Annotated in this window: 202 protein-coding genes, 6 pseudogenes and 1 riboswitch (2 of these 209 running past the window's edge); of the genes and pseudogenes, 83 read left to right on the forward strand and 125 right to left on the reverse strand. The window is 72.4% G+C overall.

The window, feature by feature from the left end:
* The 3 genes from trhA to ACZ6A9_RS01965 all read left to right on the forward strand — a co-directional run.
* A protein-coding gene (gene trhA, locus ACZ6A9_RS01955) for a PAQR family membrane homeostasis protein TrhA (protein WP_468976500.1) crosses the window boundary here: on the forward strand, positions 1-139 show its end. It extends 575 nt beyond the left edge of the window; the window shows 139 of its 714 coding nt (coding positions 576-714); the start codon falls outside the window, past its left edge; it ends in the stop codon at positions 137-139.
* 380 nt (positions 140-519) lie between these two features.
* Positions 520-1,251, forward strand: coding sequence for a Mut7-C RNAse domain-containing protein (locus tag ACZ6A9_RS01960; protein WP_468976503.1), 732 nt, complete (start codon positions 520-522; stop codon positions 1,249-1,251).
* Between the two features lie 48 nt (positions 1,252-1,299).
* Entirely contained in the window at positions 1,300-1,623 is a 324-nt protein-coding gene (locus ACZ6A9_RS01965) for a hypothetical protein (RefSeq protein WP_468976506.1), read from the forward strand.
* Positions 1,624-1,919: 296 nt separating this feature from the next.
* Here ACZ6A9_RS01965 and ACZ6A9_RS01970 read toward each other — a convergent pair whose 3' ends face one another.
* The gene (locus ACZ6A9_RS01970; protein ID WP_468976508.1) at positions 1,920-3,950 is read right to left on the reverse strand and encodes a thioredoxin domain-containing protein; all 2,031 of its coding nucleotides are present in this window, start codon (positions 3,948-3,950) and stop codon (positions 1,920-1,922) included.
* A 196-nt stretch (positions 3,951-4,146) separates the two neighbouring features.
* On the opposite strand from ACZ6A9_RS01970, the gene ACZ6A9_RS01975 reads away from it, so the two are divergent.
* Positions 4,147-4,713 (forward strand): Uma2 family endonuclease, encoded by a 567-nt coding sequence (locus ACZ6A9_RS01975; RefSeq protein WP_468976511.1) that lies wholly within the window; start codon positions 4,147-4,149, stop codon positions 4,711-4,713.
* Between the two features lie 447 nt (positions 4,714-5,160).
* Here ACZ6A9_RS01975 and ACZ6A9_RS01980 read toward each other — a convergent pair.
* Positions 5,161-5,328 (reverse strand): annotated as a pseudogene (locus ACZ6A9_RS01980) (DUF255 domain-containing protein); the annotation flags it as partial.
* A gap of 149 nt (positions 5,329-5,477) precedes the next feature.
* Between ACZ6A9_RS01980 and ACZ6A9_RS01985 the strand changes: the two are divergent.
* Positions 5,478-8,678, forward strand: coding sequence for a tetratricopeptide repeat protein (locus ACZ6A9_RS01985; protein WP_468976517.1), 3,201 nt, complete (start codon positions 5,478-5,480; stop codon positions 8,676-8,678).
* 69 nt (positions 8,679-8,747) lie between these two features.
* Here ACZ6A9_RS01985 and ACZ6A9_RS01990 read toward each other — a convergent pair whose 3' ends face one another.
* Together ACZ6A9_RS01990 and mca are read right to left on the reverse strand one after the other, a co-directional pair.
* On the reverse strand, positions 8,748-8,990 hold the full coding sequence (locus ACZ6A9_RS01990; RefSeq protein WP_468976520.1) for a hypothetical protein: 243 nt from the start codon (positions 8,988-8,990) through the stop codon (positions 8,748-8,750).
* Positions 8,983-9,864 carry a mycothiol conjugate amidase Mca gene (gene mca, locus ACZ6A9_RS01995; protein ID WP_468976523.1) on the reverse strand — a complete coding sequence of 294 codons (882 nt, stop codon included), beginning with the start codon at positions 9,862-9,864 and terminating at the stop codon, positions 8,983-8,985. The genes ACZ6A9_RS01990 and mca overlap by 8 nt, the downstream gene beginning before the upstream one ends.
* A gap of 147 nt (positions 9,865-10,011) precedes the next feature.
* Between mca and ACZ6A9_RS02000 the strand changes: the two genes are divergently transcribed.
* Entirely contained in the window at positions 10,012-10,410 is a 399-nt protein-coding gene (locus ACZ6A9_RS02000; RefSeq protein WP_468976526.1) for a DUF4307 domain-containing protein, read from the forward strand.
* 168 nt (positions 10,411-10,578) lie between these two features.
* On the forward strand, positions 10,579-11,076 hold the full coding sequence (greA, locus tag ACZ6A9_RS02005; protein ID WP_468976529.1) for a transcription elongation factor GreA: 498 nt from the start codon (positions 10,579-10,581) through the stop codon (positions 11,074-11,076).
* A gap of 58 nt (positions 11,077-11,134) precedes the next feature.
* Here the strand turns inward: greA and ACZ6A9_RS02010 are convergent, their stop codons facing one another.
* From ACZ6A9_RS02010 to ilvA, 3 genes are all read right to left on the reverse strand, one after another.
* Entirely contained in the window at positions 11,135-11,980 is an 846-nt protein-coding gene (locus ACZ6A9_RS02010; protein ID WP_468976531.1) for an ABC transporter permease, read from the reverse strand.
* Entirely contained in the window at positions 11,977-13,020 is a 1,044-nt protein-coding gene (locus ACZ6A9_RS02015) for an ATP-binding cassette domain-containing protein (protein WP_468976535.1), read from the reverse strand. Before ACZ6A9_RS02015 ends, ACZ6A9_RS02010 begins: the two co-directional genes overlap by 4 nt.
* 185 nt (positions 13,021-13,205) lie before the next feature.
* Positions 13,206-14,435, reverse strand: coding sequence for a threonine ammonia-lyase (ilvA, locus tag ACZ6A9_RS02020; RefSeq protein ID WP_468976537.1), 1,230 nt, complete (start codon positions 14,433-14,435; stop codon positions 13,206-13,208).
* A gap of 163 nt (positions 14,436-14,598) precedes the next feature.
* Between ilvA and ACZ6A9_RS02025 the strand changes: the two genes are divergently transcribed.
* From ACZ6A9_RS02025 to ACZ6A9_RS02035, 3 genes are all read left to right on the forward strand, one after another.
* Positions 14,599-15,099, forward strand: coding sequence for a MarR family winged helix-turn-helix transcriptional regulator (locus ACZ6A9_RS02025; RefSeq protein WP_468977928.1), 501 nt, complete (start codon positions 14,599-14,601; stop codon positions 15,097-15,099).
* A 154-nt stretch (positions 15,100-15,253) separates the two neighbouring features.
* Positions 15,254-15,757 (forward strand): sigma factor-like helix-turn-helix DNA-binding protein, encoded by a 504-nt coding sequence (locus ACZ6A9_RS02030; RefSeq protein ID WP_468976541.1) that lies wholly within the window; start codon positions 15,254-15,256, stop codon positions 15,755-15,757.
* Positions 15,758-15,788: 31 nt separating this feature from the next.
* Entirely contained in the window at positions 15,789-16,037 is a 249-nt protein-coding gene (locus ACZ6A9_RS02035) for a hypothetical protein (protein ID WP_468976544.1), read from the forward strand.
* 11 nt (positions 16,038-16,048) lie between these two features.
* Here ACZ6A9_RS02035 and ACZ6A9_RS02040 read toward each other — a convergent pair whose 3' ends face one another.
* Complete coding sequence (locus ACZ6A9_RS02040; protein WP_468976549.1) at positions 16,049-17,206, reverse strand: cystathionine gamma-synthase; 1,158 nt, start codon at positions 17,204-17,206, stop codon at positions 16,049-16,051.
* A 129-nt stretch (positions 17,207-17,335) separates the two neighbouring features.
* On the opposite strand from ACZ6A9_RS02040, the gene ACZ6A9_RS02045 reads away from it, so the two are divergent.
* From ACZ6A9_RS02045 to ACZ6A9_RS02055, 3 genes are all read left to right on the forward strand, one after another.
* On the forward strand, positions 17,336-18,454 hold the full coding sequence (locus ACZ6A9_RS02045) for a hypothetical protein (RefSeq protein ID WP_468976551.1): 1,119 nt from the start codon (positions 17,336-17,338) through the stop codon (positions 18,452-18,454).
* 118 nt (positions 18,455-18,572) lie between these two features.
* Positions 18,573-20,147, forward strand: coding sequence for a translation initiation factor IF-2 N-terminal domain-containing protein (locus tag ACZ6A9_RS02050; RefSeq protein ID WP_468976553.1), 1,575 nt, complete (start codon positions 18,573-18,575; stop codon positions 20,145-20,147).
* Positions 20,148-20,195: 48 nt separating this feature from the next.
* The gene (locus tag ACZ6A9_RS02055; RefSeq protein ID WP_468976555.1) at positions 20,196-20,873 is read left to right on the forward strand and encodes an SAVMC3_10250 family protein; all 678 of its coding nucleotides are present in this window, start codon (positions 20,196-20,198) and stop codon (positions 20,871-20,873) included.
* A 70-nt stretch (positions 20,874-20,943) separates the two neighbouring features.
* Here the strand turns inward: ACZ6A9_RS02055 and ACZ6A9_RS02060 are convergent, their stop codons facing one another.
* Positions 20,944-21,984, reverse strand: a complete 1,041-nt coding sequence (locus ACZ6A9_RS02060) for an NAD(P)-dependent alcohol dehydrogenase (RefSeq protein WP_468976558.1) — start codon at positions 21,982-21,984, stop codon at positions 20,944-20,946.
* Positions 21,985-22,159: 175 nt separating this feature from the next.
* Here ACZ6A9_RS02060 and ACZ6A9_RS02065 point away from each other — a divergent pair, with 175 nt between their 5' ends.
* Positions 22,160-23,077 carry a helix-turn-helix domain-containing protein gene (locus ACZ6A9_RS02065; protein WP_468976560.1) on the forward strand — a complete coding sequence of 306 codons (918 nt, stop codon included), beginning with the start codon at positions 22,160-22,162 and terminating at the stop codon, positions 23,075-23,077.
* A gap of 73 nt (positions 23,078-23,150) precedes the next feature.
* On the opposite strand, the gene ACZ6A9_RS02070 is transcribed toward ACZ6A9_RS02065, so the two are convergent.
* From ACZ6A9_RS02070 to ACZ6A9_RS02080, 3 genes are all read right to left on the reverse strand, one after another.
* Complete coding sequence (locus ACZ6A9_RS02070) at positions 23,151-26,408, reverse strand: S8 family peptidase (RefSeq protein WP_468977930.1); 3,258 nt, start codon at positions 26,406-26,408, stop codon at positions 23,151-23,153.
* A gap of 395 nt (positions 26,409-26,803) precedes the next feature.
* Positions 26,804-28,054, reverse strand: a complete 1,251-nt coding sequence (locus ACZ6A9_RS02075; RefSeq protein ID WP_468976563.1) for a L,D-transpeptidase — start codon at positions 28,052-28,054, stop codon at positions 26,804-26,806.
* A 237-nt stretch (positions 28,055-28,291) separates the two neighbouring features.
* The gene (locus ACZ6A9_RS02080; protein WP_468976565.1) at positions 28,292-28,609 is read right to left on the reverse strand and encodes a hypothetical protein; all 318 of its coding nucleotides are present in this window, start codon (positions 28,607-28,609) and stop codon (positions 28,292-28,294) included.
* 148 nt (positions 28,610-28,757) lie between these two features.
* Here ACZ6A9_RS02080 and ACZ6A9_RS02085 point away from each other — a divergent pair, with 148 nt between their 5' ends.
* On the forward strand, positions 28,758-29,084 hold the full coding sequence (locus tag ACZ6A9_RS02085) for an LPXTG cell wall anchor domain-containing protein (protein ID WP_468976568.1): 327 nt from the start codon (positions 28,758-28,760) through the stop codon (positions 29,082-29,084).
* A 55-nt stretch (positions 29,085-29,139) separates the two neighbouring features.
* Here ACZ6A9_RS02085 and hutH read toward each other — a convergent pair whose 3' ends face one another.
* From hutH to ACZ6A9_RS02100, 3 genes are all read right to left on the reverse strand, one after another.
* Positions 29,140-30,678 (reverse strand): histidine ammonia-lyase, encoded by a 1,539-nt coding sequence (hutH, locus tag ACZ6A9_RS02090; RefSeq protein WP_468977932.1) that lies wholly within the window; start codon positions 30,676-30,678, stop codon positions 29,140-29,142.
* Positions 30,679-30,753: 75 nt separating this feature from the next.
* On the reverse strand, positions 30,754-31,902 hold the full coding sequence (locus ACZ6A9_RS02095; protein WP_468976570.1) for a GGDEF domain-containing protein: 1,149 nt from the start codon (positions 31,900-31,902) through the stop codon (positions 30,754-30,756).
* Positions 31,903-31,967: 65 nt separating this feature from the next.
* Entirely contained in the window at positions 31,968-32,768 is an 801-nt protein-coding gene (locus tag ACZ6A9_RS02100; RefSeq protein ID WP_468976572.1) for an enoyl-CoA hydratase/isomerase family protein, read from the reverse strand.
* A gap of 202 nt (positions 32,769-32,970) precedes the next feature.
* Here ACZ6A9_RS02100 and ACZ6A9_RS02105 point away from each other — a divergent pair, with 202 nt between their 5' ends.
* Positions 32,971-33,591 carry a hypothetical protein gene (locus ACZ6A9_RS02105; protein ID WP_468976576.1) on the forward strand — a complete coding sequence of 207 codons (621 nt, stop codon included), beginning with the start codon at positions 32,971-32,973 and terminating at the stop codon, positions 33,589-33,591.
* A 44-nt stretch (positions 33,592-33,635) separates the two neighbouring features.
* Here ACZ6A9_RS02105 and ACZ6A9_RS02110 read toward each other — a convergent pair whose 3' ends face one another.
* The gene (locus ACZ6A9_RS02110; RefSeq protein WP_468976578.1) at positions 33,636-34,748 is read right to left on the reverse strand and encodes an adenylate/guanylate cyclase domain-containing protein; all 1,113 of its coding nucleotides are present in this window, start codon (positions 34,746-34,748) and stop codon (positions 33,636-33,638) included.
* Positions 34,749-35,125: 377 nt separating this feature from the next.
* Positions 35,126-36,019 carry a biotin--[acetyl-CoA-carboxylase] ligase gene (locus tag ACZ6A9_RS02115; protein ID WP_468976581.1) on the reverse strand — a complete coding sequence of 298 codons (894 nt, stop codon included), beginning with the start codon at positions 36,017-36,019 and terminating at the stop codon, positions 35,126-35,128.
* A gap of 110 nt (positions 36,020-36,129) precedes the next feature.
* Here ACZ6A9_RS02115 and ACZ6A9_RS02120 point away from each other — a divergent pair, with 110 nt between their 5' ends.
* From ACZ6A9_RS02120 to ACZ6A9_RS02135, 4 genes are all read left to right on the forward strand, one after another.
* On the forward strand, positions 36,130-37,719 hold the full coding sequence (locus tag ACZ6A9_RS02120) for an acyl-CoA carboxylase subunit beta (RefSeq protein ID WP_468976584.1): 1,590 nt from the start codon (positions 36,130-36,132) through the stop codon (positions 37,717-37,719).
* 19 nt (positions 37,720-37,738) lie between these two features.
* Positions 37,739-37,945 carry an acyl-CoA carboxylase epsilon subunit gene (locus tag ACZ6A9_RS02125; protein WP_190101222.1) on the forward strand — a complete coding sequence of 69 codons (207 nt, stop codon included), beginning with the start codon at positions 37,739-37,741 and terminating at the stop codon, positions 37,943-37,945.
* A gap of 111 nt (positions 37,946-38,056) precedes the next feature.
* The gene (mmpB, locus tag ACZ6A9_RS02130) at positions 38,057-38,185 is read left to right on the forward strand and encodes a morphogenic membrane protein MmpB (RefSeq protein WP_267482369.1); all 129 of its coding nucleotides are present in this window, start codon (positions 38,057-38,059) and stop codon (positions 38,183-38,185) included.
* Positions 38,186-38,216: 31 nt separating this feature from the next.
* Positions 38,217-38,837 (forward strand): Maf family protein, encoded by a 621-nt coding sequence (locus tag ACZ6A9_RS02135; RefSeq protein ID WP_468976587.1) that lies wholly within the window; start codon positions 38,217-38,219, stop codon positions 38,835-38,837.
* On the opposite strand, the gene ACZ6A9_RS02140 is transcribed toward ACZ6A9_RS02135, so the two are convergent.
* Positions 38,806-39,282, reverse strand: a complete 477-nt coding sequence (locus ACZ6A9_RS02140) for a hypothetical protein (RefSeq protein ID WP_468976590.1) — start codon at positions 39,280-39,282, stop codon at positions 38,806-38,808. The genes ACZ6A9_RS02135 and ACZ6A9_RS02140 overlap by 32 nt on opposite strands.
* A gap of 361 nt (positions 39,283-39,643) precedes the next feature.
* Between ACZ6A9_RS02140 and ACZ6A9_RS02145 the strand changes: the two genes are divergently transcribed.
* On the forward strand, positions 39,644-41,416 hold the full coding sequence (locus ACZ6A9_RS02145; RefSeq protein ID WP_468976592.1) for an acetyl/propionyl/methylcrotonyl-CoA carboxylase subunit alpha: 1,773 nt from the start codon (positions 39,644-39,646) through the stop codon (positions 41,414-41,416).
* A 352-nt stretch (positions 41,417-41,768) separates the two neighbouring features.
* Here ACZ6A9_RS02145 and ACZ6A9_RS02150 read toward each other — a convergent pair whose 3' ends face one another.
* Together ACZ6A9_RS02150 and ACZ6A9_RS02155 are read right to left on the reverse strand one after the other, a co-directional pair.
* Entirely contained in the window at positions 41,769-42,740 is a 972-nt protein-coding gene (locus tag ACZ6A9_RS02150) for a DeoR/GlpR family DNA-binding transcription regulator (RefSeq protein WP_189558255.1), read from the reverse strand.
* Between the two features lie 142 nt (positions 42,741-42,882).
* Positions 42,883-44,331, reverse strand: a complete 1,449-nt coding sequence (locus tag ACZ6A9_RS02155) for an NAD(P)H-quinone dehydrogenase (RefSeq protein WP_468976594.1) — start codon at positions 44,329-44,331, stop codon at positions 42,883-42,885.
* A 96-nt stretch (positions 44,332-44,427) separates the two neighbouring features.
* On the opposite strand from ACZ6A9_RS02155, the gene ACZ6A9_RS02160 reads away from it, so the two are divergent.
* From ACZ6A9_RS02160 to ACZ6A9_RS02170, 3 genes are all read left to right on the forward strand, one after another.
* Positions 44,428-44,868: a gamma-glutamylcyclotransferase family protein gene (locus ACZ6A9_RS02160; protein WP_468976596.1), complete on the forward strand. Its 441-nt coding sequence runs from the start codon at positions 44,428-44,430 to the stop codon at positions 44,866-44,868.
* 91 nt (positions 44,869-44,959) lie between these two features.
* Complete coding sequence (locus tag ACZ6A9_RS02165) at positions 44,960-45,784, forward strand: purine-nucleoside phosphorylase (protein ID WP_468976598.1); 825 nt, start codon at positions 44,960-44,962, stop codon at positions 45,782-45,784.
* 620 nt (positions 45,785-46,404) lie between these two features.
* Entirely contained in the window at positions 46,405-48,039 is a 1,635-nt protein-coding gene (locus ACZ6A9_RS02170; RefSeq protein ID WP_468976600.1) for a phospho-sugar mutase, read from the forward strand.
* 65 nt (positions 48,040-48,104) lie between these two features.
* Here ACZ6A9_RS02170 and ACZ6A9_RS02175 read toward each other — a convergent pair whose 3' ends face one another.
* Positions 48,105-48,824, reverse strand: coding sequence for a PH domain-containing protein (locus ACZ6A9_RS02175; RefSeq protein ID WP_468976602.1), 720 nt, complete (start codon positions 48,822-48,824; stop codon positions 48,105-48,107).
* 112 nt (positions 48,825-48,936) lie between these two features.
* Between ACZ6A9_RS02175 and deoC the strand changes: the two genes are divergently transcribed.
* The 3 genes from deoC to ACZ6A9_RS02190 are packed head-to-tail and all read left to right on the forward strand — an operon-like array spanning position 48,937 to position 52,215.
* Positions 48,937-49,890: a deoxyribose-phosphate aldolase gene (gene deoC / locus ACZ6A9_RS02180; RefSeq protein WP_468977934.1), complete on the forward strand. Its 954-nt coding sequence runs from the start codon at positions 48,937-48,939 to the stop codon at positions 49,888-49,890.
* A gap of 5 nt (positions 49,891-49,895) precedes the next feature.
* On the forward strand, positions 49,896-51,332 hold the full coding sequence (locus ACZ6A9_RS02185) for an aldehyde dehydrogenase family protein (protein ID WP_468976604.1): 1,437 nt from the start codon (positions 49,896-49,898) through the stop codon (positions 51,330-51,332).
* Positions 51,325-52,215, forward strand: a complete 891-nt coding sequence (locus tag ACZ6A9_RS02190; RefSeq protein WP_468976606.1) for an aldehyde dehydrogenase family protein — start codon at positions 51,325-51,327, stop codon at positions 52,213-52,215. Before ACZ6A9_RS02185 ends, ACZ6A9_RS02190 begins: the two co-directional genes overlap by 8 nt.
* A gap of 111 nt (positions 52,216-52,326) precedes the next feature.
* On the opposite strand, the gene ACZ6A9_RS02195 is transcribed toward ACZ6A9_RS02190, so the two are convergent.
* Entirely contained in the window at positions 52,327-52,665 is a 339-nt protein-coding gene (locus ACZ6A9_RS02195; RefSeq protein ID WP_468976608.1) for a hypothetical protein, read from the reverse strand.
* A gap of 59 nt (positions 52,666-52,724) precedes the next feature.
* Here ACZ6A9_RS02195 and ACZ6A9_RS02200 point away from each other — a divergent pair, with 59 nt between their 5' ends.
* Positions 52,725-53,435, forward strand: coding sequence for a uridine kinase (locus tag ACZ6A9_RS02200; protein ID WP_468976610.1), 711 nt, complete (start codon positions 52,725-52,727; stop codon positions 53,433-53,435).
* A 260-nt stretch (positions 53,436-53,695) separates the two neighbouring features.
* Here the strand turns inward: ACZ6A9_RS02200 and ACZ6A9_RS02205 are convergent, their stop codons facing one another.
* A complete protein-coding gene (locus ACZ6A9_RS02205; RefSeq protein WP_468976612.1) occupies positions 53,696-54,433 on the reverse strand; it encodes a SigE family RNA polymerase sigma factor in 738 nt (245 codons plus the stop codon).
* Between the two features lie 243 nt (positions 54,434-54,676).
* On the opposite strand from ACZ6A9_RS02205, the gene afsQ1 reads away from it, so the two are divergent.
* From afsQ1 to ACZ6A9_RS02230, 5 genes are all read left to right on the forward strand, one after another.
* Positions 54,677-55,354 (forward strand): two-component system response regulator AfsQ1, encoded by a 678-nt coding sequence (gene afsQ1, locus ACZ6A9_RS02210; RefSeq protein WP_158075115.1) that lies wholly within the window; start codon positions 54,677-54,679, stop codon positions 55,352-55,354.
* Positions 55,351-56,958, forward strand: coding sequence for an ATP-binding protein (locus tag ACZ6A9_RS02215; protein WP_468976615.1), 1,608 nt, complete (start codon positions 55,351-55,353; stop codon positions 56,956-56,958). The genes afsQ1 and ACZ6A9_RS02215 overlap by 4 nt, the downstream gene beginning before the upstream one ends.
* Positions 56,958-57,581, forward strand: a complete 624-nt coding sequence (locus tag ACZ6A9_RS02220) for a hypothetical protein (protein WP_468976617.1) — start codon at positions 56,958-56,960, stop codon at positions 57,579-57,581. The genes ACZ6A9_RS02215 and ACZ6A9_RS02220 overlap by 1 nt, the downstream gene beginning before the upstream one ends.
* A 113-nt stretch (positions 57,582-57,694) precedes the next feature.
* On the forward strand, positions 57,695-58,279 hold the full coding sequence (locus tag ACZ6A9_RS02225) for a VanZ family protein (protein ID WP_468976619.1): 585 nt from the start codon (positions 57,695-57,697) through the stop codon (positions 58,277-58,279).
* A 58-nt stretch (positions 58,280-58,337) separates the two neighbouring features.
* A complete protein-coding gene (locus ACZ6A9_RS02230) occupies positions 58,338-58,541 on the forward strand; it encodes a PspC domain-containing protein (protein WP_468976621.1) in 204 nt (67 codons plus the stop codon).
* 82 nt (positions 58,542-58,623) lie between these two features.
* Here the strand turns inward: ACZ6A9_RS02230 and ACZ6A9_RS02235 are convergent, their stop codons facing one another.
* Both ACZ6A9_RS02235 and ACZ6A9_RS02240 read right to left on the reverse strand, forming a co-directional pair.
* Entirely contained in the window at positions 58,624-58,971 is a 348-nt protein-coding gene (locus tag ACZ6A9_RS02235) for an ATP-binding protein (protein ID WP_468976625.1), read from the reverse strand.
* Positions 58,972-59,110: 139 nt separating this feature from the next.
* The gene (locus ACZ6A9_RS02240) at positions 59,111-60,268 is read right to left on the reverse strand and encodes an adenosine deaminase (protein ID WP_468976628.1); all 1,158 of its coding nucleotides are present in this window, start codon (positions 60,266-60,268) and stop codon (positions 59,111-59,113) included.
* A 112-nt stretch (positions 60,269-60,380) separates the two neighbouring features.
* Here ACZ6A9_RS02240 and ACZ6A9_RS02245 point away from each other — a divergent pair, with 112 nt between their 5' ends.
* Positions 60,381-61,142: an alpha/beta hydrolase gene (locus ACZ6A9_RS02245; protein ID WP_468976632.1), complete on the forward strand. Its 762-nt coding sequence runs from the start codon at positions 60,381-60,383 to the stop codon at positions 61,140-61,142.
* A 19-nt stretch (positions 61,143-61,161) separates the two neighbouring features.
* On the opposite strand, the gene ACZ6A9_RS02250 is transcribed toward ACZ6A9_RS02245, so the two are convergent.
* Entirely contained in the window at positions 61,162-62,124 is a 963-nt protein-coding gene (locus tag ACZ6A9_RS02250) for a LysR family transcriptional regulator (RefSeq protein ID WP_468976638.1), read from the reverse strand.
* Between the two features lie 63 nt (positions 62,125-62,187).
* Between ACZ6A9_RS02250 and ACZ6A9_RS02255 the strand changes: the two genes are divergently transcribed.
* A complete protein-coding gene (locus ACZ6A9_RS02255) occupies positions 62,188-63,474 on the forward strand; it encodes an MFS transporter (protein WP_468976644.1) in 1,287 nt (428 codons plus the stop codon).
* A gap of 254 nt (positions 63,475-63,728) precedes the next feature.
* Positions 63,729-64,745, forward strand: coding sequence for a sigma-70 family RNA polymerase sigma factor (locus tag ACZ6A9_RS02260; RefSeq protein WP_468976649.1), 1,017 nt, complete (start codon positions 63,729-63,731; stop codon positions 64,743-64,745).
* On the opposite strand, the gene ACZ6A9_RS02265 is transcribed toward ACZ6A9_RS02260, so the two are convergent.
* Positions 64,629-65,024, reverse strand: coding sequence for an STAS domain-containing protein (locus ACZ6A9_RS02265; RefSeq protein ID WP_468976653.1), 396 nt, complete (start codon positions 65,022-65,024; stop codon positions 64,629-64,631). The genes ACZ6A9_RS02260 and ACZ6A9_RS02265 overlap by 117 nt on opposite strands.
* Positions 65,025-65,149: 125 nt before the next feature.
* Between ACZ6A9_RS02265 and ACZ6A9_RS02270 the strand changes: the two genes are divergently transcribed.
* A complete protein-coding gene (locus ACZ6A9_RS02270) occupies positions 65,150-66,070 on the forward strand; it encodes an AEC family transporter (protein WP_468976657.1) in 921 nt (306 codons plus the stop codon).
* A gap of 1 nt (position 66,071) precedes the next feature.
* Here ACZ6A9_RS02270 and ACZ6A9_RS02275 read toward each other — a convergent pair whose 3' ends face one another.
* The 13 genes from ACZ6A9_RS02275 to ACZ6A9_RS02335 all read right to left on the reverse strand — a co-directional run bounded on the left by ACZ6A9_RS02275 (position 66,072) and on the right by ACZ6A9_RS02335 (position 81,977).
* Positions 66,072-66,656 (reverse strand): Uma2 family endonuclease, encoded by a 585-nt coding sequence (locus ACZ6A9_RS02275; RefSeq protein WP_468976661.1) that lies wholly within the window; start codon positions 66,654-66,656, stop codon positions 66,072-66,074.
* A gap of 95 nt (positions 66,657-66,751) precedes the next feature.
* Positions 66,752-68,029 (reverse strand): thymidine phosphorylase, encoded by a 1,278-nt coding sequence (locus ACZ6A9_RS02280; protein WP_468977936.1) that lies wholly within the window; start codon positions 68,027-68,029, stop codon positions 66,752-66,754.
* A gap of 98 nt (positions 68,030-68,127) precedes the next feature.
* Positions 68,128-68,526, reverse strand: a complete 399-nt coding sequence (locus tag ACZ6A9_RS02285) for a cytidine deaminase (protein WP_189558278.1) — start codon at positions 68,524-68,526, stop codon at positions 68,128-68,130.
* The gene (locus ACZ6A9_RS02290) at positions 68,523-69,797 is read right to left on the reverse strand and encodes an ABC transporter permease (RefSeq protein WP_468976667.1); all 1,275 of its coding nucleotides are present in this window, start codon (positions 69,795-69,797) and stop codon (positions 68,523-68,525) included. The genes ACZ6A9_RS02285 and ACZ6A9_RS02290 overlap by 4 nt, the downstream gene beginning before the upstream one ends.
* Positions 69,794-70,915 (reverse strand): ABC transporter permease, encoded by a 1,122-nt coding sequence (locus ACZ6A9_RS02295; RefSeq protein ID WP_468976671.1) that lies wholly within the window; start codon positions 70,913-70,915, stop codon positions 69,794-69,796. The genes ACZ6A9_RS02290 and ACZ6A9_RS02295 overlap by 4 nt, the downstream gene beginning before the upstream one ends.
* The gene (locus tag ACZ6A9_RS02300) at positions 70,915-72,492 is read right to left on the reverse strand and encodes an ABC transporter ATP-binding protein (protein ID WP_468976675.1); all 1,578 of its coding nucleotides are present in this window, start codon (positions 72,490-72,492) and stop codon (positions 70,915-70,917) included. Before ACZ6A9_RS02300 ends, ACZ6A9_RS02295 begins: the two co-directional genes overlap by 1 nt.
* Positions 72,493-72,690: 198 nt before the next feature.
* The gene (locus tag ACZ6A9_RS02305) at positions 72,691-73,743 is read right to left on the reverse strand and encodes a BMP family lipoprotein (protein WP_468976677.1); all 1,053 of its coding nucleotides are present in this window, start codon (positions 73,741-73,743) and stop codon (positions 72,691-72,693) included.
* A gap of 264 nt (positions 73,744-74,007) precedes the next feature.
* Positions 74,008-75,057 carry a BMP family lipoprotein gene (locus tag ACZ6A9_RS02310; RefSeq protein WP_468976683.1) on the reverse strand — a complete coding sequence of 350 codons (1,050 nt, stop codon included), beginning with the start codon at positions 75,055-75,057 and terminating at the stop codon, positions 74,008-74,010.
* A 600-nt stretch (positions 75,058-75,657) separates the two neighbouring features.
* Positions 75,658-76,887, reverse strand: coding sequence for a M20 family metallopeptidase (locus tag ACZ6A9_RS02315; RefSeq protein ID WP_468977938.1), 1,230 nt, complete (start codon positions 76,885-76,887; stop codon positions 75,658-75,660).
* 382 nt (positions 76,888-77,269) lie between these two features.
* Positions 77,270-78,340 carry a hypothetical protein gene (locus ACZ6A9_RS02320; protein WP_468976689.1) on the reverse strand — a complete coding sequence of 357 codons (1,071 nt, stop codon included), beginning with the start codon at positions 78,338-78,340 and terminating at the stop codon, positions 77,270-77,272.
* A 48-nt stretch (positions 78,341-78,388) separates the two neighbouring features.
* A complete protein-coding gene (locus tag ACZ6A9_RS02325) occupies positions 78,389-79,324 on the reverse strand; it encodes an N-acetylneuraminate synthase family protein (RefSeq protein ID WP_468976694.1) in 936 nt (311 codons plus the stop codon).
* A 14-nt stretch (positions 79,325-79,338) separates the two neighbouring features.
* Complete coding sequence (locus tag ACZ6A9_RS02330) at positions 79,339-80,598, reverse strand: cytidylyltransferase domain-containing protein (protein ID WP_468976697.1); 1,260 nt, start codon at positions 80,596-80,598, stop codon at positions 79,339-79,341.
* A 44-nt stretch (positions 80,599-80,642) separates the two neighbouring features.
* Positions 80,643-81,977 (reverse strand): DUF6716 putative glycosyltransferase, encoded by a 1,335-nt coding sequence (locus tag ACZ6A9_RS02335; RefSeq protein ID WP_468976700.1) that lies wholly within the window; start codon positions 81,975-81,977, stop codon positions 80,643-80,645.
* 198 nt (positions 81,978-82,175) lie between these two features.
* On the opposite strand from ACZ6A9_RS02335, the gene ACZ6A9_RS02340 reads away from it, so the two are divergent.
* The 3 genes from ACZ6A9_RS02340 to ACZ6A9_RS02350 all read left to right on the forward strand — a co-directional run bounded on the left by ACZ6A9_RS02340 (position 82,176) and on the right by ACZ6A9_RS02350 (position 85,675).
* Positions 82,176-83,156 (forward strand): glycosyltransferase family 2 protein, encoded by a 981-nt coding sequence (locus tag ACZ6A9_RS02340; RefSeq protein ID WP_468976704.1) that lies wholly within the window; start codon positions 82,176-82,178, stop codon positions 83,154-83,156.
* Positions 83,153-84,481, forward strand: a complete 1,329-nt coding sequence (locus ACZ6A9_RS02345; RefSeq protein ID WP_468976711.1) for an alpha-2,8-polysialyltransferase family protein — start codon at positions 83,153-83,155, stop codon at positions 84,479-84,481. The genes ACZ6A9_RS02340 and ACZ6A9_RS02345 overlap by 4 nt, the downstream gene beginning before the upstream one ends.
* Before the next feature lie 246 nt (positions 84,482-84,727).
* Positions 84,728-85,675 carry a class I SAM-dependent methyltransferase gene (locus ACZ6A9_RS02350; protein WP_468976714.1) on the forward strand — a complete coding sequence of 316 codons (948 nt, stop codon included), beginning with the start codon at positions 84,728-84,730 and terminating at the stop codon, positions 85,673-85,675.
* A 25-nt stretch (positions 85,676-85,700) separates the two neighbouring features.
* Here the strand turns inward: ACZ6A9_RS02350 and leuE are convergent, their stop codons facing one another.
* Entirely contained in the window at positions 85,701-86,354 is a 654-nt protein-coding gene (leuE, locus tag ACZ6A9_RS02355; protein ID WP_468976716.1) for a leucine efflux protein LeuE, read from the reverse strand.
* Between the two features lie 63 nt (positions 86,355-86,417).
* Positions 86,418-88,016 (reverse strand): acyl-CoA mutase large subunit family protein, encoded by a 1,599-nt coding sequence (locus ACZ6A9_RS02360; protein WP_468976721.1) that lies wholly within the window; start codon positions 88,014-88,016, stop codon positions 86,418-86,420.
* Positions 88,017-88,325: 309 nt separating this feature from the next.
* Here ACZ6A9_RS02360 and ACZ6A9_RS02365 point away from each other — a divergent pair, with 309 nt between their 5' ends.
* Positions 88,326-89,180 (forward strand): L,D-transpeptidase family protein, encoded by an 855-nt coding sequence (locus tag ACZ6A9_RS02365; RefSeq protein WP_468976724.1) that lies wholly within the window; start codon positions 88,326-88,328, stop codon positions 89,178-89,180.
* A gap of 188 nt (positions 89,181-89,368) precedes the next feature.
* Here ACZ6A9_RS02365 and ACZ6A9_RS02370 read toward each other — a convergent pair whose 3' ends face one another.
* The 8 genes from ACZ6A9_RS02370 to ACZ6A9_RS02405 all read right to left on the reverse strand — a co-directional run bounded on the left by ACZ6A9_RS02370 (position 89,369) and on the right by ACZ6A9_RS02405 (position 97,001).
* On the reverse strand, positions 89,369-90,385 hold the full coding sequence (locus tag ACZ6A9_RS02370; RefSeq protein WP_468976727.1) for a hypothetical protein: 1,017 nt from the start codon (positions 90,383-90,385) through the stop codon (positions 89,369-89,371).
* Entirely contained in the window at positions 90,385-91,059 is a 675-nt protein-coding gene (locus ACZ6A9_RS02375; RefSeq protein WP_468976730.1) for an RNA polymerase sigma factor, read from the reverse strand. The genes ACZ6A9_RS02370 and ACZ6A9_RS02375 overlap by 1 nt, the downstream gene beginning before the upstream one ends.
* 389 nt (positions 91,060-91,448) lie before the next feature.
* The gene (locus ACZ6A9_RS02380; RefSeq protein ID WP_468976733.1) at positions 91,449-92,300 is read right to left on the reverse strand and encodes a hypothetical protein; all 852 of its coding nucleotides are present in this window, start codon (positions 92,298-92,300) and stop codon (positions 91,449-91,451) included.
* Between the two features lie 239 nt (positions 92,301-92,539).
* A complete protein-coding gene (locus tag ACZ6A9_RS02385) occupies positions 92,540-93,157 on the reverse strand; it encodes an RNA polymerase sigma factor (RefSeq protein ID WP_468976735.1) in 618 nt (205 codons plus the stop codon).
* Between the two features lie 401 nt (positions 93,158-93,558).
* The gene (locus tag ACZ6A9_RS02390) at positions 93,559-93,954 is read right to left on the reverse strand and encodes a hypothetical protein (RefSeq protein ID WP_468976738.1); all 396 of its coding nucleotides are present in this window, start codon (positions 93,952-93,954) and stop codon (positions 93,559-93,561) included.
* 138 nt (positions 93,955-94,092) lie between these two features.
* Complete coding sequence (locus tag ACZ6A9_RS02395) at positions 94,093-94,650, reverse strand: hypothetical protein (protein ID WP_468976740.1); 558 nt, start codon at positions 94,648-94,650, stop codon at positions 94,093-94,095.
* 109 nt (positions 94,651-94,759) lie between these two features.
* A complete protein-coding gene (locus ACZ6A9_RS02400) occupies positions 94,760-95,266 on the reverse strand; it encodes a hypothetical protein (protein WP_468976744.1) in 507 nt (168 codons plus the stop codon).
* Between the two features lie 160 nt (positions 95,267-95,426).
* On the reverse strand, positions 95,427-97,001 hold the full coding sequence (locus ACZ6A9_RS02405; protein WP_468977940.1) for a beta-N-acetylhexosaminidase: 1,575 nt from the start codon (positions 96,999-97,001) through the stop codon (positions 95,427-95,429).
* A 191-nt stretch (positions 97,002-97,192) separates the two neighbouring features.
* Here ACZ6A9_RS02405 and ACZ6A9_RS02410 point away from each other — a divergent pair, with 191 nt between their 5' ends.
* The 7 genes from ACZ6A9_RS02410 (at position 97,193) to ACZ6A9_RS02440 (ending at position 103,185) form a co-directional block, all read left to right on the forward strand.
* Entirely contained in the window at positions 97,193-97,828 is a 636-nt protein-coding gene (locus tag ACZ6A9_RS02410) for a 2-oxo-4-hydroxy-4-carboxy-5-ureidoimidazoline decarboxylase (RefSeq protein WP_468976747.1), read from the forward strand.
* Between the two features lie 190 nt (positions 97,829-98,018).
* Complete coding sequence (sdhC, locus tag ACZ6A9_RS02415) at positions 98,019-98,399, forward strand: succinate dehydrogenase, cytochrome b556 subunit (RefSeq protein ID WP_468976750.1); 381 nt, start codon at positions 98,019-98,021, stop codon at positions 98,397-98,399.
* 5 nt (positions 98,400-98,404) lie between these two features.
* Positions 98,405-98,887 carry a succinate dehydrogenase hydrophobic membrane anchor subunit gene (locus ACZ6A9_RS02420; RefSeq protein WP_189558302.1) on the forward strand — a complete coding sequence of 161 codons (483 nt, stop codon included), beginning with the start codon at positions 98,405-98,407 and terminating at the stop codon, positions 98,885-98,887.
* A 19-nt stretch (positions 98,888-98,906) separates the two neighbouring features.
* Positions 98,907-100,661 (forward strand): succinate dehydrogenase flavoprotein subunit, encoded by a 1,755-nt coding sequence (sdhA, locus tag ACZ6A9_RS02425; RefSeq protein ID WP_468976753.1) that lies wholly within the window; start codon positions 98,907-98,909, stop codon positions 100,659-100,661.
* Entirely contained in the window at positions 100,661-101,440 is a 780-nt protein-coding gene (locus ACZ6A9_RS02430; protein WP_228967024.1) for a succinate dehydrogenase iron-sulfur subunit, read from the forward strand. Before sdhA ends, ACZ6A9_RS02430 begins: the two co-directional genes overlap by 1 nt.
* 153 nt (positions 101,441-101,593) lie before the next feature.
* Complete coding sequence (locus ACZ6A9_RS02435) at positions 101,594-102,220, forward strand: Uma2 family endonuclease (RefSeq protein WP_468976756.1); 627 nt, start codon at positions 101,594-101,596, stop codon at positions 102,218-102,220.
* A gap of 179 nt (positions 102,221-102,399) precedes the next feature.
* On the forward strand, positions 102,400-103,185 hold the full coding sequence (locus ACZ6A9_RS02440) for a TetR/AcrR family transcriptional regulator (RefSeq protein ID WP_468976758.1): 786 nt from the start codon (positions 102,400-102,402) through the stop codon (positions 103,183-103,185).
* Positions 103,186-103,247: 62 nt separating this feature from the next.
* On the opposite strand, the pseudogene ACZ6A9_RS02445 reads toward ACZ6A9_RS02440, so the two are convergent.
* The 3 genes and pseudogenes from ACZ6A9_RS02445 to ACZ6A9_RS02455 all read right to left on the reverse strand — a co-directional run.
* A pseudogene (locus tag ACZ6A9_RS02445) lies at positions 103,248-103,496 on the reverse strand (MMPL family transporter); the annotation flags it as partial.
* A gap of 39 nt (positions 103,497-103,535) precedes the next feature.
* Positions 103,536-104,834: a metallophosphoesterase gene (locus ACZ6A9_RS02450; protein WP_468976761.1), complete on the reverse strand. Its 1,299-nt coding sequence runs from the start codon at positions 104,832-104,834 to the stop codon at positions 103,536-103,538.
* Between the two features lie 25 nt (positions 104,835-104,859).
* Positions 104,860-105,111 carry an SCO4848 family membrane protein gene (locus ACZ6A9_RS02455; RefSeq protein ID WP_468976764.1) on the reverse strand — a complete coding sequence of 84 codons (252 nt, stop codon included), beginning with the start codon at positions 105,109-105,111 and terminating at the stop codon, positions 104,860-104,862.
* Positions 105,112-105,283: 172 nt separating this feature from the next.
* Between ACZ6A9_RS02455 and ACZ6A9_RS02460 the strand changes: the two genes are divergently transcribed.
* Positions 105,284-106,558 (forward strand): D-alanyl-D-alanine carboxypeptidase family protein, encoded by a 1,275-nt coding sequence (locus tag ACZ6A9_RS02460; protein ID WP_468976766.1) that lies wholly within the window; start codon positions 105,284-105,286, stop codon positions 106,556-106,558.
* On the opposite strand, the gene ACZ6A9_RS02465 is transcribed toward ACZ6A9_RS02460, so the two are convergent.
* From ACZ6A9_RS02465 to ACZ6A9_RS02480, 4 genes are read right to left on the reverse strand one after another with little or no spacing between them, the layout of a single operon-like run.
* Positions 106,506-107,435 (reverse strand): YihY/virulence factor BrkB family protein, encoded by a 930-nt coding sequence (locus ACZ6A9_RS02465; RefSeq protein ID WP_468976769.1) that lies wholly within the window; start codon positions 107,433-107,435, stop codon positions 106,506-106,508. The genes ACZ6A9_RS02460 and ACZ6A9_RS02465 overlap by 53 nt on opposite strands.
* The gene (locus ACZ6A9_RS02470; protein WP_468976771.1) at positions 107,423-107,860 is read right to left on the reverse strand and encodes a GtrA family protein; all 438 of its coding nucleotides are present in this window, start codon (positions 107,858-107,860) and stop codon (positions 107,423-107,425) included. The genes ACZ6A9_RS02465 and ACZ6A9_RS02470 overlap by 13 nt, the downstream gene beginning before the upstream one ends.
* Positions 107,857-108,801, reverse strand: coding sequence for a decaprenyl-phosphate phosphoribosyltransferase (locus ACZ6A9_RS02475; RefSeq protein WP_468976773.1), 945 nt, complete (start codon positions 108,799-108,801; stop codon positions 107,857-107,859). The genes ACZ6A9_RS02470 and ACZ6A9_RS02475 overlap by 4 nt, the downstream gene beginning before the upstream one ends.
* Positions 108,798-109,331: a phosphatase PAP2 family protein gene (locus ACZ6A9_RS02480; protein ID WP_468976776.1), complete on the reverse strand. Its 534-nt coding sequence runs from the start codon at positions 109,329-109,331 to the stop codon at positions 108,798-108,800. The genes ACZ6A9_RS02475 and ACZ6A9_RS02480 overlap by 4 nt, the downstream gene beginning before the upstream one ends.
* Positions 109,332-109,464: 133 nt before the next feature.
* Here ACZ6A9_RS02480 and ACZ6A9_RS02485 point away from each other — a divergent pair, with 133 nt between their 5' ends.
* Positions 109,465-110,820: an FAD-binding protein gene (locus ACZ6A9_RS02485; RefSeq protein WP_468976781.1), complete on the forward strand. Its 1,356-nt coding sequence runs from the start codon at positions 109,465-109,467 to the stop codon at positions 110,818-110,820.
* A gap of 30 nt (positions 110,821-110,850) precedes the next feature.
* Positions 110,851-111,606 (forward strand): decaprenylphospho-beta-D-erythro-pentofuranosid-2-ulose 2-reductase, encoded by a 756-nt coding sequence (locus tag ACZ6A9_RS02490; RefSeq protein ID WP_468976783.1) that lies wholly within the window; start codon positions 110,851-110,853, stop codon positions 111,604-111,606.
* 25 nt (positions 111,607-111,631) lie between these two features.
* Here ACZ6A9_RS02490 and ACZ6A9_RS02495 read toward each other — a convergent pair whose 3' ends face one another.
* Positions 111,632-112,210 (reverse strand): 2'-5' RNA ligase family protein, encoded by a 579-nt coding sequence (locus ACZ6A9_RS02495; protein ID WP_468976786.1) that lies wholly within the window; start codon positions 112,208-112,210, stop codon positions 111,632-111,634.
* A 177-nt stretch (positions 112,211-112,387) separates the two neighbouring features.
* On the reverse strand, positions 112,388-113,401 hold the full coding sequence (gene trpS / locus ACZ6A9_RS02500) for a tryptophan--tRNA ligase (protein WP_468976789.1): 1,014 nt from the start codon (positions 113,399-113,401) through the stop codon (positions 112,388-112,390).
* Between the two features lie 131 nt (positions 113,402-113,532).
* Here trpS and ACZ6A9_RS02505 point away from each other — a divergent pair, with 131 nt between their 5' ends.
* From ACZ6A9_RS02505 to ACZ6A9_RS02515, 3 genes are all read left to right on the forward strand, one after another.
* Positions 113,533-114,093, forward strand: coding sequence for an RNA polymerase sigma factor (locus ACZ6A9_RS02505; protein WP_468976792.1), 561 nt, complete (start codon positions 113,533-113,535; stop codon positions 114,091-114,093).
* Positions 114,086-114,946, forward strand: a complete 861-nt coding sequence (locus ACZ6A9_RS02510; RefSeq protein WP_468976795.1) for a hypothetical protein — start codon at positions 114,086-114,088, stop codon at positions 114,944-114,946. The genes ACZ6A9_RS02505 and ACZ6A9_RS02510 overlap by 8 nt, the downstream gene beginning before the upstream one ends.
* A gap of 132 nt (positions 114,947-115,078) precedes the next feature.
* Entirely contained in the window at positions 115,079-115,807 is a 729-nt protein-coding gene (locus ACZ6A9_RS02515; RefSeq protein ID WP_468976798.1) for a hypothetical protein, read from the forward strand.
* 65 nt (positions 115,808-115,872) lie between these two features.
* Here the strand turns inward: ACZ6A9_RS02515 and ACZ6A9_RS02520 are convergent, their stop codons facing one another.
* The 4 genes from ACZ6A9_RS02520 to pdxR form a co-directional block, all read right to left on the reverse strand.
* On the reverse strand, positions 115,873-117,354 hold the full coding sequence (locus tag ACZ6A9_RS02520) for a glycine hydroxymethyltransferase (protein WP_468976801.1): 1,482 nt from the start codon (positions 117,352-117,354) through the stop codon (positions 115,873-115,875).
* A riboswitch (ZMP/ZTP riboswitch) is annotated at positions 117,354-117,460 on the reverse strand. Its footprint overlaps the gene before it by 1 nt.
* Before the next feature lie 60 nt (positions 117,461-117,520).
* Positions 117,521-118,705: a glutathionylspermidine synthase family protein gene (locus tag ACZ6A9_RS02525; protein WP_468976804.1), complete on the reverse strand. Its 1,185-nt coding sequence runs from the start codon at positions 118,703-118,705 to the stop codon at positions 117,521-117,523.
* Positions 118,706-118,712: 7 nt separating this feature from the next.
* Positions 118,713-119,060, reverse strand: coding sequence for a hypothetical protein (locus ACZ6A9_RS02530; protein ID WP_359466683.1), 348 nt, complete (start codon positions 119,058-119,060; stop codon positions 118,713-118,715).
* A 165-nt stretch (positions 119,061-119,225) separates the two neighbouring features.
* Positions 119,226-120,611, reverse strand: a complete 1,386-nt coding sequence (pdxR, locus tag ACZ6A9_RS02535; protein ID WP_468976807.1) for a MocR-like pyridoxine biosynthesis transcription factor PdxR — start codon at positions 120,609-120,611, stop codon at positions 119,226-119,228.
* Positions 120,612-120,657: 46 nt separating this feature from the next.
* Between pdxR and ACZ6A9_RS02540 the strand changes: the two genes are divergently transcribed.
* Positions 120,658-121,191 (forward strand): carboxymuconolactone decarboxylase family protein, encoded by a 534-nt coding sequence (locus ACZ6A9_RS02540; RefSeq protein ID WP_468976811.1) that lies wholly within the window; start codon positions 120,658-120,660, stop codon positions 121,189-121,191.
* A gap of 35 nt (positions 121,192-121,226) precedes the next feature.
* Here the strand turns inward: ACZ6A9_RS02540 and ACZ6A9_RS02545 are convergent, their stop codons facing one another.
* From ACZ6A9_RS02545 to ACZ6A9_RS02585, 9 genes are all read right to left on the reverse strand, one after another.
* Positions 121,227-122,189: an ABC transporter substrate-binding protein gene (locus tag ACZ6A9_RS02545; RefSeq protein WP_468976817.1), complete on the reverse strand. Its 963-nt coding sequence runs from the start codon at positions 122,187-122,189 to the stop codon at positions 121,227-121,229.
* Between the two features lies 1 nt (position 122,190).
* Entirely contained in the window at positions 122,191-124,140 is a 1,950-nt protein-coding gene (locus ACZ6A9_RS02550) for an ABC transporter permease (protein ID WP_468976825.1), read from the reverse strand.
* Positions 124,140-125,327 (reverse strand): quaternary amine ABC transporter ATP-binding protein, encoded by a 1,188-nt coding sequence (locus ACZ6A9_RS02555; protein WP_468976832.1) that lies wholly within the window; start codon positions 125,325-125,327, stop codon positions 124,140-124,142. Before ACZ6A9_RS02555 ends, ACZ6A9_RS02550 begins: the two co-directional genes overlap by 1 nt.
* Positions 125,324-126,865, reverse strand: coding sequence for a GMC family oxidoreductase (locus ACZ6A9_RS02560; RefSeq protein ID WP_468976839.1), 1,542 nt, complete (start codon positions 126,863-126,865; stop codon positions 125,324-125,326). Before ACZ6A9_RS02560 ends, ACZ6A9_RS02555 begins: the two co-directional genes overlap by 4 nt.
* Positions 126,866-127,062: 197 nt before the next feature.
* The gene (locus ACZ6A9_RS02565) at positions 127,063-128,583 is read right to left on the reverse strand and encodes an aldehyde dehydrogenase family protein (protein WP_468976841.1); all 1,521 of its coding nucleotides are present in this window, start codon (positions 128,581-128,583) and stop codon (positions 127,063-127,065) included.
* Between the two features lie 334 nt (positions 128,584-128,917).
* On the reverse strand, positions 128,918-129,907 hold the full coding sequence (locus tag ACZ6A9_RS02570; RefSeq protein ID WP_468976844.1) for a malate dehydrogenase: 990 nt from the start codon (positions 129,905-129,907) through the stop codon (positions 128,918-128,920).
* A 572-nt stretch (positions 129,908-130,479) separates the two neighbouring features.
* Positions 130,480-131,634, reverse strand: a complete 1,155-nt coding sequence (locus tag ACZ6A9_RS02575) for a helix-turn-helix domain-containing protein (RefSeq protein ID WP_468976847.1) — start codon at positions 131,632-131,634, stop codon at positions 130,480-130,482.
* Between the two features lie 575 nt (positions 131,635-132,209).
* Positions 132,210-132,725, reverse strand: a complete 516-nt coding sequence (locus tag ACZ6A9_RS02580; protein ID WP_468976851.1) for a DUF3017 domain-containing protein — start codon at positions 132,723-132,725, stop codon at positions 132,210-132,212.
* Entirely contained in the window at positions 132,715-133,569 is an 855-nt protein-coding gene (locus ACZ6A9_RS02585; RefSeq protein WP_468976855.1) for a bifunctional methylenetetrahydrofolate dehydrogenase/methenyltetrahydrofolate cyclohydrolase, read from the reverse strand. Before ACZ6A9_RS02585 ends, ACZ6A9_RS02580 begins: the two co-directional genes overlap by 11 nt.
* 293 nt (positions 133,570-133,862) lie before the next feature.
* On the opposite strand from ACZ6A9_RS02585, the gene ACZ6A9_RS02590 reads away from it, so the two are divergent.
* Entirely contained in the window at positions 133,863-134,453 is a 591-nt protein-coding gene (locus ACZ6A9_RS02590; protein ID WP_468976858.1) for a hypothetical protein, read from the forward strand.
* Positions 134,454-134,590: 137 nt separating this feature from the next.
* On the opposite strand, the gene purH is transcribed toward ACZ6A9_RS02590, so the two are convergent.
* On the reverse strand, positions 134,591-136,153 hold the full coding sequence (gene purH, locus ACZ6A9_RS02595) for a bifunctional phosphoribosylaminoimidazolecarboxamide formyltransferase/IMP cyclohydrolase (protein ID WP_468976861.1): 1,563 nt from the start codon (positions 136,151-136,153) through the stop codon (positions 134,591-134,593).
* Complete coding sequence (gene purN, locus ACZ6A9_RS02600) at positions 136,150-136,788, reverse strand: phosphoribosylglycinamide formyltransferase (RefSeq protein WP_468976863.1); 639 nt, start codon at positions 136,786-136,788, stop codon at positions 136,150-136,152. Before purN ends, purH begins: the two co-directional genes overlap by 4 nt.
* Positions 136,789-137,175: 387 nt before the next feature.
* On the opposite strand from purN, the gene ACZ6A9_RS02605 reads away from it, so the two are divergent.
* A complete protein-coding gene (locus ACZ6A9_RS02605) occupies positions 137,176-137,985 on the forward strand; it encodes a hypothetical protein (protein ID WP_468976866.1) in 810 nt (269 codons plus the stop codon).
* A gap of 10 nt (positions 137,986-137,995) precedes the next feature.
* Here the strand turns inward: ACZ6A9_RS02605 and ACZ6A9_RS02610 are convergent, their stop codons facing one another.
* Positions 137,996-139,774: a cell division protein PerM gene (locus ACZ6A9_RS02610; RefSeq protein ID WP_468976870.1), complete on the reverse strand. Its 1,779-nt coding sequence runs from the start codon at positions 139,772-139,774 to the stop codon at positions 137,996-137,998.
* A 96-nt stretch (positions 139,775-139,870) separates the two neighbouring features.
* On the opposite strand from ACZ6A9_RS02610, the gene ACZ6A9_RS02615 reads away from it, so the two are divergent.
* The gene (locus tag ACZ6A9_RS02615; protein WP_468976872.1) at positions 139,871-141,058 is read left to right on the forward strand and encodes a helix-turn-helix domain-containing protein; all 1,188 of its coding nucleotides are present in this window, start codon (positions 139,871-139,873) and stop codon (positions 141,056-141,058) included.
* A gap of 77 nt (positions 141,059-141,135) precedes the next feature.
* On the opposite strand, the gene sucD is transcribed toward ACZ6A9_RS02615, so the two are convergent.
* The 6 genes from sucD to ACZ6A9_RS02645 form a co-directional block, all read right to left on the reverse strand.
* Positions 141,136-142,020, reverse strand: a complete 885-nt coding sequence (gene sucD, locus ACZ6A9_RS02620) for a succinate--CoA ligase subunit alpha (protein ID WP_468976875.1) — start codon at positions 142,018-142,020, stop codon at positions 141,136-141,138.
* Between the two features lie 21 nt (positions 142,021-142,041).
* Positions 142,042-143,220 (reverse strand): ADP-forming succinate--CoA ligase subunit beta, encoded by a 1,179-nt coding sequence (gene sucC, locus ACZ6A9_RS02625; RefSeq protein WP_468976877.1) that lies wholly within the window; start codon positions 143,218-143,220, stop codon positions 142,042-142,044.
* A gap of 586 nt (positions 143,221-143,806) precedes the next feature.
* Entirely contained in the window at positions 143,807-144,958 is a 1,152-nt protein-coding gene (locus tag ACZ6A9_RS02630; RefSeq protein WP_468976879.1) for a hypothetical protein, read from the reverse strand.
* Between the two features lie 162 nt (positions 144,959-145,120).
* On the reverse strand, positions 145,121-146,287 hold the full coding sequence (locus tag ACZ6A9_RS02635; RefSeq protein ID WP_468977943.1) for a VWA domain-containing protein: 1,167 nt from the start codon (positions 146,285-146,287) through the stop codon (positions 145,121-145,123).
* Positions 146,288-146,316: 29 nt separating this feature from the next.
* The gene (locus ACZ6A9_RS02640) at positions 146,317-148,674 is read right to left on the reverse strand and encodes a DUF5682 family protein (RefSeq protein ID WP_468976881.1); all 2,358 of its coding nucleotides are present in this window, start codon (positions 148,672-148,674) and stop codon (positions 146,317-146,319) included.
* Positions 148,671-149,768: an ATP-binding protein gene (locus tag ACZ6A9_RS02645; protein WP_468976884.1), complete on the reverse strand. Its 1,098-nt coding sequence runs from the start codon at positions 149,766-149,768 to the stop codon at positions 148,671-148,673. Before ACZ6A9_RS02645 ends, ACZ6A9_RS02640 begins: the two co-directional genes overlap by 4 nt.
* 132 nt (positions 149,769-149,900) lie before the next feature.
* Between ACZ6A9_RS02645 and ACZ6A9_RS02650 the strand changes: the two genes are divergently transcribed.
* Both ACZ6A9_RS02650 and ACZ6A9_RS02655 read left to right on the forward strand, forming a co-directional pair.
* Positions 149,901-151,244, forward strand: coding sequence for an SWIM zinc finger family protein (locus ACZ6A9_RS02650; RefSeq protein ID WP_468976887.1), 1,344 nt, complete (start codon positions 149,901-149,903; stop codon positions 151,242-151,244).
* Positions 151,245-151,355: 111 nt separating this feature from the next.
* The gene (locus ACZ6A9_RS02655) at positions 151,356-152,984 is read left to right on the forward strand and encodes a DUF5691 domain-containing protein (protein ID WP_468976890.1); all 1,629 of its coding nucleotides are present in this window, start codon (positions 151,356-151,358) and stop codon (positions 152,982-152,984) included.
* Positions 152,985-153,199: 215 nt separating this feature from the next.
* On the opposite strand, the gene ACZ6A9_RS02660 is transcribed toward ACZ6A9_RS02655, so the two are convergent.
* On the reverse strand, positions 153,200-153,616 hold the full coding sequence (locus ACZ6A9_RS02660) for a cobalamin B12-binding domain-containing protein (protein WP_228967185.1): 417 nt from the start codon (positions 153,614-153,616) through the stop codon (positions 153,200-153,202).
* A 395-nt stretch (positions 153,617-154,011) separates the two neighbouring features.
* On the opposite strand from ACZ6A9_RS02660, the gene ACZ6A9_RS02665 reads away from it, so the two are divergent.
* On the forward strand, positions 154,012-154,881 hold the full coding sequence (locus ACZ6A9_RS02665; protein WP_468976894.1) for an esterase/lipase family protein: 870 nt from the start codon (positions 154,012-154,014) through the stop codon (positions 154,879-154,881).
* 179 nt (positions 154,882-155,060) lie between these two features.
* Positions 155,061-156,725, forward strand: coding sequence for a M23 family metallopeptidase (locus ACZ6A9_RS02670; RefSeq protein ID WP_468976897.1), 1,665 nt, complete (start codon positions 155,061-155,063; stop codon positions 156,723-156,725).
* A 72-nt stretch (positions 156,726-156,797) separates the two neighbouring features.
* Here ACZ6A9_RS02670 and pcrA read toward each other — a convergent pair whose 3' ends face one another.
* Positions 156,798-159,281 (reverse strand): DNA helicase PcrA, encoded by a 2,484-nt coding sequence (gene pcrA / locus ACZ6A9_RS02675; protein WP_468976900.1) that lies wholly within the window; start codon positions 159,279-159,281, stop codon positions 156,798-156,800.
* A 475-nt stretch (positions 159,282-159,756) separates the two neighbouring features.
* Here pcrA and ACZ6A9_RS02680 point away from each other — a divergent pair, with 475 nt between their 5' ends.
* Positions 159,757-160,944 (forward strand): C40 family peptidase, encoded by a 1,188-nt coding sequence (locus ACZ6A9_RS02680; protein WP_468976903.1) that lies wholly within the window; start codon positions 159,757-159,759, stop codon positions 160,942-160,944.
* A gap of 31 nt (positions 160,945-160,975) precedes the next feature.
* Here the strand turns inward: ACZ6A9_RS02680 and ACZ6A9_RS02685 are convergent, their stop codons facing one another.
* Positions 160,976-161,329 (reverse strand): hypothetical protein, encoded by a 354-nt coding sequence (locus ACZ6A9_RS02685; RefSeq protein ID WP_468976906.1) that lies wholly within the window; start codon positions 161,327-161,329, stop codon positions 160,976-160,978.
* A gap of 363 nt (positions 161,330-161,692) precedes the next feature.
* Here ACZ6A9_RS02685 and ACZ6A9_RS02690 point away from each other — a divergent pair, with 363 nt between their 5' ends.
* Positions 161,693-162,745, forward strand: a complete 1,053-nt coding sequence (locus ACZ6A9_RS02690; protein WP_468976909.1) for a C40 family peptidase — start codon at positions 161,693-161,695, stop codon at positions 162,743-162,745.
* Between the two features lie 11 nt (positions 162,746-162,756).
* On the opposite strand, the gene ACZ6A9_RS02695 is transcribed toward ACZ6A9_RS02690, so the two are convergent.
* Together ACZ6A9_RS02695 and ACZ6A9_RS02700 are read right to left on the reverse strand one after the other, a co-directional pair.
* The gene (locus ACZ6A9_RS02695; RefSeq protein ID WP_468976912.1) at positions 162,757-163,500 is read right to left on the reverse strand and encodes a LuxR C-terminal-related transcriptional regulator; all 744 of its coding nucleotides are present in this window, start codon (positions 163,498-163,500) and stop codon (positions 162,757-162,759) included.
* Positions 163,497-164,789: an ATP-binding protein gene (locus ACZ6A9_RS02700; protein ID WP_468976915.1), complete on the reverse strand. Its 1,293-nt coding sequence runs from the start codon at positions 164,787-164,789 to the stop codon at positions 163,497-163,499. The genes ACZ6A9_RS02695 and ACZ6A9_RS02700 overlap by 4 nt, the downstream gene beginning before the upstream one ends.
* Positions 164,790-164,968: 179 nt before the next feature.
* On the opposite strand from ACZ6A9_RS02700, the gene ACZ6A9_RS02705 reads away from it, so the two are divergent.
* Both ACZ6A9_RS02705 and ACZ6A9_RS02710 read left to right on the forward strand, forming a co-directional pair.
* Entirely contained in the window at positions 164,969-166,357 is a 1,389-nt protein-coding gene (locus ACZ6A9_RS02705; RefSeq protein WP_468976917.1) for a PspC domain-containing protein, read from the forward strand.
* The gene (locus ACZ6A9_RS02710; RefSeq protein ID WP_468976919.1) at positions 166,344-166,559 is read left to right on the forward strand and encodes a hypothetical protein; all 216 of its coding nucleotides are present in this window, start codon (positions 166,344-166,346) and stop codon (positions 166,557-166,559) included. Before ACZ6A9_RS02705 ends, ACZ6A9_RS02710 begins: the two co-directional genes overlap by 14 nt.
* On the opposite strand, the gene ACZ6A9_RS02715 is transcribed toward ACZ6A9_RS02710, so the two are convergent.
* The 3 genes from ACZ6A9_RS02715 to ACZ6A9_RS02725 form a co-directional block, all read right to left on the reverse strand.
* Positions 166,556-167,086, reverse strand: a complete 531-nt coding sequence (locus ACZ6A9_RS02715) for a DoxX family protein (protein WP_468976923.1) — start codon at positions 167,084-167,086, stop codon at positions 166,556-166,558. The genes ACZ6A9_RS02710 and ACZ6A9_RS02715 overlap by 4 nt on opposite strands.
* Positions 167,087-167,385: 299 nt before the next feature.
* Positions 167,386-168,666, reverse strand: coding sequence for a hypothetical protein (locus tag ACZ6A9_RS02720; RefSeq protein WP_468976929.1), 1,281 nt, complete (start codon positions 168,664-168,666; stop codon positions 167,386-167,388).
* 146 nt (positions 168,667-168,812) lie between these two features.
* On the reverse strand, positions 168,813-169,607 hold the full coding sequence (locus ACZ6A9_RS02725; RefSeq protein WP_468976935.1) for a class II aldolase/adducin family protein: 795 nt from the start codon (positions 169,605-169,607) through the stop codon (positions 168,813-168,815).
* A 163-nt stretch (positions 169,608-169,770) separates the two neighbouring features.
* Here ACZ6A9_RS02725 and ACZ6A9_RS02730 point away from each other — a divergent pair, with 163 nt between their 5' ends.
* On the forward strand, positions 169,771-170,250 hold the full coding sequence (locus tag ACZ6A9_RS02730; protein ID WP_468976941.1) for a pyridoxamine 5'-phosphate oxidase family protein: 480 nt from the start codon (positions 169,771-169,773) through the stop codon (positions 170,248-170,250).
* 9 nt (positions 170,251-170,259) lie between these two features.
* Here ACZ6A9_RS02730 and guaA read toward each other — a convergent pair whose 3' ends face one another.
* Entirely contained in the window at positions 170,260-171,840 is a 1,581-nt protein-coding gene (guaA, locus tag ACZ6A9_RS02735) for a glutamine-hydrolyzing GMP synthase (RefSeq protein ID WP_468976946.1), read from the reverse strand.
* 401 nt (positions 171,841-172,241) lie between these two features.
* On the opposite strand from guaA, the gene ACZ6A9_RS02740 reads away from it, so the two are divergent.
* The gene (locus tag ACZ6A9_RS02740) at positions 172,242-172,553 is read left to right on the forward strand and encodes a chorismate mutase (protein WP_468976949.1); all 312 of its coding nucleotides are present in this window, start codon (positions 172,242-172,244) and stop codon (positions 172,551-172,553) included.
* A gap of 495 nt (positions 172,554-173,048) precedes the next feature.
* Positions 173,049-174,122, forward strand: a complete 1,074-nt coding sequence (locus ACZ6A9_RS02745; RefSeq protein WP_468976953.1) for an LAETG motif-containing sortase-dependent surface protein — start codon at positions 173,049-173,051, stop codon at positions 174,120-174,122.
* 107 nt (positions 174,123-174,229) lie between these two features.
* Here ACZ6A9_RS02745 and ACZ6A9_RS02750 read toward each other — a convergent pair whose 3' ends face one another.
* From ACZ6A9_RS02750 to ACZ6A9_RS02785, 8 genes are all read right to left on the reverse strand, one after another.
* Positions 174,230-176,017, reverse strand: coding sequence for a GMC family oxidoreductase N-terminal domain-containing protein (locus ACZ6A9_RS02750; RefSeq protein ID WP_468976956.1), 1,788 nt, complete (start codon positions 176,015-176,017; stop codon positions 174,230-174,232).
* 35 nt (positions 176,018-176,052) lie between these two features.
* The gene (locus tag ACZ6A9_RS02755; protein ID WP_468976959.1) at positions 176,053-177,666 is read right to left on the reverse strand and encodes a succinic semialdehyde dehydrogenase; all 1,614 of its coding nucleotides are present in this window, start codon (positions 177,664-177,666) and stop codon (positions 176,053-176,055) included.
* Positions 177,667-177,881: 215 nt separating this feature from the next.
* Positions 177,882-179,570 (reverse strand): serine/threonine-protein kinase, encoded by a 1,689-nt coding sequence (locus ACZ6A9_RS02760; RefSeq protein WP_468976962.1) that lies wholly within the window; start codon positions 179,568-179,570, stop codon positions 177,882-177,884.
* A 91-nt stretch (positions 179,571-179,661) separates the two neighbouring features.
* Entirely contained in the window at positions 179,662-180,933 is a 1,272-nt protein-coding gene (locus tag ACZ6A9_RS02765; protein WP_468976968.1) for a serine/threonine-protein kinase, read from the reverse strand.
* A gap of 82 nt (positions 180,934-181,015) precedes the next feature.
* Positions 181,016-182,653, reverse strand: a complete 1,638-nt coding sequence (locus ACZ6A9_RS02770; RefSeq protein WP_468976973.1) for a serine/threonine-protein kinase — start codon at positions 182,651-182,653, stop codon at positions 181,016-181,018.
* Between the two features lie 159 nt (positions 182,654-182,812).
* Positions 182,813-185,281: a protein kinase domain-containing protein gene (locus tag ACZ6A9_RS02775; RefSeq protein ID WP_468976976.1), complete on the reverse strand. Its 2,469-nt coding sequence runs from the start codon at positions 185,279-185,281 to the stop codon at positions 182,813-182,815.
* Positions 185,282-185,435: 154 nt separating this feature from the next.
* Positions 185,436-187,451: a serine/threonine-protein kinase gene (locus ACZ6A9_RS02780; protein ID WP_468977945.1), complete on the reverse strand. Its 2,016-nt coding sequence runs from the start codon at positions 187,449-187,451 to the stop codon at positions 185,436-185,438.
* Positions 187,452-187,816: 365 nt separating this feature from the next.
* Entirely contained in the window at positions 187,817-189,523 is a 1,707-nt protein-coding gene (locus tag ACZ6A9_RS02785; protein ID WP_468976979.1) for a glycerol-3-phosphate dehydrogenase/oxidase, read from the reverse strand.
* A gap of 272 nt (positions 189,524-189,795) precedes the next feature.
* On the opposite strand from ACZ6A9_RS02785, the gene ACZ6A9_RS02790 reads away from it, so the two are divergent.
* On the forward strand, positions 189,796-191,004 hold the full coding sequence (locus tag ACZ6A9_RS02790; RefSeq protein ID WP_468976982.1) for a nucleotide sugar dehydrogenase: 1,209 nt from the start codon (positions 189,796-189,798) through the stop codon (positions 191,002-191,004).
* 335 nt (positions 191,005-191,339) lie between these two features.
* On the opposite strand, the gene ACZ6A9_RS02795 is transcribed toward ACZ6A9_RS02790, so the two are convergent.
* The 4 genes from ACZ6A9_RS02795 to ACZ6A9_RS02810 all read right to left on the reverse strand — a co-directional run bounded on the left by ACZ6A9_RS02795 (position 191,340) and on the right by ACZ6A9_RS02810 (position 196,102).
* Positions 191,340-192,464, reverse strand: a complete 1,125-nt coding sequence (locus ACZ6A9_RS02795) for a GuaB3 family IMP dehydrogenase-related protein (protein ID WP_228967089.1) — start codon at positions 192,462-192,464, stop codon at positions 191,340-191,342.
* Between the two features lie 128 nt (positions 192,465-192,592).
* The gene (guaB, locus tag ACZ6A9_RS02800) at positions 192,593-194,098 is read right to left on the reverse strand and encodes an IMP dehydrogenase (RefSeq protein ID WP_468976987.1); all 1,506 of its coding nucleotides are present in this window, start codon (positions 194,096-194,098) and stop codon (positions 192,593-192,595) included.
* A gap of 160 nt (positions 194,099-194,258) precedes the next feature.
* Positions 194,259-194,846: a sigma-70 family RNA polymerase sigma factor gene (locus tag ACZ6A9_RS02805; RefSeq protein WP_093767456.1), complete on the reverse strand. Its 588-nt coding sequence runs from the start codon at positions 194,844-194,846 to the stop codon at positions 194,259-194,261.
* Positions 194,847-195,490: 644 nt separating this feature from the next.
* Positions 195,491-196,102: a response regulator transcription factor gene (locus ACZ6A9_RS02810; protein ID WP_003948568.1), complete on the reverse strand. Its 612-nt coding sequence runs from the start codon at positions 196,100-196,102 to the stop codon at positions 195,491-195,493.
* Positions 196,103-196,481: 379 nt separating this feature from the next.
* On the opposite strand from ACZ6A9_RS02810, the gene ACZ6A9_RS02815 reads away from it, so the two are divergent.
* A complete protein-coding gene (locus ACZ6A9_RS02815) occupies positions 196,482-196,811 on the forward strand; it encodes a WhiB family transcriptional regulator (protein WP_468976992.1) in 330 nt (109 codons plus the stop codon).
* 72 nt (positions 196,812-196,883) lie between these two features.
* Here the strand turns inward: ACZ6A9_RS02815 and ACZ6A9_RS02820 are convergent, their stop codons facing one another.
* Entirely contained in the window at positions 196,884-197,780 is an 897-nt protein-coding gene (locus ACZ6A9_RS02820; protein WP_468976994.1) for a LysR family transcriptional regulator, read from the reverse strand.
* 79 nt (positions 197,781-197,859) lie between these two features.
* Here ACZ6A9_RS02820 and ACZ6A9_RS02825 point away from each other — a divergent pair, with 79 nt between their 5' ends.
* The 3 genes from ACZ6A9_RS02825 (at position 197,860) to ACZ6A9_RS02835 (ending at position 200,232) form a co-directional block, all read left to right on the forward strand.
* The gene (locus ACZ6A9_RS02825; protein ID WP_468976996.1) at positions 197,860-198,540 is read left to right on the forward strand and encodes an MOSC domain-containing protein; all 681 of its coding nucleotides are present in this window, start codon (positions 197,860-197,862) and stop codon (positions 198,538-198,540) included.
* 101 nt (positions 198,541-198,641) lie between these two features.
* The gene (locus ACZ6A9_RS02830) at positions 198,642-199,418 is read left to right on the forward strand and encodes an SDR family NAD(P)-dependent oxidoreductase (RefSeq protein WP_468977000.1); all 777 of its coding nucleotides are present in this window, start codon (positions 198,642-198,644) and stop codon (positions 199,416-199,418) included.
* A 106-nt stretch (positions 199,419-199,524) separates the two neighbouring features.
* Complete coding sequence (locus ACZ6A9_RS02835) at positions 199,525-200,232, forward strand: ester cyclase (RefSeq protein WP_468977004.1); 708 nt, start codon at positions 199,525-199,527, stop codon at positions 200,230-200,232.
* Positions 200,233-200,245: 13 nt separating this feature from the next.
* Here the strand turns inward: ACZ6A9_RS02835 and cpt are convergent, their stop codons facing one another.
* Both cpt and ACZ6A9_RS02845 read right to left on the reverse strand, forming a co-directional pair.
* On the reverse strand, positions 200,246-200,779 hold the full coding sequence (gene cpt / locus ACZ6A9_RS02840; RefSeq protein ID WP_468977006.1) for a chloramphenicol phosphotransferase CPT: 534 nt from the start codon (positions 200,777-200,779) through the stop codon (positions 200,246-200,248).
* Between the two features lie 40 nt (positions 200,780-200,819).
* Complete coding sequence (locus ACZ6A9_RS02845; RefSeq protein ID WP_468977947.1) at positions 200,820-202,424, reverse strand: CocE/NonD family hydrolase; 1,605 nt, start codon at positions 202,422-202,424, stop codon at positions 200,820-200,822.
* A 171-nt stretch (positions 202,425-202,595) separates the two neighbouring features.
* Here ACZ6A9_RS02845 and ACZ6A9_RS02850 point away from each other — a divergent pair, with 171 nt between their 5' ends.
* Entirely contained in the window at positions 202,596-203,318 is a 723-nt protein-coding gene (locus ACZ6A9_RS02850; protein ID WP_468977010.1) for a TetR/AcrR family transcriptional regulator C-terminal domain-containing protein, read from the forward strand.
* Between the two features lie 71 nt (positions 203,319-203,389).
* Here ACZ6A9_RS02850 and ACZ6A9_RS02855 read toward each other — a convergent pair whose 3' ends face one another.
* The 3 genes from ACZ6A9_RS02855 to ACZ6A9_RS02865 form a co-directional block, all read right to left on the reverse strand.
* Positions 203,390-203,872 carry a GNAT family N-acetyltransferase gene (locus ACZ6A9_RS02855; protein ID WP_468977014.1) on the reverse strand — a complete coding sequence of 161 codons (483 nt, stop codon included), beginning with the start codon at positions 203,870-203,872 and terminating at the stop codon, positions 203,390-203,392.
* Positions 203,873-204,131: 259 nt separating this feature from the next.
* Positions 204,132-204,389, reverse strand: a complete 258-nt coding sequence (locus tag ACZ6A9_RS02860; RefSeq protein WP_468977018.1) for a Txe/YoeB family addiction module toxin — start codon at positions 204,387-204,389, stop codon at positions 204,132-204,134.
* The gene (locus tag ACZ6A9_RS02865; protein WP_006130733.1) at positions 204,386-204,664 is read right to left on the reverse strand and encodes a type II toxin-antitoxin system Phd/YefM family antitoxin; all 279 of its coding nucleotides are present in this window, start codon (positions 204,662-204,664) and stop codon (positions 204,386-204,388) included. Before ACZ6A9_RS02865 ends, ACZ6A9_RS02860 begins: the two co-directional genes overlap by 4 nt.
* Positions 204,665-205,390: 726 nt before the next feature.
* Here ACZ6A9_RS02865 and ACZ6A9_RS02870 point away from each other — a divergent pair.
* Positions 205,391-205,864 (forward strand): hypothetical protein, encoded by a 474-nt coding sequence (locus ACZ6A9_RS02870; RefSeq protein ID WP_468977023.1) that lies wholly within the window; start codon positions 205,391-205,393, stop codon positions 205,862-205,864.
* Positions 205,865-205,922: 58 nt separating this feature from the next.
* Here the strand turns inward: ACZ6A9_RS02870 and ACZ6A9_RS02875 are convergent, their stop codons facing one another.
* Positions 205,923-206,978, reverse strand: a complete 1,056-nt coding sequence (locus tag ACZ6A9_RS02875; RefSeq protein WP_468977027.1) for a hypothetical protein — start codon at positions 206,976-206,978, stop codon at positions 205,923-205,925.
* Positions 206,979-207,327: 349 nt separating this feature from the next.
* On the opposite strand from ACZ6A9_RS02875, the pseudogene ACZ6A9_RS02880 reads away from it, so the two are divergent.
* Positions 207,328-207,699: pseudogene (locus tag ACZ6A9_RS02880) on the forward strand (RICIN domain-containing protein); the annotation flags it as partial.
* A gap of 48 nt (positions 207,700-207,747) precedes the next feature.
* Positions 207,748-208,554, forward strand: coding sequence for a pectate lyase (locus ACZ6A9_RS02885; protein ID WP_468977949.1), 807 nt, complete (start codon positions 207,748-207,750; stop codon positions 208,552-208,554).
* Positions 208,555-208,633: 79 nt separating this feature from the next.
* Here ACZ6A9_RS02885 and groL read toward each other — a convergent pair whose 3' ends face one another.
* The 4 genes from groL to ACZ6A9_RS02905 all read right to left on the reverse strand — a co-directional run bounded on the left by groL (position 208,634) and on the right by ACZ6A9_RS02905 (position 212,781).
* On the reverse strand, positions 208,634-210,259 hold the full coding sequence (gene groL / locus ACZ6A9_RS02890; protein ID WP_468977031.1) for a chaperonin GroEL: 1,626 nt from the start codon (positions 210,257-210,259) through the stop codon (positions 208,634-208,636).
* A gap of 150 nt (positions 210,260-210,409) precedes the next feature.
* Entirely contained in the window at positions 210,410-210,718 is a 309-nt protein-coding gene (gene groES, locus ACZ6A9_RS02895; protein ID WP_073932713.1) for a co-chaperone GroES, read from the reverse strand.
* Between the two features lie 372 nt (positions 210,719-211,090).
* Positions 211,091-211,861, reverse strand: a complete 771-nt coding sequence (locus ACZ6A9_RS02900) for a polysaccharide deacetylase family protein (protein ID WP_468977033.1) — start codon at positions 211,859-211,861, stop codon at positions 211,091-211,093.
* Entirely contained in the window at positions 211,858-212,781 is a 924-nt protein-coding gene (locus ACZ6A9_RS02905; protein ID WP_468977036.1) for a polysaccharide deacetylase family protein, read from the reverse strand. Before ACZ6A9_RS02905 ends, ACZ6A9_RS02900 begins: the two co-directional genes overlap by 4 nt.
* Before the next feature lie 90 nt (positions 212,782-212,871).
* Between ACZ6A9_RS02905 and ACZ6A9_RS02910 the strand changes: the two genes are divergently transcribed.
* Positions 212,872-214,047 (forward strand): THUMP-like domain-containing protein, encoded by a 1,176-nt coding sequence (locus tag ACZ6A9_RS02910; RefSeq protein ID WP_468977039.1) that lies wholly within the window; start codon positions 212,872-212,874, stop codon positions 214,045-214,047.
* A 39-nt stretch (positions 214,048-214,086) separates the two neighbouring features.
* On the opposite strand, the gene ACZ6A9_RS02915 is transcribed toward ACZ6A9_RS02910, so the two are convergent.
* From ACZ6A9_RS02915 to ACZ6A9_RS02935, 5 genes are all read right to left on the reverse strand, one after another.
* Positions 214,087-215,175, reverse strand: a complete 1,089-nt coding sequence (locus ACZ6A9_RS02915) for an LCP family protein (RefSeq protein ID WP_468977046.1) — start codon at positions 215,173-215,175, stop codon at positions 214,087-214,089.
* A gap of 117 nt (positions 215,176-215,292) precedes the next feature.
* Positions 215,293-216,345 carry a LacI family DNA-binding transcriptional regulator gene (locus ACZ6A9_RS02920; protein WP_189558391.1) on the reverse strand — a complete coding sequence of 351 codons (1,053 nt, stop codon included), beginning with the start codon at positions 216,343-216,345 and terminating at the stop codon, positions 215,293-215,295.
* Positions 216,346-216,515: 170 nt separating this feature from the next.
* Entirely contained in the window at positions 216,516-216,986 is a 471-nt protein-coding gene (locus ACZ6A9_RS02925) for a hypothetical protein (RefSeq protein WP_468977050.1), read from the reverse strand.
* A 768-nt stretch (positions 216,987-217,754) separates the two neighbouring features.
* Positions 217,755-217,991, reverse strand: coding sequence for a PIN domain-containing protein (locus ACZ6A9_RS02930; protein ID WP_468977052.1), 237 nt, complete (start codon positions 217,989-217,991; stop codon positions 217,755-217,757).
* Positions 217,992-218,000: 9 nt separating this feature from the next.
* On the reverse strand, positions 218,001-218,198 hold the full coding sequence (locus ACZ6A9_RS02935; RefSeq protein WP_468977054.1) for a hypothetical protein: 198 nt from the start codon (positions 218,196-218,198) through the stop codon (positions 218,001-218,003).
* Between the two features lie 391 nt (positions 218,199-218,589).
* Between ACZ6A9_RS02935 and ACZ6A9_RS02940 the strand changes: the two are divergent.
* Positions 218,590-219,189: pseudogene (locus ACZ6A9_RS02940) on the forward strand (site-specific integrase); the annotation flags it as partial.
* Positions 219,190-219,744: 555 nt separating this feature from the next.
* Here ACZ6A9_RS02940 and ACZ6A9_RS02945 read toward each other — a convergent pair.
* The 5 genes and pseudogenes from ACZ6A9_RS02945 to ACZ6A9_RS02965 form a co-directional block, all read right to left on the reverse strand.
* Entirely contained in the window at positions 219,745-220,119 is a 375-nt protein-coding gene (locus ACZ6A9_RS02945; RefSeq protein WP_468977056.1) for a hypothetical protein, read from the reverse strand.
* A gap of 170 nt (positions 220,120-220,289) precedes the next feature.
* Positions 220,290-220,505: pseudogene (locus tag ACZ6A9_RS02950) on the reverse strand (helix-turn-helix domain-containing protein); the annotation flags it as partial.
* 35 nt (positions 220,506-220,540) lie between these two features.
* Positions 220,541-220,879 (reverse strand): helix-turn-helix domain-containing protein, encoded by a 339-nt coding sequence (locus ACZ6A9_RS02955; RefSeq protein ID WP_468977057.1) that lies wholly within the window; start codon positions 220,877-220,879, stop codon positions 220,541-220,543.
* Entirely contained in the window at positions 220,876-221,259 is a 384-nt protein-coding gene (locus ACZ6A9_RS02960) for a type II toxin-antitoxin system RelE/ParE family toxin (RefSeq protein WP_468977061.1), read from the reverse strand. Before ACZ6A9_RS02960 ends, ACZ6A9_RS02955 begins: the two co-directional genes overlap by 4 nt.
* Before the next feature lie 586 nt (positions 221,260-221,845).
* Positions 221,846-222,283, reverse strand: coding sequence for a winged helix-turn-helix domain-containing protein (locus ACZ6A9_RS02965; RefSeq protein WP_468977064.1), 438 nt, complete (start codon positions 222,281-222,283; stop codon positions 221,846-221,848).
* Between the two features lie 493 nt (positions 222,284-222,776).
* Here ACZ6A9_RS02965 and ACZ6A9_RS02970 point away from each other — a divergent pair, with 493 nt between their 5' ends.
* From ACZ6A9_RS02970 to ACZ6A9_RS02980, 3 genes and pseudogenes are all read left to right on the forward strand, one after another.
* A complete protein-coding gene (locus ACZ6A9_RS02970; protein WP_468977066.1) occupies positions 222,777-224,123 on the forward strand; it encodes a replication initiator in 1,347 nt (448 codons plus the stop codon).
* Positions 224,116-224,295 (forward strand): annotated as a pseudogene (locus ACZ6A9_RS02975) (helix-turn-helix domain-containing protein); the annotation flags it as partial. The gene ACZ6A9_RS02970 and the pseudogene ACZ6A9_RS02975, both read left to right, overlap by 8 nt.
* Positions 224,296-224,297: 2 nt before the next feature.
* Complete coding sequence (locus ACZ6A9_RS02980; RefSeq protein ID WP_468977069.1) at positions 224,298-225,485, forward strand: site-specific integrase; 1,188 nt, start codon at positions 224,298-224,300, stop codon at positions 225,483-225,485.
* A gap of 152 nt (positions 225,486-225,637) precedes the next feature.
* Here the strand turns inward: ACZ6A9_RS02980 and ACZ6A9_RS02985 are convergent, their stop codons facing one another.
* Together ACZ6A9_RS02985 and ACZ6A9_RS02990 are read right to left on the reverse strand one after the other, a co-directional pair.
* A complete protein-coding gene (locus tag ACZ6A9_RS02985; RefSeq protein ID WP_093545256.1) occupies positions 225,638-226,093 on the reverse strand; it encodes a hypothetical protein in 456 nt (151 codons plus the stop codon).
* On the reverse strand, positions 226,093-226,484 hold the end of the coding sequence (locus ACZ6A9_RS02990; RefSeq protein ID WP_468977071.1) for an RHS repeat-associated core domain-containing protein. Its footprint extends 6,526 nt past the window's final position; only the last 392 of its 6,918 coding nucleotides appear in the window; the start codon falls outside the window, past its right edge — the gene reads right to left on this strand; the stop codon is at positions 226,093-226,095. Before ACZ6A9_RS02990 ends, ACZ6A9_RS02985 begins: the two co-directional genes overlap by 1 nt.

Below are 226,484 nucleotides of genomic sequence, written 5' to 3' on the forward strand. Positions count from 1 at the left end.
CAGCGCGGGCGGGATCATCTACGCCCTCAAGAAGCCCAACCCGTCCCCGCGCTGGTTCGGCTTCCACGAGGTCTTCCACTCGTTCACCCTGGCCGCCTTCATCGCCCACTACGTGGGGATCTCCCTGGTGGCGTACTAGCACGCGCAGGGGCGACCAGGGCCACCCGCCCCTACGGCCGAGGGCCGCGGCATCGACGCCGCGGCCTTTTCCTCGCCCGCACCACTCGGCGGGCCCACGTCGGCCGCCGCCGAGACCGAGGGGGCGGGAGTGAGCCCCATGACGGCCCCACGTCCCCCCCTGGCCCCGCCGGCCACCCCGCCCGGGTCTTCGCGACCGGAAGAAGACGCGCGACGTCCCTGGCCGGCGGCCCGCCGTGGCCTCGCGGCACTGGGCCGGACACGGCCACACCGACGGCCTCGCCGACCTCGTCGGCCCGGCCACCCCCGACGTGTTCGAGTACGGCCCGCCCGCCGGGAATTCCCGGGGTCCGACACCCCGGACATGACATCCTTGGCCGGGTGAACGGTCCCGAGATCCATGTCGAGTTCGCCCCCGAACTGCTGCTCTTCGTGCCCCGGGCACGGCCCACCGGTGCCATGAAGGCCGCCACCGACGGCGTCTCCACCCTGGGCCACGTGGTCGAGTCCCTCGGAGTCCCGCTGACCGAGGTCGGCGCGCTGCTCGTGGACGGCCATGAGGTGCCGGCCGGACACGTCCCCGCCGCGGGCGAGTCGGTGACCGTACGCCCGCACGCCCACCCCCAGCGGGTGCCGGGCGCCCCGTTGCGCTTCCTGCTCGACGTGCACCTCGGCACGCTGGCGCGCCGGCTGCGGCTGCTGGGCGTGGACACCGCGTACGAGTCGGCCGACATCGGTGACCCGGCGCTGGCCGCGCGGTCCGCGGCGGAGCGGCGGGTGATGCTCAGCCGCGACCGGGGACTGCTGCGGCGGCGGGAGCTGTGGGCGGGCGCGTTCGTGTACAGCACGCAGCCGGAGGAACAACTCCAGTACGTGCTGGAGCGGTTCGATCCCGAGCTGCGGCCGTGGACACGGTGCACCGCCTGCAACGGGCTGCTGCGCGAGGCCAGCAAGGACGAGGTCGCCGACCAGCTCCAGGGCGGTACGCACCGCAACTACGACGTGTTCGCTCGGTGTTCCGCCTGCGGGCGCGCGTACTGGAAGGGCGCGCACCATGAGCAGCTGGTCGCCATCGTGGAGCGGGCCCTGAGCCGGGACACTCAGGGAAGCTGAGCACCCGGCCGGTGGCCCCGTGTCCCGTGGACACGGTGGGATGGGGCCATGAACAGCACCCCGTCGCCGTCCGCCGCCCGGCAGTTGACCGGATGGTCCGTCACCGGACTGGTCCTGCTGCTGCCCACCGTCGCCCTCGCTTGGATCGCGGCGCACTCCACCGAGCGCGGCGGGCGCTGCCTGATGTACGGCGAGCAGTGCTCCACGATCCCCGACGCAGTGGTCAGTGGCTTCTTCCTGGCCGCCCTCGGGTCCGGGCTGGTGGCCCTGGCCTGGCCACGGACCCGGTGGACACCCGTCAGGTCCGTGGCGGTGGCCGCGCAGTGGCTCGCCATGATCACCACGGGCGCGCTGCTCCTCGGCGGCGCTTGACGTCACCCGTGCCGCAGGCGATGCCGTCGCGGTTCCCGTCCAGCTTCAGCGGGTCGTCCTGACCGTTGCCCCGCAGACGGTCGTGGTCCTCCGGGCGCGTGCAGCGGGCGAGGCCGCCGGCTTCGCCCCGGTCGGCCGCAAAGGCGGTCGGGACGCGGACGTGGGCCGAGCGTAGTGGCGGACGCGGCCCGAGACGGTGGGGGCGACCGCTTGTGACGTGCGCCTCTCGCCGGGCCCCGCACCCTTGCCCGCCGGGGCCTCGCTGAAGCGGGGGTCGGCTGCCGCGGCCGCCCCTCTCACCCACCCAGCGCGGAACGCAACCGGTCAGGGTCGGTCGTCGGCGCCTCGCAGGTGAAGTTGCGGCAGACGTAGGCCGCCGGTTCACCGCCGACGAGGGGACGGTCGGCGAGCAGCGGGAACTCTTCGCCCTCCGGGGCCCCGACGGCGACCACCGCACCGGGCGCGGTACCCAGCAGCGCCGTGCGGTGCAGCACCGTCGTCGCCGGGTCGTCCAGCGCCGGGCCGACCACCGCGACCTCCCGGGGACCGTCCAGCAGGGCCTCGGCGACCGCCAGACCCCACCCGATGAAGCGCGGCACCCGCGGCCCGAGCGCCTTCACCACGCCCGACGCCCGCTCCGCGGCGGCACGGTGCGGCTCGGAGCCGGTGTGCGCGGCGTAGCTCAGCAGCGCGCCCGCGGCGGCCGTCCACCCGGACGGGGCGGCGTTGTCGGTCGGGTCCTGCGGGCGCCGGATGAGCCGCTCCGCGTCCGACGCCGTGTCGTACAGCGCACCCGACGCCCGGTCGGTGAAACGGGTCAGGATGTGGTCGACCAGCAGCCCGGAGAACTCCAGCCACACGCCCTCACCGGTCACCGCCGCGAGCGCCAGGAAGCCCTCGGCGACGTCGGCGTAGTCCTCCAGCACCCCCGCGTTGGCGCCGACGTGCCCGTCCTTGCTGGTCCGGGCGATTCGGGCCTGCTCGTCGAGGTGCAGCCGCACCAGCAGGTCACCCGCGGCGACCGCGGCCTCCGTCAGGTCCGGCCGGTCGAAGTACGCCCCGGTCTCGGCGAGCGCGGCGATCGCCAGCCCGTTCCACGCGGCGACCACCTTGTCGTCCCGGCCGGGTGCGGGACGCGACGCGCGGGCCGTGAGCAGCCGCTCCCTGATGCCGTCGATCCGCTCCGCGTCGAACACCTCGTCCCGCTGCGGAAGCTGCAGCACGGAGGCGCCCTCCTCGAAGGTGCCCTCCTCGGTCACCCCGAAGTACCGGGCGGCGAGCTCCGCATCCGCCTCCCCGAGCACCTCACGCAGCTGCGCGGGCGTCCACACGTAGTACGCGCCCTCGACGTGCCGCCCGCTCCCGTCGTCGCTGTCCGCGTCCAGTGCGGACGCGAACCCGCCCTCGGGGGTGCGCAGTTCGCGCACCATGAAGTCGGCCGTCTCCAGCGCCACCCGGCGCGCGAGCTCCGATCCCGTGGCCCGCCACAGGTGCGCGTACACCCGGCACAGCAGCGCGTTGTCGTACAGCATCTTCTCGAAGTGCGGCACCACCCAGTCCCGGTCCACGGAATACCGCGCGAAACCGCCGCCGAGCTGGTCGTAGATCCCCCCGCGGGCCATCCGCTCACAGGTGTCCCGCGCCATCTGCAGCGCGCCCTCGGCACCGGTGCGGGCGTGGTGCCGCAGCAGGAACTCGATCACCATGGACGGCGGGAACTTCGGTGCGCCGCCGAACCCGCCCCGCTGCGGGTCGTACTCCCGGGTCAGCCCGAGCAGCGCCTGCGCGAGCTCCTGCTCGCCGGGCACCCGGTCGTCACCGTAGGAGATCACCCGCTCCGCCAGGTCCCGCGTGATCTTCCCGGCGACCTCGTCGACCTCGCCCCGCCGCTCGTCCCAGGCCTGGTGGACTCCCTGCAGCACCTGCCGGAACGACGGCATGCCGTGCCGGGGGGCGGGCGGGAAGTACGTACCGAAGTAGAACGGCTCGGCGTCCGGCGTGAGGAACACCGTCATCGGCCAGCCCCCCTGCCCGGTCGCGGCCTGCACGGCCTCCATGTACACGGCGTCCACGTCGGGGCGCTCCTCGCGGTCCACCTTGACGCTGACGAAGTGCGCGTTCATGGCGTCGGCGGTGTCCTGGTCCTCGAAGGACTCGTGCGCCATGACGTGACACCAGTGGCACGCTGAGTAGCCGACTGACAGCAGAACGGGTACATCACGCCGTTTCGCTTCCTCGAACGCCTCAGGCCCCCACGGCCACCAGTCGACCGGATTGTCAGCGTGCTGCAGCAGATAAGGCGAGGTCACACCAGCCAACCGGTTCATACGACCCAGCCTCTCACAGCGTCTGCCGCGACCGGTGAAACAGCTACGAGCCCGCCTCACTTGGCCGAATGCACTTACGCGCCATGACGTGATCGGCGACTCCCTCCCTTTCCGAGTCGGGCAGCCCGGCACCTCGGAACAGTAGGCTTGGCGCAGCAGCGCCGGACCTGCCGAGGCCTCTCGAAGGAGGTACACCATGACCGCCGAGATGGTGGCGCCCGCGTGGATGCATACGCAGATCAGCGCGGAGCAGTACGACTCCTGGACCGAGGAGCAGTGCGCCGGCATCGAGATCGTGGACGGGATGGTCGTCGTGAGCCCGAGCGCCTCCAAGCGGCACAACCGGTTGGCTCGGCTCTTGGCCAATGCCCTGGACGCCGCCGCGGGCCCGGACTGGAACGCCGACACGGACTTCGACGTCCGCCTGCAGGACGTGCCGCTCACCAACCGCCGTCCGGACGTCACCGTCTACCGGGCGGAGACCATCGACCTCACGCCCACCCGCCCCGAGCACGTGCTCCTGGTCGTCGAGGTCGTGTCCCCAGGGTCAGAAACCACAGACCGGATCGTGAAGGTGGACCAGTACGCCAAGGCCGGCATCCCCTTCTACTGGCGCATCGAGCAGGCCGCCACTGGCGTTCCGATCATCTACACCTACGTCCTCGACCCAGCCACCAGGGCCTACCGGGACGGCAAGGTGTTCACCGGCACCGTGAAGGCCACCGCGCCATTCCCTGTCACGGTCGACCTCGGGGCCCTGTGAGCAACGAGGAATCGCCCCGCCCTCGGCGCCTCCGACGCCCTGTGGGCTGAGACATGTCCGCAACCGGGGACCTCTGGGCATCGGCCCCCAGCTCGGCCCGGACCCGTCGTAGGCGGTCCGGAGGGAAGCTGGACAGCTTCAACCAGGTGCCGACCTGTGCGTTCTCGCCGGGGACGAGCCGCGTGGGGAGCCACCCCCGCTTCATGCCCGTCACCCTGATGGCGTGGCGTCGTCAGCGGATCACTACGTCGTGGTGATCACTGGCGACGACCTTGCCGTCCCCTCCAGGTGCTGGCGGATGCTGACGTACTGCTCGGGCGTCCACTTGGGAGAGGCCGCTAACTGATCTTCGACCCAGCGCCCATGTCTCCATCCAGCCGATCACCGAACGTGTCCATACCGGCCACTCCTTGGAAACGCCCCAGCTCAGAACTACCCGGTTGTTCACATGCACTGGCACCAGTGGCAGCTCGAATAGCCGACGCTCAGCAGCACCGGCACCTGACGCCGCCGCGCCTCCTCGAACGCCTCCGGGGACCACGGCCACCAGTCGACCGGGTTGTCGGCGTGCTGCAGCAGGTACGGGGACGTCTCGTGGGCCAGTCGGTTCGGCATGGTGTCCATCCTGCCGCAGTACCCGCCCCGCAGCCCGGCAGCACACAGCCGGGAGATCAGGCCCTCTCCCCACGGCGGCCCCCGCACGACACACTTGTGACCAGGGAACGCGGCCGGTACCGGCCGACGCCGCCGGAGGGGGACATCACATGCGGGACAGTCATCGGGCGGAAGCCGAACGGCTGTTGACGCGAGCCGTGGAGGAGGAGGTGCGCCGCTCGGGCGGGCGCACGGACGGAAAGGTACTGCTGGCGCGGGCGCGGGGGGCGCTGGACACGATGGCGCAGGCGGCGGCCGAGGAGTACGCGGCCTACACGCGCGCCCTGGACGAGGCCGAGGCCGGACAGCTCACCTTCCGGCAGCGCTACGCCCGCGAGGGCGCCGGAACACCGCTGCTGGTGGCCGGTGTGGCGGGCGTCGCGGCCGTGGTCGCCGACATGGCGCTCGGCACCGGCACCGGGACGGCGCTGGGCGCGGGCGTGGCCGTCGGGGTCGTCGGCGCGGCCGCGACCGTGGTGAAGGTGGCCGGCACCCATGTGCCCGCCGCCCACCACCGGGCCGGCGCGGCCGGCCAGCCGGGCGGGCCGGAGCAGCTGCGGCTGCAGTGGCTGACGGCGCTCGAGGTGCGCGGCATCCGGCCGTTCCTCGACCAGCAGCGGGTGCTGGCCGGGTCCACGGGGTCGAAGAAGGCGGGCCCGCGGCTGCGCGGCGCGGACAAGAGCGCGGCGGCCCGCGGACGCAGCGTGCTGGGGCAGTCGTTCGGGCAACTCCCCGAGCCGCTCGGCCCGTTCGCGGGGCGGCGGCAGGAGATGGCGCGGATCCGGCAGTGGGTGCAGGCGGCCCGCGCGAGCACGGAGACCCGGCCGACGGTGGTGGTGCTGCACGGGGCGTCCGGCAGCGGCCGGACGACGCTCGCCGTGCGCGCCACCCATGAGCTGAAGGACCACTTCCGCGGGGCCTGCGTCGTCGACCTGCGCGGCGACAGCCCCGGCGAGCCCCCGCTGTCCACCCGGGACGCGCTGCTGCACCTGCTGAACCGGCTGGGGGCGCCGCGCGAGCAGCTGCTGTTCCGCGAGAGGTCCTCCCCGGACCAGCAGGTCAGGCGGCTGAGCGAGCTGTACCACCAGCACCTGACCGGGACGCCGGTCACCATCGTGCTGGACGACGCCTCCGATCCGCAGCAGGTGCGCACCCTGATCCCGGAACGGTCCGACAGCCTGGTCCTGGTCACCGCGCGCGCACCCCTCGGACTGCCGGACGACCTGCCGGCCCGGGTGCACCAGCTGCCGGTGGAACCGCTGGACGCGGCGGGCGCGGAGGAACTCCTGTCCGCCGCCGCACAGGACTCCTCGGGCCCCTACGACGCAGAGTCCACCGAGCGGGTGCGGGAGCTGTGCGGGGGCCTGCCGCTGGCGCTGCGGGCCGCCGGCGCCGCGCTCGGCCCGCGTTCACCGCTCGCCCTCGCCACCGACCTGGGGGCGTACGGGCCCGTCGACCCCGTCGAGCGGGCGCTGTGGCTGCGCTACACCGACCAGCCGGAGACCGTACGGCGGCTGCTGCGGCGCCTCGCGCTGGCCGGGCGGGCCTCGCTGGGCGCGGCGGCCGCGGCGGCGCTCCTCGCCACCGACGAGGCGGAGGCGACCCGGCACCTGACCGCGCTGCACCGCGCCGGGCTGATCGACCGCGTACGGCACAGCCGCTACCGGCTGCACGACCTCGTCCGCGCCTTCGCGCTGGCCCGGCTCCACGACGAGGAGGACCCCGACGAGCGCGCGGCGGCGCAGGAGCGGCTGATCGTCAACTACGCCGAGCTGGCCGATTCGGTGCTGCGGCTCGTCGACGGGAACATGTCGACCCGCTCGGACCGCTTCAGCCCCTACGGTTTCACCTCGCTGGACGAGGCGCTGCGCTGGCTGGACGACGAGTCGAGCTTCATCACGGCGGCGCTGCGGCACGCGGAGGGCGTGGACCGGCGGGCGGTGCTGAACCTGCTGGGCGCGCTGTGCGACTACTGCCTGCTGCGCGGCGACCTCTACCGGCTCGGGGAGATCAACGAGCTGGCGCAGACCGTGGACGAGGGGCTGCTGATGCGCTCGGTGCAGTGGCGCACGGGCATCGCGGCACGTCAGCTGGGTGAACTGGACAAGGCGCGCACGACCCTGACGTCGGTGGTGGACCTGTACCGGGAGGCGCAGCACAGCGCGGGGGCGGCACGGGCCCTGACCTCGCTCGGCATCACGCTGCACCACCAGGGCAACCTGAGCGAGGCGTCGGCGCGGCTGCGGGAGGCGATGGACCTCCAGGCCGCCCCCGAGCTGGCCACCGACCGCGCCTGGACGATGCACGCGCTCGCGGCGGTGGAACGGGACCGGGCCCGGCTGTCCGAGGCCCTGGAGCTGCTCATCGAGTCGCTGGTGCTGCACCGCGCGGGCGAGTCCGTGCACGGGCAGGCGTGGGCGCACTTCCAGCTCGGGCAGCTGAACCTGCGCATGGGTGACGTGCCGCGCGCCGAGACCGAGCTGCGCACGGCCCTGGAACTGTACGGCCGGACCCGCGACGCCCGTGGGGAGGCGTGGGCGCTGACCGAGCTGGCGCGGACCCGGCTGGTCGACGGCGACGCCTCACCGGCGGTGGAGGACCTGCGGCGGGCCGCCGCCCGGCACCGCGACAACGAGGACGCGCGGGGCGAGGCGTGGACGCTGTACTACCTGGGCCAGGCGCTGGAGGAGACCGGCGACCTGGACCGCGCGGTGCGCGAGCTGGAACGTGCCCGCACGATGTTCTCCCGCATGCGGGACGTCTACGGACTGGCCTGCGCCCGGCACCACTCGGCGCGGGTCACCCGGGACCAGCGGGCGGCCCGGACCGGGTCGCTGCGCAACTCCGGTTTCGCCCGCCAGCTGCTGGTGGACGCGCGCGCCGACTTCCAGCGCATCGGGGTGGCGCACGGCGAGGCGTGGACCTGCCTGGAGCTGGCGGTCGTCGACGCGGGCAACGCGCGCACGCAGCAGGCGCTGGCGCTGTGCGACGAGGCGGTGACGCTGTTCGCGTCGTACGGCGACCGGCGCGGCGAGGACTGGGCCCGCTTCCTGCGCTGCACGCTGCTGCCGTACGCGGCGCCCGGCGGCACGGAGGTCGGCACGGCGGTGGCCCAGGAGGAGCTCTCCCAGCTGGCCCGCGCCCCCCACGCCACCCGCGATCCGAAACTGACCGACTGCGCGGAGGCCTACCTGCTCCTGCTGGAACGGGGGGTCACCCTGGAAGCGGGCTGGCAGGCCTGGAACCTCGGCCTCGTCCCCAGCCGGAACGCCCGCGAGGTGATGGGAGTACCGGTCAGCGAGAGGGCGTGAGCCCCGGTGCCGGCCCGCACCGGCACCGGGTGCCCCACCTCATACCGCCGTGCGGTCGGCGACCGGCGGTCAGCCCCGCTTCTCCGCGCCCTTGCCGGCGGCGGCGGAGCCCTCCGCCTCCTCGGACTCCGCGAAGTTCACCCGCCCCATGTGCCGGTTCATGGACTTCATCAGGACCCACACCGCCAGAGCCATCACCGCGAACACGATGAACCCCAGGACGCCGGGGGTCACCTTGTCCTCGTCGAGTTCCTTGGCGAGAGGCACCAGGTGGGTCATTGCCAGGCTTGCGCTTGCGCTCATGTCAGGCATTGTCCCGGATGCCCGCGAAGAGGTCGTCCTCGGGGAGGGATGTATCGACGAGCGACTTCGCGAGCTCGTACTCCTCCGTCGGCCAGACCGCCTTCTGGAGCTCCATCGGCACCCGGAACCACCCCCCGTCCGGATCGATCTGCGTGGCGTGCGCGATCAGCGCCCGGTCACGGATCTCGAAGAAGTCGCCGCACGGCACGTGGGTGGTCAGCGTGCGCTCCTTGCGCTCGAACTCGCTCCAGCGCTTGAGCCAGTCCCCGTACGGCGACTCCAGGCCCCGGTCCAGCATCGCCTGGTGCAGCGCCTCGGTGCGGGGACGGTTGAAGCCCTGGTTGTAGTACACCTTGAGCGGCTGGTACGCCGGGCCGAACTCGCCCTCCGGGTACTTCGCGGTGTCCGCCGCGCCCTCGAAGGCCACCATCGTGATCTTGTGGGTCATGATGTGGTCGGGGTGCGGGTAGCCGCCGTTCTCGTCGTAGGTGGTGATCACCTGGGGGCGGAAGGCGCGGATCCGGCGCACCAGCTCGCCGGCCGCCTTGTCGACGTCCTCCAGGGCGAAGCAGCCCTCCGGCAGCGGGGGCAGCGGGTCGCCCTCGGGCAGCCCGGAGTCGACGAAGCCGAGCCACTCCTGCTTCACGCCGAGGATCTCGCGGGCCTCGTCCATCTCCTTCCTGCGCACCTCGTGGATGTTCTCCTCGATGTACGCGTCGCCCTGCAGTTTCGGGTTGAGGATGGAGCCGCGCTCCCCGCCCGTGCAGGTCACGACCAGCACGTCCACCCCCTCGGACACGTACTTCGCCATGGTGGCCGCGCCCTTGCTCGACTCGTCGTCGGGGTGGGCGTGCACGGCCATCAGTCGCAGCTGGTCAGTCAAGACTCAATCCTCAAGTCGTTGGGCGCCCTGTGTGCGGCGGCGCAGTCGCAGGCTTCTATAGTGACCGAATCGGGGGACGAATAATTCCGGGGTTCCGATCCGGGACCGAGACGGGGGCACCGGCCCCTTCCTGCCGAGGAGACGATCATGAGTACGTCGAGCACGGGGCTGCCCGAGGGCCGCTACGGCCGCTCCTCGGACGAGCGTGCCGACCGCACCCTCAGGGTCGTCGGCGCCGTGCTGGGGGCGCTGCTGCTCGGACTGATCGGCTGGTTCGGCTACCACTACGTGGCCCAGAACGAGATCAGCGGTGAGCTGATCGGCTTCGAGATCTCCGACGCGTCGGTCCGGGTGCACCTGGAGGTCCACAAGGACGCGGGGGTGGCCGGCTACTGCACGGTGCGCTCCCAGGCGGAGGACGGCGCCGAGGTGGGCCGCGCCGACTTCCGCTTCGACGAGGACGCCACGCGCGTCGACGAGGTCGTCACGCTGCGCACGACGTCCCGCGCCACCAGCGCCGAGCTGGTCGGCTGCCACGCGGAGTGATGCGGCGGGGAATACCCGGCCGCTGACCTGCGCTGTCCTGAGTCTGGAGGCTTATGTCCTCCCTCTTTGGGCCCTGAATTGTTAGGCTCGTGGTTTCGCCCATCCCTGGAGGACCATCCTTCTGGATAGGGCGTTGATTTGTATTTCCCAGTCCTACGAGGAGCACCAGTGACCCAGACCAGCGAGAACGTCACCTGGCTGACCCAGGAGGCGTACAACAAGCTCAAGGAAGAGCTTGCATACCTTACTGGTCCCGCGCGCACGGAGATCGCCGCCAAGATCGCCGCTGCGCGCGAGGAGGGCGACCTGCGGGAGAACGGCGGGTACCACGCGGCCAAGGAGGAGCAGGGCAAGCAGGAGCTCCGAGTGCGCCAGCTCACCCAGCTCCTCGAGAACGCCAAGGTCGGCGAGGCCCCGGCGGCCGACGGTGCCGTCGCCCCCGGCATGGTCGTCACGATCGCCTTCGACGGCGACGAGGACGACACGCTGACGTTCCTGCTCGCCTCGCGCGAGTACGCGAGCTCCGACATCGAGACGTACTCGCCGCAGTCCCCGCTCGGCTCCGGCGTGATGGGACACAAGGTCGGCGAGGACGCCGAGTACGAGCTGCCGAACGGCAAGTCGGCCTCGGTGAAGATCCTCAAGGCCGAGCCGTACAACGGCTGACCCGCCCCACCGGTCCCCTACGGGCCCCCGGCACCCTCAGAGGGTGCCGGGGGCTTCGTCATACGGAGGCCGAGCGGTACTTGCGCACGGCGAGGGTGCGGAACACCACGATGATCAGGACGGAGTAGATCAGCGAGGCCCACACCGCGTGCTGCATGGGCCAGGCGCTGGAGGTGGAGACCCCCGGGTTGCCGAAGAGCTCGCGGCATGCCTGGACCGTCGCGCTGAACGGGTTCCAGTCGGCGATGTGGCGCAGCCAGGGGGTCATGTTGCTGGAGTCCACGAACGCGTTCGACACGAAGGTGACCGGGAAGAGCCAGACCAGTCCGCCGGAGGTGGCCGCCTCCGGCGTGCGCACGGACAGGCCGATGACCGCGCCGATCCAGGTGAACGCGTACCCGGTCAGGAGCAGCAGCCCGAACGCGCCGAGCACCTCGCCGGCGCTGGTGTGGGTGCGCCAGCCGACCAGGAGGGCGACCACGGCGAGCACCATCAGGGTGAGCGCCGTCTGCACCAGGTCGGCGAGGGTGCGGCCGGTGAGCACCGCGCCGCGTGCCATGGGCAGCGAGCGGAAGCGGTCGACGAGGCCCTTGTGCATGTCCTCGGCGATGCCCGCCCCGGCTCCGGCGGTGGCGAAGGTGACGGTCTGGGCGAAGATGCCGGCCATCAGGAACTCGCGGTAGACCTGCGGGCTGGTGCTCCCGCCGATGTTCATGGAGCCGCCGAACACATACGAGAACAGCACCACGAACATGATCGGCTGGATCAGTCCGAAGATGACCACTTCGGGGATCCGGACCATGCGGATCAGGTTGCGTTTGGCCACGACCAGGGAGTCCCGGACCGACTGGCCGATGCGGTTGCCGGGCGACGTGACCCGCACGGCGCCGGTGACGGCACTCATTTCACGGCCTCCTTGCCGGGGCGGCGGCCCCTGCCCTGTGCCTCGGGGGTCTGCACGCCGTGGTCGCCCTCGGCCTCGCGTCCGGCCTCCGCGACATGTCCGGTGAGGGAGAGGAAGACGTCGTCGAGGGTGGGGCGGCGCAGGCCGATGTCGTCGAGCTCGATGCCGTCGGCATCGAGCTCGCGGATGATCTCGGCGAGGAGCTTCGCCCCTCCGGAGACCGGGGTGGTGATCTTGCGCATGTGGTCCTCGACGGCGGTGTCGCCCTTGCCGGGACCGCGCAGGCTGTACTTGTCGAGGAGGGCGGAGGCCGCGGCGATGTGCTCGCGCTCGTGCACCACCACCTCGACGCGCTCGCCGCCGGTACGGGCCTTGAGCTGGTCGGAGGTGCCCTGGGCGATGACCCGGCCGTGGTCGACGACCGCGATGTCGTGCGCGAGGTGGTCGGCCTCCTCCAAGTACTGGGTGGTGAGCAGCAGCGTCGTGCCACCGGAGACGAGCTCTTTGATCACCTCCCACAACTGCTGGCGGTTGCGCGGGTCGAGGCCGGTGGTCGGCTCGTCCATGAACATCACCGGCGGTGACACGACGAGGGCCGCCGCGAGGTCGAGCCTGCGGCGCATGCCCCCGGAGTAGGTCTTGGCGGTGCGGTCGGCGGCGTCGGCGAGGTTGAACTGCTCCAGCAGTTCGTCCGCGCGGGCCTTCGCCGCCTTCGCCCGCATCTGGTAGAGCTGTCCGACCATCTGCAGGTTCTCGCGGCCGGTCAGATACTCGTCGACGGCGGCGAACTGGCCGGACAGGCCGATGGAACGGCGCACGGCGTCGGGCTGCTTGAGCACGTCGAGGCCGGCGACGACGGCCCTGCCGCTGTCGGGCCGCAGCAGGGTGGTGAGGCAGCGGACGGCGGTGGTCTTGCCCGCGCCGTTGGGCCCGAGCAGGCCGAGGACGGTTCCCTCGGGGACCTCGAGGTCGACGCCGTCCAGTGCCCTGACCTTCCCGAAGGTCTTCACCAGTCCTTCTGCGTAGATGGCGCCTGGCATATGAGTCTCCACGTCGTCGGGATTCTTCGGAAAGCCTAGGTTCGTGCGCTCTGGTGTGCAGGTGATTTACCGCCCGGCACGGCGGCGCGACACGGATGTCCGCGCAGTGGCGCGAGACACACCGTAACGCGATGTATCGCGTTACTCAATGGGCTTACCCGAAGGAGTGACACCCCCTCCCGGCGTCAGTCGATGACGGTGTAACCCGCCTCGCGCAGCGCGTGTTCGACCTCGGCGCAGTGCGCGGGCCCCTTGGTCTCCAGGTGCAGCTCGACCACCGCCTCGGTGAGCCCGAGCCGCGGATCGGTCCGTACGTGGCCCACGTCGAGAACGTTGGCGTCGACCACCGACAACGCCCCGAGCAGCGTGGCCAGGGCGCCCGGCCGGTCCGTCAGGCGCAGCCGCACCGCCAGGTAACGGCCCTGCGCCGCCATCCCGTGCCGCAGCACCCGCTCCATCAGCACCGGGTCCACATTGCCGCCGGACAGCACCGCGACGACCGGCCCCTCGAAGACCCCGGGACGGCTCAGCAGCGCGGCGACCGGGCTCGCCCCCGCCGGTTCGACCACCAGTTTGGCCCGCTCCAGACAGAGCAGCAGCGCGGCCGCCAGCTCGTCCTCGGTGACCGTGCGCACCTCGTCCACCAGGTCACCGATGATCTCGAACGGCACGTCGCCGGGCCGCCCCACCTTGATGCCGTCGGCCATCGTCACCGGGTTCCGCACCGCCACCGGACGCCCGGCCGCCAGCGAGGGCGGATACGCCGCGGCGCCCGCCGCCTGCACGCCGACGATCCGCACATCGGGCCGCAGCGCCTTCACCGCGACCGCGATCCCGGCGGCAAGACCGCCCCCGCCGACGCCCACGACGATCGTGCGCACCTGAGGGCACTGCTCCAGGATCTCCAGGCCCACCGTGCCCTGGCCCGCGATGATGTCCGGGTGATCGAAGGGGTGGATGAACACCGCCCCCGTCTCCCGCGCGTACTCCGTCGCGGCGGCCAGCGACTCGTCCACCACCTGCCCGTGCAGGCGCACCTCGGCGCCGTACTCGCGGGTCGCGCTGATCTTCGGCAGCGGTGCGCCCTTCGGCATGAACACCGTGGACCGCACCCCGAGCAGCGACGACGCCAGCGCGACACCCTGCGCGTGGTTTCCGGCACTCGCCGCGACCACACCGGCGGCCCGCTCCTCCGGCAGCAGCCCGGCGATCCGGACGTACGCGCCGCGCAGTTTGAAGGAGCCCGTGCGCTGGAGGTTCTCGCACTTCAGGTGCACCGGGGCGCCCACCTGCCGGGACAGGTGCCTGCTGCTCTCCATCGCGGTCGTCCGTGCCACGCCCGTGAGCATCTTCCGGGCGCCGCGCACGTCGTCGAGGGTGACGGTCCGCAGGGAGGGGGCCGTGCTGTGACTCATGACTCCAGCATCGCAGTCCCCGCACGGCGGCGACGGGTGTGACCGATCCGCGGACGCCCGCTTTGCTCAGCTCCCGTACGGCCTGCCGCCCGGCCGCGTACCCTGTCCCCCAATCAGCAGCCCTTCACGAAGTGAGCCTCCGGCCATGCCCACAACACCTGAAATGTCGATGGACATGACGACGGACCCGACGGCCGTCGGTGACACCGGTCTTCTCGACACGCTGCAGCACGAGGTGGCCCTGTTCGCCCGCCGCGCCGAACAGACGCGGCTCGGCGGGGTCAGCCAGGTGCGCAACACGATGGACCGCGCCGCGTACCTGCTGCTCAACCGCCTCGACAAGGAAGGCCCGATGGGCGTCAAGGCGCTCGCCGCGAGCATGGGCATCGACTCCTCGACGGTCACCCGTCAGGTGGCTCCGCTCGTCGACACCGGCCTGGTCAAGCGGACCTCGCACCCCGAGGACGGGCGCGCGGTCGTGCTCCAGCTGTCTCCGCGCGGGCAGACGCGCCTGGAGGAAGTGCGCTCCTCGCGGCGCCAGTTGATGGCGGAGCTGACGGACGACTGGGCCCCGGAGGAACGCGAGGCCTTCTGCGAGCTCCTCACCCGTTTCAACAGCGCCCTGTCCTCCCGCATGTCCGCACAGGACCGACCGGACGCCTGACTCCCGCTCCGGGGCTGCCCCCGGGCCGGGACCCGAAGGGGCGGCCGGGCGGGGAATCCCTGAGCCGTCCCGCGTGCGCGCCCCTTGACCGAGGGGCACACCCTGTCCTGATATGAGACGGGGGCCCGTACCCCCAGGGCGACGGGAGGCGCGGTTGCAACCACGGCACACGTCCGACGAGACCCGCCGCGCCCGCGAGTTCGAGGCGTACGTCGCGGGCGCCGGCGGCCGCCTCCTGCACACCGCCACCCTGCTCACGGCGGAACCGCGCGGCGACAACCCCCGCGCCCGCCGTCTGCTCACCCTGGCCCTGGCCCGGACGTACGCCTCCTGGGACCGCCTGCACGGCGAGGACCCCTACGACCACACCCGCCAGTACCTGGCGGCCCGGTTCGCACGCGGCGCGTGGCACCACAACGGCGGACTGCTCCGCTCCCGCTCCCACCCCGCCGGCCCCCTCGCCGGTCTCACCCCGCAGGAGCGCCTGGTGCTGGTGATACGCCTGTACGAGGGCGTCGACGGGGACCGGACGGCGGCACTGCTCGGCCTGCCCGTGGAGCGCGTACGGACCGTCTTCAACCGCGCGATGGCGAACGCACTGCGCCCGCCTCCCCGGCCCGCCCCGCCGGTGGGCGGCGTGAAGGCGGTGCCGTCATGAGGCCGCTCCCCGCGGCGGAAGGGCGGACCGCATGAGCCGGATCAGCCGTGAGGCGACCGTGCGGCGGATGCTGGAGCAGCCACCGCCGGCCGTGCCGCCCGACCTGCACGCGCAGGCCGTCCGGCGCGGGACCCGGATACTGCGGCGCAGGAAGCTCGCCCGCCGCGCGATGTGGCTGCTGTTGCTGGCGGTGACGGTGGCGTTCGTGCTGTGGGCGGTGACCGTACGCCCCTGGGTGGAGCCGCCTTCGGAGACGACCCCACCCCTGACGGGCTGGTGAACCCGGGCCGGCTAGCGCCCCAGCGCCTGCTGGAGGTCTTCGAGCAGGTCGTCCACGTTCTCGATGCCGACGGACAGCCGCACCAGGTCGGCGGGGACCTCGAGCGCGGAACCGGCCACCGACGCGTGCGTCATCCGCCCCGGGTGCTCGATCAGCGACTCGACGCCGCCCAGGGACTCCCCGAGGGTGAACACCCTGGCCCGGTTGCAGACCTCGACGGCCGCTTCCTCGCCGCCCTCCACGCGGAAGGAGACCATGCCGCCGAAGGCCCGCATCTGCTTGGCGGCGACCTCGTGACCGGGGTGGTCCGGCAGCCCCGGGTACAGGACGCTCGTCACGCGCGCGTGGCGGCCGAGCATGTCGGCGATCTTCGTCGCGTTCTCGCTGTGCCGGTCCATGCGCACCGACAGCGTCTTGGTGCCGCGCAGCACCAGCCAGGAGTCGAAGGGCCCGGCGACCGCGCCCATCGCGTTCTGGTGGAAGGCCAGCTCCTCGCCCAGCTCCGCGTCGGCGGTGATCAGGGCACCGCCGACGACGTCCGAGTGGCCGCCCATGTACTTGGTCAGGGAGTGCACGACGACGTCCGCGCCGAGCGCGAGCGGCTGCTGGAGGTACGGGGTGGCGAAGGTGTTGTCGACGACGAGCCGCGCGCCCGCGTCCCCGGCCACCTCGGCGACCGCGGCGATGTCGGTGATGCCGAGCAGCGGGTTGGAGGGGGTCTCCACCCAGACGGCCTTGGTCTTCGGCGTGATCGCGGCCCGGACGGCGGCGGGGTCGCTGGTGTCGGCGACCGACCACTCCACGCCCCAGCGGGCGACGACCTTGGCGAAGAGGCGGAAGGTGCCGCCGTACGCGTCGTTCGGGATCACCACGTGGTCACCGGGGCTGAGCAGCGTGCGCAACAGGCAGTCCTCGGCCGCCAGTCCGGACGCGAACGCGAGGCCGCGACGGCCGCCCTCCAGGGCGGCGAGGTTCTCCTCCAGCGCGGTCCTGGTCGGATTGGCGCTGCGGCTGTACTCGTAACCGCCGCGCAGGCCGCCGACGCCGTCCTGCTTGTAGGTGGACACCTGATAGATCGGCGGGACGACCGCGCCCGTCAGGGGATCGGCGGTGTTGCCCGCGTGAATCGCGAGCGTCTCGAAGTGCTGACTGATGTGCCTGTCGCTCATGAGCACCGAGGGTAGTGCGCCCCCGGCGCGGTTGACGGACGCGGAGCCGTCCCCGGCGCGGGCGAGGAGTTTTCCACAGGGCGGGCACCGGGTTGGCCATGGGGCGGCGTGGTCTGGTTCGCTGGTGACATGGAGATTCTCTGGGTCCTGATCGCGCTCGTCATGCTCGGCTTCGTGGTGCTGCCGTTCCTCAGGCGCCGGCGGGGCGCGGTGGGGCTGGTCCCGGCCGGCCATCCGGACGGGGCGGACCCGGCCACCTACGGCTTCGTCCGCGAGGAGGAGCTGGACATGCGCATGCCGGGCCCCGACCAGGACCTGCTGGACGTGCTGGACCTGGTGCAGCGCACCCAGGACTACCGCGCCGCGCAGCAGCTGCTGGCGGGCACGGGCGCGGACGGCGAGCTGCGCTGGCAGCGCGTCCAGGCCTTCGCGGGCGCGGCCTCGCTGGAGCTGGCCCGGCGTCCCGGCGGGGCGGGCGAGGCACCGGGCGGACAGTGGCTGCGGGTGTGGCGGTCCGAGGCGCCCAAGGACGCGGGCGGCGCCGCGGTGCACGCCGAGTTCCTGGTGCAGCAGGCCTGGCGCACGGCGGCGCCCGGCACGGACGAGTTCCGGATCATCATGGAGGAGGCGAAGGCGGCGTGCGGCGACGCGGCACTGCTGGCTCCCGGTGACCCGGTCCCGTACATCGTGGAGCTCTCGGTGGCTCGCGGACTGGGCTACTCCCAGGCCGACTTCGAGCAGGTCTGGCTGAAGGTGCTGGACCGTGCCCCGGCCCACATGGGCGCGCACCTGGCCGCGCTGCACTACTGGTGCGAGAAGTGGCACGGGTCGCGGCAGCAGGCGTACTCCTTCGCGGAGGCCGCGGCGGCGCGGGCGCCCCAGGGTTCGCTGCTCGCCGCCATGCCGCTCTTCGCGGTGTTCGAGCACCTCCCCGAGGTGACCCTGGTCTCCGGTTTCTACCAGAGCGAGGTCGTGAGCAAGGCGATCCACGGCGCGCTGCACGCGGTGCACTCGGCCCGCCCCGACGACCCGATGCTCGCGCACGTGCGGCACCTGCTGGTCTTCTTCCTCGTCCGCGCGGAGCGCTGGGCCGAGGCCATGAGCCAGCTCATACACATCGACGGCCACGTGGGCGCCCTGCCCTGGACCCTGTCCGCCGACCCCGCCGCCGAGTTCGCGGTCTACCGGGCACTCGCGGTCGCCGGCTACGAGGCGAACGGCGGCAGCCCGGCGACCCTGCCGCACTGAGCCGCGCCGAACCCCAACACCCGCGCGGCGCCCCCGCGTCCGTCCGGAAATAACCCCATCCGGCCACATAGTCTTGCCCCGGTGAGGACGGTTGGGGCCTCCGGTCGAGGAGTCGAGTGTGGCGAACGTACGGGTCTACGAACTGGCCGAGGAGTTCGGGGTAGAGAGCACGGCCGTGGTGGCCAAGCTGCACGAACTGGGCCATGCCGTGCGCTCGGCCTCCTCGCTCGTCGAAGCCCCGGCCGTCCGTGAGCTCGCGGGCGCCCTCAGCGCCGCGCAGCAGGGCCCGGCCGTGACCGTCGGGACACTCGCCGCGGAACTGGACATGCCGGCGGACGTCCTCCTCACCGAGGTCCACCGGCGGACGGCCGCCGCGTTCCGCACCGGGGACCGGCTGCCGCCGCGTCTCGCCGCCCGGCTGCGCTTCGTATTCGCCGAGGCCCGCCGGAAGCCGCCCACCGGACCGTTGAGCGCCGGGCCGCCCGAGCCGGCTCCCCCCGCGCCCACGGCCACCGCGCAGGTGCCGCCGGCCGGCCCGCAGGAGCCGCCGCCCGCGTCCGCGCCCCGGGCGGACGCCTTCCCCCGGCCGGCTTCCGAGCCCTTCGCCGGGGCTCACACCGCGCAACCGGGGCTCCACGAGCTCCGGCCCGCCGCGCAGGAGCGCATGCCGGAGCAGCGGTCGGTCCCGTCCCGGCCGGGACCGCCCGGGGCGGCGCGGCCGGAACCGCGTTCGGAGGGGCACCCGCCGGCCGGCTCGGTGCTCCGGCCGCAGCACCACGAGTGGGACCCCACCTCCCGATGGAAGCCCCTGCAGTCCTTCGACCCGCGGACGGTGGGGCCGTACACCGTCCTGCGGCGGATCGGGAGCGGTTCCATGGGCCGGGTGTTCCTCGGCCAGTCCCTGGCCGGACGGCTGCTCGCGATCAAGGTCGTCAAGGAGGAGCTGGCCGACGACCCGGAGTTCCGCAAACGCTTCAAGCGGGAGGTCGCCGCGGCCCGGGGCGTCAACGGCTTCTACGCACCCCCCGTCGTCGACGCGGACACCACCGGGGACATCCCCTGGCTGGCCACCGCCTACGTCTCCGCCCCCTCCCTCCAGGACCTCGTCGACGCCTGCGGCCCCCTGCCCCTCGACGCCCTGCGCTGGGTCGCCGCCCAGCTGGTCGAGGCGCTCCGCTCCGTGCACGCCGCCGCGATCGTGCACCGGGACCTCAAACCGTCCAACGTGCTGGTGGGCGTCGACGGCCTGCGGGTGATCGACTTCGGTCTCGCCCTGGCGGCCGCGGTCGCGGCGAGCAAGCTGACGGTCGCCCACACCACTCTGGGCACCCCCGCCTACATGTCGCCCGAGCAGGCGGTGGACGCCCGGAAGGTGACGCCCGCCAGCGACGTGTACGCCCTCGGGGCGGTGCTGGTCTTCGCCGCCACCGGGCACAGCCCCTACCCGGGCGGCAACGCCCTGTCGATCATGATGCGCATGCAGGGCGGCGACCCCGACCTCAGCGGTGTGCCGGAGGAGTTCTCCGGCGTCGTCGCGCAGTGCCTGCGCCGGGATCCCGCGGAACGTCCCGATCTGGGGGAACTGCTGGTGCGGATCGCGCGTGACATGGAACCAGGACCGGACGGGATGTACCGGCCGTCGGAGCTGCTGCCCACGGCGGCGTTCGAGTTCCTCGGTCTGCAGGACGTGTGAAAACGGCCCCTGAGCCCCCGTCCCCGACTTCTGACGAACGGAGCAGGAGTGCAGGAAGTGATCTACCTGTCCGACCGGAAACTCTCGCAGTTCCTGCCCGGACTCCGGTCCGCCTGGCCCCGACAGCGGGTCAGCTTCTCGACACCGTTCGGCGGTGTGGAGGTGGACCCCCCGGCCGGTGCCGGGCCCGACCTCAGGGGCAGACACCTCACGCGCGTCGTCCGCCGGGTCGAGGAGTCGGCGCGCTGGTACGCGGAGGAGGGCCTGCGGCCGGGCCAGTGGGTCGCCTTCGAGGCGCCGCTGAACTACTTCGCCCTGGAGAGCGTCGATCCGGCCATGGTGTTCTTCGCGGACACCCCGGCGCCGGACCGCGCCGTACGGCTGCTGCTGCACGGCTCCGCCGAGCACCTGATCACGGGACTGCTGCCGCGGGTCACCGACGGGACGCCGGAATCCGGTGAGCTGGTACGGAACCTCATCGGCTCCGACGCCAGCGCCCCCGGGGCTCTCCTGGCCGCCCTCCCCGGCGACCTCACCGCCCGGGAGGGCGGGCGGCGGCCGTCCCTGGTCACCGCGTTGCGGGGTCTGCTGGAGCGCATCGACGCCCGGACGCACCCCGAGACCGCGGCTCCCATGCGCGGCTACGCCCGCGTCACCACCGGGTTCACCGGGGGCGACGGCCCGGGACTGATCGTGGCCAGCCCGCTCTACGTGGAGTACGACTGAGTCCGCACCCGGCCGCGCTCACGCCGGAGGGAAACCCTCCCGCCCGCCGAGGGCCCACGGCCCGCCCGGGTCAGATCGTCGCCGTGTCGATCACGAAGCGGTAGCGGACGTCACTGTTCAGGACCCGCTCGTACGCCTCGTTGATCTCGGCCGCGGCGATCAGTTCGATCTCGGCGCCGATGCCGTGCGCGGCGCAGAAGTCCAGCATCTCCTGCGTCTCGGCGATACCGCCGATCTGCGAGCCGGCGAGGGACCGGCCGCCGCCGATCAGCGAGAACAGGTTGAGGGAGACGGGCTCCTCGGGGGCGCCCACGTTGACCAGCGTGCCCTCCGTCCCGAGCAGGGACAGATAGGCGTCGAGGTCCAGCGGGGCCGACACGGTCGACACCATCAGGTCGAAGGTGCCGCGCAGCTCCTCGAAGGTCTTCGGGTCGGAGGTGGCCCGGTAGTGGTCGGCTCCGAGCCTCAGGCCGTCGTCCTGCTTGCGCAGGGACTGCGACAGCACCGTCACCTCGGCGCCCAGCGCGTGCGCGATCTTGACGGCCATGTGCCCGAGGCCGCCCATGCCGACGACGGCGACCTTCCTGCCGGGGCCCGCGCCCCAGCGCTTCAGCGGGGAGTACGTGGTGATGCCGGCGCACAGCAGGGGCGCGGCGACGTCGAGGGACAGGCCGTCGGGGATGCGCAGCACGTAGTTCTCGTCGACGACGACCGTCTGCGCGTAGCCGCCGTAGGTGGGCTCGCCGTTGCGGTCGATGGCGTTGTAGGTGCCGGTCATGCCGGCGGTGCAGTACTGCTCCCTGCCCGCCTTGCAGTTGTCGCACGCGCGGCAGGAGTCGACCATGCAGCCGACGCCGACCCGGTCGCCGACCGCGAACCGGGTGACACCGGGGCCGACCTCCGACACCACTCCGGCGATCTCGTGTCCGGGCACCATCGGGAAGATCGCCTCGCCCCAGCCCTCGCGGGCCTGGTGGATGTCGGAGTGGCAGATGCCCGCGAACTTGATGTCGATCAGGACGTCGTGCTCGCCGACCTCGCGCCGTTCGATGGTCGTCCGCTCGAGCGGAGCCTTGGCGGCGGGCGCGGCGTACGCGGCAACAGTGCTCATGCCGGGGTTCTCCTCGTGGGGTGGCAAGCCCGGCCGCCTTCTGTGCGGCCCGGGCACGGCCTCCAGCCTGCGGCAACGCGCGCGGCCCACCCAGCCCACCCTTCTGCCTACGTTGGCCGTGCGTACCACTGGCGGGGACAGGCTGCTGTGCGTACGACCGGGAATACTGGACAGCATGGACGAGCAGCACACCGACCCGGCCGGCCCCGCGAGCGGCGGCCTCGACCCGCGGGCCGAGCTCAGCGAGTTCCTGCGGACCCGGCGCGCCCGGCTGCAGCCGCAGGACGTGGGCCTGCCGGACTTCGGACGTCACCGGCGGGTCCCGGGCCTGCGCCGCGAGGAGCTGGCGCAGCTCGCCGGGGTGTCCGTGGCGTACTACACGCGGCTGGAGCAGGGCAACGGGCGCAACGTGTCCGCGGAGGTGCTCGACTCGATCGCCCGCGCCCTGCGGCTCACCGACGCCGAGCGCGCCCACCTGACGCATCTGGCGAAGCCGAAGCGGCATCGGCGCAAGCAGGCGCCGCGCGCCGAGCAGGTCCGTCCGGCGCTGCGGCAGCTGCTGGAGTCGATGGACTCGGTCCCGGCGTACGTCGTGGGCCGGCGTTCGGAGATCCTCGCCTGGAACGCGATGGCGGCGGCGCTCTTCGGCGACTGGGGCCGGATGCCGGCGCAGGAGCGGAACTGGGCGCGGCTGGTGTTCCTGAACCTGGACTACCGGGACCTGTTCATGGAGTGGGACCAGAAGGCGTCCGACATGGTCGCCTATCTGCGCATGGACGCGGGCCGCCACCCGGACGACCCGCAACTGGCCGCGCTGGTGGGTGAACTGTCCGTCAAGAGCGAGGAGTTCCGCAGGCTGTGGGCCGCTCACGACGTCAAGGAGAAGAGCCACGGCATCAAGCGCGTACGGCATCCGCTGGTCGGTGGGCTGACGCTGCTGTGGGAGTCGTTCCGCCCGGCCGGTGAGGGCTCCGAGCAGTCGCTGGTCACGTACTTCGCGGAGCCGGGGTCACCGTCGGCGGAGGCCCTGCGGCTGCTGGCCAGCTGGGGCGCGGACGCGACGCGGTCGGGAGCGGACGCGGCGGCCCCGTGAGGCGGGGCCGCCCGGACGTGCGGAACGGCCCGCCGGACGTACCGCTTCCGGCGGGCCGTTCACGGACCGGCGTCTACTTGCCGTAGTAGGCGTTGTAGATCGAGATCGTCGACTTGTTGCCCTTCTTGTCGGCGATCTTGGCGTGGAAGGAGACGGCCTTCCCCTTCGCCGGGTTCTTGACGGTGATCTTCCCCTTCGTGACGGTGGTCTTCTTCCAGGTCCTGCCGTGGTCGTAGGAGACGTACACCGTCAGGGACTTGAGGTTCCTGCCCTTGGCGGCGCCCTCCACGGTGACCGGGAAGCTCACCTTCTGGCCGGCCTTCACCTTGCTGTCCAGTCCCGTGACCGCGTGGAAGCGGGCCGTGGAGGCGGGCAGCTGCGTGGGGCCGGCGGTCTTCCTGGAGCGGAAGGTCCAGCTCGCGTCGATCCGCGTGGACGCGGCGGCGACCTTGGCGCCGCGCCTGACCGAGGTGGTCAGCTGGTACGCGGCGTCCCCGGCCGGGACCGTGAACTCCCCGTCACCGAGCAGCGGGTCGTCGTGCGCGCCGATCTTCTTGCCGTTGCGGTAGAGGCTGGTGGTGGCCGAGGAGAGCTCCGAGTAGCCGAAGTGGCCCTTGCCGTCGGCGAACAGCGGCAGGAACCCGGTGATGCTGTTGCCGTCCCGGAAGAGACCGGTGTCCGCGGTCAGGCTCGGTCCGAAGACGGCGGTGTTCACGGTCTGCAGGTACTTCTTGCCGGCCTTCACGCCCAGCTCGGAGCCGATGAGGTAACCGGCGTCGGCGACCGGCCAGCCGTCCGCGTCGACCCCGCCCAGCTGGGTGAAGTCGAGGTCCCACTTCACCCCGCCCGAGGTGGACAGGTACAGCGTGCGGGTGCCGGGCAGCGCCTGCGGCACGCCGATCGAGGAGGCGCCGCCGCCTCCGGGCAGCCAGCCGGTCGCGGCGACGGTTCCCTTCTTGCCCTTCGCCGCCGCGCCCATGCCGACGTTCACCGTGGCGAACTCGCCCGCCTTGTAGTGCCGGGTGTAGCCGGTGGCGAGCTTCTTGACCCTGGCCCCGGCGACGGTGTCGTACTGCTCCTTGGCGCCCTTGGTCCAGTGCGCGTCCCACTGCTGGTGCAGCGAGCCGTCGGTGATCTGCGGACCGAGGTGCAGGGAGCGGAAGTCGTCGTACGACTCCAGCCACCAGGCGAAGGACAGGGAGGCGTCCTCGGTGTCGACGGTGTAGGTGGCGGAGGCGAACTCCGGCCTGGCCGACTTGGCCGGCACGGTGATGTCCACCGGCTTGGCCTTGCGGGCGTCCAGCGTGATCGCCGTGTCCTTGGTCAGGTCCAGCTTCGGCTGGGCGATCCAGTCGGCGCCCTGGAACTCCTCCGGGTCGGAGCCGACGAGGATCCCGGCGTCCAGGACGTAACCGCCCCTGGGCATGCGGACGGTGGCGGTGCCGTCGGCGTCGTACACCGGGGACCACTGTCCGGCACCCGGGCCGGACGTGCCGGCCAGGCCGGCGACGTGGTCGGCCGTCGGCCTGCCCGCGCGGTCGAGGAACGTCAGCGTCAGGTCGTACGACTCCACCTCGCGCTGCACCGCGGCCGCCGTGCGCACGGTCTGCCCGCCGCCCGTCGCGACGACGTACGCCGAGTAGGCGCCGTCGACGGTGCCGCCGAGCCGGGTGTCGACGGTGAGGTCCACGGACGCCGTGCCGCCCGCCGGGACGGTCACCGTGCCGGCGCCCAGCGTGAAGAAGCCGGCCGGGGCCGCCTTGCCCAGGGGGTTCGTGGCGGTCGACGTCAGCTTGAGGGTGACGTCCTCGGTGCCGAGGTTGCGGTAGGTCAGCCGCTCGGTGTCGGGCTTGTCGTCGTGGTGCGGCCACTGCTGGACGCCGAAGCTCAGCGACACCGGTTCGGCGATCACGGTCTGCTGGACGGCCCGGTCGACCTGGATGCGTCCGGAGCCCTGCTCGAACGGCGTGTGGGCGCCGCCCTTGGTGGAACCGGTGAGCGCGCCCTTCAGCTCGGCGGAGGTCCACGTGGGGTGCTGCTGCTTCAACAGCGCCGCCGCGCCCGCGACGTGCGGGGTCGCCATCGACGTACCGGAGATGGTCATGTAGCCGGCCGGCTTCTCGCCGACCTCCTTGGCGATGTCGTTGCCCTTCGCCGAGGCGGCCGTGATGTCCACGCCGGGGGCGGTGACGTCCGGCTTGATCGCGCCGTCGCCGACGCGGGGGCCGGTGGAGGAGAAGTCGGCGAGCACGTCCTTGCCGTCGACGGCGCCGACGGTGAGGGCGGCGTCCGCGCTGCCCGGCGAATTGACGGACTGCGGACCCTCGTTGCCGGCGGCGATGGCGAACAGGATGCCCTTCTCGGCGGACAGCTTGTCGACCGCCGCCTCCAGCGGGTCGACCTCGGCCGTGTCCATGCCGCCCAGGCTGAGGTTGACGACGTCGGCGCCCTGGGCGGCCGCCCACTCCATGCCGGCGATGATGCCGGAGTCGTCGCCGAAGCCGGAGTCGTCGAGGACCTTGCCGTTGAGGACCTTCGCGGCGGGCGCGACGCCCTTGTACGTGCCCTTGGATCCGGCGCCCGTACCGGCCGCGATGGACGCGACATGGGTGCCGTGGCCGACCTTGTCGCCGGCGGTGGGCGCGGAGGTGAAGTTCCTGGCCGCCGTCACCTGGCCCTTGAGGTCCGGGTGCGTGGCGTCGACGCCGGTGTCCAGGACGGCGATCTTGACGCCCTTGCCGTCGTAACCGGCCGCCCACGCCTTGGGGGTGCCGATCTGTGCCACGGACGTCTCGAGGGACGCCTCACGGACCCCGTCGAGCCACACGTGGGCGACACCGGAGGCGGTCCGGTCCCCGTCGGTGAGGGCGTCCCACAGCGCGGGCGCCTCCTCGTGCGGGGTCTGGACCGCTTCCGCGTTGAGGGACTTCAGGGTCCGGTGGACCGTGCCCGCCTCACGGACCCCGGCCTTGGCGGTGGCCGCCCCGCCCTTGTAGCCGACGATGACCTTCAGACCGCGCTGCTGCGAGCCGCGGGTCCCGGCCTTGTGCAACTCGGTGATGTCGAACAGCCGTTGGTCGAGCCTGCCGCTCGCGACCAGCCGGGCGGCGTCCACCGGCAGCACGAGGGTGTGGCCGTCGACCTCGCGGACCTGGACGGGTATGTGCTCCCGCCCCTTCGGCCGCTCCAGCCCGACGGCGCGTCCCTCCGCGTCCACCACGACCCGGTCACCGGTGATCAGGGTGACCCGGTCCTTGGTCTTCGGTTCGGACGCCCCCGCGGCCGAACCGGCCTGCGTGCGTTCCCCGTTCGCCGACGCCGGGCCGGCCATGCCCGCCGCGAGCGCCACCGCCGTGGCCGTGGCGACCGCGGCCGCGCCCGCCCTCTTCACTTGTCTGCGCAAGGTTCCCCCTAGCGGAGTTGCCGGGCGAAGCACCGTCACCCGGCCGGGGGGGGTCTCGTACGCATGCGCGCACCCCCCGGATCACGCAGTATGGCGAGGAGCGATCAAGGGGCTCAACCACTTCGGGAAGGGGTGCCGAAGTCGCCGGGCGACTGTAACGCCACCGGCGGAACTCCGTTACGTGATCGCATGGTTGGGGGGTGGCAGCCCCCTCCGGCGTGGCGGGGCCGCCGTGCACGGACGATGCCCCCGTCCGCTCCCGGAGGAAGGGACGAGGGCATCGGTCACGTGGGGTGTGGGTGCTCCGTGTCCGGAGGGAGGCGTCAGACCGCCGAGCCCGCCTTCCACTGCTCCCAGCTCATGTTCCAGCCGTTGAGGCCGTTGTCCGGGGCGATGGTCTTGTCGCCGGTGTTCTGGACGACGACCACGTCACCGACGATCGAGTTGTCGTAGAACCAGGAACCGGGTGTGTTCGGGTCGCCTGCGCCCTTGGCGTCGGCCAGGCCGATGCAGCCGTGACTGGTGTTGACGCTGCCGAAGATGGACTTGGCGCCCCAGTAGTTGCCGTGGATGAAGGTGCCGGAGGTGCTCAGACGCATGGCGTGCGGCACGTCCTTGATGTCGTACTCGCCCTTGCCGTCGTCGTCGGTGAAGCCGACCGTCGCGCCGTTCATCCGGGTCTCCTTGAACTTCTCGGAGATCACCATCTGGCCCTCGTACGTCTTGTTCTCGGGCGCCCCGGCGGAGATCGGGATGGTGCGGACGGTCTTGCCGTCCTGCGTCACCTTCATCTGCTTGGTCTTGGCGTCGACGTAGGAGACCTGGTTGCGGCCGATCTTGAAGGTGACCGTCTTCTGCTGCACGCCGTACACGCCCTGGGCGCCCTCGACGCCGTCGAGCGCCAGCTTCAGGGTGACGGTGGAACCCTCCTGCCAGTACTCGTCGGGCCGGCAGTCCATGCGGTTGGCGCCGAACCAGTGACAGGCGACCTCCTGGCCACTGGTGGTGGAGACGGTGACGCCCTTCTGGACGGCGGCCTTGTTGGTGATGGCCTTGTCGAAGCTGATCGACACCGGCATGCCGACGCCGACCGTGGTGCCGTTGTCCGGAGTGAAGTTGCCGATGAAGCTGTTGCCCTGGGAGACCGTGGTGAACGACGCGTTCTCGTGGGCGGCGCGGCCCTCGGAGTCCTCGGCGGTGGCCGTCACCTTGTAAGTGGTGGCGCGCTCGAGCTGGGCGCTGGGCTTCCAGCTCTTCTTGTCCGCGGATATCTCACCCTCGACGGCGGTGCCCTCGGAGGTGGTCATCTTCACCTCGGTCAGGGTGCCCTTGCTCACGGTGACGGCCGCGGAGTTGTTGATGGAGGCGTTGTTCGAGCCGTCCTTCGGCGTGATCCTGATCTGCGCCTCGGAGGACTTCTTGGCCGCCGCCTCGTCGACCTGGGCCTGCGAGGTGTCCTTGCCGTCGCCGCCCGACGCGCCGTCGTCTCCGCCGGAACACGCCGAGAGCACCAGCACTCCGCCGAGCAGAGCGGACGCGGCCGCCAGACGCCTGCGCCGCTTACCGTCCGTCATCACACGCTTCTCCATCGTTGCCGAATCCCAACCCCACGAGTCCCCGGCGCGAAGCACAGGAGACCTCGTCACAACCATCAACGCTACGACCGGGTGATCCGGTTCCCCACGGCCCACGGGTGTGGGGCTCACCACGTCCACGGGGGCGAACGGCGAGAACGGCGGTCTGTGCTCCAGTTGAGACGTCGTGGCCCCGGCGGCGGTTGCCGCGCGGGGTCACGATTTCCCCAAGTCGCCTCAGCCGGCCCGCTCCGCTCCGTCGTCCGTGCCGTGGGGCTCGTCCCCGTCGTCCTCGTCGAGGTCCCACTCCGGCGAGTCCGGGTCGTAGTCGATCTGCTCGCTGCTCCAGGAGGCCTGCAGGAGTTCGACCCCCGGCACCTCGCCGACCAGACTGAACGGGTCCACCAGGTACGCGAGCGCCTCCGCGGAGTCCTCCGTCACAGCGCTCTCGGCGTGTACCCGTTCCTCGGCCGGCATATCGCCCTCTTCGGCGATCCTGTGCAGTGCGGCGCCGGTCACCGCCTCCTCGTCCTCGACTTCGAGAACGAGTTCCACGCGAAGCCGGACAAACCGTGATGTCTCTGGAGTGCTCATATCCGGAGCGTACGGCTTCGGGCTCCCGTGACTTTCCTGTGACCCGCGCCTTTCATTAACATCGCACCACACGGCCAATTCGCCAGCGCCACAAGGGGATCGATATTCCGTGTCATCCGCGCTCCGTCCGTTGCTGACCGCCACCGCCGCGGGCACCCTGTTGTGCGCCCTGTGGTTCGTCCCCTCCGCCAACGCGTCGTCGGACACCCCGGTGGCCGACACGCTGTCGGCGAGTCCGTCCCCACGGGTCACCGAGCAGGCGAGAGTCGTGTCCGGCACCACGTCCGCCTCGCTGGAGAGCACCGGCCAGGAGGTCCGCCTCGCGGACACCGGCAGCTTCGACAGCACCCCGTACGTCATCGGCGGCACGGCCAGCCTCGCGCTCGGCGCGGGCTTCGTCGTCTACTCGGTGCGCAGGGAACGGCTGGACTTCTAGGGCCCGGTGGAGGTCAAGGCCCCGCGACCGTCCCGGCCGCGGGGCCTCGCCCGGGTCAGCGCAGCGGCCCGGTGACCTTCTCCGCCGCCGCGACCAGCCGCCCGTCCCGCACGAACGCGTCCGCGGCCGCGAGGTCGGGGGCCAGGTACCGGTCCGGACCGGGGCCGCCCACCCCCGCCTCCCGCAGGGCCTCGATGACCGCCCGCGTCGCCGGAGCCGGCGTCAGTTGCTCCCGCAGTTCCACGGCCCGCGCGGCGGCGTACAGTTCCACGGCGACGACCCGGGTGAGGTTGTCGACGGCCGTGCGGAGTTTGCGGGCCGCCGACCAGCCCATGGAGACATGGTCCTCCTGCATCGCGGAGGACGGGATCGAGTCCGCCGACGCCGGCACGGCGAGCCGCTTCAACTCGCCGACCAGCGCGGCCTGCGTGTACTGGGCGATCATCAGCCCCGAGTCCACGCCGGGATCGTCGGCGAGGAACGGCGGCAGTCCGTGACTGCGGTTCTTGTCCAGCAGCCGGTCGGTACGGCGCTCGGCGATGGAGGCGAGATCGGCGGCGGCGATGGCGAGGAAGTCCAGGACGTAGGCGACCGGTGCCCCGTGGAAGTTCCCGTTGGACTCCACCCTCCCGTCGGGCAGGACCACCGGATTGTCCACGGCGGCGGCGAGTTCGCGCTCCGCGACCAGCCGGGCGTGGGCGAGGGTGTCCCGCCCGGCACCGGCGACCTGCGGGGCGCAGCGCACCGAGTAGGCGTCCTGGACCCGGGGGGCGTCGTCCTGGTGATGCCCCGTCATCCCCGACCCCTCCAGCACGGCGAGCATGTTGGCGGCGCTGGCGGCCTGCCCCGGGTGCGGGCGGATGGCGTGCAGCCCGGGGGCGAGCACCTTGTCGGTGCCGAGCAGGGCCTCCAGGCTCAGGGCCGCCGTGACGTCGGCGGACGTGTAGAGGAGGTCCAGGTCGGCGAGGGCCATGACCAGCATGCCGAGCATGCCGTCGGTGCCGTTGAGGAGGGCGAGCCCTTCCTTCTCCCGCAGTTCGACGGGCCGGATGCCGTGCTCGGCCAGCAGTTCACCGGCCGGCCGCACCCGGCCGTCGGGCCCCTCCGCGTCCCCCTCGCCCATCAGGGCGAGGGCACAGTGGGACAGCGGGGCCAGGTCTCCGGAGCAGCCGAGGGAGCCGTACTCGTGGACGACCGGGGTGATCCGGGCGTTCAGCACGTCGGCCATGGTCCGCGCGACCTCGGGGCGGACCCCGGTGTACCCCGAGCAGACGGTCTTCAGCCGCAGGAACATCAGCGCGCGGACGACCTCACGCTCCACCCGCGGCCCCATCCCGGCGGCGTGCGAGCGGACGATGTTGCGCTGGAGCCGGGCGCGGAGATCGGGGCTGATGTGCCGGGTCGCCAGGGCGCCGAAGCCGGTACTCACCCCGTAGACGGGGTCGGGCTTGGCAGCCAGGGCGTCCACGACCTCCCGGGACGCGGCGAGGGCGGCCACCGCCTCCGCGGACAGTTCGACGCGGGCACCGCCGCGTGCCACGGCGAGCACGTCGGACGCGGTCACGCCGGATGTCCCCACCACCACAGTGTGCATATCCATATTCAGGAGCGTACGCAGTGAATGCGGCGATGTCACCCCTCGATCCGCCCCGCGCCCCTTACCGGCGCGCTACGGGGAATGGCGTCCCCGGAACCGCCGCCGTTCCCCGTCCCGCGCCCGCGACGGCTCGTCGGCCAGCCGCACGACGGCGTCGTCGGGCCCCTCCCGCCCGGCCACCACGGGGCGGGCGGCCCGCTCGGCCTTCGCCCGGTACTGCGCCGCGTCGGCCAGCCGGAACAGCCGCCGGGCGGTGCGCACCGGCCCGATGGGGTCCTCGGTGGACGCGACACCGCAGGCCACGCCGTCCCCGATGCCCAGCTCCTCGGCCCGCCGGCACACCTCGTCGGCGGCCTTGACGACCGCGTCGGCCGACGGCCCCACCGCCAGCAGGCAGAACTCGTCCCCGCCGAGCCGCGCGGCCAGGGCGCCGGGCAGCATGGCCCCGCACAGCGACAGCACGCTCCCGAACCGCTCCAGCAGCCGGTCCCCCACGGCATGCCCCAGGGTGTCGTTGACCCGCTTCAGGCCGTTCAGATCGCACACCACCAGGCTGACCACGGCCCCGTCCCGGCGGTGCCGCTCCACCGCCTCGTCGAGCCGGGCGTCCACGGCACGCCGGTTGGCCAGCCCGGTCAGCGCGTCGGTGAAGGCCAGCCGCCGCGCCTCCTCCAGCCGCTCGGTCTGCGCGATCCCCGCCGCCACCACGGCCGCCAGGACGATCGCGAAGTCGGCGTCACCCCGCCCGAAGACGGGCGCACCGGCCCGCCGGGCCACGTACAGCTCGCCCCACGCCCGCCCGTGCAGCACGATCGGCGCGACCACACAGCACCCGCGCCCGCGCCGCCTGAGGGCCGCGACCCGCTGGTGGCAGTACCCCGCCCGCCCCTCCGAGGTCCCCTCGGCGGTCTCCACCCAGGCGTCGGGCTCACCACCGCCCGCCCACCGCTCATGCAGGAACTCGGTGATCTCGGCGAACTGATGCACCGGATAGGACTCGTCCTCCGGGAACTCCTCCTCCCCCGCGGCCAGCTCTCCGACGTTCACCAGCACCCGCAGCCGCCCGAGCTCCCGCTCCCACACCGACAGCGCGGCGAAACTCCCGCCCAGCGCCCGGCAGGCCCCGCCGGCCGCGGCACGCCAGGCCTCCCGCGAACCGTGCGCGGCGGCCATGCCCTGCGCCAGCGCCACCACGGCCGCCAGCCGGCTGTCCTCACCCATAACCCCAGATTAGGGAGATTCCACCCGAACCGGGACATCGGGAAGGCGAACGACGAGCACCTCCGCTACTCCCCGGGCCACTCCGGGCGGCGCTTCTCGTTGAAGGCGGCGACCCCCTCCGCCCGGTCCCCCGAGAACGCCACGGACCGCCAGGCGCCGTCCTCGACCTCGAGGCCCGCGGGCAGGTCCAGCCCGTGCCCGAGCCGCAGTGCCCGCTTGGCCGCCCGCAGCCCCACCGGCGAGTTCGCGGCGATCCGGGCCGCCATGGCCAGCGCCTCCTCCCGGTCCCGGCCCTCCTCCACCAACTGGTCGACCAGCCCCAGCTCCCGGGCCTCGCCGGCCTCCACCCGGCGCGCGGTGAAGATCAGCTCGGCGGCCCGCGCCGCCCCCACTCTCCGGGGCAGCAGCTGCGTACCGCCCCCACCCGGGATGACCCCGACGGACACCTCCGGCAGCCCCACCACCGCCGTACGGTCGGCCACGATCACATCGCACGACAGGGCCAGCTCGAAGCCGCCCCCGAGCGCGAATCCGTGCACGGCGGCCACCGTGGGCACCGGCATGTCCAGCACCCCGGTGTACGCCCCGCGGGCCACGGGCCGCTGCCGCACCAGATCGGCATCACTGAAGGAGTTGCGCTCCTTCAGGTCGGCGCCCACGCAGAAGGCCCGCTCGTGCGACGAGGTCAGCACGACCGCCCGTACGTCACGGTCCTCGCCCAGCGCCGCACAGGCTCCGGCGATCGACCGGGCCATCTCGGTCGACACGGCGTTCATGGCCTTGGGCCGGTCGAGGACGAGCTCCGCGACATGCCCCCGCTCGTGCCGGCGCACCAGCACGAACTCCCCGAACCGTTCCTCACTCATGGCACCCTCCGGTTAACGCGGGTTAACTTCTCGCTCGTCCCGATCATCGCAGCCGACGCCCACCCGGAAAAGGGCGCACGTCCAGTTCCCTCGTCACCCCCCGGCCACCCGTTCGAGTGACATCCGGCCGACTCCGACCCCGCCCTCCCCCGCCGGCCCCTAGCGTGCGCACACGGCGGCGCGCGGCCGGGGAGGGACACCGATGACACCGAAACCACCACCGGCGGACCCGGCTCCGCACACCGCCGGACCACCCACCCCTACCGGCCGTCTCCCCGCCCGGGGCCGCCACCGCAGGCCCCGCCCCCGCAAGGCGCTGCTGGCCGCGAGCGGTCTGGCGCTGGCCGCGGGCGCCGTGACCCTGATCCGCCTGACCTCGGCGCCCGACGGCGGCACCGGCGTGGAGGCAGGCCACGGCCCCACCCCGCACGCGCACGCGGACCCGAGCACACCGACGGGCACGCCCGCACCCCACACGGCGGGAACGACACCTGCCCCGCAGGCCAGTCCTTCCTCCCCGAGAGCCCTGGGCGGCAAGGACACCCGCCCCCTCACCCCACCCGGACCACCACCGTCCGCGAGCGAACGGCCCCCGATCCCCACCACCGTCCCGGAGACCGCGGACCCGCCGACCCCCACACCCCCGACGAGCGGACCCCCCGGCACGCCCCGCGCCCCCGGCCCGCCACCGCCCCCGCACGGGGAGCCGCCCCCGCGCCCACCCCACGAACCGGCACCTCCCCCGCCGGAACCGGCCCCCGAGCCCGCTCCGGGACTGTGCGTGCCGGTCATCGGCCTGTGCGTGGGCGAACAGCCCCGCTGAGACGCCGACGAGGAAAGAGGAAAGAGGAGGAAGACCCGGACGAACTACGAGGACGAAGGAGCGTCACCGTCGCGGCGCGTGAGCAGCCAGGGCTCCACCACGCCGAGCCCACGCACCGGCCGCTGCCACATCGGCTGAAGCGCGAACCGGTACGTCGGCGGTTCCTCGCCCTCCTTCTCCGCGGCGGCCACCGCCTCGGCCGCGGCGGCCTCGGAGGCGGGCGCGTCACCGGTACGGATCAGCTCCTCGGCGAACGCGGCATCGACGAGCACCGCGTCACGGGGAGCTATGGAAGTGAGCCGGGAGGCGAGATTGACCGTGGTCCCGAACACATCGCCCATCCGGGTGGTCACCGTGCCGAACGCCATGCCGACCCGCAGCTCCGGCATGGTCTCGTCGTTCGCCATGGTCTCGATCAGCCGTATCGCGATCTCCGCGGCGGTGCCCGCGTCGTCGGCGGCGTAGAGCACCTCGTCGCCCAGCGTCTTGATGAGCCGCCCGCCGCGCGCGGCGACCAGATCGGCGGCGGTGGTCTCGAAGGCCTCGACGAGCTCGCCGAGCTCCTCCTCCTCCATCCGCCGGGTCAGCCGCGTGAATCCCACGAGGTCCGCGAAGGCGACGGCCAGCCGCCGGTCGACCATCTCCTCGTCGTCGGCCCCCTGCACGACCCGCCCGGCCGAAGCGGCGAGCTGCCGGCGCCAGACGTAGACCAGGAACTCCTCCAGCTCGGGCAGGAGCAGCTCGACGATCGGATACGTCACCTCGGTACGGGTCATTCCCGGCTCGGGCGGCTCGGTCAGCCCTTCCAGGAACGAATCGATCTGCCATTCGGCCAACCGGGCGGTGGTCTGCCCGGTGGAACGCGCCACCTGCACCGCCATGGCCTCGCTGAGCAGCCCCGCCTCGACCAGACCGGCGAGCCGGCGCAGCGCGAGCACGTCGGCCTCCGTCAGCGCCTTGGCCTGGCCGACGTCGGCGAAGCCCATGGCCCGCCAGAAGCGGGTGGCCAGCTCCATCGTGACGCCGGCGCTCCGGGCCGCCTGAAACGGTGTGTAGCGGCGCTCGGCGCCCAGGATGAGCTGCTCGAGGCGCAGAGCAAGCGGATCCTCGCCGGCGCCCTGCGCGTCCGCACCGGAACCGGAGTCGTCGACGGTCACGCGTCTGTTGCCCTTCCGATCTGCCACGGCCCTGTATCGACCGGCCTCAACTCTACGGCAGGTGTGCGCCAGCTCACTCCGTTCGGTTGGGCCAGGGGGTGCGGGGGCCTGCGGCGGCCGGGGAGGGGCCCACCGCCCGGTGTTCGCAGGCCCGGGCGCCGGGGTGGGCCAGGGACGTCGACGCAGCCAGGCGCTGCAGTGGCGCCCTGCGCTGGTGCGGGCCGGCGGTGTCCGCGCAGCCCGGCGCGGACGGGGCGCCGTCGCGCCCACCCGTGCCGCCCCGCGGCACGGCTGCCCGCGGAGAGCGGAGGCGGCGGGGTGGCGGCACGGCTGCCCGCGGAAAGCGGAAAGCGGCAAGGGAAGGCCCGAGCCCGAGATCACACACCCGGGCGCAGGTGGACGATGTCACCCGCGCCCACCGGTTCCTGCACACCCGCCGACGTGGCCAGGACCAGCCGTCCGTCGCCGTCCACCGCGACCGCCTCACCCACCAGCGCCCGGTCCCCCGGCAGCTCCGCCCGCACCGTCCGCCCCAGCGTCGCGCACCCCGCCGCGTACGTCTCCTGCAGACCACATGCCCCCGCGTCCCCGCCCGCGGCCCTCCACCGCCCGTACCACTCCTCCAACGACCGCAGCATCCCCCGCAACAGGGGATCCCGGTCCGTCCCCACCGCCCCCGCCAGCGCCAGCGACCCCGCCGTCGGCACCGGCAGCTCCTCGGCCCGCAGGCTGACGTTGATCCCGACCCCGATCACGACGCGCCCCTCCCCGGCGCCCTCGGCGAGGATCCCGCCGGCCTTGCGCTCGGCTCCCCCCACGGTCACCAGCACGTCGTTCGGCCATTTCAGCGCCGTATCGACCCCGGCCGCCCGCGACAGCCCGGTGGCGACCGCCACACCCGTCAGCAGCGGCAGCCAGCCCCACCGGTCCACCGGCACCTCGCGCGGAGTGAGCAGCACGGAGAAGAACAGCCCGGAGCGTGCCGGCGCGCTCCACCGCCGGTCCAGCCGTCCCCGCCCGGCGGTCTGCTCCTCGGCGACGAGGACCGCGCCCTCCCCCACCTCACCTGCCACGGCGCGCTGCACCAGATCCGAGTTCGTCGACCCCGTCCGCTGCACCACGTCCAGCCGGGACCACAACGCCCCCTCCCGCACCAGCCCCCGCCTCAACGCGCTCGCGTTGAGCGGCGGCCGGTCCAAGTCGGACCACCGGTTCCCGTGCGGCTCCCTGGGCTCCTGCGGCTCTTGCTCTGAGGCATCTCGCGGCGTCATGCAAGCCACCCTAGGTGTGGGAAACGCCGCACTGCCGAAGTCAAGGCCCCCCACTACGCTACGGATGAGTAACCGTCCCCCCTTTTGAGCAGGCAGGGAGCCGCATCCCGATGTCCGAGCCGGAAGAGCAGCAGCCTGACATTCACACGACCGCGGGCAAGCTCGCGGATCTTCAGCGTCGTATCGAAGAGGCGACGCACGCCGGCTCCGCACGCGCCGTCGAGAAGCAGCACGCCAAGGGCAAGCTGACGGCGCGTGAGCGGATCGATCTCCTGCTCGACGAGGGTTCCTTCGTCGAACTGGACGAGTTCGCCCGGCACCGCTCCACCAACTTCGGTCTCGACGCCAACCGCCCTTACGGCGACGGCGTCGTCACCGGCTACGGAACCGTCGACGGCCGTCCCGTGGCCGTCTTCTCGCAGGACTTCACCGTCTTCGGCGGAGCCCTCGGCGAGGTCTACGGCCAGAAGATCGTCAAGGTCATGGACTTCGCGCTGAAGACCGGCTGCCCGGTCATCGGCATCAACGACTCCGGCGGCGCCCGTATCCAGGAGGGTGTGGCCTCCCTCGGCGCGTACGGCGAGATCTTCCGCCGCAACACCCACGCCTCCGGTGTGATCCCGCAGATCAGCCTGGTCGTGGGCCCGTGCGCGGGCGGCGCGGTCTACTCCCCCGCGATCACCGACTTCACGATCATGGTCGACCAGACGTCGCACATGTTCATCACCGGACCGGACGTCATCAAGACGGTCACCGGCGAGGACGTCGGTTTCGAGGAGCTGGGCGGCGCCCGCACCCACAACTCCACCTCCGGCGTCGCCCACCACATGGCCGGCGACGAGAAGGACGCGATCGAGTACGTCAAGCAGCTGCTGTCGTACCTCCCGTCCAACAACCTCTCCGAGCCCCCCGCCTTCCCCGAGGAGGCGGACCTGACCATCACCGACGAGGACCGCGAACTCGACACGATCGTCCCGGACTCGGCGAACCAGCCGTACGACATGCACGCGGTCATCGAGCACGTCCTCGACGACGGCGAGTTCTTCGAGACGCAGCCCCTCTTCGCGCCGAACATCCTCACGGGTTACGGCCGTGTCGAGGGCCGCCCCGTCGGCATCGTCGCCAACCAGCCGATGCAGTTCGCCGGCTGCCTGGACATCACCGCCTCCGAGAAGGCGGCCCGCTTCGTCCGCACCTGCGACGCCTTCAACATCCCGGTCATCACCTTCGTGGACGTCCCCGGCTTCCTGCCCGGCGTCGACCAGGAGCACGACGGCATCATCCGGCGCGGAGCCAAGCTGATCTTCGCCTACGCCGAGGCCACCGTCCCGCTCATCACCGTCATCACCCGCAAGGCGTTCGGCGGCGCGTACGACGTGATGGGCTCCAAGCACCTGGGCGCCGACCTCAACCTGGCCTGGCCCACCGCCCAGATCGCCGTGATGGGCGCGCAGGGCGCCGTCAACATCCTGCACCGCCGCACCATCGCCGAGTCGGACGACGCGGACGCGACCCGCGCCCGGCTGATGCGGGAGTACGAGGACGCCCTCCTCAACCCGTACGTCGCTGCCGAGCGCGGCTACGTCGACGCGGTGATCATGCCGTCCGACACCCGCCGCCACATCGTCCGCGGGCTGCGCCAGCTGCGCACCAAGCGCGAGAGCCTGCCCCCGAAGAAGCACGGCAACATCCCCCTCTGAGGTTCGTGAAGGAGCTGCTGTGATCAAGGTCGTACGGGGCAACCCGACCCCGGAGGAGCTGGCCGCCGCACTGGCGGTGGTCCGGGCCCGCGCCGCGGCGGCGTCCGCCGTGCCGTCCGGCGCGCCCGCACCCCGCGACTCCTGGTCCGACCCGTCCCGCATCGCCGCGCACCACCTGCCCCGTCCGGGGCAGACGTCGTGGGCCCGCACCTACTGGCCGAGCTGACGACGACGCCCCACCCGGGGCGCGGCGCACCCCGCACGGCGGGGAGCGCCGCGCCCCTACTTGAGTACGCGTACTCAGGCACGCTGACCTGCGAAGCCCCACGCTGGTTGCATGCTGTGGTCCGACCCCGAGAACGAGCCGCCCGAAGAACTGCGGGACACGCAGGACATGCTGCGGCGGCTGGGCGTTCTCATGGCGCTGGCCATGGTGCTCGCCATGATCGTGATCGGCGTGAGGTGAGCCGTGCGGGCGACGTCGATACGCTGACCGCATGACAGCTGACCAGCGCCGCCGCCTCGTGCTCGCCTCCCAGTCCCCCGCCCGGCTCGGGCTGCTCCGCCAGGCCGGACTGGCCCCCGAGGTGATCGTCAGCGGGGTCGACGAGGACGCCGTCACCGCCCCCACCCCCGCCGACCTGGCGCTCGCCCTGGCCGAGGCCAAGGCTTCCCTCGTGGCCGCGAAGCCGGAGGTCAAGGGCGCTCTGGTGATCGGCTGCGACTCGGTGCTGGATCTGGACGGCCGGGCCCTCGGCAAGCCCGCGGACGCCGAGGAGGCCACCGCGCGCTGGAAGGCGATGCGGGGCCGTGCGGGCACGCTCCAGACCGGCCACTGCGTCTACGACACGCTCAGCGGCCGGTACTCCTCGGCCACCGCGTCCACGGTCGTCCGTTTCGGTGATCCCTCGGACGAGGAGATCGCCGCCTACGTCGCCTCGGGCGAACCGCTGCACGTGGCCGGGGCGTTCACCCTGGACGGCCGCTCGGCACCGTTCATCGACGGCATCGACGGCGACCACGGCAACGTGATCGGCATCAGCCTCCCCCTGCTGCGCCGTCTCCTGGCCGAACTGGGTGTCGGCATCACGGAGCTGTGGGCGCGGCCGGAGGGGTGAGGGGAGAGCTGCCGGTGCCGCCCTCAGGTGCGGTGCCGGCGGGCCCGCCCTCCGCGCGGCTGTCGTACGTCATCAGGAGCAGCACGATCAGCCCGAGTACGCCCACCATGAACGAGAACGCGGTCCAGCCGATCAGCCCCCAGGCGAACGCGCCCAGCAGCGCGTGCACGACCGCGGCACTGACCAGCAGCACCTTGCCGGCCCCGGCGGGCGCCCGGTCGCGCAGCGCGACCAGCAGGGCCACGAGGCCGCACAGGGCGAAGTAGAGCCCGAAGACGACCCCGCCCGCCTTCGAGGACACCGACATCATGTGCGGGTCGAGGCCCGCCAGCGACATGCCCTGCCGGTCGACGACGACGCCCAGGAACCAGTTCACCGCCGCGATGCCGAGCGCCTCGGCGAACAGCACGAGCGCCACGGCCCACGCCACCGGTCTGCGCACCACCGGCTCCACTCCCTCTCGAGCACGACTGCGGTTACCCCGAGTATGTTCGGGCCGACGCGAAGGCTACTCACGGGTATACCTCGGTACAAGGGTTCCGCGAGTGGCAAAGAATCATTGGGCCATTCGTAGGGACTCGACAAAGAATCGAAGTGGGCCGCAGCACGCTCTCACAGAGACCTTGACCACACGAGGCCGCTAGGGTTTCCCGGAGGAGTCCTGCGTACCGAGGTGCGACAAGGGATTTCGCGGGTCGAGCAAGCCTCGCATCACGCTCCGTGTGGGCAAGCTCACCACTGGGGACGGGTCGATGTGTCGTGTCGGCAGTCCCTAAACTCGGCTTGTTTCAAGGAGGGAGCCTCAAGTGCGCAAGGTGCTCATCGCCAACCGTGGCGAAATCGCTGTCCGCGTTGCCCGGGCCTGCCGGGATGCCGGAATCGCGAGCGTTGCCGTCTACGCCGATCCGGACCGGGACGCTCTGCATGTCCGCGCCGCGGATGAGGCGTTCGCCCTGGGCGGTGACACTCCGGCCACCAGTTACCTCGACATGGACAAGGTGCTGAAGGCCGCGCGGGAGTCGGGGGCCGACGCCATCCATCCCGGCTACGGCTTCCTCTCCGAGAACGCCGACTTCGCGCAGGCGGTCCTGGACGCGGGGCTGATCTGGATCGGTCCGCCGCCGCAGGCCATCCGCGACCTCGGGGACAAGGTCGCCGCCCGGCACATCGCCCAGCGGGCCGGCGCCCCTCTGGTGGCGGGCACGCCCGACCCGGTCTCCGGCGCCGACGAGGTCGTCGCGTTCGCCGAGCAGCACGGCCTGCCGATCGCCATCAAGGCCGCGTTCGGCGGTGGCGGGCGCGGACTGAAGGTGGCCCGCACCCTCGAAGAGGTGCCCGAGCTGTACGACTCGGCCGTGCGCGAGGCGGTGGCCGCGTTCGGCCGCGGCGAGTGCTTCGTGGAGCGCTACCTGGACAAGCCGCGGCACGTGGAGACGCAGTGCCTGGCGGACCGGCACGGCAACGTGGTGGTCGTGTCCACGCGTGACTGTTCACTCCAGCGGCGGCACCAGAAGCTCGTCGAGGAGGCCCCCGCGCCCTTCCTGTCCGACGCCCAGGTGGACCAGCTGTACTCGGCGTCCAAGGCCATCCTCAAGGAGGCCGGTTACGTCGGTGCCGGCACCGTGGAGTTCCTGGTCGGCCTCGACGGGACGATCTCCTTCCTGGAGGTCAACACGCGTCTGCAGGTCGAGCACCCGGTCACCGAGGAAGTCGCCGGTATCGACCTCGTACGGGAGATGTTCCGCATCGCCGACGGCGAGGAGCTCGGCTACGGCGACCCGGAGCTGCGCGGCCACTCCTTCGAGTTCCGCATCAACGGCGAGGACCCGGGCCGGGGCTTCCTGCCCGCGCCCGGCACGGTCACGGCGTTCGCCCCGCCGTCCGGTCCGGGCGTGCGCCTGGACGCGGGCGTGGAGTCCGGCAGCGTCATCGGTCCGGCGTGGGACTCGCTGCTGGCGAAGCTGATCGTCACCGGCCGGACCCGCAAGGAGGCGCTGGAGCGGGCCGCCCGCGCCCTGGAGGAGTTCCAGGTCGAGGGCATGGCGACGGCGATCCCGTTCCACCGCGCGGTCGTCACCGACCCGGCGTTCGCTCCGGAACTCACCGGTTCGGCGGACCCGTTCACGGTGCACACCCGGTGGATCGAGACCGAGTTCGTCAACGAGATCAAGCCGTTCTCCGCGGCCGCGGACGTGGAGGCCGAGGAGGACGCGGGCCGGGAGACGGTGGTCGTCGAGGTCGGCGGCAAGCGCCTCGAGGTGTCGCTCCCGGCGTCGCTGGGCATGTCCCTGGCCCGTACGGGCCTGGCGGCCGGCGCCAAGCCGAAGCGGCGGGCGGCGAAGAAGTCCGGCCCGGTCGCCTCCGGTGACACCCTCGCCTCCCCGATGCAGGGCACGATCGTGAAGATCGCCGTGGAGGAGGGCCAGGAGGTCAAGGAGGGCGACCTGGTCGTCGTCCTGGAAGCCATGAAGATGGAGCAGCCCCTCAACGCGCACCGCTCGGGCACGATCAAGGGCCTGAGCGCGGAGGTCGGCGCGTCGGTGACGTCCGGCGCGGCCATCTGCGAGATCAAGGACTGACCCGTCCTCCCACCCGGGCCCGGCGGGCCCGGGTGGACGCCGGGGTCACCGTCTCGACGGAGAACCACGGCGGATCGGTGGAGCGTGTGACCGGACCGGTCGACCGGCTCATGCCGACGCGGTGGGAGAGCCGGTTGCCGGTGTGCACCGTGGCCCGCGAGTGCGGCCGGTCCGCGCCCCAGCCCGCCGCGCCGGTCCGAGGGTGCCCTGACGGGGCGCACTCGCGCCTAACGGCGACGGCGGCACACGAAGCCACCGCGGCCGAGGGCTCGGAGGTGCCGGCGTCATCGAGCCGCCCGCCCCGTCGACACCGCGCAGCGGAACGGCCGGCACTGCCCGCGCGGCGGAGCCGTCACCGCCTGCGCAGATCCGCCACCCGTGCCGCCCGCTCGGCACCCTGACCGGGGCCCTGCTCCGCCGCCGCCCCGAGGGCCACGGCCGTACGGAGTCCCGGCCCCTGCCGCCGCGGACCGGGAAGGGCCACGTCCCGGCGACGGCGGTCCGGCGGCGGGCCCTCACCCCCCGCGCCCGCGGAACCCCCCGGCGCCCCCGCGACGGCGATCTGCACGCCCTGGTCGGCGAGCGCCTGGAGTTCGGTGGCCGCCCGGTCGTCGTGCGCGGGCGGCTCGTCCGTCACCAGCCGGGTGATCAGATCCGTCGGCACGGTCTGGAACATCGTGTCGGTCCCGAGTTTCGTGTGGTCCGCGAGGACCACCACCTCCGCCGCGGCCTGCACCAGCGCCCGGTCGACGGACGCCGACAGCATGTTGGACGTGGACAGTCCCCGCTCCGCGGTCAGTCCGCTTCCCGACAGGAAGGCCCGGGACACCCTCAGCCCCTGCAGGGACTGCTCGGCACCGCTGCCGACCAGGGCGTAGTTCGAACCGCGGAGCGTACCGCCGGTCATCACGACCTCCACCCGGTTGGCATGGGCCAACGCCTGGGCGACCAGCAGGGAGTTGGTGACGACCGTCAGCCCGGGCACCCGGGCGAGCCGGCGGGCCAGCTCCTGCGTGGTGGTACCCGCGCCGACCACGATGGCCTCGCCCTCTTCCACGAAGTTCGCGGCGAGGTCGGCGATGGCGGTCTTTTCGGCGGTCGCGAGATGGGACTTCTGCGGGAATCCGGACTCTCGCGTGAAACCGCCCGGGAGTACCGCACCGCCGTGCCGGCGGTCGAGGAGTCCTTCTGCCTCCAGCGCGCGCACGTCCCGCCGTACGGTCACTTCGGAGGTCTGGACGACGCGGGCGAGTTCACGGAGCGACACCGCTCCGTTCGCTCGCACCATTTCGAGGATCAATTGGCGACGTTCTGCAGCGAACACGAAACTGACAGTAACGCCGACGACCGTCTGCTTTCAGCAGTTTGCGCTGAATAGCAGAAGTTGTTCGCACGGCCCCACACCAAGTGGTATAGGGCCGCAGCGGCGTCGAGCACGCCCCGTGACCGGCCGCTGGCCGGTCCGCTCAGCCCTCCGCGCCGGCCTTCCGGGTGTGCAGCTGCCGCGCCACTTCGGCGATCGACCCCGACAGCGAGGGGTACACCGTGAAGGCGTTCGCGATCTGTTCGACGGTCAGATTGTTGTCGACCGCGATCGAGATGGGGTGGATGAGTTCCGAGGCGCGCGGCGCCACGACCACGCCGCCCACCACGATGCCGGTGCCCGGACGGCAGAAGATCTTGACGAAGCCGTCGCGGATGCCCTGCATCTTGGCGCGCGGGTTGCGCAGCAGCGGCAGCTTCACCACCCGGGCGTCGATCTTCCCGCCGTCCACATCGGCCTGGGAGTAGCCGACGGTGGCGATCTCGGGGTCGGTGAACACGTTCGAGGAGACCGTCTTGAGGTTCAGCGGGGCGACCGCGTCACCGAGGAAGTGGTACATGGCGATACGGCCCTGCATCGCCGCCACCGAGGCGAGCGCGAAGACGCCGGTGACGTCACCGGCGGCGTAGACGCCGGGAGCCGTGGTCCGCGAGACCTTGTCGGTCCAGATGTGGCCCGAGTCCCGCAGCCTGACCCCGGCCTCCTCCAGGCCCATGCCCTCGGAGTTCGGGATGGCGCCCACGGCCATCAGACAGTGCGACCCGGTGATGACCCGTCCGTCGGCGAGGGTCACCTCCACTCGGTCCCCGACCCGCTTGGCGGACTGGGCACGCGAGCGTGCCATCACGTTCATCCCGCGCCGCCGGAAGACGTCCTCCAGCACGGCGGCCGCGTCCGGGTCCTCGCCCGGCAGCACCCGGTCGCGCGAGGACACCAGCGTCACCCGGGACCCGAGCGCCTGGTAGGCACCGGCGAACTCGGCGCCCGTGACACCGGATCCGACCACGATGAGCTCGTCGGGGAGCTCGTTCAGGTCGTAGACCTGCGTCCAGTTGAGGATCCGCTCGCCGTCGGGCCGGGCGTCCGGCAGCTCCCGCGGGTGGCCGCCCGTCGCGATGAGCACGGCGTCCGCGGTGAGCGTCTCCTCGCTCCCGTCCGCGGCGCGCACCACGACCTTGCGCGACCCGTCGAGCGCCTGCATGCCCTCCAGCCGGCCGCGCCCGCGCATCACGCGCGCACCGGCGCGGGTCACGGACGCGGTGATGTCGTGCGACTGGGCCAGGGCGAGCCGCTTCACACGCCGGTTGACCTTGCCCAGGTCCACGCCTACGACCCGGGCGGCCTGCTCCAGGGGCGGGGTGTCGTCGGCGACGAAGATGCCCAGCTCCTCGTAGGAGGAGTCGAAGGTGGTCATCACCTCGGCCGTGGCGATGAGGGTCTTGGACGGCACGCAGTCGGTGAGCACCGACGCCCCGCCCAGTCCGTCGGCATCGACGACGGTCACCTCCGCGCCGAGCTGAGCGGCGACCAGCGCCGCTTCGTATCCGCCGGGTCCGCCACCGATGATCACGATCCGAGTCACGTACTCCATTGTCCCGCACACTTCACCGTGCGACCGCCCGGGGGCCGCGGCCGTGGCCCCGCCGTTACCGGAGTGGCGCCCGTGCCGCTGCCGTACCCTTCCCCCATGTCGCTCTACGCCGCGTACGCCGGCAACCTCGACGCGCGGCTGATGTCCCGCCGCGCCCCGCACTCGCCGCTGCGCGCCACCGGCTGGCTGAACGGGTGGCGGCTGACGTTCGGGGGCGAGCACATGGGCTGGGAGGGTTCCCTCGCGACCCTCGTCGAGGACCCGCTCTCGCAGGTCTTCGTGGCCCTCTACGACATCGCCCCGATGGACGAGGAGTCGCTCGACGGCTGGGAAGGGGCGGGCGGCCTGGACGTCTACCGCCGCACCCGGGTCCGCGTCCACACCCTCGACGGCGAGGACCGGGCCTGGGCCTACGTCCTGAACAGCTACGAGGGCGGCCTGCCCTCGGCCCGCTACCTGGGCGAGATCGCGGACGCGGCCGAGTCCGCGGGCGCGCCCCACGACTACGTGATGGAACTGCGCAAGCGTCCCTGCTGACGCCCTTCGGGAGAGAACGACAGGACAACGATCGCCAACCGGTCCCCGCCAGCATCTACGCGCGTAGGCGAATACCGGCTACCCTCGTCGCGTGAACGCTTCTCTTCTTCCGGACGACATCCAGGGCGACCCCTACGCCGCAGCCGACGCCGCCGCCACGCGCCTGCGCGAGCTCACGGGCGCCGAGACCCACGACGTCGCCCTCGTGATGGGCTCCGGCTGGGCCCCGGCCGTGGACGCCCTCGGTACGCCCGAGGCCGAGTTCCAGGTCACCGAGCTGCCCGGCTTCCCGCCGCCGGCGGTCGAGGGCCACGGAGGCAAGATCCGCTCGTACCGCATCGGCGCGAAGCGCGCCCTGGTCTTCCTGGGCCGCACCCACTACTACGAGGGCCGGGGGGTGGCGTCCGTCGCCCACGGCGTGCGTACGGCCGTGGCGGCGGGCGCCAAGACCATCGTCCTCACCAACGGCTGCGGCGGTCTGCGCGAGGGCATGCGCCCCGGCCAGCCGGTCCTGATCAGCGACCACATCAACCTCACCGCCACCTCCCCCATCGTCGGCGCGAACTTCGTCGACCTCACCGACCTGTACTCGCCGCGCCTGCGGGCGCTGTGCAAGGAGATCGACGCGAGCCTGGAGGAGGGCGTCTACGCCCAGTTCCCCGGCCCGCACTACGAGACCCCGGCGGAGATCCGGATGGCCCGCGTGATCGGGGCGGACCTGGTCGGCATGTCGACGGTCCTCGAGGCGATCGCCGCGCGGGAGGCGGGCGCGGAGGTGCTGGGCATCTCGCTGGTCACCAACCTCGCCGCGGGGATGACGGGCGAGCCGCTGAACCACGAGGAGGTCCTGCAGGCGGGGCGGGACTCCGCCACGCGGATGGGCGCGCTGCTGACGCAGGTGCTGGGGCGCCTGTAGCGCGTCCGCGCGGTCGGGCGGCCCGGCGCCGGCCGGGTCCGGTTCGCCGGGGCGAGGCCCCCGGCGGCGCCCCGCGGCAGGGGGCCATGCCCCCGGGTTCCCGGTGCTGGTGCGGACCGGGGAGTGTCCGCGCAGCCCGGCGCCGGCGGGGTGCCGTCGCGCCCGCCCTTCCCACCCTCGGCTCCGTTCGAGCGGGAGGCACCCCCCTCGCCCTGCGGCACGACCGCCCGCGGAGAGCGGCGGAGCGACTGCCCGCCGAAGGCGGAGGGGCGTCACGACTGCCCGCGGAGAGAGCCGGGGCGGCGCTCCGGCCGCCTGCGTAAGGCGAGCGGCGGGAGCCCGACTGCCCGCGGACGGGGGACGGCGGGTGGGGGCATGGTCGCGCGCGGCGGGGAAGGGACGGGGCGGGGGTGGCCGCCCGCAGTGGCCGGCGCGTCCGCACCCTCACCACCACCGGGCGACACCCTCGCGCCGGTCCGAGGACGGACACCCCCGACGCGGCCCCGCACCACCCACCCGCCGTGGGCGCTCGGCGCACCCCCACCGGAGGGACAGCGGCGCCGCAGGCATCCACCCATGGACACTTGACAGACGACGACCGAGAGAGGCCGACCCAAACCGTGGAAGACGTCGCGCTCATCGCACAGGCACAGGCATGGCTCACCGAGGACCCCGACCCGGACACCCGTGAGGAACTCGCCCGCCTCATCGACTCCGGCGACCACGCCGAACTCGCCGCCCGCTTCGGCGGCACCCTCCAGTTCGGCACCGCCGGCCTCCGCGGCGAACTCGGCGCGGGCCCGATGCGCATGAACCGCTCCGTGGTCATCCGCGCCGCCGCCGGCCTCGCCTCGTACCTCAGGAAGCAGGGCCACACCGACGGCCTCGTCGTCATCGGCTACGACGCCCGCCACAAGTCGCGGACGTTCGCCATCGACACCGCCGCCGTCATGACCGGCGCCGGCCTCAGGGCGGCCGTACTGAACCGCCCCCTGCCCACCCCCGTCCTCGCCTTCGCCATCAGGCACCTCGGCGCCGTCGCCGGCGTCGAGGTCACCGCCAGCCACAACCCTCCCCGGGACAACGGCTACAAGGTGTACCTCGGCGACGGCTCCCAGATCGTCCCCCCGGCCGACGCGGAGATCGCCGCCGAGATCGAGGCCGTGGCGTCGCTCAGCATGGTCCCCCGCCCCACCGAAGGCTGGGAGACCCTCGACGACACGGTCCTCGGCGCCTACCTCGCCCGCACCGACGCGGTCCTGGCCAAGGACTCCCCCCGCACGGCCCGCACCGTGTACACGGCGATGCACGGCGTCGGCAAGGACGTCCTCCTCGCCGCGTTCGCCCGCGCCGGCTTCCCGGCCCCCGACCTCGTCGCCGAGCAGGCCGACCCCGACCCGGACTTCCCGACCGTCGCGTTCCCCAACCCCGAGGAGCCCGGCGCGATGGACCTCGCCTTCGCGAAGGCCCGCGAGACGGACCCCGACCTGGTCATCGCCAACGACCCGGACGCCGACCGCTGCGCCGCCGCCGTCAAGGACGGCGCGGACTGGCGGATGCTGCGCGGCGACGAGGTCGGGGCCCTGCTCGCCGCCCACCTGGTCCGCCGCGGCGCGACCGGCACGTTCGCCGAGTCGATCGTCTCGTCCGGCCTCCTCGGCCGTATCGCCGAGAAGGCCGGCCTCCCGTACGAGGAGACCCTGACCGGCTTCAAGTGGATCGCACGGGTCGAGGGCCTGCGCTACGGCTACGAGGAAGCCCTCGGCTACTGCGTCGACCCGGACGGCGTACGCGACAAGGACGGCATCACGGCGGCGCTGCTCCTCACCGAACTGGCCTCGGACCTCAAGGCGGACGGCCGTACCCTCCTCGACCTCCTCGACGACCTCGCCGTCGAGCACGGCCTGCACGCCACCGACCAGCTCTCGGTCCGTGTGCAGGACCTCGGGATCATCGCCTCCGCGATGCGCCGCCTGCGGGACCGGCCGCCCACGGAGCTGGCCGGCCTCCGCGTCACCACCGCCGAGGACCTCAGCCGGGGGTCGGACACGCTCCCGCCCACCGACGGCCTCCGCTACACCCTGGACGGCGCGAGGGTCGTCGTCCGCCCGAGTGGCACGGAGCCGAAGCTGAAGTGCTACCTGGAGGTGGTGATCCCGGTCGCCGGGAAGGCCGGCCTCCCCGAGGCCCGCGCGAAGGCGACCGCGCTCCTGGACCGGATCAAGCAGGACCTCTCCGGGGCTGCGGGCATCTGAGAGAAGCACGCGGGGCGAGCGGCTCGCCCCGCGTGACTCACCGCTCGCCCCTCACCTGTCGCCCCTCACCCCACGGCCAGCAGCACGACCAGCAGCAGGGCCCCCACGACGGCGGGTGCCACGACCTCGTAGGCCCACCGCACGGTCACCTCGCCCTGCGCGGCCTCCGCCTCGTGCCGCCGCTCGCGCAGCTCCCGCATCTCGTCCATCGCCCGGTCGCTCTCGTGCCGTCGCGGCCCCGCGGGGGCACCCCCGGTACCGAGCCCGTCCAGGCCGACACCGCCCGCGGCGCCGGCACCGCCGCCGCCACCCCCGCGGGCGGCCCGCGCCGCCCGCGCGGCGGCCCGCGACTCGTGCCGCGCCGCCCGGCCACGGGCCCGCAGCGAGACCGGCAGGGCCCACAGCTGGTACTTCTCGCCGGACACGGTGAACACCTCGTTGGAGAATCCCGACCGCAGCGAGGCGACCTGCCCCCACGGCAGCACGATCACCCGGAACGGGTTGCGCACGCGCAGCCGGTCGTCGTTGACGTAGACGGCGGGGCGCAGGGTGTAGGCGACGACCAGCGGCACGAGGAGGAGCAGCAGGGCGAGTGCCCGCCACGGGGTGCGGCCCTCGCCGACGACGACCGCGTCCACGCCGAGCCAGCCGACGACGGCGAGCAGCAGCACACCGCCGGCCAGGGCCGCGGGCGAGCGGTAGATCCGGTCCTTGTGCGGGGGCGTCGCGGACCCGGCGGGCTTCGTGGGCTCCGGGTCGGGCGACTGGTCCTCGGGGGTCGTCATGCTCCCGATTCTGCCCGACGTCCCGCGACGCCCCGCACGCGGCGGATGCCGTAGGGAACGACCAGGAGGGCTGTACAGCCGCTACGCGCGTAGATATGCTCATCTGGTGACCATGCCCACCACTGCACCACACGCTCTCAGCGACGTCACCGCGTCCGACGGCACGCTGCGCCACTTCCTCCACGGGCTGCCCGGCGTCGACGCGGTCGGCCTGGAGGCGCGGGCCGCCTCCCTCGGTACCCGCTCGATCAAGACGACCGCGAAGGCGTACGCCATCGACCTCGCCATCTCGATGGTCGACCTGACGACGCTGGAAGGCGCGGACACCCCCGGCAAGGTCCGGGCGCTCGGCGCGAAGGCGGTCCGCCCCGACCCGACCGACCGCACCACGCCCGCCACGGCCGCGGTCTGTGTCTACCCCGACATGGTGGCCACGGCGAAGGAGGCCGTCGCCGGCTCCACCGTCAAGGTCGCCTCCGTCGCCACCGCCTTCCCGGCCGGCCGCGCCCCGATCTCCGTGAAGCTGGCGGACGTCCGCGAGGCCATCGCCGCCGGTGCGGACGAGATCGACATGGTCATCGACCGCGGGGCGTTCCTCGCGGGGAACTACCTGAAGGTGTACGACGAGATCACCGCCGTGAAGGAGGCCTGCGGGACGAGCGCCCGCCTGAAGGTCATCTTCGAGACGGGCGAGCTGTCGACGTACGACAACATCCGCCGGGCGAGCTGGCTCGGCATGCTGGCCGGGGCCGACTTCATCAAGACCTCCACGGGCAAGGTCGCCGTCAACGCGACCCCCGCGAACACCCTCCTCATGCTGGAGGCGGTCCGCGACTTCCGCGACCGGACCGGCGTCCAGATCGGCGTGAAGCCGGCCGGCGGCATCCGCACGACGAAGGACGCCATCAAGTTCCTGGTCCTGGTCAACGAGACCGCGGGCGAGGACTGGCTGGACAACCACTGGTTCCGCTTCGGCGCCTCCTCGCTGCTGAACGACCTGCTGATGCAGCGCCAGAAGCTGGCCACAGGCCGTTACTCCGGCCCCGACTACGTGACGGTGGACTGATCACCATGGCACCTGTTTTCGACTACGCGCCGGCGCCCGAGTCCCGCTCGGTCGTCGACATCGCCCCGTCGTACGGCCTGTTCATCGACGGCGAGTTCGCCGAGGCCTCCGACGGCAAGGTCTTCAAGACCGTCTCCCCGTCCACCGAGGAGGTCCTCTCCGAGGTCGCCGAGGCCGGGGAGGCGGACGTCGACCGCGCCGTGCGGGCCGCCCGCAAGGCCTTCGAGACGTGGTCGGCGCTCCCCGGCTCCGAGCGCGCCAAGTACCTCTTCCGCATCGCCCGGATCATCCAGGAGCGCAGCCGCGAGCTCGCCGTCCTGGAGACCCTCGACAACGGCAAGCCGATCCGGGAGACCCGCGACGCGGACCTCCCCCTGGTCGCCGCGCACTTCTTCTACTACGCGGGCTGGGCCGACAAGCTCGGCCACGCCGGCTACGGCGCCGACCCGCGCCCCCTCGGTGTGGCCGGCCAGGTCATCCCCTGGAACTTCCCCCTCCTCATGCTGGCGTGGAAGATCGCCCCGGCCCTCGCGACCGGCAACACGGTCGTCCTGAAGCCGGCCGAGACGACCCCCCTGTCCGCCCTCTTCTTCGCGGACATCTGCCGTCAGGCGGGCCTGCCCAAGGGCGTCGTCAACATCCTCACCGGCGACGGCCGCGCCGGCGCCGCGCTGATCGCCCACCCCGACGTGAACAAGGTCGCCTTCACCGGTTCGACCGCCGTCGGCAAGGAGATCGCGCGCACGGTCGCGGGCACCCGCAAGAAGCTGACGCTCGAACTGGGCGGCAAGGGCGCGAACATCGTCTTCGACGACGCCCCCATCGACCAGGCCGTCGAGGGCATCGTCAACGGCATCTTCTTCAACCAGGGCCAGGTCTGCTGCGCGGGCAGCCGACTCCTGGTCCAGGAGTCGATCCACGACGAGCTCCTCGACTCCCTCAAGCGCCGCCTGTCCACGCTCCGCCTCGGCGACCCGCTGGACAAGAACACCGACATCGGCGCGATCAACTCCGCCGAGCAGCTGGCCCGGATCACCGCGCTGGCCGAGCAGGGCGAGGCGGAGGGCGCCGAGCGCTGGTCCCCGGCCTGCGAGCTCCCGGAGAACGGCTACTGGTTCGCCCCGACGCTGTTCACGGGGGTCACCCAGGCGCACACGGTCGCCCGCGACGAGATCTTCGGCCCGGTGCTGTCCGTGCTGACCTTCCGCACGCCGGACGAGGCGGTCGCCAAGGCCAACAACACGCCGTACGGCCTGTCGGCGGGCATCTGGACGGAGAAGGGCTCGCGCATCCTGGCGGTCGCGAACAAGCTCCGTGCGGGCGTCGTTTGGTCCAACACGTTCAACAAGTTCGACCCGACCTCGCCGTTCGGCGGTTACAAGGAGTCGGGCTTCGGCCGCGAGGGCGGCCGCCACGGCCTGGAGGCGTACCTCGATGTCTGACGCACGACTTTCCGTACTGAAGACCTACAAGCTGTACGTCGGCGGGAAGTTCCCGCGTTCCGAGAGCGGCCGGGTGTACGAGGTGACGGACTCGAAGGGCAACTGGCTGGCCAACACCCCGCTCTCCTCCCGCAAGGACGCCCGTGACGCGGTGGTCGCCGCGCGCAAGGCGTTCGGCGGCTGGTCCGGCGCGACGGCGTACAACCGCGGCCAGATCCTCTACCGCGTCGCGGAGATGCTGGAGGGCCGCAGGGGCCAGTATGTCCGTGAGGTCGCCGCCGCGGAGGGCCTGTCGAAGTCGAAGGCCGCCGAGCAGGTGGACGCGGCGATCGACCGCTGGGTCTGGTACGCGGGCTGGACCGACAAGATCGCCCAGGTGGTCGGCGGCGGAAACCCGGTCGCGGGCCCGTTCTTCAACCTGTCGTCCCCCGAACCGACGGGCGTGGTCGCCGTCCTGGCTCCCCAGGAGTCGTCCTTCCTCGGCCTGGTCTCGGTGATCGCCCCGGTCGTCGCCACCGGCAACACGGCGGTGGTGATCGCGAGCGAGAAGTCCCCGCTCCCGGCCCTCTCCCTCGGCGAGGTGCTCGCCACCTCCGACCTCCCCGGCGGTGTGGTCAACATCCTCTCCGGCCGCACCGCGGAGATCGCCGCCCCGCTCGCCGCCCACCAGGACGTCAACGCGATCGACCTGGCGGGCGCCGACGAGGTGCTGGCGAAGGAGCTGGAGATCGCGGCCGCGGATAACCTCAAGCGCGTCCTGCGTCCACAGCCTGTGGACGACTGGTCGGCGACTCCCGGCACGGACCGCATGACGGCGTTCCTGGAGACCAAGACCGTCTGGCACCCGACGGGTTCCCTCGGCGCGTCGGGCTCCGCCTACTGAGCCACCACCCCACCCCCCACAACCGGAGCGCCGTGCCCTCCCCCGTCCGGGAGGGCACGGCGCTCCGCCGCCAGGGACGGGCACGGCGCTCCGCCGCCAGGGCCCCGGCGTTCACCTGCGCAGCAGGTCCGTGACCTGTCCGACCCCCGGGATGCTGCCGACCGACTCCGCCTGGGCGACCGGCCCCGTCACCTCGCGGGAGTCCACCGCCCGGAAGTCGGCGACCTGGGTGCCGACGCCGTTGTCGAGCGGGTCCACGCCCGTGCCGGCCAGCGGGTTGGGCTTGAGGTCGGCGACCGTGCCCACGACCTGTCCCGCGTCGTCGAGGACCGCCTCGGAGTCCGCGGCCGCCGCCGCCGTCGCGCCGATGCCGAGCGCCACGCCCGCGGTGGCGAGGACCGCCAGGGCGCGTCGGGCGGTCGGCGTCTTGGGTGCCTTGTGTCGGGCCATCGCTGGGCCACCTCATGCCTTCACTGGGTGATCGGTTCACCGCGCAGCGTAGTGGGCATGTGACGCGCGCTTCAAAGCCGCACCTCGGGGTCGTACGCCACCCCGGCGATGCCTCACACTGGTGTCCCGTGAGTTCCCAGTCGCCCATATCCGCGCGAGTCGTGCTGCTCTGCGGCCCCTCCGGCTCCGGCAAGTCCCTCCTCGCGGCCCGCTCCGGCCTTCCGGTGCTGCGGCTCGACGACTTCTACAAGGAGGGCGACGATCCGTCCCTCCCGCTGGTGGCGGGGTCCTCGGACATCGACTGGGACCATCCCGGCTCCTGGGACGCGGACGCCGCCGTCGCCGCGATCGACCGGCTGTGCCGCACCGGCCGCACACCGGTCCCCCTCTACGACATCGCGCTGAGCGCCCGTACCGGCGCGGGGAGCGTCGACATCGGCGGGGCCCCGCTGTTCATCGCGGAGGGCATCTTCGCCGCGGAGATCGTCGCCCGCTGCGGTGAGCTGGGCCTGCTGGCCGACGCGCTGTGCCTGAGCCGGGGTCCGGTGCGGACGTTCCGGCGGCGTTTCCGGCGGGACCTCAGTGAGGGCCGCAAGTCGGTGCCGTTCCTGCTGCGCCGCGGCTGGCGGCTGATGCGTCTGGAACGGTCGATCATCGCCCACCAGACGGCGCTGGGCGCGTACGCCTGCGACCGGGACGAGGCGCTGGCCCGTCTCACGGCCGCGGAGTTCGCGCTGCGTCCGAGGACGGGGACCGGCACGCCTGCCTGAGGCGCGGCCGCGGCAGAAGCCGGCCGCGGCAGAACCGGGCACGTACGAAAGGCGGGACTGGGTGGGCCCCCCGGCCCTCCAGTCCCGCTGTTTCGCACTCCCCCCGTGCTTCCCCCGTTGTTCCCCCGTGCTTCCCCCGTGTTTCCCCCCTCTGTCCCGGATCCCTCGTGCTTCCCCCCGGATCCGGGAGGTACCCCCGTACCCCTCGCGCTCCCCCTCCTGGTCCCCCGCGGATCCCCCGATCCCCGGGCCCCCGGCCTTCAGGCGACGAGCTCCCCGAAGGCGTTCTCCTCGTCACGGCCGAAGCTGAGGACCTCGTCCTCGCGCAGCCGGCGGAGCGACCGCCAGATGCTCGACTTCACCGTGCCGACACTGATGCCGAGGATGTCGGCGATCTCCGGGTCCGTGCGGCCCTCGTAGTAGCGCAGGACCAGCATCGTGCGCTGGAGCTCGGGCAGCCGGGCCAGCGCCTGCCACAGGACCGCGCGCAGCTCGGTGCCGCGCATCGCGTCCGTGTCGCCGGCCGTCTCCGGCAGTTCCTCGGTCGGGTACTCGTTCAGCTTGCGGCGGCGCCACGCGCTGATGTGCAGGTTGGTCATGGTGCGGCGGAGATATCCGCCGACCGCCGCCTTGTCGCTGATCCGGTCCCACGCCCGGTAGGTCGAGAACAGTGCGCTCTGCAGCAGGTCCTCGGCCTCGAAGCGGTCACCGGTCAGGTGGTAGGCGGTGGCGTACAGGGAGGCGCGGCGCTCCTGCACGTAGGCGGTGAACTCCGCCTCCGACAGCGAGCGGCGCTCCCCCGAGCCCTCCCCGTACGCGCTTCCCCCGTTGTTCTCCCCCGTGGGCGCGTCAACCACCGTCATGATCGTGGTGTGCTGACGCCCGGCGCCGCGGGCGCACCCCCGCATGCCCGCGGCACCGGACTTCTCGGAACCCCGGTGCACGTCGTGCAGACGCGTGACAACTGCGCTGGAGCTGGTGCCGTGCAGCGTGTTCATCTCGCGCCCCCCGTCGTGGACTTCCGGTGTTTCGCCCTGCCGTTGTGCTTGTGCCGAAAAGCTTGCCCGGGGACCTTCATGGCCGTGTCTGCCGACTGTCACAGACGTGTCACAGGGGCGGTCACCTCCGGCCCACACTTCCTTCACCGGGTGTCCGCGCACGTAGCGGCACGTATGGGGGCCCAATGGGCATCTGTCGCCCACGGGTCGAACAGGGAGCCCTCCATGGGCCAGAATGACTCCGTGCCTTCCCTGTTGCTGATCGAGGACGACGACGCCATCCGCACGGCCCTGGAGCTCTCACTGACGCGCCAGGGTCACCGGGTGGCGACCGCTGCCAGTGGTGAGGACGGTCTGAAGCTGTTGCGCGAGCAGCGGCCGGATCTGATCGTGCTGGACGTGATGCTGCCCGGCATCGACGGCTTCGAGGTGTGCCGTCGCATCCGGCGCACGGACCAGTTGCCGATCATCCTGCTGACCGCGCGCAACGACGACATCGACGTGGTGGTCGGGCTGGAGTCCGGCGCCGACGACTACGTCGTCAAACCGGTGCAGGGACGGGTGCTGGACGCCCGGATCCGGGCGGTGCTCCGGCGCGGGGAGCGGGAGTCCACCGACTCGGCGACCTTCGGCAGCCTGGTCATCGACCGTTCGGCGATGACGGTGACGAAGAACGGCGAGGACCTCCAGCTGACGCCGACCGAGCTGCGGCTGCTGCTGGAGCTGAGCCGGCGGCCGGGGCAGGCACTGTCCCGGCAGCAGTTGCTGCGGCTGGTGTGGGAGCACGACTACCTGGGCGACTCCCGCCTGGTGGACGCGTGCGTCCAGCGGCTGCGTGCCAAGGTCGAGGACGTGCCGTCGTCCCCGACCCTGATCCGCACCGTGCGCGGTGTCGGCTACCGGCTGGACCCGCCTCAGTGACGCACGAGCACCGAGGAGGGGGCCGCGGCTGGTCCGCGGCGCGCAAGGGAGTCTGGTCACGGCTGCGGTTCACCAGCCTGCGGCTTCGGCTGGTGGTGGTGTTCGGGCTGGTCGCACTGACCGCGGCGGTGTCCGCGTCCGGGATCGCCTACTGGCTGAACCGCGAGTCCGTGCTGACCCGCACGCAGGACGCGGTGCTGCGCGACTTCGAGCGGGAGATGCAGAACCGGGCGGGCGCGCTGCCCGAGCACCCGACGCAGGACGAACTGCAGCGCGCGGCGGGGCAGATGGCGAACAGCAGTCAGCGGTTCACCGTGCTGCTGGTCGCGACGGATCCCGACGGGCGGACCGTGTACGGCAGTTCGGGCGGGCTGAACGGCTTCTCGCTGCAGGACGTACCGGTGTCGCTCCGGGACGCGGTGGCCGAGCGGCAGAAGATCACGTCGGCCAACAAGTACGCGCACCACATGTACTGGCTGCGGACGGTGGACGAGGACACGCCGTACCTGGTGGCGGGGACGCGGGTGATCGGCGGCGGGCCGACCGGTTACATGCTCAAATCGCTGGAACCGGAGGCCAAGGACCTCAACTCGCTGGCCTGGTCGCTGGGGATCGCGACCGCGCTCGCGCTGATAGGTTCCGCGCTGCTCGCGCACGCCGCCGCGACGACCGTGCTGAAGCCGGTACAGCGGCTGGGCGTTGCCGCGCGGCGGCTCGGCGAGGGGAAGCTGGACACCCGGCTGAGGGTGTCCGGTACGGACGAACTGGCCGATCTGTCGCACACGTTCAACAAGGCGGCCGAGGCGCTGGAGAAGCGGGTGGCCGACATGGCGGCCCGGGACGAGGCGTCGCGCCGTTTCGTGGCGGACATGAGCCACGAGCTGCGGACACCGCTGACCGCGATCACGGCGGTGACGGAGGTCCTGGAGGAGGAGCTCGAGTTCGAGGGCGGCGGCATCGACCCGATGATCGAGCCCGCGGTGCGGCTCGTGGTGAGCGAGACGCGGCGGCTGAACGACCTGGTGGAGAACCTGATGGAGGTGACCCGCTTCGACGCGGGTACCGCCCGCCTGGTCCTCGACGACGTCGACGTCGCCGACCAGATCACCGCCTGCATCGACGCGCGTGCCTGGCTGGACGCGGTCGACCTGGACGCCGAGCGGGGCATCCACGCGCGGATCGACCCGCGCCGGCTGGACGTGATCCTGGCCAACCTCGTCGGCAACGCGCTCAAGCACGGCGGTTCGCCGGTGCGGGTGGCGGTGCGGGAGGACCCCGGGGCGGACGACGAGGCCGCCGGGGACGGCGGAACGGTGGTCATCGAGGTGCGCGACCACGGGCCGGGCATCCCTGAGGAGGTCCTGCCGCACGTCTTCGACCGCTTCTACAAGGCCAGCGCCTCCCGGCCGCGTTCGGAGGGCAGCGGTCTGGGGCTGTCCATCGCGCTGGAGAACGCGCACATCCACGGCGGCGAGATCACCGCGGCCAACTCTCCCGAGGGCGGTGCCGTGTTCACACTGCGGCTGCCCCGGGACGTGTCCGCGCGCAGTGCCGAGGAGAAGACCGGTGACGCCGGGGCCGAAGGCGCCGAGGGGGACGCCTGATGAACGGACGACGTGGGGCCGCGCGCGCGGCGCGGGGTCTGCTGGCGCTGGGGGCGCTCGGCACACTGCTGGCCGGGTGCGGGATCCGGGCCACGGAGGTGCCGACCGACTTCGGCCCGGCGCCCTCGCGGGTACGCTGCTCGCTGGCCGAGCCGGAGGTGTCGACGCAGGCCGGGCGGGAGCTGCCCCTACGGGTGTTCCTGTTGTGCGGATCGTCGCTGGTGGCCGTGGACCGGACGGTCCGGGTGCCGGACGGGGCCGCGGACACGCGGCGGGTGCGGGTGGCGCAGGGACTGCTGGACGAGGTGTCGAAACAGCCGTCGGGCGCCGAGCGGGAGGCCGGGTACACCACCCGGGTGCGGTCGGGGACGGCGGTGGCCGGTCCGCGGCCCGGCGACCCGGAGGACACCCTGCGGCTGAGCGTCGCGCCGGGGAGCCTGTCGCCCACCGGGCTGGCGCAGGTCGTGTGCACCTTCTCCGACTCGGCGGCGGCCGAGGGCGACGGCTCGGTGATCCTGGGCGGCCCGGACGAGGGCCCGCCGCGCCGTTACCGGTGCACGGACGAGGTCCGTTCGCATCCGGGCGACGAGGAGCCCCCCTCCACGGAAGCCACCGGAAGCTGACCCGGGGCGTGCACCCGGTCCCGGCCGTCGTGCGGCGGCTGTGGTGCGCGCCTCATGTGGGGAACGGGTGACATGCCGGAACCGATCGTGCCGGACGCCGCGTCTAGGGCTTCGTGCAGCGTCAAGGCTTCATCGGCGGCACCGCCGCATCCCGTGTCCGTGTGTCAGGAGGGCTCCTCCTGGCCGCGCATCTCGCGTTCGTCGCCTGGTACACGCTGCGCCCGCTGGACGTTCCCTGGGTGATGCCCGCCAATCTCCGGCCGTTCGACGGTATCCGCGGCGACTTCGCGCTGGGGTGGACGACGGGGCTGCGCCGGACCGCGGAGGCGATGGCGCTGCTGGCGCCGCTCGGCGTGCTGCTGCCGATGGCCGGGGGCCGGCTGGCGGTGTCCCGGCTGGGTTCGCTGATCCGCACCATGACCGCGACCGCCCTGGTCTCGCTGGCCGTCGAGTTGCTGCAGACGGTGGTGCCGGGCCAGGTGGTGGACGTCGACTCGCTGCTGCTGAACACGGCCGGCGCGGCGCTCGCGCACGCGGCCGTGGTGCCCGCGGGCCGCGCCTGGCTGCGGCGCCGGGCCGCGCTCCGGCCCGGCGCCGCGGCCCTCCTCCCGGAGGAGCCGGCTCAGGGGCGGACCCCGACGATTCCCAGGGTCGGCATCGCTCCGTGGAGCGACGCGTTTCCTCCGTCGTCTCCGTAACGTGGAGGGCACAGAGGCAGCCGGCAAGGAAGCCTCCCCGCTGACGAAGGAGCCCGTGATGAGCCGCCCCGCCCGCCCCACCAACGACCGGATGATCGGCGGAGTGTGCGCCGCGCTGGCCCGCCGCTTCGGCACCTCCACGACCACGATGCGGGTGATCTTCCTGGCGTCGTGTCTGCTTCCGGGACCGCAGTTCCTGCTCTACATCGCGCTGTGGATCCTGTTGCCCTCGGAGGACAAGGCCACCCGCACGGCGTGGTGACACCCCGCGGCCTTCCGCTGGAGAACACGCCGATGGGGCGCACCCGGATCCGGGTGCGCCCCATCGGCCGTTTCCGCGAGGATCAGCCGCCGAGCGGGATCCCGTTGACGTTGAGGCCCTGGGTGGGCACCTGGCCCGCCGGCAGACCGCCGAGGAGACCGGCGCCCGGAACGCCGGGTCCCGCCTTCTCGGCCACCGGCTGTACGGCCGCCATGCCGGCGCCGGTCAGGCCCTGGCCCTTCGCCAGCGCGTCGGACGAGCCCGGCACCGCGCCGGCGACCCGCTCCGCCGGGACGGCCTGCGTGACGGTGTCCAGCGCCTGGGCGGCGTCCGGGACGGCCGGGGCCGCGTTGGCGGCGCCTGCCCCGGCGGCGGCGAAGGCGGCACCGAGAGCGGCGACACCGAGGGTCTTGGCAGCAGACTGCTTCATGTAAATGCGTCCTCGAAATGGGATACGGGGATGTGAGCGGTGCTGCGACCGTAAACACACGGCACCGCTCGCCGCAAACATCGAAATGCGGACGAATGGTGGACGTCGCTCGTGTTCACGTTCCCCGAGAACGCTTCCGTCAGCCGTCCGACTCCACAGAACCGCTGGTGGACGAGGTCTGCCGGAACAGCCATTCGGATTTCAGCTCGGCATATCCGGGCTTGATGACGTCATTGATCATGGCCAGTCGTTCATCGAAAGGAATGAACGCTGATTTCATCGCATTGACGGAGAACCACTGCATGTCGTCGAGCGTGTAACCGAAAGCGTCGACCAGGTGCTCGAATTCCCGGCTCATACTGGTGTGGGACATGAGCCGGTTGTCGGTGTTCACGGTGGCCCGGAAGTGCAGCCGGCGCAGCAGACCGATGGGGTGCTCGGCGTAGGAGGCGGCCGCACCGGTCTGGAGGTTGGAGCTGGGGCACAGCTCCAGCGGGATGCGCTTGTCCCGCACGTAGGCGGCGAGCCGGCCCAGCTCGACGGTGCCGTCGTCGCGGACGTGGATGTCGTCGATGATGCGCACCCCGTGCCCGAGCCGGTCGGCGCCGCACCACTGCAGCGCCTGCCAGATGGACGGCAGGCCGAACGCCTCGCCGGCGTGGATGGTGAAGTGGTTGTTCTCCCGCTTCAGGTACTCGAAGGCGTCCAGGTGCCGGGTGGGCGGGTAGCCGGCCTCGGCGCCCGCGATGTCGAAGCCGACGACACCGCGGTCCCGGTAGCGGTTGGCGAGCTCGGCGATCTCCAGGGCGCGGGCGGCGTGCCGCATCGCGGTGAGCAGGGCGCCGACGCGGATGCGCCGGCCGTTCTCCCTCGCGCGACGCTCCCCCTGCCGGAAGCCCTCGTCGACCGCCTCGACGACCTCCTCGAGGGTGAGCCCGCCCTGCAGGTGCTGCTCGGGCGCGTAGCGCACCTCGGCGTAGACGACACCGTCCTCGGCGAGGTCCTCAGCGCACTCGGCGGCGACCCGCACGAGCGCGTCACGACTCTGCATCACGCCGACGGTGTGCGAGAAGGTCTCCAGGTACCGCTCCAGGGAGCCCGAGTCGGCGGCCTGGTGGAACCAGAGGGACAGCTTGTCGGGATCGGTTGCCGGGAGGTCGTCGTATCCGGCCTCCCGGGCCAGGTCGACGACGGTGCCGGGGCGCAGGCCGCCGTCGAGGTGGTCGTGCAGCAGAACCTTGGGCGCCCGGCGGATCTGGTCCGTCGTCGGGGTGTTCGCGATGGTCTGGCTGGTCATGGCCGCACCCTAACTCCTACGCGCGTAGATCACCGGTGGACGCGTGCGTCGATACGTAACGGTGACCGCACGGACGGGTCGAGTACACCACCGCTTCTGAGAATGTTCTGTCATGGCACAGCAAGCGACGCCGGTCCGCACGGCCCGGCTGGGGCGGGCGCTCGGCCCGGAGCCGACGGCGGTGAGCGGGGTGGTGCTGCTGCTCCCCGGCGGCGAGGAGGTCTCCGGCCGCAGACCCTCGTCCCTGAGGGCGGCCGCGTCCGTACGGGGTCTCGGGCGCCGTCTCTCCCGCGCGGGACGTGACCGGAGCCTCGCCACCCATGTCGTGCACTACCGCTATCGGGGCTGGAACGGCAGCGAGGCGCATCTCGCGCACGACGCCGGCTGGGCCGCCGACGAGGCCGTCCGGCGCTACGGGGACGTCCCCGTCTGCCTGGCCGGTCTCGGGATGGGCGGCAGGGCCGCACTCCGCGCCGGAGGACACGAGGCCGTCAACTCCGTGCTGGCGCTGGCTCCCTGGCTGCCGGAGGAGGACGTCGCGGCACCACCCGAACCGGTGAAACAGCTCGCCGGCCGGCGCGTGCTGATCGTGCACGGCACCAACGACGCGCGGACCGACCCCGAGTTGTCGTTCCGGCTGGCGGCGCGGGCGAAGAAGGCGAACCGGGAGGTGTGCCGGTTCGAGGTCCACGCGGACGGGCACGGGCTGAGCCAGTACCGGGACGAAGTGCTGGCGCTGGCCGAGGACTTCGTGATGGGGGCACTGTTCGGGCAGGCGTTCTCGCGGCCCGTGCGGGACGCCTTGGCGGCGCCTCCGCCGTTGGGGCTGCGGATGCCGCTCGCCGCGGGGTTCGGGACGTCGTTACGGCGTTGACAGCCGCGCCGGGCTCGCCTCAGTCCGGCAGCAGGGTGCCCCGCTTGGAGAGCAGGAACTTCTTGAACGCCGCCACCGGGGGCGTGTCCGGGTGGCCGGCCAGCCAGGCCACGCCGATCTCCCTGGCCGCCCTGGGGGCGGTGACCGTCAGCTCCACGACTCCGGGGCGGGGGAAGGGAGGCGGAGGGAGGAGGGCCACGCCCAGCCCCGCCGCCACCAGACCGCGCAGGGTCTCGGCCTCCTCCCCCTCGAAGGCGACACGGGGCTTGAAGCCGGCCTGGGCACAGAGGTCGTCGGTGATGCGGCGCAGCCCGTAACCGGGTTCCAGGGTCACGAAGTTCTCCTCGGCGGCCTCGGCCAGGCGGATGCGGCGACGCCCGGCGAGGCGGTGGTCGGCGGGGACGACCAGGCGCAGCTTCTGCTCGTCGAGGCGGCGGGCGACGAGGTCGGGGGCGTCGGGCACCGGGGAGGTCAGACACAGGTCGAGGTCGCCCGCGCGCAGGCCCTCCAGCATGGCCTCGCCGTAGTTCTGGACGAGGCTGAAGCGGATGCGCGGATGGTCGGCGCGGAAGGCGTGCAGCAGGCCGGGCACCGTCTCGGCGCCCATCGTGTGCAGGAACCCGAAGGCGACCTTGCCGGTGGCGGGGTCGGCGTCGGCGCGCACGTCCTCGGCGGCCCGCTCGATCTCGGCGAGGGCGCGCTCGACCGAGGTGAGGAACGTGCGGCCGGCGGGGGTCAGGGAGACGGTGCGGCCGTGGCGGGCGAACAGGTCCACGCCCAGGTCCCCTTCGAGGCGGACCATGGCCCGGGACAGCGTCGACTGCGGCACCTGCATCTCCTGGGCGGCGCGGGTGACGTGCTCGGTGCGGGCCACACCGGCGAAATAGGCGAGGCGCGGGGCGAGCAGCCTCGCCATGCCTTCCGTGTCTTGTGTGTCACCGGCTTGTGACAGCCGACCCTGTGACCTCTGCTGATGCACCATGGGAACGATTATGACGATTCCGTGCATTGGACGGATGAGCGGGGACGTCCGTAGCTTCGGGGCATGACTCCCGCCAGTACCGGGGCGTCCACCAGCGTGGGCGCCGTCGCAGCCGTTTCCTCCGCCGCCCCGCCTCCCGTCTCCGCGTCCCGGATGTCTCCGGGCGGGCCCGGTTACCGCCGGATGAGTCTCGCCCTGTTCCTCGCGGGTGTCGCGACCTTCGCGCTGCTCTACTCCACCCAGGCGCTGCTGCCGCTGATCTCCGGCGACTTCGCGGTGAGCGCGGGCGACGCGAGCTGGACGGTGTCCGCGGCGACGGGCGGTCTGGCGCTGTTCGTGCTGCCGATGAGCGCGCTGTCGGAGCGGTTCGGACGGCGTACGGTCATGACGGTCTCGCTGGCCGTCGCGGTGACGGTGGGACTGCTGGTGCCGTTCGCCCCGTCACTGGGCGCGCTGGTGGCGCTGCGGGCGCTGCAGGGCGCGGCCCTGGCCGGGCTGCCCGCGTCGGCGACCGCGTATCTGGCGGAGGAGGTCACGCCGAAGGCGCTGGTGACGGCGATCGGGCTGTTCGTGGCCGGGAACAGCGTCGGCGGGATGAGCGGCCGGGTGATCACCGGCTGGGTGGCGCAGGAGTGGGGGTGGCGGGTCGCCGTCGGGGTGATCGGGCTGGTCGCGGTGGCCTGCGCGGTGGCGTTCCGGCTGCTGCTGCCGGCGCCGCGGCACTTCCGGCCGGGCTCGCTGCGGCCGCGTGTGCTGGCGGGCACGGTCCGCCGCCATCTGGCCAACCCGCTGCTGCGGCGGCTGTTCGCGATCGGCGCGCTGTTCATGACGGTGTTCGGGGGTGTGTACACGGTCATCGGGTACCGGCTGACGGAGGCGCCGTTCTCGTTGCCGCAGGGCGTGGTCGGGTCGGTCTTCCTGGTGTACCTGGTGGGCACGGTGTCCGCATCGGCCGCCGGGCGGCTGGTGGGGCGGCTGGGCCGCCGGGGCGCGCTGTACGCGGGCGGCGGGACCACGGCGGTGGGTCTCGTGCTGTCGCTGGCGGGATCGCTGCCGGTGGTGCTGCTGGGGCTGGTGCTGATCACGGCGGGTTTCTTCGCGGGGCACGCGGTGGCGTCGTCGGCGGTGGGGAAGACGGCGGACCAGGGGCGTGCGCAGGCGGCGGCGCTGTACCAGTCCGCGTACTACGTCGGGTCGAGTGCGGGGAGCACGGTGGGGGCGCTGGCGTTCCACGCGGGGGGCTGGGCCGGGACGGTCGGGGTGGGGCTGGTGGCCGTGACCGGAGTCGCGGCGATCACCCTGGCCGGGACGCGGGCGGCGGCGCGGGCGGCCGTGGTCCGGCCGGCCTGACGTTCCCGCCCCCGCCGCCCCTGCCCGTCCCCGGTGGCTTCGCCCCCGGACTCCCCTCCGGCCTGAACGGGCCTCGTCCTCGAACGCCGGACGGGCCGGCTTCCACCCCCTCCGCGAGGGCTGCCGGCCGCTGGGACGGTGGTCCCGGCCTGCGCTTTCGTCCTGTCGGCGGGCCGTTGTCAGTGGGCTGCGGTAGCTTCCGGAGGAGTGGGTGCGACAGCGCTCCACTGGACGCCACATGGGGTGGGTGGACGATGACGAACGGCACGGCGACGACGACCGACCTGGACACCACGCTGGAGCAGTACCGGGTCGAACTGACCGGTTACTGCTACCGGATGCTCGGCTCGTCCTTCGAGGCGGAGGACGCGGTGCAGGACACCATGATCCGCGCCTGGCGCAGCTACGACTCGTTCGAAGGTCGCTCCAGCCTCCGCTCCTGGCTCTACCGCATCGCGACCAACGTGTGCCTGGACATGCTGACGGCGGGCAGCAAGCGGGCCCGCCCGATGGACCTGACGGAGTCCACCCCGCTGGCGCAGGCCGCGCTGGCCCCCCGCCCGGACAGCACCTGGCTGGAACCGATGCCCGACTCCCGGGTGCTGCCCACGCCCGCCGACCCGGCGGAGGCGGCCGTCGCCAAGGAGTCCGTGCGGCTCGCCTTCATGGCCGCGCTCCAGCAGCTTCCGGCCCGACAGCGGGCGGTGCTGATCCTGCGCGAGGTACTGGCGTGGAAGGCGAGCGAGGTCGCCGAGCTGCTGGGCACCTCGGTCGCCTCGGTCAACAGCGCGCTGCAGCGGGCCCGGGCCACGCTCGCGGAGCGGCGGCAGCCGGGCGCCGAGGCGTCGGTGTCCGACCGGCTGGACGAGGAGCAGCAGAAGCTGCTCGAGCGTTACGTGGCGGCGTTCGAGGGCTACGACATGTCGGCACTGACCGCGCTGCTGCACGAGGACGCCGTCATGACGATGCCGCCGTTCGACCTGTGGCTGACCGGGGCCGACGACATAACGGGCTTCATGACGACGCTGGGCGCCCCGTGCGCGGGTTCCCGGCTGGTTCCGGTGGAGGTCAACGGCCTGCCCGGGTTCGCGCAGTACAAGCCCGATCCGGAGGCCGGCGGTTTCACGTCGTGGGCGGTCCAGGTGCTGGAGATCTCAGACGGCCGGATCACCGGTTTCCACTGCTTCCTGGACACCAAGCGGTGGTTCCCGCTGTTCGGGCTGCCCCTCCACCTCGAAGCGGAGGCCGACGAGGTCGAGCAGGGCGCTTAGCGCCCGGGAGGGATCGCGCAGGCGTATGCGGCCTCCGGTGCGGCGGGCGGTGAGCTGCAGCCGTGCGAGGAGTTCGACTGCGGCGAGACCGGGCGGGCCCAGGCCGCCGACGTCGCACACCACCACTCCGGCGCCCGAGCCGCCGCCGCTGTCCAGCAGTGCCCGCAGGGCGTCGCACGGCCCGCTCACCCCGTCCCGGGTGAGGGGGCCGCTGAGCACGAGCACGGGCGGTGTCATGGCGTCCACGACCGGTAGACCGGCCGGGGCCCCGCAACTCATCGCGCGGGGACGCCGCGAGGATCACATTGACCCGGACGCGGCCTCCCCCGGAGGGTTGGCTGTATGCCCCACAGATCCTCGCCGCCCCCGGTGTCCGGTGCCCTTCGCCGCCGCGAGGAGCCGACGTGCAGGGCGTGCTGAGCGGGTTCCTCGTGATCGCCGTCGTCATCGGCGTCGGCTATGTCATAGGCCGCCGGGGGTATCTCGGCGCGCAGGGCCGTGACGTCCTGACGAAGCTGGCGTTCCACGTGGCGTCCCCGGCACTGCTGTTCACCACGCTGGCCCGGGCCGACCTGTCCGTGGTCTTCTCCGCCCGGCTGCTGGTCACCGCGCTGAGCACGGCGGCGGTGGCGGGCGCCTTCGTCGCGGTGGCCGTCGTACGCGGCTGGGGCGTGGGCCGTACCACCATCGGCGCGCTGTGCGCCAGCTACGTCAACGCCGGCAACCTGGGCATCCCGATCGCGGTGTACGTCCTCGGGGACGCCTCGCTCGTGGCTCCGGTACTGCTGTTCCAGCTCATCGGAGTCACCCCGGTCGCGCTGACGATCCTGGACCTGTCGGGGGCGGGCGGGAAGCAGCCGCTGTGGCGGCGTCTGCTGACGCCGTTGCGCAATCCGATCGCGCTGGGGTCGCTGGCGGGGGTGGCGGTCTCGGCGGTGGGGGTCGGGATACCCGGGCCGGTTTGGGACCCGGTGACCCTGATCGGCAACATGGCGGTACCCGCCGTGCTGCTCGCCTTCGGCATCTCGCTGCGGGGCAGCCGGCTGCCGCTGCGGGGCGGTGACCGGGGCGCCGTTCTCCTCGCCGTGGGGCTCAAGGCGGTGGGCCAGCCGCTCGTCGCCTGGGCACTGGCCGCGGGTGTCTTCGGTCTGCGCGGTGCCCACCTGCTCGACGTGGTGGTGACGGCGGCCCTCCCGGCCGCCCAGAACCTCTTCACCTACGCGAGCAGCTACCGCGTGGGCGAGACCCTGGCCAGGGAGGCGATCCTGGTGTCGACGGTGCTGTCGGTGCCGGTCCTGGTGGTGGTGGCGGCGCTGCTGGGGTGAGTCAGGTCTCCGGGAACTCCGCGGTGTCGATCACGAGGTCGAAGGGTGCGGGGAGCTTGAGCGGCTCGCCGAACTTCGCGGTGCTCAGGGGGCGGTAGACGTCGCCCTTCGGGTCGCCGTAGAGCGTCGCGGTCGGCCCGTCGGCGGCCCAGCGGTCGACGAGGAGGTACAGCGGGATGCCGGCGGTGGCGTAGGCGGCGAGCTTGCCGACGCGGTCGTCGCGGGCGTTGGACTTCGAGGTGACCTCGACGACCAGCTCGGCGAGGGCGGCGGGGATGTGGGTGTCCGACTCGGTGTGGTCCCGCACTGGGGCAACCACGAGGTCCGGGATGAGCATGCCCAGACGCGACGGCACAGCGATGGCCAAGGTCTGGAAGATCTCCCAGTCCTCGGGGACCACGGAATAGAGGCGACGCTGGATGCGGGCCGCGATCACATTGTGGCGGTAAGCGGGAGCGGGTGACACGGTGACGATCCCCTCAATGATCTCCACCTTGCTGCCCTCGGGCCATTCCATCTCCTCCCAGAACCGGACGAGGTCGTCCCAGCTCTGTTCGGGGTCCTGGCTCACGGTGAGTGCGCTCATGGCGGTCTCCTATCGGTGCGTCACCGAGTCCAGCATGCCGAACGGGACCGGTGGGGGTCCACCGGTCCCGTTCACCCGAAAGGGGAAACCGCTGGTCAGGCAATACGCTCCAGCACGACCGGCGTGGCGGTGAAGTCCGTGCCGGGGGCCTCGATGCCGTAGGAGCCCCGCACCGCCTGGAGGGCGTAGTCGAAGCGCTCCGGGGTGTCGGTGTGGAGGGTCAGCAGGGGCTGGCCCTCGGTCACGGTGTCGCCGGGCCGGGCGTGGAGTTCGACGCCGGCGCCCGCCTGGACCGGGTCCTCCTTGCGGGCCCGGCCCGCGCCGAGGCGCCAGGCGGCGACGCCGATGCCGTAGGCGTCGAGCCGGGTGAGGACACCGGAGGACGGGGCCTTGATCACGTGCTGCTCGCGGGCCACCGGCAGCTCCGCGTCCGGGTCGCCGCCCTGGGCCGCGATCATGCGGCGCCACACGTCCATCGCGGAGCCGTCGGCGAGGGCCTTCGCCGGGTCGGCGTCCTTCAGGCCGGCCGCGTCGAGCATCTCGCGGGCCAGGGCGAGGGTGAGTTCGACGACGTCCGCCGGGCCGCCGCCGGCCAGCACCTCCACCGACTCGCGGACCTCGAGCGCGTTGCCCGCGGTCAGGCCGAGCGGGGTGGACATGTCGGTGAGCAGGGCGACCGTCCTCACGCCCGAGTCGGTGCCCAGGCCGACCATGGTGCGGGCCAGCTCGCGGGCGTCCTCGATCGTCTTCATGAAGGCGCCGGTGCCGACCTTCACGTCCAGGACCAGGGAGCCGGTGCCCTCGGCGATCTTCTTCGACATGATCGAGGAGGCGATCAGCGGGATCGCCTCGACGGTGCCGGTGACGTCGCGCAGCGCGTAGAGCTTCTTGTCGGCGGGGGCCAGGCCGTCGCCGGCCGCGCAGATCACGGCGCCGGTGCCGTCCAGCACCGACAGCATCTCCTCGTTGGACAGCAGGGCGCGCCAGCCGGGGATGGACTCCAGCTTGTCGAGGGTGCCGCCGGTGTGGCCGAGGCCGCGGCCGGAGAGCTGCGGGACGGCCGCGCCGCAGGCGGCGACGAGGGGGGCCAGCGGAAGGGTGATCTTGTCGCCGACGCCGCCGGTGGAGTGCTTGTCGGCGGTGGGGCGGGACAGGGACGAGAAGTCCATGCGCTCGCCGGAGGCGATCATCGCGGCCGTCCAGCGGGCGATCTCGCCGCGGTTCATGCCGTTGAGGAGGATCGCCATGGCGAGCGCCGACATCTGCTCGTCGGCCACCTCCCCGCGGGTGTACGCGTCGATCACCCAGTCGATCTGCTCGTCGCTGAGTTCACCGCGGTCCCGCTTGGTGCGGATGACGGAGATGGCGTCCATGGCCATGGCTGGCGTTCCTTCCGGAGGTGCGAAGGGCGCGGCCCCTCCGGCCGGCGTGCCGACGGTGTCGGCAGTCGCCCGGAGGGGCCGCACGGGCATTACTTGGTGAGGTGCTGCGGGCCGAAGGCCTGGGGCAGCATCTCCGACAGCGGCACGATCCCCGCCGGGGTCTCCAGCAGCAGTGCCGGGCCGCCGAACTCGTACAGCAGCTGGCGGCAGCGGCCGCAGGGGACGAGGATCTGGCCGTCGCCGTCCACGCAGGTGAAGTGCGTGAGCCGGCCGCCCCCGGTGCGGTGCAGTTCGGAGACCATGCCGCACTCGGCGCACAGGCCGAGACCGTACGAGGCGTTCTCCACGTTGCAGCCGGAGACCGTGCGTCCGTCGTCGACCAGGGCCGCGACGCCGACCCGGTAGCCCGAGTAGGGGGCGTAGGCGTGGGACATGGCGTCCCGTGCCACGGCGCGCAGCGCCTCCCAGTCGACGCCGGCCGCGGTCACTTGCCCTGTCCCTTCCGGTACGGCATGCCGTTGGCCCTGGGCATGCGCAGCCGCTGGGCGGAGAGGGCGAGCACGACGAGGGTGATGACGTACGGCGTGGCGGCGACGACCTGGTTGGGGACCTCGTTGGTGCCGGCGTACCAGGCGAAGACGAGGCCGCCGATGACCAGGGTGATGGCCGCGTGGACGTACTTCTTGCGGATGACGAGCCAGATGGCGCCGATGAGCAGCAGCAGCGCGCCGAGCAGCAGCAGGGCGTGCACGTTGGCGGAGCCGCCGCGCAGGTTGAGGCTGTCGGTGTAGCCGAAGAGGCCGGCGCCGATGGCGAGGCCGCCCGGCATCCAGTTGCCGAAGATCATGGCGGCGAGGCCGATGAAGCCGCGGCCGCTGACCTGGCCCTCCAGGTAGAAGGGGTTGGCGACGATGGAGAGGAAGACACCGCCGAGGCCGGCGAGGGCGCCGGAGATGACGACGGCGATGTACTTGTACTTGTAGACGTTGACGCCGAGGGACTCGGCGGCGACCGGGTTCTCGCCGCAGGAGCGCAGCCGGAGGCCGAAGGCGGTGCGCCACAGGATCCACCAGGTGGCGGGGATGAGCGCGACGGCGATCAGGGTGAGCCAGGAGACGCTGGTGACCAGTCCGCCGAGCAGGCCGGCGACGTCGGAGACGAAGAACCAGCCCTTGGCGTTGAGATCGCTGAGGGCGTCGGAGAGTCCGGGCACGGTGAAGTGGCCGAGGGACTCGACCGCCGGGGACTGCTTGGCGGAGCCGCCCTGGTGGCCCTCGAAGGCCAGCGGGGCGAGGTAGCGGGTGGCGCCGAGGGCGAGGATGTTGATGGCCACACCGGAGACGATGTGGTTGACGTTGAAGGTGACGGTGACGATCGCGTGCAGCAGGCCGCCGAGCGCGCCGCCGATGAGGCCGACGAGGATGCCGGTCCACGGGCCCCACTGGAACCCGGCCCAGGCACCGAACCAGGTGCCCATGATCATCATGCCTTCGAGGCCGATGTTGACGACGCCCGCACGCTCGGCCCACAGACCGCCGAGGCCGGCGAGTCCGATCGGGACGGCGAGCTGGAGGGCGGTGGACATCTGGCTGACGTTGGTGATGCCGTCGGCGCCGGTGATGAGGCGGACGATCGAGACCAGCGCGAGTCCGCCGGCGACGACCAGGGCGAGGACGGGCCACGACATGCGGCGGCCGGTCGGCGGTGCGTGCTCGAGCGACGGCTGGTTGACGTCGGTCGCTGTGGTCGGAGCGGTCATCGGCCGGCCACCTCCTTCGTGGTGTTGTTGGCGCCGAGGACGTGCCCGGCGGCGAGCTCGGCGCCGACCCGGCGCTGCTGGCGGCGCAGGCCCCACTCGCGGACGGCCTCGTAGGAGACGACGACCGAGAGGACGATCAGGCCCTGCATGATGACCGCGATCTCCTTGTCGTAGCCGTGGAAGTCCAGCTCGGGCGAGGCCTTGTCGAGCCAGGCCCACAGCAGGGCGGCGAAGGCGATGCCGACGGGGCTGTTGCGGCCGAGGAGGGCGATGCCGATGCCGAGGAAGCCGATGCCGGTGGGGAAGTTCAGGTTGTAGGTGTGGGAGTCGCCGAGGAGGATCGGCAGGCCCGCGAGACCGGCGATGGCGCCGGAGAGCAGCATGGCGGTGAGCACCATGCGCTTGGGGTCGACACCGCTGGCGGAGGCGGCGGACTCGGAGGCGCCGGAGGCGCGCAGGTCGAAGCCGAAGCGGGTGCGGTTGAGGACGACCCAGTACCCGATGCCGAGCAGGACGGCGAGGACGACCAGGCCGTAGATCTCGCCGGCGTCCCCCATGTCGATGCCGGGGATCCAGCCGGACTCGTTCATCTCGCCGGTGGTGTTGTTGTTGCCGACCTTGACGCCGAAGACGGTGGGCAGCCACAGGTAGCCGATGACGGAGGTCGCGATCGCGTTGAGCATGATCGTCGCGACGACCTCGCTGACGCCCCGGGTGACCTTGAGGACACCGGCGATGCCGGCCCAGAAGGCGCCGGTGAGCACGGCGGTGAGGAGCAGCAGCGGGACCTGGAGGGCGGACGGCAGGGCGGCGTGGGCGCCGACGATGGCGGCCATCATGGCGCCGAGCTGGTACTGGCCGTCGACGCCGATGTTGAACAGGTTCATGCGGAAGCCGATGGCGACCGCGAGGGCGGCGATGTAGTACATCGACGCCTGGTTGATGATCAGGACCTGGATGTCCGAGAAACCGGCCTGCTCGAACATCAGGGCGAACGGTTCGACCGGGTTCTTGCCGGAGGCGAGCAGCACGATCGCGCTGAGCACGAAGGCCACGGCCAGCGCGATGACCGGCCCGGCCACCGCGAGGAGCACACGCTCCTTGTCGAACTTCTTCATCAGCGGGCCTCGTCTTCCGGAGACTCGGCCGACGTGGACAGGTCGGCCGGGGTCTCGGGGGTCTCGTCGTGTTCGAGGTGGCCCTCGGCGGCGCCGGTCATGGCGGTGCCGAGTTCCTCCGGGGTGATGGTGGCGGGGTCGGCGTCCGCGACCAGCCTGCCGTCGTAGATCACCCGGAGGGTGTCGGACAGACCGATGAGCTCGTCCAGGTCGGCGGAGATCAGCAGCACGGCCAGGCCCTCGCGGCGGGCCTCGCGGATGTGGTCCCAGATGGCGGCCTGCGCGCCGACGTCCACACCGCGGGTGGGGTGGGCGGCGATCAGGAAGCGCGGCTTGTGGCTCATCTCGCGCCCGACGATCAGTTTCTGCTGGTTGCCGCCGGACAGGGAGGCCGCGGTGACGTCGATGCCGGGGGTGCGGACGTCGTACGTCTGGACGATGCGGCGGGTGTCCTCCTGGGCGGCCTTCGGGTCCAGCCAGACGCCTTTCGCGTTGGGCTTCTCGGTGACGTGGCCGAGGATGCGGTTCTCCCAGAGGGGGGCCTCCAGGAGCAGACCGTGGCGGTGGCGGTCCTCGGGGATGTAGCCGATGCCCTGCTCGCGGCGCTTGCGGGTGGGCCAGGCGGTGATCTCCTCGTCGGCCAGCCGGATGACGCCGGAGTCGGCGTGGCGCAGGCCGATGAGGGCGTCGACCAGTTCGGTCTGGCCGTTGCCCTCGACGCCCGCGATGCCGAGGACCTCGCCCTCGTGGATGGTGAAGGTGATGTCGTCGAGGAGGGCCTTGCCGCCTGGGGCGGTCAGGCGCAGCTTGTCGACGGTGATGACGGGGCGGTCGGTGACCGTGGACTCGGCGGTCTCCGGTGTCGGCAGCTCGCTGCCCACCATCAGCTCGGCGAGCTGGCGCGGGGTGGTCTCGGCGGGGACGGCGGTGCCGACCGTGGTGCCGCGGCGGATGACGGTGATGTCGTCGGCGACGGAGAGGACCTCGCCCAGCTTGTGGGAGATGAAGATGACCGACAGGCCCTCGGCCTTGAGCTCGCGCAGGTTGTCGAAGAGCGCGTCGACCTCCTGCGGGACGAGGACGGCGGTGGGCTCGTCGAGGATCAGGGTGGTGGCGCCGCGGTAGAGGACCTTGAGGATCTCCACGCGCTGGCGGGCGGCGACGCCGAGTTCCTCCATCAGCAGGTCGGGGCGGACGTCGAGACCGTAGCGCTCGGAGAGCTCCTTGATCTTGCGGCGGGCCTTGCCGCCGATGCCGTGGAGCTTCTCGCTGCCGAGGACGACGTTCTCGAGGACGGTGAGGTTGTCGGCGAGCATGAAGTGCTGGTGCACCATGCCGATGCCGCGGGCGATGGCATCGGCGGGCGAGGAGAAGCTCACCTGTTCGCCGTGGACCGTGATGGTGCCCTCGTCCGGCTTCTGCATGCCGTAGAGGATCTTCATCAGGGTCGACTTGCCGGCGCCGTTCTCACCGACGAGGGCGTGGACGGTGCCCTTGCGGACGGTGAGGTGGATGTCGTGGTTGGCGACGACACCGGGGAAGCGCTTGGTGATTCCGGCGAGCTCCACGGCGGTCACCGAATCGTTGACCGCCGCTCCGGCCGGAGGGCTGCTGGACGCGTTGATGACGCACACTCCTGGGGACGGGGGCCGTCTACGCGCGTAGCGCCCCTACGGCATACAAAGGGGTGGCGCCCTCGAACGACGGGGTACGAAGAGCCTGGCTCCTCGTACCCCGTCGAGTGGTCGCGACCCCGCGGTGGTTCAGGGGGGTGATCAGCTCGACTTGACCTTGATCTCGCCGCTGATGATCTTCTCCTTGGCCGTCTCGATGGCTTCCTGGAGCTCGGCGTCGTCCGCGAACTTCGGGTTGGAGTTCGACAGGCTCACCTCACCCGTCTTCAGATCGCCCTTGACGATACCGGTCGCGGGCTTGCCGTCCTCGACCGACTTCGCCAGGTTGTACACCGCCTTGGCGACGTCCTTCATCGCCGAGGTCAGGATCGAGTCCTTGTACTTGCCGAGGGCTTCCTGCTTGTACTGGTCGGAGTCGACACCGATCGCCCACACCTTGTTCGCGGCGGCGGCCTCGATGACACCCTGACCGGACAGACCGGCGGCCGCGTAGACGACGTCGGCCTTCTTCTCGATCTGGCCCTCGGCGGCGGACTTGCCCTTGTCCGGGCTGGAGAAGCCGCCCTCCTCCGCGGTCTGCGTCAGGAACTGCGAGAGGACCTTGACCTTGGGGTTGGTGTCCTTGACGCCCTGCTCGAAGCCGGCCCGGAACTTGTGGATCAGCGGGATGTCCACACCGCCCACGAAGCCGACCACGTTCGTCTTGGTGCTCTCGGCGGCGGCGACACCGGCCAGGTATGAGGCCTGCTCCTCGGAGAAGACCAGGTCGGCCACGTTGTCGGCCTCGACCGTGGCGTCGTCGACGATGCCGAAGGTGGTGTCCGGGTACTTCTCGGCGGCGCCCTTCACGGCGGAGGCGTAGGCGTAGCCGACACCGATGACCGGGTTGTAGCCCTGCTTGGCCAGGGAGGCCAGGCGCTGCTCCTTGTCGGCGTCCGTCTCACCGTCGGTGGGCTCGACGTCGGCCGTCTCGTACTTGAACTCGTTCTTCGCCAGCTCCAGGCCCGCGTAGGCGGCGTCGTTGAAGGACTGGTCACCCTTGCCGCCGACGTCGTAGGCGATGGCGAGACCCTTGTCACCCTTCGACTCCGAGGAGGAGTCGGAGGAGGTGGAGGTGCCGCCGCAGGCGGAGAGGGCGAGGGCCAGGGAGGCGGTCGCTGCGCCTGCGACCGTGATCCGGGAAATCCGGCGCATGTGTGGTGCTCCTAGTCGTACAAAGCGCCGGGACGGTTCAGCTACGGCGCTGGCTTTGCCGCAGATTAACGCGCGTAGACCTGCCTGAAAACCCCTTCTGTCCACCTTGTTATCCGCCCGTGCCCAACCCGGCCCCGAGCCGTGGTCAGGGCCTTGCCTATCGCGAACGGAGGGTGGCGGTGGGTGAGCGGGGGCGGGAACCGCGAAGCGGGCGGGCGCCGGGGCGCCCGCCCGCTTCGCGGGGATGGTCCGTGTCGCGCCCGACTACTCGGTCCTGACCTTGATGGAGCCGGAGGTGATGCCTTCCTCGGCCTTGGCCACGGCGTCCGTCAGGCCGGCGACCTCGGCCATCTTCGGGTTGCTGTCGGACAGGCCGACACCCTCCACCTTCAGGTCGAAGACCTGGGTGCCGGTCAGCGGCTTGTCGTCCTGGACCGACTTGGACAGGGTGTACACCGCGCCGCCGACGTCCTTGAGGGCGGAGGTGAGGATGTAGTCCTTGTACGGGGCGAGGGCTTCCTGCTGGTACTGGTCGGAGTCGACGCCGATCGCCCAGACCTTCGCCTTGGCGGCGGCCTCGATGACGCCCTGGCCGGACAGGCCGGCCGCCTGGTAGATGACGTCGGCCTTCTTCTCGATCTGGCCCTCGGCGGCGGCCTTGCCCTTGTCCGGGCTGGAGAAGCCGCCCTCCTCCGCGGTCTGCGTCAGGTACTGCGGGATCACCTTGACGGCCGGGTCGGTGTCCTTGACGCCCTGCTCGTAACCGGCCTGGAACTTGTGGATCAGCGGGATGTCCACACCGCCCACGAAGCCGACGGTCTTGGTCTTGGTGGCCTTGGCGGCGGCGACACCGGCGAGGTAGGAGGCCTGCTCCTCGGCGAAGACGAGGGAGGCGACGTTGTCGCCCTCGACGACGGAGTCGACGATGCCGAAGGTGGTGTCGGGGTACTTGGCGGCCACGGCCTCCATGGCCGGGCCGTAGGCGAAGCCGACGCCGATGACGGGGTTGTAGCCCTGCTTGGCCAGCGAGGACAGACGCTGCTCCTTGTCCGCGTCGGTCTCACCCTCGGTGGGCTCCACGTCCGCGGTCTTGAAGCCGAACTCCTCCTTGGCCTTGGTCAGGCCCGCGTAGGCGGCGTCGTTGAAGGACTGGTCGCCCTTGCCGCCGATGTCGTAGGCGATGGCGACGCCGAGATCCTCCTTGGAACCACCACTGTCGTTGCTGTCGCTGCTGGTGCCGCCGCAGGCGGTGGCGGCGAGCGCGAGCGAGGCGACCCCCACCGCGGCGCGGGTCAGCTTGCTTATCCGACGCATCTGAAGTCCCCATTCTCCAAAGCCCCGCATCGGGCGCTCGGTTCGGCGCACATTAACGCGCGTAGAAACTCCTGGGAACGGGGTTCCGCGGGGCCGTTATCCATTCGTGCCGATGGCCGGTTACGCCCCTGTGAACCAGGGTGCCGTAGGGGACCGAACCGGACGATCGCCAGTGACGCGCGCGCCTGCACCCGCCCCACGCTGCCCCCGCCCCGCCGGGCACGCAAGCGGAGCGGGCGAGTGGGGTGACGGTGCGGGGCGCTCCGGGGGCGGCCGCCGGGGCCCCTCCGGGGGCAGTCGGGGTGGCCTCCCGGGGCGGGGTGGGTTGGGGCAGGGGCGGGGTGACCTCCCGCAGCGACTGGAGCGTCCACTCCCTCACCGGGGCCAAGGCCGGCACCGGGGGACGCTGTCGCGCCGGTCCGGGGACGGCCACCCCTGCCCGGCGCCCCACCAGCCACCACCCGTAGGCGCTGCGCGCACACCACCGAAGGGAAGGCGACCCCGGCGGCGCCGACCCTGCCCGGCACCCCCGACCGGAGCAGCTGGACGGGCGGTGTGGCTCACCGCGCCCGCCCCCTGGACAGCCGGGGCTGCCGGTGGCTAGCGCAGGGCGTCCAGGAGGGCCGCGGCGGTGAAGAGCTCCACGCCGACGGTGATCGCGTGTTCGTCCACGTCGAAGTCGCCCTGGTGCAGGTCGCGCACGGTGCGCTCGCCGGGTGTGCGGACGCCGAGGCGGGCCATGGCGCCGGGGACGCGCTCCAGGTACCAGGAGAAGTCCTCGCCGCCGAGGCTCTGTTCGGTGCCCTCGACGGAGTCCACCCCGCGCCGGGCGATCATGGCGTCGCGCAGCAGCTCGGTGGCGCCGGCCTCGTTGACGACCGGCGGCACGCCGCGCACGTAGTTGATCTCCGACTTGGCGCGGTGCAGGTTGGCCACCTCGTCGATGGCGGCGACCACCACGTCGGGGGCCTGCCGCCAGGTCTCCAGGTCCAGGCAGCGCACGGTGCCGGACAGTTCGGCGTGCTGCGGGATGACGTTGGGCGCGTGGCCCGAGTCGATCCTGCCCCAGGTCACGGCGAGTCCGCTGCGGCTGTCGACGCGCCGGCCGACGAGCGCGGGCACGTCGGTGACGACGCGGGCGGCGGCGGTGACCAGGTCGGTGGTCAGGTGCGGGCGGGCGGTGTGGCCGCCGGGACCGTCGAGGGCGATCTCCAGCCGGTCGCAGGCGGAGGTGATGGCGCCCTGGCGCAGTCCGATCTTCCCCGCGTCGACGCGGGGGTCGCAGTGCACGGCGATGATCCGGCCGATGCCTTCGAGCGCGCCGTCGGCGATGGCCTCGGCGGCGCCGCCGGGCAGCACCTCCTCGGCGGGCTGGAAGATCAGCCGCACGGGGCGGGGCAGCAGGCCCTGCCGGTGCAGCTCGGCGAGGACGAGGCCGGTGCCGAGCACCACGGTGGTGTGCACGTCGTGGCCGCAGGCGTGGGCGCGGTCGGGCACGGTGGACCGGTAGGGGCACTCGGTCTTCATGTCGGGGATGGGCAGGCCGTCGATGTCGGCGCGCATGGCCAGCATCGCCGAGTCGGTGCCCGCCTCGTCGTCGGTCCCGATGTCACAGATCACGCCGGTCCCGCTGGACAGGACGCGCGGCCGGAGGCCGGCCTGCTCCAGACGTTCCTTGATCGCGGCGGTGGTGCGGAACTCCTGGTTGCCGAGCTCCGGGTGCATGTGCAGGTCGCGGCGGAACGCGACGAGCTCGGCACGCAGGGCCTCGGGCAACGCTCCGGGGAGCACCGCTCCGCCGGGGAGGTCGACCTCGGACTCCAGTGACATCAGTGGTTTCACCCTTTGAAGAGTAGGGCGCCGAAGCCGATGACCGACCCTCGATCAAGAAAAATCAGCCCGTCAGGGGAAGAAAAATCGGCCGCCCCACGCATAGCCGTCCGTCGCGATGGGTAAACTCGCCGCCCTTTCGCGGAGGTCGAGGCCCCTTGACCTGCCGGAACGTGACGTCCGTCACTGCCGCACCAGTGGCTCCGGCACCCATCCACTTCTTCACGGATACCACGCTCGGCCCAGCCCACGCGGACCGGTTCATCTGGCGGACACCGGGGGCCGTCCGGGGGTGGGCGGCGCAAGCCCTCCGGAGAGGACGGGCCGTGGGGCCCTTCCGGGCGGCAAGCGGTGGAGGGGGCACGGGTCGAGGGGCGAGACCCTACGGCCGGACGGGCGCCGTCGTCGGCAGCCGGTGGACGGCCCGCGCGGATTCCGTCACGCCGGACAGGAAGCCGTGGGCGCGGGGCGAGGCCGTGCGGGTCAGCCAGGCGGGGTCCACGTCGCAGACCGTCACGCGGACACCCGTGCCGGTCAGGGCGAGGGGCAGGGTGTGGACGACCGTGGACGGGAAGCTCAGGACGGTGCGGCCGATGGGGCCGCGGCGGGCGATGAGCTCCAGGGGGAGCTCGGGGCGGACGATCTCCAGCCCCGTCTCGACCGCGAGCCGGTGCAGTTTCACCGTGCTCTCGCGGCGGTGCGCGAAGTAGCGCCGGGCACCGTGCGCCCCCGCCAGGGAGCGGACGGCCGCCACGTAGGCGTCGCCGTCCACCACGCCCGTCTCCACCAGGGACGTGCCGACCAGGTCGGCGCCCTGGATGACGCGGGGCGGGCCGAAGCGGGCCCGGGTCCAGGCGAAGGTGTGGGCGCGGACGGTCACTCCGGGCGGGGTGTCCTCCATGGGCATGGCGGTGAAGACCTCCACGGTGCGTGTCCCGCCCGGGGTGAGCCGGCGCCGGGCGGCGGCGGACACGGGGGCGAGCAGGAGGTCGCGGGGGCCGGGGCGGCCGCCCTTGCGGTGCCAGCGCACCAGGCGTTCGCCGCGGGCGAGCTGGCCGACGAACTCCATGGTCGCGGTGCCGTCGTCGACCACGACGACGTCCCGGGCCCGGGTGATCGTCAGCAGCAGCTGGACGTAGCGCGAGAAGGGGTCGCCGAGGACGACGCGGGTGGCACGGCGCAGCGGCCCGGTCAGCCCGCCGACGGTGTGCAGCGGGGCGGACGCGCCCGCGCGGGCCTCCTCCCACCGGACGTGGTGGCCCTCCTCGCGGGCCAGCTCCGCCATCCGGCGCAGCTGGCCGCGGGTCATCGGGTCGACCGGGGACAGCACCACGAGGGTGAGCCCCACTCCGGGCGCGTGCGCGTGCGCCCACTCCAGCACGTTGAGCAGTTGTACCGGGCTCTCGACGAAGGCGAGTGTGTGGGGGCCGGGCCGGCTGGCGCGGGGGCTCATCGACGTAGGACCGTTCCCGTCGTCGTGGGGGTGGGAGGGTGGGGCGGGTCAGACGGAGAGCGGCTCGCCCGCGGCCGTGGCGATCTCCGCCTCGGCGACCACGCCGGTGACGCGGCGCAGCTTCTTCATCGGGCCCAGTTCGGACTCGTAGACCTTCTTCACGCCGTCGCCGAGGGACGCCTCGATGGTGCGGATGTCGCGGACCAGGCGGGTCAGGCCCTGCGGCTCGACGGAGGCGGCCTGGTCGGAGCCCCACATGGCGCGGTCGAGGGTGATGTGGCGCTCGACGAACGCGGCGCCGAGGGCGACGGCGGCGAGGGTGGTCTGCAGGCCGGTCTCGTGGCCGGAGTAGCCGATCGGGACGTTCGGGTACTCCTGCTGGAGGGTGTTGATGACCCGGAGGTTGAGCTCCTCGGCCTTCGCCGGGTAGGTGGAGGTGGCGTGGCAGAGCAGGATGTTGTCGCTGCCCAGGACCTCGACGGCGTGCCGGATCTGCTTGGGCGTCGACATGCCGGTGGACAGGATGACCGTGCGGCCGGTGGCGCGCAGGGCGCGCAGCAGCTCGTCGTCGGTGAGGGAGGCGGAGGCGACCTTGTGGGCGGGGACGTCGAACTTCTCCAGGAAGGCGACGGCCTCGGTGTCCCACGGGGAGGCGAACCAGTCGATGCCCCGCTTCTTGCAGTAGGCGTCGATCTGGCGGTACTCGTCCTCGCCGAACTCCACGCGGTGGCGGTAGTCGATGTACGTCATCCGGCCCCAGGGGGTGTCGCGCTCGATGTCCCACTGGTCGCGCGGGGTGCAGATCTCCGGCGTGCGCTTCTGGAACTTGACGGCGTCGCAGCCGGCTTCGGCCGCGGCGTCGATCAGCTTGAACGCGTTCTCGATGTCACCGTTGTGGTTGATGCCGATCTCGCCGGTGATGTACACGGGGCGGCCGGGGCCGGCCTCGCGGGGACCGAGGGTGCGGATGCGGGAGTTGCTCATGACCGGGGGTTTCCTTACCTGGGGAGGGAATCGAGGGAGGGGCCGAGGATCCAGCCGGCGATCTCCCGGATCGCGCCGTCGCCGCCGCGGAGGGTGGTGACGGCGCGGGCGGCGCCGCGTACGGCGTCGTGGGCGCTCGCGACCGCCACGGGCCAGCCGACGAGGGCGAAGCACGGGAGGTCGTTGACGTCGTTGCCGACGTAGAGCACGCGCTCCGGCGCGATGCCCTGCTCCTCGCACCACTGCTTCAGTGCGAGGTCCTTGCGGTCGACGCCGTGCAGCACGGGGATCCGGAGCTTGCGTGCGCGGGCGGCGACGACCGGGTTCTGTTCGGTGGACAGGACGAGCAGCTTCAGTCCGCTCCTGCGCAGGGCGGCGATGCCGAGTCCGTCGCCGCGGTGCACGGCGACGAACTCCTGTCCCTGGGAGTCGATCAGCACCCGGTCGTCGGTCTGGGTGCCGTCGAAGTCGAGGACGACCGCGTCGATGTCGTCGGCGGTCGGGAGGGCGCCGGGCCGTGCGGCGTCGAAGAGCGGCGCGAGGGCACGGGCGCGGGCGAGCTCGTGCGGGTCGTCGATCTCCAGCACGCGGGCGGGGTCGGTGCGGACGAGTTCGGTGCGGCCGAAGAAGCGGTGCCGGTGCTCGCGGAAGCCGGCCGCGTCCATGGCGTAGGCGGCGCCGGTCTCCAGGAAGTCCTGGGGGCGGTCCTGGCGGCGGGGACGGAAGGACTTGTCGTGGTTGACGCCGTGCCCTCCGGCGGGCGCGCCCGCGCCCTCCCGAGCGGGCTCCGGGGCGGAGCCGGTGGCGGTGTCCCCCGCGTCCCGCCAGACGAAGCCGTGGAACGGGGCGACCGTCACCGCGGTGTCGGCGCCCTGGTCGGCGACCGCGGCGGCCACCCCGTCGACGTCCTCGCGGAGCAGGAACGGGCTGGTGCACTGCACGAGCAGGACGACGTCCACGGGCGCGCCGTGCCGGGCCTCGTGGGCGTCCAGGGCGTGCAGGACGGCCGCTTCCGAGGTGGCGGTGTCGCCGGCGATGGCGGCGGGCCGCAGCACCACCTCCGCGCCGGCCTGCCGGGCCGCGGCGGCGATGGCCGGGTCGTCGGTGGAGACGACGACGTCCGTGACGTACCGCGCGGCCCGGCACTCGCGCACCGCGCGCGCCACCAGGGGCACGCCGCCGACGGGGGCGAGGTTCTTCGCGGGCACGCCCTTGGAGCCGCCGCGCGCGGGGATCACGGCGAGCACCCGGCGTACCGCAGGCGGGTGGGACATGGGGTCAGCTCCTCGGTCGGGGTTCGGGGCGGCGGCGGGGGCGGTCACAGTTCGCCCATCCGGCGGATCACCGGGGCCACGCGCTGCACCCCGTGCCGGTAGGCGCCGCGCGCCGCCCGGCGCACGATCTGCCGGACCGGTCCCGGCTCCCTGCCGGCGGCGGGCGCACCGGGCAGGGGCGTGCCGTCGGGTCCCAGGTGGTGGCGGGCGAGGATGCCCGGCAGGTAGCCGGGCGCGGTGACGGGTGTGTAGTACGGGGCCAGCGGCGGGAGCCCGCCGGGCCGGGCGAGGAGCCCGGCGATGCGCGCGCGGGCGGTGTCGAAGGCGGTCTCGTACGCGTCTCCCCCGCCGGCGACGCCCTGCCGGGCCACCCACTCCCCGTCCGGCTCCGGGCGGTGGCCGGCGTCGAGCTGGTCCCAGGAGGCCAGGCATCCGGAGCCGACGAAGTGGTGGTTGCCGAGGGCCTCCCGGATGCCGAGGTCGGTGAGGACGGCGGTGGGGATGCGGCGGTGCAGCGACTCCAGGGCGGCCGTGGAGCTGACGGTGACGAGGAGGTCGGTCCGGTCGAGCACCTCGCCCATGTGCCCGTACACGAGACGGAAGTTGGGCGGGAGGTCCTGGCGCTGGGCGAGCTTCTGGTAGGGCAGTTCCTCGATGTGGGTGGTGTGTTCGCCGGGTTTGGAGCGCAGCTTCAGCAGCACCTCGCGCCCGGGGTGCCGGCGGGCGTGCCCGATCAGCCGCTGAAGCAGGTACGTCCGGTCCCGGCGGCTGCCCGGGACGGAGGGCTGGGCGGCGAACACCACGGTGTAGGGCCTGCGCCCCTGTTCCGCGGACGGGTCGTGCTCTGCGGTGTAGGGGGCACCGCCGAGGAACGGCAGGGCGACCTCGGTGACCGAGCCGGCGTCTGCGCCCACTCCCTCGTACACGGCGCGGAAACGCTCCGCGTCCTGGCGGGAGTTGGCGAGCACCAGGTCGGCGCCGTGGCGCAGCAGCAGACCGTCGGCGAGCTTCTCGTAGACGACGCCGACGTAGCCGGTGACGACGACGGGCCGGTCGGCCCGGTCCTCCCAGGCCCGCTTCAGCCCGTGCAGCATCGCCTGCACACCGCCGCCGACGAGGGCGAGCACCAGGAGGTCGTACGACTCCTCGCGCATCGCACGCAGGAACCCGGCCGCGGTGACCTCCCGGAGGGAGTCCGCGCGGACGCCGACCTCGCCGAGCTGGCGGGCGGTGGGCGTGGCGCGGCCCCGCAGGAGGTATCCGTCCGTCCGGATGTCCCGCGGCGCGACGCGGGACGCGGTGAGGGCGCCCCATTTCCACCGGGTGTCGGAATCCGCGAGGACCGCGACCCTGAGGGGCTTCGTAGCACTTGCTGGCACGTGGAAGACGCTAGGAATCGATTCCTAGAAACTGCCCAACCCGAACACAACAAAGGGTTAACAGCACAACGCCGAATGACGAATCGGGCCGCCCGGCCCCGGGAAAAGGGCGCGCTTCACCGCTTCACCATGTGCCGTTCACCGGGAATCAAGACGCGGGTAAATCGGTGGGCCGGGCCGTCTTCTAATGTCTGACGCGTGCCCAAGCTCTCCGTCATCGTGCCGTTCTACAACGTCCGGCAATACGTCCCCGATGCCCTGCGCGGTCTGCGTGCGAACGCGCGCGACGACTTCGAATTCATTCTCGTCGACGACTGCTCCACCGACGGGACCGCGGACCTCCTCGCGCGTGCGGAGTCCGAACTGCCGGGGGCGGTGCTGGTCAGACACGAACGGAACGGCGGGCTGGCGACGGCCCGCAACACCGGCATCGACGCCGCCCGCGGGGAGTACCTGACGTTCCTCGACGGCGACGACTGGCTGGCGCCCGGCCACTACGACCGGCTGGTCGGCGTGATCGAGCGGCTGGGCTGCGACTTCGTGCGCACGGACCACGTGCAGTGCACGGCGCGCAACCGCTCGGTGCAGCGGGTGCCGCACGGCCGGCGGAACGTGGTGCTGTCCCCGCGCGAGGCGATCCTGCCCGCCCACCGGCCCACCTCCGTCGACTACGCGTACGCCTGGGCCGGTGTCTACCACCGCCGGCTCGCCGACCGCGGTCTGCTGCACTTCACGGACGGGCTGCGCACCGCGGAGGACCGTCCGTGGATCTGGAGGCTGCACCGGGAGGCGGAGTCCTTCGCGGTGACCGGCCTGCTCGGCGTGTTCTACCGGCGGGGGGTCTCCTCGTCGCTGACGCAGATCGGGGACGCCCGTCAGCTCGACTTCATCCGCGCCTTCGACCAGGTGGTCGAGGAGACCGCCGCCGACCCCGAGGCGGCGCGCCTGCTGCCGAAGGCGGTGCGCACCTACTGCGCGATCATCGCCCACCATCTCGGTTCCATCGAAAGGTTCGAGGCGCCCGTGGCCCGGAAACTGAAGGCGATGAGCACGGCCGCGCTGCGGCGGATGCCCCAGGACGTGCTGGACGAGGCGCTGGCGTCGATGGACACCGCGCGGGCCACCCGGCTGCGCCGGCTGCGCCGCCGTCCCGTGCGGGCCGCGGAGGTCGCCGCGTGACCACGCAGATCTTCCTGGTGTCGACGCTGTACGGCACCGCCACCCTGGCCGCCGCCCTGGACTCGGGCTGCTTCGCGCCGGCCGACAGGCGCGTCCTGCTGGTGGCCAACAACGCGGCGACGCCGGAGACGACGCCGGCCGTGGACGCGGCGCCCGGCTTCGAGCGGCTGCGTGACCGGTTCGACGACGTGGTGTCGTGGAACGAGACGGTCTTCCCCCACCACCCCGGCGGCTGGGCCCCGCGTCGCAGCGACGTCCCGATGTGGGAGAGGTACCTGCGGCTGGCCTGGGGTCTGGGCGACGACGACGTGTCGCTCGCCGTGGAGTCGATCCAGGTCAACCCGGCGCTCGCGGTGGCGCAGGTCTTCACCGACGCGCCGGTCACCGTCTACGCGGACGGTCTGATGAGCTACGGCCCCACCCGCAACAAGATCGATCCGCTGATCGGGACGCGCGTGGAGCGGCTGCTCCACCTCGATCTGGTGCCGGGGCTGCGGCCGCTGCTCCTGACGGAGTTCGGGGTGGAGCCGCAGCTGGTGCCCACGGAGGCGTTCACGCGGGTGCTGGCCGAACTGGGCACGACCGGCGCCGGCCTGCCCGAGGTGGAGGCTCCCGCGCTGCTGCTGGGCCAGTACCTGTCGGCGCTGGGCATCCTCTCCGCCGAGGAGGAGGAGGACCTGCACGTGCGGATGCTCGAGGGCGCCGCCGGCCTCGGTCACCGGCGGGTGGTCTTCAAGCCGCACCCCACGGCCCCGGCCCGGTTCACCCGCACCCTGGAACAGGAGGCGGAGCGGCTCGGCGTCGACCTCACCGTGGTCGACACACCGGTCCTGGCCGAGGTGCTGTACCAGCGGATGCGCCCGGCACTGGTGGTCGGCTGCTTCTCCACGGCCCTGCTCACCGCGTCCCGGCTGTACGGTCTGCCGGTGGCCCGGGTCGGCACCCAGACGCTGCTGGAGCGGCTGACACCGTACGAGAACAGCAACCGCGTCCCCGTCACCCTCGTCGACGCGCTCCTGCCGGAGCCGGCCGACGCCGCCGCCGGGGGGCGGCCGGGCACGGACACCGAGTCGCTCGCCGCGCTGCTGCGGGCGGTCGGCTTCGTGATGCAGCCCAGGATCCTGCCGGAGCTGCGGCCGGAGGCCGAGGAGTATCTGCGCACCCGGCTGGACGCCCGTACCTGGCGGTACTTCAGGAAGCGGCGGCTGACGTCACTGGGGCTGCCCGGTGGCATTCCGGAGCGGCTGGCGTTCCTGCCGCGGAGCGCCGCGGCCCGGACCGTGGTGCGGCGGGCGCGGTCGATCCGGCGCGCGGTGAAACGGTGACGCGCCGTCCGATGACGAGCGGGTGAACGGACCGTTCACCTCCCACCGGATCGCCTTTCGCTCGCCATTCGATCGCCTTTCGTTCATTTTTCCGTCACCCCTTGTCCGCCGCCTCCCGTGCCATGATCCCCCTCTGGAATTCACCGGGGAATTCACCTGGCTCCGGATCGCCGTCCGCAGAAGGAAACCGCAACGGATTCGGCCCGCTCCACCTCCGGCTCCGCCACGAATCGAGGTCGTTGGTTCATGAACAGCAGTTCCTTGCTCCGCAGCTCCGTCTCCCGGCGTCTGCTGCGCCCGGTCGCCGACCTCATCGACCGGCGCATCGAACGGCAGGTGCGCTCCGCCGTCCCGCGCCCGGCCGCCCAGGCGTCCCCGGCCGCGGCGGACATCGAACGTCTGGTGCGGGACGTCGAACAGCTCAAGCACGACCGGCTCACCATCGAACTGCTCCTCGGCCCCCGCGGGCGCGGCATCTCCCGCAGGGTGGCCGAGGAACCGCTGGAGAGCCTGTGCGCCGAGGTGGCCGCCCTGGCCGGGGACCGTGACGCGGCCGTGCGCAACGTCGCCGCCGCCTTCCGGCTGCTCGTCGCGCTGGAGTCGCTGGGGGTGGGCCGCGTCGCGGGCGGCACCATGAACATCTGCGGCAAGCTCGGCACGATCCCGCTGCTCGACCCGCCGAACGACGAGATCCTGGAGATCGGCACGCTGTACGGCATGTTCTCCGCCGGGCTGATCCGCATGATGGAACGCGACGGCCGCAGCCCGGCCCTGACCATCGTCGACCCCTTCGCCGGCGTGCAGCTCCAGCCCGGCACCGACCAGCGCCCGGAACCCACCGGCGCACCGGTCGACGAGCGTGCCGTACGCACCAACCTCACCCTGGCCGGCCCGGCGGGCGCGGCGGCACGCGTCCAGCGGGGGTTCTCCGAGGACCCCGAGACCCGCGCGGCCGTGTCGGACCGCCGTTACGGCGTGATCGTCGTGGACGGCGACCACTCCGCCGAGGGCGTCGCGCAGGACCTGCGGTGGGCCGAGGAGATCGCCGCCCCGGGCGGGGTCGTGGTCCTGGACGACTACGGCGACCCCAACTGGCCGGGCATCAAGGAGGCCCTGGACGTCCATCTGAAGGGCGACACGCGCTTCACCTACCTGGGGAAGGCCGCCCGCTCGGCGTACCTGCGGGCGTCCTGAGCACCGGCACCGGCCCGCACGGCGCCTACGCGCCCGCCAGCGACAGCTTCGCCGCGAACCCGAGGAAGAGGGCGCCCGCCGCCGAGGTGGCCCCCGCCGCCAGCCGCCGCCTGCGGCGGAACATGCCGGCCAGGCGGGTGCCGCCGAAGATCAGCAGCGACAGGTACAGGAAGCTGGCCGTCTGGAGCAGGACGCCGAGGACGACGAAGGACAGCGCGGGGTGCGCGTAGCCGGGGTCGACGAACTGCACGAAGAAGGAGATCAGGAAGAGGATCGCCTTCGGGTTGAGCAGCGACACCACGAGGGCCCTGCGGTAGGGGTGTTCCTCGCCGGCGGGAGCGGCCTCGGGGGTCCCGCCGGACGCCGGCTCGTCCTGCGCCTTCCACATGCCCCACGCCGAGCGCAGCATTCCGTACGCCATCCACGCCAGGTATCCGGCGCCGGCGTACTTCACCACCAGGAACAGCAGCGGGGTCGTGGTGAGCACGGAGGCGGCGCCGAGCGCCGCGAGCGTCATCAGGACGGCGTCCCCGGTGAACACCCCGGCCACCGCCGCGTAGCCGGTGCGCACGCCCTTGCGGGCGGCGACGGAGAGGACGTAGAGCGAGTTGGGGCCGGGCAGCAGGATGATGAGGGCCAGGCCCGCCAGATAGGTGGGGAGGTCGATGACGCCGAACATGGAGGGAGTGTCGCACGGGGGTGCGGCACTCCCACCAGGGGTCCCGGCCCGCGAGAGGGCGGATCAGAACGCGTCGCTCGGCACGTACGTGCCCCAGACCTCCCGCAGCGCGTTGCACACCTCGCCGACCGTGGCCCGGGCCTTCAGGGCGTCCTTCATCGGGTACAGGACGTTGTCCTCGCCCTCGGCGGCCTTCTTCAGGGCGGCCAGGGCGGAGTCGACGGCCTGCTGGTCGCGCTCCGCGCGGAGCCGGGCGAGGCGTTCGGCCTGCTGGGCCTCGATGGCCGGGTCGACGCGCAGGGGCTCGTAGGGCTCCTCCGCGTCGAGCTGGAAGCGGTTGACGCCGACCACGACCCGCTCGCCGGAGTCGGTCTCCTGGGCGATGCGGTAGGCGCTGCGTTCGATCTCGCTCTTCTGGAAGCCGTGCTCGATGGCGTTGACCGCGCCGCCGAGGTCCTCGACCTTCCCCATCAGCTCCAGCGCCGCCGCCTCGACGTCGTCGGTCATCTTCTCGACGACGTAGGAGCCGGCGAACGGGTCGACCGTCGCCGTCACGTCCGTCTCGTAGGCGAGGACCTGCTGGGTGCGCAGGGCGAGCCGGGCGGACTTGTCGGTGGGGAGGGCGATCGCCTCGTCGAAGGAGTTGGTGTGCAGCGACTGGGTGCCGCCGAGCACCGCGCCGAGACCCTGGACGGCGACCCGGACCAGGTTGACCTCGGGCTGCTGCGCCGTCAGCTGCACCCCGGCCGTCTGCGTGTGGAAGCGCAGCATCAGCGACTTGGGGTTCCTCGCGCCGAACTCCTCCTTCATCACCCGCGCCCAGATCCTGCGGGCCGCACGGAACTTGGCGACCTCCTCCAGGATCGTCGTGCGGGCCACGAAGAAGAACGACAGGCGCGGGGCGAAGTCGTCCACGTCCATGCCGGCGGCGACCGCGGTGCGCACGTACTCGATGCCGTCGGCGAGGGTGAAGGCGATCTCCTGCGCGGGCGACGCGCCCGCCTCGGCCATGTGGTAGCCGGAGATCGAGATGGTGTTCCACTTCGGGATCTCGGCCCTGCAGTACTTGAAGATGTCGGCGATCAGCCGGAGCGAGGGCTTCGGCGGGAAGATGTACGTGCCCCGCGCGATGTACTCCTTCAGCACGTCGTTCTGGATCGTGCCGGTGAGCCGGTCGGCGCTCACGCCCTGCTCCTCGGCGACCAGTTGGTAGAGGAGCAGCAGGAGGGCGGCGGGGGCGTTGATCGTCATCGACGTGGAGACCTGGTCCAGCGGGATGCCGCCGAACAGCACCCGCATGTCGTCGATGGAGTCGATGGCGACGCCCACCTTGCCGACCTCGCCCGAGGCGATCGGGGCGTCGGAGTCGTGGCCCATCTGGGTGGGCAGGTCGAAGGCGACCGACAGACCCATGGTGCCGTTGGCGATGAGCTGCTTGTAGCGGGCGTTGGACTCCGTCGCCGTGCCGAAACCGGCGTACTGGCGCATCGTCCACGGCCGGCCCGTGTACATCGTCGGGTACACGCCCCGGGTGAAGGGGTACGACCCCGGCTCCCCCAGCTTCCCGGCCGGGTCCCAGCCCTCGAGGGCGTCCGGCCCGTAGACCGGTTCGATGGGCAGTCCACTCTCGGTGGACCGGGCACTGCCCGACTCGCGCGCCATGGTGTGATGCCTCCCGCTGAGCGGCGTTGCTCGACCTGATCGCCCGTTACCCGTCAGTTACTCACCAGTACTGGCCGACCCTTCGACGGACTGTAGCGGTGCGCGTGCGGCCCGGTGGAGGGGCGCACGCTGGGACCTTCCTCACAGCCGCGGTGGGACCCCGCTCACAGCGTCCACCCCGGCGGTCGTCTTCCGGTCACTCACCACCATGCCCCCTTGTTCGGTTGTGGTCACCTCAGGGGTACACATCCGAGGTGACGACCGGGCGCGCGGCCGGTGGGCGAGGGGGATCGAGTGCGTGGTACGGGCATGCGGAGGAAGGGGATCGGTGTCCTCGCGGCGCTGACCGCCCTCACGGCCTGCGCGGCCGGCTGCACGGTGCGGCCGGCGGGCGCGGACGGGGAGGGCGGCTCCCCGGTGCGGATCGAAGTGCCGAGCCGGACGCCGTCCGGTGCGCCGTCGCAGTCGCGGGCGCCGGACGGCGCGGGGAAGCCGTCCGCCCCCGGCGGTCCGGCCTCGCCCCGCCCGGCTTCGCGGGTGCTGTGGTCCCCGGGGGACTCCGGACGCGACGTGCGCGAGCTCCAGGCGCGGCTGCGGCAGGCCGCCTGGATCTTCCACGGGCCGACCGGGACCTACGACGACCTGACGGCGAAGGCGGTCCGGGGCTTCCAGGGCAAGCGCGGGCTGCCGGCGACCGGGGTGACGGACAGTGCCACCTGGCAGCGGCTGCTGGCGATGACGCGCGAGCCGGGCCGGTGGGAGCTGTACCTGATGGGCGGTCAGCCGGCCGACGCGCCCGACCCGCGCTGTGCGACCGGCCGGGTGCTGTGCATCAGCAAGTCGAGCCGCACCCTGCGCTGGATGATCGACGGGCGGACGGTGTCGACGATGCCGGTGCGCTTCGGGTCCGAGTACACACCGACCCGCGAGGGTGTCTTCCGCATCTACTGGAAGTCCCGTCACCATGTGTCGACGCTCTACGACTCGCCCATGCCGTACGCCATGTTCTTCAGCGGCGGCCAGGCCGTGCACTTCTCGGCCGACTTCGCCGCGCGGGGGTACGCGGGTTCCTCCCACGGCTGCGTCAACGTACGGGACGAGGAGGCGATCGCGCGGCTGTACGCGCGGGTGAGGGACGGCGACCGGGTCGTCGTGCACCGGTGAGACGGGGCGCGGGCGGGACCGGGGGAACGTGTCCCGCCCGCGCCGAGGTGCACGAGCCGTGAGTACGGGGGGAACCCCGGCTCCGTGCGACGGCCGATGACCAGTCGGCTCACTCATTACTGCGTCACGCGGGCCGAAAGTGTCACACCTGGCGGCGAAGAGATGTCATCGACCGAGAAAGACGCAGGTCACGGAGTGTTTCCCCGGGCGTTCCCGGAGCCCTTGCCCTGGCCGGAACCTTGCCCTCGCTTGTCGCTCTCGTCCTTCTTGCCGCCGTCGCCCGCGCCCTCGTTCCCGTTCTCGCTCCCGGTCTTCTTCTCGTCCCTCATCTCGTGGCCCTTGCCGGGGCCCTCGGCCTCGCCCCCGTGGGCGTCACCGGTGTCCTCGCGGACCGCGGGGCCGGAGCCGCCACCGGCCGACAGCGCGGCCCGGCAGTACGGGCCGACCCGGGCGGGGCCGCCCGCCTCCTCCTCCAGGAGGCGCTCGCGCGCGCCGTTCAGGTGTTCGCCGTCGCGCCAGGCACGGCAGGCCGAGGCGATCTGCTTCCCGGCGCGGCCGGAACGGGCCGCCGGGTCGCCGGAGTCCGGTCCGGACCGCCCGGGCGCGGGCTGTCCGCCCGCGCCGGTGTCCGCGTCCGGCCGGGCCTGCGCCCCTGCCGTTCCCTCCGGGTGCCGCCCCCCGGGGGTCGCCCGGCCGGCATCCGGCGGGGGTGACGGCAGGAGACGTCCGGGATGCGGGGCGCTCACGGAGGCCGCCGGGTCCGCCTCGGCCTCGCCGGACGGCGTCGGCAGGACCCCGGCACCGGCCAGGAGGGCGGCGCCGCCGACCATGCCGGCGACCAGCGTGGCGGCCAGCCCGAGCCGCAGGGAACGCGGCGGGCGGCGTCCACCCGGCGTTCCGGAACCGTCACCGCGGGGCGCGCCGAGACGGACCGGCCCAGCGTCGGGGTGCTCCGCGCCGGCGGCGGTGTCAGGGCCGGCCTGTCGCCGGCGTTCCTCCCGGCACGTGCGGAAGGCCGCCAGCGCGGCCGCCTCCCCGGGAAGCTCCCCGTCGGCCGAGGGGGGTGCGGCGGAGAGCGCACGCAGCGTTCCGGCGAGCCGTTCGGCCTGGTCACGGGTGGTGGGGTCGGCAGCTTCGGGGGGCTCTCCGTTCAGCAGACGTTCCGCGGTCCCGCGGTCCAGCCACCGGTGCTGCTCATCGGCCATCACATGTCCTTCTGCGTCCGCGTTCGCATCTGCGTCACACTCGCGGACGTCACCGTACGACGGCGTGGTTGCCGCTGGGGCGGAAGGGCGTCGAGAACTCCCGCGGATTCCGGTTGGGCTTCCGGATCGTCACCCAGCAACTCGGCCAGTCGCTTCAGGCCACGGTGCGCCGCCGTACGGACGGCACCGGGGCGTTTGCCCAGCGTCTCGGCGGCGGTCTTGGCGTCGAGGCCCACCACCACCCGCAGCACCACGGCTTCGGCCTGGTCGTGCGGGAGCCGGGAGATCAACGAGAACGCGCCGTCGGTGGCCAGCGCCTCCATCGCCTCGCCGGCGGTGTCGGACTCGGCGGGACGCCCGGTCAGTTCGGTCTCGTCGCCGCCGATCGCGGGGCGGCGTCCCCGCATCCGTATGTGGTCCAGGGCCCGGTTCCGGGCGATGCGGGCGGCCCAGCCGCGGAACCGGTCCGCGTCGCCGGTGAACCGCTCCAGGTCACGGGCGATCTGCAGCCAGGCCTCGGACGTCACGTCCTCCGCGTCGGGCTCGCCGACCAGTGTCCTGACATACCCCAGCAGCCGCGGGTGCACCGCGCGGTACACAGTCCGGAACGCGGTCTCGTCCCCGTCCTGCGCCGCACGCACCGCGGCGGTCAGCTCCGCGTCGTCCCCCAGCACACGCGCGCGCCCTTCTGCGCTCTCAGCCGGCGCCGCTCTCGCGGACCGGGTTGCTCGCCGTCGTGGTTGCTCGATCAGTGGTTGCGGTCGTGGGCCGTGGGCGGTTCGTGGTCAGGTGTCCGTCGCGGCCTGGCGCGAAAGGCACGTTACGGCCTGAATCCTCTCCCCGTCCATGTCCGTCCACGATGCAACTGACCCGTGACCCGGGATGGTGTGACAGAAAACGCACTCGTGGCGCTGTAGAGGGTACGGGTCGCCGCGCGGCCCGTACCGCGCGACGGCCGGGGCCTCTCCTGTGGGGGGTGGCGGCCCCGGCCGTTGCCTCGGCGGCAGCGATGTGAGCGCGTAGGCCTCTGTCTGCTCCGGTAACCGACGTGGGGCGGCGCACGTCACGGGTTCTCCGCGCCCGGCTCGGCAGGTCTGCCGGCGCCCGGCCCGCTGCCCCGGCTGCCGCCCGCCGGTCCGTCCGGACCCTCGCCCGCCTCGCGGCCCGCGGCACCCGGGGAACCGTCCCCGCCGGGCCCGCCGGTGCTCGGCCTCCCCGGCGTCGCGGAACCGCCGGGCCGTCGCTCCGTGTCCTGTCCGGGCTGCCCGGTGCCGGACTGCCCGGCGCAGTACGCCTCGACGTGCGCCGGGCCGCCCGCGGCCTCGCTGAGCCGCTTCCCGGCCGTGGACTCCAGGGCCCGGCCGCCTCCCCCCGCCCGCTCGAAGGCGCGGCAGTCGGCCCCGGCGTCCCCGGTACTCGCGGGGCGGTCCGGTTCCTCCCGGCCGGAACCGGCCTCCGGTGCGGCGGAGTCGGGGGAGGCCGGGGCGGTGGCGCTCGGGGGCGCGTGGGTGCGCCCGGTGTCGGGGGCGGGGCGGTCCGGTGACGAGTCGCTCGCGCCGATCCCGGCGACCGCGACCCCGCTCAGGGGGAGACCGGCGACCAGGACGGAGAGCGTGGCCTTCAGCGAGCCGCCCCCGATCCGTCGCCGACGGGCCCGCCAGTCGTCCCGGCGCCGGGTGCGCGCTCCGTGCCCTGCGGCATTCCGGGCCGCCAGGAACGCGGCGACGGCCCGCTGTTCGGCCCCCGCGTCCACGCCGTCGCGGATCAGGGCGGCGGCGAGCAGCGCCTCCAGGCTCGCGGGGTCGGAGACGGCCCGACCGGTGGGGGCCGGACCGGTGCTCCGTGCGGCCGGCCCGCCCTCGGGGTGCGCACGCCGACGGCCGGCCCGCCCGCCGTCGCTCCGCCGTTCACCCATGTCCGTTCCCGTCCCTGCTCGATCGTGCTCGGTACCGCGCCGCCCGCCCGGCGCTCGCGGCCCGCGCGGATCCGTCCGGTCCGGCCCGCGCGGGGATGCCGCCCGGACCGACGGATACGTTCCGTGTGTCCGGCCTGTTCAGCGCCCGGCTCGCGGTGGCCGCCGCGGGCCGCCGGGCCCGGACGGCGCGGGCCGGGTGTCGCCGCGCCGGCCTCCGGGGCTCCCGGGCCGGCCGATGGTCATGCCGATCCACCCAGCGTCTTCGGCGCCTCATCCGTCACACCGTCGACGCCGAGCTGCTCGGCCAGCCGCTTCAGTCCCCGGTACGCAGCCGTCCGCACCGCACCCGGCCGCTTGCCGAGGACCCGCGCGGCGGCGGGGCCGTCGAGGCCGACGACCACGCGCAGCAGTACGGCCTCGGCCTGGTCCCGCGGCAGACCGCCGACCAGGTCCAGGGCGTACTCGGTGGACAGGGCCTCCATGGCCTGGTCGTGGGTGCTCTGCGGTCCGGGCAGGTCCAGGACGTCCTGTTCCAGCGCCGACGGCCGGGGCCGCACCCGCTGCCGGCGCAGGTGGTCCAGTGCCCGGTGCCGGGCGATGGTCGCCGTCCAGCCCCGGAAGCCGGCCCCGTCGCCCTTGAACCTGCCCAGGTCACGGGCGATCTCCAGCCAGGCGTCCGACATCACGTCCTCGGCGTCGTCCCCGACCAGCCCGCGCACGTAGGCGAGCAGTCCCGGCTGGACGAGTCGGTAGGCCGTGGCGAAGGCGGACTCGTCCCCCTTCTGGGCCCGCGCGACGGCCGCGCCCAGTTCCCCGTCGTACGCCTGCGTGCGGCGGGATTCCCCTCCGTGGCCCAAGAACCGTCCTCGTCCGTACCGAGCGGGTAGCGCGTCGAACTCGCTTGGCGTGAGCACGTCCGACGGCGCTCACACCCCCACGGTCATCAGCGTTCGGCGCGACGAATGTGTCACAGCTCGTCAGGCGCCTCGTGCGGCCCGTCCGCGCCGGTGGCACCTCCGGCCGCACCGCCTCCGGGGCGGGCCCACCCGTCCCGTGACGTGCCGTCACGCCGGTGCGGCCGGGCGCCGGCGGCACGTGCGCCGGCGGGGTGAGCCGCCGTGCCGTGGCGACGGCCGGGGCGCCGCCGGCCCGCGTGCCCGGCGCCCGCGCCGTCGTCGGCGCGGCGACCGGCCGGCTCACGCGGCGCCCCGCACGGCGGGGGAACCTCCCCCGTCCGGGGCCGCGCGGAGGCCGGAGGTCACGGCTGCGACCCTCGCTCGCACGCGTCACGGCACAGCAGGCGCAGGGATCCTTCGCCCGTGTAGCAGCGGCGGGCCTCGTCGATCGGGTCCCAGAGCCGGCCGTCCGGCGTGCGGACCCAGTGCTCGCCGCCGGAGGCCCACCACTCGGCCCCGGCCTGACGGGCGATCACCTCACCCGCGTAGGCACCGAATCCGCGCAGCACCAGTTCCACGGCGGCGTACGGGGCGGCCTCCCGGCGGATGTCCTCGATCACCCGGTCGACGCTCCACAGGCTGCGCGCCGAGTAGTCGAGGCGCAGCCGCGCTCCTTCGCGCATCGCCGCCACCGCGTCCGCCGCCCAGCGGACCGGCTTCGCCGCGGCCGAGGGCCTGGTCTCCTGCTGTGTCGTCACAGTCGTCGCAGTCGTCACACTGTGAAGAGCGCAGGGGAGAACCGTTTCGTCACCCGGATTCCGCGGGTTCTCGCAACGGGCACAGGACCGCCCCGGCCCGGGCACAGGACCTGCCGCCCGTGACGGCCACGACGCACCTCAGCCGTCCCTGCGGCTGCGGCGGGACACCGCGGCGCGGAGCACCCGCCGGCCCTCCGTCGAGATCTCCAGCGCACCGCGCAGCCCCGCCGGGCCGTGGGCGGCCATCAGTTCCAGGACGGCGGTCTGGCGGCGCAGTTCGGCGGCGAGAAGCGGCGACAGGCCCTCCGCGCTGCCCGCACGGCAGGCGTCGGCGAGCCCTGCGTCGTCGTCGGCGCCGTCCAGCAGCCGGTGGACGCGCAGCGCGGCGAGGGAACAGGCGTCGGCCCACTCCCGCAGCCCGGCGCCGGATCGCTCCGCGGGAGCGGTGGCGAGCATCCGCCGCGCCTGCGCCACGCACTCCCGCGCGCCCTCGGCCACCGCGTCCAGCGTGCCGCGCGTCTGCTCGAGCCGTTCGGCCCAGTCACCGGGGGCGGCGTCCTCCGCGAGGCTCGCCCACAGCGGCCGCACCGCCTCGTCGTCACCACCGAGCAACGGCACGCACCGATCCAAACAAGCCAACCCGCTCACGGCCAGCCCGCGCTCGTCGGCCCGCGCGATCAGTTCCACCAGGCTCATCCACGCCTCCCTCTTCGGGTCGTCACAGGCCCCCCGACGAGGCCGTGTACGGGCCTCATGACTCACGGAGCCCGCATCTCCCCTTACTGCGTGCGACGGGCCGGGAGTGTCACCCGGGCACGACACCGAGCCGGTCGAGAAGACGGAAGAAGAGGTTTTCGGCCACCGGGTCGGGGTCGGCGGCCAGCACCACGGCCAGCTCCTCCGCGGACACCGTGTGTCCCGCCTCCTCGGCCCAGAAGACCGCCCGCTCGGCGGCGTCGGCGGGCTCCAGGAAGTAGTCGTCGACCGTGAGCCCCTCCTGCTGCCCGTCGAGGTACCCGGCCATGGCGGTCCGCGCCAGGCAGGTCGTCCACGCCCCGCTCTCCGGTGACGCCGCCTCCACGACCACGCAGGCGCTGTCCATGACGTACCCGAACAGCGCGGGCGCCCCGGTCTCCCGCGCCAGGTCGTTCATGTTCCCGATGTCGCCCTCGCCGCCCGGGTACTCCCACACCTGCCATCCGTCCGGCGCGGAGGTACGCAGGGTCATGCCGCCGGCCGCGCCGGCCAGCGCGTCCAGCCCGGCGAGCGGCCGGTCCCCGCGGCCCACGACGAAAAACCCCCAGTAGCCCATGTGCTGGCGTTCCCCCCGGTGCGTCGGTTCGGATCACCCGAAACACCACCACAGTCGCACGGGGGTGCGCAGGCATATCCGGCAATCCGCGGCCCCGTCCAGGGGCGCGCCCAGGCCGCCGGGAAGTGCCCTCCAGATCCCTTGCCGGGCGAGCCGGGGGTCAGCCCAGTTCGTCCGCCAGGGCGCGGAACTCCGTCCAGGACAGCTCGGGTGCGTCCGGGTCCCACAGCTTCTGCACCGTCGCCCGCAGCGGCATGCGGATGCCGGCCGCGACCTGCTCCTGGGTCTGGGAGCGGGGCAGGTCTCCCCAGATGGCGAAGGACCCGCCGAGGATCTGGTCGTCGTACCGCTCCGGGACCGCGGTGGTGCCGCGCAGCACCAGCGGTGTCCACCGCTCGTAGATCCGCTCCCCCGTCGGGTAGACGAAGGTGAGCGGCTCCCCGAGCACGTAGTAGAGGAACTCGTCGTTGTAGTTGATCACCTGGCGGCCCTCTGCCAGGTACTCGGCCGGCTGCCGGGCGCCGATCTCCTTGCCGGTCCAGTAGGCGACCTCGATGTCCTCGGCGGCCCGCACCGAACCGCCCCGGAAGAACCCGTCGTTCCAGGCGCGGGGCACGCGGTCGAGGGCGCGGACCGCGGCGGCCCGGTCGTTGAGCCACCCGGTGGTCAGGTCCTCGACGGTCGCGCCGGAGCCGTACTTCTTCCGCGCGGCGGCGGCCAGGCCCGGGAACGACGCCTCGGGGTCGGACACCACCAGGGCCTGGTACTCGTCGCCGCCGAGGTGCCACCTCCCGCCGGGGAAGAGCCCGGCGTACTCCTCCAGCAGATCGTCGACGATCTCGGCGGACTCCGGCTTCGAGATGTCGATCGCGCCGCGCACGGCACGGCCGGCCGCGTTGCGCAGCTGGAGGCCGGGGTGGGCGGCGAGGACCGCGCCGAGGTGCCCGGGCGAGTCGATCTCGGGGACGACGGTGATGTGCCGGCTGGCCGCGAGGTCGACGATCCTCCTGACCTGCGCCTTGGTCAGGTGCCGGCCGGAGACGATCTCCGGGTGCGAGTCGGACGCGATGCGGAAGCCCTGGTCGTCGGAGAAGTGCAGTCCGAGCTCGTTGAACTTCAGGTCGCCGAGCTCCCGGATCCGGTCCTCGATCCAGTCGGCGCTGTAGTGCTTGCGCGCGATGTCCAGCATCATCCCGCGCCGCTGCTTGGCCGGCTCGTCGCGGACCACGCCCTCGGGGGCGGCGCCGGCGCCCTTCGTCTCCTGCTTGAGGGTGCGGGTGCCGTAGAAGACGCCCGCCTCCGCCGGGGCGGCCACGGTCACCCGTCCGCCCCGCACCGTCATCGTGTACGACTCGGGGTTCGCGCCCGCGTCGCGGTTCAGCTCCAGCCGCAGGTCCCCCTCCCGCTCGTCGTCCCGCTCCCCCGCGTACGTCAGTCCCAGCTCGCCGGCTATCAGCCGGCCCTCGTCGGCCAGCGCCGGATCGGCCACGACCACCCGGTGCTCACGGGCGGGGCGCCAGCCCGGGCCGCGCTCCGCCGTGTGCTCGCGGACCGCGGGTATGGTGCGCGGCGCCCGTGACAGCGGGTAGGAACGGGTGGGGCCGGGGCTGGGACTCTCCGTGGCGGACGCCGCCGTCGAGTCCGCGGCGGAGCCGTCGTCGCCCGAGGTCGCCCACAGCCCGACGCCCACGCCGGACGCGGCCACCAGGGCGCCCGCGGCGACCGCCGCGACCAGCACCCGCCGTTCCCGCACCGCCCTCGCCGGGCGACGCCTGTGCTGACTCTGCTGCCTGCGCTGCCTGTGCCGACTCACTCAGCCAACGTACGACCCATTCGGGTGAGAGGCGTCCACGAGCCGATCCCAAACCCCGCCGTCCGGGTGAATTCGGGGTACCGATCGGACACGTACCGGGCGTACTCGGTAACGTGTCGTCAGAACTCTCACAGCATCTACCACCGACACACACGCGACGCCCACGAGGACCCACGCTGCCTGCGCACCGTCTCCCAGACCTCCCCGGCCGGGTCGCCATACCCGCACAGGCCCGCGGCGCGCCCGGCCCCCCGCTGGAGCGGTTCAACACCGCCCCCGCCAAGGACGCCGAGCGCGACCTCCTGACCTGTCTGCACAGCCTGCGCTGGGCCCTGCGCGTCGCCGGCCACCGCCCCTACCCGGATCCGGCGTCCCTCCTGGCGGCCGCGGACGAGGCGGCGTACGACCTCTCCGCCGAGGAACTCGCCGAGGCCCTGGCGGCGGAGAGCCTCCCCGTCCTCCCCGAGGACACCTACACGGCCGCGCACACCGCCCTGAACGCGGCCCACGCCGCCTATGAGGCCAAATTCGGCCACGTGTTCGTCATCTCGCTGGACGGGGTCCCCGAGGAAGAGACCCTGGACCGCGTCCTCGAAGACATCCGGTCACGATTGGCCAACGATCCGGAGGACGAGCGGGTGGTCGCCGCGGAGCAGCTCCGCCGTCTGGCGAGGGAGCGGCTGGAGAACATGCTCAGGGGCGCGGGGAACTGCGCCGACAGCCCCCACGGCGCCGCATCCGGCGCCTGACCGCGCCCGCCGCCCCGGGGCACCGCCCCGCACCCCTTCGAGTGCAAGTTTGATCACACCGGCAGGCCCCCTGTAAGCGCCGCGGACACTCGTCGCTACCATGCTGGGGGCCGGTGGACCGTACCCGGCCGGGCCCGACCGACAAGGAAAGCCGGCGCGGCCCCGACCCCCGCTCCCGGAGGAAATTTCCGTGCCGGCTGGAACGCTGTACCGCGGCCGGGAAGGAATGTGGTCCTGGGTGGCTCACCGAGTCACCGGCGTCCTCATTTTCTTCTTCCTGTTCGTTCACGTGCTGGACACCGCCCTCGTGCGCGTGTCCCCCGAGGCCTACGACACCGTCGTGGCCACGTACAAGACGCCGATCGTCGCGCTGCTGGAGTACGGCCTCGTCGCCGCCATCCTCTTCCACGCGCTCAACGGCCTGCGTGTCATCGCCGTCGACTTCTGGGTCAAGGGCGCCCGCTACCAGAAGCAGATGCTCTGGACCGTCGTCGCCCTGTGGGCCGTGCTGATGGTCGGGGCGATCTACCCCGTCCTCGGCCACGCCGCTCGTGAACTGTTCGGGAGCTGACGACCATGTCCACCACTGAAACCAACGCCTCGGGCGTCGGCCCCGTCGAGGGCGCCTCGCTCTACTCCGTCGACAACCCGGCGCCGGTCATCGAGCCGCCCCGCAAGCGGACCAAGAAGACCCCGAAGAGCACCCGGGGCAACTTCGAGCTGGCCGCCTGGCTGTTCATGCGCCTGTCCGGTGTCGTCCTGGTCGTCCTCGTCATCGGCCACCTGCTGATCCAGCTGGTGCTGGACGGCGGCGTCTCCAAGATCGGCTTCGCCTTCGTGGCCGGCCGCTGGGCCTCGCCGTTCTGGCAGGTCTGGGACCTGCTGATGCTGTGGCTGGCGATGCTGCACGGCGCCAACGGCCTGCGCACGGTCATCAACGACTACGCGGAGCGGCCGAACACCCGGCTGTGGCTCAAGGGCCTGCTCTACACCGCCACGGTGTTCACCATCCTGCTGGGCACGCTGGTGATCTTCACCTTCGACCCGAACATCCGCTAGGCACGGGGCTGCGAGAGATATGAAGATCCACAAGTACGACACCGTCATCGTCGGCGCCGGCGGCGCGGGCATGCGCGCGGCCATCGAGTCGACGAAGCGCAGCCGCACCGCCGTCCTGACCAAGCTGTACCCCACCCGCTCCCACACGGGCGCCGCGCAGGGCGGCATGGCCGCCGCGCTGGCCAACGTGGAGGAGGACAACTGGGAGTGGCACACCTTCGACACGGTCAAGGGCGGTGACTACCTGGTCGACCAGGACGCCGCCGAGATCCTGGCGAAGGAGGCCATCGACTCGGTCCTCGACCTGGAGAAGATGGGCCTGCCGTTCAACCGGACCCCGAACGGCACCATCGACCAGCGCCGCTTCGGCGGTCACAGCCGCAACCACGGCGAGGCCCCGGTCCGCCGGTCCTGCTACGCGGCCGACCGCACCGGCCACATGATCCTCCAGACGCTGTACCAGAACTGCGTCAAGGAGGGCGTGGAGTTCTTCAACGAGTTCTACGTCCTGGACCAGCTGATCACCGAGGTCGACGGCGTCAAGAAGTCCGCCGGTGTGGTCGCCTACGAGCTGGCCACCGGTGAGATCCACGTCTTCCAGGCGAAGGCCGTGATCTACGCGTCCGGCGGCACCGGCAAGTTCTTCAAGGTGACGTCGAACGCGCACACGCTGACCGGTGACGGCCAGGCCGCCGTGTACCGGCGCGGGCTGCCGCTGGAGGACATGGAGTTCTTCCAGTTCCACCCGACCGGCATCTGGCGCATGGGCATCCTGCTGACGGAGGGCGCCCGCGGTGAGGGCGGCATCCTCCGCAACAAGGACGGCGAGCGCTTCATGGAGAAGTACGCGCCGGTCATGAAGGACCTCGCGTCCCGTGACGTCGTCTCGCGCTCCATCTACACGGAGATCCGCGAGGGCCGCGGCTGCGGTCCCGAGGGCGACCACGTCTTCCTGGACCTCACCCACCTCCCGCCGGAGCAGCTGGACGCCAAGCTGCCCGACATCACGGAGTTCGCGCGGACCTACCTCGGCATCGAGCCCTACACCGACCCGATCCCGATCCAGCCCACCGCGCACTACGCGATGGGCGGCATCCCGACCAACGTCCAGGGCGAGGTCCTCGCGGACAACACCACGGTCGTCCCGGGCCTGTACGCGGCCGGCGAGGTCGCCTGCGTGTCGGTGCACGGCGCCAACCGCCTGGGCACCAACTCGCTGCTGGACATCAACGTGTTCGGCAAGCGGGCCGGTATCGCCGCGGCGGAGTACTCGCAGAACGCGGACTTCGTCGAGCTGCCGGAGAACCCGGAGTCCTTCGTCGTCGGGCAGATCGAGCGGCTGCGCTCCTCCACCGGCAGCGAGCGGGTGGCCGAGCTCCGCCGCGAGCTGCAGGAGACCATGGACGCCAACGTCATGGTGTTCCGCACCGAGCAGACGATCAAGACGGCGGTCGAGAAGATCGCCGAGCTGCGCGAGCGCTACAAGAACGTCGCCATCCAGGACAAGGGCAAGCGGTTCAACACCGACCTGCTGGAGGCCGTCGAGCTGGGCAACCTGCTCGACCTGGCCGAGGTCATGGCCGTCTCGGCACTGGCCCGCAAGGAGTCCCGCGGCGGTCACTACCGCGAGGACTACCCGAACCGCGACGACGTCAACTTCATGCGCCACACGATGGCCTACCGCGAGGTCGGCGCCGACGGCACCGAGACCGTCCGTCTGGACTACAAGCCGGTCGTCCAGACCCGCTACCAGCCGATGGAGCGTAAGTACTGATGGCTACCCCTGTTCTGGACAAGGCGGACGCGGCCGGTTCCCCCGAGCCCGGTTTCGCCGACTCCCCCTACATCACCGTCACGATGCGGATCCGCCGGTTCAACCCGGAGGTCTCGGCCGAGGCGACCTGGGAAGACTTCCAGCTGGAGATCGACCCCAAGGAGCGCGTCCTCGACGCGCTGCACAAGATCAAGTGGGATCTGGACGGCACGCTCACGTTCCGCCGTTCCTGTGCCCACGGCATCTGCGGCTCCGACGCCATGCGGATCAACGGCAAGAACCGCCTGGCGTGCAAGACGCTGATCAAGGACATCAACCCCGAGAAGCCGATCACGGTCGAGGCCATCAAGGGCCTGACGGTCCTCAAGGACCTGGTCGTGGACATGGAGCCGTTCTTCCAGGCGTACCGGGACGTGATGCCCTTCCTGATCACGAAGGAGACGAACGAGCCGACGCGTGAGCGGCTGCAGTCCGCCGAGGACCGCGAGCGCTTCGACGACACGACCAAGTGCATCCTGTGCGCCGCCTGCACATCCTCGTGCCCGGTGTTCTGGAACGACGGGCAGTACTTCGGCCCGGCCGCGATCGTCAACGCGCACCGCTTCATCTTCGACTCGCGTGACGAGGCCGGCGAGCAGCGCCTGGAGATCCTCAACGACCGCGACGGCGTCTGGCGCTGCCGCACGACCTTCAACTGCACGGACGCCTGCCCGCGCGGCATCGAGGTCACCAAGGCGATCGCGGAAGTGAAGCGTGCGCTGATCACGCGCCGCTACTGAGGTACGCCGCAGTACCCGCGAGGGCCCCGTTTCCGCTGGAGACGGGGCCCTCTGGCATATGCCACTCGATAGGGTGAACATGCCTGAGACGGACGTGGGAGCGTCGTCCGCCCTACGATGATGGTCTCGACACCAGCCCCCAGGAGGCACGCGATGTCCGCAGCATCCGTCGAGCGACCCCACTTGGACCGGTCCCACGACGAGCGTCCGCTGATCGCGGAGGCGAACCTTCTCATGGACCGCCTTCCGGGCTACCGCGTCGAGATCATCGGAGACCAGCTCCTCGTGACCCCGCCCCCGGACGGCCCGCACGCCGACGTCCTCACCAGCCTGAGCATTCCCTTCCTGACGGCAGGGCTGCACGGCCCGGAGACGCGAGTGCTGCAAGGAATCGGACTGTGGCTTCCAGCAGGCGCCGAGGACTACGCCATCCCCGACATGGCTGTAGTGGACGCCGACTACCGCGACAGATACGTCGAGAACAACTCCTACGACCCGGTTTGCTTCCGCCTCGTCCTGGAGGTCACCTCCAGCAACTGGAAGACCGATCTGAAGACCAAGGTCGCCTCCTACGCCGAGGCCAAGGTCCCCGTCTACGTCGTCGTCGACCGCGAGCACCAGCGCGTTCACGTCCTGACCGACCCGGTCGGCAGCGAGTACGCCACCCACCGCTTCCACTCCCCCGGCCAGCAGGTCACCCTCCCCGACTCCATCGGCGCCAAGGTCACCCTGGACGTGGCCGGGATCCTGGAGGCCGGGCAGCCCCGCGAGGCCGACTGAGGCGTGACCCGGGCCGCGGCCGGTCCTGACGCAGCCACCTCCGACCTCGCCTCGAACACCTGACCGCCGCCAGGTGGCGCGGACCCGCGCGACGGCTGGAGCCACACCCCGCCCGGCTGTGCCGCCGGCACCCGCGCCGCGCCGTAGGGCCCCCTCCCCTGGCGTTAGGCTCTCTTCCCGTGCCCGCGAAGAACGACGGCCCCGACGACGGCGCCCCCCTCAGCAAGTCAGAGCAGACCCGCGCCCTGATCCTCCAGACGGCCATGCGGCTGTTCCAGGAGCGCGGCTACGACAAGACGACCATGCGGGCCATCGCCAAGGAGGCCGGCGTCTCCGTCGGCAACGCCTACTACTACTTCGAGGGCAAGGAGCACCTGATCCAGGGCTTCTACGACCGGATCGCCGCCGAGCACCAGGTGGCGACCCGGGAGGTCCTCGCCCGGGAGACCGACCTGGAGGCCCGGCTCGCGGGCGTGCTGAAAGCGTGGCTGGACATCGCCACGCCGTACCACGAGTTCGCGGTGCAGTTCTTCAAGAACGCCGCCGACCCGGACAGCCCGCTCAGCCCCTTCTCACCCGAGTCGGAGCACGCGCGCCAGGAGGCGATCAGCGTGCACCGCGCCGTGCTGGCCGGGACGAGGACCAAGGTGCCCGAGGAGCTGCGCGACATCCTGCCGGAGCTGATGTGGCTGTCGCAGATGGGGCTGTGCCTGTACTGGATCTTCGACCGGACCGAGGGCCGTGAGCGCAGCTACCGGCTCGCCGAGCGGGGGGCCCGGATCACCGCGCGGGGTGTCGCCCTGGCCCGTTTCCGGGTGCTGCGGCCCCTGGTCCGGGAGGTGCACGAACTGTTCACGGAGTTCCTGCCCGGGATGACGAACGCGCTCCCCGACCCCGCCAGGAGGACGGCGCCCGCGGAGCAGGGGACGCCCGCCGACGACGGGCGCCCCGGCACCGTCAGTTGACGGCGTCCACCTCACGGGCCCGGTACGGAGACGACGTCCGCGCCGTCCGCGAGGGAGACCAGCGGCAGCCACCAGTTGGACCGGCCGAGCACGTGCATCACGGCCGGGACCAGCGCGGTGCGCAGGATGAACGCGTCCAGGGCGACCGCCGCGGCCAGACCCACCCCCGCCATGGCCGCTCCGTAGTCGCCGCTGAGCACGAAGGCGAGGAAGACGCAGACCATGATCAGGGCGGCCGAGTTGATGACCCGGCTGGTCTCCGCGAGGCCGACGCGCACCGCGCGGGCGTTGTCCCGGGTGTGCACCCACTCCGGCTCATGGGATCCGCCTCCCGCGCCGGCCGGCGCCCCTCACGCCTCCCGCGACGCGAGCTCGATCACCGTGATGTCCGAAGGAGCGCCCACCCGGGTGGGCGGCCCCCACGCCCCCGCACCCCGGCTGACGTACAACTGTGTGTCCCCGTACCGCTCCAGTCCCGCCAGCGTGGGATTCGCCGCACCGGCGAGCAGGTTCGCGGGCCACAGCTGCCCCCCGTGCGTGTGACCGGACAACTGCAGATCCACCCCGTACTCCACGGCCTCGTGGATCTGCACGGGCTGATGCGCCAGCAGCACACTCGCCCGCCCCCGGTCCCGGTCGCCCAACGCCCGTGCGTAGTCCGGCCCCTGCCCCTCGTCCTCCCCGGCCACGTCGTTGACCCCGGCCAAGTCGAAGTGCGGCAGCTCCCTGCGCGCGTTCTCCAGCGGGGTCAGTCCGAGCCGCCGCACCTCGTCGACCCACTGTTCGGCGCCCGAGAAGTACTCGTGGTTACCGGTGACGAAGAACGACCCGTGCCGTGCCCGGAGCTGCGCCAGCGGCGCCGCGGCCGGCCCGAGATCCTTCACGCTGCCGTCCACCAGGTCCCCGACGACCGCGATCAGGTCCGGCTGGGTCGAGTTGATCGTGTCGACGACCTTCTGCGCGAACCCCCGCCCCAGCACCGGCCCCAGGTGGATGTCGCTGACGACCGCGATGCGGTAACCGTGCGCCGCGCGGGGCAGCTTGGCCAGCGGCACGGTGACCCGCTTCACGCCCGGCCCGCGCAGCACGCCGTACGTACCGTGGCCGACCGTCCCCACGGCCGCCGCGGCGGCGGCCCCGCCGACGACCCGGGAGACGAAGAGCCGGCGTGAGGGCCCGGCCGCCGGAGCGGGAGCTTCCGGCGCCGCGGGCGCGCCGTCCCCGCCCGGCCCGGCATCCGGCCCGGTGTCCCGCGCGGGTCCCCCTGCCCGGCCCACCGGTACGGCCTCCGGCTGCGCCGGCACCGCCGCCGCCGCGGCCCGGTCCCGCCGCTGAAGAACCCTGCGCAGCACCGGCCGCACCAGCTCACCCGCGAGCACCGCCAGCAGCAGGTACAGGGACAGTGCCAGCCACAGGTACCCCGGCCAGGCCAGCGCCTGCTTGAGCCAGAAGGGCACGTCGGACCGCCCGGTGGCGAACGCGCCGACGGTCAGCGCCCAGCCTCCGGCGATCACCACCGCACCGGCGCGGCGCACCGCGCCCGGGCCTCGTGTGGTGTCCCGGAACAGGCGCCGCCACACGTACCAGTTGCCCGTGACCAGGACGGCCAGGACCAGGAGCGCGACGAGTACGAAGACGACGATGGTCACGGTGCGGTGTTCCCCCTGCTTTCCGTTACGACGTCGTCCGTGACGTCCGGCTCAATGCGCGCAGTCCGCGCAACCCAAGGCCCCCGATGACCGTCCCCCATACGAAGGAGACGACGGCCAGCGTCAGATGAACGAAGAAGTACGCCGTCGGATTCCCGTTTTCGAACGCGAGCCCGCTGCTGTCCTTGGCCAGGTTCCTGACGAAAGTGATCCAGATGACCCAGCTCCACACCCCGAAGGCGATCAGGAACCAGGAGACGGGGCGGCTGAGCTTCACCGAACAAGACCTTTCATCGCGGCACCGGGCTCCCGCGGCTGGCCGGAGGTCCAGGGGTCGTTCCCCGGAAGAGCGCGGCATACGTCCAGTATCTCCGGCCCCTGTCCGGTTCCTTTCCCGGGGTGCCGGCCGGGGCGGGACATCCGCGGACGTGGCATGTACGTTTCCGTCCGTGCCCGCACCCAAGAACACCGTCCGGCGCTCCCTGCTGGTCGCCGCCACGGTCCTGCTGTCCACCGCGCTGACCGCGCCCCTCGCCCTGGCGGCCCCCAAACCGTCGACGACACCGTCGGCCACACCCCCGGCCGGGATGTCCACGGTGGGCGGCGCGCGGCTCGGGCAGCCGGGCACCCAGGTCAATCTGGCGAGCGGGGTGCCGGTCCTGCCGAAGGAGCTGTCGGCCAGGTCCTGGATCGTCGCCGACGCCGAGTCCGGTGAGGTCCTCGCCGCACACAACGCGCACTGGCGGCTGGCCCCGGCGAGCACCCTGAAGATGCTGTTCGCCGACACCCTGCTGCCGAAGTGGCCCAAGACGACGCAGCACACGGTGCGGGTCTCCGACCTGGCCGGGGTCGGGTCCGGTTCCAGCATGGTCGGCATCAAGGAGGAGGAGACGTACACGGTCCACGAACTGTGGCTGGGTGTCTTCCTCCGCTCCGGCAACGACGCGGTGCACGTGCTGACGGCGATGAACAACGGCGTCGAGAACACCGTCAGGGAGATGAACGCGCACGCCGAGGAACTCCAGGCGTTCGACACGCACGTGGTCAGCCCGGACGGTTACGACGCCGACGGACAGGTGTCGTCCGCGTACGACCTGACGCTGATCGCCCGTTCGGGACTGCAGAAGAAGGACTTCCGGGAGTACGCCTCGACGGTCCGGGCGAAGTTCCCCGGGGAGACGAAGAAGAACAAGAAGGGCAAGGAGGTCCGGGGGTCCTTCGAGATCCAGAACACCAACCGGCTGCTGAGCGGCGCCTCCGACGTGCCCGTCTACCAGGGCATCGCCGGTGTGAAGAACGGCAACACCACCAACGCCGGCGCCACCTTCACCGGTGTCGCCGAGCGGAACGGCAAGGTGCTGCTGGTCACCGTGATGAACCCGGAGAAGGACGAGTCCAACGGGGTCTACAAGGAGACCGCCCGACTCCTGGACTGGGGCTTCCAGGCGGCCGGCAAGGTCGAACCGGTCGGGGAGCTGGTACCGCCGAAGAGCGCCGTCCAGGCGGGTGCGCAGCCGGGACCGTCCGCCTCCCCCGGTGAGGCCGGGGGTGCCGTGGCGGGGTCGAAGCCGGTGGCGAGCGCCCCGGCCGGCGGCGGGACCGACGGCATCGGGGTCGCGCTGGGCATCACGGGCGGGGTGCTGCTGCTGCTGGCGGGCGGTGGCGTCCTGGTCAACCGGCGCTGGCCGCTGCCGGACCTGGTGCGCCGCCGCCCCCGTCCGTGACCGCGGCCGGCTCCGTCGCTTCCGTCCCCTCGTCCTGTTTGCCGGGCGTCGCCGTCCACGCGGCACAGAACAGGACCAGCTTCGTGGTGAAGTTGATCCACAGCAGCAGGGCCACGGGGACACCGAAGGCGCCGTACATGCTCTTCGCGGCCACGCCCTGCACATAGCCGCTGAGCAGCAGCTTCAGCAGCTCGAAGCCGACCGCGCCGGTGAGCGCGGCGACGGTCAGCCGGTGCCGGGTGGGTTCGACGCCGGGCAGCAGGGTGAGGACGTACAGCAGGAGCAGGAAGTCGGCGCCCACGGCGACGGCGAACGCCGCGACCTGCAGGACGACGCCGCCCCAGCCTCCCTCCTCCAGCCCGACGGCGTCACTGATCCGGCCGACCAGGGCGGAGGCGACGGCGGAGGCGACGAGGGTGAGCAGGAGCGCGCCCCCGAGCCCGACGAGGACGCCCGTGTCCTTGCCCTTGCGCAGGAAGGGGTTCTCCTCCTCTTCGGGCAGCTCCCACACCGCGCGCAGACAGTCGCGCATGGCACCGGCCCAGCTGACGCCGGTGAAGAGCAGCGCGGCACCGGCGATGAGACCGACGGTGCCGGCGTTCTGCACCAGGTCACCGATCTGGCCGGAGATGCCGGGCACCTGCTCGGCGATCTTGTTCTGGAGTGCCTTCTGCTGGTCCTGGCCGAGCGTCGCGGCGCCGATCGCCGCCGCGACGGTGAGCAGCGGGAACAGTGCGACGAAACTGCGGAACGTCATCGCCGCGGCCAGCCGCGTCCAGTGCACGCGGTCCAGACGCTCGTACGACCGCCACGCGTGGGTGAGCATCGCCCTCGTCACCCACGGCCCCACACCCGGGAGCTTTTTCAGCCAGTCCATGAGCGGACTCTGCCCGCATTGCGGAAGACCAATGTCCTCGTGCCCCAGAACCGGACACCGGTGGCCAGCGCCATGCCGACCACGGCGCCGGACACGGTGTCCGCGCGCTGCGAGGTGAGGCCGAGCCCGTAGTGGCTGACGGCCAGGCACAGCAGCTGCACGGCGGCGCCGGCGAGGTTGACCGCGAAGAACATCGCTAGGGGACGGGCGCCGCGCACCCGTGTGCCGCGGTACGTGCCGTGCGCGTTGCCCGCGTAGGCGACCGCGCAGCCGGCGACGAAGGACAGGGCCTTGGCGGTGAGCGGGTCGAGTCCGGCGGGGCCGCGCAGGTACACGAAGAGGGCGAGGTCGACGGCGTAGGCGAACAGACCGGCGGTGGCGAAACCGACGAGCTCCCGCCGGTGCCGGAGCAGACGGTCCCTCACCAGTCGGCCACGGCCAGAGCGTACATCGCCGCCCACACCACGCCGATGAGGGCGAGCGCGCGGTCGCCGAGCACCACGTCCTCCGGCTCGCCGGCGGTCCCCCGGTCGGCGAAGACGGCGTAGCGCAGCACGGCGAGGACGAAGGCGACCACGGAGAGCTGCCGCCAGGGCAGCACGCCGGTGTGCGGCGCCCCGCCGTCCTCCAGGGCCCACAGGCAGTAGCCGATGACGGCGACGGCGGCGGCGAGCTGCCACACGAAGCGCAGGTAGCCGGTGGTGTACTCGGTGAGCAGGGCGCGTGTGGCGCCGTCCTTCCCCGCCAGCTGCACGGCTTCGGAGTAGCGCTTGGCCGCGACCATGAACAGCGCGCCGAAGCCGGTGGTGATCAGGAACCAGCGCGAGAGCGGGATGCCGAGGGCGAGCCCGCCCACCACCGCGCGCATCACGAAGCCGGTGGTGACCACGACGAGATCGACGACCAGCACGTGCTTGAGGCTGACGCAGTACGCCAGTTGCATGACGAGGTAGGCGGTCAGCAGCGCGGCGACCTCCGGCGGGCACAGCCGGGCCGCGACGACCGGCGCGAGGACGCCGAGGACGACACCGGTGGCGTAGGCGACGGGGACCGGGACCTGCCCGGAGGCGACCGGGCGGCGGCACTTGACGGGGTGGGCGCGGTCGGCCTCCGCGTCGCGGGCGTCGTTGACCAGGTAGACGGCGGCGGCGCAGGCCGTGAACAGCACGAAGACCAGGGCGAGCCGGGCCGGGGCGCCGGCGGAGAACAGTTCACCGGCGGCGGCCGGGGCGGCGATCACCAGGACGTTCTTGACCCACTGCTTGGGCCGCGCGGTCCTGAGCAGCCCGGTGAGGAGACCGCCCCCGGCAGGGGGCGGCGCCTGCCGCTGGTCGGTGCGGTCGTGCAGGAGCGCGGTGTCGGTCACGCGGGGCCTCCCGCCATCCAGCGGGCGCCGAGCCGTGCGGTGAGTGCGCCGAGGGCGGCGCCGGCCGCCACGTCGGAGGGGTAGTGGACGCCGGCCACCAGACGGGAGACGCACACGGCGGCGGCCAGCGGGGGCACCGCACGGACGCCCAGCGCACCGAAGGCGATGGCGGCGGCCGCGGCGGAGGTGGCGTGCGAGCTGGGGAAGGAGTGCCGGCCCACGGTGCCGACCAGGGGGTCCACATGGGTGGGGCGGGGCCGGCGCACGACCCGCTTCACCCCCATGCTGACGGCGTGTGCGCCCGCGGTGAGGGCGGTGCCGCGCAGCCAGGCACCGCGCCGCGGACGGTCCACGGCGGCTCCGGTGAGGCCCGCCGCGAGCCACAGCGCCCCGTGCTCCCCCACCCAGGACAGGGCACGCGCGGCTCCGGCCACGCGCGGGTCCGTGCCGCACGCCCGGAGCACGGTGACGATCCGGTGGTCCATGCCGTGGAGACCGCGGGGGCGCGGAAGGTCGTGATGGTCGTCCATGTGGACCCACTGTTCACCCTCGGCGGGCCAGAAATCCGCCCCTACGGAGCGACATCCCATTAATCACCCGTTCCGGGGACGGCGTTGACGTTTCACAACCAACGCGTCACACCGGGGCGATACGGTCGCCGTCATGTCTGCCGACACGGTTTCCGTCACGGGATGGGGCCGCACCGCTCCCACCACCGCCCGGCTGATCCGCCCCCGGACGTACGAGGAGGCCGCCCTGGCCGTCCGGGAGTGCGGGGCCCGGGGAGGCATCGCGCGGGGCCTGGGGCGGGCGTACGGGGACGCGGCGCAGAACGCGGGCGGCGCGGTGCTCGACATGACGGGCCTGGACCGCGTCCACGCGATCGACGCCGACGGCGGCACCGTGCTGTGCGACGCGGGCGTCTCCCTGCACCGGCTGATGGAGGTGCTGCTGCCGCTGGGCTGGTTCGTTCCGGTGACGCCGGGCACCCGCTACGTGACGGTCGGCGGGGCGGTCGGCGCCGACATCCACGGCAAGAACCACCACGTCTCCGGCTCCTTCTCCCGCCACGTGCTCTCCCTGGAACTGCTCACCGCCGACGGCGAGGTCCGTACGGCCGTTCCGGGTACACCGCTGTTCGAGGCGACCGCCGGCGGCATGGGCCTGACCGGGGTGATCCTCACCGCGACGATCCGGCTCCAGCGGGTCGAGACCTCGCTGATGTCGGTCGACACCGAACGCGCGGACGACCTCGACGACCTGATGGCCCGTCTCGCCGACACCGACCACCGCTACCGCTACTCCGTCGCCTGGATCGATCTGCTGGCCCGCGGCCGGGCCACCGGCCGCGCGGTGCTCACCCGCGGCGACCACGCGCCCCTGGACGCCCTGCCGCACGGCACGCGCGCCCGCCGGAACCCGCTGTCCTTCCGCACCTCCCGCCTGCCGACCGCCCCCTCCTTCGTCCCCGAGGGCCTGCTCAGCCGCACCACCGTGGGCCTGTTCAACGAGCTCTGGTACCGCAAGGCGCCCCGCGCGCGGACCGGGCAGCTCCAGCGGATCCCGGCGTTCTTCCACCCCCTGGACGGGGTGCCGCACTGGAACCGTGTCTACGGCCGGGGCGGCTTCGTCCAGTACCAGTTCGTCGTCGGGCACGGCCGGGAGGACGCCCTGCGCCGGATCGTGCGCCGGATCTCCGGACGGCGCTGCCCGTCCTTCCTCGCGGTCCTCAAGCGCTTCGGGGACGCCGACCCGGGCTGGCTCTCCTTCCCCCTGCCGGGCTGGACCCTCGCCCTGGACATCCCGGCGGGACTGCCCGGCCTCGGTCTCTTCCTCGACGAGCTCGACGAGGAGGTGGCGGACGCCGGCGGGCGCGTCTACCTCGCCAAGGACTCCCGGCTGCGCCCGGAACTGCTCGCCGCCATGTACCCCCGCCTGGGCGACTTCCGCGCGCTGCGCGCCGAACTGGACCCGCGCGGGGTGTTCACCTCCGACCTGTCCCGCCGGCTCCACCTCTGAATCCGTCGACCCCTCAGCCAAGGAGCTGCCGTGAAGGACGCCTTCGGCCTCCCCCAGTCCCTGCTCGTCCTCGGCGGCACGTCCGAGATCGCGCTCGCCACCGCGCGGCGGCTGATCGCCCGCCGCACCCGCACGGTGTGGCTCGCCGGCCGCCCCTCCCCGGGCCTGGACGAGGCCGCCGGGCGGTTGCGCGCACTCGGCGCCGAGGTGCGCACCGTCGCCTTCGACGCGCTCGACCCCGCCGCCCACGAGGACGCCCTCGGCAAGGTCTTCGCCGAGGGCGACATCGACATGGTGCTGCTCGCCTTCGGCACCCTGGGCGACCAGGCGCACGACGAACGGGACCCGGGGGCGGCGGTGCGGGTCGCGCAGACCAACTACACCGGCGCGGTCTCGGCGGGCCTGGTCTGCGCCGGCGCACTCCAGGCGCAGGGCCACGGCTCACTGGTGGTGCTGTCGTCCGTGGCGGGCGAGCGGGCCCGCCGCGCGAACTTCATCTACGGCTCCAGCAAGGCCGGCCTGGACGCGTTCGCCCAGGGCCTCGGCGACGCGCTGTACGGCACGGGCGTGCACGTCATGGTCGTGCGCCCCGGGTTCGTGCGGACACGGATGACGGACGGGCTGCCCGAGGCGCCGCTCGCGACCACGCCGGAGGCGGTCGCGGCGGCCGTGGAGCTGGGACTGCGGCGCCGGGCGGAGACGGTGTGGGTGCCGGGGGCACTGCGGATGGTGATGTCGGCGCTGCGGCATCTGCCGCGCGGGGTGTTCCGGCGGCTGCCGGTGTGAGTGCCGCGGGAGGGCGCCGGCGGGCTCAGTGGGCGGAGACGGAGCCCAGGTCCGCGCGTCCGGTCTGGGGCGGCACCACGAGAGAGCCGAAGGGGAAGTCGCGCAGCTTGCGCCACACCCCGTCGGCGCCCTGCTCGTACAGCGCGAACCCGGTGCAGGCCCACCGGGCCTCGTAGTCGGCGAGCTCCTCGTAGGCGCGGTCCATGGCCGCCTCGTCGATCCCGTGCGCCACCGTGACGTGCGGGTGGTACGGGAACTGCAGCTCACGCGCCATCGGCCCGGAGGCGGCCCGGACCTGCTTCTGCAGCCAGGTGCACGCCGCGCCGCCCTCGACGACCTGGACGAACACCACCGGCGTCAGCGGCCGGAAGGTACCGGTGCCGGACAGCCGCATGGGGAACGGGCGGGCGGCCGCGGCGACCTCGCCGAGGTGCGTCTCGACGGCCGCCAGGTCGGTGTCGCCGACCTCGGTCGGCGGCAGCAGGGTGACGTGCGTGGGGATGCCGTGAGCCGCGGCGTCGCCGAAGCCCGCGCGCAGCTGCTGAAGCCGGCTGCCGTGAGGCTCCGGGACCGCGATCGACACGCCGATCGTTACGGTCCCCACGTCGTCTCCTGTCGTTGTGGTGGTGAAGCGTGGTGGTGGTGCCCCGGGTGACCGCCGGAGCGGTCACCCTGTCATCGACTGTACGACCACGACCCGGATGCGGGCAGGCGCAAGCGGAGTGATGTGCAGCGCTGTGCGGTGGTACGGATCGCGGGCGTGGACCGGTTCAGCGCCGGTTCAGTGCTTGGCGGGAAGGAAGCCGACCCGTTCGTAGGCCTGGGCGAGGGTCTCGGCGGCGACGGCGCGCGCCTTCTCCGCGCCCTTGGCCAGGACCGAGTCGAGCGTCTCGGGGTCGTCGAGGTACTGCTGGGTGCGCTCCCTGAACGGGGTCACGAACTCGACCATCACCTCGGCGAGGTCCGTCTTGAGCGCCCCGTAGCCCTTTCCGGCGTACTTCTCCTCCAGCTCGGGGATGCCCGTCCCGGTGAGGGTCGAGTAGATCGTGAGCAGGTTGCTCACGCCCGGCTTCTCCACGACGTCGTAGCGGATCACCGTGTCGGTGTCGGTGACCGCGCTCTTCACCTTCTTGGCGGTCGTCCTCGGTTCGTCCAGAAGGTTGATGAGGCCCTTCGGCGTGGACGCCGACTTGCTCATCTTGACCGTCGGGTCCTGGAGGTCGTAGATCTTCGCCGTCTCCTTGAGGATGTACGGCTTCGGCATGGTGAAGGTCTGGCCGAACCGTCCGTTGAAGCGGTCGGCGAGGTCCCGGGTGAGTTCGATGTGCTGGCGCTGGTCCTCGCCCACCGGCACCTCGTCGGCCTGGTAGAGCAGGATGTCCGCGACCTGCAGGATCGGGTAGGTGAACAGTCCGACGGAGGCGCGGTCGGCGCCCTGCTTGGCGGACTTGTCCTTGAACTGGGTCATGCGGGAGGCCTCGCCGAAGCCGGTGAGGCAGTTCATCACCCAGGCGAGCTGGGCGTGCTCGGGCACGTGGCTCTGGACGAAGAGCGTGCAGCGGTCCGGGTCGAGCCCGGCGGCCAGCAGCTGGGCCGCGGCGAGCCGGGTGTTGGCGCGCAGCACGTCCGGGTCCTGCGGGAGCGTGATCGCGTGCAGGTCGACGACCATGTAGAACGCGTCGTGGGTCTCCTGGAGGGCCACCCACTGGCGGACGGCGCCGAGGTAATTGCCGAGGTGGAACGAGCCCGCGGTGGGCTGGATCCCGGAGAGCACACGAGGTCGGTCAGTCGCCATGCTCACCATTCTCTCAGGTCCCGGGAGCCGGTCCGGAACCGACCGGAAACAGGTGGGAACCGATCCGTGCCCGGCGGTGTAACAAGAGTGTGAGGACGCGGGAGGGGGGCCGCATCGTCGATGAGGCCGCGGTGATCGCACGCGTACGGGCCGGGCAGCCGGAGGCGTACGCGGAGTTGGTGCGGGCCCATACGGGTATCGCGCTCAGGGCGGCGACCGCGCTCGGGGCGGGGGCGGACGCGGAGGACGTGGTGCAGCAGGCCTTCGTGAAGGCGTACTGCGCGCTGGGCCGCTTCCGGGACGGCACGGCGTTCCGGCCGTGGCTGCTGTCGATCGTGGCCAATGAGACGAGGAACACAGTGCGTGCGGCGGTGCGGCGGCACACCCTGGCCAACCGTGAGGCGGCGTTCGTGGAGGCGGAGCCGGTGATACCGGCATCGGCCGATCCGGCGGTGGCGACGCTGGAGACGGAGCGCCGCGGGGCGCTGGTGGCCGCCCTGGAGAAGCTGAGCGAGGAGCAACGGCTGGTCGTCACCTACCGCTATCTGCTGGAGATGGACGAGCGGGAGACCGCCCAGGCCCTGGGCTGGCCCCGGGGCACGGTGAAGTCCCGGCTGAACCGGGCGCTGCGCAAGCTGGAGCGCCTGCTGCCGGACTTCCGGCCCCGCGAAGGGGGTGAGACGGGTGGGTGAGCGGTACGACGGTGAGGCCGAGCGCCTGCGGGAGGAGCTGCGGGCCTTCGGCCGGTCCCTGGACGGGCCCGGCGGGGCGGCGGGTCCCGAGTCGATGGTCGAGCGGGTGCTGGGGCAGATACGTGCCGAGGAGTTGCCGGTTCCGGCCGCCGGTCCGGCGGGCGCCGGCGCGCGGCTGCGTACGGTGCGGCGCCGGGCGCGGGCACGGTGGCGGTCGCTGGTCGCGGCCCTGTGCGGGCTGCTGACGGTGCTGGCGCTGACCCCTCCGGTGCGGGCGGCGGTGACCGACTGGTTCGGCTTCGGCGGGGTCGAGGTGCGGTACGACCCGTCGGCGGTGCCCTCGCCGGGGGCGCGGGTGCCGGGCTGCGGGCGGTCGGTGTCGCTCGGTGAGGCGGAGCGGCGGGCCGGGTTCACACCGCTGGTGCCCGAGGCGCTGGGCGTTCCGGACGCGGTGACGGTGAGCGGGCTGCCGCGGGGGCGGTCCCTGGTGAGCCTGTGCTGGCGGGAGGAGGGACGGACGATCCGGCTGGACGAGTTTCCGGGGCGTCTGGATCCGCTCTTCGTGAAAACCGTGCGCGCGGAGCTGGAGTGGGTGTCGTGGAGCGGGTCCGACGGGGGTACGGAACCGGCCCTGTGGTTCCCGCGGCCCCATGTGCTCAGCTTCTGGATCGTCGGCGCGGACGGTCACCGGTTCCACCGGGCGGAGCGCACCGCCGGGCCGACGCTGCTGTGGACCCGTGAGGCTGCGGCGGACGGGGCGGCCGCGGACGGTGTGACGCTGCGGCTGGAGGGGGCGGCGTCGAAGGCTCGGGCGCGGGAGATCGCGGGGACGGTCGACGCGGCGGGCCGGTGACCGGGCTGCCCGCGATCGCGGACGGTCTCCCCGGGGCGACCGGGAACCCCGACGGCGCGAGCGGTGTACCAGATGTGTCAGGCGGCTCGCGGTCGGGCCGCACGGGGATCGACCGGCCGAGTGGGGGTCCGGATGCGCGGATGGAAGGACAGGGTTCGACACCTGACGGCGGGCGCGGGGGCCCTGGTCGCGGGACTGGCCCTGGTGCTGGGAGGGGCGTCACCGGCCTTCGCGGGGGGACCCACGAGCGTGCTGGTGACCTCGCCGGGAAGCGAGGAGACGGCGTCGCTGTACTACTCCGACGAGCCGTACGGCGAGCTGGAACGACTGCTCGGCCCGGTCGGCAAGGGCACACGGGAGCAGCCGCCCGAGGCCGTTCCGGCGTCGACCCGGCTGATCAACGTGACCTGGATGGTGCACGACGTGACGCCGTGGCGCATCGACCGGGTGTTTCTGACGGACGCGGACGCGGACGTGTGGATCCACACGGCATCGCACGTCCCCGAATCGCCGAACGGGCTCTGGCACCGGGCCGAGAACCCGTCGGACGTGCACAAGTTCCTGTACGAACTGGGCGTCATGGGTGCGACGACGGACACAGCACCGATGTCCGGGGCGTACCCGGCACCGTGGGAGACGGCGTCGGCCGGCCCGGGAGCCGCTCAGGGCGCGGCCGCGGCGGTCTCCGAGACCCGCGCCGCGGCGGGGACGGGCGACGGTACCGACTGGTGGTGGGCGATACCGGGAGTGGCCGTGGGAGCGACGCTGGCACTGGTGCTGCGCCCGTACGTGACGCGGTGGCCCATGATCCGCCGGCCGAAGGACGACCCGGGACCGAGGCAGGAGCTGCTGGACGTCTGACGACGGGCCGCGGCGGCCCGGTGGGTGACCGGGCCGCCGCGGGGCGCGCCAGCGCGAGGGGCGCCTCAGCCGAGGTCGATCTCCGGGTACAGCGGGAAGCCGGCGACCAGGTCGGTGGCGCGGCGGGAGATCTCGTCGGCGACCTTCTCGTCGAGGACGTGGGAGGCCTTGGAGGGGGCGCCGGACTTGGTGGTGCCGGCCTCCGTGGAGGTGAGGACGCGGTCGATGAGACCGGCGACCTCGTCCATCTCGGCGGTGCCCAGACCACGGGTGGTCAGTGCGGGGGTGCCGATGCGGATACCGGAGGTGTACCAGGCGCCGTTGGGGTCGGCGGGGATCGCGTTGCGGTTGGTGACGATGCCCGAGTCGAGGAGAGCTGCCTCGGCCTGGCGGCCGGTGAGGCCGTAGGAGGTGGCGACGTCGATCAGGTTGAGGTGGTTGTCGGTGCCGCCGGTGACCAGGGCGGCGCCGCGGCGCATCAGGCCCTCGGCGAGGGCGCGGGAGTTGTCCACGACGCGCTGGGCGTAGTCCTGGAAGGCGGGCTGCCGGGCCTCCGCGAGGGCGACGGCCTTGGCGGCCATGACGTGCGGCAGCGGACCGCCGAGGACCATCGGGCAGCCGCGGTCGACCTGGTCCTTGAGGGAGTCGTCGCACAGCACCATGCCGCCGCGCGGGCCGCGCAGCGACTTGTGGGTGGTGGTGGTGACGATCTGGGCGTGCGGGACCGGGTCGAAGTCACCGGTGAGGACCTTGCCGGCGACGAGACCGGCGAAGTGCGCCATGTCGACCATGAGCGTGGCACCGACCTCGTCGGCGATCTCACGCATGATCCGGAAGTTCACCAGCCGGGGGTAGGCGGAGTAGCCGGCGACGAGGATCAGCGGCTTGAACTCGCGGGCGGTGGCGCGCAGGGCCTCGTAGTCGATCAGGCCGGTGGCCGGGTCGGTGCCGTAGGAGCGCTGGTCGAACATCTTGCCGGAGATGTTCGGGCGGAAGCCGTGGGTGAGGTGGCCGCCCGCGTCCAGGGACATGCCGAGCATGCGCTGGTTGCCGAAGGCCTGGCGGAGCTCGGCCCAGTCGGCCTCGGAGAGGTCGTTGACCTGGCGGGCGCCCGTCTTCTCCAGGAAGGGGGCCTCGACGCGGTCGGCGAGGACGGCCCAGAAGGCGACGAGGTTGGCGTCGATGCCGGAGTGCGGCTGGACGTAGGCGTGGCGGGCGCCGAAGAGCTCCCTGGCGTGCTCGGCGGCGAGCGACTCGACGGTGTCCACGTTGCGGCAGCCGGCGTAGAAGCGGCGGCCGACGGTGCCCTCGGCGTACTTGTCGCTGAACCAGTTCCCCATCGCGAGGAGGGTGGCCGGGGAGGCGTAGTTCTCCGAGGCGATCAGCTTGAGCATCTCGCGCTGGTCGGCGACCTCCTGGCCGATGGCGTCGGCGACACGCGGCTCGACGGCGCGGATCACGTCGAGGGCGGAGCGGAAGGCGGTGGAAGCGGTGGAGAGGGGCTCTGCAGACATGGAGGACCTCCGGACGTGGCGTTCGGCGTTCACGGTACGGCCCAGGCGCACGGCACGGTGCCGGCCCCGGCGTTGTACGGGTCCGGGGGCCGCTTCCCGATGGTTGCTCCATCCCAGCGCGCCAGTCACGGCCCACGGCCAGGCTACCGGGCGGCACCCGGTGCCACGGGAGGGCGTCCACCATCCGGGCGCCGGTTCCCTAGAGGATCACGTGCGGCAGGAAGCGGGCGTAGTCGTCGGTCACCAGGCCGGAGGACTCCCGGATGCCGAGGCCGGCCGGCTCGTTCTCCACCACCCAGGTGCCGAGGACGACGTGGTTGCCGTCGAAGTCGGGCAGCGGGGCCAGTTGTTGGTAGCAGCAGGGCTCGTCGCGGAGCACGGGTGCGGTGCCGGGCGCGTGGACGGTCACTCCCGCGCCCTCGCGGCCGAGCAGGGGCTTGGCGACCCAGCCGGTGGTGTCCGCCAGTTCCCGCGGGCCGTCGAGGTAGGAGGGGAGGAGGTTGGGGTGGCCGGGGTAGAGCTCCCAGAGGATCGCGAGCAGGGCCTTGTTGCTGAGGAGCATCTTCCAGGCGGGCTCGATCCAGAGGGTGGAGCCGGTGCCGCCGCCGTTGTCGAGGGTGTCGAGCACATGACCGGCGAAGCGGTCGGTGGTCAGCCACTCCCAGGGGTACAGCTTGAAGATGCTGCGGATGAAGCGGAGCCCGTTGTCGACGAAGCGGCCGGAGAGGCGGTCCCAGCCGATCTCCTCCATGGACAGCCAGTCGGTGGCGAGCCCGGCCTGCTCGGCGGTCTCCTTGAGGTAGGCGACGGTCATCAGGTCCTCGCCGAGCTCGTCGGCGGAGGAGTGGGCGAAGTACAGGGGGCTGCCCGGCGGCAGGAGGGTGGCCTGCTTCTTCCAGGCGTCGACGAGGCGCTCGTGGAGGGAGTTCCACTGGTCGGCGCCGGGGAAGCGCTCCTCCATCCAGAACCACTGGGGCGAGGCGGCCTCCACCAGGGAGGTCGGGGTGTCGGCGTTGTACTCCAGCAGTTTCGCGGGGCCGGTGCCGTCGTAGCGGAGGTCGAAGCGGCCGTAGACGGAGGGGAGTTCGCCGCGCCGGTGCCAGGCCTCGGCGACCGCGCGGGCGATCCGCGGGTCGGTGATGCCGAGGTCGGAGAAGCGGTCGGCGGTGACGATGTGTTCGGCCGCCGCGAGGCACATGTGGTGCAGTTCCTCGACGACCTCCTCCAGCGTCTCGACCTCGTCCAGGGAGAAGACGTAGTAGGCGCTCTCGTCCCAGTAGGGCCGCAGGGACCCGTCGGGATAGCGGGTCAGCGGATAGATGAGCCCCTGCTCCTCGACGGTCTCCTGCCAGCCGGGACGGGGCTCGATGGTGCGCCGTTCCACGAGCCGCTCAGCCGCCGCCGCTGCCGGAGCCCGAGCAGCCGAAGCCGCCCCGGTCGACCGCCTCACTGCGGCTGAACGTGCCGCGGTCGGCGTAACCGGCGCTGACGTCGGCGTCGTAGTACCAGTCGGCGTCGCCGCCGCGGGACCTGCTCTTGCCGTAGGAACCGGAGGAGGAGGAGGAGGACGTGCAGTTCTTGTCCGCGACGACCTTGTAACCCTTGACGTAGTCGTAGCTGTCCCGGTCCACGCACCGCCGGTCGGGATCCGACCCGCAGGAGGTCAGGGCCGCCGCGAGCACACCCATCCCTCCGAGCACCACCGTGCTCGACCGCAACCGCCGCCGTGACTCCGCCATGACTCCCCCTGGGTGCCGCTTCCGCCCTCCGCCGGGGCCATGTGCGCTCCGGCTCGCGGCGGACAGCCTAGAGACCGGCCGCCGCCCGGTCACGACAGCCCCCGCCCACCGGCCTCACGGCGCCGCCCCTTTGTACCTCTTGGTCCCGAATGCGCACTTGATGCGTCACGGCAGCGCCCTGCACAGGGCCTCCAGGGTGGCCGTCCAGGCGTGGTCCGGTGGGGTCGCGTAGCCGACGACCAGGGCGTCGGACGGGGTGACGTCGGCGGCGGGGTGGCGGAAGCGGGAGAGGCCGTGGACGGAGAGTCCGTGCCAGGTCGCTGCCTGCACGGTGGACTGTTCGGTGCCGGGCGGCAGTCGGAGGACCGCGTGGAGGCCGGCCGCGATGCCGGTGACCCGGACGTCGGGGGCCCGTTCGGCGAGGGCCCGGACGAGGGCGTCGCGGCGCCGCCGGTAGCGCAGGCGCGCGGCGCGGACATGACGGTCGTAGGCGCCGGAGGTGAGGAACTCGGCGAGGGTGAGCTGTTCGACGACGCTGACGGAGAGGCCGCCGCCGTGATCGGTGACGGCGGGGAGCAGCGACGGGGGCACGGCCATCCAGCCCAGGCGCAGGCCCGGAGCGAGGGACTTGCTGGCCGTGCCGAGGTAGACGACGTGGTCGGGGTCGAGGTCCTGGAGCGCGCCGACGGGCTGGCGGTCGTAGCGGAACTCGCCGTCGTAGTCGTCCTCCAGGATCAGGGTGCCGGTGCGGCGGGCCCAGTCGACGACGGCGGCGCGGCGTTCGGGGAGCAGGGCGCCGCCGAGGGGGAACTGGTGGGCGGGGCTGAGGAGTACCGCGTCGGCGGTCCCCGGCTCCTGGGCGCGCGTGCCGGAGGCGTCGTGGGGCAGCGGGGCGGTGTGCAGGCCGGCGCGGCCGGCCAGCTTCCAGTGGACGTCCAGGCCGTAGGACTCCACGGCCAGGGTGCGGGCGCCGCGGGCGTGCAGGACCTCGCTGAGCAGGCGCAGGCCGTGGGCGAAACCCGAGCAGACGACGAGGTGTTCGGGGTCGGCGCGTACGCCCCGGACGCGCGCCAGGTAGTCCGCGAGCGCGGTGCGCAGTTCGGGGCGGCCCCGCGGGTCGCCGTAGCCGAAGGCGTCGTGGGGCGCGGCGGCGACGGCGCGGCGAGTGGCCCTGAGCCATTCCGCCCGGGGGAAGGAGGCGAGGTCGGGGGTGCCGGGGACGAGGCTGTAGGGCAGCCGGCCGGGTGTCCGGCGGGGGGACGCGGCGGCGGCGGGCGGGCCGGGGACCACGCGGTCGGCGACGCGGGTGCCGGAGCCCTGCCGTGCGGTGAGCCGGCCCTCGGCGACCAGGTCCGCGTAGGCGTCGGCGACGGTGTTGCGGGCGATGCCCAGGTCGGCGGCGAGGGAGCGGGAGGAGGGCAGGCGGGTGCCCGGTGCGAGACGACCGCTGCGGACGGCCTCGCGCAGGGCGTCGGTGAGGCCGCGGCGCAGGCCGGGGCCGCTCGGGTCGAGGTGGAGATCGATGCCGAAAGTGGCCCAGCGTTCCGCCATGGAAATGGACCATACTCCTGGGCCGGACCGCTCCTAGGGTCGAGGCATGACCACCAACGGAACGACGCCGGCCGCGACCACGACGCCGCCCACCGCCACCACACCGTACGCCGCCGAGGTGCCCGCCCGTGTGGAGTGGGCCCGGCACGCCCCCGAGGTCTACAAGGCGATGGTCCGGCTGGACGCCGCCGCCCGGAAGGGCCTCGACCCCGCGCTGTACGAACTGGTGAAGATCCGCGCCTCGCAGATCAACCACTGCGCCTTCTGCCTGGACATGCACAGCAAGGACGCCCTCGCGGCGGGCGAGAGCGTCGAGCGGATCGTGCAGCTCTCCGCGTGGGAGGAGTCGCGGCACTTCTACACGGAGAAGGAGCTCGCGGCGATCGAGCTGACTCAGGCCGTCACCGTGCTGACGGACGGTTTCGTGCCCGACGAGGTGTACGAGCGGGCCGCCAAGCTGTTCGACGAGGCGGAGCTGTCCCAGCTGATCGCCGCGATCACGGTGATCAACGCGTGGAACCGGTTCGGTGTCACGTGCCGCATGACACCGGGCCACTACCAGCCGGGACAGCACCGGTGACGGTCACCGTGACCGCCTCGACGCCGCGCTGAGGGTCAGGGCAGCCACGTCTTCCAGACGGATGCGTGGCTGTCCACCCACTTCTTCGCCGCCTGGCGTGGTGACAGCTTCCGGTCGGCGATCATCAGGGAGACCTCGTTCTGGTCTGCCGTCGTCCACCGGAAGTTCCTGAGCAGTTCCGCCGCCTCGCCGCCGTTCTCCGCGAAGTCCGCGTTGAGGTACTTCTGCAGGGGCGTGACCGGGTAGGCGCAGGCGACCTTCGCCGGATCGGCGTCGCAGCCCTCCTCGTAGGGGGGCAGCTTCACCTCGGTCATCGGCACCTGCTCGAACAGCCACTGGGGCGTGTACCAGTAGGTGAGGAAGGGCTTCTTCTCCTTGGCGAACTGCTTGATCTGGGTGATCTGCGCCGCCTCGGAGCCGGCGAACACCACGCGGTAGTCCAGCTTCAGGTTCTTCACCAGCGCCTTGTCGTTGGTGACGTAGGACGGTGAGCCGTCCATCAGCTGGCCCTTGCCGCCGCTCTCCGGGGTGCGGAACCGGTCGGCGTACTTGTTGAGGTTCTTCCAGTCGGTGACGTCCGGGTGCTGCTCGGCGAAGTACGTCGGCACGTACCAGCCGATGTGCCCGGTGACGCCGAGGTCGCCGCCGGGGGCGATCGTCTTCTTCTCCTCGACGTACCGCTGTTCCTGCTCGGGGTGCCCCCAGTCCTCCAGGATCGCGTCGACCCTGCCCTGGCTGAGCGCGTCCCAGGCGGGCACCTCGTCGACCTGGACGGTGTCGACGCGGTAGCCGAGCTCGTGTTCCAGCAGGTACTGGGCGACGGCCACGTTGGCCTGCGCGCCCACCCAGGACTGCACGGACAGGGTGACCGTCCTGGCGCCCTGGGCGTTGGCGAAGGGCGACGCCTGCCTGGTCATGTCGGCGGCACCGCAGCCGGTCAGGGCCAGCAGCGCCAGCGCGGAGCCGGCGGCCACCGCCGGGGTCGTACGGAATCGCATGTCACGCTCCCTTCCGCGGGCGGCGTTGGGTCGGCTGGGTCACCCGGTCGAGCATCAGGCCCAGGCAGACGATCGCCGCCCCGGCCACCAGGCCGGTCGCCAGGTCGCCCTGGGCGAGGCCGAAGACGACGTCGTAGCCGAGCGCGCCGCCGCCGACCAGACCGCCGATGACGACGACGGCGAGGACCAGCACGACGCCCTGGTTGACGGCGAGCAGCAGCGCCCGGCGGGCCAGCGGGAACTGGACCTGGCGGAGTTGCTGGCCGCTGGTCGCGCCGAGCGAGCGGGCCGCTTCCAGGGCGGCCGGGTCGACCTGGCGCAGGCCCTGGGTGGTGATGCGGACGACGGCCGGCAGGGCGTAGACGACCGCGGCGGCGACGGCGGGCGCGCGGCCGACACCGAACAGGGCGACGACGGGGATGAGGTACACGAACTGCGGCATGGTCTGGAACACGTCCAGCACGGGCCGCAGCAGGCGTTCGACACGGTCGCTGCGGGCGGCGGCGACCCCGGTCGCGAAGCCGAGGACGAGCGTCACGGCGACGGCCGCGAGAACCTGGGAGAGCGTGTCCAGCGACGGGTTCCACACGCCGAGCACGCCGATCGCGGCCATGGCCGAGGCGGCGGTGAGGGCGGTGCGCCAGGTGCCGATCACCCAGGCCAGGGCGGCGACGATCAGGAGCACGGACCACCAGGGGAGCCCTTGCAGGCCGTCCCGGAGCGGGTCGAGGACCCAGGTGGTGAACCGGCCCGCCCAGTCGGCGGTGCCGCCGACGAGGGGCACGCCCGAGTACAGGTGGTCGGTCATCCAGCCGACGGCCCGGTTGACCGGCTCGGCGATGCCCACGATCCAGCCGTCGGGCCACTCCAGGCGGTCCGTGAGCCGTCCGGTGACCGCGACGGCCGCGGCGGCGGCCAGGGCGCAGGCCCACAGGGTGCGGGCGTGCGGGGCGGGCGCCTGCCCGAGTCGCGCGCCGGCCGCGCCGGTCACCCGGTCGAGGACGACGGCGAGCAGCACGATCGGGATGCCGGCGGCGAGCGCGGCACCGACGTCGACCGAGGCCAGGGCCTGGTAGACGCGGTCGCCGAGACCGCCGGCGCCGATGACGGAGGCGATGACGGCCATGGACAGCGCCATCATGATCGTCTGGTTGAGGCCGAGCAGCAGTTCCTTGCGGGCCAGGGGGATGCGCGCGGTCAGCAGGCGCTGGCGGGCGGTGGTCCCGAGCGACTCGACCGCCTCCAGCACCTCCTTGTCGGCGCCGCGCAGCCCGAGCGCGGTGAGGCGGGCCATGGGCGGGGCGGCGTAGACGACGGTGGCCAGGACGGCCGCGGGGACGCCGATGCCGAAGACCAGGACCACGGGGAGGAGGTAGGCGAAGGCCGGAAGGACCTGCATGGTGTCGAGAACCGGGCGCAGGATCCGGTCCATGCGGTCGGACAGGCCGGCGGCGAGGCCGAGGAGCAGGCCCACCAGGACGGACGCGGCCACGGCGACCACCATGAGCGCGAGGGTCTGCACGGTCGGCACCCACATGCCGAGGAGGCCGCAGGCGAGGACCGCGGTGGCGGTCGCGAGGGCGAGGCGGATGCCCGCCACGCGCCAGGCGATGAGGGCGGCCACGCCGGTCACTCCCGCCCAGCCGACGGCGAGGAGGGCGAGGTAGACGGCGCGTACGGAGAGGACGACGGCGTTGCTCACGTGGCCGAGGAAGTGGAGGAAGAGGGGGTGGGAGTCGCGGTTGTCGATGATCCAGTCGCTGGCCGCGCCGAGCGGTCCGGAGACGTCGACGGTCAGGGCCTCGGGCCAGGTGCCGCTCGCCCAGCGGGCGGCGGCGAGGGGCACGAGGACGGCCGCGATCAGGGTGAGGGCGGCCAGTTTGCGGACGGTCGGGTTGGTCCGGACGCCCGGCGGGGACGCCTTCTCGGCTGTCGCTGTGAACGTCGCCATCACACCGGCTCCTCGCTGGTGGTGGCCGTGGGGGGTGTCGGCTCACGGCGCTGCACCGGTGCGGGCACCGCCCCGGCGGCGTGGCTGCCCGCGGTCGTGGCGGACGCGCCGGCGCCGTTGCCGACGGTCGTGGCGGACACGCCGGCGACCACGTCGAGCAGGGCGCCCGCGTCGACCACGCCGACGCACGTGCCCCGGTGGTCCAGGACCCGGGCCGAGGTGCCCGCCCGGGACACCGCCTCGATGGCCTCCGAGACCGTGGCGTCCGGGCGGATGCCCGGGCCCGTGGCGGCCTCCTCGGAGGAGACCGCCGGGCGCATCGCCGTGCGGACGGTCAGGACCTGTTCGCGCGGGACGTCGCGGACGAACGCGCGGACGTAGTCGTCGGCGGGCGAGCCCACGATCTCCTCCGGGGTGCCCAGCTGGACCACGCGGCCGTCCCGCATGAGGGCGATCCGGTCGCCGAGCTTCAGGGCTTCCTGGAGGTCGTGGGTGATGAAGACCATGGTGCGGCCCTCCTCCCGGTGCAGCCGGATCACCTCCTCCTGCATGTCGCGCCGGATCAGCGGGTCGAGCGCGCTGAACGGCTCGTCGAAGAGGAGGACCTCGGGGTCGACGGCGAGGGCGCGGGCGAGTCCGACGCGCTGGCGCTGGCCGCCGGAGAGCTGGGCCGGTCTGCGCTGTTCCAAGCCTTCCAGGCCGACCTTGGCGACGACTTCGGCGGCCTTCTCCCGGCGTTCCGCCTTGCCCTTGCCCTGGATCTCCAGGCCGTAGGCGACGTTGTCGAGGACGGTGCGGTGCGGCAGCAGGCCGAAGTGCTGGAAGACCATGGCGGCGCGGTGCCGGCGCAGCGCGCGCAGTCGTGCCCCGTCCATCGCGCGCACGTCCTCGCCGTCGATGGCGATGGTGCCCGCGGTCGGCTCGATCAGCCGGGTCAGACAGCGCACCAGCGTGGACTTGCCGGAGCCGGAGAGGCCCATGACGACGAAGACCTCGCCCTTGCGGACGTCGAAGCTCACGTCGCGCACGGCGGCCGTGCAGCCGGTGCGGGAGCGCAGTTCCGCGGGGTCGAGGGCGGCGAGGGCGGGGTCGCCGGGGACACGGCCGGCCTTGGGTCCGAAGACCTTCCACAGGCCGTCGACGGCGAAGACGGGGGTGCCGGTGGGGGGAGTCGGGGTGGTCGTCACGCGGCACCACCGATCAGGTCGACGGCGCGTTCGCCGACCATGAGGACGCAGATCATCGGGTTGACGGCGGTCATGGTGGGGAAGACGGAGGCGTCCGCGATCCGGATGCCCTGCAGTCCGCGGATGCGCAACTGTGGGTCGACGACGGCCTGTTCGTCGTCCGCGTCGCCCATCCTGCAGGTGCCCGCCGGGTGGTAGACGGTGTGGGCGGCCCTACGGGCGTACTCACCGAGTTCCTCGTCGCCGGTGACGTCCGGTCCGGGCGCCACCTCGCGCTTGAGCCAGCGGGCCAGGGGTTCGGTCTTCGCGATCTCGCGGGCGATGCGGATGCCGTCGACGAGGGTGCGCCCGTCGTAGTCGTCCTCGTCGGTGAAGTAGCGGAAGTCGAGGGCCGGTTTGACCTCGGGGTCGGCGCTGGTGAGGTAGAGACGGCCGCGGGACTTCGGCTTGGGGATGTTCGGGGTCATGGAAACGCCGAAGTCGGGCCGCCGGTAGCCCAGTCGCTCCGGGTTGTCGGTGAACGGGATCTGGTAGAAGTGGAACATCAGGTCGGGGCCCGCGTGTTCGGGGTCGCGGCGCACGAACAGTCCGGCGTCGGAGTCCATCGCGGAGTTGTCCGGGAGGGGGCCGTCCGTCTCCCAGACGATCACCGACTCGGGGTGGTCGAGCAGGTTCTCGCCGACACCGGGCAGGTCGAGCACCACGGGTATGCCGAGCGCCTCCAGGTCGGCCCTGGGGCCGATGCCGGAGTGCAGCAGCAGCCGCGGCGAGTCGACGGCGCCGGCGCACAGCACGACCTCGCGCCGCGCCCTGACGAGGATCTCCTCGCCGTCCTTGGTCCGCACGTGGACGCCCTCGGCTCGGGTGCCGTCCAGCTCCAGGTGGTACGCCCACGTCTCCAGCATGAGGGTGAGATGGGGGCGCTCGTCCATCACCGGGTGGAGGTACGCCACCGATGCGGAGGAGCGCTTGTTGTCCTCCGGGTGATAGGCCAGGTCGAAGAAGCCGACGCCTTCGGAGAACGGCTTCTCGTTGAAGCCCTCGATCCGGGGGACGTCGAGGGCCGTTCGCGCGGCGTCGACGAAGTCCCGGGCGATGGCGTTGCGGTCCTTCTCGTCGACCGGGACGATGTTGTTCTCGAGGCGGGCGTAGTAGGCCTCCATCTGCACCGCCCCCCAGCCCTCGGCACCGGCCGCCTCCCACTCGTCCCAGTCGGACGGCAGCGGCTTGAACGCGATGAGCGTGTTGTGCGAGGAGCATCCGCCGAGGACGCGGGCCCGGCTGTGCCGGATGTGCGAGTTGCCGCGCGGCTGTTCGGTGGTCGGGTAGTCGTAGTCCAGTTCACCGCCGAGCAGACCCATCCAGCGGCGCAGGGTCAGCACGTCGTCGCGGCCGACGTCGCTGGGGCCGCCCTCGATGACGGCGACGGTCACGTCCGGGTTCTCGGTCAGCCGGGAGGCGATGACGGATCCGGCGGTGCCGCCGCCTATGACGACGTAGTCGTAGGCGAGTTCACGTTCGTGGGTGTGAGCTGGCATCGGTGTGGTACTCCTCCGGGGACTCGGGGGCGGGTGGTCGGTCGCGGGCGGGCGGCACGGCCCGGCGAGGGGTACGGCCGTGCGTGCCGTACCCCTCGCCGACGCCTGTGGTACCGCCGGTCCGCGGCACGCTGGGAGGTGAGCGGTGGGGACGGAGCCGAGGACGGGTGCGGGGGCACCGGCCGGCGGTCCGTGGTTCAGCCGGCGAACCAGCGCACCGGCTTCGGCGCCAGGTTCTGGTAGATGTGCTTGGTCTCGCGGTACTCGGCGAGACCGGCCGGGCCGAGCTCCCGGCCCACTCCGCTCCTGCCGAACCCGCCCCACTCCGCCTGCGGGAGGTAGGGGTGGAAGTCGTTGATCCACACGGTGCCGTGGCGCAGCCGCCCGGCGACCCGGCGGGCACGGCCCGCGTCGGCGGTCCACACCGCGCCGGCCAGTCCGTACTCGGTGTCGTTGGCGAGGGCGACGGCCTCCCCCTCGGTGCGGAAGGTCTCGACGGTGACGACCGGTCCGAAGACCTCCTCGCGTACGACGCGCATCTCGCGGTGGCAGCGGTCGAGGACGGTCGGCTCGTAGAAGTAGCCGGCCGCGGGGCGTTCGGCGGACGGCTCGGGCCGCTTGCCGCCGGAGCGCAGCACCGCGCCCTCCTTGAGCGCGGACTCGACGTACGCCTCGACCTTCGCGCGCTGCTGTGCGGAGACCAGCGGACCGCACTCGACGCCGTCCTCGGTGCCCCGGCCGAGCCTGATCCTCTCGGCGCGGCGGGCGAGTTCGGTGACGAAGCGGTCCCGGACCGACTCCTCGACGATGAGGCGGGCGCCCGCGGAGCAGACCTGGCCGCTGTGGATGAAGGCCGCGTTGAGGGCCTGGTCGACGGCGGTGTCGAAGCCGTCGTCGGTGGCGCAGGCGTCGGCGAAGACGACGTTGGGGTTCTTGCCGCCGAGTTCGAGGGCCACCTTCTTCACGCCCGGGGCGGCGGCCTGGGCGACCTTGGTGCCGCTGGCCAGACCGCCGGTGAAGGAGACCAGGTCGACGTCCGGGTGCTCGGCCAGCCGGGCGCCGACGGTGTGGCCGGGGCCGGTGACGATGCCCGCGACACCGGCGGGCAGTCCGGCCTCGATCAGCAGCTCGACGAGGGCGACGGTGGTGAGCGGGGTGATCTCGCTGGGCTTGACGACGAAGGTGTTGCCGGCCGCGAGGGCCGGGGCGATCTTCCAACTGGCCTGGAGGAGCGGGTAGTTCCAGGGAGTGATCAGCGCACAGACGCCGACCGGCTCGTGCACGACGACGCTGTGGACGTCGGGCGAACCCGCGTCGACGACCCGTCCGGGCGCCTCCCCGGCGACCAGGTCGGCGAAGTAGCGGAAGGCGTCGGCGACGCAGTCGATGTCGACGCGCCCCTCCTCCACCGTCTTGCCCGCGTCCCGGCTCTCCAGCAGACCGAGCTTCTCCCGGTCACGGGTGAGCAGTTCGGCGACGCGGCGCAGCAGCGCGGCCCGCTCGGCGACGGGCGTGTGCGGCCAGGGGCCCTCGTCGAAGGCGCGGCGCGCGGCGGCCACCGCGAGGTCGGCGTCCTTCTCGTCGCCCTCCGCGACGACGGCGAACGGCAGGGCGTCCGCGGGGTCGAGGATCTCGCGGGTGGTCCCCGAGACGGCGGGCCGCCACTCACCCCCCGCGTGGATGGTGCCGCGCGCCCGAAGTTCTGTGCTGTCCGCCATGATCGCCAACTGCCTTCCGTTCCTGTTCCGCGTCCGTGCATCACACAGGTGTCATCCACGGGACCGGGTGCTCCTGCCCTGACGCCCCGCATGCATGCCGAATTGGCGTCCGGGAGTGCGCCGGGTCACGGAAACCGGGCGGTGGCGGGAGGAGACGCCCGGCCGGCCGGCCCGGAGACCGGCTGTCCGGGCGGGAGTGGCGGCCGGGCTGCTCCGCGTCGTACGGCAGGGCGGCGCGCGCCGCCCACCGGGACGCGGGTGGGGCACCGGCGGAACGCGGCGGGCCCCGTACCGGTGGAACCGGTACGGGGCCCGAAAGCCTGCGCGGGTGGGATCAGATGAGGCCGAGGCCGCGGACCGCCTCGCGCTCCTCCTCGAGCTCCTTGACGGAGGCGTCGATCCGGGCGCGGGAGAACTCGTTGATCTCCAGCCCCTGGACGATCTCGTACCTGCCGTCCTTCACGGTGACCGGGAAGGAGGAGATGAGGCCCTCCGGGACGCCGTAGGAGCCGTCGGACGGGATGCCCATGGAGGCCCAGTCGCCGTCGGCGGTGCCGTTGACCCAGGTGTGCACGTGGTCGATGGCGGCGTTGGCGGCGGAGGCGGCCGACGAGGCGCCACGGGCCTCGATGATCGCGGCACCGCGCTTGGCGACGGTCGGGATGAAGTCCTCGGCCAGCCACTTCTCGTCGTTCACGACCTCGGCGGCGTTCTTGCCGGCGACGGTGGCGTGGAAGATGTCCGGGTACTGGGTGGCGGAGTGGTTGCCCCAGATCGTCAGCTTCTTGATCTCGGAGACCGGGACGCCGGTCTTCTTCGACAGCTGCGTCAGAGCGCGGTTGTGGTCCAGGCGGGTCATCGCGGTGAACCGCTCGGCGGGCACGTCCGGGGCGGCGGCCTGGGCGATCAGCGCGTTGGTGTTGGCCGGGTTGCCGACGACCAGGACGCGGATGTCGTCCGCGGCGTGGGCGTTGATGGCCTGGCCCTGCGGCTTGAAGATGCCGCCGTTGGCCTCGAGGAGGTCACCGCGCTCCATGCCCTTGGTACGCGGACGGGCACCCACGAGGAGGCCGACGTTCGCACCGTCGAACGCCACGTTCGGGTCGTCCGTGATGTCGATGCCCTGCAGCAGCGGGAACGCGCAGTCGTCGAGCTCCATGGCCGTGCCCTCGGCGGCCTTCAGCGCCGGGGTGATCTCCAGCAGGCGCAGCTTGACCGGCACGTCCGCGCCGAGCAGCTGGCCGGAGGCGATGCGGAAGAGCAGGGCGTAACCGATCTGGCCGGCCGCGCCGGTGACGGTGACGTTCACGGGAGTGCGGGTCATGGCGTTCTCCGTATGACAGCTGGCGGTGGGGCGGTCCCTGCCCCGGGATGCTGGATCCCGCTCGCCGGCTCGTGACCGGCGTCCGCCGCGATGATCGATCATCGGTTCGCATGATCGATCTCTTGGCGCCAAGAGAGATCCAGCGGTCAGGCTATCGCGCATCCGCGATCACGGACGTCCGGGTCCTCTGTGGCCCGCCCCACAGAGTGACGGCCCGCACACGCGGGTACCGGGCAGGACACGAAGGGGGCGGCCGCTCCGCCCGGGAGAGGTGGGGGCGGAGCGGCCGCCTTCGGGGACCGACCGTGCCGGACTCCCGTGGGGGTACTTTTCGCGTGCCCGTCTTTCGCGGGCCCATTCACGTCCCCACGATTCCCCCACACAAATGGACCCGTACGGCGTACGCGCGGGCGCCCCCGTCCGGCCCCGAGCACGGGCCCCCGCGTCCCCACCCGATGCCGTCCCGCGCCCGGAGCCGGGATTCCTCCGGCCGGGGAAGGGCGGGGAAGAACAGGCGGCCCGGCCGCCCCGGAGTGTCCGAGGCGTCGGGCCGGGCGGGCGCTCCCGTCGGGCTACTCCGTGCAGCCCTTCTCGCCGGAGGCGGCCAGCGTCGCGCAGGCCTTCACGTCGGTCTCGTCCTCGACCGGCACCATCGCGGTGTAGGTGACCGTGTCACCGGCCGCGGAGATGGTGTCGCTCTGCTTCGACGAGCCCGAACTGATCTCGACCGTGTCACCCTGGCCCGCCTGGGTGATCCTCCCCCATGCCGCGCCGCAGGTCTCGCTGTAGCGGACCTCCACGGTGGCGGTGCCGACCGTCGCGGTCCGCGCCGTGGTGGCGAGGTCACCGCTGCACCCCATGACCTCGGCGTCCTTGCCGTCGCAGCTCGCGCCGCTGCACTCGACGCCCGGCGGGAGGTTCGCGTTGCTGGTGGCGGTCGGCGACGGGGACGTCGCCGCGTCGTCCTTCTTCTTGTCGTTCTCGAGCCCGGTGACGTAGAACGCCGCGGCGATCACCACGAGCGCCCCCACCGCCCCGGCGATGACCGTCGACGTCCGCTTCTTGCCGCCGGGCCGACCCGAGCCGGCCTGCCGGCCATGACCCGAGGTACCCCTGGGCGGCGCACCGTGCGTCCCCGCTCCCCGCCCGCCGGCGGGCGGCGCGGACGGGGTCCCGGTCCCGGTGCCATGCCGGCCCGGCTGCGGCGACCCGGCGACGCCCCAGGAGTTCCCGGGTACGCCGTCCTGGCGGACGCCGCCGCCCGCGTCCCGCACCTCGGAGGCGGTCGGCTGCGGCGGCACGCTCGGCGCGACACCGGCCGGTCCCGCGACACCCGGACGGACCGCTGCCCCGCCCTTACGGGTTCCGCCGCCCGACGACGGCCCGGCGAGCTCGCTGAGCGCGGCACGCGCCTGCGAGATCCGGATCGCCTCCATCGTCATGTCGTGACGCATCTCCGAGCGGCTCCAGGCGCGCTCGGCGAGCTCCCACATGGTGGTGAGGTGCAGCGGGTTGGTACCGGTGACCTCGGCCAGCGCCACGATCGCGCCCTTCGGCGCCAGCAGCCGTCCGTTCAGATAACGCTCCCAGGACGTCTTGCTGTAGCCCGTGCGGTCGGAGACCGACGCGACGCTCAGGCCGCTGCGGTCCACGACCCGCCTGAGCTGGCTCGTGAACTCCCTGATCTGCGGATCGAGTTCATCCGGCAAGGCCTTCCAACGAGGCATTGCTTCCCCCTCTTCCCCCCGGTTCGTGCTGTTCTTCCCTCGCGCATGGTGCCCTCTGCCGAGTCTCCGTCCGGCTACCCACAGGGATGCCGCCGGCCAGGGTCTCAGTTCCCGGGGTGGGGGCGCACGGGAGCATCAGGGCCGTGGGCGCGCAACGCCGCACGCCCGCTCGCTCGCCCCAGTGTCCCATCGGTCGGACCCTGGACCGAACAGAACCCGTAAGAAGCGGGTGAAACGTGTCGCGACGCCTCCTTTGCCCCGGTTCACCTCGCCGTCTCCCATCGTGTCGCGTGCATCCCGTACGCCCCACCCGTCCGGCGGGACCGACCGGCGCACCGGGACGCGTTCCGCGGCACTCGGCGGGCCTGACGTGCACGGTTGTCGCGAGCATGTCGCAGTCGCATCGCGGGGCTGTCAGCGGATTCCGCGCGACGTAGCGGAACGGTCACTTCCGTGCCACAGCGGCCGGGCAGCCGTTGAACGGGCGCTTCGCCGTGCAGGAGTGTGGAGCGCGGCGACGGCCCGTCCTCTCACGGGGGTGAGGACGGGCCGTCGCCGACGGGTCAGGACGCGGCTCAGCCGCTGATCGTGAAGTGCAGCAGGTCCGCCAGGAACGGGATCCTCAGCTTCGGCTCGGGCTGGACCATCAGCGCCAGCAGCACGATCCCCAGGCCCAGCCCGCCGTACGTGACGATGTCGGTGAAGCGGGAGCGCACCGCGAGCATGCCGACGTTGCGCACCAGCCACCGCAGCAGCGCCCCGGCCACCAGGGCCACGCCGATCAGCAGCGTGCCGAGCCGGAACTGGTCCATCGCGGTGACCAGCAGTCCCAGACCGGCCGTGAGCAGCACGGCGAGGATCGGCCACTGGCGGGCGGGCGCCGGAGCGTCACCCGGGGCGGCCCTGCCGCCGCCCTCGGGGCGCGCGGTGTCCCGGGTGAAGAGCGGGAACCGGCGGGTGGTGCGCCGCGGCCTGCCCTCGGCGTCGGGCGCGCTGACCGGATCACGGACCGTGATGTCCTCGGGCCGCTCCGGCGCCTCGGGGGTGCCGGAGACACCGGGCGCCTGGGGGGCGTTCCGGTCAGCCGACACTGCGCTCCGCCGCCTCGACCACGTTGACCAGCAGCTGGGCCCGGGTCATCGGGCCGACGCCGCCGGGGTTCGGGGCGACCCAGCCGGCCACCTCGGCCACGCCCGGGTGGACGTCGCCCACGATCTTGCCCTCGGCGCTGCGGGAGACGCCGACGTCGAGGACGGCCGCGCCCGGCTTGACGTCCTCGGGGCGGATCAGGTGGGCGCTGCCCGCGGCGGCCACGATGATGTCGGCCCGCCGCAGGTGCGCCGCCAGGTCGCGGGTGCCGGTGTGGCACTGGGTCACGGTGGCGTTCTCGCTGCGCCGGGTCAGCAGCAGCGGCATCGGACGGCCGATGGTGACGCCCCGTCCGACGACCACCACCTCGGCTCCCTTGATCTCCACGCCGTGGCGGCGCAGCAGCGTGATGATGCCGTTCGGGGTGCAGGGCAGCGGGGCCGGCTCGTTGAGGACGAGACGGCCGAGGTTCATCGGGTGGAGGCCGTCGGCGTCCTTCTGTGGGTCCATCAGTTCGAGGATGCGGTTCTCGTCGATGCCCTTGGGCAGCGGCAGCTGGACGATGTAACCGGTGCAGGCGGGGTCCTCGTTCAGCTCACGGACGACCGCCTCGATCTCCTCCTGCGTGGCCGTGCCCGGCAGTTCACGCTGGATGGAGGCGATGCCCACCTGGGCGCAGTCACGGTGCTTGCCCGCGACGTACTTCTGGCTGCCGGGGTCCTCCCCCACGAGGACGGTGCCGAGGCCGGGCGTGACGCCCTTCTCCTTCAGCGCCGCCACGCGGGCGGTCAGATCGGACTTGATCTCGGCTGCGGTGGCCTTGCCATCGAGAATCTGGGCGGTCATGCCCCCATCCTCGCGGATGACCGGGCCCCGGTTCCAATCAGCCCGCATTCCGGCCACCCGGCACCCGTCCCCCGCAATCGATCGTCTTCGGTCCGAACCGGTCCAAGATCAGCGATGTTGCACTTGCACAACACATACGGCGTACGCCTGGACAAGGAAAGGAACGGTCAAGAACGATGAGTGGCGCAGTGCCGCGGGCAGAACCGGGGGGACGGACCGCATCTGTGCACCTTCCTCCGCGCCGGCCCTCGCGTCGTCCCCGCACTCGAAGCGCAAACGGAGGAAGAACCGCCATGAGTTTCGGCGACCCGAACAACCCCTACGGGCAGCCGCCCCAGCAGCCCCCGGCCGGCCCCGGCTACGGTTACCCCCAGCAGCCCGGCGCCTCGCAGCAGGGGTACGGCTATCCCGCGGCCCCGCCGGTGTCCCAGCCGTACGGCGGCGGTTACGCCCCGACCCAGATGCCCGGCATCACCCGCGCCGCGCAGATCCTGCTCGCCGTGATCGCCGTGGCCCACGTGATCATCGCGGCCGTGTACGCCGTGGCGCTGGCCGAGTGGGACGAACTGGTGGACGAGGCCGGCATCTCCGGTGACGTCAACACCGAGGAGTTCGCCGACCTGGGCAAGGGCGTCATCGTCTTCTTCGTCGGCCTGGCCTCCGTCTTCGCGGTGCTCGGCCTGGTGCTGCTGCTCCAGTACGCCAAGGGCGGACCCGCCGTCCGCGTCTGCTCGATCGTGTACGCCTCGTTCGCGATCGTCAGCGGCATCTTCGCCCTGGGCATGTACGGCCTCGGCCTGGTCATCTGGGTCGTGTCGATCCTGGTGATCGTCTTCGCGGCCAAGCGCGCCAGCGCGGAGTGGTTCAGGCGACCGAGGTACTGAACCGGCGGGCGTGCCCACGCCGCCGTCCAAACGTCACCGGGCCGTGTCCCCACCCGAACTCGGGGGGCACGGCCCGGTCTCGTTCCACCGCCGCCCGACCGCCCGTGCGGGCGGGCGGGCGGGCGGGCGGCAGGGCGTCAGTGGAAGAAGTGGCGCGTGCCGGTGAAGTACATCGTCACGCCCGCCTTCTTCGCGGCCTCGACGACCAGTTCGTCGCGGACCGAGCCGCCGGGCTGGACCACGGCCCTCACGCCGGCCTCGGTGAGGATCTCCAGGCCGTCGGGGAAGGGGAAGAACGCGTCCGAGGCGGCGTAGGAACCGGCCGCGCGCTCGGCGCCCGCCCGCTCGACGGCCAGCTTCGCGGAGTCGACGCGGTTGACCTGGCCCATGCCGACGCCGACGGAGGCGCCGTCCTTGGCGAGCAGGATCGCGTTGGACTTCACCGCGCGGCACGCCCTCCAGGCGAAGGCCAGCTCGGCCAGCTCCGCCTCGGAGAGGGCCTCGCCGGTGGCCAGCGTCCAGGTGGCCGGGTCGTCGCCCTCGGCCTGGAGGCGGTCGGTGACCTGGAGGAGCGCGCCGCCGTCGATCGGCTTCACCTCGACCGGGGCGGACGGGGCCTCGGGGGCGCGCAGGACGCGGATGTTCTTCTTCTTGGTGAGGGCTTCGAGGGCGCCGTCCTCGTAGTCCGGCGCGACGATGACCTCGGTGAAGATCTCCGCGACCTGCTCGGCCATCTCCTTGCTGACCGGACGGTTCACGGCGATCACGCCGCCGAACGCGGACAGCGGGTCGCAGGCGTGCGCCTTGCGGTGCGCCTCGGCGACGTCCACGCCGGTCGCGATGCCGCACGGGTTGGCGTGCTTGATGATCGCGACGGCCGGGGCCTCGTGGTCGTACGCGGCGCGGAAGGCGGCGTCGGTGTCCGTGTAGTTGTTGTACGACATCTCCTTGCCGTGCAGCTGTTCGGCCTCGGCCAGGCCGCCCGTCCCGGACACGTACAGGGCGGCGGGCTGGTGCGGGTTCTCGCCGTAGCGCAGGGTGTCCTTGCGCTCCCAGGTGGCGCCCAGGAAGTCGGGGAACCGTGACTCGTCCACGGGGGCGTACTCGGAGGCGAACCAGGAGGCGACGGCGACGTCGTAGGCGGCCGTGTGCTGGAAGGCCTCCGCGGCGAGCCGCTTGCGGGTGGTGAGGTCGAAGCCACCGTCGCGGACGGCCGCGAGGACGTCGGCGTAGCGCGCCGGGCTGGTGACGACCGCGACGGACGGGTGGTTCTTGGCGGCGGCGCGCACCATGGAGGGGCCGCCGATGTCGATCTGCTCCACGCACTCGTCCGGCGTGGCACCGGAGGCGACGGTCTCGCGGAACGGGTAGAGGTTGACGACGACCAGGTCGAACGGCTCCACACCCAGCTCGGTCAGCTGCTGCCGGTGGTCCTCCAGGCGCAGGTCGGCGAGGATGCCGGCGTGGACCTTCGGGTGCAGGGTCTTGACCCGGCCGTCGAGGCACTCGGGGAAGCCGGTGAGCTCCTCGACCTTGGTGACGGGGACGCCCGCGGCGGCGATCTTCGCGGCGGTGGAGCCGGTGGAGACGAGCTCCACGCCGGCGTCGTGCAGTCCCCGCGCGAGGTCCTCGAGGCCGGTCTTGTCGTAGACGGAGACGAGCGCCCGTCGGATGGCCCGCTTGTTGCTCTCGGCGGTCACTGGATAACTACCTTTCGTCCCTCAATGCGATAGCCGTTGCGGGCGAGCCGCCCCACGACCTCGACGAGCAGCCTTCGCTCGACTTCCTTGATGCGCTCGTGCAGAGCGCTCTCGTCGTCCTCGTCCCGGACCTCCACCACGCCCTGCGCGATGATCGGCCCGGTGTCGACGCCGTCGTCGACGAAGTGGACGGTGCAACCGGTGACCCTGGCGCCGTACGCGAGCGCGTCCCGTACGCCGTGGGCCCCGGGGAAACTGGGCAGCAGGGCGGGGTGGGTGTTGACGAACCGCCCGCCGAAGCGCGCGAGGAACTCCTTCCCCACGATCCTCATGAACCCGGCGGACACCACGAGGTCGGGCTCGTGGGCGGCGACGGCCTCCGCGAGCGCGGCGTCCCACTCCTCGCGGGTCGCGTGGTCCTTGACCTTGCACACGAAGGTCGGCAGCCCGGCGCGCTCGGCGCGGGCCAGACCCTCGATGCCCTCGCGGTCGGCGCCGACGGCCACGACCTCGGCCCCGTACGCCTCGGCGCCGGTGGCGGCGATCTCGTCGAGGAGGGCCTGAAGGTTGGTGCCGGATCCGGAGACCAGCACGACGAGACGCCTGGCGCGCTCGGCCACGGGCTTGGCGGCCACGGTGGGGCCCTTTCTCGGGGAGCGTCTGCGCGGCCGGCGACACAGCGCTTTGTACATTCATACGAATGCTTCGGGCCCCCGGATACGGGGAAGCCTACGAAGCGGCCGACCGTCAGCAACGATACCGGCACACCCGGCGGCCCCCGCGGGACGGGGGCGCGGCCGGAAGGTAGCGTCTGGGACGAGCCGGTCAGGGAACGCCGGTACTGGATCGCCGGTGGCGCGCGGGAACGCGTGTCGCGCACCGAGCGTTCACAGGAGGACGGACCCGGGGCCGCGCGAGCTGACGGGAACGCACCAGCTCACAGCTCAGTCGTAGTCGATACGTCGTGCGAGGCGGCCGTGCCGGACCACGCCGTGCTTCATTAAGGGGAAGACGCTCACTTGATGCCGGACCGCAGCCCGCGATTCCTCATGTTCCCCCAGCAGTCGGCCCGGGGAGGGGAGCGGGGCGCCGTGCTGCTGCGGGAGCGCCCCTCCTCCCCGCCCGACGCCCCCCGCGGCAGGGGCGGTGACGACGAGCGCGGCACCCAGGGCGCCGGGGGTGCGCCGGGTCCACAGGACTCCCAGGGGCGCCAGGGCTCCCAGGACGACAATCCGTTCGCGCCGCCGCCGGAGGGGACTCCCGACCGGCCCTGGCAGCCGAGGCACCCCTCGGGCGGGGAGGGCGGAGGCCGCTCCCCCTGGGGCCGGAACTGGAGCGACCGCCAGCCCGGCCGTTCCTCCGGCGGTTTCGGGGACCGTCCGCGCGGCCCCGAGGGGCAGGGCGGCGGCCCGCAGAAGACTCCCGGCCCGCGCTGGGACCCCACGGACCCCGCCCAGCGCAGGGCGCGGTACGCGCTGCTGTCCGGTATGTGGGCGTTCTTCTTCGCTCTCTTCAACTGGCCGTACGTGGCGCTGCTGCTGGGCGCGCTCGCGCTGTACTGGGCGATCAGCGCCCTGCGCGCCAAGCCCCGCGCGCAGGACCCGGACGCCCCGGCGCCCGAGCAGAAGGGCCGCCCGCAGACCACGGCCGCGGTGAGCGGTCTGGTCACGGCGTCCCTGGCACTCGCCCTGGTCGCCGCGTCCTTCACGGCCCAGTTGGTCTACAGCGACTACTACACCTGCACCAACGACGCCCTCACCCAGCAGTCGCGCGAGGGCTGCAGCGACCTCCTGCCGGAGGAGCTCCGCGGCCTCCTGGGCGACGGCGAGTGACCGCACGGGGCTAGCCACGGTCCGGCGACGCGGGGTCCTCGCCGGCATGCGGGTCTGCGCACGCCCGGTGTGCGGGTGACCCGGGCGGATCGGCGCTCCGACGCCGGGCGTCGGACGCGGTCCCGGCGGCGGGGACGCGGAAGCTGCCCGGAGCGCCCTGGTCGGGGAACGGGTACGGCTCGCCGCGGCCGTCACCGTCCTGGGGCGGCAGCGTGCCCCGCCCTTCCCCGGCACCTGAGCGAAGAGCCCCGGACCGTTCGCCGGGCACGGCACCGGAGCGGTCCGGGGACCCCTGGTCGAGGAACAGGTACGGCTCGTGCGGGTCGTCGTCGCCCGGGGCCGGCGCGTCCCGCCTGCGGGGCGTGCCTCCCGACGCCGGCCGCTTGCCCGCGCCGGCGCCGCGGCGCGGGATCCGGAACCGTCCGCCGCCCGCGGGGCGGGGGTGCCCTGCCGGCCCCGTGAGGACGGGTTCCCCGGGGGCGCCCCTCAGCGGGCGGGCACGCCAGGCCCGTACCGCCAGCGACATCGCGATCGCCGTCAGGCCCACCCACACCAGGGTCGCGGCCCCCACCTGCCACCACACCGGGCCGAACCGGGAGAGTGCCGCCACCCCCAGCGGACCGCCCGCGAGCGCGGCGAGAGCGGACAGCGTCGCCGCGCAGAGCACGGCCGCGAGGGCCGCCGCACCGGCGGTCCGGCCGGCCTTCCAGACGGGAGCGGGGGCCCGTCCACTGATCGTGGCGCCCCGGCCCACGTACCATCCCGCCACCGCCCCGGCCGCCAGCGGAACCGTCCCGGCCGCCCAGTTCCACGGCGTTCCCGCCCCCGCGTCCGGGACCGCCGCGAGCAGCGGGAACGGTGGCAGCAGCGGGGCCGGGGCGGAGGCGAGGGGGGTCACCGGGACGCCGTCGCCGAGGAGGAAGCCGGGGCCGAGGGCGTAGGCGGCGGCCCAGACGGCGGCGTTCGGCACCAGCGTGACGCAGAGCAGCAGCACGGCCAGCCACCCCGACCAGCCCTCGGTCAGCCGCAGGAACGCCTTCCGGGTCTCCTCGCCGTGCCAGGCCAGCGACACCGCCAGGAGGAGCGCCCCGCCGCCGGCCAGCACCGCTGCCCCGGCCGCCGCCGCGCGTGCCGCGACACCGGGGCGCCCGTCCGGCCCGAGCACGAGATGGCGTGCGCCCCGTGGCAGTACCCGGCCCAGGACGCGTTCCAGCGGCCCGCTCGGACGGCCGTACGCCGACCAGACGCCCGTCCCGGCGGCCAGTACGGCGACCAGGGGCACGCACACCGCGGTCCACGTCCACGCGGGCCGCAGCGCGCCGCCGGCGGCGTAGCACGCGGCGGGCGCGCCGATGGCCAGGTAGCCGAGGACGACGCCCGCCAGCGCCGTCCGGCCGGGCACCAGCGGGGCCTCGTCGCCCGCGTTCCCGTCCGCGGCGTCCCGTGCCGCGCGGTGCAGCAGCCACACCGGGAGCGTGAGCAGCAGCAGTGGGGAGAGGCCCACCGGGGCCAGGTCTCCGGAGAGGGTGCCGGTGCGGGCCAGTTCGGCGCCGTGGGCCAGCAGCCAGAGCGCCGCCGCGGTGTGCAGGGCGCCGCCGGGCCCGCTGTCCGGGTAGGGCGAGCTGACCCACAGCAGCATCACCAGCACGGTGAACACCGCGAGTCCGAGCCCGGCCGCGAGGGCACCGCCCAGGAGACCGGAGGCCAGTCCGGGTGAGCGGTCGCGCATCCGGAGGAGCAGGGCGGCCGGTGTGGGTCGGCGAGCGGTCATCTGCGTCACGCCCGCCATGCTCCCAACGACACGCGCTTTCCCGGTGTAACGGGCGAAGCCCCGCTGTGTCGCCCAATATATGTTTATGTACTTTTTTGGACGGAGGGGCGTCCAGTGACACGGAGCCCTGCCACCCCGCTCCCCCCGCCCGGGGAACGCCGACGTCTGCGTGAGGCGGGCGCCCTGACGCGGGCTCAGCTCGCCGCGCGCCTGGGTGTACGGCCCGCGACGGTGCGTTCGTGGGAGTCCGGTCGCAGCGCCCCGCGCGGCCGGAACCTGGAGGTGTACGCGACGCTGCTGGCCGGGCTGACCGGACCGGCGGCCGCGCCCGGCCCGGGCGGTGAGCCACGGGCCATGGGTTCTGCGGCGGATCGTCAGCGGGAGGAGGGCGCGACGGTGGTGACGGCGTGTCCGGACGAGCCGGCCGGTGGCCCCCTGGGCGTCGTCGCTCCGGAGCCGTCGGCGTTCGCGCAGGCGCCCCCGGCGGACCCGGAGGTCCTGGGCGGACCGACACCGGCCCAGGCCTTCGACGCCCTGTACTCCTACTGCGCCCCCGCCCTCGTCCGGCAGACGTATCTGCTCGGCGGCCGCCGGGACCTCGCCCGCGAGTCGGTGGAGCGCGCGTTCCAGCAGGCATGGGACCGCTGGCCCGAAGTGGCCCGCGACCCGGACCCGGCCGGCTGGGTGCGCGCGGCGGCGCACGAGTGGGCGCTCTCCCCATGGCACCGCCTCCGGCGCCGCTACCGGCGGCCCGAGCCCCCGCCGGCCGATGACGACGACCGCACGCTGCTGGAAGCCCTGCTGCTCCTGCCGCCGCCGTACCGCCGCACGCTGCTGCTGTACGACGGGATCGGTCTCGGCCTGCCGGAGACGGCGGCGGAGACCGAGGCCACCACCAGGGCGGCGGCCGGCCGGCTGATGTGCGCGCGGGAGACCGTCGCCGCCCGGCTGCCGGACCTGTCCGACCCGCGGGAGCTGCACCACCGGCTGGCCGAACTGGCCTCCACCGGCCGGCTGCGCGCGGCGGAGCCGCCCGCGGTGCGCGGCGGCAGCGAACGCCGGGCGCGCTTCTGGACCGGGGCCGCCATCGCCTTCACGGTCGCCCTGATCGGCAGCACGGCCCTCACCCTGCACACGGCGCCCACCCGTTACGAGCCGCCGGTGCCGCCGGGCGAGACGGTCCGGGGCGTTCCGCCGCGGGTGGCGCCCGGTCCGCTGTCGCAGGAGCAGCGGGAGCTGCGGGACAGCCTCCGCGAGGAGCTGCCGCGCGGGACGCAGCGGCTGATGCCGCGGGCGGAGTGAACCGGTGCGGAGACGACGGTGGGCCCGTCCCCCTGCCGGGGAACGGGCCCACCGTGCGGTGCGCGGGTGCCGGTGACTCAGCCGGCGAGGATCGCGCGCGCCAGCTTCGCCGTCTCGGTCGGCGTCTTGCCGACCTTGACGCCGGCGGCCTCGAGGGCCTCCTTCTTGGCGGCGGCCGTGCCGGAGGAGCCGGAGACGATGGCGCCGGCGTGGCCCATCGTCTTGCCCTCGGGCGCGGTGAAGCCCGCGACGTAGCCGACGACCGGCTTCTTCACGTTCTCCTTGATGTAGGCCGCGGCCCGCTCCTCGGCGTCGCCGCCGATCTCACCGATCATCACGATCAGGTCGGTGTCGGGGTCCGCCTCGAACGCGGCGAGCGCGTCGATGTGCGTGGTGCCGATGACCGGGTCGCCACCGATGCCCACGGCGGAGGAGAAGCCGATGTCACGCAGCTCGTACATCATCTGGTACGTCAGCGTGCCGGACTTCGAGACCAGGCCGATGCGGCCCGGCTTGGTGATGTCGCCCGGGATGATGCCGGCGTTCGACTGACCGGGGCTGATCAGACCCGGGCAGTTCGGGCCGATGATCCGGGTCTTGTCGCCCTTCTCCACGGCGTACGCGTAGAAGGCGGCGGAGTCGTGCACCGCGATGCCCTCGGTGATGACGACCGCGAGGGGGATCTCGGCGTCGATGGCCTCGACGACGGCGGCCTTGGCGAAGGCCGGCGGGACGAAGAGGACGGAGACGTTGGCGCCCGTCTTCTCCATCGCCTCGGCGACCGTGCCGAAGACCGGGATCTCGTTGCCGTCGATGTCGACGGACGTGCCGGCCTTGCGGGGGTTCACACCGCCGACGATGTTGGTGCCGTCGGCCAGCATGAGCTTGGTGTGCTTCATGCCCGTGGCACCGGTCATGCCCTGGACGATGACCTTGGAGTCCTTGTTGAGGAAGATAGCCATGGCTGTCTGAGTCCCTCTTCCTTACTTCGCAGCCGCGAGCTCGGCGGCCTTGTCGGCCGCGCCGTCCATGGTGTCCACGCGCTGCACCAGCGGGTGGTTGGCGTCGGAGAGGATCTTGCGACCCAGCTCGGCGTTGTTGCCGTCGAGGCGGACGACGAGGGGCTTGGTGACTTCCTCGCCCCGGTCCGCGAGCAGCTGCAGCGCCTGAACGATGCCGTTGGCGACCTCGTCGCAGGCGGTGATGCCGCCGAAGACGTTGACGAAGACGGACTTGACGTCCGGGTCGCCGAGGATGATCTCCAGGCCGTTCGCCATGACGGCGGCGGAGGCGCCGCCACCGATGTCGAGGAAGTTGGCGGGCTTGACGCCGCCGTGCGCCTCACCGGCGTAGGCGACGACGTCGAGCGTGCTCATGACGAGACCCGCGCCGTTGCCGATGATGCCGACCTCACCGTCGAGCTTGACGTAGTTGAGGTTCTTCTCCTTGGCGGCCGCCTCGAGCGGGTTGGCGGAGGCCTTGTCCTGCAGGACCTCGTGCTCCGGCTGGCGGAACTCGGCGTTCTCGTCCAGGGACACCTTGCCGTCCAGGGCGAGGACGTCACCGGAGGCGACCTTGGCCAGCGGGTTGACCTCGACGAGGAGCGCGTCCTCGGCGACGAAGGTCTTCCACAGGGTGACCAGGACGTCGGCGACCTTGTCGGCGACCTCGGCCGGGAAGTGCGCGGCCTCGACGATCTCGCGCGCCTTGGCGGGGGTCACCCCCTCGTTGGCGTCGATCGGGGTCTTGGCGACGGCCTCCGGGCGGGTGGCCGCCACCTCCTCGATGTCCATGCCGCCCTCGACGGAGGCGATGGAGAGGAAGGTGCGGTTGGCACGGTCGAGGAGGAAGGAGACGTAGTACTCCTCCACGATCTCGGGGGCCGTCTCGGCGATCATCACCTTGTGGACCGTGTGGCCCTTGATGTCCATGCCGAGGATGTCCGTCGCGCGGGCGACGGCCTCGTCCGGGGTCGCGGCGAGCTTGACGCCGCCGGCCTTGCCTCGGCCACCCACCTTCACCTGGGCCTTGACGACGGACTTGCCACCGAGACGCTCAGTGGCTGCGCGGGCCGCCTCAGGCGTGTCGATGACTTCACCGGCCAGCACCGGTACATCGTGCTTGGCGAAGAGGTCCCTCGCCTGGTACTCGAACAGGTCCACGCGCTTCCGTCCCTATCAGTGATCTCGCGGTTCGTTGGATGCGTGGGCGTGCCGCGAAGGGCAACGTGACGTCCGCTGTGTCACAAGGGAGGCGCACACGGTGTCCGAGCGCGCGGCATGTCCATCTCGCAGGCTATCGCCGCTTGGGTGACCTCTCTAAATCGCGGGTCACACGTGAGCGGTGATACCTGTCACATGATGCCGCGTTCTCTGGCACGGCGTGCCGGAGGTGAGGGGCCTCACCGGGCTGGGGTCGACCCGGTGAGGCCCTGCGCACCACCCGGAGGGGGCGGCTGCCCGCCTTCCGGGGTTGCGGGGTGACCGGGCCCCACCCCAATGGGGCCGGTCGTCCCCTCCGCGAGGTCGCGCCCGGACGAGCCGACGGCTCTCGGCTGCCCGGGCCCTGACGCCCCGCGGAGACCTTTGTTACCCGTGAGTTAGGTGGGCGGGGGAGGCGGGGGCGGACCAGCACACCGGGCGGGGTGCCGCTCCGCGACGTTTTCCGCCGGGGCGGGGTGATTGTCCGCCGGGGATCACCGGCTCACGTCCTCGCGCGCACGCTTGCGCGGTGCGGGAGGGGCTGTCGTCAGGCGGGCGGGACCGGGACGTCCCGGCACCGGTCCCGGGTCCCGGACGCGTCGGCGCGCACCGTGGCGCCGGGGACGAGCCCGGGTGCGGGCCGGCGCAACGCCGGGACGGCGCCCGGGTCGCCGTGCCGCTGTGTGCCCTGGTCCGCCGTCGAACGGCCGCCGCCCAGGACGCCGTCCGGCGGGCCACCGGGCGGGGCGTGGGGGGCGAGGAGGGCGGGCCCGGCGCTCGGCGCGGGGGTGCCGTCCCGCTCGTCCCGCTGGGCGCCCTGGCCGTCGCGGCCGCTGTCGTGGGGCGCGGTGTGGGCGCGGGTGAACGGCGGGCCGTGGGGGGTGGGGCCGGTGGTTCCGGCAGGTCCGGCCGGTCGGTGCCGCGCGCTCGGGGTGCCGGAAGTGTCACGGGCTTCCGGCGCGGAATCGCCGGGCGGCGGGGAGGAGGGCCGGAGCGCACCGGGTGGGTCCGCCCCGAGGGTGCCGGGGAGGGCGGGCGCGAGCCCGTCGGACAGCGGGAGGAGATCCGGCAGCGGGAGGAGATCGGCCGGCGGCGCGGACCGCGCCGGCACGAGCGGCTTCGCGGGGGTGACGGACGGTGTTCCGGCCGTGACGGGGAGCTTCTCGGGGGTGGCGGCCAGCCTCCCGGCTGCCTCGTCCGGGCCCCCGGTCACCTCGCCCACCGGTTCCCCGGCCGGTCGCACGAGCGGCTGGTCCGCGCAACGGGCCACGGTCTCGGTCAGCGGACGGCCGGCCGCGTGCGGGCGCGGCGCGGTGAGGGCATCGACGACCGCCCCGGGTGGGGCGGAGCCGGACGGAGCGCCGGGGCCGGCAGACCCATCCGGGGCCACCCGGCCGGGCGACGAGGCCGGGTGGGTCGGCCCGATCGGTCCGATCGGTCCGACCGGTCGGGTCGGCCCCGTCGGTCCGGTCGGTACGCCCGTTCGGTCCGGTCCGCCCGGTCCGCTCGCCGCCAGTGCTCCGACGACGGCGGAGGCCTCCGGGTCCGGCGCGCGGTCCGCCGCCAGGGCCCGCTCCCCGCACAGCACTCCGAGCACGAACACCGCCCCCACCAGCAGCGCCGGCTGGACCGCACGCCGCCCGGCCGCGCCACGCATCGTGCGCGGGGCGGCACCGGGCACGGCCGGGGACCGGGGCAAGACGGGCTTCCTCCCGGACGGCGGGACGAGTGGGGACGCCGATCGGGGTCCGCGTCGAACGGCGCCGATCCTCGCACGCGACGCCCGAGCCCGCGCAAGCCCTCGGTCACCGATGGGCGGCCATGTCCGTTTTCCCCGGTCCGATCGCGGGTGCGGCGCCGGTCATCCCGTCTCCGGCACCGGCAGCGGCCGCTTCTCCATCGCCGCCGCCATCACCTCCGGGAACAGATCGGGTGTGCAGGCGAACGCCGGTACGCCCAGCGCGGCGAGAGCCGCCGCATGCTCCCTGTCGTGGGCGGGCGCCCCCTCGTCGGACAAGGCCAGCAGGGCCACGAACTCCACCCCGGACGCCTTCATCGCCGCCACCCGCCGGAGCATCTCGTCACGTATGCCCCCTTCGTAGAGGTCGCTGATCAGCACGACCACCGTCTCGGGGGGCCGGGTGATCCGCGACTGGCAGTACGCGAGCGCCCGGTTGATGTCCGTGCCGCCGCCGAGCCGGGTACCGAAGAGCACGTCGACGGGATCGTCGAGGAGATCGGTGAGGTCCACGACCGCCGTGTCGAAGGCCACGAGCCGCGTGTCCACCGCCCGCACGGACGCCAGCACCGCCCCGAACACCGCCGCGTACACGACCGACGCCGCCATCGAACCCGACTGGTCGACGCACAGGACGATCTCCTTGCGCACCGACCGCGAGGCGCGTCCGTACCCGACGAGCCGCTCCGGCACGACCGTCCGGTGTTCCGGGAGGTAGTGCCGGAGGTTGGCCGCGATCGTGCGGTTCCAGTCGATGTCGTGATGGCGCGGCCGGCTGACGCGGGCACTGCGGTCGAGGGCGCCGGTGAGGGTGGCCCGGGTTCGGGTGGCGAGCCGGTCCTCCAGGTCCCGCACGACCTTGCGCACAACGGCCCGTGCCGTCTCCTTCGTCGTCTCGGGCATGGCCTTGTCGAGCGACAGCAGCGTCCCGACGAGGTGGACGTCGGCCTCGACCGCCTCCAGCATCTCCGGTTCCAGCAGGAGCGTGGCGAGCCCGAGCCGGTCGATGGCGTCGCGCTGCATGACCTGGACGACGGACGTGGGGAAGTAGGTCCGGATGTCCCCCAGCCAGCGGGCCACCGACGGTGCCGACGCCCCCAGCCCCGCCGACCGGTCCCCGCCCGCCTTCGGCCCGTCCGCCTTGCCGTAGAGCGCGGTGAGCGCCCCGTCCATCGCGGCGTCCTGCCCGGACAGCGCGTGGCCGGTCCCGTCGGCCGCGTCCCCGCCGAGCACGAGGCGCCATCTGCGCAGCCGCTCCCGCGCGGCCGGGTCCGGCGTCGTGACCGCCATGCCCGTCTCCTCCTCCCGGTACGTGTCCGTCATCCCGCCGCTCCGGCCGGTCCGGCGCCCGCTCCCGCGCCGTCCTCGTCCGGACCGCCGAGCAGCAGTCGCAGCACCGGCAGCACGGCGTCCGCGCGGGCGGTGTCCGGGCCGGGTGCGAAGCCGGGTGTGCCGCCGCCCGTGCCCGTGACGCTCCCGCGTGCCGCCGGCCCGCGCCGGACCAGCTCGCCGAGAGTGCGCCGCACCCCCGGCTCGTACGCCGAGAACGTGCGCCGCACCAGCGGCAGTACGTCCGTGAACGCGTCCGCCGGTACGCCCGTCAGCCAGGCGTCGACCAGCGCGAGCAGCCGCTCGTCGTGGACCAGGAGCAGTCCGCCGCCGGACCCCCCGCCGACGAACCCCTCGATCCACGCGGCCGCGTCCGCCGGCGGCGTGCCCCGCGACAGCGCGAGTCCCATGAGCCGCGCCGCCTCGTCCCGCGCCAGTTGCCCGCCGTCCAGCAGCAGCCGCACGGACCGGCCCCGGATGACACCGGGCACGGTGTCCCGGGCGGACAGCGTCCGCAGCACCGACTGCCAGCGGACGCGGAGTGCCCCGTGGTCCGGTGCGGGCGAGTCGCCGAGGAGGCCCACGGCGCCGTGCACCGCGTCGACGTGGCCGCGCATCTCCTCGGCCGCGTCCGCGTCCAGTGCGGCGCAGGCCGGGGGCAGCCCGACGAAGATCCGCCCGGCCAGCCCGGAGGCGACCTCCGCCAGCGCCGCCGTGTCCGTGCCGCGCACGTCCCCGTAGCGCAGGGAGCGGACCAGGGCGGGCAGCGCCCGGGCGAGATGGCCGACGTCCGTGTCGAGGGCCGCCCGGTCGGCGAGGACCCGCATCACCGTGGGCAGCGCCTCCGACAGGCCGGCCAGCAGGCAGCGCTCGGCGAGCCCGGTGACCCCGTCGAGGCCCCGCGCGGTGACGGCGTCCGCCTCCGCCTTGGCGGTCGCGGCCATGTGGACGGTCGTCCCCCACACCCCGGCCTCGGCGACCCGTACGGACAGCTCCGGCTCCCAGCGCAGCCGCCAGCTCTCCCGGAAGGTCCCCGTGCTGCCGTGCGAGGCGGCGGGTTCGCCCCAGCCGATGCCGAGCAGCCGCAGCCGGTGCAGCAGCCTGCTGCGCTCCGCGTCGGTGTCCCTGCGCAGGTCGAGATCCAGCTCCCGCTCCGCCGCCTCCGGCTTCAGCCGCAGCCGGCGCTGGATCCGCTCCAGGTCCCGCTGCAACGGCACGGCGGGCGCCGTGGCCGGTACCTCCCCCAGGACGTCGCCGACGACCAGCCGGTCGCGCACCAGCGCCAGCGGCACGTCGGAGCCGTCGCACATCACCGCCCGCACCGCGTCCGTCGTCTCGCTCAGCCCGGCCAGCGGACGTCCGCGCATCGCCGCGAGGGTCTCCGCCAGCCGCACGGCCTCGATGACGTGCGCGGACGAGACCATCCGGCCCTCGGCCCGCAGCAGCCCGGCCACCTTGGTCAGCCAGCGCTCCACCGGCCGGTCCGGGACGTCGAACAGGTGCCCGTACCAGCCGGGGGAGTCGATGCCCGCGCCGTAGCCGCTCGCCCGGGAGAGCCTGCGGTGGGTCCAGGGCACCCAGGTCATGTCCGCCTTCACCTTCGGCAGCCCCTTCAGCAGGGCCCGGTCGGCGGCGACGGGGGACCCGCGGCGCAGCGCCGGCACGTGCCAGGCCCCGCACACCACGGCCACGCCGTCCTCGAACTCCCGCCGTGCCGCACGGATCCGCAGCCGCATGTGGGCCTCGCGGACGAGGTCCCGCTCGTGTCCTTTGCCCCCGCACTCCTCCCGCAGCGCGGTCATCGCCTCCTCCAGCGCCGTGAACGGCGCGACCGGGTCCCCCTTCCCCACGCCCCGGTGCTCGACGACGTCCTCCCACCACCGCTCGGCGTCGTCGTACCCGGCCGCCTCCGCCAGCACCCCCAGGGGATCGGTCCGCACGTCCGCCTCCGGCACGGCGCCCTCGCCGCCCGCTCCGGCTCCGGGAGCGTGCCCCTCGTCCTCCACCCGCGCCAGCGTGTGCGCCGCGGACAGGTCGATGAAGCGGGCCGGCACTCCGTGCTCCAGCGCCCAGCGGATCGCCACCCACTCCGGGGAGAACCCGGCCAGCGGCCAGAAGGCCGAGCGGCCGGGCTCGTCGACGGCGTGGGCGAGCAGGGCGACGGGCGGCCGCATGTCCTCCCCGGCAGCGAGCGGAATCAACGCGTCCGCCTCGGGCGGCCCTTCGATCAGCACGACGCCCGGCCGGGCGTCCTCCAGCGCCGCCCGCACCGCCCGGGCCGACCCCGGGCCGTGATGCCGCACCCCGAGCAGCAGCGGCTCCGCGGCGCCCGCCTTCCCTCCGCTCACGCGCCGGCCTCCCGGCAGGCCCGGTAGAAGTCCTTCCAGCCGTCCCGCTCACGGACGACGGTCTCCAGGTACTCCTGCCAGACGACGCGGTCCGCCGCCGGGTCACGGACGACCGCGCCGAGGATGCCCGCGGCGACGTCCCCGGCCCGCAGCACCCCGTCGCCGAAGTGCGCCGCGAGCGCCAGTCCGCCCGTGACCACGGAGATGGCCTCGGCCGTCGAGAGCGTGCCGCTGGGCGACTTGATCCTGGTGCGGCCGTCGGCCGTCACCCCGTCGCGCAGCTCGCGGAACACGGTGACGACGCGGCGGATCTCGTCGATGCCGTCGGGCACGGCCGGCAGGTCGAGGGAGCGGCCGATCTGGCCGACGCGGCGCGAGACGATGTCGACCTCCGCCTCCGGTGTCTCCGGCAACGGCAGCACCACGGTGTTGAACCGGCGGCGCAGGGCGCTGGACAGCTCGTTGATCCCGCGGTCGCGGTCGTTGGCCGTGGCGATCAGGTTGAAGCCGCGGACCGCCTGCACCTCCTGACCGAGTTCCGGTATCGGCAGTGTCTTCTCCGACAGGATCGTGATCAGCGTGTCCTGCACGTCGGCCGGGATGCGGGTCAGCTCCTCGACGCGGACCGTCGCGCCCTCCGCCATGGCCCGCATCACCGGACTGGGCACCAGGGCGTCCCGGCTGGGTCCTTCGGCGAGCAGCCGGGCGTAGTTCCAGCCGTAGCGGATGGCCTCCTCCGGCGTGCCGGCCGTGCCCTGCACCAGCAGCGTGGAGTCACCGCTGACCGCCGCGGCCAGGTGCTCGGAGACCCAGGTCTTCGCCGTGCCGGGCACCCCGAGCAGCAGCAGGGCCCGGTCGGTGGCGAGGGTGGTGACCGCGACCTCGACGAGCCGGCGCGGGCCGACGTACTTCGGCGTGATCACCGTGCCGTCCGGCAGGGTGCCGCCCAGCAGGTAGGTGGCGACGGCCCACGGTGAGAGTCTCCAGCGCGCGGGGCGCGGGCGGTCGTCCAGCGCGGCCAACGCGGTGAGTTCGGCGGCGAAGGCGTCCTCGGCGTGCGGCCGCAGCGTGTCCCGTTCGACAGGCACAGTCATGACTGAGTCCCCCTCCAGCTCGGCCGGTTCGGATCTGCCACCAACCGTGCACCACGCCACTGACAATCGCTCCGACCTGCGCACATGCGCCCCGCGGACCGATTGTCAGTGGTGGGATCTAGTTTCGGTGGCATGACTGAGCAGGAGGTGCGCTGGACCGCGGACCGGGTGCTGACACTGGCGCCTGACGCCGCGTCACGGGCTGCGGGGGGCGAAGTCGCCGTGGCCGGGCTGTGGTCGGGGGCCGGCAGTTCCGGCGCGGGAACGGTGTGGGGGCTGTGGTCGGGCGGTGACGGCGCGCCGTACCGGACGGCCGTCGACATCGCGGACCCCTCCGGGCCCGCGTACACGTGCGGTTGCCCGACCCGTGGGGCCCCGTGCGAGCACGCGCTCGGTCTGCTGCTGCTCTGGGCGGACGGAGCGGGGACGGTGCCGCGGGCGCCGGTGCCGGGGTGGGCCGAGCAGTGGGTCGCGGGCCGGCGCACCGGCGCCGGGGAGGGGAGCACCGCGGACGCGGCGGGCCCCCCTCCCGCGGCCGCCGCCGCGGAGGCGGCTCGGCGCAGGGCGGAGCGGCGGGCCGGGCGGGTCACGGCGGGAGCGGAGGAGCTGGAGCAGCGTCTGGCGGATCTGCTCCGGGCCGGTCTGGCCTCGGCCGGGCAGGCGGGGCACGGCATGTGGGAGGAGACCGCGGCCCGCATGGTCGACGCCCAGGCCCCGGGACTCGCCACCCGGGTGCGGGAACTGGCTGCGCTGACGGGCGGACCGGTCCGGCTGCTGGAGGAGTGCGCGCTGCTGCACCTGCTGGCCCGGGGCTGGCTGCGCCGCGACCGGCTGCCGGAAGGACTCGCCGCGACCGTCCGCACCCGCGTCGGTCTGACCGCCTCGGCGGAGGGCCCCCCGGTCCGGGACCGCTGGCTGGTCCTCGCCCAGTACGACACGGCGGACAGCCGGCTGACGACCCGCCGCGTCTGGCTGTACGGCACCGGTTCGGGGCGTACCGTACTGCTCCTCTCCTACGGCGCGGCGGGCCGCGCCCCGGAGCTGGCGCTGCCGGTCGGGCAGGCCCTGGACGCGGAGCTGTCCGCGTACCGGGGCGCGGCCGGGCCGAGGGCGGCTCTGGGGGAACGGTTCGCGGCCCCCGCGCCGACGGCCGTGCGCCCGCCGGGCACCTCGCCGACGCGGGCGATGGCCCGCTACGGCGAGGCCCTGCGCGACGACCCCTGGCTGGACTCGGTCCCGGTGACCCTGGACCGGGTGGTGCCGGCTCCGGACGGGGACGGCTGGCAGCTGGCCGACGCCGGCGGGGACACGGCCCTGCCGCTCTCCCCCACCGCGCGGACCGGGCCGGGCCTGTGGCGCCTGGTCGCCCTGTCGGGCGGCGCCCCGGTCAGGGTCTTCGGCGAGTGCGGCCATCAGGGATTCACTCCTTTGGCGGCATGGCCCGAGGGGCCCGGCGAGGTGGTGCCGCTGTGCTAGCGGTGCCCCCCGGCACCGCCCTCCTCGTCCCAGGCATCTTTCGGACATCACTGGACACTCGGACCGCCTGAGTGTCCGACCGCACCGGGATCCCCGCCGGAAAGGAAGCTCATGAGCAGGACGACCGCCGCCGTGGACGCGTCCCTCCCGGACGACTGGGAGGAGCTGGTGACCACGGCCATGCTGGGCACGGACCGGCGCACACCGGCAGGTGTCGGGCCCGGTCCGCGGGCGGCCACGGACCTGCTGGACGCCGCGGCGGCGGCGACCGTACGGCGCAGGGCGGGACTGCGGCCCGCACCGGCCGCGGAGCGTCCGGAGCCCGCGCCCGAGGAGCGGCGCCCCGCACTGCCGCCGGCCGCCGCCCGCCGGCTCGCGATGCTGCTCGCGGACCGCCCCGGCACCTCCGGCGGCGGCCGTCGGGGCACGGCACCGGACCTCATGGAGCTGCTGCCCCAGTGGCTGGCGGCGGCGAACGCCCGCGGTTTCGCGCCGCCGCCCGCCCTCCTGCCCGCCCTGCTCGACGCCGCGCGGGGACGTACGGACCTGCGCCCGGCGGCGCTCACCTTCGCGGGGCCGCGCGCGCTGTGGCTGGCCCGGCTCAACCCGGACTGGCGGTTCGCCCTGCGTTCCACCCCCGGCGGCGGTACGTCCGTACCCGCCCGCCACGACACGGACGGGATACGGCGGCTCTGGCAGGAGGGACTCTTCGCAGAACGGGTCGCCCTCCTCACCGCCCTGCGCTCCCGGGAGCCGGCCGCCGCGCGTGACCTCCTCGCGTCGACCTGGGCGACGGAGCGGGCCGAGGACCGGCTGATGTTCCTGGACTCGCTGCGCACCGGTCTGTGTCCGCAGGACGAGCCGTTCCTGGAGCAGGCGCTGGCCGACCGCAGCCGCAACGTGCGGTCGACGGCGGCGGAGTTGCTGTCGGCACTGCCCGGATCGGCCCTGGCGGAGCGGATGGCGGTCAGGGCCGGTGCCTGTGTGGCCGTGGACCGCACGCGGGAGGCGCCGACGCTCGTCGTCGAGGCGCCGCACGAGTGCGACGCGGGCATGGAGCGCGACGGAGTGGTGGCCAAGGCCCCCGCAGGCCGCGGCGAACGCTCCTGGTGGTTCGGCCAGTTGGCGGAGGCGACGCCGCTCGGCGCCTGGTCGCGCCGGCTCGGCGGGCGTACTCCCCGAGAGATCGTCGCCCTGCCGGTGGCGGACGACTGGCGGAGCGATCTGCACGCGGCCTGGTGCCGGGCGGCGGTGCGGCAGCGGGACGCCGCATGGTCCCGGGCGCTGCTCGGGGAGCCCTCCGCGCCGGAGGCGGGCGGGCCGGGGGCCGTGTCCCTGGCCGAGCGCGCCAAGCTGCTCGGCACGCTGGACCCCGGCGAACGGGCGGAGTGGGTGGCCGGGTTCATCGAGACGCACGGTCTGTCCGAGGCGTTCCAGTTGCTCGGCGTGTGTGCCGTGCCCTGGGCCGCGCCCCTCGGGCGGGCAGTGGTCGACGCGCTCAACATCGCGCGGGACGCAGGGAGTTATCCATGGAGTTTCAGCGGAGTCATGGGCCTGGCCGAACGCTGCCTGGACCCCTCCGAGGCCGGCCGCCTCGACGCACTCCTGGCCGTACCGGACGAGCCGGAGGACGCGTCACCGGGAGCCGGGGGCTACTGGTCGGAGGCCTTCCAGCGGCTGGTCACCACATTGCGGCTGCGCGCGGCGATGCTGACGGAGCTGTCACCACCGGCCCCCTGACCCGGTCCGTCCACGGCGGCCCCGCCTCCCGCGACACCGGCGCCCCGCAGCCGGACGGGACCCCCGGAGCGTGCCCGGCGGCCGGCCCGGCCGCGCGGCACGGGACCACGCGCCGGGGGCCGGCGGCGGCACGGAACAGCGGCACCCGCCGTCGTCCCGCCTCCGGCCCGGGACCGCGCGCGGTCTCCGGACGGCCGTCCGCAGGATGCGGCCGGTTACGCCCCGGCGGGCTGACGGGCGTTGGCGCGGACCCAGTCCACGATGGACGCCGTGGTCGCGCCCGGGGTGAAGATCTCCGCGACGCCCTTCTCCTTCAGCGGAGGGATGTCCGCTTCGGGGATGATGCCGCCGCCGAAGACCAGGATGTCCGCCGCGTCGCGCTGCTGGAGCAGCTCGATGACCGCCGCGAACAGCGTGTTGTGCGCCCCGGAGAGGATGGACAGGCCGATCGCGTCGGCGTCCTCCTGGATCGCGGTGTCGACGATCTGCTCGGGAGTCTGGTGAAGCCCGGTGTAGATCACCTCCATACCGGCGTCGCGCAGCGCACGCGCGATCACCTTGGCCCCGCGATCGTGGCCGTCGAGCCCCGGCTTGGCCACCACCACGCGGATCGGACCGGCTGCCACACCCATCACTGCCTCCATGAAGCGACTACATCCATCCGTATCGACCAGTACCGCACATATCGCACGGACACCCCGGCCCGAACCGGCCGGAGAAGTGAACGAACGTTATCTCCAGCATCCCGCAACCGGCAGTTTCGCGGTGCGCAGGGAGGGGGAAATCACACGGTGGGACACGTTCACCGCGCAGCGTTCCCGGGCTCCCCGGCCCGCACACCATGTGCTCGTGCGACTCATGGGCATCGGTGGGACCATGCGCATAAGGGATTCGCACCGACGTCGGCGTACCAGCGCGCCCCCTCCACCTTCCGTCCGCGCGCGCCGTCGACCGCTCTCGTAGCGACATCCCATGAGGGCACACGGGGGACGAGGCCGTCCTCGCGTGTGCCGACAGGAGGTCGGCCATGAAGGTCACCGAGGCAGCTCTTCCCTTCCTGCCGCTGTGCCGGCGTCTCCTGCCGGCCCGGCTGGCGGACCTCTCCCTCGCCCTGCTGAAGGCGACCGCCCTGGAGCTGGCCATCCTGGCGGGCCACGTCCTCCTCTATCCGGCCGGAATCATCCAGGAGCGGCGGGAACAGGACCGTCCCACGCTGCCCGTGCCGAAGGGCACCCCCGAGTTGCCGGCGGAGGCCAAGCCCCCCGTCGTGCTGCTGCACGGATTCATCGACAACCGCTCCGTCTTCGTCCTGCTGCGCCGCAGCCTGTCCCAGCACGGCAGGCAGCAGATCGAGTCGCTCAACTATTCACCCCTGACCTGCGACATCCGCATCGCGGCCGAACTCCTCGGCCGGCACATAGAGCAGGTGTGCGAGCGTACGGGCAGTCGCCGGGTGGACGTGGTGGGTCACAGTCTGGGCGGGCTGATCGCCCGGTACTACGTGCAGCGGCTGGGGGGTGACACCCGCGTGCGGACGCTCGTCACGCTCGGCACCCCGCACTCCGGCACGCGCGTCGCACCGCTGGCCAACGCCCATCCCATCGTGCGGCAGATGCGCCCCGGCTCACCCGTGCTCGAAGAGCTCAGCCGGCCGGCGCCCGGCTGCCGGACGTACTTCGTCGCCTTCTGGAGCGACCTCGACCACATCATGGACCCGCTGGAGACGGCGTGCATCGAGCACCCGGACCTGACCGCGGTGAACATCCGGGTGAGCGGCGTCGGCCATCTCGCCCTGCCCGTCCACCCGACCGTGGCGACCGGCATCCGGGAGGCGCTGGACACGGCGCACCCCGGAGAGCCGTCCACCGGCCGCGCGGGCGGCCTGACGGTGGCGTGAGGACGGGCCGGGCGCGACACGCCCGGCCCGGTTCCCCGTGACACGCGCGCCCCCGGCGCGCTCATCCGAACAACAGCGGTCCGACAGCGCCGACTTACGGCCACCGGACCCCCAAAGCCTCGAACGGGTTTCGAACAAAGAGCCAAGACCGCGCCCGCCGTCCCCCAAAACACGACCGAATGCCCGTTTCCTGCGCGGCCGAAACCTGGGGAAGATTGTCGTGCCCGCATACCGCCGGGTACAGTCGCCGCACTGCTCTGCCAGCCCCTGTTGTCGAGGCGAAAGAGAAGTTGGTGAACGACCGTCACCCGTCGGGGACCATGACCCCGGCTCCGGCTTCCGATGCCGACTCGGCGCCCTACGCGTCGTACGGCTCCCAGGAAGCCCAGTACGGCGATTTCACCGCCTACGGCGGCCACGACGCCGCCGGCTTCGCCACCACGCACTACGGCACCGGCGACCACACCACCGGTGGTTTCGCGACCGACCCCCTCTTCGGGAACCTCCCGGGCGGCGGGCAGGACCCGAGCGCGTACGACACCGGGCACTGGCCCGCGGACGGCCAGGACACCGGCCACTACGACCTGTACGCGGCGCAGCACCTCACCTCGTACGACACCGGCGGCTACGACGCGACCGCGTGGACCACCGGCGACCAGCCGATGACGGTGATCCCTCCGCAGGCCGGCTCGCCCGAGACCAGCGGCCAGTGGGACTCCGGTGCCTGGCTCCAGCCCGAACCGGCCGAGAGCCCCGCCGAGCCGGCCCAGCAGTGGGACTGGGGCACGCAGACCTTCGACAGCGGCGCCTACGACGCCACGCAGTGGAACTCCGACAGCGGCGACCCCGCCGGCCCGGCCCCCGTCTCCGACTCCTACGAGTCGCACGCCGAGGGGTACGAGCCGCGGTCCGAGTCCTACGACCAGGACGCCTACCCGCACGAGACGTACGGGCAGGACGCGTACCAGGACCCCGCCACCGACGCGCAGGCCCCCGGGGAAGGGGGCGACACCGGTGAACTCCCCGCCGTGGTGCTGCTCGACGAGCAGGAGGAGGCCCTGCCCGTCCCGCCGCCGCGCGCCGCCTCGCGCTCCGGGTCCCGCTCCCGGCGCCGGACACCCGCCAAACGCTCCGCGCTGCTGACGGTGGCCGTGCCCTCGGCGTGCGTGATGGGCGTCGCCGGTATCGCCGCCGCCTCGGTCGGCGACCTGACCGAGGACAGCGGCCAGGACACGACGACGGCGACGACCGCGGCCGACGCCCAGCCGGTGAAGCCCTCCGCCGCCAACGTCAAGCTGGACACCCAGCTGGAGAGCCTCGCCGCCGGCGCCGACGACTTCGCCGACCGGGCCAGCCGCACCCAGGAGCGCATCGACCTCAAGGCGCAGCAGGAGGCCGAGCGCAGGCGGGCGGCCGAGGAGGCGGCCCGCAAGGAGCGGCTGCGTCCGAAGTTCTCCCTCCCCGTCGCACAGCACGGCCTCAGCGCCTACTACGGGCAGTCCGGCATCAACTGGATGTCCGCCCACACCGGTATCGACTTCCCCGTCGCGTACGGCACCCCGATCCTGGCCGCGACCGACGGCACCGTGCGGACGCAGTACAACTCCGCCTACGGCAACATGATGATCGTGACCGCGAAGGACGGCACGGAGACGTGGTACTGCCACCTCTCCAGCTACCAGATCCCCTCCGGTTCGACCGTGAAGGCCGGCGACCAGATCGCGTTCTCCGGGAACTCGGGCAACTCCACCGGCCCGCACCTGCACTTCGAGGTGCGCCCCGGCGGCGGCTCGGCGATCGACCCCCTCGCCTGGCTGCGCAGCCACGGCCTCGATCCCTCGTAGGCGGAAGGCACCCGGGCACGGAACAGCATGCCCGCGAGCCCCCGCCGGGCCTCGCGGGTCATCGGCCCCCGGCTACAGCTTCTCCACCGGCGCGTACCGCAGCAGCAGACGCTTGGGCTTGGTGTCCCCGAAGTCGACGGTCGCCTCCGCGTTCGCACCCGTGCCGTTCACCCCGACCACCGTGCCGAGGCCGAACTGGTCGTGCGTGACCCGGTCCCCGACCGCCAGAGACACCACGGGCTTCTCCGCCGACCGCCGGGTGGCGAAGCCGGAGGCCCCCGAGGCCGACGAGCGGGAGCGGGACGACGACAGGGAGGCCGCGACCCCCGACACCGGCCCGGATGACACGGGCGAACTCGCCCCCGTCCGCTTCCACTCCAGGTGGGCGGCCGGGATCTCCTCCAGGAAACGGGAGGGCGGGTTGTACGACGGCTGGCCCCATGCGCTGCGCAGCGTCGACCGGGTGAGGTAGAGCCGCTCCCGCGCACGTGTGATGCCGACGTACGCCAGGCGCCGCTCCTCCTCCAGCTCCTTGGTCTGCCCGAGGGCGCGCATGTGCGGGAAGACGCCGTCCTCCATGCCGGTGAGGAAGACGACCGGGAACTCCAGGCCCTTGGCGGTGTGCAGGGTCATCAGGGTGATGACGCCCGAGCCGTCCTCGTCCTCGTCGGGGATCTGGTCGGAGTCGGCGACCAGGGCCACCTGCTCCAGGAAGTCGGACAGCGCGACCGACTCGCCCTCGCCGCGCCCCTGCTCGAACTCCAGCGCGACGGCGGCGAGTTCCTGGAGGTTCTCGATCCGGGTCTCGTCCTGCGGATCGGTGGACGCCTGCAACTCGGCCAGGTAGCCCGTGCGTTCGAAGATCGCCTCCAGGACGGTGGCCGGGCCCGCACCGGACTCGACGACCGTACGGAGATCCTCCATCAGCGTGTTGAACCGCTTCACGGCGTTCGACGAGCGCGCGGCCATGCCGTACGCCTCGTCGACGCGCTTCAGCGCCTGCGGGAAGCTGATCTTCTCGCGCTGGGCGAGGGCGTCGATCATGGCTTCCGCGCGGTCGCCGATGCCCCGCTTGGGCACGTTGAGGATGCGGCGCAGCGGCACCGAGTCCTCGGGGTTGGCGAGCACCCGCAGGTAGGCCAGGACGTCCCGGACCTCCTTGCGCTCGTAGAAGCGCACGCCGCCGACGACCTTGTAGGGCAGGCCGACGCGGATGAAGATCTCCTCGAAGACACGGGACTGGGCGTTGGTGCGGTAGAAGACCGCCACGTCGCCCGCCTTGGCCTCGCCCGCGTCGGTGAGGCGGTCTATCTCGTCGGCGACGAACTGTGCCTCGTCGTGCTCGGTGTCGGCGACGTATCCGGTGATCCGCGCGCCGGAGCCGGCCTTGGTCCACAGGTTCTTCGGGCGGCGCGACTCGTTGCGCTCGATGACGGCGTTGGCGGCGCTCAGGATGGTCTGCGTGGAGCGGTAGTTCTGCTCCAGCAGGATCGTGGTCGCGTCCGGGTAGTCCTCCTCGAACTGGAGGATGTTGCGGATCGTCGCACCGCGGAAGGCGTAGATCGACTGGTCGGCGTCACCCACCACGCACAGCTCGGCGGGCGGCACCTCGGCCTCCGGCGGTACGTCGACCGGGTGCTCCGAGGGAGTGCCGACCAGTTCGCGGACCAGCGCGTACTGCGCGTGGTTGGTGTCCTGGTACTCGTCCACCAGGACGTGGCGGAAGCGGCGGCGGTAGTGCTCGGCGACGTCGGGGAAGGCGCGGAGCAGATTGACCGTCGTCATGATCAGGTCGTCGAAGTCCAGCGCGTTCGCCTCGCGCAGCCGCGACTGGTAGAGCGCGTAGGCCTGGGCGAGGGTCTTCTCGAAGCCGTCGGACGCCTGGGCGGCGAAGTCCTCCTCGTCGATCAGCTCGTTCTTCAGGTTGCTGATCTTGGCGCTGAAGGACTTCGGCGGGAAGCGCTTGGGGTCGAGGTCCAGATCGCGGCAGACCAGGGCCATCAGCCGCTTGGAGTCGGCGGCGTCGTAGATCGAGAACGAGGACGTGAAGCCGAGCTTCTTGCTCTCGCGGCGCAGGATGCGCACGCACGCGCTGTGGAACGTCATGACCCACATCGCGTTCGCCCGTGGTCCGACGAGCTGCTCGACGCGCTCCTTCATCTCGCCCGCGGCCTTGTTGGTGAAGGTGATCGCGAGGATCTGGCCCGGGTGGACGTGCCGCTCGGCCATCAGATGGGCGACGCGGTGGGTGAGGACGCGGGTCTTGCCGGAACCGGCGCCGGCCACGATGAGCAGCGGGGAACCGGAGTGCACGACGGCGGCGCGCTGGTTGTCGTTCAGCCCTTCCAGCAGCGCCGCGGCGTCCAGCACGGGGCGCGGGGCGCCGTCGCGGTAGTAGGTGTCCCGCTCCGGCGGCACGTCGAACTTCCCGCCGAACAAGTCGTCCGGAACGGTCTCCGGCGCGTGCTCGTCCTCGGGCGGTGGCGGGGGCTCGTCCGCGGGGCCCCGCTGGGCCTGGAGGTCCGCCAGGAAGCTGTCGTCAAAGAGGCTGCTCATCGCTCTCCGAGTCTAGGGTGCCCCACCGACAACCAGGTGCCGCCCCGGAAACATCCCCCGTCATCCGAGACCGCAGGTGCCTGACCCCGGCCGTCGCGCGGACGCGCACCCTCCAGGACCGTTCCCTCACCCTGAGTGACCCGCCACGGAAGGTCACAAAAATGTATCGGGCATATCACCCATCAACCTTCACAGGGGCCACACCAGTTGGCTACGGTGCGGGCAGGCCGCTCGTCCCCCGCCGGCGAACCTCGCCGGACCGCGCGGCCTCCGCCGAGTCCGTCACTGTCCGCCGCGACAGCCGGAGCCGGGGACCCACCGAATCCCTGGGGTGAATCGGCCCACTCCCGCGCGGAGCGGCCGTAGGGCAACCCTTCCGAACCACCCGCCCGAACCCTCCCCCAGTGCCTGAACGGCCTGGGAGGTGCCCCCACCGCTGACCCGGCAGGCGGAGCAGTGGAAGGAGTCGCCTCCCTTGGCGTCGCACCGCAAGTCGCGCACCCCCGGCACCCGCGTGGCAGGCATACGGACTCCGGCCCTGGCCACGGCCGCCCTCACCTCCGTCGCCCTGCTCTCCCAGACGGCCAACGCCGCCCCCACGGACGACGGCAAGCCGAGTCTGGAGGAGGTCGAGAAGAAGGTCGGCGACCTCTACCGCCAGGCCGAGTCGGCGACCGAGAAGTACAACGCCGCCAAGGAGAAGACCGCGAAGCAGCGCAAGCGCGTCGACACCCTCCTGGACGACGTGGCCCAGCGCACCCAGAAGCTCAACGACGCGCGCGAGGAGCTCGGTTCCTACGCGGCCGCGCAGTACCGGACCGGCGCCGGCGTCCCCGACACCGCCACCTTCCTGCTCGCGGACACCCCGCAGGACGTCTTCGACCAGCGCCAGGTGATGGACCGGCTGACCGGCCGCCAGAAGCAGGCGGTCGACGACTACGTCACCCAGCAGTCCGAGACGATGAAGAAGCGCCAGGAGGCCACCGAGAGCCTCCGCACGCTCACCGAGTCGCAGGACGACCTGAAGACGGCCAAGGCCACCGTCCAGAAGAAGCTCACCGACGCGCGTGAGCTGATGTCGAAGCTGACCGCCGAGGAGAAGGCGCGGCTCGCGGCGATCGAGAGGAAGAAGCAGGAGGAGGCCGCCCGCAAGGCCGCCGAGCTCGCCCGGCAGCAGGCGGAGCAGCAGCAGGCCAGGGAAGAGGCGGCCCAGCAGGACGGCGGCGGCTCGGGCGGCACCGGATCCTCCGGCTCGGCCACCTCACCGACCACCTCACCGACCACCTCGCCGGACTCCTCGTACGGCACCAAGGCCGAGAAGGCCATCGCCTTCGCCCGCGCCCAGATCGGCAAGCCGTACGTGTGGGGTGCCACCGGGCCCGGCTCCTACGACTGCTCCGGCCTCACCCAGGCCGCCTGGAAGGCCGCCGGGGTCAGCCTCCCGCGCACCACCTACGACCAGGTCGACGCCGGCACCACGGTCCCGGTGTCCCAGGCCCAGCCCGGTGACCTCGTCTTCTTCTACGACGACGTCACGCATGTGGGCATCTACATCGGCAACGGCATGATGATCCACGCCCCGAAGCCCGGCACGTACGTCCGCGAGGAGTCGATCTTCTACGACGGCGAGTCCTCGGTGCACAGCGTGGTGCGCCCCGCCTGACCCGTCAGCGAGTGGACCTGGGCGCAGGCGCTCAGGTCCACAGCACGGCGATGAAGACGTTCGTCACGGTCAGCAGGCCGACCAGGCCGAACAGGCCCTTGTCCGCCTTCTCGTCGTCGCGCTTGACGTAGACCAGGCCGAGGATGACGATCAGCAGGGCCAGCTTCACGCCGATCTTTATGTGGTCGACGGAGTAGCTCTGCGCCTCGTTGAGGCCGACCAGGGCGATTCCGGTGACGAGCATGGTCAGCGCGCCGTGCAGCATCGAAGGGCTGAAGCGGGCGGTTCCCTCGCCCATCGCCTTCATCTGCGTGAGGAAGCCACCGAGCAGCGACGCGATACCGATGATGTGCAGACCGACGAAGATGTGGATGAGTACGTCCATGAGGCCGGAGCCTAGCCACACGCCTCCCGTACCACTCGGGCGCCCTCGCCCCGCCGCCCTTCCCCACATCGGTCATCACCCACGGTAAAAACGGAGGAGCCGGAGCGGATCCCCGGTCACTTACGGTCACCCGGTGGTCCCCTCACGCCACTTCCGCACAATCCGTCACCCGGGCCGTGCGGCGGGGCCTAGCGTCCTGCCCAGGTGTCCGGCTGCCGACCGTCGCCGCCCGGCCACGGGCGGCAGCCGGACACCACCGCCGAAAGAGGTCCGGCGGCGGACGGCTCCCCCTGTGCTCTCCCGCCGCCGGACCGCCGGGCGGCAGCCCGCCCGGGTCGGCCGTGGAGGAGAACAGGAGTGCAGGTGGCAGCGCACCGCAGGGCCCGGAAGCACACGGCGGGCGGTCACACGACCCGCGCGGCCGTCACCCTCGCCCTCGTCGGCGCGGCCGCCGCGAGCGGTTTCGACGGCCCGGCCCTCGCCGAACCCCAGCGGACACCGGAGCAGGTCAGGGCGGACGTCGCCCGGCTCTACCGGGAGGCGGAGGCCGCCACCGAGAAGTACAACGGCGCGAAGGAGAAGGCGGAGTCGGCCCGGCGCCGGCTGCGCGGTCTGCAGGACGAGACCGCTCGCGGACAGGCCCGGCTCAACAACGCGCGCGAGACGCTCGGTTCGGTGGCGGCGGCACAGTACCGGGGCGGCGGTTTGGACCCCGCTCTGCAGCTGGTCCTGTCCGAGGACCCGGACGACTACCTGACGGGCGTCGCCCTCGCCGAACGCGTAGGCAGCCGCCGGAAAGCGCAGGTGGGGCGCGTCCGCACCGAGCTGTCGGAGATCGAGCGGTTGCGCGGCGCGGCCCGTGTCGAGGCGGAGTCGCTGTCGTCCCGCCGGGCCGAGCTGAAGCGGCACCGGAAGACGATCACCGGCAAGCTGGCGGCCGCGCGCCGTCTGCTGTCCGGCCTGACACCCGAGCAGCGCGACACCGGCGCGGGCCGGGCCTCACTCTCCCCCGCGGACTCCGGTGACGGCCTGAGCGCGCCCGGCTCCGTCACCTCCCGGGCTCCCGGCCCCCGCGCCGCTCAGGCCGTCGCCTACGCCTACGAGAAGATCGGCAGACCCTACGTCTGGGGTGCGACCGGCCCGGACGCCTTCGACTGCTCGGGCCTCGTCCAGGCCGCGTACCGCTCCGCCGGCGTCTCCCTGCCCCGCACCACCTACGCCCAGATCGACGCCGGCCGCCGCGTCGCCCGGTCCGAGCTGCTCCCCGGCGACCTCGTCTTCTTCTACTCCGGCATCAGTCACGTCGGCATCTACGTCGGTGACGGCAGGATGGTCCACGCCCCGAACCCCTCGGCACCCGTACGCCTGGCCCCCATCGACGAGATGCCCTTCGCGGGGGCGACACGCGTGAGCTGAGCGGCCCGCGCTCACACCAGCCGGCGCGCCGTCGCCCAGCGCGTCAGCTCGTGACGGTTGGACAGCTGGAGCTTGCGCAGCACCGCCGACACATGGGACTCGACCGTCTTCACCGAGATGAACAGCTGCTTGGCGATCTCCTTGTACGCGTAGCCCCGGGCGATCAGCCGCAGCACCTCACGCTCGCGCTGCGTGAGGCGGTCCATGTCCTCGTCGACCGGCGGGGCGTCGGTCGACGCGAAGGCGTCCAGGACGAACCCGGCCAGCCGCGGTGAGAAGACGGCGTCGCCCTCCTGCACCCGGAAGATCGAGTCGACCAGATCGGTCCCGGTGATCGTCTTGGTGACGTAGCCGCGGGCACCACCCCGGATCACCCCGATCACGTCCTCCGCCGCGTCCGACACGGACAGTGCGAGGAAGCGGACCGGCTGCTCGGTGTCCGCCGCCAACGGAGCGCAGCGCCGCAGCACCTCGACACCGCCGCCACCGGGCAGATGCACATCGAGCAGAACCACCTCGGGCCGGGTCGCGGTGATGACCGTGACCGCCTGGTCGACGTCGGCGGCCTCGCCGACCACCTCGACCCCCGTCTGCGCGGTCTGCCCGATCTCGGCCTGGACCCCCGTGCGGAACATACGGTGGTCGTCGACGAGGACGACACGCACATGACGGCCGGCGGCGCTCCCGGCCGGATCCGCCGGCTCGGGCCCCTGCCCCGCCCCCGCCGCCGCGTTCGCCTCTGTCGGCTCGCTCATGACGTCTTCTCCGCCCTCTCCATCTCCAGCTCGACCTCCGTGCCGCCGTCGGGCACCGCGCGCAGCCGCGCCGTGCCGCCGTTGCGCTCCATGCGGCCGATGATCGATTCTCTGACGCCCATCCGGTCGGCGGGTATCGACTCCAGGTCGAAGCCGGGGCCACGGTCACGGACCGACACGAAGACCTTCTTCCCCTCGACTTCGGCGTAGACCTGCACCGCGCCTCCCTCGCCACCGTACTTGGCGGCGTTGACCATTGCTTCCCGCGCGGCCTGCATCTGTGCGCCGATCCTCTCGTCGAGCGGGCAGTCGCCGACGACGACGACCTCGAGGGGGACGCCGTGCTTGTCCTCGACCTCGGCGGCGTTGCGCTTGACGGCCTCGGCGAGGGTGGTGGGCTCGTCGTCCTCGTCCTTCCCGTTGCCCTCCGGCTTGTAGAGCCAGGCCCGCAGGTCGCGCTCCTGGGCACGGGCCAGCCGGCGCACCTCGCCCGCGTTGTCCGCGTTGCGCTGGATCAGGGTGAGGGTGTGCAGGACCGAATCGTGGACGTGGGCGGCCACCTCCGCGCGTTCCTGCGCGCGGATACGCATCAGGCGCTCCTCGGAGAGGTCCTGCGTCATGCGCACCAGGTAGGGGCCGGCGAGGAGCGCGATGCCCACGAGGACCGCGAGGGCCGCCTGGAGCACCGAGCCGAGATGGCTGCCGGACCCGCGCAGGACGAAGATGCCCGAGGCACCCGCCGTCACCAGCAGCACACCGGCCACGGCACGCAGCAGCGTGACGGTGCGCCGGCGGCGGCCCGCCTCCATCCAGCGGGCCCGTCGCGCGTTGTCCGCCTGCCGCCACACCAGGGCGACACCCGCACCGACCAGGACGGTCGGCCAGAGGTAGGCCCTGGTGCCGTTGTTCAGGTCCACACTGCCCACGAAGACCATGGCCACCACGACCATGAGCAGCAGGGCGACGATCTGCCCCTTGTCGGGTCTGCGGGTGACGAGCCGGCGCCGGCCGTCCGGCGCGGTCTCGGTCGTCACCGGCGGAGCCTGCCTCTGCGCGTCCACCCCTCCGACACCGAGCGGCACGAAGAACCAGAACGCGGCGTACAGCAGCGCGCCGAGGCCGTCGGCCATGAACAGGGCGACGAAGACGAGACGCACCCAGATCACGGGCAGCCCGAGGTGTCCGGCGAGCCCCCGCGCCACGCCACCGAGCCAGCGTCCGTCACTGCTGCGGTAGAGCTTGCGCGGCGGCCGCGGCTCGACGACTGGCGCTGCTGCGGCTTCCGACATGCCAATGATGGTCACACGCGCGGGTTGCCGGAGCATCAGGGTCGGTCCCGCAGACTCCCCTGATCTCCACGCCACCGGTCCCTCGCCCGCTCCCCGGGCCCGGCTCAGGGACCGATATCAGGGTCCGGCCAGGGTCGTTCCGACTCCCGCCGCGGCGGCCCGCCCGTCACCATGGACGCATGACCGATCACCAGCACGCCGCCGCGGGTCCGGGACCCGGCGCCGGCCCGCGCCCCTCCCGGGGCACCGGGCCGCAGGACGCCGCGCCCCGCGGGACCGGCCCGGCGGACGCGGACGACCGCTTCCGCCGGGACCGCCGGCACCAGATGCTCGGCGGCGTCTGCGCGGGGCTCGGCCGGCAGTGCGACATGGACCCGGTGATCTTCCGGATCACCCTCGCGGTCCTCTCCGCCACCGGCGGCATCGGCCTCATCTTCTACGGTTTCGCCTGGCTCTTCGTCCCGTACGACGACGACGAGGAGAACGAGATCCGCCGGCTGCTGACCGGCCGGGTCGACGGCCACACCCTGGCTGCCGTGCTGTTCGCGCTGGTCGGCTGCGGCGTCTTCCTCACCATGCTGAGCAACGACGGCGTGCTGAGCTTCGCCGTCATACTCTCCCTGCTGCTCGCCGGCGCCGGGTACTGGTCGCGGCGGCGCGGCACCCCCAGCCCCGACCACATCGCCGCGCAGGCCGCCGCCGACGCCCCGCCGGAGCCCCAGGCGCCTCCGGTTCCCGACGCCTTCCCCTCGTGGTGGCGCGACCCGATCGTCAAGGACGGCACACATGTGGGCGGCACCGGTTACCTCTGGGGGCCGGAGAACTCCCGCGACCTGGACATCGCCGCGGCCGTCAACATCCGCCTCGACACCCGCACCGGCACCGGCACCCGTGACAAGCCGTACGCACCGCCCCGTCGGCCGGCGAAGCCGCGCGGTCCCCGCGGGATCGGTGGCCGGGTCTTCCTGTTCGCCCTGCTCGCGGCCGGTCTGGGCACCGGTCTGACCTGGCAGGCGCATCCTCTCGGCACCAGCCTGCAGACCGGTCTCGCCTGCGCACTCGCCGTCTTCGGCCTCGGCATCGCCGTCAGCGCGTTCCTCGGCCGCACCGGCGCGGGAACGGTCGTCCTGGCGGTCATCACGGCGGGCCTGCTGGCCGGTTCGACCGCCGTCCCCGAGAACATCGGCACCGACTGGACGCGCACGACCTGGGGGCCCACGTCGGTCGCGCAGATACGTCCCCTGTACGACCTGGGCGCGGGCGAGGGAGAACTGGACCTGTCCGCGATACGCGTGCCCGAGAACGACACCGTCTCGACGGAGTCCCACGTCGGCCTGGGCCGGATCCACGTGATCGTGCCCAGGGACGCGACCGTGAAGCTGACCATCGACGTGGGCCTGGGCGACATCCAGTTGCCCGGCGACGAGCGGAAGGACGTGGACGTGGCGCCGGGCAAGCGCAAAGAGGTGATCCTGCGACCGCCCGCGGGCACCGAGAAGGCGGGCACCCTCGAGGTCGAGCTCCATGTCGGCATGGGACAGGCGGAGGTGAGCCGTGCTGCGTCATGAGTTCCAGCCCGGCAGGCTGGTCACCGGCGTCTTCCTCACCGTCGCCGCGGTGGTCTACGCCGGCGACGCGGGCGGCGCCTGGCACACCCCGTGGTTCGTCATGATCCCCGTCGTGGCCGGCGGCCTCTGCCTGGCCGGCGCGGTGGGCTCCCTGGCCGGCCGCATACGCCGCCGGGGCAAGGAGGACACCGCGGCGGGCTAGCGGTCGTCCCCCGCCCGCTGTCGTCGCCGCCCACGAAGGGCGGCGTCCACGGACAGCACCGGGGCTCCCGCGAGCACCAGCGGGATCCACGCCATGAGGTACGGCAGGTCGTTGCCGTAGTAGTACGGATCGGAGGCCCAGCTCACGGTCAGCCACAGGCTCAGGGAGATCAGCGCACCGCCGAGGGCTGCGAGGCGGGTGAGCAGACCGAGCAGGGCGCCGATGCCGACGGCCAGCTCCCCGAGGGCGATGGCGTAGCCGAACGCGACGGGGCTCTCCAATGCCATGTCGACCATCGCGGGAATGGCGGAGGAGTCCCGGACGGCGCGCATCATGTCGCCGATCGAACCGGCGCCGGAGTCCTTCATGAAGGCGCTGTCCGTGAGTTTGTCCAGGCCGGCGTAGACGAAGGTGATGCCGAGGAAGAGGCGCAGGGGGAGGAGGGCGTAGCGGGTGGCGGGGTCCCGCCAGTCCCTGTCCCCGTCGCCGCGTGGGGAACGCGTGTCCGCGCGCACACTGTGAGTCATCACTCTCCGCCGCCTCTCACTGCGATGCCGGGGGCCACCTCGAAGACCATACGTACGACGAACTGTCGCGCCTCAACCCTGAGCGTGGGTTTTTTCCCGAGCGGAAGGGTGTTCTGGCCCGCCTTCAGGACAACACCGGTACGGGCCGGTGCCGGGCGGGATGGCTGCCCGCGGAGAACCGAGGGGCGGCAGGGTGGCGGCACGACTGCCCGCGGACTCCCCCACCGAAGGGACGGCGGCGCCGCAGGCAGACGACCGACCACCGTCAGCCGTACGACAACCCGACCCACCCCGCCCCGCTACTCCGTCACGTCGATCGCGTACCGGTTCGTCTCCACGCCCGCCGCGGTGATCACCTGGACATCCACCCGCCCCGGCTCCACCTCCGCCGGCACCGGCACCGTCAGCAGGGCGTCCGTGGGGTTGTCGAAGCCGCCGGTGACCGGGACCAGCGGTACGTGGACGTTCACCGCGCCCACGCGCACCACCATCCGCGACAACCGGTCCGCCCCCTGGGCCCCCGCCGGCACGAACCCGGCGCCCCGGATCTCGATGTCGTCCCCGGTGCGGATCGGAGCGTCCAGATCGCCCGCCTCCCGTGCCCGCACCACCGACAGGATCACCGGACGACCGCCCTCCGCGTACTTGCCCGCGAGATACGTCCCCGCCGACACCAGCACCACCACCGCGAGCCCCCACGGCAGATCCGGCAACTGGTCCGGCCGCCGGGCCAGTCGCACCGCCGCGAACGCCAGCGCGACCCCGCTGATCACGACGTACTGGATGTCGGCGAAGCTCCCCCGCCCGGCGTCGTCGGTCAGCAGATCCGCCGCCCTGGGCCGGTGCGCCCGCACCTTCTGCAGCCGCTGCCCCTGCACGCGCAGCCCGACCACGCGCCGCACCAGCACAGCGATCCCGCAGACCACGGCGAGCACGGTCACGACACCCGCGCCGCGGGCGAGTTCGAGCCCGTCGATCAGCGCGTCGCGTTCCCGGGGACCGGAGGCGGCCGCCAGCCGCCCCACCAGAACGAGCACCGCGAACGCGACGAGCAGCACCCAGCAGGCGGCCACCGCACGGGACGTGGACAGCCGGTTGTCCTCGCCGATCACCGGCGCCAGCGCACCACCGCGGGCCCGGTGGAACCACGACGCGGCGGTCAGCGCACCGGCGACGACGACCGCGGCCAGCAGCCCGGCGGTGCGCGCGGCGGTCCACCCCGCGCCGATCGCCGTCAGGGCCTGCCCGAGGAGCAGCAGCACCACACCCGTCCAGACCACGGCCGCGGTCCACCGCCACAGGCGCGTCAGCCAGGCCTCGCCCTCGGCCCGCCCCCGCGCGGCGACGGCTTCGGCGGCCTGGGTGAGCTCCTCCGACACCCACTGCCGGGAGGCGGACGCGGAGTGCGCCACCGCGGCCGGCACTCCTTGCCCGGCCGCGAACTCGTCCCGCTTCAGCAGGAACGCCGCGACCGCGCGCCGATGCCCCTCACGCGCCCCGTGCGGGCAGTCCCCGCAGGTGCAGCCACCCTCGTGCGCGCCCGCGCCCGCGCCGCCTTGTCTCGCCTCCTGCACCGCCACGCCCGAAACCCGCCTTCCCCGCCCTCGACACACTTGACCCAAGTCCCTCGCGACGACAGCGAATTGTGCCCTACCGCACACCCTCCCCGTCCGGCAGGCCCGGCCGGTACGGGTGAACTTCGAAGTAGCAGGTTGACAGGAGCCGTCTAGTTCAGCAGGTCCGGCTCGCTCCGGCTGATCTCCTGCCACATCGGCTGGTAGTTGATCCACGCCACGAGGTCCCCGCCGAGCTGCTCCCGCGTGGCGACCGCCTGCCGGTGGCCGATGAGGACGGGCCGGCCCGCCGCCCGGGCGGTGAGCTGCACCTGGCAGGACCGTTCCATGGTGATGAACCACCAGGCCGCCGCGTCGACGGAGTCCCCCACGGTGAGCAGCCCGTGGTTGCGCAGCACGAGCGCCTTGTGGGAGCCGAGCACACCGGCGATGCGCCGCCCCTCCTCGGCGTCGACGGTGACGCCGCTGTAGGCGTCGTAGAGGGCGTGGTCCTCGTAGAAGGCGCAGCTCTCCTGGGTGATGGGGTCGAGCAGGTCGCCGAGGGCGGCGAGGGCCCGCCCGTGCACGGAGTGACAGTGGGCGACGGCGACGACGTCGGGCCGAGCCGCGTGCACCTGGGTGTGCACGGCGAACGCGGCCTGGTTGACGTGGTGGCCGCCCTCGACGACCTGGCCGTCCCGGTTGGCGAGCACCAGGTCGCTCACGGTGACGTACCGGAACGGCATCCCGAACGGATTGACCCAGAAGCAGTCGCTGAACTCCGGGTCGCGTGCGGTGATGTGCCCCGAGACACCGTCCTCGTAGCCGAGCCGCCCGAAGAGCCGCAGCGCGCCCGCGAGCCGTTCCTTGCGGTGCCGGCGTTCGTCCTCGGCCGACGCGTGCATGGGCGGCATGGCGAAGCGCAGCCTGTCGGTGGGCAGCGGCAGGGGCGGCGTGGGCCCGTGCATGAGTCCTCCCGCGGGGGGTGTGCGTACGGGGCGGAAGTTACCGGCGGGCCGCCCCGTACGACAGCTCTCTTCCGTAAAGATGCGGTACGCGGCCGCTGCTCCGTCCGGAGGACGCCGCCGATACCCGACACAGGATGTCCGGTATCCCCGCCACACTCGGCTCATGCACACGAACTGGGCAGCCTTCACGGCCGCGGAACCCGAACTGGCGAAGACCGTGGAGGAGCGCTTCGCCGCCTACACCCACCATGTCCTGGCGACCCTGCGCCGGGACGGTTCACCGCGCACCACCGGCCTGGAGGTCCGCTTCCGGGGCGGGGAGCTGTGGCTCGGCATGATGCCGGACTCGCTCAAGGCGCTGGATCTGCGCCGCGACCCGCGCTTCGCGCTCCAGGCGAACCCGGGCGAGGGCACCGGGATGGGCGGCGGCGACGTCCGTATCGGCGGCCGGGCCGTCGAGATCGCCGCCGGGGACGCCCGGGCGCGGGCCCGGTACGCCGAAGAGGCGGAACCGCCGGAGCCGTTCCACCTCTTCCGCACCGAGCTGACGGAGGTCGTACGGACCTGCGTCGAGGACGAGACGTATCTGGTCGTCCAGGTCTGGAGGCCCGGAGAGCCGGTGCGCACCCTCAGACGGACCTAGCCACCGGGGCTACTCCCACTCGATGGTCCCCGGCGGCTTGGAGGTGACGTCGAGGACGACCCGGTTGACGTCCCGCACCTCGTTGGTGATGCGGGTGGAGATCCTGGAGAGGACGTCGTACGGCAGCCGGGACCAGTCGGCGGTCATGGCGTCCTCGCTGGAGACCGGGCGCAGCACGATCGGGTGACCGTAGGTGCGGCCGTCGCCCTGGACGCCCACCGAACGCACGTCGGCCAGCAGGACCACCGGGCACTGCCAGATGTCCCGGTCGAGGCCGGCGGCGGTGAGCTCCTCACGGGCGATGGCGTCGGCCTCGCGGAGCAGGTCGAGCCGTTCCCTGGTGACCTCGCCGACGATGCGGATGCCGAGGCCGGGGCCGGGGAAGGGCTGGCGGTGGACGATCTCGTCCGGCAGGCCGAGTTCCTGGCCGACCATGCGGACCTCGTCCTTGAACAGCTGGCGCAGCGGCTCGACCAGCTTGAACTCGAGGTCCTCGGGGAGGCCGCCCACGTTGTGGTGGGACTTGATGTTGGCGGTGCCGGTGCCGCCGCCGGACTCGACGACGTCCGGGTAGAGCGTGCCCTGGACGAGGAACTCCACGGCCGGGCCCTCGTCCGCGATGATCTCGGCCTGGGCCTGCTCGAAGACCCGGATGAACTCCCGGCCGATGATCTTCCGCTTCTGCTCGGGGTCGGAGACCCCGGCCAGCGCCTTCAGGAACCGGTCCTGCGCGTCCACGACCTTCAGCTGGACGCCGGTCGCGGCGACGAAGTCCTTCTCGACCTGCTCGGTCTCGCCCTTGCGCATCAGTCCGTGGTCGACGTAGACGCAGGTCAGCTGGGAGCCGATGGCCTTCTGGACGAGGGCGGCGGCGACCGCGGAGTCCACACCGCCGGACAGGCCGCAGATGGCGCGCTTGTCGCCGACCAGCTCGCGGATCGAGGCGACCTGCTCCTCGATGACGTTGCCCGTGGTCCAGTCCGGGCTGAGTCCCGCGCCCCGGTACAGGAAGTGCTCCAGCACCTGCTGTCCGTGCGTGGAGTGCATCACCTCGGGGTGGTACTGGACGCCGTAGAGCTTCTTCTCGTCGTTCTCGAAGGCGGCGACCGGGACGACGTCCGTGGAGGCCGTGACGGAGAAGCCCTCGGGTGCGGCGGAGCAGGCGTCGCCGTGCGACATCCACACGGCCTGCTCGTCCGGGGTGCCCTCGAAGAGGGTGGAGGCGCTCCGGGAGACGTGCAGGTCCGTGCGGCCGTACTCACGGGCTCCGGTGTTGTCCACCTGGCCGCCCAGGCTCTGGGCCATGAGCTGGAAGCCGTAGCACATGCCGAAGACGGGGACGCCGGCTTCGAAGATCTCGCGGTCGAGGCGCGGGGCACCCTCCTCGTACACGGACGAGGGGCCGCCGGAGAGGATGATCGCCGCAGGGTTCCTGGCGAGCATCTCCGCGACCGGCATGGTGCTCGGCACGATCTCGCTGTAGACCCGCGCCTCGCGGACGCGACGGGCGATGAGCTGGGCGTACTGCGCGCCGAAGTCGACGACCAGGACGGTGTCGGGCGCGTTGGCAGCGGGAGACGCTGATGACACGAGGTGCCTTCCGGCGGTGGGGCGGGGGTCTTGTGCCTCCCGATTCTACCGAGGCGGCGGCGGGTCACGCCCCGGGCCGCGATGGGGCGGCCGTCGGACGGGGGCGGGACGGCGCCGGAGCCGGGAGCGCCGCGCCGTCCGGTGCCCTCGTCTCACCATGCGGCCCGTGTTGGACAGCCGCGGCCCGCCGGGCATACTGGATCCCATGCTCACGCACCAGACCTTCGTCTTTACCTATGGCACCCGGCCCGCCGGCTGCCATGGTCGTGCTGCTTGAGCAACTGACAAGCGACTTCCCAGGCGCCCCGGGCCGACAAGGTCCGGGGCGCCTTGCGTTTCCTGCGGACCCTGTCGCTCCGGGGCACCTCCTCCGCCCGTCCACCTCACCGAGGAGCCCCGACATGACCGCCACCACGACCGAGCCGACCTCCGCGGAGACGGCCGAGAAGACCGGCGCCCGCACCACCGAGGCCGCGGAACTGATCACCGGCGCACGCGAGCGGATCGACGCGCTCGACGACCGGATCATCGGGCTCGTGCAGGAACGGATGGCCGTGTCGGCCGTCATCCAGAAGGAACGGATCGCCTCCGGCGGCCGGCGCGTGAACCTCTCCCGCGAGATGGAGATCCTCGCCACCTACCGGGACGCCCTGGGCAAGCCCGGCACCACGCTCGCGATGACCCTGCTGGAGCTGTGCCGGGGCAGGATCTGAGTCCGCGTTCGGGGACAGACGTACGCATCGTCCCTCACCCGTCCGGTGCGTGACCCGCTCCTCGTCCGCTTCGTTGGTACCGGTGTCCGTGCCGGCCAGGGACGGACCCGAGAGCACCACGCGTGGCTCGCCGGAGCGATGTGGCGTACGGACCGGATCCTGCCGTACGCCGTGGGACCTCGCTCCGGACTGGTGACCGGGCGGCAGGGGACAGCCACCCCGGTCACTCATGAGAAGGCCGGCTCCGGGGACGCCCGGAGCCGGCCGACGCGTTTCACCGGCCGGCACGTTTCCCGGACGGCACCTTCCCGGACGGCGCGGCCCTCCCCGTGATCCACCTCACATAAGAATCATGTGAGATCCAGGACAACCATTCACCGGCCTCGGTGATCAAACCCCCCGGAACCAAGGCCCCACCCGCGCCCCACACGCGGAGGCCTCTCCGCATTCGTTCGTGCCGCGACCGCGCGGCACACCGGACTTCCCGAGGTCTTCATGAAGCTTCGCCGTGCCATGGCCGTAGCGGCCGCGACGGCCGTCATAGCGCCGCTCGCCCTGCTCTCGGCTCCGGCCGCCTTCGCGACCGGCAGCGAGGAGACGCCGAGCACGTCGACGAGCTCCTCCGCCGAGGGTGAGAACCCGCCGGCGGAAGGTGAGAACCCGCCCGCCGAAGGTGAGAACCCCCCGGCCGAGGGTGAGAACCCGCCCGCCGAGGGCGAGAACCCCCCGGCCGAGGGTGAGAACCCGCCCGCCGAGGGCGAGAACCCCCCGGCGGAAGGTGAGAACCCGCCCGCCGAGGGCGAGAACCCCCCGGCCGAGGGTGAGAACCCGCCCGCCGAGGGCGAGAACCCCCCGGCCGACGACGAGGACACCGTCGAGCTCTGCCTCGACGAGGAGGGCAACAGCACGGCCGAGCTCAGCTTCGAGCTGGAGAGCGGTCTCGCGGGCCTGCCCGAGACGGTCGTCGCCGGCAGTGGCTGGAAGGCGTTCTCGTTCAACGTCTCCAACCGCGGCGACGAGGAGATCAAGGACATCAAGCCCCTCATCGGCGTCGCGGCCGTCGGCTGGGACGACGAGGTGGACTACTCCGGCCAGATCACCGTCCAGGTCTTCGACAAGGCCACCAAGCAGTGGAAGACGCTGGCGGACGCCGCCGGTGAGGGCGGCACCTTCGCCGCGTTCTCCCTCGGTGCCGGCCAGTCGACGTCGTACCAGCTGCGGCTCAGCGTCTCCGGCAAGGTGCCGGACGCGCTCGGCCTCACCGGCGGCTTCGCCGAGTACGCGGACGCCGACGGCTGCTGGATCGCCGACGACCAGAACGGCTGGATCTACTTCTTCGACATCCTGGCCGCCGGTACCGACGCCGGTAAGCCGAACGACGCCAAGCCGCAGACCGGCGGCAAGGTCGAGCTCGACAAGGTGAAGGACGTCAAGGTCACCGGCACCCTCGCCGAGACCGGCTCGAACTCCGCTCTGCCGATGATCGGCATGGTCGGCGGCGCCGCCGTCGTCGCCGGTGCCGGCGCGGTGTTCGTGGTGCGCCGCCGCAAGGCCGGTGCCGAGGCGTAACACCGCCTCGCCGCGCGGTCCGCGCGGCACCACCCGGAACAAGGGAGAAGGACCTGAGCTCGGAGGGGGGCACAGGTCCTTTTCTCTTTTCCTCTTCTCGCCCGCGGCTACTTCTTGGGCGGAACCGCCGGGATCCCCAGGAACGGCAGTCTCAGCGCGCCGAACGCGTCCGCCGGGACCGCCGGGGACTTCGGCTCGACGGGCGTGAGCCGCTGGTACTGCTCGCCCTGCGCCGGACGCGGGTCGGCCTCGCCCTTGTTGGGCCAGTACGACATCGCCCGCTCGGCCTGCGCCGTGATGGTCAGGGAGGGGTTGACGCCCAGGTTCGCCGAGACCGCCGCCCCGTCCACCACCGAGATGCCGGGGTGGCCGTAGAGGCGGTGGTACGGGTCGATCACACCCGTCTCACGGGAACCGCCGATGTGGCAGCCGCCCAGGAAGTGCGCGGTCAGCGGCATGCCCGTCAGCTCGCCGACGTTCGAGCCGGCGAAGCCGTTGATCTCGGCCGCCAGCGCCGAGGCGCCGTCCGTGGCCGCCTTGATCTGCTTGGGGTTGGGGGCGCCGTGGCCCTGCCGGGCGGTGAGCAGCCCCCGGCCGACACCTGACGGCTTGAGGTAGGTCGTCAGGGAGTTGTCCAGCGACTGCATCACCAGGCCGATGATGGTCCGCTCCGACCAGCGCCGGTTGGACAGCGAACGCATCAGCGTCACCGGGTGCCTGGCCGCGTTGCCCAGCCAGCCCAGCACCCGGGCCGTCCCCGAACCGCGGCCCGCGTAGGGCACCTGGAGGATGGACAGCCCGCCCATCGAGTTGGAGCCCTTGCCGTAGCGGACCGGTTCGATGTGGGTGTTCTCGTCGGGGTGGATCGAGGACGTGATGGCCACACCGCGGGTGAAGTCGGCCTTCGGCTCACCGGTGACCTTGCGGTAGCGGCGGTTGTCGGTCTGCGCGCCGACGAGGGCCTCGGAGTTGGTGCGGGTCAGCTCGCCCAGCTTGTCCGAGAGGTGCGGCAACTGGCCGCCGGCCCGCATCCGGTGCAGCAGCGTCTGGGTGCCGTAGGTGCCGGCCGCCAGGACGACCCGGCGGGCCCGGAAGGTGCGGCCCTCGCCCTTGCGGCGCTTGTCCGTCGGCAGCGTGGCGACGGCGAACCCGCCCCGGGAGTCCTCCGTCACCGACACCACCGTGGTCATGGGGTGCACGACCGCGCCCGCCTTCTCGGCGAGGTGGAGGTAGTTCTCGTTGAGGGTGTTCTTCGCTCCGTGCCGACAGCCGGTCATGCACTCGCCGCACTCGGAGCAGGCCCGCCGCGACGGCCCCGCCCCGCCGAAGTACGGGTCGGGGACCTCCTGTCCCGGCTTCGCCTTCGCCGTGCCGTCGGCGTCCTCGCCGTCGCCGAAGAAGACCCCGACGGGGGCCATGTGGAAGGAGTCGCCCACGCCCATCCGCTCGGCCGCCGCCTTCAGGTGCACGTCCGAGGGGGTCATCGTCGGGTTGAGCCGCACACCCAGCATGCGCCGTGCCTGGTCGTAGTACGGCTTCAGCTCGTCCTGCCAGTCGGTGATGTGCCCCCACTGCGGGTCCTCGAAGAACTGCTTGGGCGGTACGTAGAGGGTGTTGGCGTAGTTGAGGGAGCCGCCGCCGACCCCCGCGCCGGCCAGCACCATGACGTTGCCCAGCAGGTGGATGCGCTGGATGCCGTACATGCCGAGCTTCGGCGCCCAGAGGTAGTTCTTCAGGTCCCAGGAGTTCCTCGGCAGGGTCTCGCGGGTGAAGCGGCGGCCTGCTTCGAGGACGCCGACGGTGTAGCCCTTCTCCGTCAGGCGCAGCGCCGAGACGGAGCCGCCGAAGCCGGAGCCGACGACGAGGACGTCGTAGTCGTAGGCGTCTTGAGGCACGGGTGTCTCCTCGTGGGGTGTCGCGTGCGGGTGGGTCACCTGAACCGGAAGGCCTTCATCAGGCGCAGGCTGCGGCTCATGAACGCCGCGTACGTCTCGTCGTCCATGCCGAGCGACGGCGCCATCGGCAGCAGCCGCTGGTGGGCGACCGTCTGCGCCTCGGTGTACTTGAGGATGCCCTCGGAGCCGTGCCGGCGGCCGAGGCCGGAGTCCTTCATGCCGCCCATCGGCGACTGGACGCTGCCGTACGCGGGCGCGTACCCCTCGTTGATGTTGACCGTGCCGGTGCGCATCCGGGCGGCGACCTCGCGTCCGCGCCGGGCGTCCTTCGTCCAGACCGAGGAGTTCAGACCGTACGGGGTGGAGTTGGCGGCGTCGACCGCCTCGTCGTCGGAGGAGAAGCGGTAGACGGAGACGACCGGGCCGAAGGTCTCCTCGGAGCAGACGCTCATCGGGGCCTCGACCCCGTCGAGGATGGTCGGCTCGTAGAAGTAGGGGCCGACGTCCGGGCGGGCCGTGCCGCCCGCGAGCACCTTGGCGCCCTTGGCGACGGCGTCGTCGACGTGCCGGGTGACGGCGTCCAGCTGGCGCCGGCCGACCAGGGAGCCCATGTCGGCGCCGTAGGCGAGGGACGTGCCGAGGCGGATCGCCCTGGTGCGGGCGGCGAAGCGCTCCAGGAAGGCATCCGCGACCGACTCGTGGACGTACAGCCGCTCGATGGAGATGCACAGCTGGCCCGCACTGGAGAAGCAGGCGCGGACGGCGCCGGCGGCGGCCTTGTCGAGGTCGGCGTCGTCCAGGACCAGCATGGCGTTCTTGCCGCCGAGTTCGAGGGAGACGCCGATCAGGCGGGCGGCGGCGCCCTGGGCGACCTCGCGGCCGGTGCGGGTGGAGCCGGTGAAGGAGACGTAGTCGGCGTGCCGGACGACCTCGGGGCCGACGACCGGGCCCTCGCCGAGGACGACCTGGAAGACGTCGGCGGGCAGTCCGGCCTCGATCAGCAGGTCGCGGGCCCACAGCGCGGTGAGGCAGGTCTCCGTGTCGGGCTTCATCACGACCGCGTTGCCGGCGACGAAGGCGGGGAGCGCGTCGCCGACGGAGAGTTCCAGGGGGTAGTTCCATGGCGCGATCTGGCCCACGACACCGCGCGGGTGGCGCAGTTCGGTGACCTTGGTCAGGGTCGGCATGGCGCCCGCGTGCCGCTTGGGCCGCAGGTAGGCGGCGGCCCGGCGGCCGTAGTGGCGGGCGGCGACGGCGACGGCCTGCACCTCCTCGTGGGCGTGCAGCCGGGCCTTGCCGGTCTCCAGCTGGATCAGGTCGAGCACCTCGGCCTGGCGCTCCAGCACCAGGTCGTGGAAGCGCAGCAGGACGGCGGCGCGCCGGCGGACCGGGATCCGCGCCCACACCGCCTGGGCGGCGCGGGCCGCCTCGAAGGCCCCGGCCACCTCCTCGGGGGTCGACTCGGGCAGGTCGGCCAGCTTCTCGCCGGTGAACGGCGAGTGGTTGGCGGTCCGGCCGGAGCCGGTCACCCCCTTGGTGAGCTGGGCGACCAGTTCCGGCGTCACCACGTCGGCTGCGGTGCGGGCCCCCGCGGGGGCGGGGGCGAGGGGATTGGTGCCGGTGGTTACCCGGGTCTGCGCGTCCGTCATGTGCCGCAGGGTATGCCGGAGCGCACACTTTGTGTACCCGTCGGTAACAGATTCCCGCACGGCCCTCACACCGCCAGTGAACGCTGGCAACAAACCCCCTGATCAGGGCATTGACGCCGGGAGCGGGTCCGTTGACTACGTTTCGATCTCGAGTCGGTCCCGGACGCCCTTGAACACCGCCGCTCCCTTTGCAGGGCCGGTACGGGGGGCCGGGCTCAGAGCTTGTGGACGTCCCACGAGTCGATGACCGTACGGGCGATCCTGCGGCCCTCCTCGGCGAAGTGCCCCTTGCCCGGGTAGACGATCCAGAGCCGGTACATGTCGCCGTCCTTGTTCCGGTAGTACATGACCTGCGCCTCGTGCACCAGGGCCGGTGTGGTGGTCGTCGTGTAGACGATCGTGTTCGTGGCCGCCTCGCGGTCCTTGTACGTGGTCTCCCGCGGCTGCCCCTCGGGCGCCGGCTCGGAGGCGATGCCCCAGCCGTACTCGCCGTCCTTGAGCTCGTTCCAGTGCGAGAACGCCCGCTCCGACGCCGATGCCTCGATGTCGCCGTCCTTGTCCTCGGACGTGAGGTCGCGGTCGCTCTCGATGCGCACCATTCCGCTGGGGTCGGTGAAGGAGACGACGGTCCCGTCCGCGTCGTCGTCGGGCTTGTCCTTCACGAACCCGTCCGGCACCGCGAGGGAGACGCCCGGCCGGTCTCCGAGGTCGTGCGTCGTCCAGCCGTCCGGGAGAGGGCCGGCGAAGGGGTCCGCGACCAGCAGGAACACCGCCACCGCCCCGGCGACCACGGCCGCGCCGAGCGCGGTCAGCGTCTTGCGGCCGATCCGGATGCCCTTGCCGTCGCGGACCGGCCCGGGGAGCGGGCCGACCTGCGTGACCTGCGGGGCGGGCGGGTTCGCGGCCGCCTCCAGTACGGCGCGGACCTGGGTGGCGTTCGGCCGCCGCGCGGGGTCCTTGTGCAGCAGGGCCGTGATGATCTCGGCGAGCGGACCCTGCGCGGAGGCGGGGGGCGCCGGGGTCGCGTTGAGGACGGACTGGAGGGTCGCGGGGGTGTTGCTGCGCCGGAACGGGGAGACGCCCTCCGTCGCCGCGTAGAGCACCACGCCGAGCGACCACAGGTCGGACGCGGGGCCGGGGCGCTGGCCCAGCACCCGCTCGGGAGCGATGTACTCGGGCGAACCGACGAAGCCGCCGGTGTCGGTCAGATTGGTCTCGCCCTCGATCTGGGCGATGCCGAAGTCGGTGAGCACGACCCGGTCGTGCCGGCCGAGCAGCACGTTGTCGGGTTTGACGTCCCGGTGCAGGATGCCGGCCGCGTGGGCGGCCTCCAGCGCGCCGAGCACCTCCAGGCCGACCCTGGCCGCCTCGCGTGCGGACAGGGTGCCCTCGTCCTGCAGCACGGCGCCCAGCGAGCGGCCCTGGACGAGTTCCATCACGATCCACGGCCGGCCGTCGACCACCGCGACGTCGTGGACGTTGACCACCGCGGGGTGGTCGAGGCGGGCGGCGGCACGGGCCTCGCGGCGCATCCGCTCGAAGGCGTTGGAACGTTCGCGTTCGGGAAGGTGGTCCGGGACGCGCGGCTCCTTGACGGCGACCTCGCGGTCCACCGTCTCGTCCTTGGCCCGCCACACCGTGCCCATGCCGCCGTGCCCGAGCTTGGCGAGCAGCCGGTACCGTCCGGCGATGAGCCGGCCGGTGCCGGGATCGGGCGCGGTCGCCGGCTGCGGGGCCGGGTCCTGCCCCTGACCGTGCGGGAGCGGCGCCCGCGGCGGGACCACCTGGGTCGGTGCCGCGTACGGGTTGCCGGGGTGCGGCACCGCCGCGGGCGGGTTCGGCGGTTGCAGATCAAAACTGGTGGGCTCGTCGGCCCCGCGGCGGGCTCCCCCGTTGTTGCTCATGGTTCATCCATATCGCGCGAGGCCCCCGCGTATCCACCGCGAACGCCCACCGGTCACAGACCCGTGACCCTCACCGGCGCTTATCTCCCTTTTATGGCCCTTTGGAGTCGGCCTGCGGTGAGGAACCCGACACAGAGGGGGTGTCCGTCGTGGCACCGGACTCCGACGGCAGGGCCCGCTGCGGACTGGTGGTCGTGGGGGCGGACGCGGGCGGCCGGGGCCCGGGGGCCGACTCGCCGGGAGGTGTCTCAGGGGCCGTGCTCGTCGGGGTGCCGCCTCCGTCGCCGTCCCGGTCCTGCAGGAGCAGCGCCGCCGCGGACACGCCCGCCCCGGCCATGGCGGCGACCGCGAGTGCGGCCACCAGCACGCCCCGCGTGGGCTGCCGCCGCACGGGACGCCCCCCGGGGAAGGCGGACACGGCCGTCTCCGTCCGCCACGCCGCGAACCGGCGGCGGGACAGGGCCCGGTCCGGCGGTAACAGGTCAGGGGGGACCGACTCCGGGGTGCGGCCCGTCGCGAGGAACGCCCGCAGCATCCGCTCGGCCCCGTCCGCGTCCAGCCGGCGGTCCGGGTCGCGTTCCAGCAGGCCGCGCACCACGGGGAGGATCGGAGCGGCCTCGGCGGGCGGCCGGATCTCGTCCACCACGACCGCGTGCAGGACGCCGCTCAGCGAGTCGCGCCGGAACGGCGACTCGCCGCTGAGCGCCGTGCACAGCAGCGCGCCCAGCGACCACAGGTCGGACGCGGCTCCCGTCCGCGCGCCGGACATCCGCTCGGGCGCGGTGTACTCGGGGGAGCCGACGAAGGAGCCGGTCTCGGTGAGCGTGGTGGAACCCGAGACCTGGGCGATGCCGAAGTCGGTCAGCAGGACCCGGTCGGTGCCGTCCTCCAGCAGGACGTTGGCGGGCTTGAGGTCGCGGTGCAGCACACCGGAGGTGTGGGCGGCCCGCAGCGCGCCCAGCAGGTCGACACCGATCCGCGCGGCCTCCGCGGCGTCGACCGGGCCCTGTCCGGCGATACGGTCGGCCAGGGACGGACCCTCGATCAGTTCCAGGACGATGTACGGGCGTTCGCCGTCCTCGACGACGTCGTGGACGACGATGATGTTCGGGTGGCTCAGCTGAGCCAGGGCACGCGCCTCGCGCAGGGTGCGGTCGCGCTGCCTTCGGGCCTCCGCCGCGGAGAGCGTGTCGTCGAAGGGGAGTTCCTTCACGGCGACGCTCCGCCCCAGCAGTTGGTCGGTGGCCCGCCAGACCACACCCATGCCGCCGCGCCCGATCATCGCCTCCAGCCGGTAACGTCCCGCGATGACACGGGCGTTGCGTCTCGCGTTCCCGTTCTCCGGCTCCCCCTCGGTCACCATGAGCCCATGATGCCCCACCGGATGTGTCCGCTCCGGTACGGCGATTCGGCCAAGCGGCCCACGCCCTCCCGTGCCACGCGGGTCAGGGCTCGCGCCAGCCCCGCAGGATCGTCCGGAACTGCTCGCGGGTCGTGTCCCAGTCCGCCGCCGGGGCGGCCATGTAGAGGGCGTACTCGACACCGTCGCGCGAGAGGTACATCTGGTCGATCGCCCGGTACGGACCGGGGAACTCGGTGTCCTTGGCCAGCGCCGTCCAGCTGTACTCCAGCCGGGCGCCGTCGCGGTCCCGGTAGGTGAGGCGTTGCAGGCCGAGCCGCTGGTAGTCGACCAGGCGGCGGCCGACCTGCTGGTCCAGGTCGCTCAGGTGCTCGTAGGGGTCGTCGAAGTCGGGTGAGTCGTCGGCGGCGATCCGCAGGAAGTGCTTGCCGCCGTCGGGCGTGTAGTCGACCTGGCGGGTCTCCTCGTCGAAGACCACGCGCTCCCAGTCCTCGCCGGGCAGCACGACGGTGAAGCCGAACGGGTCGGTGCGGCGCACCCAGCCCTCGGGGAGGCCGTCCGCCGACTCCGTCCCGCCCGACTTCGTCCCGCCGGGCGTCGGGGCGGGCCCGGAGCTCTCGGAGGGGCCGGCCGTGACGCCGCCCCGGTCCCACTGCCGGAGCACCACCGCGGTTCCCGCTCCCACGATGACGGCCAGGGCGACGACCAGGGCGATCATCCGCCCGCGCACCCGTCGGCGCGGTGCGGCGGGCGGCCCGTACGGCTGCTGGACGGCCGTCGGACCGCCGCCCCGCGGATGGTGCGGCGGCTGCCCGACCGCGGGGTACGCCTGCGGCCCGCGCTGCTGCGGCAGGGGCACGTGGGGGTCCACGGCCCGGGTCGGCACGAACTCCTGCGCGGCGGCCGGGCGGCGCCCCTCGGCGGCCTCGGCCAGCATCTGCTCGGCCCGGGAGGCGTCGGGCCGGGTGGCCGGATCCTTGCTCAGCAGCGCGCTGATGACGGGCGCGAGCGGGCCGGCGTGCAGCGGCTCGCCGGCCTCCTCCTCGACGACGGCCTGCATGGTGGTCAGCGGTGAGGTGCGGCGGAACGGCGACACGCCCTCCACGGCCGTGTACAGCGTCGCGCCGAGCGCCCACAGGTCGGAGGAGGGGCCGGGGTCGTGGCCCCGGACCCGCTCCGGCGCCAGGTAGTCGACGGAGCCGACGACCTCCCCGGTGCGGGTGATGGCGGTGTCGCCGTCTATCTGGGCGATGCCGAAGTCGGTGAGCAGCACCCGGCCGTCCCGGGCGAGCAGGACGTTGCCCGGCTTGACGTCGCGGTGCAGGACGCCCGCGGTGTGGGCGGCGCGCAGGGCGCGCAGCACCCACAGGCCGATCCGGGCGGCCTCCCGGGGATCGACGCGTTCTTGTTCCTTCACCGCGTCGGCGAGGGAGTGGCCCTCGACCAGTTCCATCACGATCCACGGCCGGCCGTCGTGTTCCAGCACGTCGTGCACCGTGACGACGGCGGAGTGGTTGATCCGCGCGGCGGCCCGTGCCTCCGCGCGGGTGCGCGCCAGCAGCATGGCCTGTTCGCTGTCCGAGACATAGAGGGCCGCGGTCAGTTCCTTGATGGCGACGGAACGGTGCAGCACCTCGTCGTGGGCGCGCCACACCCGGCCCATGCCACCGCTCCCGATGGATTCCCCGAGCCGGTAGCGGCCCGCGACGAGCGAGCCCTGCATCTGATTCACGTTGCCCCGCAATGGTCTTGACAGGCTCAGGGTAAGTACCCCGGACCATCCTGGGAACCGACGACGTGCCATGGAGACCGCACTGTGATGGTTGTCGCTGATCGGGCCGGGAGGCAACCAGAACGCCCTCGCCCGCGTGGCGCCCGCGGTTCAGCCGGTGTGGCGGTAGGTCGCCGCGGCCTGCTCGTACAGCCGTGTCACCTCGTCCCGTTCGGCCTCCGGACCACGTACCTGTACGACGTGGTAGCGGCCGTCGATGAGAGCCGCGAGGTTACGCACGTACAGCTCGCCCTCGGCGCCGGTCCAGGTGAACTGGCCCTCGGCCATGGTCCGTCCGCCCACCTCGATGGTCTTCAGACCGGTGGAGGTGGCCCAGCTGGAGTCGCGGTAGGGCTGGAGCTCGCGTTCGTCGTCCCGCTGGTAGGCCATGGGGTCGCTGCCGAACTGCGCCGCGCTGTCCCGGCCGGGGACGACGATGAGCTCGAAGTCGCCGCGGGAGTAGACGACCTGGCCGCTGCCGTTCTTCCCGGTGCGCTGCCAGTCCTCGGCGACCGCGACCCGGAACCCCTCCGGGTCCTCGCGCAGGGTGAAGCCGTCGGCGGCCTCGGGGCCGGTGGTCTGGGTCTCCTTGTCGGCGGCCGACTCCTCGGGACTGCTCTTCGGGGTGTCCCCGGGCTCCGGCGGACTCTGCCCGGCGTCCGGCGGGTCCGGCGCGCCGCTGACCTCGCCGGCGGCGCCGGTGCGGTCGGCCGGCGCTCCCGCGTTCTGCCCGCCGGACTTCGGCATGAACAGCACGGCGTACGTGATCGCCGCCGCCATGGCGAGGAACACCAGCAGGAGCAGGGTGCGGCCGAGCCGGCGCGGGGAACCGGCGGGCTTCCTGGCCCGCTTGTGCCGTCCGTGGTGCGCCGGGAGCCCGGCACGGCGCCGGCGCACCAGCTCGCCCCGGCGACGTATGACCGGCAGCCGACTGGTGTCGGCGGGCGGTGCGCTTATCACGTGCACGCCGGCCTCGGGCTCGGGCGCCGACCGCACCAGGGAGCGCAGCCAGCCGCGCAGTTCCTCGAAGTCGGGCCGCTCGGTGGGGTCCTGACGCAGCAGCGACTCCACGACCGGCCGGAGCGGCCCGCACTCCTCGGCGAAGGCGGGCGGCTCGGCGCACACCATCTGCACCAGTTCGGCCGTCGACTCCTCCGGGTAGGGCGCGTGTCCCTGCACGGCCCGGAACAGCAGGGAGCCCAGCGCCCACAGGTCGGTGGCGGGCCCGATGGGCGCGGCCAGCTGCCAGTTCTCGTGCACGGGTCCGGCCTGCTCCGGCGCCCAGCGTTCGGTCACGGGTCCGACGACGGCCATGCGCGCCTGTCGCGCCCGCTCGGCGGCCAGCGCGGTGGCCGGGCCCCGGCGGGCGGGGGTGTGCGCCACCAGGTCGTCCCAGCGGGAGGGCGGGGCGGCCGAGCCGGGGCCAGCGGCCGCTTCCAGGGCGCCGGGCCCCGCGGGGTCGGGCGGGGGGCCGGCGAGGCCGCCAGCGCCTGCGGGGCCGGTGCGGGGCGTGACGGCGGGCAGGGCGGCGACGCCGTAGGGGTCGGCTATCCGGCCCGGGGGGACCGCACGGGGCGGCGGGCCGTCGTCCCCGGGGGCGGGGCGGGCGCCGGGCAGCGCCGCACGGCCGCCCTGCTGGGCCTCCTGCACACGGGCGGCGGCACGGGTGCCCGCCCGGTACGCGGCGATCGCGCCGGCCCGGGCGGCGCGCACGTCTCCGGCGCTGTCGAGCGCCTTGGGGGCCGCGGCGGGGGTGAGGCCACCCGGTGTGGCCGCTCCGCCGCCGGGCAGCCGGCCGGCCCGCGCCTCGATGGCGGCCCGGCGCGCGGCGTCGGGGTCGGGGTCGGGGTCGCGGGCGAACCCGGGCGGCCAGGACGGGCCGCGTCCGGCCTCCGGCGGCGGTGTCAGGGCTTGGAGGGCGCCCTCTTCCGCTGCCGGTTCCGGCTCCTGGGCGGGCACGGGGTCGTAGCCGCACAGTGCCTCCTCGGCCGCGCCGACCGCGAGACCGGTCAGCATGACCCGGCCGTCGTCGCAGACCAGCACCGTGCGCGCGGTGATGTTGCGGTGCACCCAGCCGTGGGAGTGCAGCACCCGCAGGGCCGTCAGGACCTCGGAGGCGACCTCCGCCGCCCGGTAGGGGGACAGCGGTTTCTCGGCGAGCAGGGCGGCCAGCGGGCGGGCGGCCACGTGTTCACTGACGATCCACAGCGAACCGCCCTCCGCGAACACGTCGAAGACCTGGTCCAGGCGCGGGTGGTCGGGGATGGCGGCCGCCGCCTGCGCGGCCTCGACCGCGCGCCGCACCACCGGGTCGGCGGGCCGCCGGGTACCGCCGCGCGCGGCGGTGGGCCCGGGACCGCCACGCCGTGCGGTCCCGTCACGGGCGGTGAACCCGTCGGGCAGTCCCTCGGCGTCGAGCACCTCGGCCTCGACGACCTCCGGCAGCGGCACCTGCCTGACCAGGACCTCCTGCCCGCTGTAGGTGTCGAAGGCGCGGGTCTCGGTGAGTTCGTACTCGTCGGAGGGAGGCAGCGGCAGGCGGTAGCGGTCGGCGAGAACCCGTCCCGCATAGTCGTCCACGATGCCTCCCCCGGTTCTACGGTCGGTCAGTTCCGCTCGTCTTGCGGGCCGTTGCGGCTTCGTACGGTCCGCAAGCACTCACGATACGTGCCGGAGGCAACCCGCAGAGAGGGGATGTCCACATCTGGCCGCCCTTTCCGGGGGCCGCCCGCGGTCAGCCCTTCGGACGGAACGTCTCGGTCAGCGTCCGCCACGTGTCCTTGCGCAGGTCGCTGCCCCACTGGTCGGCCTTGGCCGTGTACATCAGCCCGTACCCGAGCCGGTCGCCCACGACGGTCCCGCGGTCGATGGAACGGAATGTGGTGCCGTCCGCCACGTAGGTGAACTCCCAGTCGGCCGTCTTCCAGCCCCGGTACTCCACCGCCTCGATGCTGATCCGCCGGTACTGGGAGCGCACCATGCTGCGCTCCTGGTTCTTCCAGTCCGCGACGGGGTCGTCCTTGGGGGTGGTCGTCCAGCCGATGAGCAGCTTCTGTCCGCCGGGCCCGGTGAAGCGGTCCCCGGCCGCTCCCGACGACTGGAACTTCCACCCCTCGGGCAGCCCGATCGAATACCCCTGGCTCCCCTTGTGCGTCCGCTTCTCCGTGGTGCCGCCTTCGCCGGCCGGGGCGCCGGGCTCCCCGGCGCCGGCGTCCGGGGCTGCCGTGCCCGTGCCGGTGCTCGTCTCGGTGGCCGTCGGTCCGCTCCCCTGCCCGTCGGTGCGGGTGCCGTCGCTCTCGTCGTTCTTGGTGTCGGAGCTCGGTTCCTGAGAGGCGGCGGTCCGGTCGCCACCGCCCTTCGCGCCCTGGCCGCCCTCGTCGTCACCGCCGCTGAGCACGACGGCCAGCACGATGCCGAGGACGACGAGGACCGCGACCACCGCGATGACGACCAGGGTCCGCCGCGGCACCACGTCGGTGAGTGATGCCCTCGGCGCCGGCCGGGCCGGCAGATCCGGCGGCGTCATCACGGGCCAGCCGGAACTGCGCCCACCGGTGCCCTGCTGCTGCCGCGCGGTGCCCTGAGCGCCCGGCGCGGCCACCGGGTCGGTGGCGGACGCGGAGGAGGAGCCGGCCGCGTCCGCCGCGGTCACGGAGGTGCCGCCGGCCGCTCCGGACCCGGAAGTGGCGCTGCCGCTGCCGGACTTGGCGCGGGCCGCCGCGGCGGCGCCCGCCGATCCCGCCGCCACCGCGGCCTTGCGCACGGAACGCAACGCGTCCCGCAGCTTCTCCCCCGCCTCCTCGGCCCGCTTGCCCCCGGCGTCGCGTTCGCCGGGCTGCTCGGGCAGCGGTACGACCTTCGTGGCGTCCGCCGGTTCCCGCTCGGCCTCCTCGGGAGCGGGGGCGTGGACGACCGCGTTCAGCAGGACGCGGGCACCGCGGTCGTCGAGCCGCTGGGCGGGGTCCTTGGTGAGCAGCCCGTGGATGACGTCCCGCAGCGGCCCCGCGTTCCTCGGCTCCTCCAGCGGCTCGGTCATCACCGCGGTGAGCGTCGCGATGGCGGAGCCCTTGTCGTACGGCGGTGTGCCTTCCACCGCTGCGTAGAGCAGCCCGCCGAGCGACCAGAGGTCGGCCGCGGGCCCGGGCTTGTGCCCGCGTGCCCGCTCCGGGGAGATGTAGGAGGGAGCGCCGACGAGCATGCCCGTGGAGGTGATGGACGGGTCGCCCTCGACCTGGGCGATGCCGAAGTCGGTGAGGACGACCCGGCCGTCCTCGGCGATCAGCACGTTGGACGGTTTCACGTCACGGTGCAGGATGCCCTCGCGGTGCGCGGAACGCAGCACGTCGAGCACGGCGAGGCCGACCTCGGCGGCACGCCGCGGCTCCAGCAGGCCGTCCTCCCGGATGACCTCGGCGAGCGACTTGCCCTCGACGAGTTCCATGACGATCCAGGGCCGGTCGTCCTCCTGCACCACGTCGTAGACGGTCACGGCGCTGGTGTTGCGGATCCGCGCGATCGCTTTGGCCTCGCGCAGCGTTCGCGTGATCAGGCGCCGCTTCTCCTCCTCGTCGATGCTCGACGGGAAGCGGAGCTCCTTGACGGCGACGGTTCTCCCCAGGGTCTCGTCCTGGGCACGCCACACCGTCCCCATGCCGCCGCGGCCGAGCACGTCTCCCAGCCGGTACCGCCCGGCGAGGAGACGTGCGCTCTTGTCCTGACGGGATGTCCCCGCCCGCTCCGCCTCCGACATGCGTCCCCTCATGCAACCCGCCCTGACAGAGCCTTCATTGTCCCTCACCCGACAAGTGCCCGACGCCCAGGGTGCCTCTGTCCGCGCGCCGGACCCGACGGGTACGGAACCCGGCCGGAGGGTGCGCTCCCCGGCCCTGCATGATGACCCCCCTACAAGGGCCCGGGTTGCGGACGCGCTGACGGATCCCGGTCTCGAGTTCGCGCTGCTCGCGGCCGAGTTCTGCCCTCGCACCCCGTAGAACGGCCGGGTTCCGAACGGAGATCCCGGTGTCCGCCACCCGTTCGAGTGATTCGGGGCCGCCGCGCCACGGACGGCACGGTTGCCGGCGGGACGGTCACCGCGGCGCGGTCACCGCCGCAAGGTCACTGCGGCACGACGTCCGGTGCGCCCAGCCGCGCCGCGTCCGCCGTCAGGTCGTCGGGCTGCCGCTGCGACTCGCGTTCGGCCTCCACCCGCTTCTCGTAGTGCTCCACCTCGCGCTCGATCCGCCTTTCGTCCCAGCCGAGGACCGGCGCCATCAGCTCGGCGGCCTCACGGGCGCAGCGCGTGCCCCGGTCGAACGTCTCGATGGAGATGCGGGTGCGCCGGGTCAGCGCGTCGTCCAGGTGACGTGCCCCTTCGTGCGAGGCGGCATAGGTGATCTCGGCGCGCAGGTAGTCGTCGGCCCCCTTCAGGGGCTCGCCCAGCGAGGGGTCGGAGGCGATGAGGTCCAGGACCTCCTCCGCCATCGTGCCGTACCGCTGCAGCAGGTGCTCCACCCGTACCGGGTGCAGTCCGGTACGCGCGGCCGTCCGCGCCCGCGCGTTCCACAGCGCGTGGTAGCCCTCGGCTCCGACCAGCGGCGTGTCCTCGGTGACGCAGCCGGCGACGCGCACGTCGAGTCCGTGCACCGCCGCGTCCACCGCGTCCTTGGCCATCACCCGGTACGTCGTGTACTTGCCGCCCGCCACCACGACCAGGCCGGGCACCGGGTGGGCCACGGTGTGCTCGCGGGAGAGTTTGCTCGTGGCGTCGGACTCGCCGGACAGGAGCGGCCGCAGACCGGCGTACACGCCTTCGACGTCGTCCCGGGTCAGCGGCACCGCGAGCACCGAGTTCACGTGTTCGAGCAGGTAGTCGATGTCCGCGCTGGACGCGGCCGGGTGCGCCTTGTCGAGGTCCCAGTCGGTGTCGGTGGTGCCGACTATCCAGTGCCGGCCCCAGGGGATGACGAACAGGACGGACTTCTCGGTGCGCAGGATGAGCCCGGTCGTGGAGTGGATGCGGTCCTTGGGGACGACCAGGTGGATCCCCTTGGAGGCCCGGACGTGGAACTGCCCCCGTTCGCCGACCATCGCCTGCGTGTCGTCGGTCCACACCCCGGTGGCGTTGACGACCTGCTTGGCGCGGACCTCGTACTCGCCGCCGCCCTCGACGTCCCGCACCCGCGCTCCGACGACCCGTTCACCCTCGCGCAGGAACCCGGTCACCCGCGCCCCGTTGGCGGTCCTGGCGCCGTATGCCGCGGCCGTGCGGACGAGGTTCGTCACGAAACGGGCGTCGTCCATCTGGGCGTCGTAGTACTGCAGGGCGCCGACCAGCGCGTCCTTCTTCAGACAGGGGGCGACACGCAGGGCGTGACGGCGGCTCAGGTGCCGGTGCACGGGCAGGCCCCGGCCGTGTCCGCGGGCCATCGCCATGGTGTCGTAGAGCGCGACGCCCGCTCCGGCGTACAGCCGCTCCCACCCCTTGTGCTGCAACGGGTACAGGAACGGCACCGGCCGCACGAGATGCGGAGCGAGCCTCTCCAGCAGCAGGCCGCGCTCCTTCAACGCCTCCCGGACGAGGGCGAAGTCGAGCATCTCCAGATAGCGCAGGCCGCCGTGGATCAGCTTGCTGGACCGGCTGGAGGTGCCCGACGCCCAGTCACGCGCCTCGACCAGGCCCGTGGTCAGCCCGCGTGTCGCGGCGTCGAGGGCCGTGCCCGCACCGACCACTCCGCCGCCCACCACCAGCACGTCCAGTTCGTGCTCGGCCATGGACGCGAGTGATTCGGCGCGCTGCGCCGGCCCCAGTGTGGCTGTCCTCACCGCTGCCTCCCGCTCATCGGTCACATCGGCCTCACCCGTCGGGCGAAGCCCGGTCCCCCACCCTCATGCCCAGATTCTGAACGGCCTGCCCGACTTCAGCCACCACGCACTCCGCCCTGTGGACAAGCCTGCGGAACGACTCACCGAAAACCAACCGATCAATCCCACATAACGGTCATATTTACTCCTAGTCTGACATTGCGCTCGCCTCTCCGGTCCACAGCGATTGCGCACCTGTCGCACTCCGGATATTGGGAAGGACGGCCCACGCCATGCCCGCAGATCTCGCCGTCATCGGACTCGGCCCGTACGGCCTGCCCCTGGCCCAGGCCGCCGTCGCCGCCGGCATCCCCACCATCGGTTACCGGACCGGCCCCGAGCCCGGCTCTCTCAGCGCCGCCGAACAGCGCCGCATGCTCGCGCAAGGCTTCCGCACCACCGCCAACCCGGCCGAGCTGGGCCGCGTACGCACCGCCGTCATCTGCGCACCGACCCCGCCCGGCGCGGACGGCGGGCTGGACCTCGGCCAGGTGGAGACGGCCGCCCGCACCCTCGCCGCCCGGCTGCGCCCGCACACCACGGTGATCCTGGAGTCCCCCGTGCCCCCGGGGACCACCGAGGGACCGCTGCTGCGCCTGCTCGAGTCGGGTTCGGGGCTGCGCGCGGGGCGCGACTTCCACCTCGCCCACTCCCCCAGCCGCGTCGACCCCGGCAACCGGGACTTCACCCCCGCCAACACCCCGAAGGTCATCGGGGGCCTCACCCCGGCCTGCACCGAGTCGGCCGCCGCCTTCTACGGCCGGCTCACCGACAAGGTGGTGCGCGCCCGGGGCACCCGTGAGGCGGAGACCGTGCAGCTCCTGGAGACCAACTTCCGGCACGTGAACATCGCCCTCGTCAACGAGATGGCCGCCCTCTGCCACGACCTGGGCATCGACCTGTGGGACGTCCTGCGCTGCGCGGAGACCAAACCCTTCGGTTTCCACGCCTTCCGTCCCGGCCCCGGCGTCGGCGGCCACGCCGTCCCCCAGGACCTCACCGCCCACGCGGGCCGCACCCTGCGCATGGCGGAACTGGCCCAGGAGGTCAACGGCCGCATGCCGCGCTACGTCGTCCAGCGCGCCGCCGCCCTCCTCAACGAGCACGGCAAGTCCGCGCGGGGCGCACGCGTGCTGCTGCTCGGCGTCACCTACAAGGCGGACCTCGCCGACCAGCAGGGCAGCCCCGCGCACGAGATCGCGGTCCGGCTGATGGAGCTCGGCGCCTCCGTCAGCTACCAGGACCCGCACGTCCCGTCCTGGAACGTCCTCGACCGGCCCGTCCCCCGCGCCGACTCCCTCTACGAGGCCGCCGCCGAGGCCGACCTGACGATCCTCCTCCAGCAGCACCGCACGTACGACCTCCAGGGCCTGTCGGTGAAGGCCCAGCTGCTGCTGGACACGCGGGGGGCGACTCCTACGGGGGCGGCGCACCGGTTGTGAGAGGGGGCGCACGGGCGCCGTCCGCACCACGGGCGTTGGTGGTGGGCGGGATGCCGCGCCGGTACGGTGGAAGCGAATGGAGCCCGCCGCGGAGGGCACTGCGACGGACTCCGGGATGATGCACGGGTGTCCGCCCCCGGTTCTCGTGAGGGCGGCCGCTCACCATCCGAAAAGCCGCAGGATCCACCTCCTCCGGCACTTCACCGTCCACAGACGGATCCGGTCCCAGCGGGTTGGTGTGCGGTGACGTCCCATGGGCGCCCCCGCACACGGAAGGGGCCGGTCACCCCACCAGGTGACCGGCCCCTCGTGCCGTGTCAGAGCCCACGCAGCCCTTACCGCTTGTGCTGCGAGTCCCCCACCGTCACCTCGACGCGCTGGAACTCCTTCAGCTCGCTGTAGCCGGTGGTGGCCATCGCGCGGCGCAGGGCGCCGAAGAGGTTCATCGAGCCGTCGGGCGTGTGGGACGGGCCGGTGAGGATCTCCTCCAGCGTGCCCACCGTGCCGAGGTCGACCTTCTGGCCGCGCGGCAGCTCCTCGTTGACGGCCTCCATGCCCCAGTGGTTGCCCCGGCCGGGGCCGTCCGTCGCGCGGGCCAGCGGGGAGCCCATCATGACCGAGTCGGCGCCGCAGGCGATCGCCTTGGGGATGTCACCGGACCAGCCGACCCCGCCGTCCGCGATGACGTGCACGTACCGGCCGCCGGACTCGTCCATGTAGTCGCGGCGGGCGGCGGCCACGTCGGCGACCGCGGTGGCCATCGGCACCTGGATGCCCAGCACGTTGCGCGTGGTGTGCGCGGCGCCGCCGCCGAAGCCGACGAGGACGCCCGCCGCACCGGTGCGCATCAGGTGCAGGGCAGCCGTGTAGGTGGCGCAGCCGCCGACGATCACCGGCACGTCGAGTTCGTAGATGAACTGCTTCAGGTTCAGCGGCTCGTGCGAGCCGGAGACGTGCTCCGCCGACACCGTCGTACCGCGGATGACGAAGATGTCCACGCCCGCGTCGACGACGGCCTTGGAGAACTGCGCGGTGCGCTGCGGGGAGAGCGCGGCGGCGGTGACCACGCCCGAGTCGCGCACCTCCTTGATGCGCTGACCGATCAGCTCCTCCTTGATGGGGGCGGCGTAGACCTCCTGGAGGCGGCGGGTGGCGGCCTCGGCCGGCAGACCGACGATCTCGTCCAGCAGCGGCTGCGGGTCCTCGTAGCGCGTCCACAGGCCCTCGAGGTTCAGCACGCCGAGGCCGCCGAGTTCACCGATGCGGATCGCCGTGGCCGGTGAGACGACCGAGTCCATGGGAGCGGCCAGGAACGGCAGCTCGAAGCGGTAGGCGTCGATCTGCCAGGCGATCGAGACCTCCTTCGGGTCCCGCGTACGGCGGCTGGGGACGACGGCGATGTCGTCGAAGGCGTACGCCCGGCGGCCGCGCTTGCCGCGCCCGATCTCGATCTCAGTCACGTCTGTGGCCTTTCCCTGATGCGTTGCAGCGCCTTCCAGTATCCCCGACGGCCGCGGCGCCCACCGCCCCGGACGTCACGCGAGGGCGGCCCCGGATGGTCCGGAGCCGCCCTCGGGAAGCCCGCCGCCTACTTGCGGCTGTAGTTCGGTGCCTCGACCGTCATCTGGATGTCGTGCGGGTGGCTCTCCTTGAGACCCGCGGAGGTGATCCGTACGAAGCGCCCGTTGTCCTGGAGCTCGGGCACGGTACGTCCGCCGACGTAGAACATCGACTGGCGCAGGCCGCCGACGAGCTGGTGGACGACCGAGGAGAGCGGGCCGCGGTAGGGCACCTGGCCCTCGATGCCCTCGGGCACGAGCTGCTCGTCGGAGGCGACGCCCTCCTGGAAGTAGCGGTCCTTGGAGAACGACCTGCGGTCGCCGCGCGTCTGCATGGCACCGAGCGAGCCCATGCCCCGGTACGACTTGAACTGCTTGCCGTTGATGAACATCAGCTCGCCCGGGGACTCCTCGCAGCCCGCGAGGAGCGAGCCGAGCATCACGGTGTCGGCGCCCGCGACGAGGGCCTTGGCGATGTCGCCGGAGTACTGCAGGCCGCCGTCGCCGATGACCGGGACACCGGCCTCCTTGGCGGCCAGCGCCGCCTCGTAGATCGCGGTGACCTGCGGGACGCCGACGCCGGCGACGACGCGCGTGGTGCAGATGGAGCCGGGGCCGACGCCGACCTTGATGCCGTCGCAGCCGGCGTCGACGAGGGCCTTGGCGCCGTCGCGGGTGGCGATGTTGCCGCCGATGACGTCGACGCCGGAGGAGTTCGACTTGATCTTGGCGACCATGTCGCCGACGAGCCGGGAGTGGCCGTGCGCGGTGTCGACGACGATGAAGTCGGCGCCCGCCTCGACGAGGGCCTGGGCGCGCTCGAAGGCGTCACCGGCGACACCGACCGCGGCGCCGACCAGGAGACGCCCTTCGGCGTCCTTGGCGGCGTTGGGGTACTGCTCGGCCTTCACGAAGTCCTTGACCGTGATCAGGCCCTTGAGGACGCCGTGGTCGTCGACCAGCGGAAGCTTCTCGATCTTGTGACGGCGCAGCAGCTGCATGGCGTCCGGGCCGGAGATGCCGACCTTGCCGGTGACCAGCGGCATCGGCGTCATGACCTCGCGCACCTGGCGGGAGCGGTCGGTCTCGAAGGCCATGTCACGGTTGGTGACGATGCCGAGGAGCTTCTTGTTGCCGTCGGTGACCGGGACGCCGCTGATGCGGAACTTGGCGCAGAGCGCGTCGGCCTCGGCGAGCGTGGCGTCCGGGTGGATGGTGATGGGGTCGGTCACCATGCCGGACTCGGAGCGCTTCACCAGGTCGACCTGGTTGGCCTGGTCCTCGATGGACAGGTTGCGGTGCAGGACGCCGACGCCGCCCTGGCGGGCCATCGCGATCGCCATCCGGGACTCGGTCACCTTGTCCATGGCGGCGGACAGCAGCGGGATGTTGACCCGGACGTTCCGGGAGACGTACGAGGCGGTGTCGATCTGGTCGGGCGCCATGTCCGACGCGCCCGGCAGCAGCAGCACGTCGTCGTAGGTCAGCCCGAGTGTCGCGAATTTTCCGGGCACTCCGTCGACGTTGGCAGTCATGACACCTTCCCCAAATGGCCTTGATCGGTGCGGATGTCCATGCTAACGGGAAGCGGAGGTGTCTCATTCCACGGTTGCGCACGGCTCCCGGCTTCGTATGTTCGTACGGGAACGGCTGGTCGTCCGTTCATGTGACGAAGGGGCGGCGCGACGGCGGCGGTTACTGCTCCGCCAGGGCGCGCAGCCGACTCAGCGCGCGGTGCTGTGCCACCCGCACGGCACCGGGTGACATTCCCAACATCTGACCGGTCTCCTCCGCCGTGAGCCCCACGGCGATGCGCAGCAGGATCAGCTCCCGCTGGTTCTCGGGGAGGCTGGCCAGCAGTTTCTTGGCCCATTCGGCGTCGCTGCTGAGCAGGGCGCGCTCCTCGGGGCCGAGGGAGTCGTCGGGACGTTCCGGCATCTCGTCGGAGGGCACGGCGGTCGAGCCGGGGTGCCGCATCGCCGCACGCTGGAGGTCGGCGACCTTGTGGGAGGCGATGGCGAAGATGAACGCCTCGAAGGGCCGGCCGGTGTCCTTGTAGCGGGGCAGTGCGAGCAGCACCGCGACGCAGACCTCCTGGGCGAGGTCTTCGACGAAGTGCCGGGCGTCGCCGGGCAGCCGGGACAGACGGGTGCGGCAGTAGCGCAGCGCCAGGGGGTGGACATGGGCGAGCAGGTCGTGCGTGGCCTGCTCGTCTCCGTCGACGGCGCGATGGACGAGCGCACCGATCGCCCCATGGGCAGTGCCCGCCTCGTCGTCGCGCATCGGTCCATGGTGCCCTGCGGACGTATGGTCCGCGGCACCGTGTCCCTGGTTGTGCACCGAAGCGTTATGAGCAGGTGCGCCGGAACTCATACCCTGCGCCCTCCCCTTCCGCTCGACCGACTCGTCCCCGAGGAACTCCACACCTCAAGGATGCGCCATCCGCGGCGAAACGAGCAGCGGGCCTCTTCCGGTCATCGTGAACGCCCTGGTGGGGAGCGTTTCCGGGGCGGTTCGCGGCGGGTACGCGGCCGACCGCGGGGCCCGTCGTCCCGATCCGCCGGACACCACCGTGCCCCGCGCCTCGCACGGCCGGTGTCCGGGGCCGGCGGCGCCGACGCGCCGGACGGCCGAGCGAGGACGCCCCGGCGCCCATGACCGCGGCTCCGTCCGCCGGCGGACCGGCCCGCCCGCACGCGAGGCCACGCACGCCGACGCGCACCCGTGCCGCTTCCGGCCGCACGGCACGCACCCGCACCGCCGCACACCGGACGACGGTGCGCGCCCGATGCGCCGCGAGCCCACGGCACCCGGGGGATCCCGGCGTGGGCGTGCGCCGGACGCGGGCGGGGGCGTTCGGGGGCCCCCGTTGCCCGGTCCGCGCGCGTTGCCGTACGGCGCGTCCGGCCCGGCCCGAAGGGCGGGCCCTAGCGCACCAGGCCCCATCGGAACCCGAGCGCCACCGCGTGGGCCCGGTCCGAGGCGCCGAGCTTCTTGAAGAGCCGTCGCGCGTGGGTCTTGACGGTGTCCTCGGAGAGGAACAGCTCACGGCCGATCTCCGCGTTGGAGCGGCCGTGGCTCATGCCTTCCAGGACCTGGATCTCACGCGCGGTGAGCGTCGGCGCGGCGCCCATCTCGGCGGAGCGCAGCCGGCGCGGGGCGAGCCGCCAGGTCGGGTCGGCGAGCGCCTGCGTGACCGTGGCGCGCAGCTCCGCGCGGGAGGCGTCCTTGTGCAGGTAGCCCCGCGCGCCGGCGGCCACCGCGAGCGCCACACCGTCGAGGTCCTCGGCGACGGTGAGCATGATGATGCGCGCTCCCGGGTCGGCCGAGAGCAGCCGGCGGACGGTCTCGACGCCGCCCAGGCCGGGCATGCGTACGTCCATCAGAATCAGGTCCGAGCGGTCGGCTCCCCAGCGGCGGAGGACTTCCTCGCCGTTGGCAGCCGTCGTCACGCGCTCGACACCGGGCACGGTCGCGACCGCGCGGCGGAGCGCCTCTCGGGCGAGCGGGGAGTCGTCGCAGACAAGGACGGAAGTCATGGCCGCCCTCCGGAGCTGATGCGCGTCACCTTGAGCCTCCAGGCTGGTACGAAATCGTCACCTGTGCGGTCGACCGTCTCGGACGCCGGCCCGAGCGCTTGTTCCTTCAACCGCCTCGCACTCTCAACGACGGTCACTCGAAAGAGTTACGGGGCCGTCTGCCATCTTCGGCACTCTACGTGAGGACGTGCTCACGGTGCAGACATGCGCGACGGACCCCCGTACTTTCACCACAAGCCATGCCCCATTCAGACCCTTTTCTTCCCCTTTGATGGTGTCCGGGGCTAGATTCGCAATGAGTCATATTTTCATCTCCTTGGATCGTAGTTGTACGGTCTGGACACCGGATCCGCCCAGAACGGCTACAAGGGGTCACGTAATGGCAGATTTCTCCCGCCTTCCCGGACCGAACGCGGACCTGTGGGACTGGCAGCTCCTGGCTGCCTGCCGCGGAGTGGACAGCTCGCTGTTCTTCCACCCCGAGGGCGAGCGTGGTGCGGCTCGGAGCGCTCGCGAGAACTCGGCCAAAGAGGTCTGCATGAGGTGCCCGGTACGCGCCGAGTGCGCCGCGCACGCGCTGGCGGTTCGCGAACCGTACGGCGTGTGGGGCGGCCTGACCGAGGACGAGCGCGAAGAGCTGATGGGACGGGCGCGCAACCGGCTGGTGTCGACGTCGGCCGGCGGACACGCCACCGCCCCGGATAACTGAAGGAACGTTTCTCCAACAACGTGGGCAGCACGCACGCGTGCCCGCGCACTCAGGGGGTTACCGTCGCGCCCTTCAGCGGGTCGCGGCCGCCGCCAGCTTCTCCAGCGTCGCGGCGACCGCGGGCACCTGGGCGAGATCCGGGAGGGTGAGCGCGACGATCTCCCGCCGCACGGCGGGCTCTAGCGCCACGGTGCGCACACCCCGGGGCCGTACGGACTCGACGGCCAGCCGGGGCAGGACCGCGACACCGAGGCCGGCGCCGACCAGTCCGGCGACCGCCGGGTAGTCGTCGGTCGCGAAATCGATGCGCGGGGTGAAACCGGCCGCCTCGCACACCTCCACCAGCTGCCCCCGGCAGCGCGGGCAGCCGGCGATCCAGGGTTCCCCGGCGAGTTCGCCGATGGCGAGGGATTCCGCGCGGGCGAGCCGGTGCCGTTCCGGCAGGAGCCCCACGAGCCGGTCCGACAGCAGGGGCCGCACGACGAGGTCGTCCCACTCCTCGGCACCCGCCGCCCCCTCGTACCGGAAGGCGAGCGCCACGTCGCAGTCCCCCTCGCGCAGCATCCGCACGGAGCGGGGCGGCTCGGCCTCCTCCAGGGAGACCCGCGTGCCCGGGTGCGCGTCGCGCAGGGCGGCGAGGGCGGTGGGGACGAGGGTGGAGCTGCCGCTGGGGAAGGACACGAGCCGGACCCGGCCCGCGCGCAGGCCGGCGATCGCGGCGACCTCCTCCTCGGCCGCGGTGAGCCCGGCGATGATCCCGGCGGCATGCCGCACCAGCGCCTCGCCGGCCTGGGTCAGACGCATCTCGCGGCCGGTACGGACGAGCAGGGGCGTGCCGACCGACGCCTCCAGGGCCTTCATCTGCTGACTCACGGCGGGCTGGGTGCAGCCCAGGTCGCGGGCCGCCGCGGAGAAGGAACCGGTGGCGGCCACGGCGCGCAGCACACGGAGATGACGGGCTTCGATCACACTCCAAGAATAAGTGACCCTTTGAGGTTCCGGTTGATAATGCGTCGACGCTTTCATGCTCATCGCCTACGGTGCGCCCATGAAGCTTCTCTCTGTGAACCTGGGCCGCCCCCGGGCCGTGCCGTACACGGATCAGCCGGACGGCGTGACGGGCATCGACAAGCGGCCGGTGACCGGGCCGGTGCGGGTGGAGGCCCCTGGGCCCAAGGGAGTCGGGGGGAGCGGGCTGGCCGGGGACGCGGTGTGCGAGACACGGCACCACGGCGGTGACGACCAGGCCGTCTACGCCATGGCCCGGGAGGACCTCGACGAGTGGGAGCGCACGCTGGGCCGCCCGCTGCCGCACGGCTCCTTCGGCGAGAACCTCACCACGGAGGGGATCGACGTCTCCGGCGCGCTGATCGGCGAGCGCTGGGCCGTCGGCGCGGAGGTGGTGCTCGAGGTCACCAGCGGGCGCATTCCCTGCCGCACCTTCCAGGGCCATCTGGGTGAGAAGGGCTGGGTGAGGCGGTTCACGCGGCGGGGAGCGCCGGGCGCGTACCTGCGGGTGATCCGGTCCGGGGAGATACGGGCGGGCGACGCCGTACGGATCGTCCACCGCCCGGACCACGAGGTGACGGTGGCCCTGCAGTTCCGCGCGGTGACGACGGAGCGGGCACTGCTGCCCCGCCTGCTCGCGGCGGGCCCGGCGCTGCACCCGGAGGTGATCGCGACGGCACGGACGCATCTGGAGAAGTACGGTGCGCAGCAGCCGACCTGATGGATCGTCATCGCCGGAGGGCGCCGGGACGGCTCGTGGCCCTCAGGAGGAACGGGAGGCACTGAGCGGACGCCTCCCCTCCGGGTAACTACTCTTGCGCCATGACAACGGCTCTGATTACGGGATCGACGGCTGGGATCGGTGCCGCGTTCGCGCGGCGGCTGGCGGCCGACGGACATGACCTGGTGCTGGTGGCCCGCGACACCGGCCGGCTGCGGGAACAGGCCACCGAGTTGCACGACCGCCACGGCATCGAGGCGGAGGTGCTGACCGCCGACCTGGCTCAGGACAAGGGCATCGAGGCGGTGGCCGACCGGCTCGGCAACCGCAAGAACCCCGTCGACCTGCTGATCAACAACGCCGGATTCGGCAACAAGGGCCGCTATCTCGAGGTCCCCATGAGCGACGAGTTGCGGATGCTCAAGGTGCACTGCGAGGCGGTGCTCCGGCTGACGTCGGCTGCGGTGGAGTCGATGCGGGAGCGGGGTCGCGGAGGAGTCGTGAACGTCGCCTCGACCGCCGCGTTCGTGCCGCGCGGGACGTACGGGGCGTCCAAGGCGTGGGTCGTGCAGTTCACACAGGGCGCGGCCGTGGACCTCGCCGGCCATGGCGTACGTCTGATGGCGCTGTGCCCCGGTTTCGTGCGCACCGAGTTCCACGAGCGGGCCGGGATGGGCACGGACAACATCCCCGGCTGGATGTGGCTGGACGCGGACAAGGTCGCGGCGGCGGCGCTCGCCGACCTGGCCCGGGGCAGGACGGTGTCGATCCCGGACCCCCGGTACAAGGCGCTGATGGGGGCGGCGAAGCTGGTCCCGCGCGGGCTGCTCGGCGGGCTCTCGTCGCGGACGGGACGGAAGTACGGCCCGACCCGGTAGCGGCGCGGGGGCGGCGGCGCGGCCACACCGGGACGCGGACCGCCCTCCGGAGGAGAATGGGTGCTGACCACACCAGCCCGGACACAGGGGGGCCGGAGGCGACGTCATGACCTTCATACAGCTCATCGACTGCAGGACGGACCGGTTCGAGGAGATGGACCGGCTCATGGACCAGTGGGTCGAGCAGACCAGGGGGAAGCGGACGGCGACGCACGCGGTGGTGGGCAAGGACCGCTCGAACACCTCGCACGTCGTCGAGATCGTGGAGTTCCCGTCGTACGAGGAGGCGATGCGCAACTCCCAGCTCCCGGAGACCGACCGGATCTTCCGGGAGATGGTGGCCCTCTGTGACGAGATGCCCACGTTCACCGACCTGGACGTGGTGCGCGACGCACGGCTGAACACGGGTTCCGCGCGCCGCTTCTTCGAGGTGGTGACCACCGCCGACGACCTGTCCCCGATGACGGGCCTGTTCGAGGAGCACTACCACGACCACGATCCGGCGAACGAGCAGGACGTGATCGGCCTCGACCACCTCCGGCGCGAGATGGACGTGTGGCGCGGCGGCTTCGACTTCTCGGTGCGCATCGAGGACCAGTTCGCCCAGGACGACCGGGTGTGCACCCGCTGGAGCTGGGAGGGCACCCACAAGGGCGACTTCCTGGGCATCCCCGCCACGGGGAAGAAGGTCTCGATGACCGGCACGACCATCTTCCGCTTCGGTGACACCGGGAAGATCGTCGAGGGCTGGTGGCAGTACGACCGGCTGGGGCTGATGGCGCAGTTGGGGGCACTGGAGCCGACGGAGCTCTGAGCCGGACCGGCGATCAGCGCACCTTGGCGGCGATGGTGTGCGCGCACACCAGGGACTCGGTGTGTGTGGTGTCCACCTCCAGGTCGTAGACGACTCCTTCGTGCACCGTGTCCGCCTGCAGGGCGGCCATCCCCCGGACCCTGTCCCCCCGGGCGGTCTCCCGCCCCGCGGCGACGGCACCGTCGCACCGGACACCGACCCACAGCACGCCCAGCTCGCCGAGGGCCTTGCGCCACCGCTGCTGGGACGCGGCCCCGCCGAGGAACACGTCGTCGACGACGATCCGGGCGCCCGCGCGGGCCATCGCCACGATGCCCTCGGTCCAGGCCGCCTCCAGCGCCCGGAACTCCGCGCCGACGTTCACCGTGCCGTCCGCCGCGATGTCGAGCCCCGCGTCGGACGCCTGGAGCTTCGCGGGCAGCGCGTCGACGAACGAGTCCACCCCGAACGCCAGCCACGGCTCCGGCAGTACGGCCTGCAGACACCGCACGATCCCGGTCTTCCCGGAGCTGGACCCGCCATTGAGGATGATCATCCGCGTCGTCACGGCGTCACAGTAGGACGTCTCACGCCCCGCGCGCAGCGCATTACGTGCGCGGGCTGCTGTGCGGGAGGGTCAGGACCGAGTCCGCGTGCAGGGTGATGCGTACCGGTGTGAACGTGGTGGCGTCCGCCGGCGGGTCCCCGGTGCCGGGGTTGCGGGCGTAGCGCGGATGCGCACCTCCGCTGATCTGCCAGCGTATGCGGTGCCCGGCGGCGAAGCGGTGGGCGGTGGCGCTCATCGGCACGGTGATCTGCGAGGGTGCGTCTCCGGTCGTCCGGACCCGGCCCAGCCCGTCACAGACGTTGACGGAGCGGCCCGCCGCGTCCACGTCGCACAGGCGGGCGAAGATGTCGGCGTGCCCGGTGTCCGTCGAGATGCCCAGCCGCGCGGTGACCGGGCCCAGGACGTCCACGGGTTCGGTCAGGGGCGGGCCGGTGAACGTCAGGACGTCGGCCCGGGCCTCCAGGGCGCCGTTGTCGCGTGGGCCGGCGCCGCGGGAGAGCAGGGGACCGCCGACGGACGGGGTGGGGTCGGCCGGGTCGTAGCGGAACGTCGTCAGCGGCACGGGGTCCGTGGCGGCCTGCCGGGTGAGATGCCCGTCCGCGGTGGGATACCACGGGGTGGCAGCGGGGGCCGGTGGCCAGTCGTCGAGGTCGCGCCAGGCGTTCTCGCCACCGACGTGCACGCGCGCGGCCGTGGTGCGCAGACCGGACGGGTCGGCGCAGAGGTGGGCACGCAGCCAGGCGAGGCTCTCGGCGAACACCTCGGGCCAGCCCTGTTGCAGGGCGGAGGTGTGGGTCCAGGGTCCGACGAGGAGGCTGGTCTCGCACCCGGCCAGGCGGAGCCGGTCGTACTGCTCGAAGGTCTGGTCGGCCAGGGCGTCGTGCCATCCGGTGATCAGGGCCGTGGGCACCCGGAGCCGCTCGGCCGCCTCCTCTAGTGACGCGCCGTGCCAGTAGGCGTCCTTGGCGTCCGCGTGTGTCATGACGTCGTCCAGCCAGGGCACGTCATTCCCCAGTGCGGCTGTGTGCGCCCCGCGCAGGGGCTGCGCGGTGGTGACGGTGCGCAGGCGGCGCCGCAGGCGCAGGGTCGCCTTGAGGAAGGGCACCATGCCGCGGTGCTGGTAGGTCATGCCCACGCCGACGGCGAGGGCGTTCTCCAGGTGCAGGGCACCGTCGGTGTGGAACAGGGCGTAGGGGTCGTGCAGCCCCATCTGCACCACCATCGCCCTGAGTTCCGGCGGCGGGTCCAGGGCGAGCGCCCATTGCACGTAGCCGAGGTAACTGGGGCCGACGGTCCCGAGCACCCCGTTGAACCAGGGTTGTCCGCGCAGCCAGGAGACGGTGGCCTGTCCGTCGGCGGCCTCGTTGCGCCACAGGTGGAAGGCGCCTCCCGAGCCGCCGGTGCCGCGGCAGCTCTGGAGGATCACGTGGAATCCCTGTTCGGCGAAGAGCAGGCCGTACTGGGGCGACCACGGCAGGCCGCGGCCGTAGGGCGAGCGGATGAGCAGGGTCGGGAAGTCGCCCTCGGCGCGCGGGAAGTAGTGGTCGGTGACCAACGGACTGCCGTCGGCGGCCGGCACCTCCAGCCCGGGCTCCCATCCGGCCTCGTGCCGTTTCGCCGGCAGGCGTCGCCAGGTCGCCCTCATCAGACGTGAGGACAGCGGCGGTTTCCCGGCGGGTGGCGTCCATGCCGGTCCGGCGCCGGCCTCGGGCGTGCGTGATGGCATCGTTCCCCTCCCCTATTCCGTACAGTGTACGAGAATAGACGATGGTTGGATGACCTTCGCGAGAACCGCCTCGGCAACCAGGGAAGGCGCATGACCAAGTCCCGTGACGACGGGTCCGGCGCCAGGGGCGTCGACCCCGAACAGCTCTGGCTGCGTCCCGCCGGACCCCGCCGGGGCCGCAGACCCTCCCTCAGCCGGGAGGAGATCGTCGCGGCCGCCGTCGCCCTGGCGGACGCCGCAGGGATCGAAGCAGTCACCATGCGGCGCGTGGCCGCCGAGGTGGGCGCCGGCGCCATGTCGCTCTACAGCTACGCCCCCGACAAGGAGACGCTGCTGGAGCTGATGGTCGACCACGTCAGCGCCGAGCTGACGGTCACGGACCCGCCCAGCGGCGACTGGCGCACCGACCTGAAGGCCGTCGCCCACCGTCAGCGCGCCCACATGCTGCGCCACCCGTGGCTGCCCGCCGCACTGTCGACCCGCCGCGTTCCGGGCCCCCACACCCTGGCCTTCCTGGAACACGCGCTCGCCGTCCTACGGCCCACCGGACTGGACGGTGCGGCGAAACTGGAGGTCTTCGCGCAGCTCACCGCGTTCGTAGCCGGACAGGTCGCCTACGAGGTCGCGCAGTCCGCGGCCGCACAGTCCCCGGACCGGGCCGCGGCCGAGGCCCGCTACCTGACCGCCGTCGCCGCCGACGGCCACCACCCGGAACTCGCCGAGGCCCTCGCCGCCCCCGGCCGCACCCTCACCCCCGAAGCCACATTCACCCGCTTCCTCAACCGCCTGATCGACGGCCTCGACACCGGCTGATGCGAGGGCGACCACAAGCGACCCCCTTCCGGCCGGCCGGCGACGAAACCCTCTGCCGCCGCTGCATCGAGTCACGAAGGAATGCGGAACTCGAATTCGGGGCGGTCCCACGGCACGGCGGGCGGGTTGGCGCGCGCGGTCCCGGTCCGCACCGCACCGACGCGGTGGTAGAAGTCCTCGGCGGGGACATGGGACACGACCAGGACACGGTCGAGCCCGGCGGCACGGGCCTCGGACTGCATGTGCGCCACGAGCAGCCGTCCAACACCCCGTCCTTGCACTTCGTCGGCGACGAACAGCAGGTCGAGCTCCGGTGGCGCGAGGACGAGCGAGTAGAACCCGAGGACCCGGCCTCCATGCTCGTCGCCGCCGACGGCCACGAAGGCGCGGTGGGCCTCGATGTAATCAGGACCGACCCGGTAGCCCGCGACCGCGGATGCGTACTTGCCCTCGTAGGCGCCTGAGCCACGCACGAGCCGCGTGAGCCGTTTGGCATCCCGCGCGACAGCCCTCCGTATCGTGATCGGGCCGACCGGTGAAGTGCGTGAACCCATCAGGAGAGTATTTCGCACCGCGGAGCCCTTTGGTGTGGCGGGTCGGCTGCTCGGGCAGGCGCTCCCGCACCGCTCCGTGGAAAGGCGAGGGCGTCGACCTCGGCCTCGGCCGGCCAGGCGACCGGCGTCCGTGCAGGCCGCCGGATCAGCGTCCTCACGTACGGCGGCTCCGCCTGGGCCTGCGACTGACCGGCGGCCGGCACCGCGGCCGTCACCGGTCCGCCCTCGTCGAGCCCGAACCGGTCAGGGAACCGGCCCTTCAGTAGTGGTACCGGGCCTTGATGATCACGACTTCCTTCTCGGTGGCCCGGTAGACGAGGCGGTGTTCGTCGTCGATCCGGCGTGACCAGTAGCCCGACAGGTCGCCCTTCAGCGGCTCCGGTTTGCCGATGCCGGTGAAGGGGTCGCGCTGGATCTCGCCGACCAGGCGGACGAGCTTGCGGAACAGCGTCTTGTCGGCGGCCTGCCAGTACAGAAGGTCCTCCCACCCGGTGGGGCGGAACCGCACGTCCCTCACTCGCCGTCCTCCGCCAGGGCCTCCAGCTCCGCCATGCTCCTGGTGATCACCGGGGTGTCGGCGGCCTTGTCCGCGGCGACGGCCGCCATGAGGTGGGCGGCATTGGCCGGCGAACGCAGCAGGTAGACGGTCTCCTGCCAGGAACGGAAGTCGTCGGCCGACATCAGTACGGCGTTGCCTCCTCTGGAGGTGATCTCCACGGGCTCATGGTCGTCGTTGACCTGCTGGATCAGCGGGAAAAGCCTGGCCCGGGCCTCGCTGGCAGTGATGGACATGCCCCTCCTCCGCAGAAACCGGTACCGGAAGACCGTACCAGTCCAATGGTACAAGCATCCGGTACCAGTCACATGGCCTCTTGTTCCCCGGGCCGGAATGCACGCCTCGGCTGACAGGACAAGGAGGGACTTGCGAGGCGCCCGGGTGCGATCGCGCGGGCCCCGGAGAAGGCCCGGCCGCGGAGGCCGGGCGTGTGCTGCACGGCCTCGTTCACCGCGCCGCCCGAGTTCACCGTGCTCAGCGAGCGGACAGGCCGCACCGGCCCGGACCTGCTCACCAAGGAGACCGATGGCCCGCACAAGCTGCCGCCGGCAAGCCGCAGTTGGCTGGTGACGTACATCAACTGGCGGCGCAGGCGCCGCTTCGTGGACCCCGTGGACGAGGGCGCACGCGCCAGGTGGAGCGGCTTCGGGGCGCCTTGTGCCCGCTCGTTCACGCTGACCCGTGCGGTGCGTGACGTCTCGCTCGGCGAGGATCCACGCGTGCCCCTGTCCGGCAGGCGGAGGCGAAGGTCGCGGGGCCAGGGAGAGATACCTGGACGGTGCATCCGGCCGGCCCCGTCGTCACCCGCTTTCTGAAGTTCGCGGACGCGCCACCCGCGCGGCGCGCGGAGGCCACCCTCGACGCCTGCCCTCGCTTCCCGCTTCCGACCCTCACGAGGCGTCGACCTGCACGTTACGCCGAATGGGTCTATATATGACATACGGCGTCAGAAGGGTCAGACAATGCGAAGATTCGGTGTTGTGGCCGCCTGTGCGGCAGTGACCATGGCGGGCGGGCTGACCGTTGGCGGTTGCGCCGTCGAGGACGACAGCTCCACCCCGCCCCCGGACAGTGGCACCGCGACCGCGGAGAAGCAACAGGCCGAGGGGCAGGGAGAGAAGCCACAGGGCGGGCGGTCGGAGGCGGCGGGCGGGGAGCGCGAGGACCTCGTCAGTTTCGAGATCGAGGACCGCTCCCAGGCCGGGTTCGAGAACATCTGGGTCACCTGGACCATCACGAACCGGAGTTCGGAGAAGTCGAACTACACCTGGGAGTGGGAGGCCGTCGGCCCGGACGGCAAGCGGCTCTACAACTCGACCGAGTTGGCCACCGACGTGCAGCCGGGGCAGACGGCGACGGGTGAGTCGCCCACCACGCTCAAGACGGCGGACGTGACGGTCAACATCACGGAGTTCGACCGCAGCAAGGCGTGGTGAGGCGACGGAGGAGGAGACAGCGGAGGCGGCGCGGTCGCCCGGTGGGTGAGTGGGTGGGTCAGTCGCCGCCTCCGCCTCCGCCCCCGTCGCCCCCGCCGCCGTCTCCCCCGCCGCTGCCGCCTCCGTCGCCGCCGTCTCCGCCGTCGCTGCCCCAGCCGTCGCCGCCGCCGGGTTCGTTGTCGTCGCGGTCCCGGCCGAGGTTGCTGAACCAGGGGCGGTCCCAGATGTCGTCGTCCGTGTCGCGGTGCGGACGGGCGGGGCGGAACCTGGCGGTGCCCGTGGTGTCGCCCAGGCCGAAGGAGACCGCGACCGCGTGGGCCATGACGGCGTCCAGGGGGTCGGGGCTCTCGTGGTGCACGGTGGCCAGCGGCAACAGCACGGTGCCCGGCGGAGGACCCGGCCAACGCGACGGACGGGTCAGCAGGGCGACCCGCCGGTCGTCGCGCAGCAGCCACGAACTCTCCGCGTTCTCCCGGCGCAGCGTCCACTGCCGGTCGGGCAGGCGGATCTCGACCTTGCTCTTGGACTTGCGGAGCTTCTTCCGCAGCTCCAGTTCCGCGGGGATGTCACCGACGGTCATGATCAGGCCGTTGGCCCGGTCGGAGGTGTCCAGGATGTAGCCGTGCGGCGCCCTGAGCCGGACGGCGGGGGCGTGCGGGCCCCAGACGTCCACCCGGACCGAGCGGCGGTCGACAGCGACGGTCACCGTCCCGGCGGGGGCCGGCGCGCGCCGGCGCGCGATCCAGAGGGGTACGCCCTCCGCGTGCGCCCGCGCGGCGAGCACGGCCACCTGGTCGGGTCCGCCGCACCGGCGTACCGCGAGTTCGCCCAGCGCACGGGCGAACTCGGCTGCCTGACGGGTTCTCAGGGGTGCGCTGGTGCCGGTCACGCGGGTGACCGGGACGACACCGCGGCCCTGCGGCAGCGAGGACAGGGGGCGTTCGCTGCCACCGCCGCCGAGCCATCTCCCCCGCAGGAACGCTTCCGCCATGGCGGCGAGGTTCAGCTCGTCCGGCGGAGTCGTCCTGCCGCCTCTGCGCAACCCGCTCTCGGTGAGTTCCACGGTCCGCGCCAGCGGGTTCCGGGACCGTTCCGCGTAGAGCACCTGGCTCATCACATCCCTCATCCTGCTTCCCGGCTCCCCGGCCGGCACTGCGGTCCCACCCTCACACACCGGGTCCCGCGCCCTCGCCCGGGGTGGCCGCCGTCCCGGGCGGGTGAGGGCCACGCGCCCTCGTCGAAGAATCTTCAGGCCGGACGGCAACCCCGTGACGTCCGGCGGCGACTCCAGGGCGGTGGACAACGAGGGCCATCGCACACCGAACGAAAGCCATGACATGCGCAGTACTGGTAACACCGCCCCGCCCGCGGGGCACCGCAGGAAGAGCGGCCGACGCCGCACCGTCCTGATCGGCGCTCTGACCACGTCGCTCGTGGGCGGGGCCGTGGTCGGCGGCGTTCTGATGTCGGCGTCCGCCGCGGAACCGGGCGCGGGTACCTACCGCCTGGTGAACGCGGCGAGCGACACCTGCCTGGAGGTTCCGTCGGGAAGCGCGGGCGCCGGGGTGCAGCTGGCCCTGGCGGACTGCGACGGGGGCGCGGACCAGAGCTGGGAACTGGCCGACTCCGGCGACGGCTTCACCGTGACGTCCTCCGCGACCGGCCTGTGCGCGGGCGTCAAGGGCGACTCGGCCTCCGCCGGGAAGCCCGTGCAGCAGCAGGACTGCGGCGAGGGCTCCTCCCAGGTCTGGAAGGTGAGCGCCGTCGGCGACGCCTACCACCTGGTCAACGCGCACAGCGAGAAGTGCCTGAACCCCAAGGACGGCCTGCTGCAGCAGAACTCCTGCGACAGGGCCGCCGGCAAGACCTGGACCCTCCAGGCGGTGAACGGCTCGACGCCCCCGGCGTCGACGCCGACGGCGAGCGCCCCGGCCTCCCCCTCCGTCCCCGCCTCCCCCTCCGCACCCGCGGACGACGAGCCGGCCGGTGACGCCACGTTCGCCTCCTGGCCCACCGCCACCGACGAGCAGCCCGTCTCCTCGACCATCCCGGTGAGCGGCGTGTACGACGGCTCCCTGAAGCGCTTCTACGGCTCGGGCGCCCTCGGCGGCAGCGGCCAGGACGAGGGTCAGGACCCGCTGTTCAAGCTCGCCGACGGCGCGACGCTGAAGAACGTGATTCTGGGTACGCCCGCCGCCGACGGCGTGCACTGCTCGGGCAGCTGCACTCTGATCAACGTGTGGTGGGAGGACGTCGGCGAGGACGCCGCCAGCTTCAAGGGCAAGTCCTCCTCGGCGGCCTACGTCGTCGACGGCGGCGGTGCCCGCAAGGCCGACGACAAGGTCTTCCAGCACAACGGCGCCGGCACCCTGACCGTCAAGAACTTCCAGGTCTCCGACTTCGGCAAGCTCTACCGCTCGTGCGGCAACTGCGGAACCCAGTACCAGCGCCACGTCGTCATCGACAACATCCTGGTCACGAGCCCCGGCAAGGTCCTCGCAGGGGTCAACTCCAACTACGGTGACACCGCGACCCTCTCGGGCGTGACGATCGTCGGTGACACCAAGAAGAAGATCACCGTCTGCGAGCGCTTCAAGGGCAACGACAGCGGTGACGAGCCGACGTCGCTCGGCAGCGGTCCCGATGGCAAGGCCTGCGTCTACAAGGACTCCGACGTCACGTACAAGTAGGGCGCATCGCACAGGGCGAGGGCCCGGCACCGCTGCGCAGCAGCGGTGCCGGGCCCTCGTGGCGCTTCGAGCGGATCGCTCAGTGGGCGTGGCCGTGGCCGTGGCCACCGGCGGCCGGCTCTTCCTCTTCCTTCTTCTCGACGACCAGGGTCTCGGTCGTCAGGAGGAGGGAGGCGATGGAGGCGGCGTTCTCCAGGGCGGAGCGGGTCACCTTGACCGGGTCGATGACGCCGGCCTTGACCAGGTCGCCGTACTCGCCGGTGGCGGCGTTGTAGCCGCTGCCCTTCTCGAGCTCGGCGACCTTGGAGACGATGACGTAGCCCTCGAGGCCGGCGTTCTCGGCGATCCAGCGCAGCGGCTCGACGGCGGCCTTGCGGACCACGGAGACACCGGTGGCCTCGTCGCCGGTCTTGTCGAGGTTGCCCTCGAGGACCTTGACGGCGTGGACCAGCGCGGAGCCACCACCGGAGACGATGCCCTCCTCGACCGCGGCGCGGGTCGCGGAGATGGCGTCCTCCAGACGGTGCTTCTTCTCCTTCAGCTCCACCTCGGTGGCGGCGCCGACCTTGATGACGCACACGCCGCCGGCGAGCTTCGCGAGGCGCTCCTGGAGCTTCTCGCGGTCCCAGTCGGAGTCGGTGGTCTCGATCTCGGCCTTGATCTGGCCGACGCGACCGGTCACGTCCTCCTTGTTGCCGCCACCGTCGACGAGTGTGGTGTCGTCCTTGGTGACGGTGACGCGGCGGGCGGAGCCGAGCACGTCCAGGCCGACCTGGTCGAGCTTGAGGCCGACCTCCTCGGAGACGACCGTGGCGCCGGTGAGGACGGCCATGTCCTGGAGCATCGCCTTGCGACGGTCACCGAAGCCGGGGGCCTTCACGGCGACCGCGTTGAAGGTGCCGCGGATCTTGTTGACGACCAGGGTCGACAGGGCCTCGCCCTCGACGTCCTCGGCGATGATCAGCAGCGGCTTGGAGGCGTTGGCCTGGATGACCTTCTCCAGCAGCGGCAGCAGCTCCGCGATGGAGGCGATCTTGCCCTGGGTGATCAGGATGTACGGGTCGTCGAGGACGGCCTCCATGCGCTCCTGGTCCGTCACGAAGTACGGCGACAGGTAGCCCTTGTCGAAGGCCATGCCCTCGGTGAAGTCCAGCTCCAGCCCGAAGGTGTTGGACTCCTCGACGGTGATGACACCGTCCTTGCCGACCTTGTCCATCGCCTCGGCGATGAGCTCGCCGACCTGCTGGTCCTGGGCGGACAGCGCGGCGACGGCGGCGATGTCGGACTTCTCGTCGATCGGGCGGGCCGAGGCGAGCAGGTCCTCGGAGACCGCGGCGACGGCGGCGTCGATGCCCTTCTTCAGGGCGGCCGGGGAAGCACCGGCGGCGACGTTCTTCAGGCCCTCGCGGACCAGCGCCTGGGCCAGCACGGTGGCGGTGGTGGTGCCGTCACCCGCGATGTCGTTGGTCTTGGTCGCCACCTCCTTCACCAGCTGCGCGCCGAGGTTCTCGTACGGGTCCTCGATCTCCACCTCGCGGGCGATCGTGACACCGTCGTTGGTGATGGTGGGAGCGCCGAACTTCTTGTCGATGACGACGTTGCGGCCCTTCGGGCCGATCGTCACCTTCACCGTGTCGGCAAGCTTGTTGACGCCGCGCTCGAGGGCGCGACGGGCGTCCTCGTCGAACTTCAGGATCTTCGCCATGGCAGCGGGAGCCCTCTCGGAAATCTAGGGTGAATCACTGCGCCCCTGGGCGCCCGGCTCCTTGTCGGATGCTGGGGCCAGGGGCGCAGTGTTCGAGCAAAAGTGCTTGCTTCGAGGCCGGGTTGCCCGGGGTGTCCCCCGGGTTCTCCCTTACTTCTCGACGATCGCGAGGACGTCGCGGGCCGAGAGGACGAGGTACTCCTCGCCGTTGTACTTGACCTCGGTGCCGCCGTACTTGCTGTACAGAACGACGTCGCCGACCTTCACGTCGAGTTCGACGCGCTTGCCGTCCTCGATGCGGCCCGGACCGATGGCCAGGACGACGCCCTCCTGGGGCTTCTCCTTGGCGGTGTCCGGAATGACCAGGCCCGAAGCCGTGGTCTGCTCGGCGTCGAGCGGCTGGACCACGATGCGGTCCTCGAGCGGCTTGATGGCAACCTTGGAGCTGGCGGTCGTCACGATCCGACCTCCCCCTTCGGAGATCTCACGGGGTTAACTGTCTGAGGTGGCGACCAGGTCGATCCGTCGTCGCGGGTGCCGGACCTGCCCGTCGCTGTGTTGGCACTCTCCAGGGGGGAGTGCCAGACCCGAGACTATGACCGGGATTAGCACTCGGTCAAGCGGAGTGCCAATTGCCGTGCGGCGCGTCGGGGGTGGGGGGTGTTGTTTCGCACCGGGTTGTGCGGCTCGCGGTGGTGCGGTGACCGTCTCTGGGGGCTGCCGCCCCCAGGCCCCCGCTTCGGCCCTGGACGGGCCTCGTCCTCAAACGCCGGACGGGCTGGAGGGTGAGCGGTGCTCGCCGGGCACCGCCGACGGGGCGGAAGCCGGGCCTCACCCACCAGGCACCGCCGACGGGGCGGCGCGTCCCGTGTAGTGCTCCAGCTTTCCCACCCTCAGTCCGCGCTCCGTCAGCTGTTCCAGCAGCCGCTCCGTCCGTTCCGCCAGGGACAGGGACGGGGCTTCGCCCGACGGTACGGAGACGATGTCGCCGGGGTTCAGGTGGTGGGGGCCGTGGGTGTAGGTGAGGTGGCCGTCGGGTTCCAGGGTGACCCGCCACAGGACCACCGCCTCGATGCCGCAGTCGGCGGCGGCGCGCAGGGTGGTGGTGTCGTACGTGCCGTAGGGCGGGCGGAAGAGGCGGGGGCGGATGCCGAAGCGGGAGGTGAGCTTGCGCTGCTGGCCGCAGATCTCGGCGCGCTGGCCGGCGTAGGGCAGGCCGCGCAGGGCGGGGTGGTCGAGGGTGTGGTTCTGCAGGCTCGCGCCGACGGCGCGCAGGCGGGCGAAGTGGGCGTAGCCGGGGCCCACCACACTGTCCGTCAGGAACATGCTGACGGGGAGCCCGCGTTCGCGCACCAGGTCGATGAAGCGGGGGTCGCGTTCGGCGCCGTCGTCGTAGGTGAGGAAGACGACCCCGTCGCGGGTGGGGACGTGGTCGACGACGGGCGGGAGGGCGCCGGTCCCCGGCGCCGGGCCCGCTCCGGGCGCACGACCCGCCCCGCTCTCGGCGCTGCCCCCGGCCCCGTCCCCCGTGCCGCCGGACGGACCGCATGCGGCGATCACGGCCAGCAGGGCGCCGGCGCCCGCCAGGAGCCGCACCCTCACAGGTAGTCCTCCAGGCGGGCGACCGCGTACCCCTCCGCCGTGACCTTGTTCAGGAAGCGGCGGATCATGTCCGGCATGGTGCCCTTCCAGTCGTCGCGGCCCCGGAAGTGGCTGAGGACGATGTCGCCGGGGTGCAGCGAGCGGTCCCACTCGCGGTAGTCCCAGCGGTCGGCGAAGACCTCCTCGTTCCAGAGGGGGACGTGGGTGATGCCGCAGGTCTTCGCGGCGCGCAGGGTGTTCTTGTCGTAGTTGCCGTAGGGCGGGCGGAAGAGGGCGGGGCGCTCGCCGTAGCGCTCCTCCATGATCTTCTGCATGCCGCAGATCTCGCGCTTCTGGCGGGCGTACGACAGGGCCGGCAGATAGGGGTGGTGGAGGGTGTGGTTGTGCAGGCCGGCGCCCCGGTCCCGCATCTGCTCGAAGTAGCCGTAGTCCTCCTTGACGAGGTAGTCGCTGAGGAAGGCCGTGTACGGGATCTTCAGCTCGCTCATCATCCGCAGGAAGGCGGGGTCCTTCTCCTCGCCGTCGTCGATGGTGAGGAAGACGATCCGCTCCTTCGTGGGGACGGTGGTGAAGACCGGGGGGAGCCCCAGCCGGCGGTGGCCGTCGACCTCGAAGCCGTCCCGGGTGGTGATCGCCGGCTTCTTCGCCGGGGCCGGCGGGGCCGTCAGGGGCACCTTCTTCAGGCCCCAGCGTTTCGCGGCGGCGACCCGCGCGGCGTGCGCGGCACGCAGCTTGGTGGCGTAGGAGTCGAGCGCGCGGGCCGGGGGCGCCTGGAGGGGCTGCTGGCCGGGGGCCGGTTCCACCGTGTCGCCGCCGCCCTGTCCGCAGGCCGAGGCGATGGTGGCGAGAGCGAGTACGGCGAGGCAGGTCCGTACGCCACGCCGCGGCCGGTATTTGTCATTTTGTCCTACTGCTCGCATGGGGCCGGATCCTCGCAGCCGGACGGTCCGGACCCGGCCCGACACCGCGGCCGGAGGCGTACGGTCCACCGACTGGCCCACAATGACCCGGTGAACGACCTCGCCCCGCTCCTCACCCCCGACGGCCGCGCCCTCCTCGACGAGGTGCGCGACACCGACCCGGCGCACGAACTCGCCGTCGCCACCCGGCTGCGCCGTGAGCACCCCGCCGACCTGGTGTCGGCCGCGCTCGGCCAGGCGCGGCTGCGGCAACGGGCGGAGGCGAAGTTCGGGGCCGAGGACGCGCGGCGGATGTTCTTCACGCCCAACGGGGTCGAGCAGTCGACGCGGGCGAGCGTGGCGGCGTACCGGGCGGAGCGGTTCGGGGAGCTCGGCGTGACCTCCGTGGCCGACCTGTGCTGCGGGATCGGCGGGGACGCGATCGCGCTGGCCCGCGCCGGGATCCGGGTGCTGGCGGTGGACCGGGACCCGCTCACCGCGGCGGCCGCGCGGGCCAACGCCGACGCGCTGGGGCTGGCCGGCCTGATCGAGGTGCGTGAGGCGGACGTGACGGAGGTGGACACGACCGGATACGACGCCGTGTTCGTGGACCCGGCCCGGCGCGGCGGCCGGGGCCGCATCTTCGACCCCGAGGCGTACTCGCCCCCGTTGTCCTGGGCGGTCGAGGCAGCCCGTACGGCTTCCCGCGCCGCCGCGCTGAAGGTGGCGCCGGGCATCCCGCACGAGGCCGTGCCCGCCGACGCGGAGGCCGAGTGGATCTCGGACGGCGGGGACGTGAAGGAGGCGGTGCTGTGGTTCGGCGCCGGGCAGGCGGCCCCGGTCCGCGCGACCCTGCTCCCCGGGCCGCGCACCCTCCCCTCCCGGGGACTGCCCGACCCGGCCGTGCGCCCGCCCGGCCGGTACCTGTACGAGCCCGACGGCGCCGTCATCCGGGCCCATCTCGTCGCCGAGGTCGCCGAGGAGGTCGACGGCGGGCTCCTCGACGCGACCATCGCGTACATCACCGCCGACGAGCACCGCCCGACGCCGTACGCCACCGCCTACGAGATCACCGACCGGCTCCCCTTCAACGTCAAGAAGCTGAAGGCGCTGCTGCGGGAGCGTCAGGTGGGCACACTGACCGTCAAGAAGCGCGGTTCGGCCGTCGAACCCGAGGAACTCCGCCGCAAGGTCCTGCCCAAGCCGCACGGCCGCGCGTCCGTCACCGTCTTCCTGACCCGCGTCGACGGCGCCCCGACCATGCTGCTGGGGCACCCGGTGAGGTAGTCAGGATCCGGTCCGCGCGACGGGGCGTGGTCCGGTCGCTCACCTCAGCGAGGCCCACAGCTCCCCCGCCTCCGGTTCGTCCGCCACCACGCGGTTGCGGTCCCAGGGGGCGGGCACCACCGGCATGGTCACCGTGGTGACGCCGGCGGAGGTCAGTCCCCTCAGGCTCTGTCCGAAGCGGGTGAGCTCACCGAGCGAGTCCAGTCGGGTGTCGGCGGTGAGGCCGGCGGTGGCGGCGTCGGCGACCTCGTACAGCCTGGCGGGGCTGGTCAGCAGGTTCTGCCGCGCCACCTGCTCCAGCAGCGCCTTGACGAGCTGCTGCTGGAGCTCGATCCGGCCGAGGTCGCTGCCGTCGCCGACGTCGTAGCGGGTCCGGGCCAGGGCGAGGGCGTCGGTGCCGTCGAGATGGTGGGTGCCGGCCTCCAGGGTGAGGTGGCTGCGGTCGTCGTCGATGTCCTCCGCCGTGGTGACGGTGACCCCGCCGAGCGCGTCGACCAGGCGGGCGAAACCGGCGAAGTCGATCTCGATGTAGTGGTCCATCCGCACGTCCGTGAGCGCTTCGACGGTCTTCACCGCGCACACCGGCCCGCCCACCTCGTACGCGCTGTTGAACATGACACCGGACGCGGGCCGCGTCGACTCCCCGTCGGACAGGGGGCAGGAGGGCCGGTCGACGAGGGTGTCGCGCGGGATGCTGACCACCGTCGCGGCGGTCCGTCCGGCGTCGAGGTGGACGACCATGGCGGTGTCGGAGCGTGCGCCGCCGTCCTCGCCCCCGCCGAGCTCCCGGTTCTCCCCGCCGCTGCGCGAGTCCGAGCCGAGCACCAAAACGTTCAGGGGCCCGGTCGGCAGCGGCTCGCCGGCGGACGGGGTGCTCAGCGGCCTGGCGGGGCGGTCGTCCCCCAGGGCGCTGTTGATGTCGACGCTGCTGATGTTGCCGTCGAGCTGCCAGTACACCCAGCCGGCCGCTCCGGCGCCGAGCAGAAGCAGGCCCGCCAGCGAGAGTCCCGTGATCTTCAGTACCCGGGCCCGCCGGCCGGTCCGTATGCCCCCGCCGCCGTCACTCCCGGCGTCCTCGGTGTCCCCGGTGCCGTCGCTCCCCTGATGTCCCGTCACGAACAGGAACATAAGTCCGAATTATGACGGGCGGCGACTCCCGGACATTTTTCTTGGGAAATTCTCAGACTTCCCACCACTCGAAACTTTCGAAGCGGCACCCGCCCGACACGGCACCGCCGCCCCCGTTCACGCCCCGCCCGGCGCCGCCGTGCTGCTCCGCACCACCAGGCTCGTCGCCAGCTCCACCCGGGTCGCCGTCGCGGAGTCCTCCCCCTTGCCGAGGTCGAGGACCAGCTTGGCCGCCGCCTCCGCCATCTCCGTCAGCGGCTGCCGCACGGTCGTCAGCGGCGGCCCCACCCAGCGGGCCACCGGCAGGTCGTCGAAGCCGACCACGCTCAGGTCCTCCGGGATCCGCAGTCCCAGCTCGCGCGCGGCCTCGTACAGGCCGAGCGCCTGGAGGTCGTTGCCGGTGAAGATCGCGGTGGGCCGGTCCTCGCGGCGCAGCAGGGCGAGGCCCTGCCGGTAGCCGGCGTCGTGGTGGAAGTCCCCCGCGACGATCAGCCCCGGGTCCACCGGCAGCCCCGCCGTCTCCAGCGCGGCCCGGTAGCCGTCCACGCGGGCACGGCTGCACATCATCCGCGACGGGCCGCTGATCGCGCCGATCCTGGTGTGACCCAGCTCGACGAGGTGCCGGGTGGCGGCGAGTCCGCCCTGCCAGTTGGTGGCGCCGATGGAGGGCACGTCGGTGCCGGGGTCGCCGGCCGGGTCCATCACCACGAACGGGATGGAGCGGCTGGTCAGCAGGGCCCGCCCGGACTCGTCGAGGCCGGACAGTACGAGGATCACGCCGTGCGGGCGGCGGGCGGCCACCTGGTCGGCCCAGGAACGGCCGGGCGTGAGCCGGCCCGCGCTCTCGGAGAGCACCACGCTCAGCCCGGCGTCCCTGGCCACGTTCTCCACGCCCCGGATGACCTCCATCGCCCAGGCGCTCTCCAGCTCGTGGAAGACCAGGTCGATCAGCGGCGAGCGGGTCGCCTCCGCCCGCCGGCGCCGGTAACCGTGGGCGCGCAGCAGCCCCTCGACCCGGCTGCGGGTGCCGGGAGCGACATCCGCCCGCCCGTTGAGGACCTTCGAAACAGTCGGCGCGGAGACGCCGGCCTCACGCGCGATCTCGGCGAGCGTCGCGGTCTGGGCGCTGCGCCCTTGCGTCCGGGTTTCAGCGGGCTGCGGGGAAGTCATGGGCGCGATCGTAACCCCGCGGCCCCTTCTGACGAAGGCCCCCGAGCACCACGGACGTTCGAATCATTCGCCATCATTTCCGCATCATTCGATCCAGCCGACGCGTAAGAGCTATTGCTCCACCTGCCAGGAGCCTCCACCGCGCCTCGGGCGCCGGCGGCGACCGACGGTCAGAGGGCCAGACCCACCCAGGACCCAGCCTTCTTGATGTCCCGGTTCCTCCTGAGCTCGGGATACCTGACCACGAGATCGGCGAGCACCTTCGTCAGGAAAGCACGCCCGGCCGCGATGAAATCCTTCCGAGGGATCACGGAGGAGCCCTCCGCGTAATTGCAGCTGACCTTCACGCGATCCCCGTCGGGCGTCGCGTAGATCTCGTCGGCCATGCCCGCGAAGCAGATACGGGCCCCCTCTCCCGACGCCACCGCACGGCCCGCCGAGAAGAACTCGACAGCGAAGTCGAGGATCTGTACTCCGCCGCCCGTGACAATGCTCAGGTCAAGGCCGTCCGACGTGAGGGTGAGATCACCGCCGAAGCACGAATAGCACAGGTCCACGAGATCGGCCTTCTCGAGATTGACACGCCGCTGTTCCCGCAGAAGGGCAGGGTCGTCGGAGAGCGAGTAACGGGCTACGATCACGGGATCCCAGGACCACCCATCTTGATCGGGAACGCTGTCACGATCCGTTTGTTCCGCACAACGACGCGCACGACCTCGCGGACCGTGGTCTCACCCGTCTCAGGATCGGTGACGGTGACCTCGTCACCGAGCTCGACCTCCTCGATCGGCTTGGTGGTGCCGTCGGCGGGAAGGACCCCGGTGCCGGGCAGGAAGCTGTGTTTTCTGGCCGGGCAGCTGGCGGGCTCCTCCTTGCCCTTGCCCCGGTTCTTCTCCGCCTTCTTCTTGGCCGCCGCCAGTGCGTCGTCGGCCTCGTCGAGGGCCTTGGACTCCTTCCACGTCCGTCGGGCCCCGCCGATCAGGTCATCGAGGAGACCCCCAGACCTTCTTGATCAGCTGGCGGCCCTTCTCCCACCTCCACGGGAACATTCCGGGCGGGCCGCCAGGTTCATCAGCGCGAACTCACCACTGACGAATCGAGGTCAGCGTCTTGGCCGAGGTGGGTTTTCCTCCACCTCAACACCGGCAGGGGTCGGGGTCCGCGATTGTGCGCTGATGTCCGTGGTTGTTGCCGTCACCGCTGCCGTCAGAGGACTAGAAGGCCGACGTCGCGCTGGCGAGCTATTCGGTGCCGAGGATGCGCAGGCCGTGGTGGATCCTGAAGTCCTCGTAGTCCTTGAGGTTGAGCGTGGCCAGCGGCAGGTCATAGGTCAGGCAGCACGCGGCGATCCACATGTCGTTGATCGGCCGGGGGCGTCCGCGCTGGATGCCCGCGGCCGACAGCCGGCCCTACATCGCCGCGACGGGTTCGTCGCCCGGGAGAATCGGGATGCCAGAGAGCCAGTCGGCCAGTTCCTGGCGGCTGCGGGTGCCCCCGTGCCGGATCTCGGTCCACTTGGTCAGCTCGCCGAAGGTGACGAAGGTGATCAGTGGCTTCCGGCCGATCAGGCGGGTGGCCAGCGGACCGGTGAGCTTGCGCTTGTGGGTCAGCGAGGCAACGTCGGTGTCGAGGATGACGGGCTGCACGGCGGCGGCTCAGGCCACGTCGCGGTGGCGCTCGGCGTACGTGAAGGCCAGGAACTCCTCCAGCTCCTCATCCGACTCGAAAGTGTCGGCGGTGAGGTCGTCCAGGGAGCGGATCGGCTGGGTGTTCTTGGCAGCAAGGAGTTCCTCGACCGACAGGCGGGGTCTGATCGGCAGGTAGGCGGGGTAGTCCGCGTCGGGTGTGCTCATAGGGACCTCCACCGGGGCATGCTGCGGGCTGACAGAACTCAGCATACGGGGCGGAACTCCCGGGGACACCGGGCTTTCACCCGACCGTACCGCCGCCCGAACAGCCGTCCGTCCGACGCCCCGGGGTGGTCGGTGTTCATAGGAGGGCTCCCGGCTCGCCAGTGGCGTAGTCGGTGACCGGTTGGCGCTGTACCTGTCCTGGCTGGCCGTGGCCTACGCGGATGCGAATCTGCCGGGGAGGGCACCCTTCGGGCGTCGGGATGGCGGCGCGGAGGCCGGGCCGGGAGGGTCTGCCGAGAGGGCCGACCGCCGGGAGCAGTGCTGCCCGCCGCAGGCGGGGCCGGCCACCGCCCTCGGTGAGCCCGGTGCGACGCACGTGAGGGTCGGCCCCCTGGGCACCGGGCTCCGCAAGGGCGAACTCCTCGGCCTGCGATGGGAAGACCCTGACCTCGCCGGAGGAACCGCCAGCATTCGCCGTACCATCCAGCGCACCAACTCCGGCGGCCTGACCGCACTGCCGACCAAGACGCAGAACTCGGAGCGGCGAATCGCCCTGCCAACGCCGTGCTTGCGCTCTCTCAAACAGCACCGCACCCGACAGCTCCAGGAACGTGAAGCGGCGGGCGCGGGCTGGAAGGACAGCGGCTACGTCTTCACCCGGCCCGACGGTGCCCCGATCGAAGGGGCCACCCTCACCCGGCACTTCACTGCCCTGCTCCGCCGTGCCAGGCTCCGCCGCATCCGGTTCCACGACCTCCGGCACTCGGCGGCAACACTCCTCCTGGAACATGGCGTCGAACTCGTCGTCATCAAGGAACTCCTCGGCCACGCCCACATCGGCGTCACCGCCACCGTCTACGCCCACGTCCGACTCCGCCTCCAACGCGACGTCATCGACCTCCTCAGCAACGCCCTCCGCACTCTCACCGAGACGGCAAGTCAGCCCGACGATGGCGCCGATCCGCCGCCTCGCGCAGCAATCGTCCGCTGACGTTGCCGTCAACCGTTGCCGCCAAGATACTCAAGAGGCCCCATCGGAAGGGTTCCGGTGGGGCCTCTGGCACCTTATTCGCCTATAGCGGGCGCGCCTGCGACATGAATTTTAGAACCCCCTTCAGAGGTGCAGCGAGGTCCTTGCGATCAATTCCAGCCGCCTCCAGGTGGACGAGAATTTTCGAGCTTCCCCCACGCTCGGGAAAAGTATTCAAAAACTCAGCCACGCACGAGTCCAGGACATGGAATACGTGCCTTTCGATCTCGGAATCTCTACCACTAGTCGCCGAAGTTTGTGGAGGAGCGGGAGGAGTTGCCATAATGATGCGTGGCGCGCCATCCCCTCGCGTGTTCACCAGTGCCTGCGCTACCCCAATTTGCGGCGTTCCGCCATAGCGTTCATGAGCAAGCGGAAAGCTCAAAATCGCAGCGTCACAGTCTGCTCCGGTTTCAGGTACCGATCCAACCCGGAACTCAACTCCCGGCAGCCCGCACAAAGCTTCCCGGCACGCCTCTATGATTCGCTCGGTAGATGCCGCGACTACGTACCTCATCAGCAGCTCATACCGGTCATGATTGAAGGCCTCCCAAGGATCTTCAATTCGCTATTATTGAGAGCAACTCCGCCATCAATCACATCGGCAGTGTACGCCATGCGGGCCCCCTCAGGTAGATCCGCAACGTTGACCGTGGTACGAATCATGGTATACGGACCTTCTTTTGGATAGGCAGCGTAGGCCCTGCGGGAATACTCGGCAGCACCCTTTTCCGTAAAGGAGAAATACTTGACGCCCTGCGGGCTATTCCAAGTCCGATTTGCCGATATATCCGCGAGTTCATTAGCAGCAACGCCGCGCCAGAGGTGTATCTGCCCCGAGCCTAGCCCGCCGCTATTGTGAACCAGAATTGGCGTATCGCCTGCGAGCACATAGTACGTGTGCAGGCCAGGCCGCTCCTACCTGCAAGTTTGCTGGTCAGCGGGCGGTTTGACAGTCGCCGGATGTTCGTGCTCGTGCGCTGGAGTCTGCTGGTGTTGCCGTCACTACTGCCGTCAGTGGTCTACACCGAAAGGGGAATTCCAGGAATTTCGAATGCGTGTCAAGCGGCTTTTTCGTGCGGGGTGAGGCTGATGGTCAGGTCGGCGCCGAGAGCCTGAGCCAGGCGGCGCAGGAGGGGAAGCGTGGGCACGGTCCCGCCGCCTTCGAAGCGGGAGATCTGCGGCTGCTTCATCCCGCACCGCTCGGCCAGCTCGGCCTGGGACAGCCCGAGCTCGATGCGCCGGTCGTGGACGAGTTGCCCGAGCTCACGGGCGAGCGCGGAAGGCGGGTCCTGCATGGTTCCTCCCCGCCTCAGGCCGCTGGGGCGACGATGGTGACGGTGGGCTCGTCTCCGCCGGCGAGGTGCACGTCCACCGTGAGGTCCAGTGCGCGGGCCAGGCGCATGATGACCGCGATGGGCGGCAGCTCGGTGGCCGTCTCGATGCCTTCGATGTCATCGATGTCGACGTGCATGCGATCGGCGAGATCAGCCTCGCTCAGACCCAGCTGCTTACGCCGGTCGTAGACGGCCTTGCCCAACGTCATGGCGAGGCCGGCCTCTTCGTAGACCCGGTCGTGCTCGGGGTCAGCGTCCAGGTGTTCGCCCAGCAGCTGGCGGTGGCGACGAGTCCTCCATTCGCTGTGGTTCATCGGTTCTCCTTGAGGTTGCGGCTGTAGAGGTCGTGCTCAGCGGCGGCTTCATGGTCTGCCTCGCACAATCGCTGTGCGGCGTGGGCGCGGTCCACTTCGGCCTGCTCGCGCATCTTGGTCTTGCGGAACACGGTGAGCAGCACGACACGTCGGCCGGGCGCCAGCCAGTAGGTGATCCGCTGATGGGCATCGCCCAGGCGGAAGCGCAGCTCGCGGAGCTTGCCGCCCAGGTGGCGGGAGTGCGGTTCGTCGAGGGTGGTGGGCTGCTCGGCGAGCAGGTCGGCGACGCGTTCGGCCTGCTTGTAGTGATGGGCAGGAATGTTCTCCAGCCACAGCCGCACCTCCGGCTCGATCTCGATCGAGTACCGCCCGCTGTCCATATCGCCGATGATATATGGCACGGGGTGCGAGAGCGCGACTTCGTAGTTCAGGTCGTGTGCCGTCGCCGCGACCTGAAGCCACTCCAGCGTCGCACACCCCGTACTCCCCCTCCTCGTCCTGATGTCACGGCGCCGCCCGCAAACCAGCGGCAACCGGCCGAGGCGGTGCAGGGTCGGCTTCTTTCGGCAGGATCAGGCCCGAGCGGGAGGGGCAGCGTACGGCCGGGCTGGTGCGTCGCCCAGTCTGGCGGCGCGGGGCCGGGGCGGGAGGAGTCGGCCCCCGACGGGCGGGCGTGAGGGTCGGCCCCCTGGTCGGCCATGTGCCTGCGATCCGGCTGTAGGACGGTCGTGGGCGACAACTTGCTCTGCCAGGAGCCCGACTCCAGTCGGCCAGCTGAGCTGGCCAGTTGCCGTTCCTCGAGCCCTGGGGAATGCCCCCGGTTGCCGGGGCGGCTCACCGCCCGCAGTGCGGCAGACTTCCCGAGCGGCTTGTCGGCGACGGCGGCCCGCACCAGCGGGCGGAGCCCGCCTTGAAATCTCGAAGAGAAAATCTGAACGCACGCCCCGGGCCACGCGCCACGGCGGGTCAGCGGCCCCGGTCGCTGACGCCCGACTCCAAGGCCTCGACGCGGCCACGAAGGTCGGCGATCTGCTGAGCAGCCTCGGCCAGCGCTCGTTCCAGTGCCTCGACGCGGGCCGTCGTCCCGCCGACGGGTGCGGTTGCCTCCGGACCGTCGGGGCCATCGGCGCCGTCGGGGTAGTCGCGGTGGGCGACGAAGGCGCCCTTGCCGGGGCGGGAGACCGCCCACCCGCCCTGCTTCAGCAGGGCCATGGCCTTCTGCACAGTCAGGCTCGACGCCCCGAACTCTCGCATCAGCACGGCCTGCGTCGGCAGCGCGTCCCCCGGCCGCAGCCCACCGGAGCGAATCCGCTCGCGCACGGTCTCAGCGACTACCTCAAACGTCAGCGGTACCCCGCCACCCGCCGGCCTGCGCCCGCGCCGCCCCACCACCACGCCGCTCACCCCGCCCGATACCAGCAAAATCCGGCCCGTCCAAACCGGAAAACCGGCCCCACACTACCCGCGTCCCACCACCCACAAGAAAGGAATGAGGAGGGATGCACTTGAATGCGGCTGTCAGGCGATGTTAACGTCACGCACCCGTCGGTGATCACCACCGCGCCCTGCCGACCATCTCCTGGTCCGGCCCCCGCGCCCAACTCCGAGGCGCCCCGTTCCCCTGTGAGCCGATCACTTCGGCCTGCCCACGTGCCCCGCGCCGTACCGCTTCCGCGCGCTGGCAGATCAACGACCTCATGTGCGCCGAAGGGCTCAAGGTCCGTGACCTGCCCGACCGCATCGACCTGGACAAGGCCGCGTGACCGCCGCCTCCTGGTCCCGCTTTGCAGTGATCCCCGGCAAGGGCGTGTAGTCGCCAAACCCTCGCCCCTGCCGGGGCCTCCCTCCCATCCATCCACGGCACGCGTGTGCCGCAGTGCAGAGAGGTCCCGCCAGCATGCCACCGCACACCCCGACCACCACAATCTCCCACCCCGAAAGCGCCACGACAGCGTTCCCCGCGTTCACCGGGTACCGGAACCTGCTCGGCCTGGTACGGCAGTTGTCCTCCCTGGGTGGCTGCGCCCGTCCGATCCGGCTCGAAGGCCAGCGCACCGAGATCGACGCCTTCACCGGCGAGATCCTGCGCGAGCTGAAGTCCAAGGAACTTCCGGCCGGGCACCTCCTGGTCCGCTGCGGCAACCGCCGCACTACCCGCTGCCCCTCCTGCGCCGAGCTCTATCGCCAGGACACCTACCATCTCATCGCCGCCGGCCTGCGCGGCGGCAAGAACATCCCCGACCAGGTAGCCACGCACCCCCGCGTCTTCGCCACCCTCACCGCACCCTCGTACGGCCCCGTCCACGGGCGACGCACCGGCGGCTCCGCCCGCTGCCGCTGCGGGCGCACCCACACCAAGGGCGACCCGCTCCTCGGCACCCCGCTCGACCCCGAGCGGTACGACTACACCGGCGCCGTCCTGTGGAACGCCCACGCCCCCGCCCTGTGGGCCCGCTTCATGCTCCACCTGCGCCGCACCATCGCCGCCGCAGCCGGTGTCCCGCAGCGCCTGCTCTCCAGGGTCGTCCGGGTCTCGTACGCCAAGGTCGCCGAGTACCAGCAGCGCGGACTGATCCACTTCCACGCTGTGATCCGCCTTGACGGCCCCGCAGGCCCCTACACCCCACCACCCGCATGGGCCGTACCCGAGCTCCTCGCCGACGCCATCCGGAGCGCGGCCACCCGCGCCCATATCGACAGGCCAGAGGTCAACGGCCGCGCCCGCTCCTTCGCCTTCGGCAAGCAGATCGACACCAGGATCATCCGGTCGTCCGCCTTCCAAACCGGGACCACGATCACCGAGGGCAAGGTCGCCGGATACGTCGCCAAGTACGCCACCAAGGGCACCGAAGCCGCCACCGGCACCCTCGACCACCGGCTGAAGAGGATCACCGACCTCTGGTTCGAGTCCGTGCCCGAGCACGCCGCCCGCATGATCCGCACCGCCTGGGCCCTCGGCAGCCGCGACGACCTCAAGCACCTGAACCTGCGCAAGTGGGCCCACATGCTGGGCTTCCGCGGCCACTTCTCCACCAAGACCCGCGCCTACTCCACCACCCTGAGAGCCCTCCGGGCCGCACGCGCCGCCTGGCAACACCGCCACACCCCTCCGCCCTCCCCGACCACCCTCGCCCTCACCCAATGGGCCTACGACGGCACCGGCCTCACCCCCGACCTCGAACGCCTCGCCACCCTCATCAACGGCGGCCCGACACGAGCAGAGGCGGTGACAGCCGATGCGTGACGACGAACTCCTCACCGTCCCCGAGGCCATGGCCCGCCTCAAGATCGGCCGCTCCGCTCTCTACGACCTCCTGCGCACTCGCCGCCTGGCCTCGCTGACCATCGGCCGCGCCCGCCGCATCCCCGCCCACGCCCTTGCTGACTACGTCCAGCGCCACCTGGAAGAGGCCGCCCGATGGCCGCCCCCAAGCGCAAGAAGGCCCGCGCCAACGGCGAAGGCACCATCTACCAGCGAAAAGACGGCCGCTGGGAAGCCGCCGGCTACGTCCTCGCCGCCAACGGCACCCGCAAACGCGTCCGCGTCTACGGCGCCACACGGAGGGAAGCTGCCGACAAGCTCGCTGAGAAGATCGCCGACAGCAACCGCGGCCTCCCCGTCGCAACCGCCGACAGCACCGTCGGCGACTACCTCAGCTACTGGCTCGGCAGCGTCGCCGTCCACCGGCTCCGCGAGAACACCCACACCCGCTACGCCGCCTGCGTCCGTCTCCACCTCATCCCCGGCCTCGGCACCAAGAAGGTCGCCCGCCTCACCGCCAAGGACGTACGCACCTTCCTTGACCGCCTCCACACCACCTGCCAGTGCTGCACCCAGGGACTCGACACCGAACGGAGGCAATGCTGCGCGATTGGTGAGTGCTGCCAGAAGCGACTGTCGCCCTTGACTGTGACCTACGTGCACTCGGTGCTCAAATCGGCACTGGAACACGCCGTCCGCGAAGACGAGCTGCCCCGCAACGTCGCCCGGAACGTCAAGGCCACCGGGCACCGGCCCAGGCGCTTCCGGCCGCTTACCGCAACGGAGGCCCGCCAGTTCCTCGACGCGGCCTGCGGCGATCGGCTGCACGCGCTGTATGAACTCGCCCTCCGCACCGGCCTCCGCAAGGGCGAACTCCTCGGCCTCCACTGGGAAGACCTCGACCTCGCCACCGGAACAGCCAGCATCCGGCGCTCGCTCCAGCGCACTCGCACCGGAGGTCTCACGCATCTGCCCACCAAGACCCGAGCGTCCGAGCGCCGAATCGCCCTCCCCACCGAATGCCTCCACTCCCTCAAGAAGCACCAGGAACGACAGGACAAGGAGCGCGAGACCGCATCGTCAGCCTGGCAGGACAGCAGCCTCGTCTTCACCACGCCGATGGGCCGGCCCCTCGACCCCGCCAACCTCACCCGCCGCTTCCGCAGCTTCCTCAACCGGGCCGGGCTCCGGCGCATCCGCTTCCACGACCTCCGCCACTCGACCGCCACCCTGCTCCTGGAGCAAGGCGTCGACCTCGTCGTCATCAAGGAACTCCTCGGCAACGCCCTCGGCCCGACCGAGGAAGACCCCGAAGACCCACCCGCCATGGCAGCCGTCCGCTGACGTTGCCGTCACCGTTGCCGTCAAGGCACCCAGAGACTCCAGGAAGGGGTCAAATCGGGAACCTGACTGAATGGATCTGGACATCGGAAATAGTGAATCCCCGAAGGGGCATAGCCCCTTCGGGGATTCACTATTTCGTCACGGATTAATCTCTAATCCCACGTCGCCACGAGATCGGCAGCGACAACGAGAATCGAACCGCACGTGAAGGAAATTTCGTGCGACATGCCCGACGAATGCGGAAGCACCTCATCCAACTGCAGATCACCCAGGCGAGGAAACATGCCGTCAGGTTCCTCAGCGTCCACACGGAAAGACTGGACGTCCGAGTAGCGAATGCATAGACCGCTCTCATGTTTCCACTCGTTCGGCGTCAGGACAAATTCGAGAGAAACTTGCCCTTGGTCATCGACGAGAGTTGCCTTGCTCAGCTCCAGATCCTTAACGCACCGAACGCCTCGGAAGTCGTAGTGATCAGGGTGAGTGGCAAACGCCGCCGCACCCGGCGGAAGGTCACCGGAGAGCTGAGGGAGGACCTGCAAGTAATTCTGCGGATCCAGGTGGTATCCGTACCGGTCCTGCAATGGCTCCACACGAACGTACTTCATTAGCATCCACCGCCAGTGATGCGCGGGCGCTTCCAGTTGTCGCCCTTCACGTTCTCGGTTCCCTTTTCGCCGATACGGCCATCTCGCCTCAATTCGCCCACGGCTAGCCCCTTCAGGTTGTTGTAGACATCCCGCGGAACATCGACGTCAGCACTCTTTCCGTGCTTCGAGAACCATCCGTCACTGCCGAAGATCCCGACTTCCTTACCCTTGTGGTAGACGTGAACCTCGAAGTCAGTCGTACCACCGATGTCGAATCTGTCGACGCGCCCGGTGTAATTACTCCCGAAATTCAGAGGATCCTTCGGACCGCGTACATAAAGCCCTCCGGCATTGTGCACGAGGACCGGAGTCTTGCCCGCCAGCACATAGTACGTATGGATGCCGGCGA

This window comes from Streptomyces sp. NPDC041124 (genome assembly GCF_055592385.1).

Bases quoted from the DNA above. Each gene is read 5' to 3' on its own strand.
- ACZ6A9_RS02420 (WP_189558302.1), top strand. From the start codon at position 98,405: ATGTCCACCACTGAAACCAACGCCTCGGGCGTCGGCCCCGTCGAGGGC.
- ACZ6A9_RS02190 (WP_468976606.1), top strand. From the start codon at position 51,325: ATGTCTGACGCACGACTTTCCGTACTGAAGACCTACAAGCTGTACGTC.
- ACZ6A9_RS01965 (WP_468976506.1), top strand. From the start codon at position 1,300: ATGAACAGCACCCCGTCGCCGTCCGCCGCCCGGCAGTTGACCGGATGG.
- ACZ6A9_RS02295 (WP_468976671.1), bottom strand. From the start codon at position 70,915: ATGAAGAAGTTCGACAAGGAGCGTGTGCTCCTCGCGGTGGCCGGGCCG.
- ACZ6A9_RS02725 (WP_468976935.1), bottom strand. From the start codon at position 169,607: ATGCACGGGCCCACGCCGCCCCTGCCGCTGCCCACCGACAGGCTGCGC.
- sdhA (WP_468976753.1), top strand. From the start codon at position 98,907: ATGAAGATCCACAAGTACGACACCGTCATCGTCGGCGCCGGCGGCGCG.
- ACZ6A9_RS02250 (WP_468976638.1), bottom strand. From the start codon at position 62,124: ATGGTGCATCAGCAGAGGTCACAGGGTCGGCTGTCACAAGCCGGTGAC.
- ACZ6A9_RS02530 (WP_359466683.1), bottom strand. From the start codon at position 119,060: ATGGCGGAGTCACGGCGGCGGTTGCGGTCGAGCACGGTGGTGCTCGGA.
- ACZ6A9_RS02770 (WP_468976973.1), bottom strand. From the start codon at position 182,653: ATGCAGGGCTCGCTCGTCGCGGGCCGCTACCGGCTCGGGGAATCCATC.
- ACZ6A9_RS02815 (WP_468976992.1), top strand. From the start codon at position 196,482: ATGGCAGATTTCTCCCGCCTTCCCGGACCGAACGCGGACCTGTGGGAC.
- ACZ6A9_RS02515 (WP_468976798.1), top strand. From the start codon at position 115,079: ATGCGCGGATGGAAGGACAGGGTTCGACACCTGACGGCGGGCGCGGGG.
- ACZ6A9_RS02695 (WP_468976912.1), bottom strand. From the start codon at position 163,500: ATGAGCGAGCCGACAGAGGCGAACGCGGCGGCGGGGGCGGGGCAGGGG.
- guaB (WP_468976987.1), bottom strand. From the start codon at position 194,098: ATGACTGCCAACGTCGACGGAGTGCCCGGAAAATTCGCGACACTCGGG.
- ACZ6A9_RS02590 (WP_468976858.1), top strand. From the start codon at position 133,863: ATGAGTTTCGGCGACCCGAACAACCCCTACGGGCAGCCGCCCCAGCAG.
- ACZ6A9_RS02480 (WP_468976776.1), bottom strand. From the start codon at position 109,331: ATGGACGACCATCACGACCTTCCGCGCCCCCGCGGTCTCCACGGCATG.
- ACZ6A9_RS02265 (WP_468976653.1), bottom strand. From the start codon at position 65,024: ATGAGTTGCGGGGCCCCGGCCGGTCTACCGGTCGTGGACGCCATGACA.
- ACZ6A9_RS02855 (WP_468977014.1), bottom strand. From the start codon at position 203,872: ATGGGTTCACGCACTTCACCGGTCGGCCCGATCACGATACGGAGGGCT.
- ACZ6A9_RS02920 (WP_189558391.1), bottom strand. From the start codon at position 216,345: ATGACTTCCCCGCAGCCCGCTGAAACCCGGACGCAAGGGCGCAGCGCC.
- ACZ6A9_RS02035 (WP_468976544.1), top strand. From the start codon at position 15,789: ATGAGCCGGATCAGCCGTGAGGCGACCGTGCGGCGGATGCTGGAGCAG.
- ACZ6A9_RS02955 (WP_468977057.1), bottom strand. From the start codon at position 220,879: ATGAACCACAGCGAATGGAGGACTCGTCGCCACCGCCAGCTGCTGGGC.
- ACZ6A9_RS01990 (WP_468976520.1), bottom strand. From the start codon at position 8,990: ATGCCTGACATGAGCGCAAGCGCAAGCCTGGCAATGACCCACCTGGTG.
- ACZ6A9_RS02845 (WP_468977947.1), bottom strand. From the start codon at position 202,424: ATGAGGGCGACCTGGCGACGCCTGCCGGCGAAACGGCACGAGGCCGGA.
- ACZ6A9_RS02160 (WP_468976596.1), top strand. From the start codon at position 44,428: ATGTCGCTCTACGCCGCGTACGCCGGCAACCTCGACGCGCGGCTGATG.
- ACZ6A9_RS02430 (WP_228967024.1), top strand. From the start codon at position 100,661: ATGGCTACCCCTGTTCTGGACAAGGCGGACGCGGCCGGTTCCCCCGAG.
- ACZ6A9_RS01970 (WP_468976508.1), bottom strand. From the start codon at position 3,950: ATGAACCGGTTGGCTGGTGTGACCTCGCCTTATCTGCTGCAGCACGCT.
- ACZ6A9_RS02645 (WP_468976884.1), bottom strand. From the start codon at position 149,768: ATGACTGTGCCTGTCGAACGGGACACGCTGCGGCCGCACGCCGAGGAC.
- pcrA (WP_468976900.1), bottom strand. From the start codon at position 159,281: ATGAGCAGCCTCTTTGACGACAGCTTCCTGGCGGACCTCCAGGCCCAG.
- ilvA (WP_468976537.1), bottom strand. From the start codon at position 14,435: ATGAGTCACAGCACGGCCCCCTCCCTGCGGACCGTCACCCTCGACGAC.
- ACZ6A9_RS02655 (WP_468976890.1), top strand. From the start codon at position 151,356: ATGAGCAGGACGACCGCCGCCGTGGACGCGTCCCTCCCGGACGACTGG.
- ACZ6A9_RS02115 (WP_468976581.1), bottom strand. From the start codon at position 36,019: ATGACGCCGCGAGATGCCTCAGAGCAAGAGCCGCAGGAGCCCAGGGAG.
- ACZ6A9_RS02730 (WP_468976941.1), top strand. From the start codon at position 169,771: ATGCACACGAACTGGGCAGCCTTCACGGCCGCGGAACCCGAACTGGCG.
- ACZ6A9_RS02780 (WP_468977945.1), bottom strand. From the start codon at position 187,451: ATGTCGGAGGCGGAGCGGGCGGGGACATCCCGTCAGGACAAGAGCGCA.
- ACZ6A9_RS02400 (WP_468976744.1), bottom strand. From the start codon at position 95,266: ATGGGCTACTGGGGGTTTTTCGTCGTGGGCCGCGGGGACCGGCCGCTC.
- ACZ6A9_RS02755 (WP_468976959.1), bottom strand. From the start codon at position 177,666: ATGACGGACGCGCAGACCCGGGTAACCACCGGCACCAATCCCCTCGCC.
- ACZ6A9_RS02980 (WP_468977069.1), top strand. From the start codon at position 224,298: ATGGCCGCCCCCAAGCGCAAGAAGGCCCGCGCCAACGGCGAAGGCACC.
- ACZ6A9_RS02760 (WP_468976962.1), bottom strand. From the start codon at position 179,570: ATGAGCAACAACGGGGGAGCCCGCCGCGGGGCCGACGAGCCCACCAGT.
- ACZ6A9_RS02365 (WP_468976724.1), top strand. From the start codon at position 88,326: ATGCGGAGGAAGGGGATCGGTGTCCTCGCGGCGCTGACCGCCCTCACG.
- mmpB (WP_267482369.1), top strand. From the start codon at position 38,057: ATGCTGTGGTCCGACCCCGAGAACGAGCCGCCCGAAGAACTGCGGGAC.
- ACZ6A9_RS02280 (WP_468977936.1), bottom strand. From the start codon at position 68,029: ATGGACGCCATCTCCGTCATCCGCACCAAGCGGGACCGCGGTGAACTC.
- ACZ6A9_RS02485 (WP_468976781.1), top strand. From the start codon at position 109,465: ATGTCTGCCGACACGGTTTCCGTCACGGGATGGGGCCGCACCGCTCCC.
- hutH (WP_468977932.1), bottom strand. From the start codon at position 30,678: ATGCACACTGTGGTGGTGGGGACATCCGGCGTGACCGCGTCCGACGTG.
- ACZ6A9_RS02260 (WP_468976649.1), top strand. From the start codon at position 63,729: ATGACGAACGGCACGGCGACGACGACCGACCTGGACACCACGCTGGAG.
- sucD (WP_468976875.1), bottom strand. From the start codon at position 142,020: ATGGCTATCTTCCTCAACAAGGACTCCAAGGTCATCGTCCAGGGCATG.
- ACZ6A9_RS02325 (WP_468976694.1), bottom strand. From the start codon at position 79,324: ATGAGCAACTCCCGCATCCGCACCCTCGGTCCCCGCGAGGCCGGCCCC.
- ACZ6A9_RS02835 (WP_468977004.1), top strand. From the start codon at position 199,525: ATGACCTTCATACAGCTCATCGACTGCAGGACGGACCGGTTCGAGGAG.
- ACZ6A9_RS02685 (WP_468976906.1), bottom strand. From the start codon at position 161,329: ATGGACGTACTCATCCACATCTTCGTCGGTCTGCACATCATCGGTATC.
- ACZ6A9_RS02745 (WP_468976953.1), top strand. From the start codon at position 173,049: ATGAAGCTTCGCCGTGCCATGGCCGTAGCGGCCGCGACGGCCGTCATA.
- ACZ6A9_RS02135 (WP_468976587.1), top strand. From the start codon at position 38,217: ATGACAGCTGACCAGCGCCGCCGCCTCGTGCTCGCCTCCCAGTCCCCC.
- ACZ6A9_RS02575 (WP_468976847.1), bottom strand. From the start codon at position 131,634: ATGCCTCGTTGGAAGGCCTTGCCGGATGAACTCGATCCGCAGATCAGG.
- ACZ6A9_RS02660 (WP_228967185.1), bottom strand. From the start codon at position 153,616: ATGGGTGTGGCAGCCGGTCCGATCCGCGTGGTGGTGGCCAAGCCGGGG.
- ACZ6A9_RS02235 (WP_468976625.1), bottom strand. From the start codon at position 58,971: ATGAAGCAGTCTGCTGCCAAGACCCTCGGTGTCGCCGCTCTCGGTGCC.
- ACZ6A9_RS02985 (WP_093545256.1), bottom strand. From the start codon at position 226,093: ATGAAGTACGTTCGTGTGGAGCCATTGCAGGACCGGTACGGATACCAC.
- ACZ6A9_RS02245 (WP_468976632.1), top strand. From the start codon at position 60,381: ATGGCACAGCAAGCGACGCCGGTCCGCACGGCCCGGCTGGGGCGGGCG.
- ACZ6A9_RS02700 (WP_468976915.1), bottom strand. From the start codon at position 164,789: ATGTCGGAAGCCGCAGCAGCGCCAGTCGTCGAGCCGCGGCCGCCGCGC.
- ACZ6A9_RS02570 (WP_468976844.1), bottom strand. From the start codon at position 129,907: ATGACCCGCACTCCCGTGAACGTCACCGTCACCGGCGCGGCCGGCCAG.
- ACZ6A9_RS02255 (WP_468976644.1), top strand. From the start codon at position 62,188: ATGACTCCCGCCAGTACCGGGGCGTCCACCAGCGTGGGCGCCGTCGCA.
- ACZ6A9_RS02875 (WP_468977027.1), bottom strand. From the start codon at position 206,978: ATGAGCCAGGTGCTCTACGCGGAACGGTCCCGGAACCCGCTGGCGCGG.
- ACZ6A9_RS02305 (WP_468976677.1), bottom strand. From the start codon at position 73,743: ATGCGCCGGATTTCCCGGATCACGGTCGCAGGCGCAGCGACCGCCTCC.
- ACZ6A9_RS02865 (WP_006130733.1), bottom strand. From the start codon at position 204,664: ATGTCCATCACTGCCAGCGAGGCCCGGGCCAGGCTTTTCCCGCTGATC.
- ACZ6A9_RS02970 (WP_468977066.1), top strand. From the start codon at position 222,777: ATGCCACCGCACACCCCGACCACCACAATCTCCCACCCCGAAAGCGCC.
- pdxR (WP_468976807.1), bottom strand. From the start codon at position 120,611: ATGGCGGAACGCTGGGCCACTTTCGGCATCGATCTCCACCTCGACCCG.
- ACZ6A9_RS02240 (WP_468976628.1), bottom strand. From the start codon at position 60,268: ATGACCAGCCAGACCATCGCGAACACCCCGACGACGGACCAGATCCGC.
- ACZ6A9_RS02870 (WP_468977023.1), top strand. From the start codon at position 205,391: ATGCGAAGATTCGGTGTTGTGGCCGCCTGTGCGGCAGTGACCATGGCG.
- ACZ6A9_RS02650 (WP_468976887.1), top strand. From the start codon at position 149,901: ATGACTGAGCAGGAGGTGCGCTGGACCGCGGACCGGGTGCTGACACTG.
- ACZ6A9_RS02220 (WP_468976617.1), top strand. From the start codon at position 56,958: ATGAACGGACGACGTGGGGCCGCGCGCGCGGCGCGGGGTCTGCTGGCG.
- ACZ6A9_RS01985 (WP_468976517.1), top strand. From the start codon at position 5,478: ATGCGGGACAGTCATCGGGCGGAAGCCGAACGGCTGTTGACGCGAGCC.
- ACZ6A9_RS02565 (WP_468976841.1), bottom strand. From the start codon at position 128,583: ATGGCGGACAGCACAGAACTTCGGGCGCGCGGCACCATCCACGCGGGG.
- ACZ6A9_RS02330 (WP_468976697.1), bottom strand. From the start codon at position 80,598: ATGTCCCACCCGCCTGCGGTACGCCGGGTGCTCGCCGTGATCCCCGCG.
- ACZ6A9_RS02585 (WP_468976855.1), bottom strand. From the start codon at position 133,569: ATGACCGCCCAGATTCTCGATGGCAAGGCCACCGCAGCCGAGATCAAG.
- ACZ6A9_RS02705 (WP_468976917.1), top strand. From the start codon at position 164,969: ATGACCGATCACCAGCACGCCGCCGCGGGTCCGGGACCCGGCGCCGGC.
- ACZ6A9_RS02560 (WP_468976839.1), bottom strand. From the start codon at position 126,865: ATGCCAGCTCACACCCACGAACGTGAACTCGCCTACGACTACGTCGTC.
- ACZ6A9_RS02310 (WP_468976683.1), bottom strand. From the start codon at position 75,057: ATGCGTCGGATAAGCAAGCTGACCCGCGCCGCGGTGGGGGTCGCCTCG.
- ACZ6A9_RS02765 (WP_468976968.1), bottom strand. From the start codon at position 180,933: ATGGTGACCGAGGGGGAGCCGGAGAACGGGAACGCGAGACGCAACGCC.
- ACZ6A9_RS02025 (WP_468977928.1), top strand. From the start codon at position 14,599: ATGTCGATGGACATGACGACGGACCCGACGGCCGTCGGTGACACCGGT.
- ACZ6A9_RS02665 (WP_468976894.1), top strand. From the start codon at position 154,012: ATGAAGGTCACCGAGGCAGCTCTTCCCTTCCTGCCGCTGTGCCGGCGT.
- ACZ6A9_RS02790 (WP_468976982.1), top strand. From the start codon at position 189,796: ATGCCCGCAGATCTCGCCGTCATCGGACTCGGCCCGTACGGCCTGCCC.
- ACZ6A9_RS02550 (WP_468976825.1), bottom strand. From the start codon at position 124,140: ATGGCGACGTTCACAGCGACAGCCGAGAAGGCGTCCCCGCCGGGCGTC.
- ACZ6A9_RS02100 (WP_468976572.1), bottom strand. From the start codon at position 32,768: ATGAGTGAGGAACGGTTCGGGGAGTTCGTGCTGGTGCGCCGGCACGAG.
- ACZ6A9_RS02635 (WP_468977943.1), bottom strand. From the start codon at position 146,287: ATGGCGGTCACGACGCCGGACCCGGCCGCGCGGGAGCGGCTGCGCAGA.
- ACZ6A9_RS02380 (WP_468976733.1), bottom strand. From the start codon at position 92,300: ATGGGTGAACGGCGGAGCGACGGCGGGCGGGCCGGCCGTCGGCGTGCG.
- ACZ6A9_RS02830 (WP_468977000.1), top strand. From the start codon at position 198,642: ATGACAACGGCTCTGATTACGGGATCGACGGCTGGGATCGGTGCCGCG.
- ACZ6A9_RS02290 (WP_468976667.1), bottom strand. From the start codon at position 69,797: ATGACCGCTCCGACCACAGCGACCGACGTCAACCAGCCGTCGCTCGAG.
- ACZ6A9_RS02465 (WP_468976769.1), bottom strand. From the start codon at position 107,435: ATGGACTGGCTGAAAAAGCTCCCGGGTGTGGGGCCGTGGGTGACGAGG.
- ACZ6A9_RS02065 (WP_468976560.1), top strand. From the start codon at position 22,160: ATGGACGAGCAGCACACCGACCCGGCCGGCCCCGCGAGCGGCGGCCTC.
- ACZ6A9_RS02320 (WP_468976689.1), bottom strand. From the start codon at position 78,340: ATGAGCCCCCGCGCCAGCCGGCCCGGCCCCCACACACTCGCCTTCGTC.
- leuE (WP_468976716.1), bottom strand. From the start codon at position 86,354: ATGTTCGGCGTCATCGACCTCCCCACCTATCTGGCGGGCCTGGCCCTC.
- ACZ6A9_RS02185 (WP_468976604.1), top strand. From the start codon at position 49,896: ATGGCACCTGTTTTCGACTACGCGCCGGCGCCCGAGTCCCGCTCGGTC.
- ACZ6A9_RS02810 (WP_003948568.1), bottom strand. From the start codon at position 196,102: ATGACTTCCGTCCTTGTCTGCGACGACTCCCCGCTCGCCCGAGAGGCG.
- ACZ6A9_RS02105 (WP_468976576.1), top strand. From the start codon at position 32,971: ATGACACCGAAACCACCACCGGCGGACCCGGCTCCGCACACCGCCGGA.
- ACZ6A9_RS02905 (WP_468977036.1), bottom strand. From the start codon at position 212,781: ATGCGAGCAGTAGGACAAAATGACAAATACCGGCCGCGGCGTGGCGTA.
- ACZ6A9_RS02370 (WP_468976727.1), bottom strand. From the start codon at position 90,385: ATGGCCGATGAGCAGCACCGGTGGCTGGACCGCGGGACCGCGGAACGT.
- ACZ6A9_RS02230 (WP_468976621.1), top strand. From the start codon at position 58,338: ATGAGCCGCCCCGCCCGCCCCACCAACGACCGGATGATCGGCGGAGTG.
- ACZ6A9_RS02360 (WP_468976721.1), bottom strand. From the start codon at position 88,016: ATGGCGCGCGAGTCGGGCAGTGCCCGGTCCACCGAGAGTGGACTGCCC.
- ACZ6A9_RS02545 (WP_468976817.1), bottom strand. From the start codon at position 122,189: ATGCGATTCCGTACGACCCCGGCGGTGGCCGCCGGCTCCGCGCTGGCG.
- groL (WP_468977031.1), bottom strand. From the start codon at position 210,259: ATGGCGAAGATCCTGAAGTTCGACGAGGACGCCCGTCGCGCCCTCGAG.
- ACZ6A9_RS02015 (WP_468976535.1), bottom strand. From the start codon at position 13,020: ATGCCAGGCGCCATCTACGCAGAAGGACTGGTGAAGACCTTCGGGAAG.
- ACZ6A9_RS02825 (WP_468976996.1), top strand. From the start codon at position 197,860: ATGAAGCTTCTCTCTGTGAACCTGGGCCGCCCCCGGGCCGTGCCGTAC.
- ACZ6A9_RS02740 (WP_468976949.1), top strand. From the start codon at position 172,242: ATGACCGCCACCACGACCGAGCCGACCTCCGCGGAGACGGCCGAGAAG.
- ACZ6A9_RS02095 (WP_468976570.1), bottom strand. From the start codon at position 31,902: ATGGGTGAGGACAGCCGGCTGGCGGCCGTGGTGGCGCTGGCGCAGGGC.
- trpS (WP_468976789.1), bottom strand. From the start codon at position 113,401: ATGGCGACTGACCGACCTCGTGTGCTCTCCGGGATCCAGCCCACCGCG.
- ACZ6A9_RS02670 (WP_468976897.1), top strand. From the start codon at position 155,061: ATGCCCGTTTCCTGCGCGGCCGAAACCTGGGGAAGATTGTCGTGCCCG.
- ACZ6A9_RS02610 (WP_468976870.1), bottom strand. From the start codon at position 139,774: ATGGCGGGCGTGACGCAGATGACCGCTCGCCGACCCACACCGGCCGCC.
- ACZ6A9_RS02805 (WP_093767456.1), bottom strand. From the start codon at position 194,846: ATGCGCGACGACGAGGCGGGCACTGCCCATGGGGCGATCGGTGCGCTC.
- ACZ6A9_RS02350 (WP_468976714.1), top strand. From the start codon at position 84,728: ATGAACAGCAGTTCCTTGCTCCGCAGCTCCGTCTCCCGGCGTCTGCTG.
- ACZ6A9_RS02000 (WP_468976526.1), top strand. From the start codon at position 10,012: ATGAGTACGTCGAGCACGGGGCTGCCCGAGGGCCGCTACGGCCGCTCC.
- ACZ6A9_RS02715 (WP_468976923.1), bottom strand. From the start codon at position 167,086: ATGACTCACAGTGTGCGCGCGGACACGCGTTCCCCACGCGGCGACGGG.
- ACZ6A9_RS02075 (WP_468976563.1), bottom strand. From the start codon at position 28,054: ATGACGGACGGTAAGCGGCGCAGGCGTCTGGCGGCCGCGTCCGCTCTG.
- ACZ6A9_RS01975 (WP_468976511.1), top strand. From the start codon at position 4,147: ATGACCGCCGAGATGGTGGCGCCCGCGTGGATGCATACGCAGATCAGC.
- ACZ6A9_RS02070 (WP_468977930.1), bottom strand. From the start codon at position 26,408: ATGGCCGGCCCGGCGTCGGCGAACGGGGAACGCACGCAGGCCGGTTCG.
- ACZ6A9_RS02315 (WP_468977938.1), bottom strand. From the start codon at position 76,887: ATGTCACTGGAGTCCGAGGTCGACCTCCCCGGCGGAGCGGTGCTCCCC.
- ACZ6A9_RS02435 (WP_468976756.1), top strand. From the start codon at position 101,594: ATGTCCGCAGCATCCGTCGAGCGACCCCACTTGGACCGGTCCCACGAC.
- ACZ6A9_RS02155 (WP_468976594.1), bottom strand. From the start codon at position 44,331: ATGGAGTACGTGACTCGGATCGTGATCATCGGTGGCGGACCCGGCGGA.
- deoC (WP_468977934.1), top strand. From the start codon at position 48,937: ATGCCCACCACTGCACCACACGCTCTCAGCGACGTCACCGCGTCCGAC.
- ACZ6A9_RS02195 (WP_468976608.1), bottom strand. From the start codon at position 52,665: ATGGCCCGACACAAGGCACCCAAGACGCCGACCGCCCGACGCGCCCTG.
- ACZ6A9_RS02010 (WP_468976531.1), bottom strand. From the start codon at position 11,980: ATGAGTGCCGTCACCGGCGCCGTGCGGGTCACGTCGCCCGGCAACCGC.
- ACZ6A9_RS02540 (WP_468976811.1), top strand. From the start codon at position 120,658: ATGACCACCAACGGAACGACGCCGGCCGCGACCACGACGCCGCCCACC.
- ACZ6A9_RS02045 (WP_468976551.1), top strand. From the start codon at position 17,336: ATGGAGATTCTCTGGGTCCTGATCGCGCTCGTCATGCTCGGCTTCGTG.
- ACZ6A9_RS02040 (WP_468976549.1), bottom strand. From the start codon at position 17,206: ATGAGCGACAGGCACATCAGTCAGCACTTCGAGACGCTCGCGATTCAC.
- ACZ6A9_RS02205 (WP_468976612.1), bottom strand. From the start codon at position 54,433: ATGAACACGCTGCACGGCACCAGCTCCAGCGCAGTTGTCACGCGTCTG.
- ACZ6A9_RS02120 (WP_468976584.1), top strand. From the start codon at position 36,130: ATGTCCGAGCCGGAAGAGCAGCAGCCTGACATTCACACGACCGCGGGC.
- ACZ6A9_RS02175 (WP_468976602.1), bottom strand. From the start codon at position 48,824: ATGACGACCCCCGAGGACCAGTCGCCCGACCCGGAGCCCACGAAGCCC.
- ACZ6A9_RS02935 (WP_468977054.1), bottom strand. From the start codon at position 218,198: ATGAGCACACCCGACGCGGACTACCCCGCCTACCTGCCGATCAGACCC.
- ACZ6A9_RS02915 (WP_468977046.1), bottom strand. From the start codon at position 215,175: ATGTTCCTGTTCGTGACGGGACATCAGGGGAGCGACGGCACCGGGGAC.
- ACZ6A9_RS02605 (WP_468976866.1), top strand. From the start codon at position 137,176: ATGCCGGACCGCAGCCCGCGATTCCTCATGTTCCCCCAGCAGTCGGCC.
- ACZ6A9_RS02395 (WP_468976740.1), bottom strand. From the start codon at position 94,650: ATGAGCCTGGTGGAACTGATCGCGCGGGCCGACGAGCGCGGGCTGGCC.
- ACZ6A9_RS02275 (WP_468976661.1), bottom strand. From the start codon at position 66,656: ATGAGCGCACTCACCGTGAGCCAGGACCCCGAACAGAGCTGGGACGAC.
- ACZ6A9_RS02850 (WP_468977010.1), top strand. From the start codon at position 202,596: ATGACCAAGTCCCGTGACGACGGGTCCGGCGCCAGGGGCGTCGACCCC.
- ACZ6A9_RS02960 (WP_468977061.1), bottom strand. From the start codon at position 221,259: ATGGACAGCGGGCGGTACTCGATCGAGATCGAGCCGGAGGTGCGGCTG.
- ACZ6A9_RS02060 (WP_468976558.1), bottom strand. From the start codon at position 21,984: ATGAGCACTGTTGCCGCGTACGCCGCGCCCGCCGCCAAGGCTCCGCTC.